At 42.6% G+C, this 230,686-nt stretch carries 209 protein-coding genes, 6 tRNA genes, 1 other RNA gene and 1 pseudogene (1 of these 217 cut by a window edge); 69 read left to right on the top strand and 148 right to left on the bottom strand.

Annotated features, from left to right (window positions below; all coding sequences use genetic code 11):
• Positions 1–985: the 3' portion of a porin gene (locus tag EXT47_RS05695; protein WP_130126075.1), read on the top strand. It extends 224 nt beyond the left edge of the window; 985 of the gene's 1,209 nt are visible here — the last part of the coding sequence; its start codon lies off the left edge, out of view; it ends in the stop codon at positions 983–985.
• A gap of 134 nt (positions 986–1,119) precedes the next feature.
• On the opposite strand, the gene EXT47_RS05690 is transcribed toward EXT47_RS05695, so the two are convergent.
• Both EXT47_RS05690 and EXT47_RS05685 read right to left on the bottom strand, forming a co-directional pair.
• The gene (locus EXT47_RS05690; protein WP_130126074.1) at positions 1,120–5,562 is read right to left on the bottom strand and encodes a di-heme oxidoredictase family protein; all 4,443 of its coding nucleotides are present in this window, start codon (positions 5,560–5,562) and stop codon (positions 1,120–1,122) included.
• 349 nt (positions 5,563–5,911) lie between these two features.
• Entirely contained in the window at positions 5,912–6,424 is a 513-nt protein-coding gene (locus EXT47_RS05685) for a GNAT family N-acetyltransferase (RefSeq protein ID WP_130126073.1), read from the bottom strand.
• A 358-nt stretch (positions 6,425–6,782) separates the two neighbouring features.
• On the opposite strand from EXT47_RS05685, the gene EXT47_RS23820 reads away from it, so the two are divergent.
• The 3 genes from EXT47_RS23820 to EXT47_RS05675 all read left to right on the top strand — a co-directional run bounded on the left by EXT47_RS23820 (position 6,783) and on the right by EXT47_RS05675 (position 9,965).
• Positions 6,783–6,941 carry a hypothetical protein gene (locus tag EXT47_RS23820; protein ID WP_157782784.1) on the top strand — a complete coding sequence of 53 codons (159 nt, stop codon included), beginning with the start codon at positions 6,783–6,785 and terminating at the stop codon, positions 6,939–6,941.
• 361 nt (positions 6,942–7,302) lie between these two features.
• Complete coding sequence (locus EXT47_RS05680) at positions 7,303–9,114, top strand: hypothetical protein (RefSeq protein WP_130126072.1); 1,812 nt, start codon at positions 7,303–7,305, stop codon at positions 9,112–9,114.
• Positions 9,111–9,965, top strand: coding sequence for a hypothetical protein (locus tag EXT47_RS05675; protein ID WP_130126071.1), 855 nt, complete (start codon positions 9,111–9,113; stop codon positions 9,963–9,965). The genes EXT47_RS05680 and EXT47_RS05675 overlap by 4 nt, the downstream gene beginning before the upstream one ends.
• 60 nt (positions 9,966–10,025) lie before the next feature.
• Here EXT47_RS05675 and EXT47_RS05670 read toward each other — a convergent pair whose 3' ends face one another.
• Positions 10,026–10,913 carry a LysR family transcriptional regulator gene (locus EXT47_RS05670; protein ID WP_130126070.1) on the bottom strand — a complete coding sequence of 296 codons (888 nt, stop codon included), beginning with the start codon at positions 10,911–10,913 and terminating at the stop codon, positions 10,026–10,028.
• A 105-nt stretch (positions 10,914–11,018) separates the two neighbouring features.
• On the opposite strand from EXT47_RS05670, the gene EXT47_RS05665 reads away from it, so the two are divergent.
• A complete protein-coding gene (locus tag EXT47_RS05665; protein WP_130126069.1) occupies positions 11,019–11,885 on the top strand; it encodes an MBL fold metallo-hydrolase in 867 nt (288 codons plus the stop codon).
• Positions 11,879–12,502, top strand: a complete 624-nt coding sequence (locus tag EXT47_RS05660; RefSeq protein WP_130126068.1) for a DsbA family protein — start codon at positions 11,879–11,881, stop codon at positions 12,500–12,502. Before EXT47_RS05665 ends, EXT47_RS05660 begins: the two co-directional genes overlap by 7 nt.
• A 143-nt stretch (positions 12,503–12,645) precedes the next feature.
• Here the strand turns inward: EXT47_RS05660 and EXT47_RS05655 are convergent, their stop codons facing one another.
• Positions 12,646–14,121, bottom strand: coding sequence for a serine hydrolase (locus tag EXT47_RS05655; RefSeq protein WP_165383797.1), 1,476 nt, complete (start codon positions 14,119–14,121; stop codon positions 12,646–12,648).
• Between the two features lie 82 nt (positions 14,122–14,203).
• Here EXT47_RS05655 and EXT47_RS05650 point away from each other — a divergent pair, with 82 nt between their 5' ends.
• Entirely contained in the window at positions 14,204–14,737 is a 534-nt protein-coding gene (locus EXT47_RS05650) for a helix-turn-helix domain-containing protein (RefSeq protein ID WP_130126066.1), read from the top strand.
• Between the two features lie 154 nt (positions 14,738–14,891).
• Here the strand turns inward: EXT47_RS05650 and EXT47_RS05645 are convergent, their stop codons facing one another.
• Both EXT47_RS05645 and EXT47_RS05640 read right to left on the bottom strand, forming a co-directional pair.
• Positions 14,892–15,665: a hypothetical protein gene (locus EXT47_RS05645; RefSeq protein ID WP_223193563.1), complete on the bottom strand. Its 774-nt coding sequence runs from the start codon at positions 15,663–15,665 to the stop codon at positions 14,892–14,894.
• A 172-nt stretch (positions 15,666–15,837) separates the two neighbouring features.
• Entirely contained in the window at positions 15,838–16,209 is a 372-nt protein-coding gene (locus EXT47_RS05640; RefSeq protein WP_039497169.1) for a hypothetical protein, read from the bottom strand.
• 603 nt (positions 16,210–16,812) lie between these two features.
• Between EXT47_RS05640 and EXT47_RS05630 the strand changes: the two genes are divergently transcribed.
• The gene (locus tag EXT47_RS05630; RefSeq protein ID WP_165383796.1) at positions 16,813–18,003 is read left to right on the top strand and encodes a serine hydrolase; all 1,191 of its coding nucleotides are present in this window, start codon (positions 16,813–16,815) and stop codon (positions 18,001–18,003) included.
• An 871-nt stretch (positions 18,004–18,874) separates the two neighbouring features.
• On the opposite strand, the gene EXT47_RS05620 is transcribed toward EXT47_RS05630, so the two are convergent.
• The 5 genes from EXT47_RS05620 to EXT47_RS05600 form a co-directional block, all read right to left on the bottom strand.
• Positions 18,875–19,267 carry a hypothetical protein gene (locus EXT47_RS05620; RefSeq protein WP_130126063.1) on the bottom strand — a complete coding sequence of 131 codons (393 nt, stop codon included), beginning with the start codon at positions 19,265–19,267 and terminating at the stop codon, positions 18,875–18,877.
• Between the two features lie 130 nt (positions 19,268–19,397).
• Positions 19,398–19,919 carry a hypothetical protein gene (locus EXT47_RS05615; protein WP_130126062.1) on the bottom strand — a complete coding sequence of 174 codons (522 nt, stop codon included), beginning with the start codon at positions 19,917–19,919 and terminating at the stop codon, positions 19,398–19,400.
• A gap of 71 nt (positions 19,920–19,990) precedes the next feature.
• Positions 19,991–20,686 (bottom strand): PIN domain-containing protein, encoded by a 696-nt coding sequence (locus EXT47_RS05610; RefSeq protein ID WP_130126061.1) that lies wholly within the window; start codon positions 20,684–20,686, stop codon positions 19,991–19,993.
• Complete coding sequence (locus tag EXT47_RS05605; protein ID WP_130126060.1) at positions 20,686–21,321, bottom strand: hypothetical protein; 636 nt, start codon at positions 21,319–21,321, stop codon at positions 20,686–20,688. The genes EXT47_RS05610 and EXT47_RS05605 overlap by 1 nt, the downstream gene beginning before the upstream one ends.
• A gap of 282 nt (positions 21,322–21,603) precedes the next feature.
• Positions 21,604–22,317, bottom strand: coding sequence for a hypothetical protein (locus EXT47_RS05600; protein WP_130126059.1), 714 nt, complete (start codon positions 22,315–22,317; stop codon positions 21,604–21,606).
• A 158-nt stretch (positions 22,318–22,475) separates the two neighbouring features.
• Here EXT47_RS05600 and EXT47_RS05595 point away from each other — a divergent pair, with 158 nt between their 5' ends.
• Positions 22,476–23,027 carry a recombinase family protein gene (locus EXT47_RS05595; protein ID WP_130126058.1) on the top strand — a complete coding sequence of 184 codons (552 nt, stop codon included), beginning with the start codon at positions 22,476–22,478 and terminating at the stop codon, positions 23,025–23,027.
• 33 nt (positions 23,028–23,060) lie between these two features.
• Entirely contained in the window at positions 23,061–23,933 is an 873-nt protein-coding gene (locus tag EXT47_RS05590; protein WP_165383795.1) for an FRG domain-containing protein, read from the top strand.
• Positions 23,934–23,964: 31 nt separating this feature from the next.
• On the opposite strand, the gene EXT47_RS05585 is transcribed toward EXT47_RS05590, so the two are convergent.
• The 7 genes from EXT47_RS05585 to EXT47_RS05555 form a co-directional block, all read right to left on the bottom strand.
• Complete coding sequence (locus EXT47_RS05585; protein ID WP_205991250.1) at positions 23,965–25,419, bottom strand: hypothetical protein; 1,455 nt, start codon at positions 25,417–25,419, stop codon at positions 23,965–23,967.
• Complete coding sequence (locus tag EXT47_RS05580; protein ID WP_130126056.1) at positions 25,407–25,784, bottom strand: hypothetical protein; 378 nt, start codon at positions 25,782–25,784, stop codon at positions 25,407–25,409. Before EXT47_RS05580 ends, EXT47_RS05585 begins: the two co-directional genes overlap by 13 nt.
• Before the next feature lie 55 nt (positions 25,785–25,839).
• Entirely contained in the window at positions 25,840–26,490 is a 651-nt protein-coding gene (gene gmtX / locus EXT47_RS05575; RefSeq protein ID WP_130126055.1) for a gamma-mobile-trio protein GmtX, read from the bottom strand.
• Entirely contained in the window at positions 26,483–29,071 is a 2,589-nt protein-coding gene (locus EXT47_RS05570; protein ID WP_130126054.1) for an integrase family protein, read from the bottom strand. Before EXT47_RS05570 ends, gmtX begins: the two co-directional genes overlap by 8 nt.
• On the bottom strand, positions 29,068–30,537 hold the full coding sequence (gmtY, locus tag EXT47_RS05565) for a gamma-mobile-trio recombinase GmtY (RefSeq protein WP_130126053.1): 1,470 nt from the start codon (positions 30,535–30,537) through the stop codon (positions 29,068–29,070). The genes EXT47_RS05570 and gmtY overlap by 4 nt, the downstream gene beginning before the upstream one ends.
• A 184-nt stretch (positions 30,538–30,721) precedes the next feature.
• Positions 30,722–30,818: signal recognition particle sRNA small type (gene ffs, locus EXT47_RS05560), an RNA gene on the bottom strand.
• A gap of 146 nt (positions 30,819–30,964) precedes the next feature.
• Positions 30,965–31,843, bottom strand: a complete 879-nt coding sequence (locus EXT47_RS05555; protein WP_130126052.1) for a DUF3014 domain-containing protein — start codon at positions 31,841–31,843, stop codon at positions 30,965–30,967.
• A gap of 554 nt (positions 31,844–32,397) precedes the next feature.
• Here EXT47_RS05555 and EXT47_RS05550 point away from each other — a divergent pair.
• The 3 genes from EXT47_RS05550 to EXT47_RS05540 are packed head-to-tail and all read left to right on the top strand — an operon-like array spanning position 32,398 to position 35,337.
• Positions 32,398–33,537: a patatin-like phospholipase family protein gene (locus EXT47_RS05550; RefSeq protein WP_045964207.1), complete on the top strand. Its 1,140-nt coding sequence runs from the start codon at positions 32,398–32,400 to the stop codon at positions 33,535–33,537.
• A gap of 33 nt (positions 33,538–33,570) precedes the next feature.
• The gene (locus EXT47_RS05545; RefSeq protein ID WP_130126051.1) at positions 33,571–34,749 is read left to right on the top strand and encodes a beta-propeller fold lactonase family protein; all 1,179 of its coding nucleotides are present in this window, start codon (positions 33,571–33,573) and stop codon (positions 34,747–34,749) included.
• A 6-nt stretch (positions 34,750–34,755) separates the two neighbouring features.
• Positions 34,756–35,337, top strand: coding sequence for a GNAT family N-acetyltransferase (locus tag EXT47_RS05540; RefSeq protein ID WP_130126050.1), 582 nt, complete (start codon positions 34,756–34,758; stop codon positions 35,335–35,337).
• Positions 35,338–35,438: 101 nt separating this feature from the next.
• On the opposite strand, the gene EXT47_RS05535 is transcribed toward EXT47_RS05540, so the two are convergent.
• Complete coding sequence (locus EXT47_RS05535) at positions 35,439–37,409, bottom strand: monovalent cation:proton antiporter-2 (CPA2) family protein (protein WP_130126049.1); 1,971 nt, start codon at positions 37,407–37,409, stop codon at positions 35,439–35,441.
• 154 nt (positions 37,410–37,563) lie between these two features.
• On the opposite strand from EXT47_RS05535, the gene EXT47_RS05530 reads away from it, so the two are divergent.
• Entirely contained in the window at positions 37,564–38,460 is an 897-nt protein-coding gene (locus EXT47_RS05530) for a GGDEF domain-containing protein (protein WP_010371382.1), read from the top strand.
• 34 nt (positions 38,461–38,494) lie between these two features.
• Here EXT47_RS05530 and EXT47_RS05525 read toward each other — a convergent pair whose 3' ends face one another.
• The 19 genes from EXT47_RS05525 to rpsB all read right to left on the bottom strand — a co-directional run bounded on the left by EXT47_RS05525 (position 38,495) and on the right by rpsB (position 59,644).
• Positions 38,495–38,842: a hypothetical protein gene (locus EXT47_RS05525; protein ID WP_039497156.1), complete on the bottom strand. Its 348-nt coding sequence runs from the start codon at positions 38,840–38,842 to the stop codon at positions 38,495–38,497.
• Complete coding sequence (tilS, locus tag EXT47_RS05520) at positions 38,835–40,142, bottom strand: tRNA lysidine(34) synthetase TilS (protein ID WP_039497153.1); 1,308 nt, start codon at positions 40,140–40,142, stop codon at positions 38,835–38,837. The genes EXT47_RS05525 and tilS overlap by 8 nt, the downstream gene beginning before the upstream one ends.
• 86 nt (positions 40,143–40,228) lie before the next feature.
• On the bottom strand, positions 40,229–41,185 hold the full coding sequence (gene accA / locus EXT47_RS05515) for an acetyl-CoA carboxylase carboxyl transferase subunit alpha (RefSeq protein WP_010371368.1): 957 nt from the start codon (positions 41,183–41,185) through the stop codon (positions 40,229–40,231).
• Positions 41,186–41,201: 16 nt separating this feature from the next.
• Positions 41,202–44,693, bottom strand: coding sequence for a DNA polymerase III subunit alpha (dnaE, locus tag EXT47_RS05510; protein ID WP_039497151.1), 3,492 nt, complete (start codon positions 44,691–44,693; stop codon positions 41,202–41,204).
• A 2-nt stretch (positions 44,694–44,695) separates the two neighbouring features.
• A complete protein-coding gene (rnhB, locus tag EXT47_RS05505; protein WP_039497148.1) occupies positions 44,696–45,289 on the bottom strand; it encodes a ribonuclease HII in 594 nt (197 codons plus the stop codon).
• A complete protein-coding gene (gene lpxB, locus EXT47_RS05500) occupies positions 45,279–46,433 on the bottom strand; it encodes a lipid-A-disaccharide synthase (RefSeq protein WP_039497147.1) in 1,155 nt (384 codons plus the stop codon). Before lpxB ends, rnhB begins: the two co-directional genes overlap by 11 nt.
• Before the next feature lie 72 nt (positions 46,434–46,505).
• Positions 46,506–47,279 carry an acyl-ACP--UDP-N-acetylglucosamine O-acyltransferase gene (gene lpxA / locus EXT47_RS05495; RefSeq protein ID WP_039497145.1) on the bottom strand — a complete coding sequence of 258 codons (774 nt, stop codon included), beginning with the start codon at positions 47,277–47,279 and terminating at the stop codon, positions 46,506–46,508.
• A complete protein-coding gene (fabZ, locus tag EXT47_RS05490; RefSeq protein WP_010371351.1) occupies positions 47,279–47,731 on the bottom strand; it encodes a 3-hydroxyacyl-ACP dehydratase FabZ in 453 nt (150 codons plus the stop codon). Before fabZ ends, lpxA begins: the two co-directional genes overlap by 1 nt.
• A gap of 10 nt (positions 47,732–47,741) precedes the next feature.
• Entirely contained in the window at positions 47,742–48,785 is a 1,044-nt protein-coding gene (gene lpxD / locus EXT47_RS05485) for a UDP-3-O-(3-hydroxymyristoyl)glucosamine N-acyltransferase (protein ID WP_039497143.1), read from the bottom strand.
• A complete protein-coding gene (locus EXT47_RS05480) occupies positions 48,785–49,303 on the bottom strand; it encodes an OmpH family outer membrane protein (RefSeq protein ID WP_010371344.1) in 519 nt (172 codons plus the stop codon). The genes lpxD and EXT47_RS05480 overlap by 1 nt, the downstream gene beginning before the upstream one ends.
• Positions 49,304–49,314: 11 nt before the next feature.
• Entirely contained in the window at positions 49,315–51,786 is a 2,472-nt protein-coding gene (gene bamA / locus EXT47_RS05475; protein WP_039497140.1) for an outer membrane protein assembly factor BamA, read from the bottom strand.
• Between the two features lie 166 nt (positions 51,787–51,952).
• Complete coding sequence (gene rseP, locus EXT47_RS05470; RefSeq protein WP_039497139.1) at positions 51,953–53,305, bottom strand: sigma E protease regulator RseP; 1,353 nt, start codon at positions 53,303–53,305, stop codon at positions 51,953–51,955.
• 2 nt (positions 53,306–53,307) lie between these two features.
• Positions 53,308–54,498: a 1-deoxy-D-xylulose-5-phosphate reductoisomerase gene (gene ispC / locus EXT47_RS05465; protein ID WP_130126048.1), complete on the bottom strand. Its 1,191-nt coding sequence runs from the start codon at positions 54,496–54,498 to the stop codon at positions 53,308–53,310.
• Positions 54,495–55,361 carry a phosphatidate cytidylyltransferase gene (locus tag EXT47_RS05460; protein WP_017216091.1) on the bottom strand — a complete coding sequence of 289 codons (867 nt, stop codon included), beginning with the start codon at positions 55,359–55,361 and terminating at the stop codon, positions 54,495–54,497. The genes ispC and EXT47_RS05460 overlap by 4 nt, the downstream gene beginning before the upstream one ends.
• 10 nt (positions 55,362–55,371) lie before the next feature.
• Complete coding sequence (locus EXT47_RS05455) at positions 55,372–56,145, bottom strand: isoprenyl transferase (protein ID WP_017216092.1); 774 nt, start codon at positions 56,143–56,145, stop codon at positions 55,372–55,374.
• Between the two features lie 171 nt (positions 56,146–56,316).
• A complete protein-coding gene (frr, locus tag EXT47_RS05450; RefSeq protein ID WP_010371327.1) occupies positions 56,317–56,874 on the bottom strand; it encodes a ribosome recycling factor in 558 nt (185 codons plus the stop codon).
• A 92-nt stretch (positions 56,875–56,966) separates the two neighbouring features.
• Positions 56,967–57,704 carry a UMP kinase gene (gene pyrH, locus EXT47_RS05445; RefSeq protein ID WP_010371324.1) on the bottom strand — a complete coding sequence of 246 codons (738 nt, stop codon included), beginning with the start codon at positions 57,702–57,704 and terminating at the stop codon, positions 56,967–56,969.
• Between the two features lie 139 nt (positions 57,705–57,843).
• Positions 57,844–58,695, bottom strand: a complete 852-nt coding sequence (tsf, locus tag EXT47_RS05440) for a translation elongation factor Ts (protein WP_010371321.1) — start codon at positions 58,693–58,695, stop codon at positions 57,844–57,846.
• Positions 58,696–58,915: 220 nt separating this feature from the next.
• Positions 58,916–59,644, bottom strand: coding sequence for a 30S ribosomal protein S2 (rpsB, locus tag EXT47_RS05435; RefSeq protein ID WP_010371318.1), 729 nt, complete (start codon positions 59,642–59,644; stop codon positions 58,916–58,918).
• A 279-nt stretch (positions 59,645–59,923) separates the two neighbouring features.
• Here rpsB and map point away from each other — a divergent pair, with 279 nt between their 5' ends.
• The 3 genes from map (at position 59,924) to dapD (ending at position 64,388) form a co-directional block, all read left to right on the top strand.
• Positions 59,924–60,715 carry a type I methionyl aminopeptidase gene (gene map / locus EXT47_RS05430; protein WP_039497131.1) on the top strand — a complete coding sequence of 264 codons (792 nt, stop codon included), beginning with the start codon at positions 59,924–59,926 and terminating at the stop codon, positions 60,713–60,715.
• A gap of 216 nt (positions 60,716–60,931) precedes the next feature.
• Positions 60,932–63,550 carry a [protein-PII] uridylyltransferase gene (gene glnD / locus EXT47_RS05425; protein ID WP_010606767.1) on the top strand — a complete coding sequence of 873 codons (2,619 nt, stop codon included), beginning with the start codon at positions 60,932–60,934 and terminating at the stop codon, positions 63,548–63,550.
• Positions 63,551–63,560: 10 nt separating this feature from the next.
• Positions 63,561–64,388, top strand: a complete 828-nt coding sequence (gene dapD, locus EXT47_RS05420) for a 2,3,4,5-tetrahydropyridine-2,6-dicarboxylate N-succinyltransferase (RefSeq protein ID WP_039497128.1) — start codon at positions 63,561–63,563, stop codon at positions 64,386–64,388.
• A gap of 50 nt (positions 64,389–64,438) precedes the next feature.
• On the opposite strand, the gene EXT47_RS05415 is transcribed toward dapD, so the two are convergent.
• The 11 genes from EXT47_RS05415 to rpoE form a co-directional block, all read right to left on the bottom strand.
• Complete coding sequence (locus EXT47_RS05415; protein WP_130126047.1) at positions 64,439–66,493, bottom strand: TonB-dependent receptor; 2,055 nt, start codon at positions 66,491–66,493, stop codon at positions 64,439–64,441.
• Positions 66,494–66,574: 81 nt separating this feature from the next.
• Positions 66,575–67,309: a pyridoxine 5'-phosphate synthase gene (pdxJ, locus tag EXT47_RS05410; protein ID WP_039497125.1), complete on the bottom strand. Its 735-nt coding sequence runs from the start codon at positions 67,307–67,309 to the stop codon at positions 66,575–66,577.
• A 93-nt stretch (positions 67,310–67,402) separates the two neighbouring features.
• Positions 67,403–68,095 carry a DNA repair protein RecO gene (gene recO, locus EXT47_RS05405; protein WP_039497123.1) on the bottom strand — a complete coding sequence of 231 codons (693 nt, stop codon included), beginning with the start codon at positions 68,093–68,095 and terminating at the stop codon, positions 67,403–67,405.
• Positions 68,096–68,995, bottom strand: coding sequence for a GTPase Era (era, locus tag EXT47_RS05400; protein WP_010371295.1), 900 nt, complete (start codon positions 68,993–68,995; stop codon positions 68,096–68,098). It lies immediately after the preceding gene.
• The gene (gene rnc / locus EXT47_RS05395; RefSeq protein WP_010371291.1) at positions 68,985–69,662 is read right to left on the bottom strand and encodes a ribonuclease III; all 678 of its coding nucleotides are present in this window, start codon (positions 69,660–69,662) and stop codon (positions 68,985–68,987) included. Before rnc ends, era begins: the two co-directional genes overlap by 11 nt.
• 2 nt (positions 69,663–69,664) lie before the next feature.
• Complete coding sequence (gene lepB / locus EXT47_RS05390) at positions 69,665–70,600, bottom strand: signal peptidase I (RefSeq protein ID WP_010371286.1); 936 nt, start codon at positions 70,598–70,600, stop codon at positions 69,665–69,667.
• A 12-nt stretch (positions 70,601–70,612) separates the two neighbouring features.
• Positions 70,613–72,400 (bottom strand): translation elongation factor 4, encoded by a 1,788-nt coding sequence (lepA, locus tag EXT47_RS05385; protein WP_010606762.1) that lies wholly within the window; start codon positions 72,398–72,400, stop codon positions 70,613–70,615.
• A gap of 59 nt (positions 72,401–72,459) precedes the next feature.
• Positions 72,460–72,918, bottom strand: coding sequence for a SoxR reducing system RseC family protein (locus tag EXT47_RS05380; protein ID WP_039497120.1), 459 nt, complete (start codon positions 72,916–72,918; stop codon positions 72,460–72,462).
• Positions 72,915–73,865 (bottom strand): MucB/RseB C-terminal domain-containing protein, encoded by a 951-nt coding sequence (locus EXT47_RS05375; protein ID WP_010371273.1) that lies wholly within the window; start codon positions 73,863–73,865, stop codon positions 72,915–72,917. Before EXT47_RS05375 ends, EXT47_RS05380 begins: the two co-directional genes overlap by 4 nt.
• On the bottom strand, positions 73,866–74,477 hold the full coding sequence (locus EXT47_RS05370) for a sigma-E factor negative regulatory protein (RefSeq protein WP_039497118.1): 612 nt from the start codon (positions 74,475–74,477) through the stop codon (positions 73,866–73,868). It lies immediately after the preceding gene.
• Position 74,478: 1 nt separating this feature from the next.
• Positions 74,479–75,060: an RNA polymerase sigma factor RpoE gene (rpoE, locus tag EXT47_RS05365; RefSeq protein ID WP_010371267.1), complete on the bottom strand. Its 582-nt coding sequence runs from the start codon at positions 75,058–75,060 to the stop codon at positions 74,479–74,481.
• Positions 75,061–75,356: 296 nt separating this feature from the next.
• Here rpoE and nadB point away from each other — a divergent pair, with 296 nt between their 5' ends.
• Positions 75,357–76,958, top strand: a complete 1,602-nt coding sequence (gene nadB / locus EXT47_RS05360; RefSeq protein WP_039497116.1) for an L-aspartate oxidase — start codon at positions 75,357–75,359, stop codon at positions 76,956–76,958.
• A 57-nt stretch (positions 76,959–77,015) separates the two neighbouring features.
• On the opposite strand, the gene EXT47_RS24235 is transcribed toward nadB, so the two are convergent.
• Both EXT47_RS24235 and EXT47_RS05350 read right to left on the bottom strand, forming a co-directional pair.
• Positions 77,016–77,429, bottom strand: a complete 414-nt coding sequence (locus EXT47_RS24235) for a protein YgfX (RefSeq protein WP_306419052.1) — start codon at positions 77,427–77,429, stop codon at positions 77,016–77,018.
• Positions 77,410–77,661: a succinate dehydrogenase assembly factor 2 gene (locus EXT47_RS05350; protein WP_010371260.1), complete on the bottom strand. Its 252-nt coding sequence runs from the start codon at positions 77,659–77,661 to the stop codon at positions 77,410–77,412. The genes EXT47_RS24235 and EXT47_RS05350 overlap by 20 nt, the downstream gene beginning before the upstream one ends.
• Before the next feature lie 160 nt (positions 77,662–77,821).
• Here EXT47_RS05350 and ygfZ point away from each other — a divergent pair, with 160 nt between their 5' ends.
• Together ygfZ and EXT47_RS05340 are read left to right on the top strand one after the other, a co-directional pair.
• Entirely contained in the window at positions 77,822–78,733 is a 912-nt protein-coding gene (ygfZ, locus tag EXT47_RS05345; protein WP_039497114.1) for a tRNA-modifying protein YgfZ, read from the top strand.
• Between the two features lie 11 nt (positions 78,734–78,744).
• Positions 78,745–79,230 carry a peptidylprolyl isomerase gene (locus tag EXT47_RS05340; RefSeq protein ID WP_010371256.1) on the top strand — a complete coding sequence of 162 codons (486 nt, stop codon included), beginning with the start codon at positions 78,745–78,747 and terminating at the stop codon, positions 79,228–79,230.
• A gap of 31 nt (positions 79,231–79,261) precedes the next feature.
• Here the strand turns inward: EXT47_RS05340 and EXT47_RS05335 are convergent, their stop codons facing one another.
• The 3 genes from EXT47_RS05335 to EXT47_RS05325 are packed head-to-tail and all read right to left on the bottom strand — an operon-like array spanning position 79,262 to position 80,885.
• Positions 79,262–79,711: a hypothetical protein gene (locus EXT47_RS05335; RefSeq protein ID WP_039497112.1), complete on the bottom strand. Its 450-nt coding sequence runs from the start codon at positions 79,709–79,711 to the stop codon at positions 79,262–79,264.
• A gap of 11 nt (positions 79,712–79,722) precedes the next feature.
• On the bottom strand, positions 79,723–80,550 hold the full coding sequence (locus EXT47_RS05330) for a YdiY family protein (RefSeq protein ID WP_130126046.1): 828 nt from the start codon (positions 80,548–80,550) through the stop codon (positions 79,723–79,725).
• A gap of 17 nt (positions 80,551–80,567) precedes the next feature.
• The gene (locus tag EXT47_RS05325) at positions 80,568–80,885 is read right to left on the bottom strand and encodes a DUF440 family protein (RefSeq protein ID WP_010371248.1); all 318 of its coding nucleotides are present in this window, start codon (positions 80,883–80,885) and stop codon (positions 80,568–80,570) included.
• Between the two features lie 192 nt (positions 80,886–81,077).
• Here EXT47_RS05325 and EXT47_RS05320 point away from each other — a divergent pair, with 192 nt between their 5' ends.
• The 4 genes from EXT47_RS05320 to EXT47_RS05305 all read left to right on the top strand — a co-directional run bounded on the left by EXT47_RS05320 (position 81,078) and on the right by EXT47_RS05305 (position 83,874).
• On the top strand, positions 81,078–81,875 hold the full coding sequence (locus EXT47_RS05320; protein WP_039497109.1) for a crotonase/enoyl-CoA hydratase family protein: 798 nt from the start codon (positions 81,078–81,080) through the stop codon (positions 81,873–81,875).
• 109 nt (positions 81,876–81,984) lie between these two features.
• A complete protein-coding gene (locus tag EXT47_RS05315; RefSeq protein WP_010371242.1) occupies positions 81,985–82,353 on the top strand; it encodes a CidA/LrgA family protein in 369 nt (122 codons plus the stop codon).
• Entirely contained in the window at positions 82,346–83,035 is a 690-nt protein-coding gene (locus EXT47_RS05310) for an LrgB family protein (protein ID WP_039497108.1), read from the top strand. The genes EXT47_RS05315 and EXT47_RS05310 overlap by 8 nt, the downstream gene beginning before the upstream one ends.
• A 17-nt stretch (positions 83,036–83,052) precedes the next feature.
• Positions 83,053–83,874 (top strand): mechanosensitive ion channel family protein, encoded by an 822-nt coding sequence (locus EXT47_RS05305; RefSeq protein ID WP_130126045.1) that lies wholly within the window; start codon positions 83,053–83,055, stop codon positions 83,872–83,874.
• A gap of 42 nt (positions 83,875–83,916) precedes the next feature.
• Here EXT47_RS05305 and EXT47_RS05300 read toward each other — a convergent pair whose 3' ends face one another.
• Entirely contained in the window at positions 83,917–84,813 is an 897-nt protein-coding gene (locus EXT47_RS05300; RefSeq protein WP_010606748.1) for a mechanosensitive ion channel family protein, read from the bottom strand.
• Between the two features lie 180 nt (positions 84,814–84,993).
• Here EXT47_RS05300 and EXT47_RS05295 point away from each other — a divergent pair, with 180 nt between their 5' ends.
• Positions 84,994–86,517, top strand: coding sequence for an amidase (locus EXT47_RS05295; RefSeq protein ID WP_130126044.1), 1,524 nt, complete (start codon positions 84,994–84,996; stop codon positions 86,515–86,517).
• A gap of 89 nt (positions 86,518–86,606) precedes the next feature.
• On the opposite strand, the gene cysS is transcribed toward EXT47_RS05295, so the two are convergent.
• A complete protein-coding gene (gene cysS / locus EXT47_RS05290; protein WP_130126043.1) occupies positions 86,607–87,986 on the bottom strand; it encodes a cysteine--tRNA ligase in 1,380 nt (459 codons plus the stop codon).
• Between the two features lie 199 nt (positions 87,987–88,185).
• Here cysS and EXT47_RS05285 point away from each other — a divergent pair, with 199 nt between their 5' ends.
• Together EXT47_RS05285 and EXT47_RS05280 are read left to right on the top strand one after the other, a co-directional pair.
• Positions 88,186–88,680 (top strand): peptidylprolyl isomerase, encoded by a 495-nt coding sequence (locus EXT47_RS05285; RefSeq protein WP_010371206.1) that lies wholly within the window; start codon positions 88,186–88,188, stop codon positions 88,678–88,680.
• Between the two features lie 58 nt (positions 88,681–88,738).
• Complete coding sequence (locus tag EXT47_RS05280; protein WP_130126042.1) at positions 88,739–89,464, top strand: UDP-2,3-diacylglucosamine diphosphatase; 726 nt, start codon at positions 88,739–88,741, stop codon at positions 89,462–89,464.
• A 9-nt stretch (positions 89,465–89,473) separates the two neighbouring features.
• On the opposite strand, the gene EXT47_RS05275 is transcribed toward EXT47_RS05280, so the two are convergent.
• Together EXT47_RS05275 and EXT47_RS05270 are read right to left on the bottom strand one after the other, a co-directional pair.
• Positions 89,474–90,145, bottom strand: coding sequence for a tRNA isopentenyl-2-thiomethyl-A-37 hydroxylase MiaE (locus tag EXT47_RS05275; RefSeq protein ID WP_240701593.1), 672 nt, complete (start codon positions 90,143–90,145; stop codon positions 89,474–89,476).
• Between the two features lie 85 nt (positions 90,146–90,230).
• Positions 90,231–90,827 carry a hypothetical protein gene (locus EXT47_RS05270; RefSeq protein WP_130126041.1) on the bottom strand — a complete coding sequence of 199 codons (597 nt, stop codon included), beginning with the start codon at positions 90,825–90,827 and terminating at the stop codon, positions 90,231–90,233.
• 502 nt (positions 90,828–91,329) lie between these two features.
• Between EXT47_RS05270 and EXT47_RS05265 the strand changes: the two genes are divergently transcribed.
• Genes EXT47_RS05265 through EXT47_RS05255 form a run of 3 tightly spaced genes read left to right on the top strand, consistent with a single transcriptional unit; the run spans position 91,330 to position 92,833 of the window.
• On the top strand, positions 91,330–91,560 hold the full coding sequence (locus EXT47_RS05265) for a hypothetical protein (RefSeq protein WP_130126040.1): 231 nt from the start codon (positions 91,330–91,332) through the stop codon (positions 91,558–91,560).
• Between the two features lie 45 nt (positions 91,561–91,605).
• Positions 91,606–91,911 (top strand): helix-turn-helix domain-containing protein, encoded by a 306-nt coding sequence (locus EXT47_RS05260; protein WP_130126039.1) that lies wholly within the window; start codon positions 91,606–91,608, stop codon positions 91,909–91,911.
• Positions 91,889–92,833: a reverse transcriptase family protein gene (locus EXT47_RS05255; protein ID WP_130126038.1), complete on the top strand. Its 945-nt coding sequence runs from the start codon at positions 91,889–91,891 to the stop codon at positions 92,831–92,833. The genes EXT47_RS05260 and EXT47_RS05255 overlap by 23 nt, the downstream gene beginning before the upstream one ends.
• A gap of 5 nt (positions 92,834–92,838) precedes the next feature.
• Here the strand turns inward: EXT47_RS05255 and EXT47_RS05250 are convergent, their stop codons facing one another.
• The 5 genes from EXT47_RS05250 to EXT47_RS05230 form a co-directional block, all read right to left on the bottom strand.
• Positions 92,839–93,597: a tRNA isopentenyl-2-thiomethyl-A-37 hydroxylase MiaE gene (locus EXT47_RS05250; protein ID WP_130126037.1), complete on the bottom strand. Its 759-nt coding sequence runs from the start codon at positions 93,595–93,597 to the stop codon at positions 92,839–92,841.
• A 70-nt stretch (positions 93,598–93,667) separates the two neighbouring features.
• Positions 93,668–94,243 (bottom strand): hypothetical protein, encoded by a 576-nt coding sequence (locus EXT47_RS05245; protein ID WP_130126036.1) that lies wholly within the window; start codon positions 94,241–94,243, stop codon positions 93,668–93,670.
• Entirely contained in the window at positions 94,200–100,469 is a 6,270-nt protein-coding gene (locus EXT47_RS05240) for an ATP-binding protein (RefSeq protein ID WP_130126035.1), read from the bottom strand. The genes EXT47_RS05245 and EXT47_RS05240 overlap by 44 nt, the downstream gene beginning before the upstream one ends.
• Before the next feature lie 95 nt (positions 100,470–100,564).
• The gene (locus EXT47_RS05235; RefSeq protein ID WP_130126034.1) at positions 100,565–102,967 is read right to left on the bottom strand and encodes a UvrD-helicase domain-containing protein; all 2,403 of its coding nucleotides are present in this window, start codon (positions 102,965–102,967) and stop codon (positions 100,565–100,567) included.
• A 147-nt stretch (positions 102,968–103,114) separates the two neighbouring features.
• Positions 103,115–103,354 carry a helix-turn-helix domain-containing protein gene (locus EXT47_RS05230; RefSeq protein ID WP_130126033.1) on the bottom strand — a complete coding sequence of 80 codons (240 nt, stop codon included), beginning with the start codon at positions 103,352–103,354 and terminating at the stop codon, positions 103,115–103,117.
• Between the two features lie 100 nt (positions 103,355–103,454).
• Here EXT47_RS05230 and EXT47_RS05225 point away from each other — a divergent pair, with 100 nt between their 5' ends.
• The 5 genes from EXT47_RS05225 to EXT47_RS05205 all read left to right on the top strand — a co-directional run bounded on the left by EXT47_RS05225 (position 103,455) and on the right by EXT47_RS05205 (position 108,370).
• The gene (locus EXT47_RS05225; RefSeq protein ID WP_130126032.1) at positions 103,455–103,835 is read left to right on the top strand and encodes a hypothetical protein; all 381 of its coding nucleotides are present in this window, start codon (positions 103,455–103,457) and stop codon (positions 103,833–103,835) included.
• Positions 103,836–103,894: 59 nt separating this feature from the next.
• Complete coding sequence (locus EXT47_RS05220) at positions 103,895–105,832, top strand: M10 family metallopeptidase C-terminal domain-containing protein (protein WP_130126031.1); 1,938 nt, start codon at positions 103,895–103,897, stop codon at positions 105,830–105,832.
• 28 nt (positions 105,833–105,860) lie between these two features.
• Positions 105,861–106,247, top strand: a complete 387-nt coding sequence (locus tag EXT47_RS05215; protein WP_130126030.1) for a hypothetical protein — start codon at positions 105,861–105,863, stop codon at positions 106,245–106,247.
• 306 nt (positions 106,248–106,553) lie between these two features.
• Positions 106,554–107,063: a hypothetical protein gene (locus EXT47_RS05210; RefSeq protein WP_130126029.1), complete on the top strand. Its 510-nt coding sequence runs from the start codon at positions 106,554–106,556 to the stop codon at positions 107,061–107,063.
• An 8-nt stretch (positions 107,064–107,071) separates the two neighbouring features.
• On the top strand, positions 107,072–108,370 hold the full coding sequence (locus EXT47_RS05205) for a glycosyltransferase (protein ID WP_130126028.1): 1,299 nt from the start codon (positions 107,072–107,074) through the stop codon (positions 108,368–108,370).
• Between the two features lie 35 nt (positions 108,371–108,405).
• On the opposite strand, the gene EXT47_RS05200 is transcribed toward EXT47_RS05205, so the two are convergent.
• The 6 genes and pseudogenes from EXT47_RS05200 to miaE form a co-directional block, all read right to left on the bottom strand.
• Complete coding sequence (locus EXT47_RS05200) at positions 108,406–109,263, bottom strand: replication initiator protein A (RefSeq protein WP_130126027.1); 858 nt, start codon at positions 109,261–109,263, stop codon at positions 108,406–108,408.
• 263 nt (positions 109,264–109,526) lie between these two features.
• Positions 109,527–110,132: a hypothetical protein gene (locus tag EXT47_RS05195; protein ID WP_130126026.1), complete on the bottom strand. Its 606-nt coding sequence runs from the start codon at positions 110,130–110,132 to the stop codon at positions 109,527–109,529.
• A complete protein-coding gene (locus EXT47_RS05190; protein ID WP_130126025.1) occupies positions 110,116–111,225 on the bottom strand; it encodes a hypothetical protein in 1,110 nt (369 codons plus the stop codon). Before EXT47_RS05190 ends, EXT47_RS05195 begins: the two co-directional genes overlap by 17 nt.
• 355 nt (positions 111,226–111,580) lie before the next feature.
• Entirely contained in the window at positions 111,581–112,366 is a 786-nt protein-coding gene (locus EXT47_RS05185) for a hypothetical protein (RefSeq protein WP_130126024.1), read from the bottom strand.
• A gap of 101 nt (positions 112,367–112,467) precedes the next feature.
• Complete coding sequence (locus EXT47_RS05180; protein ID WP_130126023.1) at positions 112,468–114,102, bottom strand: recombinase family protein; 1,635 nt, start codon at positions 114,100–114,102, stop codon at positions 112,468–112,470.
• Positions 114,103–114,159: 57 nt separating this feature from the next.
• Positions 114,160–114,294: pseudogene (gene miaE, locus EXT47_RS05175) on the bottom strand (tRNA isopentenyl-2-thiomethyl-A-37 hydroxylase MiaE); the annotation flags it as partial.
• A 209-nt stretch (positions 114,295–114,503) separates the two neighbouring features.
• Here miaE and EXT47_RS05170 point away from each other — a divergent pair.
• Entirely contained in the window at positions 114,504–115,103 is a 600-nt protein-coding gene (locus EXT47_RS05170; RefSeq protein WP_010606742.1) for a Yip1 family protein, read from the top strand.
• A 237-nt stretch (positions 115,104–115,340) separates the two neighbouring features.
• Here EXT47_RS05170 and EXT47_RS05165 read toward each other — a convergent pair whose 3' ends face one another.
• The 8 genes from EXT47_RS05165 to pspA form a co-directional block, all read right to left on the bottom strand.
• Positions 115,341–115,682, bottom strand: coding sequence for a 4a-hydroxytetrahydrobiopterin dehydratase (locus tag EXT47_RS05165; protein WP_039497096.1), 342 nt, complete (start codon positions 115,680–115,682; stop codon positions 115,341–115,343).
• Between the two features lie 10 nt (positions 115,683–115,692).
• Entirely contained in the window at positions 115,693–116,490 is a 798-nt protein-coding gene (gene phhA, locus EXT47_RS05160) for a phenylalanine 4-monooxygenase (protein WP_039497094.1), read from the bottom strand.
• Positions 116,491–116,745: 255 nt separating this feature from the next.
• A complete protein-coding gene (locus EXT47_RS05155; protein WP_130126022.1) occupies positions 116,746–117,924 on the bottom strand; it encodes a PLP-dependent aspartate aminotransferase family protein in 1,179 nt (392 codons plus the stop codon).
• A 190-nt stretch (positions 117,925–118,114) separates the two neighbouring features.
• The gene (locus tag EXT47_RS05150) at positions 118,115–119,140 is read right to left on the bottom strand and encodes a TIGR01620 family protein (protein ID WP_130126021.1); all 1,026 of its coding nucleotides are present in this window, start codon (positions 119,138–119,140) and stop codon (positions 118,115–118,117) included.
• Positions 119,137–120,549, bottom strand: a complete 1,413-nt coding sequence (locus EXT47_RS05145) for a YcjX family protein (protein WP_130126020.1) — start codon at positions 120,547–120,549, stop codon at positions 119,137–119,139. Before EXT47_RS05145 ends, EXT47_RS05150 begins: the two co-directional genes overlap by 4 nt.
• 48 nt (positions 120,550–120,597) lie before the next feature.
• Positions 120,598–120,999 (bottom strand): envelope stress response membrane protein PspC, encoded by a 402-nt coding sequence (pspC, locus tag EXT47_RS05140; protein ID WP_128726423.1) that lies wholly within the window; start codon positions 120,997–120,999, stop codon positions 120,598–120,600.
• Positions 120,996–121,229 carry an envelope stress response membrane protein PspB gene (pspB, locus tag EXT47_RS05135; RefSeq protein WP_010371190.1) on the bottom strand — a complete coding sequence of 78 codons (234 nt, stop codon included), beginning with the start codon at positions 121,227–121,229 and terminating at the stop codon, positions 120,996–120,998. The genes pspC and pspB overlap by 4 nt, the downstream gene beginning before the upstream one ends.
• A 77-nt stretch (positions 121,230–121,306) precedes the next feature.
• Positions 121,307–121,966, bottom strand: a complete 660-nt coding sequence (gene pspA / locus EXT47_RS05130) for a phage shock protein PspA (protein ID WP_010371188.1) — start codon at positions 121,964–121,966, stop codon at positions 121,307–121,309.
• Positions 121,967–122,149: 183 nt separating this feature from the next.
• Here pspA and pspF point away from each other — a divergent pair, with 183 nt between their 5' ends.
• The 8 genes from pspF to EXT47_RS05090 all read left to right on the top strand — a co-directional run bounded on the left by pspF (position 122,150) and on the right by EXT47_RS05090 (position 130,762).
• The gene (gene pspF / locus EXT47_RS05125; RefSeq protein ID WP_130126019.1) at positions 122,150–123,241 is read left to right on the top strand and encodes a phage shock protein operon transcriptional activator; all 1,092 of its coding nucleotides are present in this window, start codon (positions 122,150–122,152) and stop codon (positions 123,239–123,241) included.
• A 26-nt stretch (positions 123,242–123,267) separates the two neighbouring features.
• On the top strand, positions 123,268–124,851 hold the full coding sequence (locus tag EXT47_RS05120) for an ABC transporter substrate-binding protein (protein WP_240701595.1): 1,584 nt from the start codon (positions 123,268–123,270) through the stop codon (positions 124,849–124,851).
• A gap of 1 nt (position 124,852) precedes the next feature.
• On the top strand, positions 124,853–125,887 hold the full coding sequence (locus tag EXT47_RS05115; RefSeq protein WP_010371177.1) for an ABC transporter permease subunit: 1,035 nt from the start codon (positions 124,853–124,855) through the stop codon (positions 125,885–125,887).
• A complete protein-coding gene (locus EXT47_RS05110) occupies positions 125,874–126,767 on the top strand; it encodes an ABC transporter permease subunit (protein WP_039497078.1) in 894 nt (297 codons plus the stop codon). Before EXT47_RS05115 ends, EXT47_RS05110 begins: the two co-directional genes overlap by 14 nt.
• A complete protein-coding gene (locus EXT47_RS05105) occupies positions 126,767–127,774 on the top strand; it encodes an oligopeptide/dipeptide ABC transporter ATP-binding protein (protein WP_010606731.1) in 1,008 nt (335 codons plus the stop codon). Before EXT47_RS05110 ends, EXT47_RS05105 begins: the two co-directional genes overlap by 1 nt.
• Positions 127,759–128,520 carry an ABC transporter ATP-binding protein gene (locus EXT47_RS05100; protein ID WP_039497076.1) on the top strand — a complete coding sequence of 254 codons (762 nt, stop codon included), beginning with the start codon at positions 127,759–127,761 and terminating at the stop codon, positions 128,518–128,520. Before EXT47_RS05105 ends, EXT47_RS05100 begins: the two co-directional genes overlap by 16 nt.
• Positions 128,521–128,539: 19 nt before the next feature.
• A complete protein-coding gene (locus EXT47_RS05095) occupies positions 128,540–129,568 on the top strand; it encodes an AraC family transcriptional regulator (RefSeq protein ID WP_130126017.1) in 1,029 nt (342 codons plus the stop codon).
• Between the two features lie 69 nt (positions 129,569–129,637).
• Positions 129,638–130,762, top strand: a complete 1,125-nt coding sequence (locus tag EXT47_RS05090) for a nuclear transport factor 2 family protein (protein ID WP_130126016.1) — start codon at positions 129,638–129,640, stop codon at positions 130,760–130,762.
• A gap of 103 nt (positions 130,763–130,865) precedes the next feature.
• Here EXT47_RS05090 and EXT47_RS05085 read toward each other — a convergent pair whose 3' ends face one another.
• The 12 genes from EXT47_RS05085 to EXT47_RS05030 form a co-directional block, all read right to left on the bottom strand.
• Positions 130,866–132,173: a polysaccharide deacetylase family protein gene (locus EXT47_RS05085; protein ID WP_039497070.1), complete on the bottom strand. Its 1,308-nt coding sequence runs from the start codon at positions 132,171–132,173 to the stop codon at positions 130,866–130,868.
• A gap of 228 nt (positions 132,174–132,401) precedes the next feature.
• Positions 132,402–134,312, bottom strand: coding sequence for a SurA N-terminal domain-containing protein (locus tag EXT47_RS05080; RefSeq protein ID WP_039497066.1), 1,911 nt, complete (start codon positions 134,310–134,312; stop codon positions 132,402–132,404).
• Positions 134,313–134,485: 173 nt separating this feature from the next.
• Positions 134,486–134,758: a nucleoid-associated protein HU-beta gene (gene hupB, locus EXT47_RS05075; RefSeq protein ID WP_010371157.1), complete on the bottom strand. Its 273-nt coding sequence runs from the start codon at positions 134,756–134,758 to the stop codon at positions 134,486–134,488.
• Between the two features lie 216 nt (positions 134,759–134,974).
• Positions 134,975–137,332 (bottom strand): endopeptidase La, encoded by a 2,358-nt coding sequence (gene lon / locus EXT47_RS05070; RefSeq protein WP_039497064.1) that lies wholly within the window; start codon positions 137,330–137,332, stop codon positions 134,975–134,977.
• A gap of 292 nt (positions 137,333–137,624) precedes the next feature.
• Positions 137,625–138,908 (bottom strand): ATP-dependent protease ATP-binding subunit ClpX, encoded by a 1,284-nt coding sequence (clpX, locus tag EXT47_RS05065; RefSeq protein WP_010606725.1) that lies wholly within the window; start codon positions 138,906–138,908, stop codon positions 137,625–137,627.
• A gap of 122 nt (positions 138,909–139,030) precedes the next feature.
• Entirely contained in the window at positions 139,031–139,648 is a 618-nt protein-coding gene (gene clpP, locus EXT47_RS05060) for an ATP-dependent Clp endopeptidase proteolytic subunit ClpP (RefSeq protein WP_010371147.1), read from the bottom strand.
• Between the two features lie 333 nt (positions 139,649–139,981).
• Positions 139,982–141,286, bottom strand: coding sequence for a trigger factor (gene tig, locus EXT47_RS05055; RefSeq protein WP_039497061.1), 1,305 nt, complete (start codon positions 141,284–141,286; stop codon positions 139,982–139,984).
• 277 nt (positions 141,287–141,563) lie between these two features.
• Positions 141,564–141,640 (bottom strand) — tRNA-Pro (locus EXT47_RS05050).
• Positions 141,641–141,661: 21 nt separating this feature from the next.
• A tRNA-Pro gene (locus EXT47_RS05045) sits at positions 141,662–141,738 on the bottom strand.
• A 19-nt stretch (positions 141,739–141,757) separates the two neighbouring features.
• Positions 141,758–141,833 (bottom strand) — tRNA-His (locus tag EXT47_RS05040).
• A 24-nt stretch (positions 141,834–141,857) separates the two neighbouring features.
• Positions 141,858–141,934, bottom strand: a tRNA-Arg gene (locus EXT47_RS05035).
• A 41-nt stretch (positions 141,935–141,975) separates the two neighbouring features.
• Positions 141,976–142,052, bottom strand: a tRNA-Pro gene (locus EXT47_RS05030).
• A 420-nt stretch (positions 142,053–142,472) separates the two neighbouring features.
• Between EXT47_RS05030 and folD the strand changes: the two genes are divergently transcribed.
• Positions 142,473–143,327, top strand: a complete 855-nt coding sequence (gene folD, locus EXT47_RS05025) for a bifunctional methylenetetrahydrofolate dehydrogenase/methenyltetrahydrofolate cyclohydrolase FolD (protein WP_010371140.1) — start codon at positions 142,473–142,475, stop codon at positions 143,325–143,327.
• A 62-nt stretch (positions 143,328–143,389) separates the two neighbouring features.
• Here the strand turns inward: folD and EXT47_RS05020 are convergent, their stop codons facing one another.
• From EXT47_RS05020 to prmB, 3 genes are all read right to left on the bottom strand, one after another.
• Positions 143,390–143,821, bottom strand: coding sequence for a hypothetical protein (locus EXT47_RS05020; protein WP_039497058.1), 432 nt, complete (start codon positions 143,819–143,821; stop codon positions 143,390–143,392).
• A 66-nt stretch (positions 143,822–143,887) separates the two neighbouring features.
• The gene (gene aroC, locus EXT47_RS05015) at positions 143,888–144,985 is read right to left on the bottom strand and encodes a chorismate synthase (protein ID WP_039497056.1); all 1,098 of its coding nucleotides are present in this window, start codon (positions 144,983–144,985) and stop codon (positions 143,888–143,890) included.
• A gap of 47 nt (positions 144,986–145,032) precedes the next feature.
• On the bottom strand, positions 145,033–145,968 hold the full coding sequence (gene prmB / locus EXT47_RS05010) for a 50S ribosomal protein L3 N(5)-glutamine methyltransferase (protein ID WP_165383800.1): 936 nt from the start codon (positions 145,966–145,968) through the stop codon (positions 145,033–145,035).
• Positions 145,969–146,064: 96 nt separating this feature from the next.
• On the opposite strand from prmB, the gene smrB reads away from it, so the two are divergent.
• Positions 146,065–146,616: an endonuclease SmrB gene (gene smrB, locus EXT47_RS05005; protein WP_010371129.1), complete on the top strand. Its 552-nt coding sequence runs from the start codon at positions 146,065–146,067 to the stop codon at positions 146,614–146,616.
• Between the two features lie 236 nt (positions 146,617–146,852).
• On the top strand, positions 146,853–147,095 hold the full coding sequence (locus EXT47_RS05000; protein WP_010371126.1) for a hypothetical protein: 243 nt from the start codon (positions 146,853–146,855) through the stop codon (positions 147,093–147,095).
• Positions 147,096–147,352: 257 nt separating this feature from the next.
• On the opposite strand, the gene EXT47_RS04995 is transcribed toward EXT47_RS05000, so the two are convergent.
• The 3 genes from EXT47_RS04995 to EXT47_RS04985 form a co-directional block, all read right to left on the bottom strand.
• Entirely contained in the window at positions 147,353–147,958 is a 606-nt protein-coding gene (locus EXT47_RS04995) for a peroxiredoxin (protein WP_010371125.1), read from the bottom strand.
• 320 nt (positions 147,959–148,278) lie between these two features.
• Complete coding sequence (fadR, locus tag EXT47_RS04990) at positions 148,279–148,992, bottom strand: fatty acid metabolism transcriptional regulator FadR (protein WP_010371123.1); 714 nt, start codon at positions 148,990–148,992, stop codon at positions 148,279–148,281.
• Positions 148,993–149,462: 470 nt separating this feature from the next.
• Entirely contained in the window at positions 149,463–151,211 is a 1,749-nt protein-coding gene (locus tag EXT47_RS04985) for a winged helix-turn-helix domain-containing protein (RefSeq protein WP_130126014.1), read from the bottom strand.
• Positions 151,212–151,356: 145 nt separating this feature from the next.
• On the opposite strand from EXT47_RS04985, the gene EXT47_RS04980 reads away from it, so the two are divergent.
• The 3 genes from EXT47_RS04980 (at position 151,357) to EXT47_RS04970 (ending at position 153,902) form a co-directional block, all read left to right on the top strand.
• Entirely contained in the window at positions 151,357–152,880 is a 1,524-nt protein-coding gene (locus EXT47_RS04980) for an amidohydrolase family protein (protein WP_130126013.1), read from the top strand.
• 194 nt (positions 152,881–153,074) lie between these two features.
• Positions 153,075–153,584: a disulfide bond formation protein DsbB gene (gene dsbB, locus EXT47_RS04975; RefSeq protein WP_017216139.1), complete on the top strand. Its 510-nt coding sequence runs from the start codon at positions 153,075–153,077 to the stop codon at positions 153,582–153,584.
• Between the two features lie 12 nt (positions 153,585–153,596).
• On the top strand, positions 153,597–153,902 hold the full coding sequence (locus EXT47_RS04970) for a hypothetical protein (RefSeq protein ID WP_017216140.1): 306 nt from the start codon (positions 153,597–153,599) through the stop codon (positions 153,900–153,902).
• 51 nt (positions 153,903–153,953) lie between these two features.
• On the opposite strand, the gene EXT47_RS04965 is transcribed toward EXT47_RS04970, so the two are convergent.
• The gene (locus tag EXT47_RS04965) at positions 153,954–154,262 is read right to left on the bottom strand and encodes a helix-hairpin-helix domain-containing protein (protein WP_010371108.1); all 309 of its coding nucleotides are present in this window, start codon (positions 154,260–154,262) and stop codon (positions 153,954–153,956) included.
• 270 nt (positions 154,263–154,532) lie between these two features.
• On the opposite strand from EXT47_RS04965, the gene EXT47_RS04960 reads away from it, so the two are divergent.
• Positions 154,533–154,847: a YebG family protein gene (locus EXT47_RS04960; RefSeq protein ID WP_039497042.1), complete on the top strand. Its 315-nt coding sequence runs from the start codon at positions 154,533–154,535 to the stop codon at positions 154,845–154,847.
• Positions 154,848–154,941: 94 nt separating this feature from the next.
• Here EXT47_RS04960 and EXT47_RS04955 read toward each other — a convergent pair whose 3' ends face one another.
• The 4 genes from EXT47_RS04955 to EXT47_RS04940 all read right to left on the bottom strand — a co-directional run bounded on the left by EXT47_RS04955 (position 154,942) and on the right by EXT47_RS04940 (position 159,092).
• Entirely contained in the window at positions 154,942–156,132 is a 1,191-nt protein-coding gene (locus EXT47_RS04955; protein WP_130126012.1) for an amino acid aminotransferase, read from the bottom strand.
• 180 nt (positions 156,133–156,312) lie between these two features.
• The gene (locus tag EXT47_RS04950; RefSeq protein ID WP_130126011.1) at positions 156,313–156,978 is read right to left on the bottom strand and encodes a GAF domain-containing protein; all 666 of its coding nucleotides are present in this window, start codon (positions 156,976–156,978) and stop codon (positions 156,313–156,315) included.
• 128 nt (positions 156,979–157,106) lie between these two features.
• A complete protein-coding gene (locus tag EXT47_RS04945) occupies positions 157,107–158,765 on the bottom strand; it encodes a fused response regulator/phosphatase (protein ID WP_039497036.1) in 1,659 nt (552 codons plus the stop codon).
• Between the two features lie 21 nt (positions 158,766–158,786).
• Positions 158,787–159,092 carry an STAS domain-containing protein gene (locus tag EXT47_RS04940; protein WP_010371095.1) on the bottom strand — a complete coding sequence of 102 codons (306 nt, stop codon included), beginning with the start codon at positions 159,090–159,092 and terminating at the stop codon, positions 158,787–158,789.
• A 143-nt stretch (positions 159,093–159,235) separates the two neighbouring features.
• On the opposite strand from EXT47_RS04940, the gene EXT47_RS04935 reads away from it, so the two are divergent.
• The gene (locus EXT47_RS04935) at positions 159,236–159,565 is read left to right on the top strand and encodes a translation initiation factor (protein ID WP_039497034.1); all 330 of its coding nucleotides are present in this window, start codon (positions 159,236–159,238) and stop codon (positions 159,563–159,565) included.
• 40 nt (positions 159,566–159,605) lie between these two features.
• On the opposite strand, the gene EXT47_RS04930 is transcribed toward EXT47_RS04935, so the two are convergent.
• Positions 159,606–162,569, bottom strand: a complete 2,964-nt coding sequence (locus tag EXT47_RS04930) for an EAL domain-containing protein (RefSeq protein ID WP_017216144.1) — start codon at positions 162,567–162,569, stop codon at positions 159,606–159,608.
• 371 nt (positions 162,570–162,940) lie between these two features.
• Here EXT47_RS04930 and pheA point away from each other — a divergent pair, with 371 nt between their 5' ends.
• Positions 162,941–164,095 (top strand): prephenate dehydratase, encoded by a 1,155-nt coding sequence (pheA, locus tag EXT47_RS04925; RefSeq protein WP_130126010.1) that lies wholly within the window; start codon positions 162,941–162,943, stop codon positions 164,093–164,095.
• Positions 164,096–164,189: 94 nt separating this feature from the next.
• Here pheA and EXT47_RS04920 read toward each other — a convergent pair whose 3' ends face one another.
• Entirely contained in the window at positions 164,190–167,030 is a 2,841-nt protein-coding gene (locus EXT47_RS04920; RefSeq protein WP_130126009.1) for a discoidin domain-containing protein, read from the bottom strand.
• A gap of 144 nt (positions 167,031–167,174) precedes the next feature.
• Complete coding sequence (locus tag EXT47_RS04915) at positions 167,175–170,159, bottom strand: TonB-dependent receptor (protein ID WP_130126008.1); 2,985 nt, start codon at positions 170,157–170,159, stop codon at positions 167,175–167,177.
• 384 nt (positions 170,160–170,543) lie between these two features.
• On the opposite strand from EXT47_RS04915, the gene EXT47_RS04910 reads away from it, so the two are divergent.
• Both EXT47_RS04910 and EXT47_RS04905 read left to right on the top strand, forming a co-directional pair.
• Entirely contained in the window at positions 170,544–171,290 is a 747-nt protein-coding gene (locus tag EXT47_RS04910; RefSeq protein WP_039497024.1) for a copper homeostasis protein CutC, read from the top strand.
• Positions 171,287–172,147 carry a BadF/BadG/BcrA/BcrD ATPase family protein gene (locus EXT47_RS04905; protein WP_039497023.1) on the top strand — a complete coding sequence of 287 codons (861 nt, stop codon included), beginning with the start codon at positions 171,287–171,289 and terminating at the stop codon, positions 172,145–172,147. Before EXT47_RS04910 ends, EXT47_RS04905 begins: the two co-directional genes overlap by 4 nt.
• Here EXT47_RS04905 and EXT47_RS04900 read toward each other — a convergent pair.
• Positions 172,127–172,861, bottom strand: coding sequence for an AraC family transcriptional regulator (locus EXT47_RS04900; protein ID WP_039497021.1), 735 nt, complete (start codon positions 172,859–172,861; stop codon positions 172,127–172,129). The genes EXT47_RS04905 and EXT47_RS04900 overlap by 21 nt on opposite strands.
• A 157-nt stretch (positions 172,862–173,018) precedes the next feature.
• Between EXT47_RS04900 and EXT47_RS04895 the strand changes: the two genes are divergently transcribed.
• The 7 genes from EXT47_RS04895 (at position 173,019) to EXT47_RS04865 (ending at position 180,586) form a co-directional block, all read left to right on the top strand.
• Positions 173,019–174,179 (top strand): Gfo/Idh/MocA family protein, encoded by a 1,161-nt coding sequence (locus EXT47_RS04895; protein ID WP_039497019.1) that lies wholly within the window; start codon positions 173,019–173,021, stop codon positions 174,177–174,179.
• A 7-nt stretch (positions 174,180–174,186) separates the two neighbouring features.
• Positions 174,187–175,242: a sugar phosphate isomerase/epimerase gene (locus EXT47_RS04890; protein WP_130126007.1), complete on the top strand. Its 1,056-nt coding sequence runs from the start codon at positions 174,187–174,189 to the stop codon at positions 175,240–175,242.
• A gap of 14 nt (positions 175,243–175,256) precedes the next feature.
• The gene (locus EXT47_RS04885; RefSeq protein ID WP_130126006.1) at positions 175,257–176,474 is read left to right on the top strand and encodes a sugar MFS transporter; all 1,218 of its coding nucleotides are present in this window, start codon (positions 175,257–175,259) and stop codon (positions 176,472–176,474) included.
• Between the two features lie 53 nt (positions 176,475–176,527).
• Positions 176,528–177,223, top strand: coding sequence for a DUF1080 domain-containing protein (locus EXT47_RS04880; protein WP_069018565.1), 696 nt, complete (start codon positions 176,528–176,530; stop codon positions 177,221–177,223).
• Between the two features lie 2 nt (positions 177,224–177,225).
• Positions 177,226–178,905, top strand: coding sequence for a GMC family oxidoreductase (locus EXT47_RS04875; RefSeq protein ID WP_130126005.1), 1,680 nt, complete (start codon positions 177,226–177,228; stop codon positions 178,903–178,905).
• Entirely contained in the window at positions 178,905–179,654 is a 750-nt protein-coding gene (locus EXT47_RS04870; protein WP_130126004.1) for a gluconate 2-dehydrogenase subunit 3 family protein, read from the top strand. Before EXT47_RS04875 ends, EXT47_RS04870 begins: the two co-directional genes overlap by 1 nt.
• 74 nt (positions 179,655–179,728) lie before the next feature.
• Complete coding sequence (locus EXT47_RS04865; RefSeq protein WP_130126003.1) at positions 179,729–180,586, top strand: sugar phosphate isomerase/epimerase; 858 nt, start codon at positions 179,729–179,731, stop codon at positions 180,584–180,586.
• Between the two features lie 41 nt (positions 180,587–180,627).
• On the opposite strand, the gene EXT47_RS04860 is transcribed toward EXT47_RS04865, so the two are convergent.
• The 18 genes from EXT47_RS04860 to ffh all read right to left on the bottom strand — a co-directional run bounded on the left by EXT47_RS04860 (position 180,628) and on the right by ffh (position 194,866).
• A complete protein-coding gene (locus tag EXT47_RS04860; protein ID WP_130126002.1) occupies positions 180,628–181,200 on the bottom strand; it encodes a hypothetical protein in 573 nt (190 codons plus the stop codon).
• Positions 181,201–181,307: 107 nt separating this feature from the next.
• Entirely contained in the window at positions 181,308–181,649 is a 342-nt protein-coding gene (locus tag EXT47_RS04855; RefSeq protein WP_130126001.1) for a hypothetical protein, read from the bottom strand.
• A gap of 427 nt (positions 181,650–182,076) precedes the next feature.
• Entirely contained in the window at positions 182,077–182,346 is a 270-nt protein-coding gene (locus EXT47_RS04850) for a Txe/YoeB family addiction module toxin (protein WP_039497002.1), read from the bottom strand.
• Positions 182,339–182,593: a type II toxin-antitoxin system Phd/YefM family antitoxin gene (locus tag EXT47_RS04845; protein ID WP_039496999.1), complete on the bottom strand. Its 255-nt coding sequence runs from the start codon at positions 182,591–182,593 to the stop codon at positions 182,339–182,341. The genes EXT47_RS04850 and EXT47_RS04845 overlap by 8 nt, the downstream gene beginning before the upstream one ends.
• 154 nt (positions 182,594–182,747) lie before the next feature.
• Entirely contained in the window at positions 182,748–183,779 is a 1,032-nt protein-coding gene (locus tag EXT47_RS04840) for a hypothetical protein (protein WP_130125999.1), read from the bottom strand.
• Positions 183,780–183,865: 86 nt separating this feature from the next.
• Positions 183,866–184,309, bottom strand: coding sequence for a GNAT family N-acetyltransferase (locus EXT47_RS04835; RefSeq protein ID WP_039496997.1), 444 nt, complete (start codon positions 184,307–184,309; stop codon positions 183,866–183,868).
• A 108-nt stretch (positions 184,310–184,417) separates the two neighbouring features.
• Positions 184,418–184,894, bottom strand: coding sequence for a hypothetical protein (locus tag EXT47_RS04830; protein WP_039496996.1), 477 nt, complete (start codon positions 184,892–184,894; stop codon positions 184,418–184,420).
• A 127-nt stretch (positions 184,895–185,021) separates the two neighbouring features.
• Entirely contained in the window at positions 185,022–185,480 is a 459-nt protein-coding gene (locus tag EXT47_RS04825; protein WP_052258363.1) for a hypothetical protein, read from the bottom strand.
• An 834-nt stretch (positions 185,481–186,314) separates the two neighbouring features.
• The gene (locus tag EXT47_RS04820; protein WP_039496994.1) at positions 186,315–186,782 is read right to left on the bottom strand and encodes a hypothetical protein; all 468 of its coding nucleotides are present in this window, start codon (positions 186,780–186,782) and stop codon (positions 186,315–186,317) included.
• A gap of 120 nt (positions 186,783–186,902) precedes the next feature.
• Positions 186,903–187,421 carry a hypothetical protein gene (locus EXT47_RS04815; protein WP_223193560.1) on the bottom strand — a complete coding sequence of 173 codons (519 nt, stop codon included), beginning with the start codon at positions 187,419–187,421 and terminating at the stop codon, positions 186,903–186,905.
• Between the two features lie 19 nt (positions 187,422–187,440).
• Positions 187,441–187,812: a hypothetical protein gene (locus tag EXT47_RS04810; RefSeq protein ID WP_039496991.1), complete on the bottom strand. Its 372-nt coding sequence runs from the start codon at positions 187,810–187,812 to the stop codon at positions 187,441–187,443.
• A 299-nt stretch (positions 187,813–188,111) separates the two neighbouring features.
• Complete coding sequence (gene tyrA, locus EXT47_RS04805; RefSeq protein WP_039496990.1) at positions 188,112–189,260, bottom strand: bifunctional chorismate mutase/prephenate dehydrogenase; 1,149 nt, start codon at positions 189,258–189,260, stop codon at positions 188,112–188,114.
• Positions 189,261–189,471: 211 nt separating this feature from the next.
• Complete coding sequence (rplS, locus tag EXT47_RS04800) at positions 189,472–189,831, bottom strand: 50S ribosomal protein L19 (RefSeq protein WP_017216162.1); 360 nt, start codon at positions 189,829–189,831, stop codon at positions 189,472–189,474.
• A 33-nt stretch (positions 189,832–189,864) separates the two neighbouring features.
• Entirely contained in the window at positions 189,865–190,632 is a 768-nt protein-coding gene (gene trmD, locus EXT47_RS04795) for a tRNA (guanosine(37)-N1)-methyltransferase TrmD (protein WP_130125998.1), read from the bottom strand.
• On the bottom strand, positions 190,632–191,165 hold the full coding sequence (rimM, locus tag EXT47_RS04790) for a ribosome maturation factor RimM (protein WP_010371053.1): 534 nt from the start codon (positions 191,163–191,165) through the stop codon (positions 190,632–190,634). Before rimM ends, trmD begins: the two co-directional genes overlap by 1 nt.
• A 17-nt stretch (positions 191,166–191,182) precedes the next feature.
• The gene (gene rpsP, locus EXT47_RS04785; protein ID WP_010371051.1) at positions 191,183–191,431 is read right to left on the bottom strand and encodes a 30S ribosomal protein S16; all 249 of its coding nucleotides are present in this window, start codon (positions 191,429–191,431) and stop codon (positions 191,183–191,185) included.
• A 187-nt stretch (positions 191,432–191,618) separates the two neighbouring features.
• Positions 191,619–192,842 (bottom strand): hypothetical protein, encoded by a 1,224-nt coding sequence (locus tag EXT47_RS04780; protein WP_165383794.1) that lies wholly within the window; start codon positions 192,840–192,842, stop codon positions 191,619–191,621.
• Between the two features lie 644 nt (positions 192,843–193,486).
• On the bottom strand, positions 193,487–194,866 hold the full coding sequence (ffh, locus tag EXT47_RS04775) for a signal recognition particle protein (protein WP_010371045.1): 1,380 nt from the start codon (positions 194,864–194,866) through the stop codon (positions 193,487–193,489).
• A 207-nt stretch (positions 194,867–195,073) separates the two neighbouring features.
• Here ffh and EXT47_RS04770 point away from each other — a divergent pair, with 207 nt between their 5' ends.
• Positions 195,074–195,880 (top strand): inner membrane protein YpjD, encoded by an 807-nt coding sequence (locus EXT47_RS04770; RefSeq protein WP_130125996.1) that lies wholly within the window; start codon positions 195,074–195,076, stop codon positions 195,878–195,880.
• Positions 195,881–195,948: 68 nt separating this feature from the next.
• On the top strand, positions 195,949–197,211 hold the full coding sequence (locus EXT47_RS04765; protein ID WP_010606684.1) for an HlyC/CorC family transporter: 1,263 nt from the start codon (positions 195,949–195,951) through the stop codon (positions 197,209–197,211).
• Positions 197,212–197,288: 77 nt separating this feature from the next.
• Here the strand turns inward: EXT47_RS04765 and EXT47_RS04760 are convergent, their stop codons facing one another.
• The 6 genes from EXT47_RS04760 to rluD all read right to left on the bottom strand — a co-directional run bounded on the left by EXT47_RS04760 (position 197,289) and on the right by rluD (position 205,157).
• A complete protein-coding gene (locus EXT47_RS04760; protein ID WP_039496979.1) occupies positions 197,289–197,897 on the bottom strand; it encodes a transglycosylase SLT domain-containing protein in 609 nt (202 codons plus the stop codon).
• Between the two features lie 130 nt (positions 197,898–198,027).
• Complete coding sequence (gshA, locus tag EXT47_RS04755) at positions 198,028–199,605, bottom strand: glutamate--cysteine ligase (RefSeq protein WP_130125995.1); 1,578 nt, start codon at positions 199,603–199,605, stop codon at positions 198,028–198,030.
• A 128-nt stretch (positions 199,606–199,733) separates the two neighbouring features.
• Complete coding sequence (locus EXT47_RS04750) at positions 199,734–200,669, bottom strand: NADP-dependent oxidoreductase (RefSeq protein ID WP_039496974.1); 936 nt, start codon at positions 200,667–200,669, stop codon at positions 199,734–199,736.
• Between the two features lie 128 nt (positions 200,670–200,797).
• Complete coding sequence (gene clpB / locus EXT47_RS04745) at positions 200,798–203,371, bottom strand: ATP-dependent chaperone ClpB (RefSeq protein ID WP_039496972.1); 2,574 nt, start codon at positions 203,369–203,371, stop codon at positions 200,798–200,800.
• 90 nt (positions 203,372–203,461) lie between these two features.
• Positions 203,462–204,178 (bottom strand): peptidoglycan editing factor PgeF, encoded by a 717-nt coding sequence (gene pgeF, locus EXT47_RS04740; RefSeq protein ID WP_130125994.1) that lies wholly within the window; start codon positions 204,176–204,178, stop codon positions 203,462–203,464.
• A gap of 1 nt (position 204,179) precedes the next feature.
• The gene (gene rluD, locus EXT47_RS04735; protein ID WP_010371027.1) at positions 204,180–205,157 is read right to left on the bottom strand and encodes a 23S rRNA pseudouridine(1911/1915/1917) synthase RluD; all 978 of its coding nucleotides are present in this window, start codon (positions 205,155–205,157) and stop codon (positions 204,180–204,182) included.
• Positions 205,158–205,280: 123 nt separating this feature from the next.
• Here rluD and EXT47_RS04730 point away from each other — a divergent pair, with 123 nt between their 5' ends.
• The gene (locus tag EXT47_RS04730) at positions 205,281–206,045 is read left to right on the top strand and encodes an outer membrane protein assembly factor BamD (RefSeq protein ID WP_017216173.1); all 765 of its coding nucleotides are present in this window, start codon (positions 205,281–205,283) and stop codon (positions 206,043–206,045) included.
• Between the two features lie 246 nt (positions 206,046–206,291).
• On the opposite strand, the gene glnB is transcribed toward EXT47_RS04730, so the two are convergent.
• Entirely contained in the window at positions 206,292–206,630 is a 339-nt protein-coding gene (glnB, locus tag EXT47_RS04725; RefSeq protein ID WP_010371023.1) for a nitrogen regulatory protein P-II, read from the bottom strand.
• Between the two features lie 68 nt (positions 206,631–206,698).
• On the opposite strand from glnB, the gene EXT47_RS04720 reads away from it, so the two are divergent.
• Both EXT47_RS04720 and EXT47_RS04715 read left to right on the top strand, forming a co-directional pair.
• Positions 206,699–207,304: a GspH/FimT family pseudopilin gene (locus EXT47_RS04720; protein WP_130125993.1), complete on the top strand. Its 606-nt coding sequence runs from the start codon at positions 206,699–206,701 to the stop codon at positions 207,302–207,304.
• A gap of 99 nt (positions 207,305–207,403) precedes the next feature.
• On the top strand, positions 207,404–207,910 hold the full coding sequence (locus EXT47_RS04715) for a GspH/FimT family pseudopilin (protein WP_226898897.1): 507 nt from the start codon (positions 207,404–207,406) through the stop codon (positions 207,908–207,910).
• A 63-nt stretch (positions 207,911–207,973) separates the two neighbouring features.
• Here the strand turns inward: EXT47_RS04715 and EXT47_RS04710 are convergent, their stop codons facing one another.
• The 13 genes from EXT47_RS04710 to murJ form a co-directional block, all read right to left on the bottom strand.
• On the bottom strand, positions 207,974–208,411 hold the full coding sequence (locus EXT47_RS04710; RefSeq protein WP_017216176.1) for a type IV pilin protein: 438 nt from the start codon (positions 208,409–208,411) through the stop codon (positions 207,974–207,976).
• Positions 208,398–211,532, bottom strand: a complete 3,135-nt coding sequence (locus EXT47_RS04705) for a pilus assembly protein (RefSeq protein WP_130125992.1) — start codon at positions 211,530–211,532, stop codon at positions 208,398–208,400. The genes EXT47_RS04710 and EXT47_RS04705 overlap by 14 nt, the downstream gene beginning before the upstream one ends.
• 22 nt (positions 211,533–211,554) lie before the next feature.
• Positions 211,555–212,016: a type IV fimbrial biogenesis protein PilX gene (locus tag EXT47_RS04700; RefSeq protein WP_039496960.1), complete on the bottom strand. Its 462-nt coding sequence runs from the start codon at positions 212,014–212,016 to the stop codon at positions 211,555–211,557.
• Entirely contained in the window at positions 212,004–213,011 is a 1,008-nt protein-coding gene (locus tag EXT47_RS04695; protein ID WP_130125991.1) for a PilW family protein, read from the bottom strand. The genes EXT47_RS04700 and EXT47_RS04695 overlap by 13 nt, the downstream gene beginning before the upstream one ends.
• Positions 213,008–213,562, bottom strand: a complete 555-nt coding sequence (gene pilV, locus EXT47_RS04690; protein WP_039496957.1) for a type IV pilus modification protein PilV — start codon at positions 213,560–213,562, stop codon at positions 213,008–213,010. Before pilV ends, EXT47_RS04695 begins: the two co-directional genes overlap by 4 nt.
• A gap of 117 nt (positions 213,563–213,679) precedes the next feature.
• On the bottom strand, positions 213,680–214,366 hold the full coding sequence (locus EXT47_RS04685; RefSeq protein ID WP_039496955.1) for a LytTR family DNA-binding domain-containing protein: 687 nt from the start codon (positions 214,364–214,366) through the stop codon (positions 213,680–213,682).
• Positions 214,363–215,367 (bottom strand): sensor histidine kinase, encoded by a 1,005-nt coding sequence (locus EXT47_RS04680; protein ID WP_130125990.1) that lies wholly within the window; start codon positions 215,365–215,367, stop codon positions 214,363–214,365. The genes EXT47_RS04685 and EXT47_RS04680 overlap by 4 nt, the downstream gene beginning before the upstream one ends.
• 13 nt (positions 215,368–215,380) lie before the next feature.
• A complete protein-coding gene (gene ispH / locus EXT47_RS04675) occupies positions 215,381–216,310 on the bottom strand; it encodes a 4-hydroxy-3-methylbut-2-enyl diphosphate reductase (protein ID WP_130125989.1) in 930 nt (309 codons plus the stop codon).
• Positions 216,310–216,750, bottom strand: a complete 441-nt coding sequence (fkpB, locus tag EXT47_RS04670) for an FKBP-type peptidyl-prolyl cis-trans isomerase (RefSeq protein ID WP_010370993.1) — start codon at positions 216,748–216,750, stop codon at positions 216,310–216,312. The genes ispH and fkpB overlap by 1 nt, the downstream gene beginning before the upstream one ends.
• Entirely contained in the window at positions 216,747–217,250 is a 504-nt protein-coding gene (gene lspA, locus EXT47_RS04665) for a signal peptidase II (RefSeq protein ID WP_039496949.1), read from the bottom strand. The genes fkpB and lspA overlap by 4 nt, the downstream gene beginning before the upstream one ends.
• 9 nt (positions 217,251–217,259) lie before the next feature.
• A complete protein-coding gene (gene ileS, locus EXT47_RS04660; RefSeq protein WP_130125988.1) occupies positions 217,260–220,088 on the bottom strand; it encodes an isoleucine--tRNA ligase in 2,829 nt (942 codons plus the stop codon).
• Positions 220,089–220,109: 21 nt separating this feature from the next.
• A complete protein-coding gene (ribF, locus tag EXT47_RS04655) occupies positions 220,110–221,036 on the bottom strand; it encodes a bifunctional riboflavin kinase/FAD synthetase (RefSeq protein WP_010370985.1) in 927 nt (308 codons plus the stop codon).
• A gap of 67 nt (positions 221,037–221,103) precedes the next feature.
• Positions 221,104–222,666, bottom strand: coding sequence for a murein biosynthesis integral membrane protein MurJ (gene murJ, locus EXT47_RS04650; protein WP_130125987.1), 1,563 nt, complete (start codon positions 222,664–222,666; stop codon positions 221,104–221,106).
• A gap of 427 nt (positions 222,667–223,093) precedes the next feature.
• Between murJ and rpsT the strand changes: the two genes are divergently transcribed.
• Positions 223,094–223,354 (top strand): 30S ribosomal protein S20, encoded by a 261-nt coding sequence (rpsT, locus tag EXT47_RS04645; RefSeq protein WP_010370978.1) that lies wholly within the window; start codon positions 223,094–223,096, stop codon positions 223,352–223,354.
• 93 nt (positions 223,355–223,447) lie between these two features.
• Here rpsT and EXT47_RS04640 read toward each other — a convergent pair whose 3' ends face one another.
• Positions 223,448–223,831, bottom strand: coding sequence for a response regulator (locus EXT47_RS04640; protein WP_010370975.1), 384 nt, complete (start codon positions 223,829–223,831; stop codon positions 223,448–223,450).
• A gap of 92 nt (positions 223,832–223,923) precedes the next feature.
• Between EXT47_RS04640 and EXT47_RS04635 the strand changes: the two genes are divergently transcribed.
• Entirely contained in the window at positions 223,924–224,394 is a 471-nt protein-coding gene (locus EXT47_RS04635; RefSeq protein WP_039496944.1) for a hypothetical protein, read from the top strand.
• Positions 224,395–224,449: 55 nt separating this feature from the next.
• On the opposite strand, the gene EXT47_RS23815 is transcribed toward EXT47_RS04635, so the two are convergent.
• The 5 genes from EXT47_RS23815 to EXT47_RS04615 all read right to left on the bottom strand — a co-directional run bounded on the left by EXT47_RS23815 (position 224,450) and on the right by EXT47_RS04615 (position 230,686).
• Complete coding sequence (locus EXT47_RS23815; RefSeq protein ID WP_165383793.1) at positions 224,450–224,623, bottom strand: hypothetical protein; 174 nt, start codon at positions 224,621–224,623, stop codon at positions 224,450–224,452.
• A gap of 155 nt (positions 224,624–224,778) precedes the next feature.
• Positions 224,779–227,856, bottom strand: coding sequence for an error-prone DNA polymerase (locus EXT47_RS04630; protein ID WP_130125986.1), 3,078 nt, complete (start codon positions 227,854–227,856; stop codon positions 224,779–224,781).
• Positions 227,856–229,253, bottom strand: a complete 1,398-nt coding sequence (locus tag EXT47_RS04625) for a DNA polymerase Y family protein (RefSeq protein ID WP_130125985.1) — start codon at positions 229,251–229,253, stop codon at positions 227,856–227,858. The genes EXT47_RS04630 and EXT47_RS04625 overlap by 1 nt, the downstream gene beginning before the upstream one ends.
• 2 nt (positions 229,254–229,255) lie before the next feature.
• Positions 229,256–229,942 (bottom strand): translesion DNA synthesis-associated protein ImuA, encoded by a 687-nt coding sequence (gene imuA, locus EXT47_RS04620; RefSeq protein ID WP_130125984.1) that lies wholly within the window; start codon positions 229,940–229,942, stop codon positions 229,256–229,258.
• Between the two features lie 667 nt (positions 229,943–230,609).
• Positions 230,610–230,686, bottom strand: a tRNA-Asp gene (locus EXT47_RS04615).

Here is a 230,686-nt window from a genome sequence, read left to right as displayed (position 1 = left end):
ACTTGAATGGGGTGTAAACCCTGTTGGTAGTAGTGATATTGTTTACAGCAACCGCTTCGAATCAATACAAGACGAGTTTTTATATAACCGATTAGGTTATGTTGGTATTAAGCACGATGAATACGGCCAAGTTACCCTAGGAAAACAATGGGGCGCTTGGTACGACGTGGTATACAGCACCAACTACAGCCTAGTTTGGGATGGTAATGCCGCAGGTGTTTACACCTATAACAAAGACGACGGCGCGATCAATGGTACTGGTCGTGGTGATAAAGTGCTGCAATACCGTAATCAATTTGGCAAACTGAGCTTTGCGGTACAAGCTCAGCTAAAATCAGATGATTTTTATACTTGTGACGTCGTTGATATTTCCAGCAGCTCATGTGAAACCCTATTTAATCAAGGGGATAGTGCAGCACAAATGGTAGAGTTTAATTCAACCTACGGCGCTTCACTCACCTATGCAGCAACCGAAAACTTAACCCTCACAGCCGGTGTTAACCGCGGCGAGTTTGATATTGTGTATGCTGCTGGTCGAAATCAATCGGTTAAAGATTTAATTTATGGTGTCGGTATTACCTACGGCGATTTCTATAAGCCAGGTTGGTATGCAGCTGCAAACATCAATAAAAACGAAAACCACGATACCGATAACCTAGGCCGCTTAATCAAGGACGCCATTGGATTAGAGTCGCTTGTTAGCTACCGTTTTGATAATGACGTGCGTACATTTATCGCTTACAACGTATTTGATGCGGGCGATGACTATGTGATCCAACCAAATTTTAATGCTGATCCTAATGATGTTTTTAAGCGTCAGTTTGCCGTGATAGGCGCACACTACTTTATGTCTGAAGACACCATTTTGTACATTGAAGCGCGTAAGGACTTTAGTGACTTCTCAAGCGCCGATGCCGCGCAAGAAGCACAAATGTCACAAACCGAAGACGACGGTATCGCCATCGGTTTCCATTACACGCTGTAAGACTAAGCACTGTAATAACAACTTCAAGTGCATCAAAGCTCATGACTTTCATGAGCTTTGATGCACTCATTGATTTCAACATTCTGCCCGTGGCTGTATCTGGCCAAAATATACGATATTGAAAACTTACAAATTTACAATGAGTTTAAAAATGCCAACACGGCTGATTTATCATTTGCCGACAAGCTTTCGTAAGCTACTCTTGCTGCTTGCGCTTCACCATCATGCCATAAAATAGCTTCTTCAATCGTCCGCGCACGGCCATCGTGCAGATAGCTTGGCTCAGCGGTACAAAACTCATTGCCTTGCCCACCTAACACATTATCAACACCACCTGTCACACAAGCAGACAATCCAATCCCCCATAATGGCGCTGTTCGCCACTCAGCACCGCTCGCGATGCCTTCACCTAAGTTATCCGCAAGACCAGGGCCCATATCATGCAGTAATAAATCGGTATACGGATGGATCGTTTGCGCACGTAACTCCGCAAATGGATGATACTCACTGGTTTCAAATGTTGCTGTATGGCAACCTTCACAGCCAATTGAGGTAAAGCGTGCCTTTCCTAATTGCACCTCAGGGTCGTCAAGCCCACGCTGCGCTCTTACACCCAATAAAGCGATATATTTGCTTAACGCAGTGAGATGTTGATCAGACACTTCTACACCGCCACCTCCGCAGCTTGATTGTGATGCCCCACAGTCGGGATTTGGAAATACCGAGTTGGTTACCCCCATATCCGTATTAAATGCACTAGCGACTTGGTGTTTAATTGATGCCGCCGCAGCTTTGTAGCCAAAGCGTCCTAACCGTGTTTGACCAGTAATAGGATCGTTCACGCGCTGCGCTTTGCCCGAAATACCGTCGCCGTTACTGTCGTTTTCATCCGCCAGGGCTAACACCGCACTCTCTGGTATCGCTTCAAGTAAGCCCAAGCCCACCAGCTGAGGCGCGATACGGGCTGAATAGCGTGCTGGAGTGGTTTTATTAAATTGGTAATTGGGTGAACGCAAACCATTATTTTCAGTCCACGAAACAATCGTTACATCTCCCTCGCCTTGCGTCTCGGTATCTATGCCTGTGTTTTTAGGCTGTAACACATTCCCTAATAAGGGATGGGTGTTGCCATTGATATCGGCCACTTTAAACACCCATTTTGCCAATGAGCCGCCAATAACTGGTGGAGCCGCACGACCATTGCGAACATGGCAAGCTGCGCAACTGTCGTTGATATAGTGTGGGCCTGACTTTCCAACCACCGCACTAAACACGCCATTTTCTCCGTTGCGTTCATCGTGCTCACCATTAACAAAACTACTGTGGTGAATACGCCGCCCCTGAACAAATGCCTGTCCATTTTGGCTCGATAAATTGGTCGCCATTTGCATAAAGTGATTATCAGGCTCATTAGTGTAATTGTATGGCAATGTGGTTTTGCCTCCTAACCACCCAGCTTCTGCAATCGGGTAAGAATCTTCGCGTTGTGATGATGGATCAGCAAAGTCGCCAACGGTTTTCCATGGGACAAGCCCTTCACCTACCATGTATAAATACGTTGTACCATAATAATTTTCTCGTCCTTCTGGTGGCGCATCAAGAAACTGGCTAACTTCAAACTCCATGCGCTGACCAACTCCAAGAGGCAAAAAGCCTGCCGCAGGGTCCCAATTTAGCGGTCTGTAGTCATCAATGATCACTCTGTAACGATATTGATCACCTGAATCACTTATCTTATTAAAGTTCGTATCATAACTGCCGTTATCAAGCTCAACGACTGCACCGCCACCAAAGTAATTACCGTGGTACTCAGCAACTGTGCCTAACCCACGATACCAAGCACGAAATTCGCGTGCACCAAGTTTCCATTCTGTAATAAAGGTCACTTCAATACGTGAGCCGCCTTTAGCTACAAAGTCAGCGATTTCAAATTGCGCAGTTCGATGCGTCCAATAATGCGATAAATAGTGATCATAGATTTGAAACTGATCTTCTTTTGCATGGCGGTCTCGGCCGCGATCAGCAAAACGCGTAATTAGCGCATCTCCACGGTCATAACTCACAGCTTGCTCTAAAGGTGTTGTTGCATCATAAAGTGGCACAATAGTGCCAAAGCTGATCTCACAACCTTGGCTGTCAACTTGGCGCCCCGTTGGGGTATTGGGACATTGATCTAGATTATCTGGCACACCATCGTTATCGCTATCATTGTTAGATGAACCAGCGATATTGAACTCAAGCCAGTTTAGATTTAACTCGCCGCCCGCCATTTCAACACGAACGGTATGCACGCCCTCATTTAACGTAATCGACGCAATATTTTGACTAATAAAGGTTTGCCAGCCACCCGTAGCAGGCACAACGGTACTGGCAACTAGATTACCATTAACAACAACATTATATGCTCCATTACCAACTTGGGAGGCAACGCGTGCAGTCAAGTTATAGCTTCCAGCGCCTAAATTAGCCTGATATTCGAGCCACTCTCCCGCCGACGTCCAACCTACGTTGTAACCACCGCCGTTGTCACTGGTCAGGTCAATATCAACATCATCATTGCGATATTCGCCACCTGTATTGCCTGCATCGTTATCAAAATAGTTGCTATAGTCTTCCGCTTCGATACGAAGTTGTTCAGTGATTAAAATGCTACATCCATCGGAGTTTACCACATCCCCTACAGGCGTATCTGGACACTGATCGATACCATCATTCACGCCATCATCATCGCTATCGTTACCAGCTGAAGATTCTGAAAGTATGTAGGCCTGCTCAGCGGTATCTACGACCGTTCCGTCCTCCTGTAAGTAAGTGAACCAAAAACTAACCACATCCCCCACTGCTAACCCAGATATTGTCAGCTCATTGCGACCATTAATCACTTGCATGCGGACATTTTGCTGCACACCGCCGTTGACTCGATAATGAACATCCGCCCAGCCGGTAGTGTTAACATAGAAAGTTAAGGTATCCAGAGAGACCTGTTCCAATCCATCGGGTAAATTATTCAGTGGACAGCCATTCGCATCAACTTCTTCATTTGGTTGAGTATTTGGGCACTGATCGAGGCTATCCTCAACACCATCTTGATCGCTATCGACAGGGGCACTACCGCCACCAGTCCAGGTAATATCGTCAATTGCCATTTGAAAAGAATAGTTAGGTTCTTGCCCAGCGACAGAGACAATATTGAAGTGATTTTTAATTGATTGTAATGCCACTAAGCTACCCGCTAACTCCGTGATCGGAATACGTACTTCCCCCCATTGACCATCACGAACAAGGCCATACTGATTGGTGTTCGCGGGGAATGTGATCCAATTCTCATTAGTATAAGTGTCAGCGATGCCAATTCTGAAACTCACATCCGCAGGAATTTTAATCTTAAAATTTAAATAACCATCCCTAAAGTTGCTCATGTCTCGCGCTTGACGGCTTTGAATACCGGCTCCAAACCACTGCGCTGGCGAATACTGCCATGCAATCACCTCGTTGCCTTCATAGGCAGGGGTATTACCCTGAGTGAGTGAGTTTTGGTTCCACACATAAATATCCGCGTTGCTTCCCGGCACTAACTGATTATCGCTTGGCCCCTCACTAAAAACGCCAAAGGTGCCAACTTCGGGCGCAATGACATTGCCGCTGAACACTTCACCTTGACCATCTAGCTCATAAATACGCACATAATCCACCACCATTTTCCCAGGAAGTGGCGCGCTCACCTGTTCGTTGCTAAGCGCGTCCGTAAATAACCCGCCGACAGCCAAATTCATCAATAGATAAAATGGCGCGTTGAATTCATTTGACTCTTCACTGATGGCAAACGGGCTATCGAACATATCATATTCGACCCCATTATCCTCAACTGTGAAACGGATCGTTTCTTCGGTCCAATAAGTACGATAGATAACAAAGCGATTGGTTAAGGGGGTAGAGGACAAATGTGCATTATCGGTTTTGTATGCCACACTTGCTGCACAGGTTGGATTACCTTCATTGCAGGCGGCATCTGCATAAAAAATTAAGTTTGAACCTGTATAGTTATTGCTTGGCGCACCGGGAAAGCCTGCATCATTGCGAGCGGCTTGAGATTGGCCCATTTCCATGATGTCGATTTCGCCTTTTGCCGGCCAGCTAGCAGTACTCGTCCCTAGCATCCAAAGTGCAGGCCAAAGCCCCGTGTCGACATCAGATACCTTCATTCTGATCTCTATCATGCCATATTGCACAGCAAGCTTATTCTTACTCTGGATCTTACCTGAGGTAAATGCCTTGCCGCCTATCGCTTGATTTTTTGCTTCAAGAACAAGGCCTTTGTTTCCCGCCTCGCCTACAATGTCGCTAATATAGACGTTATTTTCACTGTACCACTGTAATTCTTGATTACCCCAACCACATATACCTTGGTCACAACCATCCCCGATATCTATATTCCATGTGTTGGTATCTAAATTATTAAAATTATCTTCCCAAAGTAAATTCCCCACAGCCGCGTTACTTTGCGAAGACGCACAAACAATTAGACTGATAACGCTAATGTTTGCGAGCTTTGCGATTAACTTGCTACTCGTTTTCACTTTATGTCTCCAAATGTAATGTATAAAACTGCTTTAGTGATCAACCACTAAAACACGGATCCTTTTAATCACTTCATAAACTGCAGAAATGAAAGCGCTTACATTTCAATCCATAACAACCCCGAACAATTGAAAAATATAGCGCTTTTCAAACACACAAGCTTTACTACACACCTTTCAGCGCGGTGTAATCGTATGTTGAATGTTAAACCTAACATGTAAGCGCTTACATTAACAAGAAAATAACAACAATTGTTATATTTTTTACTTTTATCAATTGATGGACTAACGACAAATCGAGCGCTGTGACCAAAGCACACTCAGGGAAATAAAAGTCAAACCGCTGAGGTCAACAGACACGATGGATCTCATATTCAAAGAAAAGTGGACTGTTTTCATCATGCACTTGCTGTGAAAACCCCAGCTTTTTGAGCAACTGAATGGACGCATGGTTGGATTGCTCCACTCCCGCAATGAGGGTACTCCAAAGCTCTGCATTGATAACTGCATGGATAAACCCTTGCAGCAATTCACTGGCGTAACCTTTGCCCCAGTGTTCTTCAGCCAATAAGTAACCGATATGCGCATCACTTTCGTTTTCAACGTAAACAAACAAGAAGCCAATTGTCTCATGCTGCCCAAGCTTAACTTGCAGTAAGCGGCTCTCTGAACGCATACGCTGAAACCAGTTTTCGGCCTGTTTTGTTGAGTCAATACCATGAAAATAAGGGGGAAGGTTTTCAACCACGTTAGAACTCAGGACATGGGGAATTTGCTCTATCAGCCGTTCACGCTCGAGTGCCGGAAAATCGTCGTTAACCTCAATAATATGCAACCTTAAGGTCTGAAATGATAATGCCATTAGCTTCCTACTTTTTATCAACTCGATTGTTATCCTAACTAGGATACTAGCATTGCTTCTTTTAATGTGTAAGGCGCACGCAGCTATTTGCCGCAACAATTGGTTGGATATAGGTTGTACAATCAACAAGATTGACATGCACAAAAGTCCAACGCTGTCATTTTTACTTGCTTGATAAAAATTCAATATAATAAACAACTTAAAAAACAAACAACTAAAAGATCTACTGAAGTTATTTGCCATCCCCGCTTGAAATATGTTTAAAAATTAAACACATTGTTTAACAGATAAGTACTTAGAAATAGGTATTTATCTACATTACCGAATAATCAAAGATAACAAAATAACTGGATACAACATGAAACTGAAAAAAGTAAAATTAAAAAACCTTAACGCAAACAAAGCGCTAGATGCTAAACAAACGAAAGAAATAGCAGGCGGAACCGGCGCTTACAGTAAAGACTACGGCGCATGCTATACCGCTCCTGAATTTTGCCCAACAGTTTATATCTGCTAAGTATGCCAAGCCCAGCAACTAGCTGGGCTTGGCTGTGTTTCTCAATCAAGCTATCTTTTTAATTTTACATAGAACTCTTACAGCTAACGTTACTCTACTTTTGCAAAATATTCGTCTTAATTGAAAGTCACCAACCTTATTCAAGACTGTCAGGTGAGCTTAGCATAGGCCTTTAATAACTGGGTGATTTTCCTCCCTATAAAACATGGACATAAACTTAAAAAGTACTAAGAAACTATTTTAAAATATTTTTATTTCATAAAGCATTTGCAGAACCTCATAGTATTTTTTAGTAATTAATATTTCACTCGCACCAAGAAAAATTAGACTATAATTTGTCGGTAACGTGAGGAGGGATTCGATGAAAATTATATTCTTGATGGCAGCCTTTTTTCTTTTTCACAATCTTCAGGCGGCTGCTTCACCTGAAGCTCGCATGATACTGGCTGTTGATTATAGCAAGCTGTCAGATGATGAAATTGGTCAGGTCAACAAACTCTTGATCGAAATGCAGCCTCAAGACGAGTACTTCGAACATACGGTAGCAGAGAACGAAAATCTTTACTCTATCATACAAAACTACACTAGATATTCTGATGGTGCCTCTCCATTATCAGTCACCCAAATTGCAAACGCAGTAGCTAAAGCTAGTGGTGTTGGTAACTTGAATATAATTAGACAAGGTCAAACTCTTCAATTTCCATCACTGCCAGTGCGTCCTTTCCGTGAAGGTGCATCATATAATCAATATCAAGAGTTTAACCTTGAAACAAAGGAGCTAGCAATTTGCTCCGCAGATGGGTGTGATCCTGTTGGTTTACCAAAAACCTTGATTAACAATCAACGTCGCAGCCTTGCTGACTCAGGTGCACTGTCAATATCCGTAAGTAAAATAGCCCCTCGTGAATTTGAGAAAATAGACGTACTACTCTCAAACCTCGGCTCAAAGGCAACTTTAATACCTTCTGGATATGTTGAAATTGAACTACTGCAAGATGACTTTGGAGTTTCACCAACAATAGTAAAATCCCACCTTCCACAGGCTCCAAGTGCTGGAGCTGCATCTCTATATATAGTGGATAAATTTTCAGAAGACAATTGTGCACACGGTAATCTCGTTGAAGATGTTGTTAGAGATACACTGACTAAGCTTCAAGCATGGGATGAGTTAAAGGCAAGAGTTCATAGGCTTGAACTAGATTTTTGGAAAGACCCTGAAAAAGGAATTAAAATAATCCGGAATTTTATAGACTCTAAATATGCTGACTTTCATGCTAAACAGCTATTCGAGAAAGAGCTTTACGATATAAAAAAAGACGTCGAAAGAGGCGCTGCTCGTGATGGTATCCCAGCCTTATATTTGAGAGCATTGTTGGAAAACGTTGAAGCCGACAATGGTATTCCAGTTTTATCAGCTTCCTTTTGGGTAAAAGATCAAGGAATAAGAATTCTACCTCGGGATCATAGGTTTTATGAGCGGACCTTCATCTTTGCTGCTACACCAAATTTATCTCTCGAAATTGAGTCAGCGAGCCTTCCTGAACCTCAAGGGAGTGTATACTCAAATCGTTCTCGCTCTGCAATTCTTGTTTCGGCTTTTGACGCTAACCTTGCTATTACAAGTATGTTTTCACGTAATGGAGATGGAATAGAATTCATTGATTTAGGTACTGTCACAGGTCAATTTGGTCATTGTAAAAACCGTAACGACCATGGCAGTAGCTTTGCAACTCCAAAAATAGCAGCATTGGTATTCAAACTCGCAAATGAATCTCCACGCGACAAAGTAATTAGGCGAGTTTTACTCAGTGCCGATATACAAGAAAAGTTTGTGAATAGAGTTCAGGCTCCTGGCTCACCTAGGCTAGATCTTGCCAACCTTGATTCTGGCCTCTACGGAATTAAGCATAATGGAATTATTGAACGATTAAGTTCCACTTCAAAGAAACACACTTTAACGGTTGATCAGATTAAGCAACCTTTTGGCCTTGTCAGCGGAAATACCCCCTCTATCGCAGGTGTATTTTTCGGAGTAAATGATACGTACGTATTCAGAGAATCTCTCTGGAGGTGGAGCCAAGCTAAGGTAAGTACATTCAGTATTGTAACAGACATAGGCACTATTGAACTTAGTGAGTTGAAACTGAAATATAAAGGAGTCATTGCTTTATGAAAAAATACTGTCTTATAAGTATTATTTTTAGCACATTATATATTACGGGTTGTGACGAAGATTATAATGGAATAATGCGAGAAAAAGTACGTAACGCTTTAGGTGAAGATTACAATAACTACTACTTTTTCTCTTATCCAACTGATAATTTTGGAATCGGTACTATCCACGTTTTAAATAAACCCAACGAACCGATAAACACATCAAATCAATATTGCGCGACATATAGCTGCCTAGGCCTGGAGAAAAATAGAGTCTTAGGCAAGTCAACTATAGACTTAGACGGATTTGCAAGCACAGGCTTAAAAGGCGGAGTCATTACATTCTCTGAGAATGAATCAAAAAGCCTTGGCTTGAGCTTTGTCTTGCCCCAATTATTCGCAGCTCTTGGTCTTAATGGTAATTTCGAAAAGGAATCTGTTACACGGGCCAAAATCACTCTTGGCCAAGCATACCCAAGAACCCTTGAACGAAGAAAGTTTAGAGAGTTTATCACTAGAGCAGATATTGGCGCGGATACATTCCTTAGAGAAGCTTTTATGGAAGGACGTCTTGCCGTCGTTGTATCCGACGTAGTTATTGAAAATATGACAGTAGAAATTATGGTTGATTCTAAATTACAATCAGGGCTAGATGCTAAGCTAATTGAGATTCCAGGAGGGGCTTTTTCTGATTCACAAGTAGGCTTCAAGCTAAGTTCTTCCTCCCAAGGAACATTTGTATTTGAAGTGAAAAACCCTGTTATCTTAGCAAAATTTACTAAGAAACAACCCAGGGGGGGAGAATTAGCAGATGAGAACTCGTGGGATGATTGGATTGCTATCCCGACGATTTCAGAAAGCTCAGAATAGATATCAAAATAATTTCCCAATCTTACTCACGACAGCACCAAAATTGAGACAGTTACTAGATCACCATGGCGTGCTGGCAAAATAGTGAGACAAATAGTCTATCAATGCCCTCACGGTTGGAGACATATACTTTCTCGAAGAATAGAGCACGTATATATTCATATCGCTTGGCTTCCAATCAGGCAATACCTGCTTAAGCTCGCCAGATTTGATGTAGCGGTTAACCAAATAAGTGGGTTGAATTGCCAGACCAGCGCCATTTAACGCTGCGTGCAATAAGGCCGTTGCTTCGTTCGCAGTTAAACGGCAGTTTACGGCTACCGACTGTTGTGAGTTACCTTTGCGCAAATGCCAGATATGCTGCTGAAAGTTCTTATACCCGAGGCACAAGTGCTCAGCTAGATCATCTGGCTTTTTAATTTCACTTGTATTCGCAAGGTATTGCGGCGACGCCACGATAACTGAGCTACATACTGCAATTGATTTACCAATCAAAGAAGGGTCCGGTGCAGAGGCAATACGAATAGCCAGATCTATCTGACTTTCAGTGAGATCGGCCACAGAATCTTGCAAATCAATGTCAATATTTACGTCAGGATGTGCTGACATAAACTGTTGAATAGCGGGCACTAGTTGAGAAAAGCCAAAAGACATACTGGTTGCTAGTCGAACCGTACCAGACAGTTTGCCGCTGGTATTCGCCAAGCCGGTTATGGTGTCGGCTTGCCTCAGCCACTGTCTCACTTCTTCCAAGCAGCACTCCCCTGCTGTCGTTAAAGACACCCTTCTCGTGGTGCGATGTAATAAACGAATGTTTAGCCAGCTCTCCATTGCTTCAATGTACCGAGTTACCATAGGGCGAGACATATCTAGCCTGTCAGCCGTCGCGGTAAAGCTACCTGTGATTGCAACGTCGGCAAAGACCTTAGCAGCGGTAAGTTTATCCATTCATTTGCTCGATTTATGAAACAATGATGTTTAGTTTGGCATGTTTTTCTGAGCCTATCAATTTCATATCATCTGCTCCGTACTAAACCTATTGAGGCAAAAGATATGAAACACCTAACGTTGATAGCAGCATCGATTTTATTAGCGAGCAATGCGATGGCAGCAAACACCACCCCACTTACACTGGATGTTTATAACGCTGACAAAAACAGCTTCCACGTTAACTCAACACTGGTGATTGGTGAGAGTGAAGTGATGGTCGTAGATTCAGGTTTTACCAAAGCGGATGCTCTACGCATAGCAGCCAAAGTACTCGACAGCGGCAAAACCTTAAAGACGATTTTTATCAGCCAAGCTGATCCGGACTATTATTTTGGCGCGGAAGTGCTACACACTTTATTCCCTGAAGCTAAGATCCTAACCACAGCGGCCGTAAAAGCAGTGATTGAAGAAAAGCTCGCGGGTAAATTAGCATTCTGGACACCAAAAATGGGGGAAAATGCACCTGTTAAGCCATACATCCCAACAGTTGTAGAGGGAAATACACTCTTTGTAGATGGACACAAAATAGAGATCCACGGCACGCAATCTGAGCTGGCACACCGCCCCTACTTATGGATCCCGTCAAGTAAAGCGGTTCTGGGCAATGTTGCAGTCTACGGTAATGTGCACTTATGGATGGCCGATGCGCAATCCCAACGCAGTCAACAAGCGTGGAGTCGCCAATTAAAAGAGTTAAAAGCACTCAAGCCAGAGGTTGTAATACCTGGTCACATGAAAGCAGGCACCAAACTTGATGCAAGTACCATAAGCTACTCGCAGCAGTATTTAAGCGACTTTAGTCAGGCAAAAAGCAGCAGCAAAAATAGCGCTGAACTGATTGATAGTATGTCTGCACGCTACCCTGATGCAGGATTACCGATGGCGTTGGGTATTGGTGCTAAGGTACATATGGGAGAGATGAAATGGTAAAAGTGCACTACTTCTTCGACCCCATGTGTGGCTGGTGTTACGGTGCGACTTCACTGTTGGATGCGATTGCAGCCAACAGTGACCTCAAGCTTGAACTGCATCCTGGAGGTATGATTGCCAACCAATCTATAGAGAAAGCGTTCCGCAACCACATTCTCACAAGCGATGCGCGTATAGCCAGCATAACAGGCGCGCAGTTTGGCAAAGGTTACATCCAAAGGGTGAAGAGTAACGATCCGATGATCCTTGACTCATACATCACCGCTCGTGCCATCATAACCGCTGAGCAATTGGGCATAGCGCCACTTAACATGCTTAAAACTATTCAGCATGCCCACTATATAGAGAGCAAACAGGTTAACCGAACTGAAGTCATAGAAGGACTCGCGGTAGAGCTTGGGCTAGATAAAAACCACTGGCAACAAGCTATGCTGGCAAACCAAGGGGCTGAGCAAACAAAAATCGCGCAAAGCCGTCTATTAATGCAAAAGCTTCAAGTTACTGGCTACCCCACCCTTATCCTTGAAAAGCATGAGAAACAGATAAAGCTTCCGCATACTGCCTATTACGGTAAGCCCGATGCTTGGCGCCAGTTGATTGATGACTATATACACTAGTTCTATGACAAGCTTTTGAATTGAAATTGGATCAGCTGTTACGCTAATGCGAGCCCCAAAAGGGGCTGTCGGCATATCCGCTACACAACTTTGACGTTGTCACACCAATTTGCATTTAGATTGCAACTAACCTTGCCTCTGAATTATCTAACTTTTTGGAATTGCCAATCCTTTAATTCGATAACGGACATGCTTTTATCAGCGGTTAGTTCGTAGAACTTACCCGGTCTAAGTTCTACTATAAATTCATTATCTGCTTGTCCACTGTAAACCTTGCTCTGTAAATCCCCCCAAGCAAGATGTAAATCGCTGTCTCTCTGTTTAATAGTCAACCGTCCAACTTCCGTGTTTTCGTATACACCTTCAAGTAATGACTTAAGCGAAGGTGATATGCTCCGGCGTTTTGACAAATCTTCTCTTTTAGCGGCAAGTTCTGCCTTTGCTTTCTCGACATAAACAGCAAGATCAGTCATCTCCTCTTGATGGAATTCAATAAGCTTACTCACATCTTGATTAGTTAACATTTTATAAGCGATTTCAGTTATTCTGCCATTTAACTCATTTGCAATGAGCCCACTTTCGTTATGAACAACAACGACACCAAGATTTTTTTCGGGAGCGTAAGATACTTGAACAGAAGCGCCATCAAATCCCCCTGTGTGCATTAACACACTTTCACCAGCGACTTTTGAGTGCATCCATCCCCATCCATAGCCGGAAAAATAGCTATCAATATCACTAACCAGTAGTTGTTGAGACGCTCTTACAACCGACTTGGGAAACGCTGAGCGCTCTGCATTTATTGGTAGCAAGTGGGTTATCAACTTACCCCAATCATTTGGTCTGGCAAAGATACCCACTGAATACAAAGTCGCATTGTTTTTATTCATATAAATCTCAGATTGACCACTTCGAAATTTATATGAATATGGGCTTGGAATAGGCCAATTTTGCAATCTCGCTTGGTCAACATCTGCTGTTGAATTTTTCATTCCTGCAGGTGAAAGCACTAGCTCTTTAATCGCGTTGGGCCATCCTCCTTCATAGTTCTCATCAAACCATATTGCTAAAAGATTGTACCCAAGGTTTGTGTAACCAAACTTACCTTTTTTAATTTTCGGGTGCGGTTTTAGCGAGGAAACAAAATGAAGTCGTTGCTTTTTGTCATGGTTTCCAGTGTAAGAAAAAGTCCATGTCATCGCGTCATTTGTTAACCCGGAGCGATGAGACAATAAATCTCTGACTGAGTAGTTGTCAGGATTGATAAAAGAAAACTTAACGTTTGGAAATAACTGCCTCAAAGTAGAGTCCTTAGAAAGCAAACCTTCTTTTTCAGCCTGTAATGTCGCCAGCCCCATTATCGCTTTAGTTGTCGAAGCGAAATAGTAAACCGAATTTGTATCGACAGGGATCTGCTTTTCAACATTCGCCATACCAACGTGAACTTCGTGAGTAATTTGACCATCTTTAATCAATACAACGGATGTGCCTGAAGCCGACTTAGTCAAGGATTTAGCTTTAACGATAAAGTTGTCTAAAGGCGTATATTCTGACGCTACACTGACAGAGCTGATGAAACAAAGTAAATAAACGAAGCAAACAAAAGTTTTACTAGGCATGTAATTCCCTTCTGAATAGATAAGTGCTGCATTGTGCGTTATAGTGTACACAATATCACTGTACGCAATAACGCACAACATAATGAAAGTTAAATCGGAAATTTCCAAAAACCTAGGTGTTAGATTAAAAGACATCAGAAAAGAGAGAGGCCTAAGCCTAGATAAATTGGCCAACATGACCGGCATCTCCAAGGCGATGTTAGGACAAATTGAAAGGTTTGAGTCTAGTCCAACAGTTGAATTATTGTGGAAGTTGGCGCAGGGTATTGGCATAGAGTACACAGTGTTACTTGATCCGAGCGACCTGCAGAATTCGAATAACTCTATCAACCAAGAAGGCTCTATATTTGCTCCTGTTTATTCATCTAACGGGTGCAAAAATACCGAGGTGTTTGTCATTTCTCTCATTCCAAATGATGAACACTTAAGAGAGCCGCATGATAATGTTGCCGAAGAACTTGTTCATGTTCTAGAGGGTCAACTTGAAGTTTTTTATGACGGTGTTTGGCATCTCCTTAAAACTGATCAGAAAACCAAGTTTAGTGCTGCGCAAAAGCATGGTTATAGAGCTTTAGATTCTGCTACAAAGTTTATTAACGTCATAGTTTATAAGTGAATTTCATTTTAACGAATTTTTGCCGATTGACTTTAAACAAGCAGTCTCTGATATTTTAGACTCTGAAGTATTGTAGTGTGCGTCCGCTCATTACTATCTTCAACTTTTGAGCGTCATGCAAAATGTGAGACTTACCCACGCTATCAATACTCAATTACACATTTATGTTAATTCTAGGATATATTGCCTCGTTCATTTTCATTGCAAACAGCATTGGGTGGCTATTCACTTTGTCCTCAAGTGTATGATAATCCTGACCAAAGCCCGTATCATGGAATTGGTTTTCGAAGCTTTTACTTAACTCATTCAACCTAATATTGCCATAAAGGTCCTTTGCTTCGATGCCTTGCCGATCTGCACCAGAGAATCGAACAATTTGCGCAAGTCCTTCATGTACCTGTTCATAGGCATTTTTTAGCTTATTGTTTTCGTTAATTATAGACTCAAGATCCTCACGCAATTTACCGTCTACACTTCCACCAACGAGCTTTAGTGTGCCATCTTCCTCTTGCGATAAATCTAAAGAGCTCAAATCAATTCTTGGATTTAAGCTACTTTGTTCTTTTTTAAATTTTTCAAACTCGCTTAAGGTGGTTGCAAACGCCTCTTGCGTCTCTCCCATCACTTTATAATTTTGTTTGCTAATCTCAAAAGTTTCTTGTTTTAATTTTTGGATTTCTTCTTCTGTTAATACTGGCGTATTTTCGGCTGACAATGCCGCAGCGTTCATCTCCTTCTTTGGTGCTTGAGGTTCGATGTTATGCGCCTTAGCCTCCTTTTTAGCGGTTAAGTTACTGGCTAAATTGACCTGCGAATTAACTAGTGGTGAATTAATCTTCACTGTTTCAGTCCTTGATAGTGGTAAATGTCTGATGCAGAAAACATTAACATTTGTGTTGATTTTCTCAAGGAGAAAAGAAAACAACATTTGTAACCGCTTTTAAAAGACTAAAATACTGTATAAGACATGCTGGCATAGAGAAAGTTAACTCTATGCCACTTTAATGAGGAAGTTAAGGTATAGGTCAGTAATGATATTTTCACTACACAAACCAGGTTTTAGTGACAAAAAACTGCCTTACTCTTTTCAATATTAACGACTAGACAATTAAGAAATTAATTCTTCGTAATTCGTCATCATTGGGCGAACTTCTATATCCCATTGCTGACACATCTATTTCGCTTTGGTTTGCATTTACTGCAAGGCTCTTTACACCTTCCTGAGGATCTTTAATACTCAAAATTTCCAAAGTACCGAGTACGTTACCGCTGTCTCCGCCAATAAAATCAATATCTAACTCACCATGGTGGCCTGTTTTAGCGACCACCTTAAAGACGCCATGTTCACCTCGAGGGATTACTTTACCATCAATTGAACTGCCATCACCCTCAACCCAAGAGTCTCGAGTGACTTTCGTAGTAATTGATTGGTTTGTTCTATTCTTAATTGTGACATTCGCTGGACTGGACATAAACAAACTCCTTCTTTCGAACTTGTGCTTGAAGGCCTTCCCTCAAGCTGCGTACAAAGTATAGAAACGAAAAATGAGTAAGGACATTACAGCGCATTACAAAAAGTACTGATGGGATTTGCCATATTTTTACTCAGTGATAAACGTATGAAAAATGATTGAAACAACTTACTAGCGTCTGAAAATAACCCAGTGTTGGCTTCCATGTACTCGAGCAACAGTTGGCAAGCAAACGTAATGTGATTCATCCATGGCAAACTTTTAACTCCACAACTGGCCGACACCCAGCGATCAGATGAAGGGTTATATGTAGTCTTAACTCTTACCCAATTTACTTGTTGCGCCTCTTGGGCATCAACTTCAATAATTGGGGTACGTTTCTCCTGGAGTTGATTCAAGTGAACCGAAGTTGGTTCCTTTACGCTTAGACTGGTACATATCACATGACTGGCTTGCGATAAAACTCCCTTTTGCAGGGGTAGCAGCGGCAGTAAGGCCACACAAATTAGCTAACTATACATTTTTAAACAAATTAATTTTGAGTAATTCAATAATACTTGAGTCTACAAGGGAGCATTAACAACCAACATAAAGGATTTTGCTTTGCTTATAACAAACTTACAATCATCATTTAAATTCGCTCATTTAGCGTTATTAACCTTACTATTAAGCGCGTGTGGTTCAGATATAACTCAAACTTCACCCTTAGTTGATGAAGCTGAGCTCCCAAAAGAAGTGGGTATTGCGCAAGATGGTGCATTAAAGCAGCATTTAGAAAGTATTCGACAGGCATATAATGTACCTGCAATTACGGCTATAACAGTAAAAGATGGCTTAGTGTACGAAATTGCCAGCACAGGCTATCGTGATATACAAAGCCTTGAGCCTGTAAGCGATAATGATCGTTGGGCGATCGGCTCTGTCGCAAAATCTATGACCGCTTTGCTCGCCGCTCGTTTAGTTGAACAAGGCTTCATTACTTTTGACACTACCGTCATAGATATATTTCCTGAACTTAAAGGCCAAATTCGACCAGAACATGAGACAATTACTTTACAGAATCTGTTGAGCATGACATCCGGATTACAAAAGGACATAGATGTAAAAGATCAGCAGTGGTACGACAATACTAAGCCTTTAACCGAATTAAGATATGAGCTAACAAAAGAGGTGCTTAATACCGCTGCAGTGAAAACCCGAAGCGAGTTTTGGTATAGTAATGTTGGTTATGTGATAGCAGGACATATGTTAGAGCGAGTCAGCAATCAGACTTGGGAGTGGCTTATTGGCGCAGAAGTCTTTGGGCAATTAGGCATCACTAATTATGGTTTTGGTGAACCGAGCTTTGAGAGCGCGAAGCAGCCTAAAGGGCATATTTACGAAAATGGTCACTGGCATGGGGTAACTGAAGAAAAAAAAGTTGCTCCAAAAGTATATGGTCCTGCCGGTACGGTGAATATCAGTTTACCTGAGCTTGCTGTTTATTTTTCTTCGGTATTAGAGGGAATGCAGGGAGGTGACAATATTGTGAGTAAAGAGAGTTACAAAATGTTGCTCTCGCCTTATAGTAAAATTCAAGACAGCCATTCTGAGTATGCGATGGGCTGGTATGTCAAGTCAGATAAAACGGCTTTTGGTCATGACGGCTTTACGGGCGCATTTTCGGTCAGTAGCCTGCTTTATCCTAGTCAAAATAACGCTTATTTTGCGGCAGTAAATGGCGATACAGATAACGCAACCAAAGCACTCTCGCAAGCGTTAGAAGTACTGATGAAAAGAAACTCTATAGAATAGTCAATTTGATAGCGTAGGCAAATGAAGCATCGACGTTATATTCTATTAGGGCCTGAAACCCATCGCGCTTGGTATTCGACGCTGATGCCACACCTTAAGGCAGAGGGTCAATCTTGTAGTAACTATTAGGGTCAGATCTTGCTTATTGCCTTCATGTTCTTTTCTAAACGAACAACTGCCGTGAATAAGGTTGGGTATGCGCGAGTTTCGACCACAGATCTGTCTTTAGGTTTACAAGTAGCCAAAATTGAGGAAGCGGATTGCGATAAAGTATTTATTAATATGACTTACTTTGTTGATTTGTAGGTCGAATAAATCGTGCAACGCCGCCATCCGACAAACCTTTTGCACAGCAGTTACACTTTTTTCATAACTCAGTTGGAAAGTGCCTACGACTTTTCCAACCTACGGGAACACGCTAATAAAGCGTTGTTGATCTAACGAACGAAGAATAAGTGTTTTATTTGATTTAGTTTTTAAATTTAGAAAGATAGGAATTAGTATGTTTTAGTATAGTTTTGAATACTATTAATAAAACTTACACTTCAAACAACAAATATTGCGGTTTGAAGTAACTTACAAATTTATAGTGAAAATCATACTAAATACATAAAGAAAAATTAAAACAATAAGGTATATTAGTAAAAAATTAGTAAGCAAAAAAGATAAGTCAAAAGCATAACGGTTCAATTGTATTGGGCATTTTGGCTTTCCATGTGTCAAAAGCGGATCTTCAACGCCCTGCTCAGCGAGCAATTTATCCGAGTGCAGTTTAAGCCTTAATAAACAGCGAAAAATAGTAGGCTAAAATTAGCGACGAAGGAGCGTAAGTCTACTGTCTTGCGTCCACAGTTTAATGAATTTGTTATGTTTATCTTATCTTTAGCAAAGAATCCATCTTGTTAAGAGACTCAACAATTTGAGGCACAAGTTCACCTTTTAATTGCGGAACGCCCAAATCATCTGAATAAATGGCTTCCCTCATGACCTCGCCATATTTTCGGTACTCATTAGTAAGCTTCTGGTAATGAGAATCAGATATTTTAAACTGAAGCGCACTAACCAATGCGTAGTCAAGCCCGCAACTACTAGGGTCATTAACTTTCTCTCGTATTGCACTTTTCAAAGGAACTACAACTTCGTTATATTCTTTACGTTTATCGCGACCTAAAGCGAAGTTGTGGCCTAATAAAGCACCAACTGCTACTCCAAACATCCCAGTAAGTATAGGATTCTGTAGAAGGCCTTTTGTTAGATCAAGCATATCCTCTAGGCTTCCTCTGTAAACATAACGCCGCTTTAAGCAGTGAGTAACTGTTGGCTAAAATGTGTAGCGAAGCGAAATCGAGCCAACAGTTACGAATCCAATTTTAAGGCTTGGTTATCGGTGTTTATTAAAGAATCTTTTTATATTTATGCACATTTACATTACAAATTTCGTATAAATAAACCGATTTAAATACCTTTTGTTTTGCTAAATCGCTTTTTAAAGTTCCGGGTAAATTATTTGCAACTTCATCAAGGTCAAAGAAAGGACCAAACAACCCTACTAAAAGTATTCCTTTTCCGTTTGAGTTGGCTATAGCAGTCATTGTTGGTTTATTGAGCTTTTCCGAAATAACTGAAACAACTTTGTTCGTAGTTGTTTCATCCGGGTCTACAACTAAACCACCCTGTGCTGGTCTATGCGCAACATCATCAGCTGCATAGGATGTAATACTAATGGCAACATCTTGGCTATAAAATGCGTCAGTAATTTCTATCCAAGTATCAGCTCCATCAATTTCAACAAAAGCATCTGGTGGATCTGGTTGAGTTTTTACTGTTAGTGATTGCCCTTTGCCTTTCAAGTGTTCACCGAATGAAGCTAAAACACTATTTTCGTGCACCTCTTTAATATCTCTGCGCGAAACCATAAGAATACCTATAACACCCGCATAATAGGCGTGAGCCTGCGAGCGTCCTAATTAATGCGTTTGTTATGAGTTTATGCACAAAGCCGAATAGCGCTTTTAATATCACCAACATATTCAATATTAGCGTTGGAAAACTCTGTTTTTATCGGTTCTCTAATGTCGAATGGAGAACCAAAATCCGACTTGTTTGAGGATATGAAAATAACTCTATTGGAAAACCCACCTGCTTTAAGACGATTTCCAAGCTCAATATAGTGTTCAACAATCAAACAATCCTTAAACTCAGACTTTCCCTTTGATGCAGGCGCAATACACTGAATAACCCTATTTGATGCACGTTGAATACATATCGCATCACTCTCTATGAGAGTTAATGATTCCCTCAATTCATTTGAAATCGATTTTAGATTTTGCTCTAAATTATAACTAGTAAAATGCTTTGGGTACGTCCATTTTTCTGATGAAGTTGAATGTTCTAGAGCCTCTTTAAACACTAATGCGCGTTTATGTAGATTCTTAACTGAATTTCTGGTGTCTGTCTCGACGATCTCAATATTATTCGCCCACTCGGTGTCAACAACCTCACTCGAAATAAGCCAATTGTCATCGCTAGAAGTAAACGTAGAAGCGGCAGATATAATTTCAGGACTTATATTATCTCGAACGGCAGAACGAACGATATCAAGTAACGCGCAAGTATCGAACAGTATCACTGGCTTTGGATTAGCTAATATCCTATTTACAACAGTATCAATACTATAAGACATTACTTCCCCTCATAGTATTCCAGCAAGTTCAATGAATACTCAAATTCACAAGCCAGCTCAAATGAAAAGTCTTCTGTCCATCCATCTTCCATAAGAAATTTTTGCACATCTTCCGGGCTGATGCTTTTTTCTGATTTATGAAGTAGGGTAATAAATTCAAACCAGCGCTCTCTATCACAAGGATGCGTGCTTCCTGTAGATTTGTTTGCTGCTGATGAAAATACTCTCAAGCTTCGAGCGCAATCACTACCTATGAGGTCTTCTATCGAATATATATCCGATGTCAGCTCGACAGAGCCACCTAAATTTTCAGCTAGCTCTTTGATCCCATAGTTGTAGAACTCTAGAAGAACTTTATTGTAGTCATCTGTTTTTAACTGATTGATTTCCCTAGGCACTATGTTTGATATGTATAGAGTTCTCTCATCTCTCTCCGCTATCCATAGCTTAGAATCAAGTCCGTCTTTATGGTTTCTATTGAAACAGTACATTTTGACGCCTGAAAATGAAGGAACTTCTCCTTCTCTTTCCTGGCCCCTACTCCATTCTGAGGGGAGTATTTTTGATAACTCAGAAATAAAATTCTCAAAGCTTTCTTTCGCTATCGAAATGTTTAGCTCTCTAAATCTTTTCATTCTTTATATACTCTTATGTCTGATTGTATTTGCAGTACCTAATGACTCATAACAATCTTAATCTACGAGCGATTCGGTCGTTTTTCTGCCTTAAACCGCCTCGAGTTTCTACTAACGAGATTTTTAGCATATCGGATAACTTATTACTACAAATAGCTTTCTGCCTTTAAAGCTAAAATTGCTTGAGGATAAAAACGACCCAATTGCTCGTTTTCCTGACTATACGAGAAACTTGTAAATGAACAACCGAAAATATCTGCTTTTCGCTCTTTCACGTCATTCCTATCTATTTTGAAGCCTATTCACTATCCACCTATAGCTGCATGGTTTTAGCTCACTTAAATCAGCTTCACGCCTTTCAGCATTAAGCTTCTCAAGCTGTTCTAGAAACTGGTCATACACCTTCTGGTATCTCACCACCGTATGCGTGCGAAGGTATTCGTTTATCACTTCATCAATGAGGTCATGTACTTCTTGAGGCAGTTGCTTGGTTCGGTTGCCTTTGGCCTTATGTTTGGGCATTAGTGCGTGTTTATCCCAACCGCTTTCCACAGAGGTTTTGTTCCAATGGGCTAGCGTGCGCCATGACGGTGGGCTGCTGTCGTTTATTTCAACCGCCTTTTGCGCAATAAACGGGGTTAACCATTTCTCGGTATAGGCTGGAACACTTTGCTCAGTTGCGCCTTGCACATACTTATAACGTCGCTGCATTTCTTTTTTGGATGCAACATTTTCCGCAGTTTCAGCTTTAGGCTTTTTAACGTTACTGATTGGTTTAAAGGTTAACTTGGTTGGTAGCTCACGCCGCGCGATGGTTCTGAGCTGGCCGTTTGAAACCAGTTGTTCAAGTTTTGGCTTTGCAAAATTAAACCGCCCACCGCTTTCAATATCCGTCAACACCACATCACTACCCGCAATGCTTTCAACCGCAAAGTAGGAGCATGAATGCTCCGATAGGCGTTTAACTAAAATCAGGTCGGGGTTTTGCAAGTCCATTGTGATGGCGTTTCCTAAAACAACGGCAAATCATAGTTCAAATAGCGTATACCCTAATTGAACATCACCAATACTGGTTAAAAGTGTTCATTTAGGGTGGTTTAAGGCGTTAGTACGCACTATGTTTATTTAGTCTAGATGCTAAATGAACAATTGCCATGAGTAAGATTGGATATGCGCGAGTTTCGACTATTGATCAGTCTTTAGATATACAGATAGCCAAACTTGAAGAAGCGGGCTGTGACAAGGTGTTTACCGATATGGCATCAGCGTCGAATACCAAACGCGATGGGTTTCAAGCCCTACTTAGCTACCTTCGTGCTGGTGACACCTTAATAGTGACTCGAGTCGATCGTATCGCTCGTTCCGTACTCGACTTACAAACCTTAGTAAACCACCTAAAATCCAACGATATTCAGCTACAAGCGCTAGAGCAATCCATCTCAACCGACTCAGCTTCAGGCAAAGCCTTTTTAGATATGCTTGCCGTGTTCGCCGAGTTTGAACTTAATATCAGAAAAGAACGCCAGCTCGAGGGCATTGCAGCCGCTAAAAAAGCCGGTAAATACAAAGGCCGCAAGCCAATATCTGAAAACGTAAAACTTGATATCCACCGCTTGTACAAGCAAAATCAACCTATTGCAGCAATCGCTAGAGAGCTAAAACTCTCTAGGAATACAGTTTATAAAGCTATTAAATTAAAAAAATAGCTTTTAGTGGTAGACAATCATAAGGAAAATTTAGTGATTTCAAGTGTGGGGCAATTCTTAGAGCTGATAGCAGACCGCGATATCGATTTTTGGTACCGAGGTGTTGGTGATCTCAACTTCAAACCCAGTTCACAAGTTGAATGGCGTGGGCTAGATAAGACGAAAGAAGACACTGTTGCATACAGGTTTCTCCGTGATTATGGCAAATACTCCGAAACAGAGAGCCACAACCCATGGAAAGTTTACGCTCTAATGCAGCACCATGGTCTGCCAACTAGGCTACTAGACTGGTCACGTTCGCCTCTGGTCGCGTTGTTCTTCGCCGTTACCCAAGAACCTCTATCTGAAAAAGGTCAAAGGGCAATATGGGTTCTTGATCCACACGCCCTAAATAAATTAGTGACAGGATTGAATTTGATATATTGCCCTTCGCAAATGGGCAACAGAAGAGTTTTTAACGCTCATGAAGCAGGAAACCCTGACTATATCGCTGAAGGAGGCTTGTTATGGTCTAACTTTGCAAAAAGTGATGACGAAACAACTGATATTGAATCGTACTCTTTAGATGAGTATTTACCATATCCCCTCTTTTTGCTTTCACCATCAAATTCTTTAAAGTCATTTACTTGGGAATATCCGCTGGCAATTGAAGCTAGCTCTTTAGATGGCAGAATGGATTTGCAGCACAGTGCATTTACGATTCATGGCAACAATAATGAACCATTAGATACATTTTTAAAAAGACACAACCGAAGCGATATTTTGAAATGTATACATATTGAAAAAGGGGCTGAACACGCAATCCTAGCTCAGCTAAGCAAATGCGGAATCAATAGAGAAAGCATTTTTCGTGATTTGGACTCCCTGTGTAAAAGAATTGTGTCTGATGTTTTATCTCAAAAATAAACTTACAGAAAAGCTGTCTCGTTTACCGTGTCTAGTTATACTTTCTCGATTTGGCTGATAGTGACGCTACCAATAAGCCAACGGAAAGTAGACCACAGAGTGACAAGATAGCCCCAATGAGATTTAAAACCTCACTTTCCTGTTTTATATCAACAACTTTAATGTTTGTAAAAGACTGAACGGTGTAGAGTAAAGAATTTGAAATATCTGAATATGTTGAGGATTGGTTGCAGGAATAATTTATCAAAGCAAAAGTAATAAGAATAAAGGTAACTGACTTTATAATGTTAAATGGGCGCTCACCATATCCCCAGTAGAGCTCTTGCAAATACATCCATGAAGACCCTAGTAAGGATAACAATTCAGTTTTAAAATTCCTCTTACTATCAAAATAAATAAAGCTATGCCATAAGCTTGCCCTTTTTGCTTTCTGTTCTAAAAAGAAGTGCTCTCCTGCAATATCAGGATATCCCAGCCGCGAATAGGCTATTTTCGCATCGTGATGAAAAGCTTTTTTTAAAGTTTGGGAGAATTTGACAATGCTAGAGTATTCTATTTGACAATCTGTTAACTCAGACGCACTTAATGCAAACTTTTCCTCCTTAACCCTACATTTAAACAAAAAAGACTCTTTTTTAATTTCAGTTTCCCCATATTCAAAACTACAGTTAGCTAACTTGCCGTCAGATACAGCTATTTCTGCAACAGACTGATAGAAAGTTGCGGCATGTAAATCACCAACCACTTTAAAGTTACGAAGAGTACAAAACAGGAGTTGCTGATAGCTGGTAATCACTGGTGATGCTAAGACTAGGTTGTCTAAGTTTGTAAACTCTAAGTTTTTAAGACCTATTAGTCCTTGCTCCACAGCCACACCTTTCCCACCAAGCTTTAATAGCTCAAGCCTAGGAGGACTGGCCGCTTCCCCAGCCATTAACGACTCCATCGATATATCCGGCATGTACCGTGGAATATTTAGCGTAATATTAGAGCTACTATTTGTATAATCAGCCTCTGCTGATGTACGATTTCGAGGAGTAAAATGAAAAATTATATCTTCAATATCGGAGATTTTTTCATTAATAGCCCAGTCAAAATAACTAAAAAATGAGGTCTTACTCTGTATTTTTTTACCCTCAGGCTCATGTATTAAATCAGAATCTACGATAAAGCGGTGCAATACCTTTTTGACTCCAAAAGGATAGTTTTCCTCATATTCAATATAATTTATTCGCTGCCCATAGTATCTGACAAACCTCGCAGGACCATGATAAAGCAAGCTTTCTATTGATATTGATTGGTCTAAAAGCCAGTTATTAAATTTTGGAAGACTATTTTCTAGAAACTGAACAATTCTTGGGTAATCATTTAGTCGCCGCCATTCGTTAAACTGTTCATCATCCCAAAACATCCACTCATGTGGGTCCAGCTCTATAAATTCTTCAGGTTTTTTGTTTTTATCTTCGTTCAAAATCACTTCAAACATACCCCTGTATTAGCCTTCCCATAATAATGGCACATTTGAGGATTGTTGAATCCACAGCGGTTTATATCTAGTATAATTTTGCTCGGAGGGTTTTCTTGAAGTTGATCTTGTGTAAAACAAGTCATCCTTACAACTTTCTTGAGCTCTTCAGCTGCTCTAAGGCCATGTTTTAGGCCATATCTTTCGTGATCATTCGTGTAAGCACTCAGAAACCAAGTTTTACAATCTTTTGGAGCATTTGCTTTATGAAGAGAGTTTAGGAGTAAGCGATTATCTTTAAGAATATAGTCACGAGCCGTGTCAATGCTTGTGTAGTGATACAGAAACCCATCACCTGAATCGGTATCTCTGAAGTTTTGCATCATCGATATCCTTTACTAGCCAATTTCACTATGTATTACGCACAATAATACAAAGATTTTAACTTAGGCAATTAAAAAATTTTTTTATCCCATTCACATACCCGCGCTTATAGATCTCGTTTCCCTTAGCATCTTTTACTTGACCTGTAGGCATAACCTCCCAGCCTTGCTTGTTAAAAAACGCATCAGAAATTGCGTCTTTAATGGCTTCAACTTCCAGCGGTACCAATTGTTTGTTTTCAAGTGTGGTGTTGGTTTTATCGCCTTTGGTTCTGTCTATAAACAAGTCTGAGTTGGCTTTTAATGTGTTGAGCTGGTCACGGTATTTGTTGCGTTCGGCAATCAATGACCCTACTACGGCTCTAATCACTGGGTCATCGATAGCATCCAGAATATGTTGGTCGTTGCTGTTCAATAGCTGTTTTTGGCGCACTGAGAGCGGCTTTTTACACGTTGTGCCTGCATAGGCTGCCCAAGCCTCAATTAATTGCTGAAAATGCTTACCTGTGCGATTACGGATGGTTTGTGTTGATGGGCCGCCTTGCTCTTTAGACAGCCGCCCGATCGTTGCCATAGAAAAGTCGAGAGGCGTTATTCTACTTTGTTGCTCAAGCACTGCATTCAGTACCGTTAAAGCATTGGCGGTTCTTGCGGTGGCGCTTGCGCATAGCTCTTGCAGCACTAGGGTTGGGTCAACTGGATTAGCCATTTTTCTTCACTCCTAAAGTGGCTGTTGCCATGCTTGCTAATGTTCTGATGCTAATGCCTGTGTTACTTTCAATCGCTTGTACACCTTGCTCGAGCAGGCCTGCGTCTTTCAAGTAAGCTTCAGTATCAAGGTAAGTTGAAAGCATTGTCATGGCTTTGCTTTTGTCTGGCTCTTTAGTGGCATTTAGCATGGCATTGACCATCACATTACCAAGCTTAAGCTGCGCTTCGTCGTCGAGCTGCATCAGGATTGGTTGGTAGCCCATGCGCATTAGCATGGTGTTTAGCATGTTTGATCTGTGATTAATGGCCGTGGTTTTCTTTAAGTCATCTTTTAAGTCTGCAAATACCTCTGCGTCATCGCAGATTTGGATCAGCTGCCTAAACTCAGATTTCGTGTCTAAAAAGCTAAAGAATGGTGATATGTCTTGTGCCGAGCCAAGCGCAATTACTTTGTCTTTGCAGTCGTGTTCTTCCCGATTTTGTTCAATACTTAGTACCCTACGGATCACCTGAAAACACGCTACTAAGTCTTTGCAGTATTCATCGGCTTCGGACTTTTGTCGCTCAATACGCCGGTCTATGCTGTTTAGCTGGTCGCGCTTGCTAAAAGGGGTGCCATTAACTTCACAGAAATACTCTTCATCCAATAAGCTCGCCTGCTCGCCCTCGAGTTCCGCAGCAATTTTTGCAGCTTCTGTGGCGTGATAACTTAGGTTGTTAAAGTGAGCCGTAAGCGATTGAATATAGCGGATGCTGGTAATAAACCAACGACAGCGAATACAGTTCTCAATGCCATGGGGTACTGGCGCGTGTAGATCCGCTTGGTTTCGATTCGCTTTTTTGAGTTTATCGCCGCCATTCCAACACCCAGCAATAGAAGCATGTTCAACCAAGGGCGAGGTGTTACCTCCCGCTAAACAAATGCCTATCGACTTTTCTTGCCACCCAGCAGGGTTGCGCACTCTCAATGCAGTTTGTAGCGATTCAATATCTTTAAACGCCGCTTGCAGGCCGATTTCTTCAATGGATTTATTGGCTAGGAATGACTGTAAACTATCGTCTTCTTTGTCGATTATTTTGCCTTCGGCCTCGCACATTTTCTTGGCCATCATCACTGGCGTGAGCTTGGTGTAGTGCAAAGTCATGATCAAACGACTGTGGCCAACCAACAGCTTTGACAATATTGGTGTGGGTATTTCCCCCTCAATGGCGTAGCAAGTGATCAAAGAAACGCGTAATGCATGCAACGGGAATAGCGGCCTTCTGGCATTTTTAGGGTAAACAAAATGCACTTTGGCACCATCTCTTAAAGTATGCTCTTTTTTCGCCACATCGTGCTCGAGTTGGGCAAGCAAAGCCACCCATAGCGCGTTAACATAACCATCTGTAATTGGCATGCGCCGTTCGCGCTTACGATACGCAGCGGCATTGCGAAACAAAAAGCAAATATCACCAATTTCACTGCGCTGAATTTTGGTCTTCGTGCTGCCAAAGTGTTTGTAATCTAAGTCATAAATAGAAGTTGGCTTGTTGATTGGATTGTACTTTTCTTGCCAGTTTCTGAGCTTTTCTAGCCAATACAACACCTCTTCGTGTTGCCATGGGATCACGTATCCCCGAGTTATTTCGTCTTTGTTTCTATCTGCGGTTTTATTGGTGTTTATGTACATGCCCGTCATCACATCGCCAATATCTGGTGTAATAATGCGGTGGAATACCCCTTTTTGCCATGGGCGCTTATCGCTGCCTTCAGCAAAAGGGTGTTGCTCATTCATTTGCCACTCGCCATTGCTGTAACGCCATGTATCAGCCTCACCCGAGTCCAGCATTCGCACTTGAAAGGTTCGCAAAGGTAATTGCAATTTAAGATACAAAGCCATCGCACGAACAGGCGACCAAATTAAGTAAATGCTGTCACCCTTTTCTAGGGTTCTTAGTGCACCATCTATTCTTATCTGACGCTGTTTATCTAGCGTGTGTTTTTGCCAAACACAATCGGGGTCTGCTTTGTCTATCACCGATTCATCAACCAAAATCCAGTCTTTTAAAAAGCGAGCGTTGGTGAAGAAGATCTCACTGTAGTCGATGGCCCACTTCCATTGCTTAAAGTGACCCCGAGGCACGGGGCATAATATGCTGCGCAGTTGCTTAATATAAGCGTAGGGTAAAGCGTTGTAGACAGTCTCCTGCCTTCTTACAGGGCTTTGCTCTTTATCAAAGGGGTTTTGAAATAGCGGCACAGGATCGCCATTATCATCTGGCTCTGAGTAGTAGGTATCAATTATCCAATCAATAAAGCGGCATACATCGTTGTTTTGCCTAACACGGTAGCCTTCGTTCAGCTCAAACGACATAAGAAATTTGTTGTAGTCTTGATCTGCCAGTGTAAAAAGCTCAATGGGGTCGATAATAAATCGCGGTACCAAGTATTCGTCTAAAAAGCGTGAAATAGCTGCGCGTGAGTGGTCAATGCCGTATTGCTTTTGTTCAAGCCAAGCAGAGGCCAACTCCCGCCATGTTTCCCAACCTGAGCCGTTTTTCTTGATAAACCAATTGAACTCATAATCCTGTGTTTTCATGGTTTATATCTCCTTAATTTAGGGTACTTACCACTAAATAGCCCATCAGGATCTATATCTTCAAAGCCCGACTCCATAACGTTTTGCCAGCTCACGCTGACGTCTTCTTTAAACTCAGCATAGTGTTGGCCATCAAGGTTTTTTGATGCTCTTTCACATGCCAAAGTAACATCTCTAATACTGGGCTGGGTATAAACGGCTTGTGATAACAACGAAGCATGGTGGAGTGCCTTTTTGATCAGTCGTGGATCGATACCTGCACTCGACATGCGTCTGCCATAAGCATGACGATGGGCATGTGGGGTTCGTCCTTCAGGTTTTGATACGACAAGGTTGATACGAGCCATGGCCGCTATATAACTTTGGTTAAACGCATTTAGGGTGAGCGATTGACCTTCATGTGTTTGTGAAAACGACACAAATGCGTAAGGGTGCATTCTTGGCAACGGTAATAGATAAAGTAAGTATTGCTGCCACAACTTGGCAAATAGCTCACCGTAAAAGGCTGGAAACCAGTGTAGTTGAATGTAGTTTTCGTCATCATCAACCACTTTGGTTTTCCAGCCAACTCGAGCGGTACCCGTCATGCGGTTACGAGAAATTAAGTTAAAGTTCTCAGACAAATACGCTGCGCGTGTTTTTTGTCGTTTGCGGCCAGTCCAGTTATTTGGTGCTCTGCCATCTTCGGGGTGGTACAAACGTACTATCACACCGTTTGGGTTTTCTGGGTCGTAAAACACATCATCCACCCAAAGGTGTAAAGCATCACTTTCTCGTACACCGGTGCCATGCATCAGCAACACAATAAGCTGATCACGCAGTGCCACGCGCTTATCTCTGGCTTTGCCTAAACCTTGAATAAAAAAGGGTTTAAAGAGCTTTTCTGGAAATGAAATGGCATCACCATCAACCTTTAGCACATCCTTTTTACCACGTACCTTGCGTACGGTTTTAAGCACACTGGGTAAAGGGTTACTTTTGATATGACCTAAAAAGTTGTACTGGTTACGTTTGTACCACGCCGCATAGTTAAGGCGTTCTTGATGAGAGCTGGCTTGTTCAAATGGATTTAAGCTGGTTGTATTTCTGTTATTGGCGAGCCAATCCGTTAAGCCATTTAGCGCAGATAAAAGTTGATTTACGTTTGCTGTAGAGCGAGGTAACCAATATAAACCCGATGGATCATTCCCTTCTGGGCTAATGGTACCCAACGATAAACGCATTACAAATGATTGAAATAACTTACTGGCGTCTGAAAATAATCCTGTGTTGGCTTCCATGTACTCGAGCAACAATTGGCAAGCAAACGTAATGCGATTCATCCATGGCAAACTTTTAATGTGCGACTGACTTATAACGTAATCAAATAAGGGATCGAATACACCATATTCACTAAGCAACACAGGTACTTCAATCAATAATCCTGAATTATCTGTTTTAACTTGCGCAAGAACTTTGACTAACACGGTAACTAAACCAATTAGTACGAATGAGTTTTAGTAGATTAGTATATGAAATGCTATTGATCTAATGAGCTGAGATCTAGTTTATTACTTTAGAAAGATAGGAATTAGTATGTTTTAGTATACTTTTGAGTGCTATTAATAAGACTTACACTTCAAACAACAAATATGGAGGTTTGGGTGGCAGTCTTACCAGCCACATCCCGGCACACAAGTCATACGCTGTGGCTGCTTCGTTCCCGACCTGACCAGATTCACGTACTATTGTTGCGAGAGGACCAATAAGACTACCATTGAGGGCCTTGTTTGGCGCGGGAAGAATTATCTCGAAGATTGCAGGGGGATGCAAGGGAAAAGTCAAAAAGCTTGGCTAACTGAGTGATGTTTAAACAGTTTGCCAAGCTTTTGTGGATTTTATGAGGCTATGTGCTTATTTGTTCAACGCAATTTTGATTTCTTCTAGACGCTTTTTCACTTTCTTCATGTTTTCAGGGCCCATTCTTAAAAACTGTTTTTGCGCCGGAGAAAGTTGCTCCCATTCTGCATAAGCATATTTATAGGTAACTGAGTCTTTTACCAAAGGCAATGCGGTGTCTGGAATGGGTGTTGCCAACAACTCGTCGATTGCATCAGTTAACGTGCCGTTGAATGCATCTCCTTCGTAGCCTATTTCTTCGTATGCTTCTTCAAATAATGGTTTGTATTGGTCGTATAGTCTAACCACTTGCGCGGTACTCATGGTGTCGAACATGGCGACATAAGGTGTGTAACGCTCGTAGCTGTTAGGATCGGTAATAATAATGTCGTCATCAATTACGCTAAAGCCATCTTGCGGCTTCACCACTGGTGCGTGGTTTTCTGCCACTTTACCCTTTGCTAGGTTATCTACATAAACTACCGTGCGGCGGATCACGTCATCGTCTGCCAGCAATTTTACCGCTTGATTAGAAAGATAATTCGATACCGCTTCTTTAATTTCTGTATCACTTTGTGAAAGCGGTGGTAGTGTTACTTCAGGTTCAACCGGTTCTACTTGCTCTGGCTCGATTTGCTCTCGTTGCGGTGGCAAGGTGACTTCAGGTTCAACCACTTGCTCAGGTGGTGTTTCTCTTGCGGTATTGACCTGTGGCGTTTCTGATTGTTCAGGCACAACAATATCTTGCTTTACCTTTTGGTTTTCCGTCGATGGGGTGTCTTTTTGTGCTAGCACAAATACAGCCACAATAATCAACGCTAGTACAACTACCGCGGCAAATAACAACTGGCTGTTAGAAGGTCTTTTATTACCTTCTTGATGATTCTCTGACATGGGGACTCCCTCTTCGTCATTGTTGATACGCGTTAATGTAAAACTATCACCAAATACTTGACTAATAACTTAATGCGCGCTGAAACCCTAAAAAAATGCGTTGTGGTGCAAACTCTGGCTACACCTTGTTCAAACATTTGATCTTAATAAAAATACTTGAGCACCGAACTTAAGTTCAGTACATTGAAGTTAAGCTAAATTGCCACTTTATTAAATACAAAATCGCGCCAATTAGCGACTAAATTAAACCGCTAGTTTGTTAAAATTTGTTTGTGCCACCATAGCGCTTTAGTGCTTAAATTTCAAAATAATAGCCTAATATGTTGCGCGGGTATGTGCACTCAGACAACTTGGGTTTTAGCTAGGTTCAACTAGAATAAATAATACAACCTATAAGCGGCTTAAGGGCAGAGTGGCACTTTACTACTAAAAATAACGCATTTACTGGAGTTATCAACTCTTTGCACCTAAAGCATTACAACATCAACAAAGATAAATAACGCATAAAAAGACCAAATTTAAATTAAGCAAATTTAACAGCAGGATGGCCTCTTTTGAGAAAGCACAGAACGAGTGATAAAAAAATTGCCTTACTACTGACTGGAGGTGGCGCAAGAGCCGCTTATCAAGTTGGGGTATTAAAGGCGCTTGCGCAAAGTATGCCTCGTACTTCTCCCCTCCCCTTTGAAATCATTACTGGTACCTCTGCCGGTGCAATAAACTCGGCGGGGATTGCCTGTTACGCATCTTGTTTTCACCTTGCGGTGAAAAAAGTGGAATATATTTGGAAGAACTTTAGCACCGACATGGTGTACAAAAGCTCGTTTACTGGTGCATACGGCCATTTATTTGCCAATATGATGCGCAGCTTTCAAGCGCAATACCTTAATCAGCCACCAGCCAGCTTGTTAAATAACTCGCCGCTTCGAAAGCTGCTGGCCAATGTGCTTGATTTAAATCGCATCGATCACAATCTACACCGCCATTATCTTGATGCCATCGCGATTACGGTTTCGAGCTATTCTACTGGTAAATCAGTGGCGTTTTATCAGGCGAACAATGCTGAACCTTGGCAGCGCTCAAAGCGCGAAGGTGTTCCGGGCACAATTTCGCTCGACTTACTCATGGCAAGTTCGGCTATACCTATGGTGTTTCCAAGCGTGCGCGTTAAGCATCATTACTATGGTGATGGCTCTATCCACCAGCTCTCTCCGCTTAGCCCTGCCATTCATTTAGGTGCGGATAAAATCTTTGTGATTGGTGTTGAGCAGCCTAAACTACCACAGCCGCTCGGTTATGAACCGCATTTTCCGGGAATGTCTGTGGTCGCCGGTCACCTGCTAGACAGTGTGTTTAGCGATACCTTAAATTCAGACATCGAACGGCTCGACCGCGTCAACCGTACGGTAAGCTTGCTACCGGCCAGAGAAAAGCACAAAGAGCTTAGGCGAGTAGATCATATGCTTATCAAGCCAACGGTTAATTTTAATGAAGTCGCAGATCATTATTACGAAGATATGCCATTGGCAATCAAGCTGTTACTCAGAACCATGGGGGTTAAAAAACATTCTCCGTCGAGTTTAACGAGTTACTTGCTGTTTGAGCGTACTTATACACAAAAACTTATTGAGCTTGGATTTGAAGACGGCATGAACCGCTTGGACGAAATGAGAGAGTTTTTGGAACTCAAATAAGATTTACAATAATAAAAATAGGTAGTGAAAAAGATGTATAAACCTACTATAAGTGCACTTCTGCTTATCGCACTTGGGTCAATTTCATTTAGCGCACACAGCCACACGTTCGACGTTGTTCAAACCATCCAAAATAACACCGCTGGGTTTAGCGGCTTAGATAATCCAAGGCAGCTGCGTTTTAATCGCCAAGGTACGCAGGCCGTTGCAGTAAGTGGCGACGATAACGCAGTGGTTACATTTACGCTTGATGCACATAAGCAGCTAGTCCAAGATCAACTCTTTCAATCGAGCGACGCGCATCCACTTTTACTGACTGGCGCATCCGATGCGGTATTCGTAAATAGCAACCTCATTCTTAACACTAGCTTTTACGATGGTGCATTAAATGTGTTTGCAAAAGATAAAACGGGTAAGTTTAACCTTGTGCAAACATTTTCTGACGAAGTGTCTTACAAAGTGGTGTTTGATCCAACCAAAAATGCCTCAGCTCATGACACCCTTAGCTTGTTTGCACCTTGGAAAATTAGCTTAAGTGGCGACAAGCGCTATGCATTTATCCCAAGTTATAAAAGCAATACGGTCACTGCTTTTAGGATCACTCCTACAAACAGCGTGACTTGGCTCGGCCCTATTGATAGCGCTGAGCAAACTGACATGGGTGGGCCTGTGGATGTGCTAGTAAGTAAAGAGGCTAACGCGCTTATCGTTGCAGGTTATGAAGGTGATGTCATTACGCTGTGGCAACAGACAAAAGGTACTTATACTGTTAAGCAGCGCATCGTTAAAAACGACACTAACCTGCTCGCACTCAGTAAACCACAAGCCTTGGTTGCTAGCTCAGATTTCACTGTTTTTTATGTTGCAGCGGCGGGCAGTAACAGCATTTTAGCCTTTGAGCGTCAACAAAATGGTCAATATCATTTGCTCCAAACCATTGATGCAAACCAAGTTGGCAAGCCACTTAACGGTGTCTCCACCTTGTTACTTGCTGCTGATGGCAAAAGGTTGTTCGCAGCCTCTGAGAGTAGCTCTGGTATTGCAGAGTTTAGCGTTACCGCAACGGGCAAACTTACATATATCGCAACTTTTGATGATTTGACCAATCCCTTAGCCAATATATCGGCCTTGGCTTTTGTGACAGACGCAAATCACTTAGCCGTATCTCTTGCAAAACAAGATACCATCAAAATACTCAAAATAAGGAAGTAGTAACGCATGTGGCCAACTGATAAACCACTGATAGGACACCATGTCACCCTTGAACCATTATCAACAACACATATTAATGCGCTGCAACAGGCAGTAAAAGATGGTGAAGCTTGGAAGCTTTGGTATGCCAATGTCCCCACCCCAGACGATATGGAACGCTATGTTAACACTGCGATAAGCCAAGGATCTGAAGGCAACCTTGCGTATGCGGTAAGGCTAAATAGCAGCAACGAAATCGTGGGAACCACCCGCTATTACAATGTAGATATAGCCAATCGCCGTGCCATGCTAGGCTATACATGGTACAGCGATAAAGTACGTCGAACAGCGGTTAACACGGAGTGTAAGTTTTTGCTGTTACAGCAACTTTTTGAAGATTTTGACGCCATTGCCGTTGAATTTAGAACCCACTTTTTTAATCATGCCTCTCGCAATGCGATTGAGCGGCTTGGCGCCAAACTCGATGGTATCTTGCGCAGCCACCAGATCGGTAGAAACGGCGAGCTAAGAGACACCGTTGTGTATTCGATTATCGCCTCAGAATGGCCCACCGTTAAGCAGCATTTATTGAGCAAGCTCGACAGGTAGTAAAAGCATAAAAGATCGCAGGGTAAATCTGCTCCTACTTTGTGTTGTAGGAGACGCTTTACACGGCGATCTGTTAAAAAAGCATAATTTAAAAAACGTTATTACGGCAGGCCATCGAGTAAAAACTGCTCCGCACGTTCAACGCGGCGGGGTTTCCCCTTTAACAGCAAAACATCATTAACGCGTAAAACGGTTTGCTCATCTGGTTGAGCAATTTCTTCGCCGTCACGTCTTAACGCAGTAATATCAACGCGCTTAACGTTGAGCTCAAGCTCGGCAATTGACTTGTTAACGGCAAATGCATTGTCAGGCAAAGCAATGGCATGCAGATATTCTAACCGCTCGCCCGTGACTTCATGCAGATCACTGCTGTCTCCAGCAAAAAAACCATGTAAATACGGATAACGATTTTCTCGCTCTTTACTGACGCGACGAAAAATCCTGCGCATTGGCACGCCAGACATGTACAGCACATGAGAAACCAGCATCAAACTTGCTTCTAAAGTTTCTGGCACAACTTCTGCGACGCCCATGGCTTTTAATTGCTCCATGTAGCTGTCATCTTTCATGCGTACCAAGATCTTCACTTCATGGGTACGCCGACGAATGGCGTCAACAACCACCTGCGTCTGTTCAAAGTCATCGAAGGTAATAATTACCAAGCGCGCTTTATCAATATTTACTGACTTTAACAGCGTTTTTTGTGCCGCATGACCAAATAACACGGGCTCACCCGCAATTTGTGCGTCTTGTACAATTTGCGGGTTGCGCTCTACCGCAATATAAGGAATAGCCTCTGGACGTAAAAATCGTGCGATAGTTTGACCAACACGCGCATAACCAAAAATCACAACATGATTTTTTAAATCAGCCGCGTTATAACCACTCGGAGCTTCGGGTTGCCAGTCTTTTTCTATTCCCAAGATATTGAGAATAAGCGCGGTTTTACTAATAAGATAAGGCGTTAACGCCATAGACAACACGCCAAGCGTAATCAAGAAGGACACTTCATTTTTGTCTAATAACTGATGTTTACTGGCAAGAGCAACTAATACAAAGCCAAATTCACCCATTTGCCAGATCAAAATACCAGCACCCCATGCGTCTTTTTTACGCTCTCCCATTAACTGCGCAACGCCAACGATTATCAACACTTTGATCACAAGCACCGCGGCAAGTGCTGCAACAATATAAATAAACTGGTCGAGCACATAAGGAATATTTAGCTGCATACCCACGGTGACAAAAAAGAGTCCCATTAGAATATCTCGAAATGGTCTAATTTCTGCCTCAAGCTGATGCCGATATTGGCTTTCCCCTAACATCATGCCCGCTAAAAATGCGCCGAGCGCCATTGAAAGCCCGAATGCATAAGTGAGCGAGCCCGCGCACAGGGCAACAACCAAGGTAGATAAAACAAAAAGCTCATCTGTTCTTACCAATGCGATTTCGTTAAATATTCTAGGTAGTAACCACTTACCTATTGCCCATAAAACCAGACACACCACCGCACCCTTAGCAAATGCAAAAAGTAGCGCTGATGCCAGCTCTGAATTACTCGCAGAGGAAATAAGCGGAAATGCGATGAGCAGCGGCACAACGGCAATATCTTGGAATAACAACATACCAATACCGAGCTGACCATGACGTGTGTTGAGCATCCCCAGCTCTTTTAACAGCTTAACCACAACCGCCGTAGAAGAAAGTGCGATGAGGCTCGCAATCACAAATGCCCCTACCCACTCATATTGCACAAAACGCAACACTAACATACCGATGATCGTGGTCACAATGACCTGCAAACTCCCTAAACCGAATACTACGTTTCGCATTGCCATTAATTTTGGCACGGAAAATTCAAGCCCTAAACTGAACAGTAAAAACACAATCCCAAGCTCGGCCATAAAGTGAATTTCTTGGCTGTCACTCATCCATCCAATGCCGTGACTGCCCGCAATGACTCCAGTGAGCAAATAAGCCAGAATAGGCGGCAAGCCAATCCGCTTAAAGGACCAGACTAAAATTACAGCACATAACAGCAAGGCAAAAACCTGCGCGAAGATACTTTGCAATCTGCCTCCTGAGCGAAAAAATTGACGGGGAATAAAGGTGGATTTCTTTTTTCTTTCTCTTAAATATAGCAAGCGTTTGTTTTTAAGCCAGTTTAAATTTTTGGCACAAAGTTCGCATATTAATCATGTATTGTTGTATTTAAGGGGAAGAAATATGGAAAATGTCCATATTTTGACACAAAGATTGCCGACCAGAGGCGATTACTTGCCGTTCAATTCTGAACAGTATAGTACGCAAGGCGGTGAACACTACGCGCGATTAGTCGACAAACTTCAGACAACACTCAACATTGAAGAGCTGTTGACTATTTACGCGGAGCATGTGGCAAGAATTTCAAAAATTTCGGGACTCCAGTTCCATTGTAGCCTTGGCGTCTTTCAGATGAAGGACAGCGATAGCCAATTTCCAGCTAGTACGTTTGATCTTGAGCTCGAAAAAGAACACTTAGGCCAGCTGGTGTATTTCAGTGAGTTTCCATTTAGTGAAGCTATCAAGGCAAAATTGTCAAAATTACACGCCTGTTTAATTTACCCAATGCGTAACGCTTTGATGTATAACCGCGTGTTGCAATTAGCAACCAAGGACTCACTAACTGGACTTTACAATCGCAGCCAGTTTGCAGACAACTTAGAAGAAAAGCTTGAACGATGCCGTCGTCAACATCGTAATTTTAGCCTAATGCTTTTAGATTTAGACAACTTTAAGCAGGTGAATGATGTTCATGGCCATAAAGCCGGTGATGAAGTGTTGGTTGAGTTTTCACGTATTTTGCAAACCTCAACGCGCGCAACTGATTCGGTATTTAGATTCGGTGGTGATGAGTTCGCCATCTTAATTGACGACCCTGCGTTTACAACCAACAAAGTTATCGCAGAAAGAATTATGGAAGCCGTAAGAAAGTCGAGTATGTTGGCTAAATACACGGTGACCACAAGCATTGGCTTTACGCTGGCATCGAGCCATGATACTGCCGACAATATATTTGCTCGTTCGGATAGCGGCTTATACCGCGCCAAAGCAGCCGGACGAAACTGCGCTCGCGCAGTATAAAAAAACCACTTCCCCTTTTGCTCAGTGTTATGCGTTAACGCTGAGCATCTTTTCCTAAGTATAGGTATGCCATCAGGGCAAGCGCCGCGCCGTTAAAAAATCCATTTATTACCCATGCAAGCGCAAGGAAATCGGGTAACTCTGAAAACATCACCGCAAGCATTGGCGCAAGTAAGCCAAGAATAAAATACATTCCGCCCTTACCATGCCAATACAATAGTAAAAACACAATACTGATAATGCCTGATGCCGAAGCAAATATTTGATTCAGCCACACCACTTCACTCGACATAAAGAGTACGATAAACACCACCGCAGTGAACACCACCGCATAAGGCGCTTTTTGCGCTAACTGTTGGCCAATTTTTTTACTTTCAGTCATCTTTTACTACCCAAATAATGCCATTATCCTCTGCGTGCTCGGCACTCACAAACAGTCCGTTCACCGCCACCGGTGTATCATTGTAATAAACAACCGCAATAGAATCACGCTCCCAGCTTGGAATATGTAAATCTTTTAGCCAATGTTTCAAGGTATTAGAACCTGGTTTGCCCTGTGGTTTGATTTTATCTTTAAGTCTGCCGTAACGAATGCTAACGATTTCGTCCGTGAAAGGTTTGCGGACCCCCTTGCCCGTTTGTAAAGCAACAGGTGTACTTTGCCCGCTGAGTTCGTTGAGGTTAACGGTCTCAATATCATGCTTTTGGCTATTTTCCGTTACCCAATAAAGTGCATCACGATAACGCCTCACTGCGCCTTGCTTAAAACGAATTTCAAGTTGACTGTCTTGGCGTGATGAAAACGCCTGTTGTACGATTTCATCCAACTGTTTTTGACTCGGCATCTCTATGCCCTGCTTTGATAACCACAGTCTGATGACATTATCTCTTCTTGCACAAGAGAGCCCTTGTAAAGCCGTGATATTTAGCGCCATCCGACAACGACACTTTTGCAAGTCTTCTTCACTGACCTCATCAATTATGGTTTGTTGGCGCTGTAAAATATCAATACTGCGCAGTGTGTTAGCGACAAAACCATTGAATCGAGAGGTAAGTAACGGGATCACCTGATTGCGTAAAAAGTTACGGTCAAACGCATCGTCGGCGTTGGACTCATCAGTAATATGCTCAAGACCAAACTGCCGTGCAAATGCTTCAATGTCACTGCGACTAACGGCAAGTAACGGACGAATACAATAGCGCCCAGATGCCAGCTGAGTTGTCGCTCTCATCGCTCCAAGCCCGAGTAATCCTGAGCCGCGCTTTAATCTCAGTAAGAAAGTTTCTACTTGGTCGTCGGCATGTTGTCCAAGCACGATTGCAAAACCTGTTTTGGCCGCATCATCTAAAGCTTGATAGCGAGCTTCGCGTGCTTGCGCTTCAAGGCTAGTGCGGGTTTTCCGAGTAATAGCAACCTGTTTTGCAACAAAGGGAACATTAAGTGTTTCACAAAGTGATTGGCAAAATTGCTGCCAGTGTGTAGCGTGCTGTGACAAGCCATGATTAACATAAACCGCTTGGAGTATAACGTTATGCTTGTTTGCATATTCTCGACAAAGATGGAGCAACACAACCGAATCCACACCACCAGATAAAGCAATGCACAACCCTTTGGCGTCAAGGCTGGAGCTCAATACCTTTAAACCTGACTCTACTTGTTGGTAAACCCGACTATTAATCATGTTTTCTACAATCAATAAAAAAAGCCGCTCAATAGCGGCTTTTTAACTTAAATTAGCATTGATATCAATACGAGCAGAAACCCGTATTAACAATAACCAAATGACATCAGGCGCTTATAACGCTGATCTAACATCTCTTCGGTGCTTAGCGCTTCAAGATCAGCCAAGTCACGTTTAAGCTGCACTTTCAGGTTTTTCGCCATCGCATCGTAATTGCGGTGTGCGCCACCTAGCGGCTCTTCAATGATGTTATTGATAAGGTCCAGCTCTTTTACGCGAGAGGCTGATACACCCATTGCTTCTGCTGCAAGTGAAGCTTTGTCTGCACTCTTCCAAAGAATAGAAGCACACCCTTCAGGTGAAATTACAGAATACGTGCTATATTGCAGCATGTTTACTCTGTCACCTACCCCGATAGCCAATGCGCCACCAGAACCGCCTTCACCGATCACGGTACAAATGGTTGGTACTTTGAGCGCTGCCATCACTTTAAGGTTACGTGCAATCGCTTCACTTTGACCGCGCTCCTCAGCGCCTACGCCCGGATAAGCTCCCGGAGTGTCGATAAAGGTGATGATTGGCATCTTAAAGCGTTCAGCCATTTCCATTAAACGCAATGCTTTACGATAACCTTCTGGCTTTGGCATACCAAAGTTACGTTTGATTTTTTCAGCGGTATCACGACCTTTTTGCTGACCGATAATCATTACTGGCTTGTCGTCAAGACGCGCAACACCACCAAGAATAGCCGGATCGTTAGCAAAAGTACGGTCGCCCGCAAACTCGTCAAACTCGGTAAAAATGCGTTCAATATAATCGCGAGTATATGGACGAAGCGGATGACGCGCTAATTGAGACACTTGCCAAGCGCCTAAACCGTCGAAAATTTTCTTTGTTTGCTCAACATTTTTGTCTTTTAAGCGGCTGATCTCTTCTTCAAGGCTAAGATCTAAATCGCCAGAGCGGCTAACGTTTTGTAATTCTTTGATCTTTGCTTCCAATTCAGCGATTGGAAGTTCAAATTCAAGATAATTGAGGCTCATGCTCTAAACTACCTGTTTAGTTAAATTCTAATTCTAATTCCTGCGCCGCCAGCAGTGATAAACGAGTTAAAAGCTCATCACTTGGCGTCACACACCATTGTGTTCCTAATGTTAACTCTGCTAATGCATCAGGACGCTGATATTTAATTTTTACCGGACACGTTCCAAATTTATATGGTTCTAGCACTTTTTTGAAATTATCAAAGAAGTTCGCGTCAATTTGAGCCATATTTAGCGTCATTTTTATTGCACTAATACGCTTTTCTCGCGCCTGAGCAATGGTAGAGATTTCTCTTGCGGTCATTGTAATGCCACCAGAGAAGTTATCAAAGCTGACCTGTCCAGATATTACCAAGATTTGGTTAATTTGCAGCATTTCTTGGTACATTTCAAACTGTTCAGGAAATAAGCGTACATCAATTCGGGCACTTTTGTCATCTAAAGTGATAAGTCCCCAACGCGCTCCTTTTTTGTTTATCAAGGTACGAGCATTGATAACCAGTCCCGCCGCGGTTGCTACCGTATCACGATTACCGGGTTGTAAGTCAACTAACTTGCCAGAGGTATAATATTTTAATTCTTTGCGATATTGATTAATTGGGTGGCCTGTTAGATAAAGACCTAAGGTTTCTTTTTCCCCATTTAACCATTCTTTATCACTGAGCGGCGTGGCTTTGATAAAGGCTTGTTCAACCTCCTCAGGCTCAACTGCTAGCAAACCAAATAAGTCGCTCTGTCCAAGTGATTCGGCTTTGTGGTGCTGCTCTGCCGACTTCATGGCATCCTTTAAGCTTGCCAGTAAAGTCGCGCGCCCTGGCTGATCTCTATCTGGGCCAAGCTTATCAAGCGCTCCCGCGTATATTAGCTTTTCAATCACGCGTTTATTTAGGCGTTTTAAGTCAACTCGCGCACAGAAGTCGAATAAATCTTTAAATTCTCCCCCTTGGGCTCGCGCTTCAAGGATCGCTTCAACTGGACCTTCACCCACGCCTTTTATCGCACCTATACCATAGACGATCTCACCTTGACGATTTACAGCAAATTTGTAGACACCGGCATTCACATCTGGTGGTAGCAGCGTCAACTTCATGTTTTCGCATTCATCGACCAAGGTTACGATTTTGTCGGTATTATCCATATCCGCTGACATTACCGCCGCCATAAACTCGGCAGGGAAATGGGTCTTCATCCATAGCGTTTGGTAAGACACCAACGCGTAAGCAGCAGAGTGTGATTTGTTAAAGCCGTAACCCGCGAATTTCTCTACCAAGTCGAAGATTTTCATCGCAAGTTCGCCTTCGACGCCATTGTTTTTGGCACCATCTTCGAACGTTGCACGTTGCTTCGCCATTTCTTCTGGCTTTTTCTTACCCATTGCACGACGAAGCAAGTCTGCGCCGCCTAGGCTATAACCTGCAAGCACCTGCGCTATCTGCATTACCTGTTCTTGGTAAAGGATGATCCCGTAGGTCGGCTCCAGTATAGGTTGTAGGCTTTCGTGCTGATATTGCGCATCAGGATACGATACTTCCTCGCGACCATGCTTACGGTCGATAAAGTTATCTACCATGCCCGATTGCAGCGGGCCTGGACGGAATAGCGCAACCAGTGCGATCATGTCTTCGAAACAGTCTGGCTTCAAGCGACGGATCAAGTCTTTCATACCACGAGATTCCAACTGGAATACCGCAGTTGTTTGTGCGTCTAGTAACACTTTAAAACTTGCAGGGTCATCCAGTGGGATCGCAGCAATATCAATCGGTTCTCGACTTTCTCTGCCAAGGCGTTCGTTCGCCATGTCGAGCGCCCATTGCAAAATGGTTAGCGTTCTTAGACCGAGGAAGTCAAACTTAACCAGACCTGCAGTTTCTACGTCATTCTTATCAAACTGGGTAACTGGGAATTTACCTTCTTCGTCACAATACAGTGCTGCAAAGTCGGTAATAGTGGTAGGCGAGATAACAACACCACCGGCGTGTTTACCCGCGTTACGTGTACAGCCTTCAAGAATACGACATTTATCGATCAGTTCACGAACTTCTTCGTCACTGTCATAAGCTTCAGGCAAGCGAGGCTCAACATCAAACGCTTTGGCAAGTGTCATACCAGGGTCGCCAGGTACAAGCTTGGAGATCCTATCTACGAAGCCATAAGGGTGACCGAGCACACGACCTACGTCTCGAATTACCGCTTTTGCCGCCATCGTACCAAAGGTGATGATCTGAGATACGGCGTCTCGACCATACAGTTTAGCAACGTGGTCAATTACCTCGTCTCGTCTATCCATACAGAAGTCGACGTCAAAGTCTGGCATCGAAACCCGCTCGGGGTTAAGGAATCGTTCGAATAGGAGATCGAATTCAAGTGGGTCAAGATCCGTGATCTTAAGCGCATATGCCACCAAAGAGCCGGCACCGGAACCACGACCAGGACCGACAGGGATGCCGTTATCCTTACTCCACTGAATGAACTCCATTACGATTAAGAAGTAACCAGGGAATCCCATTTGGTTGATAACGTCGAGTTCAACCTGCAGACGGTCGTCATACTCACCACGCTTTTCTTTACGATCATTTTCATCAGGGAATAAGAACTGCAACCGTTCTTCTAGACCATCTCGCGATACTTTTACCAAGAAATCTTCAATCGCCAGATCGCCCGTTGGATAATCTGGTAGGAAGTAGGTGCCAAGCTGTACCGTCACGTTACAGCGCTTAGCGATTTCTACGGTGTTTTCTAAAGCTTCTGGAATGTCACTAAAGAGCGCTTGCATTTGCTCTGAAGTCTTTAAATATTGCTCTTTAGAAAAGCGTTTTGGTCGATTTTTGTCTTCTAATGTATAACCGTCGTGAATCGCAACACGAATTTCGTGGGCATCAAAGTCTTTTTCGTGTAAAAACACCACTTCATTCGTCGCCACAACGGGTATATTACGCGCAGTCGCAACCTCCACAGCACCATGGAGATATTCTTCTTCTTGTGCACGTGCGGTGCGTTGCAGCTCAATATAAAAATGGTCGCTAAAATGCTGCTCGTAAAACGCCAGCGTTTCTTCAATTAGCTTAGGATTGCCTTTTAGGATGGCTTTGCCTAAATCGCCATCTTTCGCGCCGGAGATAAGGATCAGCCCTTCTTTATATTTTGCAAGCCACTCTTTATCAATTACAGGGCGATGGAATACATGACCGCGAAGATAGGCATCGGAGATCAACAAGGTTAGGTTTTTATACCCTTGATTGTTCTTAGCGAGAACGAGAATTCGGCTTGGTTCATCAGGAAATTGATCTGACTTTAGCCAAAAATCCGCACCAATTATTGGCTTGATCCCTGCCCCGTGTGCGCCACCATAAAAACGCACCAAACCACATAAGTTCATTTGATCGGTGATGGCAAGCGCAGGCATTGCAAGCTCTTCGGCCCTTGCCACAATTGGTTTGGTCTTCGCTAGACCATCCACCATTGAGAAGTCACTGTGTACACGCAAATGGACAAACTGCGGGGCTGGCATGCTTACTCCTTCTCGGCCAAAATTCGTTGCACAGGCTTAAAGCTTGTACGGTGATGCGGAGTAACCCCATGTGCTTCGAGCGCGGCAAAGTGGGCTTTGGTTGGATAACCTTTGTGGCCTGCAAAACCAAACTCAGGATATTCCGCATCGAGTGCTAACATCTCATTGTCTCGGGTGACTTTCGCCAATATGGATGCCGCACTTATCTCGGCAACTAGGCTATCCCCTTTTACAACTGCGGTTGCCGCAACACTCAGCTTAGGTAAACGATTTCCATCAACAAATACATGATCAGGTTGAATTTCCAATCCTTCAACTGCGCGTGTCATCGCCAACATCGTTGCGTGAAGAATATTCAAATCGTCAATTTCTGCAACTGACGCTCTCGCAATGCAGTAACATAATGCCTTTTCTTTTATCTCTTCTGCCAATGCAATGCGCTTTTTCTCTGACAGTTTTTTTGAGTCGGTTAAACCTACTATTGGTTTGGTTGGGTCTAAAATGACGGCAGCGGTTACAACGTCACCCACCAACGGGCCACGCCCTACCTCGTCAACGCCTGCAATATACTGCACATCAGGACGTTCAATTTGCATCTATTAACTCCATTACAGCCTGAGCCGCTTGTTTGCTGGCATTTAGGCGAATGTTCTCATGTATCTCGTAAAACTTTCTCACAAGCTTGCTATTATTGCCTTTTAACATCGGGAAAAGTGCATCAGCGAGTGCGTCAGGATTACACTCTGCCTGTAAAAACTCAGGCACAAGTGGTGCATCAGCCAATAAATTCGGCAAAGCAAAGTATTTGATGTTAAAGGTAAAAAAGGTATTAAAAATCCAATAACTCTTAGGATTTAGCTTATACCCTACCACCATTGGCTTCTTATATAGCATCGCCTCAAGTGTGGCAGTACCCGAAGCCAGTAAAACGCTATCCGCAGCTTGCATTGCCAGTGCTGACTGGCCGTCAAGCATAATTGGGTTCAATTCCGGCGCGACTTCGTTCAAGGCTTCCAAAAACTGTGCTCTGCGCTTTTCGTTTACCAAAGGCACGACTATTTTTAAGTCAGGAATTTTATCGACTAATTTTTTTGCGGTGGCGAGGTAAGTGCGGCTCAATAAGCCAACTTCAGAGCCCCGACTACCAGGAAGCAGTGCTAAAACCGTATCATCTTGACTTAAGTTCAGCTGTGCACGCGCACCTGCGGTATCCGGTTCAAGTGGAATTTCATCCGCCAGCGTATGACCCACAAATGTACAAGGCACTTCATGTTTATCATAAAAGGCTTTTTCGAACGGCAGCAAAGACAGCACTAGGTTAGTCGCTTCAGCAATCTTATGGATGCGCTTTTGACGCCACGCCCACACACTCGGGCTTACATACTGAATGGTTTTAATTCCTGCCGCTTTCAACGGTTTTTCAACACGCAAATTAAAATCCGGCGCATCAATACCGATGAATACATCAGGTGGATTATCAATAAAGTAGTTCACCAACTGCTTTTTAATTTTTAGCAAGCGAGGTAAGCGACCAAGCACTTCGACTAGTCCCATAACAGCCAGTTCATCCATATCAAACAGGCTTTTACAACCCGCTTGTTGCATTTTAGGACCACCGATCCCGACAAAATTGGCATTGGGGTAATGAAGTTTTAGCGCGTTTATGAGGCCAGCACCGAGTATATCGCCCGATAACTCTCCTGCGACCACGCCAATGGTGATATTTTTTTCGTTAGCCATTGTTATTTTTCAGTATAAAAAAACGCCATACAAAATGTATGGCGTAAGTATAACCTGTATTGCGGTTCAAGTTTAGCGGATCAAACCACGATTAGAAGTCGCAATAAAATCAATCATTTGCTGAACTGCTGCGAACTCAGAAGCGTCTTCTTTTAGCGCCTCTAACGCATCTTCTAAACGCAGCCCCTTACGGAACAACGTTTTGTATGCGCGTCTTGTTGCCATGATTTCATCAGACTCAAAGCCGCGACGCTTTAAACCTTCAGTATTAATTGCAACGGGTCTCGCTGGCGTGCCGGTCGTTGTAACGAAAGGCGGCACGTCTTGGTTCACACCAGAGTACATACCAATAAAGGCATGTGAACCCACTTTACAAAATTGATGTACACCTGAATTACCCGCAAGGATAACCCAGTCACCAATATGTACATGTCCGGCTACACTTGCATTGTTAGCGAAAATCACATTGCTGCCAATGACTGCGTCGTGTGCCACATGGGTGTAAGCCATAAATAGGTTGTTGCTACCAATTCGAGTGATCCCTTCGTCTTGAATTGTGCCACGATGGATAGTCGCACACTCACGAATAACGTTGTTATCACCAATAATTAGCTTGGTTGGTTCATCCTTGTACTTTTTATCTTGGCAGGCTTCCCCTACTGACGCGAATTGGAAAATGTGATTGCCTGAACCAATCTCAGATGGGCCTTTGATCACAACATGTGATTCAATCTTACAGTTATCACCAATGATTACGTCATTGCCAATATAACTATAAGGGCCTACAGAAACATTCTCGCCTAGACGCGCGCCTGATTCGATAATTGCGGTAGGATGAATAGCCATTAAAACTCTCTTCTAGCACACATAATTTCAGCTGAACACACAGTTTTGCCTTCTACTTTAGCTTCAGCACTGAATTTCCAGATGTTACGGCGTTCTTTTTCGAACTTAACGTGCAAATGCATCGTGTCACCCGGTAAAACAGGTTGTTTGAAACGTGCATTATCAATCGCCGCAAATAAGTATAGTTCATTCTCGCTGCGATTCTCGACCGTTTTAAAACCAAGTAAACCGGTTGCCTGAGCCATCGCTTCTAAGATCAACACACCTGGGAAAATAGGTTGCTCTGGAAAGTGACCTGTGAAAATAGGCTCATTAATCGTCACGTTTTTAATCGCGTGAAGATATTCACCAGGCTTAAAATCTACCACTTTGTCAACAAGCAACATTGGGTAGCGGTGCGGAAGAAGTTTTAAAATCTCTTGGATATCAAAGCTGTTTAATTCGTTAGCCAAAATAGCTTCCTTATTCTACATCAGTATCTTTAAGCTGTGCTGTCAGCAGCTCAAGTGCCTTCAGGCGCGACTTAAAGTCAGATAAATTGCGTAAGTGTGCAATAGACTTACGCCACTCTTTATTCGTTTGGTGAGGTAAACCAGAAGAATAGATCCCTGGCTCAGTAATTCCTTTAGTAACCATGCTCATACCAGTAATGACAACCCCATCACAAATTTCGTTGTGACCATTGATTGCTGTCATGCCACCAATTTGGCAGTACTTGCCGATTTTAACACTGCCCGCCAGTACCGTGCAGCCTGCGATAGCTGTACCGTAACCAACTTCGACGTTATGGGCAATTTGGATCTGGTTATCTAAAATGACGTTGCTATGAATAATGGTGTCTTCTAGCGCACCTCTATCAATAGAAGTACTCGCGCCAACTTCGACACGGTCGCCAATAATTACGGTGCCAACTTGAGGGATTTTAACCCACTCGCCTTTCTCGTTGGCGTAGCCAAAACCATCACTTCCTATTACGGCACCTGACTGGAATAGGCATTGTTCGCCTATCTGTACTTCATGATAGACGGTTACGTTTGCCCAGAGTTTAGTCTTTGCGCCTATTTTGGCATGTTTTCCAATGAAACAGCCTGGCCCTATCTCAACATCATCACCAATCACAGCGCCATCTTCAATTACAGCATTCGCACCCACACTGACGTTTGCACCAAGTGTTGCTGTATCAGAGATAACTGCTGTACGATGAACTCCTGATGCTGCGCTAGGTGTTGAGTCTAGCTTCTGTGCAAGTTTTGCATAGGCTACATAAGGATCCGCGATAATGAGTTTATTACCCGCAAAATAATCCGCGTCTTTTTCACTCAAGATCACGGCCCCCGCAGTCGTGCTTTCAAGCTGACCACGGTATTTGCTGTTGGCTAAAAACGCGATTTGGTCGTCTTTTGCCTGTGCGAGAGTGGCGATATTTCGAATTGATTTATCGCCATCACCTTGCAGCTGAGCACCTAGATACTCAGCAAGTTGAGATAAGGTGTGAAGTTTTGTCATTACTTATTGCTAACCGCTTTTACCACTTCTTCAGAAAGGTCGGCTACTTTATCAGGATTGAAGTAAATTGTCGTATCTTTTACTTTAACTTCGTCAAACTTACCTTTTTTAGCAACAGACTCAATCGCATCTACGATTAGCTTTTGTACTTTAGCAAGCTCTTGGTTTTGACGAACTTTAATTTCTTGCTCTAGTGGACGACCTTTTTCAGCAAGTGTCTTTTGCATGCCTTGGATCTTTTCACGAAGCGCTTCTTTTTGCTCTTCACTCATTGTCGTTGCTTCGCGCTTAAATTTTTCAGCTTCGAAACGAATGTCACCTTGAATTTTTTCAAGTTCTTGACGACGCTCAGCGAACTCAGCTTGTAGTGTCTGTTCAATTTTCGCCATTTGTGGAATTTGCTTATACACTTCCTGCATGTCTACGATGCCTACTTTGTGTGCAAATGCGCTACCTGAAGCACCCATCATTAGTGCTGCAGTCATGGCTAGTGTTGATGATTTAATAAATTTTTTCACAATAAAACTCCTTAGAATGTATTACTGATATTGAAGCTGATCGTCTTCGTATCGTCTTCTTCTTCTTTTTTGAGTGGGTAAGCGAAACTGATCAGCATAGGTCCCATAGGCGAGATCCACTGAATCGATAAACCCGTTGATACTCTGAACCTTGATGGATCAGAGAAATCAGAAAGTAGATTGTATTGATCTTCTGGCAAGTTGTTATAACGGTCTACATCAAACTCAGTATCCCAAACGTTTGCCGCATCGACGAAGAAGCTCGTTCTTACTGAACTCGTGTTTTCTTCGTCTAGGAATGGCGTTGGTACGATAAGCTCAAGACCTGCTAGTGCTTTTGCGTTACCACCGATACGACCACCTAGATTTAGCGTATCAAATTGCTGATCGCCGCCAATACAGCTACCTGATGTACCATCTGGTTTAGGTGTGCCCGGAATACACTTAGGCGCACGCTGTACCGCTCGAGGTAGAATCGTGTTTCGGTCAAAACCACGTAGTTCTTGCTCTGAAATACGGAAGAACTCTTGGAATGGCAACACTTGCTCAAAGCCATTGGTCTCACCATAACCATTACCATAGCCTAAACCCGCTCTCGCTGAGAATACCCAACGATGGTCATTACTGATTGGCCAGTAAAAACGTGAATCGTAATTGATCTTGAAGAAATTAAGATCTGAGTTTGGTGTAGTAATACTTAAGTTCAAGCTTTGACGAGAACCTGCAGTTGGGAACATACCACGGTTAACCGTTACACGTGACCAACCTGCACTTAACTCATATTTAGTAAAGTCATAATCGGCATTTGGATCGCTTTCGTTTAAGAAGCTCTCACGAAGTACTCGTGTTTGCTCAAAGTCCGAAATTTGCGAAAGGCTTTCTTCAATCCAACGAATACCAAAGTTAACACGGTTAATCGCATTAATTGGGAAACCAAAGTTAGTACCGAGACCATAGCTGGTCGATTTATAATCTACGATACCAAACTCACTCGCATCGAACTTACTGTAGAAGATACTGCTGCCTTGCGACACACCGTCAGGCGTGAAGTAAGGGTCAGTGTAGGACACACTATAACGTTCTGAACCACGCGAAGTGTTGATATTGAAAGCAACTTGGTTACCAGATCCTAGGAAGTTTGACTCACTGACACCAATGTTAAACTGAAGGCCCGCATAAGAACCATAAGCAACACCCGCTTGGAAACTACCTGCTGGCTGTTCTTTTACTTTAAAGTCAACATCAACCTGATCTTCAACACCAGGAATTGGCTTGACTTCAAACTCTACCGATTCCATATATGGCAAACGTTGAATTTGAAGCTTTGAACGCTCTAGGTTTTGGTTAGACAACCACGCACCTTCAAGCTGCGTCATTTCACGACGTAACACCTCGTCTGCTGTATTTTGGTTACCGTTCACCACGATGCGACGTACATATACGCGCTTTCCAGGATCAACAGATAGTGTTAATTGTACTTCTTTGTTTTCATCATCGATTTCTGGAACGGTTCGTACTTCAGCATTGGCATATCCAAAACGCGCCAAATAACTCTTAATGAAGTCTTCCGTTGCCGTCACAACTGAGCCGTTGTAAAGCTCACCAGCACGAAGTGGCACTATGCCTTTAATTAAGTCTTCACGACCTAATAAGTCACCAATGAAATCAAACCCTTTAACGGTATATTTTTCACCTTCGGTGATGTTTGCCGTAACATAAACTGATTCACGTTCTGGGCTTACTGAAACCTGCGTTGAATCGATGTTAAAACGCAAATAACCACGGTCTAGGTAAAAACTGCGGATCTTTTCTAAATCGCCTTCAATGGTTTGTTTTTGATAACGGTCATTAGAGAGGAAGCGCCACCAAGGTAAGTCCTGCTGAGATTCAATTAGGTTAAGAAGTTCTTCGTCCGAGAACAGCTCATTACCAACGAGGTTAATTTGACGTACAGAAGCAGCATCACCCTCTTCAAACTTCAGCATCAGCTTCACACGGTTACGTGGCAATTCAACAATGCTGACTTCAACCTTAGCGTTGTATTTACCAATACTGTGGAAGAATTCCGTTAAGCCTTTTTCGATACTATCAAGTACCGTTCTGTCTAACGGCTCACCTTGGCGAATATTTTGCTGTTCTAAACTCTCGTTTAGCTGCTCGTCTTTGATGTCTTTGTTACCATCGAATTCGATTGAGCTGATAGTTGGACGTTCTTTAACCTTAAAAATAATCTGATTACCATCACGGAATACCGCAATGTTGTCAAAGTGGCCAGACTTATACAGCGCCTTGATTGTGCGTGAAATAGTAAACTGATCGACATTGTCACCAACGTTGATCGGAATATGTGTCAATGCAGCACCTAGTGCAACGCGCTGCAGCCCTTCTACTTTTAAATCTTCTACGATAAAGGAGTTTTGCCCTAAGGCAGCAAAACTAGCGCCCAGTAAACTGGTTACTGCAATGTGTTTTTTTATAGGCATTTTATTATCTTTATCCTTTACAACAATTTTGGCGCGATACGCTAAGGCCCATTACATCACAACATTCAAACGTTACAGCTTTTGTATTATGTTATCCGTTGTATGCTTGAACAAAAATGCAAACATTTAAATTGCATATAATGTGCGCTTTTTAGCACCGCACGGCTTAAAGCCGAGAAACATCATTAAATAGTGCAAAAAACGTTAAGGCAAGAAGAAGCGCCGCTCCAATCTTAAACCCAAACTCTTGTGTCTTTTCAGAGACTGGTTTTCTGCGAATTAGTTCAATTAAGTAATACATTAAATGCCCACCATCTAAGACAGGGAGCGGTAATAAGTTAAAAACTCCTAAATTCACGCTGATAAGCGCTAAGAAGCCTAAAAATGCAACTAACCCGTAACTAACACTATTTCCGGCACTAACCGCGATCCCCACAGGCCCGCTTAAGTTTTTTACCGAGACTTGGCCCGTGATTAAGTTGCCGATCATGTCGAAACTTAAGGCAATCAAGTCGTAAGTTTTACGAATGCCAAGCACCATACTATCTAGGATGCCGTATTGTCTAGTTTCAATATAACCATTTGGCCATTTTTCCATCACAGGCACAACGCCCAAATAGCCTTGTACGACACCTTCTGGTGAAGTTTTTGCCTGAGGTGTTATCGTTAGGGTTTGTGGCTGACCATCGCGCAGAATATCAATGCTTATGGCTTGATTTGCAGATTTTTGAACTCGGCTCACCAGCTGTTGCCACGATGCCAATTTGTCACCATTTATCGCAACCAGCGTGTCATCTACTTGTAAGCCACCTTTGTCGGCAGCTGCACCTTCTTCGATATAACCGAGCTGCAGCGTCAGCGGTGGCCTATAAGGCGTAATGCCGACTGAGGTCAGTGGCGCTTCATCTTGCTTTTCCAGTTTCCAATCGCTCAAACGTAGCGTGCGAATAGCCAAACTACCTTTTTCATCTTGTACTTTGGCAACCAGAGATGGTTCACCTAAATGCACCATCAATTCAAACGTGACGTCTTGCCATGAGTGTACTAACTCATCATTCAGTGCAATGATGTGGTCACCTGATTGAAATCCAGCATCCGCCGCGATACTGGTTGGTGTCACACCACCAACGACGGGTTTTACGGATTGAACCCCTACCATATACATTGCCGCTAACGCGACAATGGCAAACAAAAAGTTTGCCATGGGGCCTGCAGCTACCACAGCGATACGAGAAAGTACTGGCTTATTATTGAAGGCAAGGTGGCGCTCCTGCTCTGGCACATCATCAACGCGTTCATCGAGCATTTTGACATAGCCGCCAAGTGGAATTGCGGCGATAACGTATTCGGTTTGATGTTTGTCATACCATTTGACTAAAGGCTTACCAAAACCAATAGAAAAACGTAAGACCTTAACGCCGGCTTTTCTGGCAACCCAAAAATGGCCATATTCATGAACGGTAACTAAAATCCCTAAAGCAAGAATAAATGAGCCTAAGTGCCAGAAAAATTCAAACATAGTTACCTCAATGTGGCGATAATTTGCTGCGCTCGGTGGCGGGCCGTTCGGTCTGTTTCCATAATAGACTCAACGGATTCTAATACGCCAAGCGTGCTTTGCTCAAGCGTTAAGGCATTGACTCGATAGATATCGCAAAACCCTATCTTACCCTCTAAAAATGCCGCAACAGCGATTTCATTTGCGGCATTCACTGTTGTTGTTGCGGCCTGACCACTACGACATGCGTCAATCGCTAATTTGAGGTTGGGATAACGGTTAAAATCTGGTTTGGTAAAAGTGAAATCGACAATCTGAGAAAAATCTAATGGCTCTACACCGGCGTCAATTCTTTCAGGATAGGCAAGCCCATATGCAATCGGCGTTCGCATGTCTGGCTGCCCCATTTGTGCGAGCACCGAGCCGTCGCGATACTGCACCATTGAGTGGATCATACTTTGTGGGTGGATCACCACTTCAATATCGTCAGCCGAGCAGTTAAATAACCACTTCGCTTCAATAAACTCTAGCCCTTTATTCATCATGGTCGCAGAGTCGACAGAGATTTTTCTGCCCATAGACCAATTAGGATGCGCAACCGCTTCTTCCACCGTTACTGAAGCTAAGGTAGCCAATGAACGCTGCAAGAAAGGTCCACCAGAACCGGTTAATAAAATCTTACTAACACCGCTGTGACTTAGGTTTGAAGATTGTCCCGTTTGAATGGTCGTTGGTAGGCACTGGTAAATAGCATTATGTTCACTGTCGATAGGGAGTAAAGTCGCACCATACGCTTTTACTTTATCCATAAACAGCTGGCCACTCATTACTAACGACTCTTTGTTCGCCAGCAGCACTTTTCTACCCGCCTCGACTGCCGCTAGTGTCGGTAACAACCCTGCTGCACCAACGATTGCGGACATCACGATATCCACATCTACGTGACGAGCCATCTCGGCCATTGCTTCAACGCCATGGAGTACTTCAGTGGTAGTGCCCACCAAACGTTGAGAAAGTTGCTGAGCTGCGTGCTCAGAGCTCATAACCGCGTATTTAGGCTGATGACGTAAACAAAGCTCAGCCATCTTTTCCGCGTTTTGCCCTGCGACTAAGGCAAATACACGATATTGTTCTTTATTGCGGCTAACGACATCTAAGGTTGATAGTCCAATAGAGCCTGTCGCTCCTAGTACTACCAAGTTTTGCTCGCTCATAGCACAACCGTCCAAGCGTAGCAAAAAGCAAAAATGGGTGCCGCGGCCGTTAAGCTATCAATGCGATCTAGGATACCGCCGTGACCTGGCAAACAACGGCCTGAATCTTTAAGACCTACTTCGCGCTTAAACATACTTTCAAGCAAATCACCAACGGCAGAAAATAGCGCGATAATAATGGTCATTGCAGCGTAAATTGGCCACATATTGAGATCAATTGCGGCGAAGTGACAAAACACTAACACAAAAACAACTGCGGTGATCACGCCACCAACAAGACCTTCAATCGTTTTATTAGGGCTTACTTTAGGCATAAGCTTATGCTTACCTAAATTCTTTCCAGCGAAGTAAGCGCCAATGTCCGCGCTCCACACTATGCCCAATACCACCATGATAAGGACTGAGCCTATGTGCTCGCCATCTTCATATCCGGCACTACGCATCACGTTTAACGCAAGCCACAACGGGACTAGCGTCAGTACACCGGCGATGGAGCGCATCATGATCCCTTCATTCCAAGCACGAGCTGCTCGTGGGTATTTCACCACCAAGAAAGTAGCGACCAACCACCACGCAAAAGCGAGCGTAAATACATAATTGGCATCAGCGACTAAGCGCCCTTGCTGCCATAAATCCTGTATCGGCCAATGGGTGTTAAGCAATAGAATTAACACCGCCATAACGCCAACGAAAGTAAAACGCTGACGCTTTTGACATAGGCCCGCAAGCGCCGACCACTCCCATGCACCAAGCAAAACGATTAGTGCGGCAATCGTACTAAACATTGCCAGCGGTGTATAAAACACCAAAAGTAGAGCCAGAGGTGCAAGCACCGCTGACGTTAGAATACGTTGTTTTAACAAATTTGAACCCTTAACTTGTTGCGTCTTTCTCTGCGAGGAGCTGCTTTATCTGCTCTCCTGTGCATCCGAAGCGTCGCTCTCTAGACACGTAACAAGCAATGGCTTCAGAGAATGCTTGCTCGTCAAAATCAGGCCAAAGCGTGTCGGTAAAATAGAGTTCGGCATATGCAGCTTGCCATAGCAAGAAGTTACTGATGCGGAAGTCGCCTCCCGTTCTGATCAGCAAGTCGAGATTCGCTTGATCGGCCATCGTCATCTGCTCTGTCAAGGCATCTTCGGTTATATCACTTGGTTGCAATTCACCTGCTGCAACTTGTTTTGCGAGGTGTTGTGCTGCCTGTGTGATATCCCAACGTCCACCGTAATTTGCTGCAATGTTTAAGTTAAGCCCTGTATTGTCCTGGGTCAATGTTTGAGCTTCATGAACACGCTTTTGGAGGCTGTCAGGAAAACGAGAAAGATCGCCAATAATGGTTAGCTTTACGTTGTTCTTATGTAATTTTTTAACTTCTTTAGACAGCACATAAATAAATAATTCCATTAACGTGCTGACTTCATCTTCTGGCCTACGCCAGTTTTCACTACTAAAGGCAAATAGCGTCAGAGACTCTATACCTAACTTGGAACAGAATTGTACAGCACTGCGAACCGAATCTACGCCCTTCTTGTGTCCGAAGGCGCGAGGACGCCTGCGAGCTTGAGCCCAACGACCGTTGCCATCCATTATTATCGCAACATGTTTTGGCAATGATTGCTGCGAAATAACCTCTGCTTCTAAAACCATAATTCCAATTTAAGTGAAAAAAAACGCCGCCTAGTATACCCTAGGCGGCGCTTCAAACCTAATAAATTTGTCAGTGTACCTAGCCAAAAAAACGCTAACTGCTCAGAAACAAAGCAGAAATTTCTGCAATACGTAAACAGTGCGTAAATATAAACGCTAGGATAAAGACATTTAGATTTCCATCAACTCTGCTTCTTTCGCGCTTAGTTGAGTATCCATTTCTTTGATGAACTTATCAGTCAATTTTTGGATATCATCTTCAGCTTGACGTGCTTCGTCTTCAGAAATTTCTTTGTCTTTTAGCAATGATTTAATATCACCGTTTGCATCACGGCGAATGTTACGTACTGCAACACGACCACCTTCAACCTCACCACGTACGATCTTGATAAGATCTTTACGACGCTCTTCAGTTAATGGAGGAAGTGGAACACGGATCACAGTACCTGCTGACATTGGGTTTAAACCTAAGTCAGAAGACATGATTGCTTTTTCTACCGCTTGTGCAAGCGATTTGTCGAATACGCTGATAGCCAGTGTACGAGAGTCTTCCGTCGTTACGTTTGCTACTTGGTTTAACGGTGTATCTGCACCGTAGTAAGAAACAGAAATACCATCTAGTAGCGCAGGGTGTGCACGACCTGTGCGGATTTTAGAAAGCTGGCTTCCAAGTGCAGCCACACTTTTTTTCATGCGCTCTTGAGCGTCTTTTTTAATATCTTCGATCACAATACTTTCCTAGTCTGTTCTTGTTATGCCAGATTATACTCGCAATTTAGAGATTCGCTACTTAACTGCGAGTTGCTGAAATAGTCGTCAGATTATTCTGCTGCTTGAGAAGAGATAAGGGTACCTTCCTCTTCACCCATGATGACATTTTTCAATGCACCCGGTTTATTCATGTTGAATACGCTGATTGGCATATTGTGGTCACGTGCCAATGTAAATGCAGCTAAATCCATCACTTTCAATTCTTTGTCGATAACTTCGTTGTAAGTTAACGTGCGGTACAGCGTAGCATCTGGGTTTTTCACCGGATCGTCACTAAATACCCCTTCAACCTTAGTAGCTTTAATCACGGTATCCGCTTCAATCTCGATACCGCGCAAACATGCTGCTGAGTCCGTGGTAAAGAACGGGTTGCCCGTACCTGCAGAGAAAATAACAACACGGCCAGATTTTAATAGGCTAATTGCTTCTGCCCAATTGTACGCATCACACACACCATTTAGCGGGATAGCAGACATCAAACGTGCGTTTACAAAAGCGCGGTGCAGCGCATCACGCATCGCAAGGCCGTTCATGACGGTCGCTAGCATGCCCATGTGGTCGCCCACAACTCGGTTCATGCCCGCTTCTGCAAGTGAACCACCACGTAAGAAGTTACCGCCACCGATAACCAAACCCACTTCTACGTCGAGCTCTACTAACTCTTTGATTTCTTGTGCCATACGATCCAATACTTTTGGATCGATACCAAAGCCTTCATCTCCCATTAAAGCTTCACCACTAAGCTTTAAAAGAACGCGTCTAAAAACAGGTTTTTTATTGATAGTCATAATATCCGGGCCAATTAAAAGTGAGGTAAAAAATAACCGCGCTTATGCTAGACATAAATGCGCGGTTATTTTAGAGAATTTTCAGCAATGACGCAAAGCTAATGTCAGCTTTTACGTCATTAGGCATCACAATAAGTGATTACTGGCCTTTTGCTGCAGCGATTTGTGCTGCAACTTCTGCTGCGAAGTCTTCTTCTTTCTTCTCGATACCTTCACCTACTTCTAGGCGAACGAATGAAGAAACAGATGCATTCTTCTCTTTAAGGTAGTCACCCACTGATTTCTTAGGTTCCATGATGAAAGCTTGACCAGTAAGAGAGATCTCACCAGTGAACTTCTTCATACGACCAACAACCATCTTCTCAGCGATTTCAGCTGGCTTACCTTCGTTCATTGCGATTTCAACTTGAACCGCTTTTTCTTTTTCAACTACTTCAGCAGGTACGTCTTCTGGGTTTAGGTAGTCTGGCTTAGAAGCAGCAACGTGCATTGCAACGTGCTTAAGTGTTTCTTCGTCAGCATCACCAGCTACAACAACACCGATACGCTCGCCGTGACGGTAAGCAACTAGCTTGTCACCTTGGATGTAAGAAACACGACGGATGTTCATGTTCTCACCGATTTTAGCTACTAGTGCAACGCGAGTCTCTTCAAACTTAGCTTGTAAGTCTTCGATAGTTAGTTGCTCAGCTACAGCTGCGTCAGCAATTTCGTTAGCAAATGCAAGGAAGCTTGCATCTTTTGCTACGAAGTCAGTTTGACAGTTAACTTCTACTAGTGCAGCAAAACCTTCGCCTTGCTTGATGATGATTGTACCTTCAGCAGCGATGTTGCCTGCTTTTTTAGCAGCTTTAGCAGCACCACTTTTACGCATGTTTTCGATTGCTTGATCGATATCACCGCCAGTTTCTGTCAGTGCTTTTTTACAATCCATCATGCCAGCGCCAGTGCGCTCACGAAGTTCTTTTACTAGGGCAGCAGTTACAGCCATTAGAATATCCTCAAATCTGAATTCAGTTCTTGATAAAACCAACCTTAGGTTGGCTGAATATCAAATCAAGTACAGCTCGCCTCAATTTGATAAAAATCCGTTATCTTTCAAGGTCTGCTTGGCAAACAACGGGATAAGCAGTTAATCGCTTATAAAGAATATCAAGTCTTCACCAATAATTTGATGAAGACTTGATGACAGCTAATACCTAATCAGGTAATTACTCAGCTTCAACGAAGTCGTCGTTTTCTGCTTGAGCAACGATGTTGCTTTCACGACCTTCAGTGATAGCAGTCGCTACTGCACCAGTGTATAGCTGGATTGCACGGATAGCGTCGTCGTTACCTGGGATGATGAAATCAACACCATCTGGGTTTGAGTTAGTATCAACAACAGATACTACTGGGATACCTAGGTTGTTAGCTTCACGGATAGCGATGTGCTCGTGGTCAGCGTCGATAACGAAGATAGCGTCTGGAAGACCGCCCATATCTTTGATACCGCCAAGGCCTTTTTCAAGCTTTTGCATTTCACGAGTAAGCATTAGCGCTTCTTTCTTAGTAAGCTTCTCGAAAGTACCGTCTTGGCTTTGAGTCTCAAGCTCTTTAAGACGCTTGATTGATTGACGAACTGTTTTCCAGTTAGTCAACATACCACCTAACCAACGGTGATTTACATAGAACTGCTCACTTTGGATAGCCGCTTCTTTAACTGCTTCGCTTGCAGCGCGCTTAGTACCTACGAAAAGGATTTTGCCTTTGTTAGATGCTACGTTCTGTAAGAACTTAAGTGCATCGTTGAACATAGGAACTGTTTTTTCTAGGTTGATGATATGAACGCGGTTACGTGCACCGAAGATGAACGGCTTCATCTTAGGGTTCCAGTAACGTGCTTGGTGACCGAAGTGAACACCAGCTTGAAGCATATCGCGCATTGAAACGTTTGCCATTGTATATTTCCTCTAAAAGTTAGGGTTAGGCCTCCACATATCCCATAGCACCAACACGAAGTTTTTATAACTGCATGCACCCAAGTGTATGTGTCGATATGTGTGTGTGTTAATATTAATAAGTGTGTTGTCTTAACTACAAACATTCAATCTCATCGTGTGAGGAAGAATTATTTGTAAAAAGACGGCGCGCTTTATACCATATATAAAGAATTAACTCAATCTTATGCGTAAAATTTGTGCATAATAAATGTTCATCTAAATTGACTTGGAGTCTAAATGAGTGCTGTGATCAAAACCCCTGAAGAAATCGAAAAAATGCGTGTTGCCGGGCGTTTAGCCGCGGAAGTACTGGAAATGATCGAGCCGTATGTTAAGCCAGGGGTGACCACCGACGAATTAAACACCATTTGTCACAACTACATTGTTGATGAGCAAGGTGCTGTTCCTGCACCGCTAAATTATCACGGCTTTCCGAAGTCTATTTGTACCTCAGTTAACCACGTTATCTGTCACGGTATCCCAAACGATAAACCGCTAAAAGAGGGCGACATTATCAATATCGACATCACTGTGATCAAAGATGGTTATCATGGTGATACGTCAAAAATGTTTTACGTCGGTACACCAACTATCCAAGGTAAGCGCTTAAGCGAAATCACGCAAGAGAGCCTATACCTTGCGATAAAAATGGTAAAACCGGGCGTGCGTTTGGGTGATATTGGTGCTGCAATTCAAAAGTATGCAGAAGGCTTTAACTACTCTATCGTGCGTGAATATTGTGGTCACGGCATTGGTAAAGAATTCCATGAAGAACCACAAGTAATGCACTATGGCAAACCAGGCACTGGCGAAGTGCTTAAAGCTGGTATGTGTTTGACTATCGAGCCTATGGTTAACGCGGGTAAGCGCCAATGTAAGCTACTAAAAGATGAGTGGACTGTCGTAACCAAAGACCGTAGTCTGTCGGCGCAGTGGGAACACACGCTGCTTGTAACAGATAATGGCGTTGAGATCTTAACGCTACGCAATGACGAAACGATAGACCGCGTTATTACGCATTCAGCTTAATTGCAAAAAGCATTTATCAAAGCCAGCCAGATTGCTGGCTTTTTTATTGCGCAACTCACGCTACAGCGGTTACAACCCCTTTGTGTTTAGATATCAGTTACACGCAATGCTAGTTGCCCAATCCTTGACCCTTCACCTCCCCGTCACTCGCAATTCTTATTTATTTAGTGTAAAACAGGACTCTACTGTTTTTGCGCGCATGACACAGGATCCTAAGTGGCATTACCGAACAAAGTGAAGACGCTTCTTGACGAAGCACAAGAACTTACCGATTACCGTGATTGTCTTGCTTTTTTCTACAAATGGTTAAGCAATCAATTTGCCAAGCAACCCGTTAGAAATCTAATTAACTCTCGCGCCGAATTTATTGACCGCTTGTTGATTAAACTGTTTAATGAAACCGGACTGGCGCACCAACCAGACTTGTCGTTAATCGCCATTGGTGGTTATGGCCGTGGTGAGTTACACCCGTTCTCTGATATCGATTTTTTGGTGCTAACCAAATCCGTTCCCTGTGAAGAAGTGACCAGCTGTTTAGAGCGTTTTGTCACTTATTTATGGGATTTAGGTCTAGATATTGGTCATAGCGTAAGAACCCATGAACAAGTCCTAGAACAAAAACAAAATGACGTTCACTTTGCCACAAGCCTGCTGGAAAGCCGCCTCATTTGTGGTAACCATATTGAATATGAACGCCTCAAACGACATATCGTTGAAACCCCTATTTGGCAATCTAGTGACTTTTTTATCGCCAAGGTCAATGAGCAGAATATTCGCCATAAAAAATGCCATGGTACCGCCTATAACCTTGAGCCTAATATTAAAGAAAACCCCGGTGGCCTGCGCGACCTGCAAACCATTTTTTGGGTCGCTAAAAAGCACTTCCGCGCTGAAACTTTGGAAGAGTTAATCAATCACGGTTATTTGACCCATGAAGAATATCAAGAGCTGTTAGAGTGCATCGAAAACCTGTGGAACATTCGCTTTGCACTACATTTGGCCGCAGGTCGCAGTGAGAACCGCTTACTGTTTGACCATCAACCACATGCCGCAGAGCTCCTCGGTTTTGGCTCTGAAGGTAAAGCTTCAGTTGAGCGTATGATGAAACGCTTATTTAGGATCATGAGCCGAGTGCGCGAAATGAACCAGATGCTGCTCTCCTATTTCGAACAAAGTATTCTTCCCGAGCAGTTAGAACAAGAAGCCGTGCCACTTGACAGAAACTTTGAGCGCATTGGCAATAAAATTCGCGTTAAGAACCCCTCGGTCTTTTTCCGTCGAGAGAATTTGTTTGTCCTCTTTGAACATATTGCAGACAACCCTAAAATCAATCAGATTGACCCAAGTACCATACGTACTATGCGCCAAGTCAGACGCCGCTTATTAGGCGATCTGCAAGATTACGCAGGCTGTCGTGACGCTTTTTTAAGGTTATTGAAGCACCCCAACGGCATGGGGCGAGCGTTTACTCTGATGCACAAACACGGGATCATCGCCGCCTATTTACCACAATGGCGTAATATTTTTGGTCAAATGCAGTTCGATCTGTTTCACGCCTACACGGTAGATGAGCATACCCATAAGCTCATCAATAACATCTATCGCTATTTCGATAAAGAGCATATTAGCGAGTTCCCGATTTGTTCTGAGATTGTTGCCCGCATGGACAAACCAGAGCTACTCTACTTAGCTGGGATCTTTCACGATATTGCCAAAGGTCGAGGTGGCGACCATTCCGAGCTTGGTGCCGTTGACGCCATGGCATTTACTAAAATGCACGGCTTTACTGCTTCCGACGCTAAATTGGTAGCTTGGCTGGTGCAAAATCACCTCCTGATGTCTGTCACAGCCCAGCGTAAAGATATTAACGACCCCGATGTTATTGCTGAATTTGCACAAAAAGTGAAAAACGAACGTCAGCTAGATTATCTCTATTGCTTAACGGTTGCCGACATTCGTGCCACCAACGACAACCTCTGGAACGACTGGAAAAATACCCTCTTACGCGAGCTGTATCTGCATACTCAGCGGGCATTGCGTTTGGGTCTTGAAAACCCAATGGATATGCGCGATCAGATCCGTGATAAGAAACGCCAAGCCAAGCAACGGCTGATTAATTTGGGCTACTTCGAAGAGTACATTGACCTTATTTGGTCACGCTTTAAGGCCAATTATTTTACTGCCTTTAGTGAACAGCAGATCTCTTGGCATACTGAGCATTTATTACAGTCTCATGATTTAAGCCAGCCAAGCGTGATCGTCTCTGACAAGCCCATGCATGGCGGGACGCAAGTATTCGTATACAGTCCTTATGAATCTGCGTTATTCGCCAAACTGGTCAGTGTAATTGGTTCTAAAAAAGCACAGATCCAGCATGCTCAGGTCATGACCACAAAAGATGGCTATGTTGTCTTTAGTTTTGTTATCCTAGAAGTGAATGGCGACCCACTCAGCACCGGCCGTGCAGCGGGGATCAGAAAAGGCTTGGAAACTTTACTAAAAGATCCAAAAAGAAAGATCCGGGTTAAGAAAAACCGCTCACAAAAGTTTAAAGACTTTAATATCAAACCGAAAATTATACTGCGCCCGCACGCACGCGACGATCGCAGCCTAATTGAAATTCAGGCCATTGATATTCCGGGGTTACTGACTAAAATTGCTGAGGTATTTCAGGCCTATTCACTACATATTCATGCCGCGCGCATTACAACCGTCGGCGAACGCGCAGAAGACTTTTTCGTCGTCTCAAACAAAGATTACAAGGCTCTAGATGAAGTACAAAAAGCAGAGCTTCATCGCGCCCTACTCAAAAAACTAAATGCTGAAACAGATTAACGAGGAATTTATGTCTGATTTAAAAACGACTATTGAAACCGCGTGGGAAAACCGCGATACCATTACTCCAACCACGGTATCAGACGAAGTAAAACAAGCGATTGTCAACGCTTTGGAAATGCTAGATTCAGGTGCAGCGCGTGTTGCTGAAAAAATTAGTGGTGAGTGGGTCGTACATCAATGGTTGAAAAAGGCGGTACTCCTGTCTTTTAGAATTCGTGACAACCAACCAATGAGCGATGGCGTTAACCAGTTTTACGACAAAGTACCATTAAAATTCTCAGACTATACGCCAGAGCAGTTCCAACAAGGTGGTATGCGCGTAGTACCAAACGCGGTAGCGCGTCAAGGCAGTTTTGTCGGTAAGAACGTGGTACTTATGCCGTCTTACGTTAATATTGGTGCATATGTTGATGAAGGCACTATGGTAGACACTTGGGCAACTGTAGGCTCGTGTGCACAGATCGGTAAAAACGTACACCTATCTGGCGGTGTGGGCATTGGTGGCGTATTAGAGCCGTTACAAGCCAATCCAACGATTATTGAAGATAACTGTTTCATCGGCGCACGTTCTGAGATCGTCGAAGGTGTGATTGTTGAAGAAGGTGCGGTTATCTCCATGGGTGTCTATATTTCACAAAGTACTCGTATTTACGACCGTGAAACAGGCGAAACCCATTATGGTCGCGTACCAGCCGGTGCGGTGGTAGTACCAGGATCACTACCAAGCAAAGATGGCTCTCATAGCCTGTATGCAGCAATTATTGTGAAAAAAGTAGATCAGCAAACCCGTGAAAAAGTTGGGATCAATGCACTACTTCGCTCACTAGACGACTAAATATCACGATAGTTTCAAACAAGGGAGCTTTCTGCTCCCTTTTTCATGTATTACCAGCGGTAGTCCAGTGACACTAGAATGTTTCTCGGTCTTCCTGGAAAGTACCTTTCACCACTAAATGAAGTGTAATCGGCACGTTCAGCGTAACGTTCGTCGGTTAGATTTTTCACTCTCACTGTCAACGCCAAATGCGGATTTACCTGCCACTTTCCTCGTAAACTCAGTAAATCGTGACCGGAATAACGATGAAGATTTTCGGGGTCAGTAAAATACTCTCCTACATGATGCCAAGCTAAAGACCAACTGAGGTTATCCAGTGCTTGCCAGTGTAATTGGGCGTTAATCACGTTCCTTGGTGCTGAATCTAGATCGTTGCCGTTAATATTGATGCCACCTAGAATATTATCTCGTTCATAGGTATGCTTAGCACGCGTTGCGGCGAGATCTAGTTGCCAATGTGCTGAGAATGAATAACTCAGCTCCAACTCCACACCTCGGTGTCTTGAGCGACCATCATTGATATAGAAAAAGTCACTATCTCGGAAGATCAAATTTTCTTTTTCCATGTCATAAATCGCGACCTGATAGCCAAGACTATCTGCACTCCCTTTTAGGCCAAGCTCGATATTGTCCGCCTTTTCTTCCTCTAGCGATGCTTTTAGCTGCTCTCGCTGCAATTGGTAAAGCTCAGCAGTTTGTGGTGCGCGATAACCTTGAGACACGTTAGCATAGGCAATATCTCGCTCAGTGAACGCATAGCTTAGGCCAAATTTTGGTGAAAAATAAGCAAAGCTATTTTTGCCACTGGCTGGGCGACTATAACGACATCCTCCCATTGTACACATCGAACCATCTTCTTTGGTACGCCCAGTAGGCAAAAAGTTGCGATAATCGTATTTCATTGACTCAAAACGACCGCCCAGTTCAACTAACCAGTTACCCTGTCGCCAACTGAGATTTGCAAAAGGCGCGAGTTGCCTTGCATCTACCTCATAGTCGTAGTGTTTTCCTGTGGGAATAGTTGAGCGTAAAAATGCAGAACCTTCAGTCGGCGTAGGCTGATACTGCAACATCTCGCCTTGGGTATATTCTGCATCCATTCCCCAATCTAGTTGTATTGAGTCACTTAATTCAGTGTGTATAAGCGTTTGCAGCCCCACACCAGTTTGACCATTTTCTTCAAACGGCTTACCCGGCAAGAAATGCTTAACAAATTCCATCTCTTGCCAGCGTACATAAGGTTTTATCAGTACGGTGTTGCTATCATCAAAGTGCCCGGTTATTTCCGTCCAAGCTCTAAATGACTCAGCCTTTCTATATGCTTCAGGGTTTTCGTTTTGCTTTGCCAATTGCTTATTTTTATAGCTGTCCACTCCTGTTACATAACCCGCAGTTTGCTGATCTAAGTGGGTGTATGTCATTCCAGATACGACACCAATCTTCTCACCTTCATATTGGTGTTTGACGCTTAACTTTTGTTGCTCAACGCTTTCATCGTCACGATAACCCGAATCTTTTGTAAGGGTTAACGCTGCGCCCAAGCCAAGGGCTTTATCGCCAGCTTGTATCCGAGTTCGGCTATAACCATAGGAGCCGATATCTAATGCAATCCTAGGTGTCTTTTGAATGCTGTTTGAAGTAATCACATTAACCACTCCATGCACCGCATTAGAGCCATACAATACGCTGTTTGGCCCTTTTAGTACTTCTATACGCTCAGCCGCTTCAAAGTGCGATTCAAAGAGCTCATTGATATTACAAAAGCCTGCGGCTCTGAGTGCAATACCATCTTCAGCCATTAAAATGCCGCCACATGCGCCTGCACCAGATAGCACTTGTGAACGTAATGCAGGTAGATACTCTTGACCATTACCATGTTGTATATTTGCGCCAGCAACAAGCCTCAACGCCTTTTCGATATGTGTGACGCCTATGTCATCTAATTGAGTTTCTGTGAGCAAAGAGAGGCTTACAGGGCGCTCTCCTGTCGTCTCAGCCAATCTGGATGCCGTAGTAGTGATGATTTCAAATTCGTTGTTCTCTGTCGCTTTGCTAAGTTGTGGTACAAGAGCGCAACTTGCAAAGACCAACACCATTTTTTTCATTTTGATACCAATTGTATTAACTCGATTACAAGGCAAAAAGAAAGGGCTACACAGCCCTTTCTTTTTCTTTACCACTCAGCGTTATGCTTGTCTCGCCTCTAACATCAAACGCTTCATATCTCGCACTGCCTTTTCCAGTCCATCAATTGCCGCTCGAGCAACAATGGCATGACCAATGTTCAGTTCGTAGATTTCTGGCATTTGTGCAATCGGTTTAACATTATGGTAATGCAAACCATGGCCGGCGTTGACGATAAGGCCTAGGCCATGAGCATACTTAACACCTTCACGAATGCGTTCAAGCTCCGCGGTCATTTCGGTGTCGTTCTCAGCATCAGCATAAGCACCCGTGTGGATCTCAATGTAAGGCGCACCGGTTTGTTTTGCAGCATCTAGCTGCTTTTTATCCGCGTCGATGAACAAGCTTACTTTGATACCTGCATCAGCTAGGCGCTGAGTTGCCGCTGTGATCCTATCTAGATTACCCGCAACGTCTAAGCCACCTTCCGTGGTTAACTCTTCGCGTTTTTCTGGCACTAGGCAAACATATTCAGGTTTTACTTCGCAAGCGATGTCGAGCATTTCGTCAGTTACTGCGATTTCTAAATTCATACGTGTTTGGATGGTTTTTGCCATCACATAAACATCACGATCTTGAATATGGCGACGGTCTTCACGCAAGTGAATAGTAATGCCGTCGGCACCTGCGTGCTCAGCTACTGCAGCTGCATGTGCAGGATCTGGATAGCTAGTGCCACGCGCCTGACGAAGCGTTGCAATATGGTCTACGTTGACGCCGAGTAAAATATCTTTCATCGTTTATCCCTTGATAATATGACGTAGCAAGTGGATCACCCACTTAATACCGCAATACCAATTTACCGATTTATACTTTTGATTAAATTGGTATTATTTCTTTGAAATAAATAGTTCTCTACTTTTCAGCCCTTGCTTACCAACCAGCGGTGCCATTAATTTTCGTGTTAATAGCTTAGCCGCCCTTCTCACGGCAAGGTCTTGGAAATCTTGATTGGCAATGGCCAATAACATACTGCCCGGTATCGTATCAGGTTCACGACCGACTGCAATAAAACCGTACTCAGATACGTACTTATACGCGGCTTTTGGCCGCACTGGATTACCTTCTGCGTCAAACTCCAGTTCCACCCCGAAACCCAGCTCACCTAACAATTGCAACTCAAAGCTGCGTAAGATAGGTTCCACATCTTCATCTTGAGCCAAACGCATTAAATGTAGCTGATAGAGCGAAAAGATCTGCTCTAGCGGTTCGTTGGTGGGTACCACGCGTTGTGTTAGCTCATTGAGATACAAACCACAATATAACTGCCGCCCAACGAGTTGGATTTGATTGTCTGTGGGTTCAAAACGATTTACGTATTTAAAATCGTATCTGCCTGCATATTGCAGTAAAAGTAATGAAAATGGCCGCAACTGGGCATTATGTTTGAGGGATTGCTTGCCCTTTACTCGGGCAAGCATTTTGAGTTGTCCAACGCCTTCGACCAGCACGTCAAGCAGTACCTGAGAATCGCTATAAGGTCTGCGATGTAACAGATAGGCCTGTCGAAAGTCGCTATCCAATCAGTCTTCTCCGTACCCTAAGCTACGAAGAGCACGTTCGTCGTCTGCCCAGCCAGATTTCACTTTAACCCAGCATTCGAGATAGACTTTGTTGTCTAGCATGTTTTCAAGATCTTTACGCGCTTCGCGACCGATAACTTTGAGCTTTTCGCCTTTGTTGCCGATCACCATGCGTTTTTGCGATTCGCGCTCAACAAGGATCAATGCGTTTATCTGCCAAACACCGTTGTCTTGCCACTTAAACTGTTCGATCTCAACCGTCACCGAGTACGGTAATTCATCGCCCATAAAGCGCATCAGCTTTTCACGCACGATCTCTGCCGCCATAAAACGCATTGAGCGATCGGTAACGTAATCTTCAGGGAAGTAGAACTCACACGCAGGTAAACGCTTGTGCACTTCTTCTCTGATCATATCAACGTTCTTACCTTGCTTCGCAGAGATAGGTACGATCCCGATAAAATCACCCTGTTCACTCAACCACTGAATATGTGGCATCAACAAGTCTTTGTCTTTTACCTGATCAGTTTTATTCATCACCACCAAGATAGGACGACCGCTGTCTTTAACTTTAGCCAGTACCATTTCGTCATCAGGCGTCCAATGCGTCCCTTCTACGACAAAAATAACCAATTCAACATCGCCGATTGAGCTTGACGCTGCTCGGTTCATTAAGCGGTTAATTGCACGCTTTTCTTCAATATGAAGTCCTGGCGTATCAACATACACCGCCTGATAGTTACCCTCTGTATGGATCCCCATAATGCGGTGACGAGTGGTTTGTGGTTTACGCGAGGTAATACTTACCTTTTGCTCAACCAATTTATTTAATAGTGTCGATTTACCTACGTTAGGTCTACCGACAATGGCAATCATGCCGCAATGTGTATCAAGCGTCATTCTTTAGTATCTTAAGCGCTTTTTCGGCAGCTTTTTGCTCAGCTTTACGTCGCGAGCTGCCTACTGAAATTATACTTTCCATCCCTTCCACTATACATTCGACCGTGAATGTTTGGTTGTGAGCTTGCCCTTTGGTATCTATTACAGTGTAGCCCGGTAAAGGTAATTTTCGAGCCTGTAGATACTCCTGCAGCAGCGTCTTCGGGTCTTTTTGATTATGACCAGGTGAAATCGCAGTTAAGCGTGATTCGTACCAACTTAGTACCAAATCTCTACACACATCGATGTCAGAGTCTAAGAAAACAGCACCAATAATGGCTTCTACTGCATCTGCGAGCGTTGACTCACGGCGAAAACCGCCACTCTTTAGCTCACCTGGACCTAGGCGCAGATAATCACCCAGCGCGAATTCCACACCGAATTCCGCCAGCGTTTGACCACGCACTAATGTTGAGCGCATGCGGCTTAAATCACCTTCACGCGCTTTTGGAAACTTGTGATACAAAGCATTTGCAATCACAAAGCTTAAAATAGAGTCGCCCAAAAATTCGAGACGCTCGTTGTGCTGGCCTTTGTGACTGCGATGCGTCAAAGCCTGCTCAAGCAGCGCCTTATCAGAGAAGTTGTACCCTATTTTATTATAAAGTTCTTCTACGTTTCTTTTCATTTTTACTGAATACTACCTAGGCGTTCAAAACGAACACCAGTTGGAACCCACCCTGGCAAAATGCTGTCTGGGCCATTATCAAAATCAAAACTTAACCAAATAAATACCGCTCTTCCAACCAAGTTTTCATCAGGTACAAAACCCCACATACGACTATCTTGGCTGTTATTACGGTTATCACCCATCGCAAAATAACTTCCCTCTGGTACTACCCACTCATCGCGGCGAGTACCTGGTTGTTGATAGTAGCGATCTGTTAACTCTAACACTTCAGGATTAATTAAAATATCATGTTCTACGTTTGGCAAATGCTCGGTTAGACGCACTAACTGCATTGGGCCTTGCGTAAACTCGTCACGATTAACAATATCTACATCAATCTTGTTATATTCGCCACACGTCAACCCGTTTGCTTCGCTCTGCCCGTCTTCACACTTAGGTTTAATGTAAAGCTGACGATTGCGATAAACAATATGGTCGCCCGGTAAACCAACAATACGTTTGATGAAATCAATACGCTCGTCTAGCGGAAACTTGAACACCGCAATATCACCGCGCTCAGGTGTACCCGTCTCAACGATTTTGCTACGCCACACAGGGTCTTTAATCCCGTAAGCATATTTTTCCACAAGAATAAAATCGCCATCCAATAAGGTTGGCATCATTGAGCCTGATGGAATTTGAAACGGTTCAAAAATAAACGAACGGAAAATCGTGATCGCGGCAATCATAGGAAAAATTGATTTCGCGTTTTCAACAATGGCAGGTTCAGGTGCGATTTCCGCAATGATGTCGGCATCCAACTGAGTGTCAGACGCACCTTGCGCAATAGCAAGCCTAGCTTGTCTTTTTGGTGCATACACCAAATGATCGATCAACCAAATAAGGCCTGAACCGACCGTGAGTAGCACCAATAAAATTGAAAAATAACCTGCCATTTGTATTTCCTGTTACTTACCTACTTTCAATATTGCTAAGAATGCGTCTTGTGGCACTTCAACGTTACCAAGTTGCTTCATACGCTTCTTACCTTCTTTTTGCTTTTGCAGTAGCTTTTTCTTACGGCTCACGTCACCACCATAACATTTTGCGATTACGTTTTTACGTAACTGCTTAACTGTACTACGCGCAATGACGTGATTACCAATTGCAGCTTGAATAGCAATATCAAACATTTGGCGAGGGATCAATTCTCTCAGCGCTTCAGCTAACTGACGGCCACGCGTTTGTGAACCATCGCGGTGAACAATTATTGCAAGCGCATCAACGCGGTCGCCATTGATCAGAATATCCACACGCACCATGTCTGATGCTTCAAAACGCTTGAAGTTGTAATCTAGTGATGCAAAACCACGGCTGGTAGACTTCAACTTATCAAAGAAGTCCATTACCACCTCTGACATTGGCAATTCATAGGTTAACGCAACTTGCTTACCGTGATAGGTCATCTTGGTCTGCATACCACGCTTTTCAACACACAGCGTGATCACGTTTCCTAAATATTCTTGCGGAACGAGAATATTTGCTTCAACAATTGGTTCACGAATTTCAATAATGTCGTTTACCGGTGGTAAATCCGATGGATTATCGATTTTCACCACACCGTGCTTAGTTTCTACTTCATAGATTACCGTTGGAGCTGTGGTGATCAGATCCATGTCATATTCACGTTCAAGGCGCTCTTGAATAATCTCCATATGGAGCATACCTAAGAAACCACAACGGAAACCAAAGCCTAGTGCTGTTGAGTTTTCAGGCTCGAAGAATAGTGATGCATCGTTGAGGCTCAATTTATTAAGCGCATCGCGGAAATTTTCGTAGTCATCAGATGAAATTGGGAACATTCCCGCGTATACCTGAGGCTTCACCTTTTGGAAACCAGGCAAACGGTCTGTTGCAGAATCACGAGCCATGGTAATGGTATCACCAACTGGTGCACCATGGATGTCTTTGATACCTGCGATAACAAAGCCTACTTCACCCGTTTTCAACACCCCAGTATTGGTCTGCTTCGGTGTAAAGATACCAACCTTATCTACTTGGTGAGCTTGCTCTGTAGACATGATCTTGATCTTTTCGCCCGCTCTTAATTCACCGTTTTTAATACGCACCAATGACACTACGCCTTGGTACGGGTCAAACCATGAATCGATAATCAGTGCCTGTAGTGGCGCATTTGGCTCACCTTCTGGTGGCGGAATATCACGTACGATCACTTCGAGCACTTCATCAATGCCGATCCCCGTTTTCGCACTACAACGCACCGCTTCTAATGCTTCAATACCAACGATATCTTCAATTTCTTCGGCAACGCGAAGTGGATCAGCCTGTGGTAAGTCAATTTTGTTTAGTACCGGAATAACTTCCAAGTCCATCTCAAGCGCGGTGTAACAGTTCGCTAGTGTTTGTGCTTCTACACCTTGACCCGCGTCAACAACCAATAACGCACCTTCACAAGCGGCAAGAGAGCGCGACACTTCATAAGTGAAGTCAACGTGTCCCGGTGTATCGATAAAGTTTAGCTGGTAGGTTTCACCATCTTTTGCTTGATAGTTAAGCGTTACACTCTGTGCTTTAATGGTAATGCCGCGCTCACGTTCGATGTCCATCGAATCCAGTACCTGCTGCTGCATTTCGCGGTCTGTTAAACCTCCACAAACTTGGATTAAGCGGTCTGATAGCGTCGATTTTCCATGGTCAATGTGGGCAATAATAGAAAAGTTACGGATATGCTTCATATACTGGATTCAATACTTCTGTTAGTCACAAATAGAGATTAAGGCCTCGATTTTACATTTTATTTAGTACAATCACCATCTATTTGCGTTATTGGTAGGCTAATTGGGTAAATTTTTATCACTTTTACCTGATGTTTGAGTTTATCCCCTTGGACTCTGGCGAAAAATAAACCGAGTGCTGCACTCGTAAATGCAATAAGTATCTGCAAAGGTTCATTGAGACCAAGTACGAGGGCTGCGATAAACATGCCAGCAAAAGCAAAAAGCAATGGCATCATGTAAACATAAAACGCATGTTTCACCACATCAGAGTCGTCTAATGCCAACTTAATTTTTTGGCCAATTTCGACAGATTCCGTCAAATCTACAGGGAATTGTTTTTTGTGGGTGCCAAAGAGTTTGGCAAATACTTGGGAGCCGCATTTGCCGTTACAACCTTCACAGGCGGGCTTTGGCTGTGCTTCTAAGTAGACAGTTGCGCCTTTTATGGCGGCAACTGTCAGAGTTTGTTCTATCATAAAGGTCTTTTCACAGACTCAGCGATTGCTTTTGCGGTCATTGCTGGAATATTTCCAACTACGGATACGTCAAACGCACCTGTGTTGTGTACATACACCGTTGTTGCACCTGACGAGAGCGCTCCACTTGGGCGCTGGCCCGGTAAAGGACGTTGTACAAATACCGAAATATCAACAAGGCCGTCGGAAAACAAGTAGTAGTCTGCCAGCTCATTGTTTAAATCTAACTTATGTCTGTCAGATTTTAGCAGCTCAAAGCCCTGAGGTAACCAACCAATTTGCCAATTGTTTTTTGTGCCATTCTCAAGTGTCTTCAACAACCCAGATACAGCTTCAGGAAACTGCTTTTGTGAAAGTTCTAACAATTGTTCGGCTGGGGTTTCAGTCACGCTGATATGGGTAAGCTGAAGCTGTTCTAATAATTCGCCTTGTTGGTTTACGTAAGCGGATTTTAGCAACAGAGATGACTCGGTATCGATCCACAACCAATAGTTGTATTTAGCGTCATCCTTTGCTTCTAACCTGACAAGCTGAGCAGGTCTGTCAACGATCCGACCTTTACCCCCTAAAACAAAATCATAGCTTTCTTTGAGGCTGTCGATATTTTTGAATAAAACTTCGGGAATAGGACCTGCTATCGAATCTGTTTGGATGGTGTAAGGCTCAGACTTTGGTTCAAAATAAGTCACTTTGTCACCAATGCGGATCATTTCAAGTCCAGCACCATTGAGCAAACTTAAAAGCTCAAATTCAGTCCCATCTTGGTTACCATGAAGCCAACGGTAAGGCTCCATAGATTTTCCTTTCACCACGACAAACGATGCATCAAAGTTTCTATGATGCACCGCTTCGGCCATGTCTTTTAGCAGTTGTTTGGCTGATACGCTTTCATTTGCCCACAGCCAACTAGAGAAAAATACACTTACTACAACTAACAGTGCTCTCATTTATTGCTCTTTTTCCTCTTGCTTTTCAGCGGTGCTGTTTTCACCAGATTGCTGCAGCGCATACGCCATACGTGACTGTCTTTGGTGCTCTAACACCAATGCACCAATACGTTGCTGCTGTAACTCTCTAATGCCTTTAGCCGCTGATTCAAGCGCAGGCTCAGTTGATAAGCTCACAGGAGAAACGCCTCCAGCAAAAGGAGTTGATTGCAACTGTAACGTATCGCCCGCAGGTAAAGTCGCGTCAGTGCTTAGCGTATTAACCCCAAGCACAGCAAACAATGACACACTTGCCGCGATAGCCACTTGTGCAAACGGCTTACGCCATGCACTTAGCTCAATCACATTGCTCTTTGGCATCGTTTCTTTCACTTGCTCAACGGCCGGCTCACTATACGTTTGCTCTTGTTCAAGTGCCGCTGCAAAGCTGCTGGTGATATCAATGCAAGGTGTGTCTTGCTTTTGACTACGCATTACATCACCAATCAAGGCATACCGAGCAAACTTTTGTTCGTCTAAACGAACATCAGTTTCAGCGTTGAGTGACAGATCACCGTCAAAAATTTGCGATGTCGTTAAATCTTCTGTCACTTGTTTTTCAGCTTGTGCCATATTAAGACTCACCTATTAATGGGTTCAAATTGTTATCTATCGCTTCCCTTGCGCGAAAAATTCTCGAACGAACTGTACCTACCGGACAATCCATAATGACAGCTATTTCCTCGTAGCTCATGCCTTCGATTTCACGCAAAGTAATTGCGGTTTTTAAATCGTCAGGCAAGCGCTCGATAGTTTTGAAAATCACTGCTTTCACTTCGTCGCTTAACAATAGATTTTCCGGTGAAGCGTTCGATCTTAATTGGTCTGCACCATCATAAAACTCGGCTTCTTCCGCATCTACGTCGTTTGCTGGCGGCTTTCGACCAAGCGCCACCAAATAATTTTTTGAACAGTTAACCGCGATTCTATACAACCAAGTATAAAATGCGCTCTCGCCCCTAAAGTTAGGCAACGCTCGATAAGCTTTAATGAACGTTTCCTGTGCCACATCTGCCACATCGCCTTGATTCGCTACATAACGAGAAATCAGCGCTGCGACTTTATTTTGATACTTGGCAACTAACAGGTTGAATGCGTTTTTATCTCCCTGTTGAACGCGTTTAACTATATCTAGATCTAAATCCTGCTCGCTCATTCGAGCCGGTACTCCTCTTTTTGCTTTTCTAAATCGTATCTAGTTGCCATCATTCACAGCTACTCTGACTTAGTACTGAATAAAAAGTTCTGTTTTTTTGTATTTTTTTTTAAAATAAACGAATTCATCCATCTTTGCGTACTAGTTCTTGGCTGCTTTTTAGCATTATTCCATTAGCAGTCACACAAAATGTTCTAAATGATTCTCATTAAACGGAACAAACTCTCTGCCTTCTATGATAGCAGATGTGGTATAAATAGCAGAATTAAACGCAAAAACAGTAAAGATCTTCGAATATGAAAAATACGACTCACCACAATACTGATGTAGTCATTATTGGTAGTGGCGCTGCTGGACTCTCTCTTGCGCTCTCTTTGGCAAACCACTGTAATGTTACCGTGATAAGCAAAGGGGCGTTAAAAGAAGGCTCTACACTTTATGCTCAAGGTGGCATTGCCGCAGTATTCGATAAGAAAAATGACAGTATTGAATCTCATGTCGAAGACACGCTTGCGGCAGGCGCTGGTTTATGTGACCGCGATGCGGTGCACTATACCGCCTCAAATGCAAAGAATTGCTTGAAGTGGCTGATTGAACAAGGCGTGCCATTTGATATGGAAGTGGATAGCAAAGGGAAAGAGCGCTTTCATTTAACCCGCGAAGGTGGACATTCACATCGTCGTATATTGCACGCAGCTGATGCAACGGGTAAAGCCGTTCAAACCACATTAATTAGCCAAGTGCAGTTACACCCAAAAATTAATATACTTGAGCAATACAACGCCATCGATCTCATTAAAGATAAACATGGCGACTCAAGCGATATCAAAGGCGTTTACGTCTATAATCGCAAAGCGGATAGAGTTGAGAGCATCTCGGCTAAGTTTGTCGCTTTAGCAACGGGTGGCGCAAGTAAAGTTTACTTGTATACCTCAAATCCAGATGTTTCTTCGGGTGACGGCATCGCAATGGCGTGGCGTGCGGGTTGTCGTGTGGCCAACATGGAGTTTAACCAATTTCACCCGACCAGCTTATACCACCCTGAGCTACAAAACTTTTTAATAACCGAAGCCATGCGCGGTGAAGGCGCGCTGCTTAAACGTCCTGACGGCACACGCTTTATGCCTGACTTCGATGAGCGCGAAGAACTCGCCCCTCGCGATGTGGTCGCCCGTGCCATTGACTATGAGATGAAACGATTGGGCGCAAATTGCGTCTATCTGGATATCTCACATAAAGACAAAGAGTTCATCATTGAGCACTTCCCTACGATTTATGCTAAGTGCCTAAGTGTTGGTTTAGATATCACCAAAGAGCCAATCCCCGTAGTGCCAGCGGCGCATTATACCTGCGGTGGTGTTATGACTGACTTTAACGGTCGTACTGACATCGACAATTTATATGCAATCGGCGAAGTGGCTTACACAGGTCTACATGGCGCAAACCGCATGGCGAGTAACTCGTTATTAGAATGCATTGTGTTTGCCCACGCTGCCGCAAAAGATATTTTAGCTAAAATCGATAATTGTCCTGAGCCATCTAAGTTACCAGATTGGGATGAAAGCCGTGTCAGCGACTCGGACGAAGAAGTAGTGATCACCCACAACTGGCACGAACTTAGATTGTTTATGTGGGATTATGTTGGCATTGTTCGCTCAACTAAACGGTTAGAACGTGCGCTACGTCGCGTTGAGTTATTGCAGCAAGAGATCCACGATTATTACGCCAACTTTAGAGTGAGTAACAACCTGCTTGAATTACGTAACTTAGTACAAGTAGCTGAACTGATTATTCGCAGCGCGTTAGAACGTAAAGAAAGCCGCGGACTGCACTATACCATTGACTTCCCAGACATGGCTGAAAACCCCACACCTACCGTTTTGTCACCGACAAAATAATAATATTTGCATGTAGAGCATGTGCTGGTTTTTATCGCCATGCTCTGGTTGCTGTTTCTACTTGGCTTGCAGCGTAGTGCGACAAAGTAAACGCCAGTCCGCTTCTGGTATTGCCTGTCGAGTCAAAAATACCTGCTGCTTAGCTTGGTTCGCATCCATGATTTTTAGCGCTATTTGACTATCAAACCATATGGTCGCACCAATAAGCTGCCCTTTGAAATTTATCGTTTGCGACTGTATTTCAATGAAGTTTTCCTTCGGGAGCATGAGTACAGTACCCGCCTTTGGCGTGCGAGATAAAACAGTTTGCCAACTGCAATAACCCGCCACGGCGAATACGATTGCGACTAACCACCACAGCGCAGGAAACAGCAGAAAAAGGATAAAAGTGAGGCAAGAAAAAAGAACCACAAAGAAGGTGCGGTTCTGAAGATTGTGTTGAAAGTCGATTCTATACGCGGATCCGATCAAGGATTAACTTAACCATGCGTTTTAGCTCTGGATCTGGACATTCTTCATGACCCATAAACCAAGCGAATAAATCTGGATCCTCACAGGTAACTAGACGCTGAAACACGTACTTACCTTCGTCGGATAGCGCGTCATAAGCCTGCTCAACAAACGGCTCTAAAATAACGTCCAGCTCTAACATGCCACGACGGCAAGCCCATTTAACTCGAGCTTTAGGCAGTAACTCAACCATAAACTGATTAACCCCTCATAAACTATTGAGAAAATTATACCCACTGCGCAGGACATATGCCATAAAACTTATAGAAATGGCACATTGAAATCGTCCGTCCCTATCTCCACTTATGATTTTACGGTAACATTACGAAAACACTTTAATAGGGATCAACATTATGTCAATTGCTCGTGCTTATGCGCTTCCGTTCAAGGTTATTCGCATTTCAGGACAAGATAAACTTAGCTATTTGCACGGTCAGGTTACTCAAGACATTAACCTTATCAAAGAAGATAATTTTATGTGGTCTGGGCATTGTAGCCCTAAAGGCAAACTTTGGTCTGTGTCGCGCTTAACTCGCTATCAAGACGACTACTTAATGCTTGCAGGTGTAGCCGAAGCTGAAGCATCACTTCGTGAGCTAAAAAAGTACGGCGTTTTTGCCAAAGTTGACATTGACTTTGCTGACTGCGAAGTCTTTGGCTTAATGACTCAGGACAGTAAAGCGCTTGCTACTGCCTTTGGCGTTGAGCTTTCGTCTGACGCAAGCGCTGTGGATGTTGCCAACGGCAAGCTGCTAAGACTCGCAGACGAGCGCTTTGTTTTCATCGCGTTCGAAGGCGCAGATTTACCAGCGGACGTGGAACAACAAAGCAATCCAGCACCGTTTATTGCGGCCAGCATTTTAGCAGGTGAGCCAAGCCTTGATGCCGATCACGTGGACGAATTTGTACCACAAATGGTTAACCTTCAAGCCCTTAACGGGATCAGCTTTAAGAAAGGTTGCTATACTGGTCAAGAAACCGTAGCTCGTATGCGCTATCTTGGTAAAAACAAACGTGCCATGTACATAGTGACAGGTAATGCGGCAGAGCGCATCGAAGAGGCAGACATTGAACTGCAGATTGAAGACAACTGGCGTCGTGGTGGCAAGGTTATTCAACAAACCTTTGATGCAAGCAGCGGCCGTTATTATGCGCTGGCGGTGATGCCAAATGACACACCACAAGACGCGGTGCTAAGAGCAAAAAATTCACCAGAGGTGAGTCTTACTATTCAACCTCTACCTTATTCTTTAGAAGACAACTAACGGGATCTTATATGATTATTGGCCCTAACTCGGTAGTGACAATCCACTACTCAGTTCAAGACAAAGACAACAACACGATTGATAGCACATTTGATGATGAGCCTGTGATAGCGATGCTTGGCTCAGGCTATCTGATCCCAGGTCTTGATGATGCCCTACAAGGCAAACAAGCTGGTGACACTTTCAGTGTGACCATAGAGCCACAAGAAGGTTATGGTGAGCGCTTTGACGAACTGACTCAAGCTGTTCCTAAATCAATGTTTGAAGACATGGAAATCGAAGTGGGTATGCAATTTAGAGCTACCACTGATGAAGGCGACCAAATCGTTGTGATCATTGGTATCGAAGACGAAGAAGTCATTGTTGACGCGAACCACCCGCTTTCTGGGATCACACTGAATTTTGACGTTGAAGTGCTTGAAGTACGTGAAGCAACAGCAGAAGAAGTTGCCCACGGCCACGTTCATGGCGAAGGAGGTTGTGGTCACGACCACTAAGATTAGTCGAGTTACTAATAGAAAGCGCTGATCATTCAGCGCTTTTTTCTTGTTTAAGTTTACCTTCCATTGCCGTAACCAAGTTAGCTTGGTCATTTGTACCTAAGCGATATTTAGTGCCGTCCTTCATCACCACTTCAAGTGCATTGAATCCGGCAACTGTGTATACCCAACCGTCTGTGCTGATCCGCATGCCAATGCCATGACGTAGAGAATTAGTCACAGGCTGAACATAGTCGATATCGTCAAACTTTAAGGTCATTTTGGCGACCGACGGTCCAAACCACCAGCTTAACGTTTGTTGCTCTTGGTTCACTTGAATGGTTAAGCCGTAAAAAATAAACGCAACAAGCGCGAGGATCACCAAAAAGCCGACAAAAGCGAGATTACTGCCAGTTAGAAAAATTGCCAATAGGGTAAAACTGGCGATAAAGGCCAGAAACAGCCATATAACCCATGCAAACTGTGTATTTTTATACATCGATAGTCTTCTTAATCAAAGCTGTAAACTAATGTAGCACCAAGTTCGGTGTCTACCTTTTCTTTTTCATTTTCTGGCTGCGAATTATAACGGTAAATAAACGCAAACTTCAGCGCAATCCCGCCAATCACTTGTGTGACTAGCGCAGATTCAGCAAACAATCGGGAGTTTAAACCTGACAGCGATTGCTCAAAACTCACGTCTTGATTAAAGCGGGTGCGCTTTGACACGTTTCTTTCCCACTGCAATGCCATACGCAAAAGCTGGCCTTGCTCCGTTCTATCTTCTTCCGGCTCAAGCTCGATTTCGTTATCCACACGAGAGATAGACATACCGGGACCAACGTCGATATCTACCGTGTTCTTTCGTCCCTCGTACACACGATTGCCATAACCAAGCGCAAATGTCGTGGTATATTCCTTGCCATTAAACCTGTCACGCTCATAGTCGCCATACATAAAGAACGAAGCGTTATCATCCCCTAGCTTGTAGTTACCTTGTGCCGAACCAAAGTAACGCGATGCTGAGACATCTTCGACATCCGTTTCTGTATTGTGTTCGCGGCGATAAAGTCCATTAAATTTAAATTGATTACGCCACTTGGGGAAATCTTGGTAAAGATTACTTTTTAACTTAAATGACGTGTTTTGCGTATTACCTTTGTTAACGATAAAGCCAAATTCAACGTCACCGTACAGCATTTCGCCCTTATGTTTTTGATGAATTTCGTCATCGGGCATTTTGCCATATTCGTGAAAATCTTCGAATGGATCCGTAGCTAAGCTTGGTAGCGAAACCAAGCCAATTGCAAATAAGGCGAAAGTTCTAAAAAACGGCACTGACAACTACTTTCCGGTTATTGCTTCCAAATGATATGACAAAACGGCGCATCTAAATCTCTGCTAATTAGGATTTTTGCGTACACCTGATCCGAGTCATCAAACTCGATACCGACCAAAACCTGAACGAAGTGCTCTGGCTCTGCTTCTTGTTCATACGCAGTGATGCTTGACCAACTCTCGTCCGGCTCACTTTCTTCAATGAAGCCACGATCTTCGCGATGTTCATTGAACATATTAATATCGTGTTCTTCAAGATTATCCGGGGCCAACTCAAGGAAGATATCATATGCTTGGTGAGTGGCTTCTTCGATGCTACAAAGTCTCGCTGTCATGGACGCTAGCCTGTTGTTTTAAAATTGGCGCAATGATAGCAAAATGAGGTAAAACATAAATACTTAGTCGCGATAATCAAACAGAAAATAACGCTAAATGACGAACAAATTATCGGTAAAAGTTGAATGTCACACCGCTTTTAAGTTATTACTCTAAAACTATCGCATAAAACCCGCAGGGAGCATCTCATCATGATTTCATTTTCCGAAGCGAACAACATCGCATTTGTGACCCTATCTCGACCAGAAAAACAAAACGCGCTGTCTGTTGACATGTTTGTTGGTTTAGATAATGCAATAAAGAAAATTAGAAATAGCAAATCAATTAGAGCTGTCGTTATCCAAGGTGAAGGCGCACATTTTTGTGCCGGTCTAGATGTAAAAAGCGTGCTGAATAAACCTTTTGGGATCATCAAGCTACTTAAAAAATGGTTACCTGGTAATGCTAACTTAGCACAAAGAGTCGTACTCGGCTGGCAAGCTTTACCTGTTCCTGTTATCGCCAAGATCACAGGCAATTGTCTAGGTGGTGGCTGTCACATTGCATTAGGTGCGGACATTCGTTTAGCCGATAACAGTGCGCAGCTTGCCATTATGGAAGCCAAGTGGGGACTTTGCCCTGACATGGGTGGCAGCTTACTTTTGCCTGCCACAATGAACAAGGATAAGGCACTACTGATGACAGTCCATGCACAGCGAATAGATGCCCAGCAAGCACTAAAGGACGGTCTCATTACCGAGCTCTGTGATGATGTTGACGCTAGACTCTCAGAATTACTGACTCAATTTAGCGCACGCTCGCCAGATGCCATTGCAGCAATTAAGAAAGTGTATAATCGAGCCTACAACCAGCCCGCCCGTAAACTGCTATGGTTAGAAACATGGTCACAAATCAAATTGCTCGCAGCCAAAAATACCAAAATTGCGATGAAGAATGCCTCTGTAGCTGGTGAGAATAAAAAGCCATTTTTGCCTCGCATGAAGTGGTAACGTCAGATTTAAAGCCCATTTGCCCAAAGTATAATGGTCATCGCAATACGAGAGCGTACAATTAGGCATCATACAGCTAGGCCATTGCAGCGCTGAGGATTTAAATTTAATGGTACACAGAGCGAAGTTGATATTACGATTTGCACTAGGCTTTGCCATCATTTTGGCGTGTCTCTTCAGCGCTAAATGGATTATTCAGCTTAGTGCTTTACAGATCCCAGCCGCCCTACTTGGCATGGTGTTTCTTGTCATACTCCTTGCCACAAAAATCATTAAAGTAGAATGGTTAGCCCCCGCAGCAGAGCCCATCTTAAAATATATGGCGCTGTTTTTTATTCCAGCGGGAGTGGGCTTGGTAGAGCATCTCAGTTTGTTTCAATCCCACTGGCTTATGCTGCTGTTATTGCTAGTTGGTGTTCCAACAATAAGTCTTGTATTGTTAAGCCCTATCGTTAAGAGCATCAAGTTTCGTGATTAATATAATTATGGCGTCAGCGCTCACTGTGCTGTTATTTTTTAGTGCTCGCAAACTATATCAGCGTATCTCCTTACCGATATTAAACCCTGTGCTGATCTGCATTTTGGCCATTTCGGCATTTCTACTATTCACGAAGTTCGACTACAAGATATATCAACAAGCAACGCTACCAATTCATTACTTGTTAGAGCCAGCGGTCGTTGCACTCGCTTACCCTTTGTATAAACAATTTCACCAAATTAAACCGGTATTTTTTGCATTGTGCTTAACCAGTTGGTTGGGTGTTTCACTGTCTACGTTAAGCGCTTTTCTTATTTGCCAGTTTTTCGCAGCCGATCCACAGCTCTCAGCTTCAATGGCGGCCCTGTCGGTTACAACACCAATCACTCTACTCATTAGTGATTATCTCGGGGGGATCCCCGCTATTGCAGCGATTATGGTGATACTAATTGGTGTATTTGGTGGCGTGTTTGGACTACATATTTTGCACTGGTGTAAAGTTGACCATATGCAAGCGAAAGGCACCGCGCTTGGTGTTGCTTGCCATGCGATAGGCACAGCTGCAGCGATAGAGCATCACCCCATGGCTGGCGCTTTTGCTTCAGCGGCGATGACAATTACCGCCATGATAACTGCACTTTGGGTGCCTTTGTTTTATCATTGGTTGGCTACTCTAATTTAATAACTCGGGATATGACTGTGATCAATCAAGAAATCGAGCAAATAGAACACTATTACAACATTATTCGAGAGTATCTGGTGACGTACAGTTTCCAATTGCTCGCTGCGATATTCATCTTCCTTCTCGGTTTGTGGTTATCAAGAAAGCTGTCTAAAGCGACTGAAAACTTGATGCTAAAACACAATATCGATCCTGCTTTAACCAACTTTATTGGCAATGTGATCAAGGTGCTTATCATTGCCATGTTTGTGATTATTTCTCTTGGCAAGGTTGGCATAAGTATCACACCATTTGTCGCCGCCATCGGTGCCGCGTCTCTAGGTGCTGGTCTTGCACTGCAAGGTATGCTGGCAAACTATGGCGCTGGGCTTGCCATCATTGCTACCCGCCCATTTGTGATTGGCGATACCATCAGCATCAAAGGCGTTAACGGCCAAGTTAAAATGATTGAGCTTGGACATACCACGCTCATCAACGAAGACAAAGTAGAGATCACTATCCCGAATAAACATGTGGTGGGAGAAATTCTCCATAACTCATTTGCAAACTCTCTGGTTAAAGGTGAAATAGGAATAGCTTATGATGCTGATTATCAAGGCGCATTAACACTTATCAATCAGGTACTCGCTGATAATGCTAAGGTCAGTCAAGACCCTAAGCCTCAGGTGGGGATTGAGGAATTTGCCGACAGTGCAGTGATATTGAGCTACCGCTACTGGGTGCCTACGACTTCACTTATCGAAACTAAATTAGAAGTGAATAGAGCGGTGTTTGCCGCGATTAAAAATGCGGAAATCGAAATTCCATTCCCGCAACGAGTGGTTAAAATCATTCAGTGAGTAAACTCAATAACGGCTAGCACCCTAGCCGTTATTCTACCCTCAGTTTTCATCAGGCTTTTCCATAGAAAAGCCACTGCGTAAATGAAGATCGCGCTGTGGAAACGGGATCTCGATTTGATATTTTCGAAAGGCATCATCGATAGCCCAGAGGTAATCAGAAACCAGCGCTGTTGGTCGCTTTACCTGCTCAGGTTGCACCCAAACTCCTAGCGTGAAATTCAAGCTACTATCACCAAACCCTGTCATCCATACCGTTGCTTCTCGCCCCGGCGTATTCAAGGTATATTGGACATTTTTGGCCGCTTCCAATGCGGCACGCTTCACCTTCTCTTTGTCGCTGCCGTAGGCCACCGAAAAAGGAATACGGAAACGACGATATTTATCCGACATTGTCCAATTGGTAATTGTATTTGACACCATTTCCGAGTTTGGAATAAGCAGGTCGACGTTGTCATTTGTACGGATCCAAGTTGAGCGCATGTGAATGGCGATGACTTCTCCCACCACCCCGTTGGTCAGCTCAACAAAGTCCCCAACTTTGACGGTTTTCTCTAGTAGTAATACCAGACCAGAGACAAAGTTATTCACTAGACCTTGTAGGCCCAAGCCAATCCCAACGCCGAGTGCACTGGCAACAAGCGCCAACTCAGTGATCTCTATTCCTAAGGCGGTCAGCGCAATAATAAGACCAATAAATAATACGATGTAGTGAATGATCCTGCCAATCACGTACGCTGAGGTATGCTGGATCACCCCTTGCCTTGACGCGAGACGATTAAATGCTAGTCGTAGGATCTTGGAGATCACCAAAGTTGCAACGATCACCGCGATAAATGAAAGTGCCTCTCCCACCTCTAATGAAAATTTACCTAATGAAAATAGCTTTTGGTCAAGCCACGGAATATCTACTTCTATATCTATTGGTGCTTTTATCATGGTTATATTTTTTGTTATCTCGTGAAGTTAAGTGTGTGTGGCTAGCAGCAAAAATACAAGTTTTAAAGACGCCTAAATCATGCTTTGTTTAGGCTACTCGCTTGACCTTTTACAGGGCTCGTGACTAAATAAAGGACAAATAAATAACAATAATACTACTGCGGATTGGTAAAATACGTCATGAAAAAATCCCTACTCGCTTTAACCACTTGTCTCGCGCTTGCGTTGCCAGCTTATAGTCAATCGCTTGCGGACCTTACCACGCTCGAAGCACAAACCAAAATACAAAATCGAACTTTATCAGCAACGCAACTCACTGAGTTTTATTTAAAAAGGATTTCACAACTTGACGACAGTGGCCCTATGCTCAATGCAGTGATCACGGTCAATCCCAACGCTTTACAAGACGCTAAAAAGCTTGATGCCGAACTACGCGCGGGAAAATACCGAGGGCCACTTCATGGCCTGCCAGTTATTGTTAAAGATAATATCGACACCAGAGCGCCAATGGCAACAACTGCAGGTGCGCTCGCACTGCAACACAACGTCAAAACCCAAGCGGCACCACTTATCATCCAGTTAGAACAAGCCGGCGCTATCATCCTTGGCAAAGCCAATTTAAGTGAATGGGCAAACTTTAAATCAAGTTTCAGCTCGAGCGGCTACAGCACGCTTGGGGGTCAAACCAAAAACCCGTATGTGTTAGACAGAACACCATGTGGCTCAAGTTCAGGCTCTGCTGTTGCCGTCTCCGCAGGTCTTGCACTGCTCGCTATTGGCACGGAAACTGACGGTTCTATTGTTTGTCCTTCAGCACATAATGGTGTTGTAGGTATTAAACCGACTGTCGGTTTGATTTCAGGTGAAGGCATTGTTCCGATTAGTCATAGCCAAGATAGCGCTGGCCCTATGGCAAAATCGGTGATGGGTGCCGCTTTGTTACTCAATGCTATCGTTATCGATGCAAAACAGCCGATTGACTTTACCCAAGGCTTAAATACTGCCAGTTTCAAAGGCAAACGAATTGCTATCACCAGTCATGTAGGTCAATTTCCACCTGCAGTTCAAGCGGTATTTGCAAAAGCCGTTGCGACCATGAAAGCAAATGGCGCAGAAATAATTGAAGGGTTAGACTTACCTGAGCTGGAAGCTTTAGGCTCCGCTGAATTGGATATTTTGCTCTATGACTTTAAGCATGATCTTAATGCTTACCTTGCCACGACACCAGAGCAGGTAAAAGTAAAAAACCTAAACCAGCTCATCCAATTCAACCAGCAACATCCCTCCACCATTAAGTACTTTGATCAATATTTGATAGAGGAAGCTGCAAAGAAAGGCGATATCACTGAGCACCGATATCAAGAAGCTCAGGCTTTGGTTAAAGAATTTGCCCGTCAACAAGGCATTGATAAAATAATGCAAGAACATCGCCTTGACGCATTTATCGCACCAACGAATACCCCAGCTTGGAGTATCGATATCATTAACGGTGATAATTTCTCCGCCTCCTCGTCATCTCCCGCCGCGATTGCAGGATATCCAAGCATTACCGTACCGATGGGTTTTCATCACGAGCTACCGCTGGGTATTTCTTTCTTCGCTGAGGCTTATAGCGAAGCGAAACTAATCAAGCTTGCCTATGCTTTCGAGCAGTTGACTAATGCACGCAAAGCGCCTGAGTTTAAGGCGACATTAACGCCTTAAAAATAATAGTAGTGTTATAAATAAAAATGCCTTCACACCGATTGATGTGAAGGCATTTTTATTTGCGTATCGTGTTGGTACCAAGAAGGTTAAGCTTTACGCCAAGTTGTTTTGCCCGCGCTATCTTCTAACACAACGCCTAAGGCAGTTAGCGCATCACGCGCTTCATCCGCTGCAGCCCAATCTTTATTTTCGCGAGCGCTGCGGCGCTTTTCAATCAATGCTTCGATTTGCGCCACTTCGTCGTCGTCTTGTTCACCCTGTAAGAAAGATTCAGGGTCTTGCTGCGCAATACCTAAGACTTCCGCGAGTTTCACAAGAATAAATGCGTGCTCACCTGCAGCTTTTGCGTCACTATCTTTTAAGCGATTCACTTCTTTTGATAATTCAAAAATCACTGGCAGTGCTTCTGGCGTATTGAAGTCATCGTTCATTGCTGTCTCAAAACGTTCAACGTAAGCATTACCTTTAAGTTCGACCTCCACCAGCTCAACGCCACGTAGCGCAGTGTAAATACGCTCAAGCGACGAACGTGCTTGTTCAAGGTTTTCTTGTGAGTAGTTTAGCTGGCTACGATAATGACCATTGATCAAGAAATAGCGTACTGTTTCTCTATCAAAGGCTTTTAGCACTTCACGTACGGTAAAGAAATTGCCAAGAGACTTAGACATTTTCTCTTTGTTAACTTGTACCATGCCGGTGTGGATCCAGGTGTTCACATAACGGCCGTTATTTGCGCAGCAAGATTGGGCAATCTCGTTTTCATGGTGCGGGAATTGCAGATCTGAACCCCCACCGTGAATATCAAAAAATTCACCCAAATGCTTTGAACTCATTGCGCTACACTCAATGTGCCAACCTGGACGACCTTCGCCCCACGGAGATTGCCACGCAGGCTCACCCGATTTGGCTTTTTTCCACAATACAAAGTCGAGTGGATCATCTTTGTCTTGCGCTACTTCAACACGTGCACCAGCCTGTAGCATTTCTAAATCTTGTTGAGATAACTGACCATATTGCTCAAACGTTGAAACATCAAACAATACATCCCCGTCCTTCGCAACGTAAGCATGGCCTTTTTCAATCAAGCGCGCGATCATCTCGATGATTTCGTCCATATGCCCTGTTACCGTCGGCTCAATATCCGCAGGCAGCATATTCAACGCAGTAAAGTCTTCATGCATGGCTTTGGTCATACGAACGGTTAGATCATTAATCGACTCTTTGTTTTCCGCGGCGCGTTTAATGATTTTGTCATCCACGTCAGTAATATTACGCACATACGTGACGTCATAACCTAAATAACGTAAATAACGGTTCATTACGTCAAATGAAACGTAAGTGCGTGCGTGTCCTACATGACAGAAATCATAGATAGTGATACCACACACGTACATATCAACCTTGCCTTCTTTGAGCGGTTTAAAAGGGGCTTTTTGGCGAGTGAGTGTGTTGAAAATCTGCAACATGTAGTTTTCTTCCTAAGTACGGTTCATTTTTTAACAAAAGTGCTTTTAATCATACCACCTGCATAGCAGCGCCTCTAGATTTTAATAACGAATTACGGCAGTTTTTTGATTTTTTACGCTGATTTTTAAGGAATGCTTTTTCACAAAAGCCCAGTTGATATAAAATAGGGTTTTATCATTCAACACGATGGACACTAACATGGTTGTTTTAGAAACAAATCACGGCGAAATCCGTATTAATCTTTTCGCTGACAAAGCGCCTGAAACGGTAGCTAACTTCCTAAACTACGTAAACAGCGAGTTTTATAACGGTACTATTTTCCACCGTGTAATCGACGGTTTTATGGTTCAAGGTGGCGGATTCGCATCGGGTATGGAACAAAAACCAGTTGAAGCACCGATCAAAAACGAAGCTAACAACGGTGTTGCAAACAAAGTGGGTACCCTAGCAATGGCACGTACGCCAGATCCACACTCTGCAACTGCACAATTTTTTATCAATGTTAACGACAATGACTTCCTTAACTTCTCTAGCGAAACATCGCAAGGTTGGGGTTACTGTGTATTCGGTGAAGTTGTTGAAGGCATGGACGTAGTAAATAAGATTAAAGGTGTTGCTACTGGTTCTTCTGGTTTCCACCAAGACGTACCGCTTGAAGATGTGATCATCGAAAAAGCATACGTTGCTGAGTAATATCCTACTTTTTATTCAAGGCCAGTATTTATGCTGGCCTTATTAGTTTTGAGGTCCCATGGGTAAAACCTATTTTATCGCCGACTTGCATTTAACCGAGCACCGCACTGATATCACCGACGCTTTTTTCGCTTTTCTCGACCATCACATGACCGCCGATGTCGACGCTTTATATATTCTGGGTGATTTTTTTGAAGTGTGGATTGGAGACGATGAAAGAGACCCTTTCGCCCTGAGTATTGCACAAAAACTGCGAAGCTTGAGTCACCTTGGCATTCAAGTCTTTTTTATTCACGGTAACCGTGATTTTTTAATCAAACAGGCCTTTGCTGACGAATGCCAAATGACTTTGCTACCTGAACAAGCGGTGATAGATCTATACGGCACACCAACGGTGATTTTGCACGGCGACGAGATGTGTACACAAGACGAAGCCTATCAAAAGTTTCGCAGGAAGAGCCGCGGTTGGTGGTGGCCAAGATTGATGCTTGCTATGCCACTTTGGTATCGTCGTAGAGTCGCTGCAAATGCAAGACGTAAGAGCATTGAAAACCAAAAAGGCAAGCCCCTCGAGATTCTAGATGTCACCGAAGAAGCCGTGGCAGACATGTTCGCAAAACATGGCGTAGACAATATGATCCACGGCCACACCCACAGACCAAAAGTGCACACCTACCAAGATGGTAAGGTACGTACTGTGCTTGGCGATTGGTATTCACAAAGCTCATATATCGTCGTTGACGAAAGTGGCAAACAGCAGCTCCTTTGCCACCCTTTTGAATAAATTTAGTGCTTAAATAGGCGCACCTGAGTGGAACTTGAAATCAAGGTCCTGTGAGCTGATAAGCTCGTTTTCCACTTGCTGAAATAGTTGAATGCGCCCAGCTACGTCACAGCGCTTAGGATCGGTTGCGTTGGCAACTTGATGCGCTAAATCAATATAGTCTTGATAATGTCTGGCTTCTGAGCGCAATAGCGACACATAAAACTTAGCAATTTCTTGATCTAAGTGTGGCGCAAGTTTGGCGAAACGTTCACATGAACGAGCCTCAATGTAGGCACCAATGATCAGTTTATCAACCAGGGCTGCGGGTTCATAAGTGCGAATGTGTTTGATCATTCCAGACGCATAGCGAGATGCTTGTACGTACTCAACAGGAATATCACGTGCCCTTATGATTTCCAGTACCTGTTCAAAGTGATGTAGCTCTTCTTTGATAAGCCTCACCATCTTACTCAAAATATCTTGATTGTAGGCATATTCAGGTCGTGCAGTTAGCTCACCGATCAATTCATTTTTACTGCCTGAAAACTCGCCATCACCAACACTGCGATAAATAAAATCTTCGTAAGGTTGCAACCAACTTAACAATGTTTTTGCAGACGCATCATCTATTGCATATTTACGAATTAAGAAGGCCGCACTTTGCGCCGCTTTTAACTCACAAACATGTTGTGTGTGCATACTGCAATTAAAACAAATCCAATCAAATGCTGCAAGATATCCAATGATATATACCTAAGATGAGATCGTTTAGCACAAAAGACGATTAAGCCTTAACCTCCCTATTAGCAACGCTACCCATTTTATTCTTAAACTTCTTTCTTAACTCCTTATTTTCTGGGCTTCTAAGAGCAACTAAATAATCGTCTAAATCTTTTTTCAAGTTTTCATGCACCGCATTTCTATTTATCACCTCCATATCATCAGCTCTTTCATATAGTTCACCTATTGACCAAACTAAAGCTGAACTTTGAATTTCTGCTTGATGAAGAATGCCGCAACGAAACGACTTGTAAAATGCTTCTCGCTCATCATCGGTTTTAAAATAAGAATTGAAGTACTGACTTTGTTCTAAAAAGCGTTTGAAAACTGCCTTCGATTTTCCATCTGTTGTAAGGAGTCCTTCCTTAAATGCTTGTAAGGTTTCCATCAGTAGCATATCTATTGCTAATATGGTGAATCCAAACTTTCTATTACTTGCTTCTTGTTTCTCTTCTGCACCTATAAGTGCATCAACAGGCTCTATATATCTAAGATACAGCCTGTCTCTAAGAACATCTACAGCTCTTTGCCAATCCTCTTCAGATGATCTTAAGTCTAAATCACGCCATTGAGCAGCAGTAAAGTTAGGAGCTATTTCCAAACTCACCTCGTCTAAGTTATTAAAAGTTTCACTCTATCAGAAATGCTCTCTCCAGTAACTTGTTCTGAGAGAGCTAATTAGTTCTGATAATGGCTGCCTCCTAATTAATCAAAAAATTTAACTTAACACACCATTTTTTGACCCTGAGTAAAAATAGCGTTGACTGAGTAAATTTTTCAATGGTAGTATATAGAACGTACAGGGTGTACCACCCTGATGCATTTTAAAAGAAAGACCTTTGATTGAACTTGTATGTGGCTCACTTGTGAGTCGATTGTTTTATAAAAGCAATCTGCTACCCAGACAAAGTTGATTGGCTCCCCCGACACTTAGCAGGTACCCCCTGTGACTGTTGAGAGTTAAAAATCATATTCGGCTGGTACGGCACCTAAAGGTGCCGAAAATGAGTGACCTGCGCTGTCTATGCCCATTTCTATTCAGTTCAATTTTGCTTTGTCGGCTGGTGCAATGTTGCACTGATTTAGACAAGAGGTTTTTATTTATGAGCAACCATAATCTTTTAAAAGACTCTGTTGGGTTATTAAAGAAAATCCGACAAGAGTTGCATGATGACATAGACAGCAGTAAACGCAGAGAGCTTGATAGAGCAATTAAGGAACTCGAAAATAACAGGAATAAATTGTCTCCTCCCGACATATTAAGAGTAATCGGAAAGGTGGTGATTTGGATTCCTGCTATCGAGAGAATTCTAAATAGTTTTAGAGAGCTGTGATTATGCTGGGTTTACAGCGGGTCACAACTTTTTAGGTTGTTAATTATGAACGTAAGTAAAGCATTAAAACTTTGTAGAACTCAGAAAGGGCTAACTAAGACGGCTCTTGCTGAGAAAGCAAACCTTTCAATTTCTTACTTGTCTCTATTAGAGCAAGGTAAGAGAGATCCTAATCTATCTGCAATTAATGATATTTGCACCGCTCTAGATATACCTGTAAGCATTTTTATGTTTCTAGCTTCAGATATGGAAGAGTTAGAAGGTGTAAGTGATGAGTTAGCTCAAATGTTGTCACATACAGCTTTGAAACTAATGGAAGTCAGCTCGGATGACACCAAAGTATCCTCATGATCCAATAGCCCATGTTGATAGCCTTTGTTTGTCGCTAGGAGTTACCCAAAGCAAACTAAAAGAAATTCAACGTAAATCAGATACCTATTTCTTTGTTACTAAAGAAATTGTAAAAAAAGACAACACCATCAGGCAAACGTTTGATGTTAAACCTGAGCTAAAAAGAATTCATGAACGCATTTGCAGCGCCTTTTTAAAAAAGGTTGAATACCCAGCTTACCTTCAAGGAAGTATTAAAAAACGGGATTATTTGTCCAATTGCGCCCTACATACAGGCCAAAAGCTGGTAATTAGTGAAGATGTTACAAACTTCTTCCCTTCTATATCTTCATTAGTTGTTCATCAAATGTGGGTCGGTGTATTTAAGTTTTCTAACGAAATCGCCACAATACTTACAGACTTGGTATGCTTCAATGGCTGGTTAGTGCAAGGAGCTAAACCAAGTAGTTTCATATGTAACCTTATTTTATGGAACAGAGAATCTAAACTTGTAGAAGAGTTAAACCAACGCGGCCTGAAATACACCAGATACGTAGATGACATAACAGTTTCAAGCCCAACAAATCTCTCTAAATCGTCAATCACTGAAATTCTCTCCAACATTTACGGAATGTTGGCTTCCGTGAACGCAAAACCAAATAGAAAGAAACACCAAGTAATGCCTAACGGAAAAAGGCAAAACGTTCATCGTGTCAACGTCAACCACAGTACCCCCACTCTCCCAAAAAAAGAAAGGAGCAAAATAAAAGCCGCGGTATATCAATGCGAAAAAGATTTCGCCATCAAAGTTTCAAAAGATGAATATGAATTGCTTTATAATCAGACTTTGGGAAGAGTTAACAATTTAAAGCGAATGCATCCAAAGATGGGAGAAGAGCTATTGGCAAGGCTGAGAAAAATCAAACCTTGCAACAGATCTTAGCTGTCCTATAAAGGTACGCCACTGTGAAATTTAAAATCAGCGTCAGATGTAGAGATTAGCTCAGCTTCAACTTCACCAAAGTGCCTAATTCGCTCAGAAATGTCTTCACCAGCGATCTGTTCAGCTAATGTCAAATAATCTTGATAATGCCTTGCCTCTGAGCGTAATAATGAAACGTAGAACTTGTTTAGTTCGTCATCTAAATGAGGAGCAAGCTTTGCGAAACGTTCACATGAACGGGCTTCTATATATGCACCACAGATTAGCTTATCGATTAATATTGCAGGTTCATGTGTTCTAACATGTTTCATCATCCCTTTAGCATAACGGCTTGCAGTTATATTCTCGTATGGGATGTTTCGATCAACCATAATTTCAAGTACTTGATAGAAATGGTGAAGCTCTTCTTTAATCAATAATACCATCTTGTTGATTAAATCCTTCTCAAAATCAGAGCCACTTTTAGGAGTTAATGACTTTGTAAGCTTATGATGTTCAGAAAGGCTTTCTAATGTACCTTCCTTTTTGTAAACAAAATTTTCGTATGGCTGAAACCAGTCTAACAACTCTTGACCACTCGCTTTATCCACAGCGTAGCGGCGAATTAACCACATCGCTGTCTGTCCAGCTTTCAACTCGCATATCAAATGGTCCAGTAAAAGCATTGGTAAGTTTTCCGCCTTTTTTGCTTCAGTAATCCATTCATCTGGTGTATCACATTGTAAAAAAGACTTTATTGGGGCGAGTAACTCTGAATACGGCACTTAAATGTTATCTCAAACAATTATAAAATTTGTTAGATTTTAACATACAAAGCTAAATGAGCTATAACTGCTAACCCGTGATTTTTTGAGCTAAGTTAACAAATTCCTTGGTATTCTCTGTTAATTCATCAAATAAATCACCGCTACGAGCTTCAAACTCATCTTTAATAGTATTAATTTTATCAATAAACTGAGCTTCCATATCATCATCAAGTTTCAGTGCAATTTTTACTTTTTGCCATTCTTTATCGTGATGAACAACGCCTGCTAAAGAACGATATATATAAAACTGCCTTAATCTATGAGATATACTTTCGGTTTTATTTACCAAAGTAAGCCATTCATCTGGTTCTTCATAACCTCGATAAGGATCTGGGTTAAATATGTTATCTAGAGAAGAGATTAATTCTTCTGTTCTTTTCAATGGTTTTCTATATTTGAAAACTTCGTTTTTATGTTTCCATAACTCTAAAATGACATCGCAACATTCCTTTTTTTCTTCATTAGTTGCAGTTTGCTCTTCACATTTCAAAAGAAGCTCAGCAAGATAGTTAATCATCCACTTTGATAAAGTATCGTTCGTTTCTTCTAACTCATACTCTTTAACTAATCTTTGACCCAATAAAAGTACGGCGTCTAAGTTCATACAAATATCCATCAGCTTTAAGCACAAAAATTTTCACGTAGTCATCATATTGATAGTCAGGATAGCCATCATTTCTACCATTATCCCTATCAATGACAACTTCTATAACAATATCTTTTTCTAGAATTTTCAAACAGCTACATAGCTCATCTATATTTGCTATTAACCGCTCACCTTTTCCTTTGCCCCTATCTCGCTTATCCCTATGCCACTTTCCCCAAATTTCAGCGATAAAAGCAGGTTCAGTTTCTCCATTTCTAGACCAAACTCCGTCTTCAACTTCTACAAGTTGACATTGATTAACAACATCTGAACTTATAGAAACAGGTGGATAATCAATATCTCCCGCCAGTGGATCAAACTGTTCGATCCCATGTTCCCTTTCCCTTCTGTTTATATACCCACTCATCTTAAAGTCAGGAACATGACTCTCTTGGTCGTGGCTATCTTGTCCAAGCAGTGGAATCGAGTAGATGTGATGATTAGGCTCAAGCTGCAAACTTCTTATAAGTGCGAGCGAGCTTTTAGGAGTAACTAAAGCACTTGTTATATGGACTCTTTCGGATTTTCCGTATTCACCACTAAATACAATCTCACTATATAGCTGAATAAAATCACTTTCAGGTAAAAGAATATCCATGAAATCTTGATTACTGACAGCCCATTTCCAATCTTCATCATTATTTTCTTTCCCCATCCAAGGGCGCTTTGGCAATGGGCTACCATTTCTACGATCTGCTTGCCACTTAGAAGTATCTACACTAACGATATGGCGGTTTAACCAGGATTCAAAACGTTCACCATCATAATCGTCTTCTAGTACAGGATGCTCAGCTAGCAACTGCCCTGCAACTATCGCCATTGCATGCAAACCATAGTAGAAACTAAGGCGATCTGTTTCTGGGTAGCTGCCGTGAGTAGAATGAGACTCACCACTATAAAGTTGATGTTTAGCCCTAAGATCATCTTTCCATACCCATGAACTACTACCTCCCCATCCAACAATTAAGTCCGAAGCCATTTTTTCTATTTCGGTAGTAGGAAAACCAAATACATCACTTAAATTTGGGAACCAATACCTATCCATATCATTTGTAAAATGGAAATTTGACTCCTCATTCCCAATAGTGGTTCTCCTATATGCTCTTATCTTAGGTTGTTCCGCCTTAGGAAAAGTTGAGGTATTAATATGGCTTAAAAGATCTACTTGTTGTGGCGTATATAGGTCATTATCAAAATCATATAGCACCAATGCAGCACTTTTAGCGTACTCTCTAATGAAAACATGCGGTTCACCTTCTGTTGCAAACTTGAAAATCGTATCAGAATACTGAGCAAACAATAGTGGATAGTTATGAACCTCTCTGGCAACAACCATCAAAAAATACATTTCCGCATGCATTCTATAAAATGGTAAGCGATTATCGCGGTATGCTGTATGGCTCGCACCTTTTAATAAATCAAACAAAGCTATAATTACTTTTTCTTGCTGTAAATAACAAAGACGCTTAATCATATGAGCCGAGCGCCACCTAACTTCACTCTCAGGTGAGGCTAAGCCACACCATATAAAGCCTGCGATAGAGCTTTCCATATTGCTCGAAGGGATAAGCTCATTCCTCCAATAGCCATCCGCAACATCATCACTACAGTGCCGTTCAAACCTTTGTAAAACGTAGCGCAGAACATTTTCTTTATTATCAATTTTAAAATATTGGTATAGCTTTCTGAGTAAATATTGCAAACTATTACTCGGTAGGGCATCAATGTGGCTGGTTATCGTACCTAAGATTTTAGAGAATATTTCAGCTTCGGTTTGTTGTGCAAGATCAGCTAGCTTTTCGATGTTTCTATTAGCCATATACCATGAACCAATAACATCAACACCTCTTTGATGGATAAAATCATCAATCACTCTTGGTATTAATTTTTTTACTGCTGGTGATGCTTTCCATATATAGCAACAAACCTCTATTTCCCTTAATAAATCATCGTGATCAACGCCATTGCATTCACTAAGAGCTTGAAAATACTTAACTCGCTGACCAACAGTTAACTTTGCTCTTAACCTACTAAATACGTCAGCCCAATTCCAACTTCGAGGTTTATCTTCATGTTCGAGTTTATTTATTACACTTAAAAGGCTCTGCTCATCATCAAGCGAAAACGTTCCCAGTAAATTATTAAAGTGAGCAGGAAACTCAACGTCCTTAGGATTTCTATATTCCCTTTCCAAATTATGAGAAGTGTATTGCTCTTCTTTCTTACCTTCCCTTCGGGCAGCTATTTCTTCAAATTTAAACGGAAGTAGCTGGAATTTTTTTACAACACTCTCAATATCTTTACTGACCTCTGTAGAAAACTCTTTTCTATCACTTTTAACGTCACTAATTAATAAATTGTATATGCGCTCACGCTCTTCAAAAGAAGAAGCATTGTGAAGCAATAAACTAAAATATTTAGCATAATCCCAATGTTCTTCATAAACTTCTAAGGCACAAATCATACTAGGCGAAGTAACCTTCATTTCGGCTAAATATCTAGTCGCTACTTCTATATTTTCTTCTATCCAACCAACCTTACGTTCTCGCCATCTACTAATAATTGCCAAGCTTGACTCAGGAGACAAATAGGTAATTGATTTAACAAGGCTTCCCCATGGAAACTTATGATCGTTCATTGAATGAATCAATTCAGCAACTCTTGCAAGCCTATAAGCATCCTCTGGCCTAGACACCTCATCAGCCCCCCCTACTTCATTAGCTAACAGACAACATGCATCGAGCATTTCTCGTGAGTTATAATCTAGTTGTTCTAATGCTTCAAATGCAATATCTAAATACGCATTTGCATCTTCATGGCTAACAACCAATGCAACCTTTGAAATGTCGGCATAAGTTTGAGCTTTATCACTAGCTGATTCTAAATAATCGCTCAAACGTTCTGATGCTGAAGCCAGTAATTCCATTATATAAACGGAAACTTCTTCACTACTTGAGAATTGGCATAGATATTTAGCTAAGTCTACTCTAATTGAAACTGGCTGAAAGAGTTCTATCGACTCTATTTGCTCTAGAAGCTTAGTTAGTTCGCCGCAATCAATCTCTTTACTGTTGCACATCGCACTAAATACAGCTTTCGTTAAAAATGCCACTACATTATTAGCATCTAAGTCGTAGCTGTGTTTTAGCCTGTAACAGTTACTACGAATTTTAGTCAGTAATGACTTAAATAAGCTGAAAGCTTTAGCCTTATCAATTGCTCCAAATAATAATTTAGCTCTGATTTCATATACTCGACCAAAATAATCAATTTGCCTGCTTACTTTTTCATATGCTTTGTCATAATTACCAGGGTTCCTCATTTTTTCTTTAGGAAGCAGAATAGCTTCTGGAGATAAATCAACACCTTTAAACGATGATGCTAAACTGAAGAAGCGCATTCCCCACTCTTTAACGTCAAAGGTCTCACCATAACTTGCAAAGTAACCATCTTGTAAAGGCCAAGCATATTTCTCAAGAAGAACAGATATAATTGGATTTTCACTCTCATGGCATATATTTTCAGCTACAATAACGGCTGCATTTCTATGCCAAGAATCTATCTCTCCATCAAAATGAGACAACTGGTTTGACAACTGAGACAAGATAGCTTTTGGTAAACGAACTTGGTGTTCGTCAGCAGCAACAATTAGTCCAATAAGAATGTGCATTTCATCTATTGCGGCCTCAGCAACTTTAAAAAAAGCTGAGTCAGGAAAAGGAGAATACATCAATAGATTTATTCCTAGCTTGTAGGAACATTGAGTTTGAAATAGTTTAGGTGTCCATCTAGTAATATAATCTACAACACTTTCTGGTGTTCGGATAAATAAAATCGCGAAACAAATTGCGGCAATATCTTGAGAGCCAAACTCTTCTCGATGAAACTCTTCTTTCGGTTTATTAAAGTAGTCTTGAAGCCAAGCTTCTGCCATTTCTAAAGATTGAAGGCACTCCGAGCGTAAAATCTCATGAGGAGACATAATCGCCGCTTTTCGGCCTTGTTCAATACCATACCAATCGTCTTTGTGCTTTCTAAACAGTACATCCGCCACTTTACTACTTGAAGCCAACACCGACAGCAGCGCGTAATTTTTTTGAATGAATTGTGATTGGCGATCTGTTGTTTCCACTTCCTCGCTATACCTAAACAACAACTTACAAGCTAAATCATATTTTTTTGTGACTAAGCAAGCCTTAAGCGAGTATTCAATTCGCCGTTTAAAAGTTTCCCTTTTAATTATTGGGTCATCAAAATCTAAATTATCTCCCAAAGAAAGTTGGACTAGCTCATCAAAACGCCCAACTTGGAATAATAATCTTGGAAATGTAGTCGCAACATACGGGTCATTGAACGATTTATCTGCAAGTGCTGATACAAACTGTTCAAAATTTTTATGTTCCGCATTAAAATGATTCCTAAACCAAGTTTCCACTGGTTCATCTCGAAACTGTACTCCATCATCTGAAATTCTCAGCGGATACTTAAGGTCATTAATGAAACTCTTAACTCTATGTTCATCTACACCAGCAACGTTACTCAAAATATGTATAGGTACTAACGGAGGTAATTCGGCAAGAGCGATACAAAGTAAGTCTATTTGTTCAGGAGTGTCACTAAACTTTTTTATTTCATACAGTGCTAACTGAACTTCATCCCCGATAAGTTCATCTGAGCTTTTTATGTCACCTCTAATAATTTTTAAGAGTTCTTTTTTATTTTTAACACGCTCAAGATAATAGGCTTGGACTCGTGGTACACCTCTTGTATATGAATGGAACTCCTGTATTGAGTAATCGTCTACCTTATTTAATCGGCTTAAGACATGACGCTTTGTTTCATCTAGAGTGAAAGGGTTAAGTTGTATTGAATTATTTTTTTGAGGTAATGGCAGATATTTTAGGCGCTCAGTTCTTGCAACAGCTAGGATGTGAACGTCTTTTACTTCTATTTCATTCAATACTGCGTTTACAAAAGACGTGTCATGAGCAAGCTCCGCTCCCATTACTGTATTGTCAATCGCATCAAAGACAAGAACAAGCTTTGAACTTTGTGAGCTAGCTTTTAATGAGGCTATTGATTGCACTAACCTTAGAGTGAATTTTTTAAATACTCTATGATCTTCACTACCAGATATAGGAATAATAGGGTCACATAAGCCTGCATACGCCAATTCATTTGCGATTTGAATTAGCCCAAAATCAAATCTATGCCTAGGAGATGTTTCTTGCCTGTAGCTTCCTCCACCAAAGCCATCAAAAACTACGCAGTGAAATTCAACAGGTAGAGCCTTAGCTAACCGCGAGACAATTACGGACTTTCCAATTCCTCCCTCAGCGTGTAAAACCGTCAACCGATTGTTATAAATTGAGGTAACTAGATCTTTTTCTTGTGTCCTAGAAAAAAATGCTCCATTTTCTTCAATTTCTGAAGGAGCAGGCAACAAGCTACTTTTATCATCAACACCAAATTTAAGTAAAAGTTCAGGTAATCTGATTACGGGATCGTCTCTGGTATCAGACAGAGTTTTCGAGTGAATTAAATCTTTTAGTCTAATTTCAACATCAGGATCATGAGAACTTGTCATGCCAATTAAGGACGCGCTCAACTGGTTAGATTGCTCATGTCTATTATCATTACGCCCATGTAAATCTAAAAGCTTAATAAACGATGGAAAGCGATTTTTGGTTCGACTAGCATCCCTCAAAGTGTTTCTTGCATTAATTGCATGCTTTGCTGTTGCTTCAGAGTCATACAACCCCTTTACAACATTTATTGAAATAGGCCTATTGGTAATAAACTGAAAACGTACTTTTTTATGAATAAGTTCTTTGCCATATTCATTTATCAATTCTAAGTATCTGACACCAAAGTATTCTATTACTTCGGATATTTCTTGTGCAGACCAAGCTTTATTTGGAGTAGTTGTAGAATATTTTAACTGACAATATTCAATCTTATCTGCTTCATCTATTGCTTCACTACCATAATATAGAGCAGTATCTATCCCTAGAAGTCCACCACGTATAACTCTATTACTAGCCTCATCGCTAGAAACACCTTCTACAGCTACTGCGACTAGCTTGGAAGAAGGCTCTAGTAGCTTTAGTGCTCTCCTTGCAGTCCAAATAATGTGAAAATCATCACCATCATTTCGATATCTAACTTTGTCCTCGTGGTTCAAAAGCTTTCCCTTATTATTTGTCCGTATAATCCTTAGGCGTTATACATTGAGTTTACTTTGCCTGATTTAAACGCAGTTTCTGACTAGCTAGTATTTTACGCACAAGAAACTTCTTCATTGTTCATAGAGTGCATTTTCAAGAACTTTCGTTTTAAATAATTATCTACTTTTGTGAAGCTGCCCGTAGGGTTTTCTTCTACATACCACCATAGCTGTAACTTTGCCCTTGTAAGTGCAACATAAGCTAATCTCATAGCCTCTTCTTTTTGAGCATCATTGTACGAAAGAGAAAAACCTGCAAGTTTATATAAATAGTTTCGCAATACATGGTTAGCATCATATGTACAATCTTCAACTAGAAAACAGTAATCAGCCTCTAACCCTTTACTTCTATGAAATGTTTCAAACTGAATCCAATCTGGAATGACTTTTAGCCCAAGACCTTTTTTTAATTTTCCTAAAACATTGTTCGTTTTAGCCAAAATTAAAAGCCCAGTTTCAGTTTTCTTCCACTCTTTTCCATTAAGCTCGTTTATGATCACAGATAGCATTTTTAGAGCTTCATTAGTTAAAGTCTGCTTTGAAAACTCTGATAAAAACAATCTATTGCGACTGTCTTTTTGTGTACATCTGCCTGTCTTATGGTTTCTTCGATTATATGCTAAAGCAGACTCTGCCGCAGATACAATAACTTGATAAGAGCGATAGTTTGTATCCATATAAATCGTTTTTATATCTTTTGATACAAAGTATTTTTGGTAATTGTTTATAAATTCGGGTGAACTCCCTCTCCAACCATAAATTGATTGATAATCATCTCCTACACACATCAAAGATGTTTTAATTTGTTCACCTTTCAATCTTCTTAAAGTAGCTATTATCCAGTGAGAAACTTCTGGCGATATATCTTGAAATTCATCAATAAATATATTGGATAGGCTACTCTTAGTCTGTCGAGAAAGTTTGTCAAAACAACCATTTTCTGGGTTTGAGAAATTAATAAACATGTCATGAAACCGCACAACATTAAAATGAGGAAGAAACTTTTCTGTAAAAAACGGCCAAAATATAGTAACTGCTTTTAAAAATAATTTATCGCCCCCTTTTATATATGTTTCACCTAGATGTTTAGCTGCTTCATTTATTGGAACACCTAAACTTTCACCAAAACAAGCTAAGTTATATATAGCATCTTGCAACTCAGAGAACCCTAGATCACCAGACATCCGAACTTGAAATCTAGGGCATGTTTTATGTACTTCAGGTTCAGCAACTTGATTGTCTATTAGAGTCTTTAGTGCTAATAACTCTCTTTCATTTCTAATTGCACAAACCCTTTCGTTTGACTTGTGTCTTAGAAGGTATGCTTTTCTTTTTATTAAAGTGTACGTACCATGCTTAAATCCACAACTGAGTACAATTTCCTTTTCTATTTCTGATTCCAGAAAGTCATCATATTCAGGATAAAATACAACATGTAAGTTAAGTTCTGGTATATAAGCATCACTTTTCAATTTTAGGGTTGGAAAGTCCGTATTTTCGAATGTAATTTGTTTACCAGGGTAATTACCTAGCTCGAAATACCCACGCATTAAAGGCAACAATAACTTATCAAACTCTTCGGTTTTGGAAATTACTTTCTTATTAGTATTTGGAGTTGTCTCATCATCCATTGCGCCTTTTAGTTTTTCGATAAAAAGCAGATCAATAAGCTTTTTAAACTCTTTATGGTGGTTGTAGTACATATCCAATGCATTCAAAATTAATTCGTTTTGACCATCAGTTAATTCTGAAATATTAACAAATTGCTCATTTGAAGCTTTTATAGCTTCGTCTATGCTTCCTTCATTTGCACCTTTACTTCCAGCATCTTTTATGAACTCGAAAATCCTCTCATTCCCGTTGAGAAAAGACGCTTTAGCCATCTCTAATACTTTAGAGTGGAATGTTCGTATTACCTTTTCACTTTTCTCTTTCGACACTTCAATACCGTATCTACCAAAAACTTCTATCAATTTAACTCTAAAGTCTTTAACTGAAGCTCTAGTGAAGGAAAATACGGTAATGTCATCAAGGCTCACATGACATTGCGTGTGAAGAAATAAAAGTCTATAAATTAAAGATGTAGATTTTCCTGAGCCAGCCCCTGCTATTGCCAAAGAATTTCTAGAATTAGAAAAAATTAGCTCTCTTTGATTATCATCTGGCGGGTGCTTTAGTGAATTTAAGAATCTAACATCAAACTCTTCTATTTCTTTAGAGCCAAAATTTAATTTCGAGGATTCCACAATGTCATCGTTGATTAAATTTGGATCTGATATGGGTTGGTGCGTATGCACAATTATTGGAGTGATATCAACCTTGGCCTTTTCATAGCCTTGGTCATATGCTTCTGAAACGAGTTTACTATGTTTGTTTTTTAATCTGGTTAGTAGGTTATATAGGTGTTTTCTTTTTGTTAGTTGAAGCTTTCTTAGTACCTTATTTTTCCAGTTCATTTACACATCCGTTGTTCATAACCTATTTTACATCAAGACAATATCTAGCCCTAATAAAGACATTAGGTTAGTTACAATTAAAGTTTGGTTGGAGAAGAGAAATTCTTAATTTCAATATAAAATTAGTGCTATTTGTATAAGCTGTTACTATTTATCAAATTCACAATCATAGAAAAAGCTATTAATATCAACATCATACTCTTGAGCTAATAAATACAACTGTCCAGCAAAAATCCTATTTTTACCTGTTTCGAATTTACTATACTGCTGATTACTTACTCCGATCGCTGCACCAAACTGACCTTGGGACGCTCCTTTGTAGCCTCTTAATTTCTTTAACTGCTTACAAATCAATAGATTAATATCATCTTCACTTAAACGCTTCATTTTTCATAATAAAATCAGATCTTTAGTTGACACTAGAATAATTTTTCCTATACATTAAAGCTCCAACCCTAGGTAGGAAGACTTGAAATTAGGAAAGATTATGAAAAAAGTTAAAAATTTATTTGCTACTTGTTTGGTATTTTCAAGCCTAGTTGGCTGTGGCGGAAATGTAATCGCTGATGAAGGTTTAGCAAAACTGTCAGCTATTGAACTAGCAACTTTGTACTGTGCAGCTATGAAAGATACCAACTTAGAGCAATTAAAAGTTCTAGTTGGCAATGAAAAAGACTGGAATGAATTCAGAAGCATCTATTTTGCAAATGACAAAGAAATTGCGAAACACAAAGCCAAAGCTGAGAAATACAACTGCGAAGTTGTCCAAGCAAAAGAGAGCAAGAAGCACACTAAAATTTACTTCAAAAAATTTAAGAACGTTTATGTCTACAAAGAAAACGGCATAAACACTCTCAAGCTTATTTAAAGCTTACCTGTTATCTCAGTTTGAATTTCGATACCCATTTTAGAAATTAAAGGGAAGTAATGAATAAATTAACTCTCAACTCCATAGCAATGACATTGGTATCTCTTAGCTTCGTTGCCAACGCTTCAGAACCTTTAAATATGAATACCACACACTCATTTATTCAAGATGAGCACTACTCTAAACAATATGTTTTAAATGCACTCGTACTCAATGAACAAAGCCGATGGAATTACGGTGAGCCAATAGGCACACCAGTCACTATTAATTATGCCTTTGCAGGAGATGAATTCGGTTATCCATACTCTAGTTGTTGTATAGAGCGTGATTTCAAAGACTATGAAAAAGCTGCTTTTTTAGAAGTATTCGAAAATATTAGTTCAGTCGCAGGTCTTAAGTTTGTTGAAGTGAGTGATGTTGGCGATACAAATATCATTCTTACAATAAGTGAGAAAGCCGCAGGAGCTGAGTTTCCACCAACTAATGATAATGATGCAATACGTCCAAGGATTATTCACATTGGGCAGAGTGACTATTTAAATTACCTTGACCCTAGTCGAGATACCTTACCGTATGATCGTAGGAAAATAGGAGATATAGACTTTAAACATGACGTATCTCGCTCTAAAGACGCAATAGTTCACGAAGTTCTACACGCTTTAGGGTTAAAACACCCAGTTTATAACGACAACGAAACAATAATCCGTTTATTAGATGACAGCGAAGAAAATAAAATGTTTACAGCAATGTCTTACAATATGCCTGTAAGTACATCAGAAATTTATCGACCAACGACTGTAAAAAAATACGATGTAGTAGCGCTACAACATTTATACGGCGATCCTGCTACCCCCTTTGATAATGATCATTACGAGTATGACGACACTTTTTTCTATCACCAGATGATTGTCGATACTGACGGTAATGACACAATCAGCGTAGCTAAGAGTGAGCGAAACAATATTATTGATCTACGTGCTGGAGCATTTAGTTCTATAGCTCCAAATCCAACTGGTTTTTATGATGAAAGTGTTGGTGGTGAACATTCAAATCGTAGCCATAATAGCTTAGCAATATCATTTGACACAGTAATAGAAAATGCAGTTGGTGGATCTGGTGATGACACTCTGATTGGTAATAACGCAGATAACCAGCTAGACGGAGGGCTTGGCAATGATAAAGTCATTTATCATGGTGATAAAAATGATTATTCAATCACCAAGGACAACAACATCGTTATTGTCACTTCCCTTTTTAATGGCGATACAGACACATTAAAAAATATTGAAGTAATAGAGTTTAATGATCAAAGCGTAACTCTTAACAATGCACCTATTTTAATTATGCCTGAAGATTTATCAGTGCGTTTAGGCTCACCTGTTGAGTTAACACTTCAAGCAATAGACCATGATAATGATGCTTTGACTTATAGGTGGACGCAAACTAGCGGTAATAGTATTACTTTAAATAACTCCGATACTCCTAAAGTTTCGTTCATTGCTCCGATAACTGATGTAACTACTAGTTTAACTTTACAAGCCTTAGTTTCTGATTCCCAAAACGTAGTAACCGATGAAGTAATGGTCACTGTCCTACCAAATATTTCTCCTGTGGTAGAAATACCAGAAAATAAGTCAGCCAACGAAGGTGACATTGTAACTCTTTACGTTAAAGCAACGGACAAAGACAATGATACTTTGTCCTATCGTTGGTCTGTCAGTGGAGCATCAATACCCTTAAGTGAAAATACAACTGACACTATCACATTTAAAGCTCCTGAAGTCTCAAATGACACTGTTTTACAAGTCAATGTCTTCGTTTCAGATGGTTTTGATGAAGTAGGAGCTTCATCAACAGTAACAGTCAAAAATGTGGAAGCTTCAACTAATACTTCAGAGCCTAAAATTGCTGAGAAAAGCAGTGGGGGTTCGTTTAGCTTGATAATGTTGCTAATCGGCGGAGTGCTGTTAGCCAATCGAAGAAATTTAACAAAATAAATTGATAACAACACAGAGATGAAAAACCATGAAAAAATTATTACTAATATCTGCTTTTACCCTCGGTCTTGCTGGCTGCGGAGATCCCATCGATGATGCTTCAGAAATAGCAACAGAGTACTGCGAAGCGATTAAACGCACTAACTTTGATGATGCTAAAGAACTTGCTGTGGGCTATGTAGTTGATGCTAATGAACGCTGGTTTGATAAAGACAACCGTAAGTATAGAAAAGTATTCGGTGATCAACGTTGTAGCATTAAAAATGTTGATGCTTCTGAAGATGAAAAAAGCTTTAAAGTTTACTTCTCCCCTTCACTTAAATCTGAGGGGTCGTTCGTAGAAATTGAATATTCAGAAGACAAGGGAGAGTACACTGTTACTAGCGATATGTTTGCTGTTTACCAGTTTTTTTAATGATAAAAGTTATCTAACATATCTAAAGTGAAGCGATAAAGCCTCTGTGGTTGCCTTTCATATATCAAGTTATATAACTAAGTAGCGCGATATTGGGCAGTCATTTTTGAAGCCTTGATAAGAGTTTAACCTTCTTTCGTTAACGAGGTTAGACTCTAGTGAATCAGAAAAATTACTTTTATCTTTATGTTCATAACCTCCCCTTGAAATTTGTTTAAAAATAAACCAATCTTAATGTGCGATATAAACAATCTCATATTACAAGGTAGTTTATGTAAGTTGGGACCTTACTACAGGAAATAGCTTATGAGTCACCAAGAAATAGTACAAAGAGCAATGGACTTTGACATGGATATAGTAGTCAGAAGGTACATGAAGGATTATGAGCTTCCTAGAGAAGTTGCAAAAGAGCATGAGAAAGAACTAAAGCGATATCTCGCTCTAAATGCTATTAATCCACCAAAAGCCTACGGTATGAGAGGACAAGTGGATGAGATATGGCATACATTTCTCCTATTTACAAAAGAGTATCAAAAATTCTGTTCGGAGGTAGGAGGGAGATTCATTCATCATATACCTAACACGCATCTCTCTCTTCCTGAGCGTTCCACCTATTTTAATACCTTAGAAGACTATGAAGAGATTTTTGGAGAAAAACCTCCAGAGCACATATGGCCTAATGTTCCTAATCCAAACAACCCTCTAGATTCAGCTAACCTCGATGTTTGTAGTACTAGTTGCAGGGGATGTGGAAGTGGTTGTAGTAGTTGCGGTTCAGGTTGTGCGGGATGTAATTCTTGTAGTAGTGGCAATTGAGATAGTTTATGAAAATTCTATTTATAGGGAAGTTTCCTCCCATTCAAGGAGGGGTTAGTGCATCTAGCTTAACATTAGTAAAGGATTTACATCGTTTAGGCCACGAAGTAGTAGTACTGACTAACGCCAATGAAGTCGAACAAGGCTTTAGGCAAAACCTATCAAGAAGTGATTGGGGTAAAATAAAAGAATATGTAGGCGATAAGGTGAAAATACACAGTAGCTCGTTGGATGAAAACCCAATGCATATTCCTTTTTCTAAATGTTATTTTGAAAAGCTTTCTGGGTTAGGGATGGAAATCCTCGAAAATACTAAAGTGAACTTAATAGTTTGTTGGTATTTTCAACCTTATCTCCAAGTAGCGTCATATCTATCAAGTTTGTATCAAATCCCGTTTGTTGTGAACCATGCAGGAAGTGATCTAGGGCGGCTCTCTAAAGAAGCTCATCTTAGAAGGTTATATTCCAAAGCTTTAGAAAACTGTGAAATGGTATTTACTAGGAAAAACTCAATTACTCTTCTTAAACAAACTTTTCCTAAGTTGCCTAATTCAAAAGTTAGAATTGTCACAAAAGGCAGTAAAATCCCCAAATTATTTAGCATAAATGCCAGAATGGCTTCCTTAGACGATGAAATTTTAAAGGCGAGAGATATTTATGCAAATAATAAATTTTATATGAGTGAGCGCTCAAAACTAGAGAAAATAAACGATGGATTTCCTAAAAAAAATATTCCGATAATAGGTATGTATGGGAAAATTGGAAAGACTAAAGGTAGCTTTGCAATTTTAAGGGCATTGGATGAGTTGATAAAAAAAGGGATCGAATTTAATTTTGTATATGTGGCAGGTGGAACCAAAATTACTTTTAGTGAATTCATAAAGGAGTTAAGTAGCTGTCATAAGCTTGTAGAAAGAACTTGGGTAGTCCCATATGTAAGTTATTTGAAAGTTCCTAACTTCATAAAAAAGTTTGACGTAACTTTATTCCTTGAACATGGTTTTACTATTGAAATCCATAATCCAACTATCCCATATGAAATCCTCGCAGTCGGTTCCTGCTTAATAACTACAGATGAAATAACACAAAAGTCTATTTTAAAAGATTTACTTGTAGATCTAAAAAATTATATAAGAGTAAAAGATCCTAGTATAAGAATCGATTTAGCTACGGCAATTGAATACGCTTTAGAAAACAACCGATTCAAAATAATTGGTGCTCATGGACGCTCCGTTCATCAAGTTGTACAAGGTGATAAAGAACAGTATCACCCTATCGCTCTGGAAATTGATAACGAGTTTGGTTAGACCAAAGCCAACGAAACATCAGATAATTTTTCTAGTCATATCCTTGAAAACTTAAAATTAGATTTAGCATGCTTGATAGCAAATTCTGCTTCTTTTGCAGTAAAGTACTTACTCTGAAGTATTCGATAATCATTACTTTCTTTACGCCACTTATACGCTCTAACGATACCAAGCACTTGTAACTCTTTGAGAGATTTAACAATATATTCTCGGCAACGGGCTTCGCTATATCCTCTATATTTCAAACCTAAAACACAACTGAGCTTTTCCAATTTAAAGTCAATCATTACCGTTCCATGAGTTGACAGGTATTTATAAAGAGCTTTATTAGCTTCACGCTCAATGTTGCATAATTCCTCTATATTCAAATACGAAATATTTGAATTCGGCATATATAGTTCTTCGATGAATTCAGAGATAGAAAAACGAATTTCTTTAGATTCAAAGTCTAAAACAGGTGACTCCTCAAAAAAATAACCCGTTTCAAATACTTTATTTTGGGCTTTAGAATTTAACCTGTAGCTCACTCTATTTGTGTCTAATCTCTGTAGACTTGCCTTAATTTTCTTAAAGTCCACTGCACGAGTTCCTTTATTAGCCTGTAACAGTAAATCTTTCACCTCTTTCAAAGGGAGATTTAATAATTGAGGATCTTCATTGTTGGCTTTTGCGTTTCTCCAATGTCGAATTAACATTGCAAAGAGTGGATAGTCAGTTGAATGGTTTAGATAGTTACCAAATATCTGTACCTCAAATAAAGAATCTTTAAATGTATAGGATCGGTTGTTGTTTAGAATGCGGTCTTGGACAGGTTCAAAAATGCTAGTCCTATTAAACAAGTTGTGTATTGCAACGCTTCGCATGGAAGATGATTTAAAAATTGTTTTATTCATCAACTATTCACAATGTAACTTCAGTGAGGAAAAACTAGCTTATCATGTAACTTCAGTGAGGAGGTAGTTTTCTTCATATAAACTAAATAATCAGGCTATTTCAGAAGTTTACGTAAACAACAGTCTTTCTATTCGATGACATAGTTTTAGAAAACTTATAAAGAGTCCTTATACACAACTTACTTTAACTTGGATTTCATAAAGTTTCTGGGTTGAATTAGTTCGCACTAATTCATAGTTTTATTGTGAATAAGGTACTCTTGCTATCCTATTTTACTGTTTCTAAATGATTTGAACTGGTTTAATAAATGTTCATTTCCTGTACCAGTATCTTCTTGAATATCAGAAAGATACTCTTCTACCAAAACATTAGTGCAAGTTTGCTCGGTATCCGTGATTAGTTGAATTAATTCATTTAATCTCTCACTTCGAAATTGCTTCGGCATCGGATAAGCGATATTTGCACAAGTTTGTTCCCCAACATATGGTTTAAACATACACCCAATATGAGCTTGGTTATGCTGTAGTCTATGTACCGACTTTTTAAAACAATATCCCATTAACAAAAGTAAAATAAGCGATTCTTGACTACGATATTCCCACTTATTTTTAAGAAAAAATCTTAACTTATCTAACTTTAGCTCTCTTCTTTCAATGACTTTAGTCAGATAACCATCAATAATGGATATTACTTTCTCTATACTCATACTTTCATCTATTACATCTAAAAGTTCTGGGTATTTCTTTAGTAATTTAACTATCTGATGAATCAACCAGCTCTGTGGGTTGTATGATATGTCGAGTTCTTTTCCATAGTTAATTCTTATTTTTGCTTCTAATGCTTCTGCAAGTTTAATTATTGTGTCCATACAATTTTCCTTTTTTTATTCTTTCGACTATTGAACTACTAGAATTTAATTGTCGAGGGTTATTTTTTTCTACTTTTGCTTCCGTATCGTAGATATGTTGAATGAGCTGATTTCGAACTTCCTCGGAGTCGATGCCAAGTACACTTTCTGCTGTTAAATCAGCATAAACCGAAGCGTCTCCTGTTGCTGAAAACAAAGCCTTTAGCCACTCAGATATATATCTAAGCACTCGCTCAATATGGTCGTGAAACTCAACTTTTAACTTTTGGAGTTTAATTTCAGCTTCATGCTGTTTCTTTTGAATAAACTTATCTTTTTCTAGATGTTTTCTTTTAGTAATTTTCTTAGAAACACCGCGAATGAAACCCAATTCTATGAATTTTTCGGATAATAAAGTTTGGATTCTTTGAAAGTGGGGGTTTAACTCATTTGTTTTGCCTGTAAGCGGGTCTTTTCCTTTCTTTGACATGTGCTTTAAGTTCGAGCGTTTATTTTTGAAATCATAGTTAAAAAATAGTGCGTGACAGTGATAGTTTCTTTTGAATTGCTTTTTGCCATTTTCATCAGTCACAAAATGCCCTTCATCCAAATGTGTTGAAAAGCCAATTTGCGCGAAACCGAACTCTTCAGAAAAAGCTTTGCAATAATTTTTAATGCACTTGTTAATTTCTAAATGAGCTTGCGTAAACCCCAGTTTCTTCTCAAGTTCACGAACATTTTCATCACTTAGTATAATGATTTGCTCAAGGAGTGTATTCATGTCAGAACGACACTTTTTACCTGTCGTCTTCTGATATCTATCTTTGAGTTTGTGATAAGCATCTAATAATCCATTTGAGCCTTTTAAGAAAACAGTACTGTTGTGCTGAGTAAATTGATCAAATACATTAGCTGACTTAGTTTTACCAGCTCTAGTAATATGGTCAATTTCTGCAATCGCACTTTTGTAGTGTTTCTGGGTGACTGTAGTCTTTTTTACTCTTTGGCTACTTCCATCTTTTTGCTTTTCTGTTATCCAAATAGACTTTTTAACGTCTTTGGTTAATGCTTGATCTTTGTAATATGCAGTACGAACTGCTGCGAAGTTTTTCATTTATATTTTATTTTGTTATAACTTCAATAAAACATAAATTTTATAAAAATCAAGAGACTAACTTTTTAAAAAGTTTTAACCCACGAAAACCTATCACTCGAAACTCGTAAATAGGTGTGGGTTTTCAGGAGACTGAAAAAGAAGAAAGTGATTATAAATCACATAATACAAAAAGGACTTAATATTATTTCCTATATCGGCTATAACAAGTGCGCTCACCCTAAACTTGTCCAATCATTAATGCCCTCTAATTTACCTGTTGAATATGTAAAACTTCAACACAATGACAATACTGAAATAGATAATGAGTTTTTGATTAGAGCAAGTTCCGTCTGCAAAAGTTTTCTTTTGGAAATTATTCACTCGCCATAGCTTTCTCTGCCTTTTTTGATATCCGTACATCTTCATAAAATTTAGACAAAAGGCCAATGATGATTTCATTTTTGTAAAAATCACTAGGAGTAATCATCACGTTAGGCTTCCCTAAACTTGCATCACGGTCAAAAATTAAATGAAACCAAACATTAGGTACAATAAAGTTATAATGCTTAAAATCATCTTGTTTATCTAAAGGTATTGAAGAACAAAAAGTCAAAAAGTCTTTTTCAATATTTAAGTTTACAAATAGATTAAAATTACCTTCACCTTGTCCCAATATATAATCTTCTAGCATTTTCATATCTTCTTTGGCAAGGTTATGTTCGATAACATAAAGCTGTCTTAGCAAAAATGAAGCAGAAAAGTATTTTAAAGTTTCTACATTTTCTTTATTGAAATACCCAGCTTCTAAAGTTTGTTTGAATTCATCAAAACTCATTACGCCCTTAACTTTTTCATAATCTGTAATGTAACTAGTTTTCTTCAACTCCTTTTTTTCAATATCATTTATATCTCGTAAGATTCGAGCAAATTTAGTTTCATTTTTTGATAAAAGAATCTCACAATCATGACAAAATATATGCTTCTGCCATTGCCTTTGAGTAACATCGATCTTATTGTTTTTACTATCAAGTATAAGAAGTCCATTCAAGTTTTCATTATTACCTTGTTTTTTGCGAAGGTAACGATAAAGTAACTTAGGAATCAAGTGACTAGATTTTAAATCCTTTTTTTCTTTACACAGCTTGCAAATGGTAGACATACAGCTCAGCTCCAAAAATTAAATATGTATAAAAGCAAATTGTCCGTTCTATTGATGTGTAATGCTATGTGACAATACACGCACTCACAACCTTAATCGACTTAGAACATCTGCATTAAAAAGCTATCATCTAAATTGTCAGAGTCTACGGCTTCTTTTCGTGTTAAAACTTTTTCCATCATCAAGACTTTGATATCTGGTTTCATTGGTATGGGACATTCACGTTGCATATGAACATGGTCAAAATAATAGAACTCTTGCGTTTTCTTACAGTACCTCGTGTACTCATAACCTTTTTCTCCTTCATAATATAACGTCCTATCTTTAATAAAAATTTTAACATCCAGCTCACGCATAGCTTGATTAAATTTTTCGACATTATCTATCAAAGAAGAAGCTTCAGGGGTAATAATGAACGGATTAGTATGTTGTAATTCGTATTCAACTTCAGATTTTTTATTACTTAGCTCATCTAATTGGCTTTCAATCTCAGATATCACACCTATAACAAATTTTACTGCTTTTCCTGACTTTACTAGCTTTAGGTATTCAATCCGAGATTCATCTAACCCCTTTTGCAATTTAGAGATTTCAACATTTATCTCTTGAAGCTCTTTTTTTAATTCAATGTCCGAATTTTTAGATGAATATTTCAATAGAGCTTTCTTTTGTACAACGCTTACAAAAAACCAATGGGCAAGTATATATGGAAAAGTTGTAGGTTCACCATAAGCTGCACACGCTGCGTCATTGCTTGCTTTTCTTTGGCGGTAACTGCACCTTAAAACGGGTAAACTATTTCCCGTTTGCTGAATGCTCATCCCTGAATTTTCTTTACTATTGCGAGACGAAGAGCAATGACCACATCTAAACAAACCACTTAAAGGCCATGTTCTTTTGGGGTTAGAACTTTTGTGCTTATTATACCTTTCAATATGGGCAGTATTAGCTTCGATATACAAACTGTCGTCAACAGCAGCATCGAACATCTTTTGCTTTCTCCAAACGCCTTTAACTATATCACTGGTGATCCATCTAATTATCGTGGTCGGATTCATTTTCTGGATAGGTTCGTAATCAGGAAACTCTTCTTTTAATGTTCGAGAAATTACTACCTGTCCTTTTCCCTCACAGTAAAGCTCAAACATTCTTTTTACTGAGTCAGCATACCTATTTAATTTACCATTTTTATCTAGCCAGAACGGCCTTCTCATTTTAGGAACAATGCCGTGCTGTTGAAAATCTTTATATCTCTTTTGGTAACTATAAGAAATCTTCTTTTTGTGCCACTGAATTTCTTTGTGATGTCGATCTATTTCAAAGAATAATCTCGACATCGTAATTGGGTCATTGCCATGTTGAGGTTCAAACTCTACGCCATCAGCAACTGTAACTATAGTTATATCAGCATCCCAAAACCTCCTAATCAGGTCTTGTGATGAAGTAATATTTAATCGAGTTAACCGACTAATATTTTCTATAAGTAGAAATGATCCTCTTTCTATCTTTCCGTCTTCTAAGGCCTTTAAAAAATTACCTAATTTACCTTTGGCAACATGCTCACCAACTTCACCTTTACTGGCTGAAAGAGCTTCATCAAAAATGGACTTAGCTAATTCTGCTCTATCAGAGTTCCTTTCCAGCCATTCCATTTGTAGCTCTAACTGTCTATCTTCAGACGAATTATTGATTTGAGCAGCAGAACTAAACCTCTGATATAAATATGCTTTTCTCATTATGCAATCTCCTGTATTCAATATTATAACAAGGAATATGCACACATAGACTTTTTATTCACAATGCATATGATCGATAAGCAATAATGGTAAGTGCTCGCTTTGCTTTGCTTTTTCAATCCAAACTTGCGGGGTTTCACAGCCCAAAAACTGATTAATAGGCGTAAGTAAATCTGTGTACTTTTCTAACATAACAACAAAAGACTAATGTGTTTGCGCCATTTTATCATAACTTCTCGCTGCAAGGTGCACCACTAGGCTATTCCCCAAGAAGTTTTAGACCATTCTGAAAATAGTAATATTGCTATTCAACTACATTTTCTTGACAAAAATTAACTCATCTCTCATAACTTAATTGAATTGTACAAAAATAGTACAAACCTATATTTGAGGGGCTAACTATGATCTTTAATCATCTATGGGGCTTATATGCTCACCCGCACGAAGAGTGGCAAACAATTGATAACCGTCACGAAAGCATGTTTTACAGTTTGTCACATATCGCGCTTGTTGCGCTGATCCCAAGCATTATGGGGTACTATTCTTCAGTCTACTTAGGCTGGAGTGTTGGTACTGGGGATGCTGTCTATTTAACTCATGAGTCAGCAATATTAATTGGTGTTGCAATGTACTGCGCATTGATTGCAGGCGTCTTTATTCTGGCGTATCTCGCCCACTGGATGGCCATCACTTTTGGCTCAACACCGACCTATACACAGACTCTAGAGTTATCAGCTTACACGGCAACACCAATGTTTATGTCGGCATTTGCGGCATTTTATCCTGAGCTTTGGTTTGTCGTATCGGTTGGGATGGTTGCACTGGCGTACTCCGTTTATCTGCTTTATACGGGCGTGCCTATTCTTATGCATATTCCTGAAGAGCGTGGGTTTATTTATGCCAGCTCGGTTGTGACTTGTGGCCTAGTGCTGTTAGTCATCATTCTTGCTGCAACCGCTATTTTGTGGACTAATGGCATAATTAGCCCTACGTTTACGTAACCTGAGGGCAGGATAAGAAATAGATTAATCTATTTCTGCTAACGCTAGTTGTATTTGGTTGGAAAATGAAAAGACAAACCTTTTCTTGGCTTTTATCCTAAATGATGAATAAAAACGGCGCTTGTTTAGCGCCGTTTTTATTTTGTAGGTCGAAATATGACATGGGGTTGTCGATATTTACCTTAGCGATATTTGCCGACATTTACCTTACCGATATTTGTCGACATAAATGTCGACCTACTTTGCGAATACTTCGTCGGTTTTAGCGGCACAGATAAAATCGTTTTTATGAAGACCTTTAATAGAATGACTCCACCACGTTACCGTCACTTTACCCCACTCGGTAAGAAGACCTGGGTGATGGCCTTCTTCTTCAGCCATATCGCCCACCTTGTTTGTGAACGCAATTGCTTGTTTAAAGTTTTTAAACTTGTAAACACGCTCAAGCTGCATAATACCATCGCGTACTTCAGGTACCCAATCAGGGATCTGTTTGATTAGAACCGCTAGTTCTTCATCTGATACTTTAGGCGCATCCGCACGACACGCTTCACATTTTTGTGCACTTAAATCAGACATTGATAATTCCTTAACTTGCTAGTTTTTCTTTTGGCGGAAACTTAGGTTCAAATAACCCTAGCTCTTTTGCTTGTTCAACCAGCGACATGATATCCATTTTAGAGATCTCAAATAAGTCGTTGATTGAGTTAATTGTATAGTAAACAGGTTGCATAATGTCGATGCGATAAGGTGTACGTAACACATCTAACACGTTAAGCGGATTAATTTCTGGTTTGTCAGAGTAAACATATTGAGTCTCACCTGGACTTGACAGCACACCGCCACCATAAATACGCAGACCTTGCTCTGTTTGCATCAAACCGAATTCGACGGTAAACCAGTATAAGCGTGCAAGGTATACACGGTCTTTCTTCTCCGCGGCATAGCCTAGCTGACCATACTTGTGTGTAAACTCGGCGAATGCTGGATTCGTTAGCATTGCACAATGGCCAAAAATCTCATGGAAGATATCTGGTTCTTGCAGGTAATCAAACTCTTCTCTTGAGCGAATAAAGGTCGCTACAGGAAACTGCTTGTTGGCAAGCAATCGAAAGAACTCATCAAAATCAATCAGTGCGGGCACTGGCGCTACCTGCCAACCCGTTTCTTTCGCTAGTGCTTCGTTTAACTCACTTAGTTGTGGAATGCGGTCTTTTGGTAAGTTAATTTTCTCAAGGCCTGCCAAATATTCATCACAAGCTTTGCCTTCGATACACGCTAGCTGACGTGCAACTAACTCTGACCAAATTTGATTCTCTTCATCTGTCCAAGCGATAACACCATTTTCATCTGGCTGCTTAGATACATATTTACTTGCTTTAGCCATTTTACATTCTCACTTACTTCACCCCGAGTTGATGATCTTGCAATTTCAATTGCTGTCCTGTTGATGGTTCGGAGCGCTTCAACTTGTGACTTTGATACTAAGTAAAAGTGAAGGAAAGTTTAATAGTGAGCACGTTTATCACATTTCGCACAACAAGCACTTTCGTAAACAATAAAATACACTCGCGTAAAATTAATATTACACGCATAGTAAAAAGGGGCCAAACCCAGCCCCTTTGTAAAAATTAAATTACAGTTATATTTTGTTAAACGCCTGCTTCAGATCGTCAATAATATCTTCTACGTCTTCAAGCCCCACTGAAATCCGAATTAGTCCATCAGAAATTCCCGCAGCTAACCTTTCCTCTTGTGTATAAGGAGAGTGTGTCATTGATGCCGGATGTTGAATGAGCGTTTCTGGGTCACCTAGACTTACCGCTAACGTACACAGCTCAGTCGCATTGATAAATTGTTCACCCTGCTCTAGCGAGCCGTTGATTTCAAAAGCAATTACCCCACCTGCTCCTTTCATTTGTTCACCAAGAAATTGGTAACCAGGATGCGAAGGTAAACCAGGGTAGTAGACTTTATTCACTTTAGGGTGCGCTTCTAGGAACTCTGCTACCATTTGTGCGCTTTGACAGTGGCGTTGTACACGCAAAGCTAAGGTTTTCAATCCTCGATTGATTAACCAAGCATCATGAGGACTGATTGTAGCGCCAATGTCTTTTAACACGGTTAATTTGATAAGTTCTATGTGCTGTTTTGAACCGCACACGAGCCCTGCTACCACATCCCCATGACCATTTAGGTACTTGGTTGCGCTGTGCACAATAAGATCAGCACCATAATTCACAGGCTTTTGTAAAAGTGGTGTCATAAAGGTATTGTCAACGACAAACAAGAGCTCGTGCTGTTTCGCGATCTCCCCTAACATTTTCAGATCTAATACCGTCATGTTGGGATTGATCGGCGTTTCGGCAAACAATAGTTTTGTATTTTCCTGTACCGCATCACGTAGCGCTTGCTCATCGGTTAAGTCAATAAATGACACCTCAATACCAAATTTAGGCAACATATGCGCAAATAGTGCGAAGCTACAGCCATACAATGCGCTTGATGCAATCATATGATCGCCTTGCTGTAAAAAGCTCAGCACCGATGCAGAAACGGCACCCATGCCAGTGGCGGTCGCCGCAGCATCTTCCATTCCCTCAAGTCGAGCGACTTTTTCTTCTAGCTCTCGGGTCGTAGGGTTGCCTAAGCGAGTATAGATATAACCGGGCTCTTCACCAGCGAACCGTGCGGCTCCTTGCGCTGCATCTTTAAAGTGGAATGTTGAGGTTTGATACAAAGGAGCGGTTAACGCCCCATGTGGGTCATCAAAATGATTGGGTCCGTGAATACACTGACTGTCATCTCTTAATTTTTTCATACTTGCCTGCTGATTTTATTATTGCCAATCAAATAAACATGGTAGTGAATTGATTAGCGTCGTTTTTGTGTAATAACCAATATGTAGGGCAGTTTAGAAAAATAGACAAGCATGCCAGATGGGGAGACGGCTAGTTCACTTATTGTAACTAGCCAGTTTTACTTAAAGAGGTGTATAAAATTGTTGCCGTTTAATCTTTTTTGCTACGCCTTAATAGCACATCTACGACTGAGCTAATCGCATTTTTCAAAAGACTTTGTTTGTGCTCCAAACGTGGTAATGGTCGACAAAGTTCCATCGCCTTGTAGCCCAAGCGGGCTGTAAATATCCCAGCACTTAGACCCTGTGCCGAACGGGTAGAAAGCTTGCCAAGTAATTCAGCCCCCACACTGGTCGCAGCAAGGTCGCTTACCAGTTCACTTGCGCCAACAAATACCATTTGCTTCAACAACATTTTGTACAAGGTGATACGGCTGCGATACGCTAATCGAATACCATAATGTTTGCTGATCTTTTCCACCAGCACGACTCCGCGCCAAAGCACCGCCAGCATATCCACAAGTGCAAGTGGACTTAAAGCAACTAAGAGCGCCGATGTTGTCGCATGCTCCTGAATTAGCTTTTTAGCTTCAGCATCTTGGCCTCGGAGCAAAGTTTTTTCATATAAAGTGATGACTTCTTTGTCTGTGTGGTGAGGCTGTAATGCCTCTTCAAATACGGCAACCTTTTGTTCTGAATGCGCTTTTAATAGTGGCGCAAGCCAAGCTCGCGCCTCGCCAATTTGGTCACTCTGTAATAAGCGCTGGGCATCATGTTTAATTTGCTGATGTTGTTTAAGCTTGCTAAGTGCGATGACTTCCGAAAATAAGAACTTAAATAGCGCAAGTAAACCAAGAGACAACACCGTGGTGTATAGACTAAACAGCAGAATATTTTGCTCATAGCTCTCTATCAAGGTCAGTGCTGCTTCTACAATAATAAGTACTAATAGCGCGAGCAAAAAGCACTGCTTAAACCCAAATCGCCAAGGCGATTCGTAAATACGTTCAATTTTCGGTAATTCGGGTTCAGGCACAGTATCAAGGCTTTCACTCACAACCAGCTCATTGCCGAGAACTTTGCCTTCACCACCCAAATGTTGAGACTCATTTGGGCTTTCAGCGTCGATGTTTAAGCGCCTACCCGAACCTTGGTAAGGTTTTGTCTGATCTGTCATCTTAATTTATCTCCAATTAAGAACTGCAAAGCATGATCAAGCCTGATATGCGATAAGTTTCCTTGCCTCGCAGGTAGCGGCTCAAACGCTAGAAACTCAAACCCACTTTGTGGCCAAGCCTGCGCCTTTGGAACGTGATCAGGCGGAGTTGGTGGCACATAATTAATAAACTGCTGCTCGCCGACTGGCTTGCCGTAAATACATTGCACATGTTGCGTCCCCTCTTTCACCGCTCTCGACTCAACACTTCTCACCGAAGAGAGAGACATCGTGTCCACGGTTACCCCATTGAAGCGAAGCTCATTGGCGCTGTCCACCAACATTTCATTTAACAACCTTGTCAAATTGGTCTGCTTCTCGTTCAAGACGCCATCACATTTGTTGGCGGCAAATAGCACCTTATCTATTTTTGGGTTAAATAAACGAGACAAAAAGCCACTTTTACCATGAGAAAACATGGCGAGGATCTGCTTTAACGCAACTTCTTGCTCTTTCAATGTGTCATAGCCATCACTTAAGCTACCCAAAAGATCAACTAACACGACTTGGCGGTCAAACTGGCAAAAGTAATCTTTGTAAAATGGCGCCACTACTTGCTTTTTATAGGCTTCAAAACGCTCCACAAGCTGTTGGTATTGTGAATGCTCGGTAATGTCGTTGGGGTGAACTTGCACAGGGAAAAACAACAATATTGGCGCTCCCTCAAGGTCACCTGGGATCAACGCCCGGCCAGGTTGCAAGTTAGATAAACGAGTGTCCCGCTGCAACTGCGCTAAAAGCGCATGGTAACTTTGTGCAAGCATTTTCAGCTTACTTTCATCCACTGCTTCAGTACCATCAAACTGCTCGAGGAGCTGTAAAAACGTTTGTGCAAATGGCTGATATTTAGGCTTACTTAATAATGTAAATTGCTGCTCACACCACTCGGGAAAAGTCATTTTAAGTAGCGGCAAGTCCATTAACCATTCACCCGGGTAATCATATAGTTCAAGGTATAGTGTATGAGTTTGCGCTAAGTGTTGTTTGAGTCCGCGTTCACTATGATACCTAAACGCCAATGTTAAGGTATTGATACGTTTGGTTGACGCAGGCCATGTTGGCGGCTCTTCCAACAAACAAGTTATTGCTTGCTGATAGTCAAAAGTGGGCACCGCCAGTGCCTTCTGTGGCTCAGGACGGCACGCAACAAGACGCCCTTCACTCACGACATCTAAAAACGGTAAGTTGTCGGTGCTCGTTTGGGTAGTCAGATGCTTGATAAGAGCAGTGATAAATGCGGTTTTCCCGCTGCCACTAAACCCAGTTACGGCAAGCTTTATGTGCTTATCAAAAGAGCGGTGGAGCGTTTTTTTGGCTTGTTGTTTTAATTTATCTAAGGAAGATGGGGTTCGAAAGCGTGACGTAGTCATAAATAGAAAGGTGCCCCTCAAGAAAATGCCAAGGCGGCCAATACCGCCTTATAGCTTGTCAATTTCTCTGCTAACCGTAAATTCAGGTGAAGTTACGTAGCGTTCCATATTTTGAATGCGACCATCAAGTCGTGATAATCTGTCTTTTAGGTCATAAAGTGCCTGTCTTGGCGGTTCACCTTTTTGCCACACCTTAAACTTCACTGATACCTTATCTTCATCTTTCGCATCAGGTGAACGATTTGGCATCGTTTCACGCTTATCTAAAATAAACCAGCAAGCCACATACACCACGATAAATAATGGACCACCTGATAATAGCACGGCTGTGATGAATAAAATCCGAACAAGCCATAACTCCATGTTGAAATAATCACTAAGACCTGCGCATACTCCGGCTACCTTGCCGCGACTTGGGTCACGATATAGCTCTCGCTTTAGTCTACTCATAACTTGCGTCTCCATTGTGGTGACTCTTGATCAAGTAAAGCTTCTAACGTTTCAACACGATCTGCCATTTTTTCTGCCTTGCTGGCTAATTCGATAAGCTGACGATGCTCGTGCTCACTTAACCCTTGGCTTACCTGCTTTTTGCTACGGTAGTGTAAAATCAACCAAAGTGGTGCCACGATGACCATAAAAATAATCAACGGAGCCATCAAAACTTCTGCGTCAAACATAATCTTCTCCTGCCTTCAACCTGGCTGTTATTATTGTAGTTGGTTAGCACCTACCCTGACAGTAGGTGCGATTATTTTCACTTTTCAGCCATTTTCTTTTTCAGCTGTTCAAGCTCATCGTCAATCTTTTCATTCTTTTGCAGATCAGCAATCTCATCCGCTAAAGATTTCTTACCTAAATCGTAAGATTCGATTTGTGACTCTAGGCCATCGATTTTGCTCTCATAACGCTCAAAGCGATTTAGTGCATCATCTACTTTACTGCTGTCTAGTGCCTTTTTCACCTCTAAACGAGATTCAGCTGAACGCTGGCGCAGTACAATCGCTTTTTGGCGCGCTTTTGCGTCGGCCAGTTTATCTTGTAATGTACTGACTTCTTGCTGTAGCTTTTCAATGTGCGTGTCTACATGCTCTAGCTCTTTTTCAAGGGCTGCAACATCCTCCGCAGACTTTTGCTTTTCAAGTAAAGCAGCACGTGCTAAATCTTCACGCTCTTTACTTAGTGCAAGCTCTGCTTTGGTTTGCCAATCATCTACCTGTGCTTTTAGCTGATCTAGACGGCGTGTTAACTCCTTTTTCTCAGCAAGTGTTTTTGCTGAGGTCGATCTTACTTCAACTAGTGTATCTTCCATTTCTTGGATAATTAGGCGAACCATTTTTTCTGGATCTTCGGCTTTATCCAAAATAGCATTGATATTAGAATTCACTATGTCTGCAAAACGAGAAAAAATTCCCATAGTGGTTACCTCTTTGGTTAATAGCTAAATTGCTTACTGTCTATGTATCAAATAGCTTGCCAACTTTAACAAAATTAAAAATACAATAAAATCATAAGGTTATTTTATTTTTAAAAAGCCTTTAGTTATCACTTTTTTTAAAATACACTAGTTATTAGTAAAAACCACTAAGAGTTAGGCAATATGAGCCGTTTTCGCCAACAGGATAATTTATTAGGCCAATCTGACAGCTTTTTAGCTGTGCTAGACAAGGTTTCACAGCTCGCTCCTTTAGAAAAGCCCGTGCTTATTATTGGCGAACGTGGCACAGGTAAAGAGTTAATTGCGGCACGCTTGCATTATCTCTCAGAGCGGTGGGATCAGGAATACGTCAAACTTAACTGCGCAGCCCTAAACGAAAACCTCTTAGAGAGTGAGTTATTTGGTCATGAGAGCGGCGCCTTTACTGGTGCAAGCAAGCGCCATGAAGGTCGATTTGAACGCGCTAACAGTGGCACACTGTTTTTGGATGAGTTAGCCAATACTTCTGCAATGGTGCAAGAAAAGCTCTTGCGTGTAATTGAATACGGCGAGTTCGAGCGAGTTGGCGGCAAGCAAACTGTAAAAGTAGATACTCGACTGGTATGCGCTACCAATGAAGATCTTCCCTCTCTTGCCGATGCTGGAGAGTTCAGACACGACTTATTGGACCGCCTCGCATTTGACGTCATCACCTTACCGCCATTAAGAGCGAGAAAAGAAGACATCTTATTATTGGCCGAACATTTTGCGATAAATATGGCTCGGGATTTAGGATGGGAGTTATTTAGCGGCTTTACCCGTAAAGCCATCGAGAAACTGCTTGATTACCCGTGGCCCGGTAATGTACGAGAGCTCAAAAATGTGGTGGAGCGTAGTTTATATCGTCATGGCAATGACCAAATTCCGGTTCATGATATTGTGTTTGACCCCTTTGCTAGCCCATTTAGGCCGAGTCAACGGATCAAAGCGCCAAATGCCCAGCCAACAACTTCAACCACTCATAAAGTTGAGCCTTTGCCTGCAGCGCAACCGAGTAACGAACAACAGGCAGATCCTGCCCTCGAATTCGACTTCCCTTGTGATTTAAAATCGCTTTCCAACGACTATGAAATCACAATGCTGCAAAAAGCGCTTGAATTTAGTCAATTTAATCAAAAGAAAACTGCACAAAACCTTGGTTTGACGTATCATCAACTGAGAGGTTATTTGAAAAAATACAACCTACTGGACCAAAACCAAAAACAAGAGGCATAGTGGTGCGTAAATTGTTTTTTGGTGTGCTGTGTACCGCTTTATTTGGCTGTACAGATCAGGCGCCAAATAAAGTGAATGATAAGTCACAAGGCTTAGTATATTGTGCAGAGGCAAACCCTGTGTCATTTAATCCACAAGTGACCACAACAGGGTCTACGATTGATATTATTGCCAATCAGCTTTATGACACCTTGATCAGTATTGATCCTGAAAGCGGCGAATTCTTACCAGAGTTGGCAACGTCTTGGCAGGTCAGCGAAGACGGTAAATCTTTCACTTTTACCCTGAGGGATGATGTCCAATTTCACGATACCCTCTATTTCACCCCTACAAGAAAAATGAATGCCGATGATGTGGTATTCTCATTTAACCGTTTATTTGATGTTTACAATCCGTACCACTTTGTTGGTGATGCAAATTATCCTTATTTTCAAAGTATTGGACTCGACCAACTGATCCGCCAAGTAAAAAAAGTGGATGAACATACCGTTCGCTTTGATCTGTTCAACGCGGAAAGTAGCTTTTTATCCAATATCGCCACAGACTTCGCTGTCATTCTTTCTAAAGAATATGCCGATAAGCTTATAGAGCTTGAACATAAGCAAGATTTTGATCAAAAGCCCGTCGGCACAGGTCCGTATAAGTACCGTGAATTTTTACGTGATAACCTGATCCGATATTATCGCCATGAGCATTACTGGAAACACCCGGTATACATGGAACAATTGGTCTACGATATCACCACCAATGGCACTAGCCGCATCGCGAAAATGCTAACTAAAGAATGTGATATTACGGCGCATCCCAGTGCTACCCAGCTCACCGTGCTGGAGCAACGAAAAGACATAGAAGTTGAAAAGGCCGCAAATCTGAATATAGGTTACTGGGCATTCAACACCGAAAAGCCACCATTTGATAATCCACTGGTCCGCAAAGCGCTGGCGCACAGCATAGATTTTGAAAAAATCATGCAAGCGGTATTTTACAACAATGGGATTTTAGCCCGCTCGATGCTTCCCCCTTCTTCATGGGCATTTGAAGCACAGCAAAAAATGCCAACATATGACCCTGAAAAAGCCAAAGAGTATTTGAAACAAGCGGGTCTTGAGGGCGGTTTTTCCATGACCTTATGGGCCATGCCGGTGTCGCGAATTTACAATCCTAACGCGCGGAAAATGGCAGAGCTTATTCAACGTGATTTACGTGATATTGGCGTCAATGCCAGAATCGTCGAGTACGAATGGAATACCTTTATTGAACGCGTTGGTCGCCATGAGCATGATAGCGTGTTATTAGGCTGGGCAGCAGATACACCAGATCCAGACAATTTCTTCAGCCCATTATTGAGCTGCACTGCGACATTTAGTGGCAAAAACCCTTCCAACTGGTGTAATCCGGAGTTTGACCTATTGCTCACCCAAGCGTTAGACACCAACGATATGGAAGAAAGAAAATACTATTATCAGCAAGCACAAAAAATGGTCATTGAGCAACTGCCTCTCGTTCCTATTGCTCACGGGCTAAGATTCCAAGCAACTAGCTCTGATATTAAGGGCGTCTCACTACGTCCATTTGGTGGTATTTCGCTCGCTGAGGCAAGGAGAGACTAACATGTTCGCAAAATATGCTTATCGACGACTGAGCTTGCTTTGCTTTATGTTGTTTACCCTAACGATTTTTACTTTCGCCCTCAATTATCTGTTTCCTGGCGAGTTGATCACTAACTTCAGTGGGGAAGTCAACTCAAGTTATGCCCAAACGCAGGCGCTAGTTGAAAAATACCGTATTGAAGAAAATATCTTTGTGCAATATGGCGCGTTTATGGCTCGTATGTTTGAAGGCGACTGGGGTTTATCTTTATCATCGGGCCAGCCCGTGCTTTCTCATGTGAAACATCTATTTCCAGCAACGCTTGAGCTGTGTTTATATGCTTTGACGGTTGCAGTCATTATTGGTGTACCAAGTGGAGTAATAGCCAGCGCTTATCATAAAAAGTGGCCAGATAAGCTCATTAACTCATTAAGCTTGATGGGATTTTCCATTCCAGTTTTTTGGTTAGCCCTGCTGCTCATTATGGCATTTTGTCTGGGTCTAGGGCTTTTTCCCATGTCCGGTAGAATTGGCTTACTTTATGAAATACAGCCCGTTACTCATTTTATTCTGATTGATATTTACCTTGAAGGTTTCCCCTATGGCGGTGCCGCATTTTGGGATGCACTTCATCATTTAGCGCTGCCAACCGTTGTGCTAGCTATGTACCCAACGACAGTTTTGATCCGCTTTACTCGCGACTCTATGCTCGAAGTCCTCGACCAGAACTATATTAAAACAGCTAGAGCAAAAGGCCTTAATCGCAGCCAGCTTATCATTCACCACGCGCTGAGAAATGCGCTGCTACCAGTGATAAAGCAAATTGGTCTCCAATTTAGCACGCTCATCACACTTGCGATGATCACTGAGGTGATATTCTCTTGGCCTGGGATCGGTCGATGGTTAATTGAAAGCATCTATCAACGTGATTTCCCAGCTATTCAAGGGGGACTGCTCGCGGTGTCTTTCTTCGTTATCATTGCCAACATGTTGTCTGATTTTATTCACTCGATACTCGACCCGCTCGCAAGGAATCAGGCTCATGGCAAAGTTTAATCTATTTACCGAAGAGTCTAATCGCTCACCTTTATTTAGATTATGGCGTAAATTCCGCTCAAATCACGTTGCGCTTGTGGGCTTGTGGCTGTTTGTTGCCCTGACGGTATTGGCTTTAACAGCACCGCTGATCGCGCCCTATGGTGTTAACCAGCAGCATGCTGATGCCCTGTTGCTGCCACCTTCTTGGCATGATGATGGCGATGTGCGCTTTATACTCGGTACAGATGATTTAGGGCGAGACATCTTATCGCGCTTAATGAACGGAGCAACCTTCACCTTTGGTTTATCTATCATTGCGGCCTTGGTGACCACGGCACTCGGCGTCGTACTTGGTACGCTTGCTGGCGCCAGTCGAGGCTTAAAATCCAGCTTTCTTAATCACTTATTGGATATTACGCTCGCCATTCCTTCGTTACTGCTGGCCATTATCATCATTGCTATATTAGGGCCAGGTTTGATGAATACGGTGTGGGCGATCATCTTCGCGCTATTGCCACAATACATCCACTCGATTAGAAACTTAGTGGTCACTGAGCTTAGTAAAGACTATATCATTGCCTTTAAGCTTGATGGTGCAACACGCTGGAAACTGCTCGTCCGTGGCATACTGCCTAACATTTACGAGCATATCGTGGTTATATTCACCATGGCGCTGTCGACTGCTATTTTGGATATTGCCGCACTTGGTTTCTTAAAGCTCGGTGCGCAGCCTCCATCTACCGAATGGGGTGCTATCCTCCAAGAAAACTTAAGTTTAATTTATCTCGCGCCTTGGACTGTAGGCCTCCCAGGTGTATTGCTCTTTTTGGCAGTACTGTCTACCAACTTGGTTGGTGATGGACTGCGTGAAGCGCTGAAACAACGTAAGGCAGATTAATGCAATTACTAGACATTAAGAACCTCACCATTGAACTACGTACCGAAGACGGTGTTATTCGCGCGGTTGATAAGGTCAACCTTAGCCTTAAAGAAGGCGAAGTGCATGCACTTGTCGGTGAGTCTGGCTCTGGTAAAAGTCTAATCGCCAAGGCCATTGTGGGGGTGCTCAATCAGCGCTGGACAGTAACCGCAGATCGCATGCACTGGCGTGGTGTTGACCTTATGCGTTTATCTTCAGAAAAGCGCAGAAAGCTCGTCAGCCAAGATATTGCGATGATTTACCAAGAGCCAAGTCGAAGCCTTGACCCAACCGCCACTATTTTCGACCAAGTCGCGGAGTCTATTCCCGATAGCGTCTTAAAAGGTGGCTTTTTTGGTCGTAGAAAAGCACGAAAAGAAAAGGTTCGAGCACTATTGCACAAAGCTGGGATCCGAGACGATAAAAAGATCTGCAGCAGTTACCCACATGAACTTTCTGAGGGGATGTGCCAAAAGATCATGATTGCGATGGCCATCGCCAGAAGCCCTAAATTACTTATTGCCGATGAGCCTACCACCGCACTTGAGAGTACCGCCCGCGCGCAAGTATTTCGATTGCTCAAGGCATTAAACCAGCTTAAGAACATGTCGATATTAATGATTTCGCATGAGCTGGAAGAGATCTCCGACTGGTCTCATGCAATGCATGTGCTCTACTGCGGACAGATGGTTGAAGCAGGCCCTACTCAGGCTATTTTTAAACAGCCATTGCATCCCTACACCCAGGCGCTGGTTAAGAGTTTACCTGACTTTGGTCAAGGACTCGGCCATAAAGAAGCATTTTATGCATTGAAAGGCACTATTCCTCCATTACAGCATTTACCCATAGGATGCCGCTTGGGGCCGAGATGCCCCCAAGCGCAAAAAGAATGTGTCGTCACGCCAAGGCAAAGTCGCTCGCATGGTCATAGTTACGCTTGCCACTTTCCGTTAATTAAGGTGAAGCAAAAATGCAACCCGTCTTAAAAGTACAGTCTTTAAACAAGTCCTATACTTCTCGTCAAGGGCTGTTCAGACGCCGCTCGTTGCAGGTACTCAGAGATGTGTCGTTTGCGCTTGCTCCCGGACAAACCCTCGCAATCATAGGCGAGACTGGCTCTGGTAAAAGTACGCTCGCCAAAGTACTTGCCGGTGCCGACATGGCAGACTCTGGACAAATATTACTAAACGGCCAAATTGTAGAAGACGCTGGTATTCGCAATCATGACTGCCGTACTATTCGCCTTATCTTTCAAGACCCAACTCGCTCGCTCAACCCGGGTCTCACCATTGGGGATATGCTTGATGATTGCCTGCAATACAATACTGAACTCACCGAAGAACAGCGTTATAAGAAAATTCGCATCACACTCAGCCGAGTCGGGCTACTTGGCGAACACATAGACTATTATCCTCATATGTTTAGTGGCGGACAATTACAGCGGGTTGCCTTAGCGAGAGCCCTTATTTTAGACCCTAAAGTGCTGGTACTAGATGAAGCGCTGTCATCATTAGACCCGTCCGTACGTGCACAAACCGTAAATCTGCTGCTAGAGCTACAAGCAGCAACGGGACTTGCGTATGTGCTTATCACACATCATTTGAGTTTGGTTCGCCATATGAGTGATGAAATTTTGGTATTAAATCGCGGCAAAGTTGTCGAATATGGCGAAACGGAGTGTGTGTTCAATACGCCAAAATCTAAAACCATGCAGAAGCTGCTGTCAGCTTAATTTCGCGAGGGAATGAGAAATGGATTTTAGTGCCCATCTGTTATTTTTCTTCTCACTTGTTGGAGTATTTAACGGCTTTATTCTCAGCGCCCTACTGCTAGTAAAATTTCAGGACGCAAAGGCACTGCGCTGGGTGTCGGTGCTCCTCATTTTACTTTGTATTCGAATTGGTAAATCAGTCCTTTTTTACTTTAACCCAGAGCTGGATAAAACGATCCTGCAAATAGGTTTGAGTGCCTACTTTTTGCTTGGCCCCTGCCTGCTTAATTTTGTACTTGCAAGCTACAGTAAAACCAAAAATCGTTATCTAACAATACACTTTTTGGCATTAAGCGGTTTTATTATTGGATTTGGTATATTTATGCCCTATCAGCTTCACCCTGAAATTTGGCAAACGTGGGGTTACAAAGGCACATCCTATTTTTGGCTAGGTTATTTACTGATAAGTTCTTATACTTTTTATCGTCTAGCTACGGCCAAAAGCGCCAATAACAACGCCGAGTTTCATCTATCTATGGTTGTTATCTGCGGTTGCTGGCTCATTTGGGCCGCGTATTTCTTTTCGTCATTCACTTCTTACATCACAGGAGCACTCACCTTCAGCTTTGTGCTCTATTTAAGTATCCTTTTCGCACCCAAATTACTACGAAAACCATCTGCTAATGAAAAGAAATATGCCAATACGCACATAAGCGACGAGGAGTACAATCAGCTCATAGCCAAACTGGAGTCGCTAATGTCAGAAAGTAAGCTATTTACTGAGCCGGATTTAACGCTACCCCGATTAGCCAAACGATTAGGCACGAGCCACAACAAATTATCGCAAATAGTAAATCGCCATTATCATTGTAACTTTAAACAATATCTCAATGGCTTGAGAGTTGAATATGCGAAACACTTGCTTTCGAGCACCAACATGCCGCTGGAACACCTTGCACTGGAGTGTGGTTTTAATTCTGCATCCACATTTTTTGCCGCATTTAAGAAGCTCACAGGGTACTCTCCAAATAACTTTAAGCACTTCGAAAACATACTCTCAGACTCCTAAAATATACTCTAGGTGACTGCTTTAATTAAATAAGTTTATATTTCTTCTGAATCAGAACAGGAGAAACTTATGACCCTATCAAAACTAGTACCATTGTTATTTTTACTACTTATCCAAACCAGCATCGCCATCGCTTTTGAGGATGAGACCGCTAAAATTACCGCTACATTAAACCACTACATCAGTGGCACCGCGAATAACCAGCCTGAAATGATAAGAAAAGCGTTTCATCCCGATGCGATACTTATTTTAGAAAAGTCAGACCAAGCGATGTGGCAAGTCCCGCTGAAAGAGTATTTGAGTTGGTATAAAGGCTCGAAAAAAGACACTGGCAGACGCACCAAAATTCTAAATATCAGCGTGAATGACCACCTTGCACAGGCCAAAATCCGTATTGATATATTGAAGTCAAACGTGCAGTACATCGATCACCTACTCCTAAAGAAAATAGCTGGCACATGGAAAATCATCAGTAAATCGGCGCAGCAAACCACGCTAACTTCCGAGCAAGTAACGAACTTAGGTCGCCGGGTGCTCATTGTCGCATCAAGCAAGGCCTTTCATGGCGATAGTCAGCTGCCAGCTGGTACGAGCTTCGAAGAGCTACTCAGTGCCTATGACGTATTTACTCAAGCAGGACTAATTGTTGATTTCGTCAGCACACAAGGTGGCGCGCTAAACCTGAGCTATATAAATACTTCAAACGGCGAACATAAAAAGTACCTTTACCAACCTGACTATATGTATGCGCTCAGCAACACAATGCGCCCAGCTGAAGTCGACCCTAGCCAATATGCGGCAATCTATTATGTTGGCGGCAGCAATGCCATGTACGAAGTAGCGGAAAACCCTACTCTACAACATATAGCTATGCATATATATGAACAAAACCAAGGTGTTGTTGCCGCCGTATGCCACGGCACAGCAGGTATCGTTAATTTGCGCTTAAAAAATGGCGAGTATCTCATCAAAGGAAAGCAAATCACCGGTTACCCTACCGCATTTGAAAATCCAGATAGAGCCTATTTCAAGCATTTTCCTTTTCAAATTCAGCCTAAAGTGGAAGAGCTTGGAGGGAGTTTTGTGTATGGAGAGCGGGATGCGTCTTTTATCAAAGTAGATAGCCGCATAGTGACGGGGCAGAATTATCAGTCTTCGCAGGCCGTAGCAAGGGCCGTATTAACTCTATTTTGAATATCAGGGCGGCTATAATATTGACCGCCCTATTCAATCACCGTTTTAGTTAACCTTAGGTTTGGATAAGGAATGAACTAACTTATTGTTTTTAAAGTTCAGATTAATTAGTCGTGTTACCCTTAAAATTCATACACTCACTGGTATGACAAAACTTTAAACCTTTCTCACTTGCATAAGCCAATACCTTTTCAAGATTCTCGGGAGTGATATACCACTCATTCCCAGTTTTGCCAATGACATGCGTTGCTAAGTATAGCGTCTCACCACCTTTTAAGGTATCAATCGCATTCTGGATTTTGTCCAAATCAAAGCGGTGTGAGTCCATAGATAATCCTGTTGTGATTGGTCTATCACTGCGTTCACCTCTATAAATAACAGAAGACCAAGAAGCAAACTTACGTACATGAGTAAAATATTTCTTGATTTCACGATCAGTTTCTTTCGTATAAGCTCCGAATGGGTACGCATAAGACGTTACCGTCAAGCCATCTCTTCTCATCGCGTCAAGTTGTGGTGTGATATCGTCTGCTATCCACTTCTGAACACCATTTTCTTCGGAGTAAATCTTCGCATGACGATGAATTACTCCATGATGACCGATTTCGTGACCTCGGTTTTCTATATCAGCCACTTTTGAATGATCAATAGTGGAGTAATGGCTAACATAATAGGTAAATGTTGCGTTATATTTATCAAATAGATCAAGGTGGTCATGGATAGAGTTTAATGCGCCACCATCGTCAAAAGAAATATTAATCTGTTTAGGCCAAACAGAGCTTTGATTATGATGGAAGTCCTCAACTGCCCCCTGAAGCGCAGCATACTCAAAGTGGCTCTCTGGTATCGCTAAAATCAGCTCGTCATATGCCCACTGATCCAGTTTACCATCTTCAAAAAATAAGCCCCGAAGCCCAACTTCCTTCAGTCTGTTCGGTGTGAGTAAAGATTTACTATCTAATTCAAAAAGCTCAACAACTTTGCATAATCGATGTTTGAGAGCCGTCAGCTGTAATTCATCTTGTGTCGTATTAAAATATCCCTGAATTACAGATAGATTTGCCGCAGTTACACATCCAAATTCAGCAATTTCAAAGTCTTTTAAAGCAAGAGAGGTAGCATTTTCTGCACCTTGTGCGCTCAGAATACGCTTAATTACCTCTTCTTTTGTTTCTTTTGTGGGATTATTTGAATTAGCATTATCTGAATTTGAATCGTCGGTATTGGAATTGTCTTTATCTGAGTTATCGGTATCCGAGGAGTTATCAGTATTAGTTCCATTATTGTCAGTTGAAGTGTTATCTCCTTGACCTCCCTCTACAGGTAACTCTATAACAGTCTTACTGTCACTGTTACAACCCGATACTGATAGCAATAAGGCTACAATCCATGCACTATATCTATATTTCATAAAGTTCCTATTTTATACACATCGTTCCCAAAATCGAACATACTAAATAGGGGAACAATATTTGTCAATAAAGGAACAATAAAGAATTTATTATTTGAAATTAACCAGCCAGAAATTAATAAATTAAAAACCTTTAAATAAACAAAACTTAACAAAAAAGCACCATAATAAGAGGCCAAAAACACAAAAAAGGCGCCGTGTTGGCGCCTTTCTTCTATCTAAAAACGATTATTGCTGCTCTGTGACCTGAAGTTGTGGTCTTTTTACTTCAGACTTAGCTTCAAGCGCTGCTAGTAGCTCAAGATAGTTTTTGTTTGCGTAAGAAGCGGTGATTGACTGCTTCTGCTGCGCATCAACCTTGCCATCAACTTCAGGCGTGGTAACTGACTTCAGTACCACAAATGCCGAGTCGCCGTTACCAAGCTCTACAAGTGCAGATTCTGTCTCTGCCACACCCGGCTGAGGCAATTTAAATGCTTCAGCTGCAATAGCTGGTGGTACGTCGTAGCTACGACGCTTAAGCTCAGACACGCTCTTCACTTCGATACTTTGTGCTTTGGCAATCTCAGCTAAAGTAGAACCACCTTGTAGTTGCTCAAATAGTGACTGTGCTTTCTCTGCAATTAATGTCGACGCTTTTTCATTGCTCAACTGCGTTTTGATCTGCGCGCTGACTTCCTCAAGTGGCTTAGTCGCTGCCGCTTTATGCTCAGCAACACGAACCACCACGATATGCTCTGGTGCAACTTCCAACACTTCTGAGTTTACGCGGTCTTCTAGCAGCTCTGGCGTGAAGATAGTATTGCTTATCGCTGGTGAATTCAGTGGCTCAGGAAGCGCGTTACGACTTACCAGTTCAGTTGATTTGATCTCAACACCAGCGGCTTCAGCAGCGTCTTGTAGCGAGTCAGCCATTTCAAAAGCAAGTTCAGCTACACGAGTTTGCTTTTGATAGAACGCATCAATCTTAGCTGCTTTTTCAAGCTCTGCACGAAGGTCGTCTTTTACGTCATCAAAAGATTGCGCCTGTTGGCGCTGAATGTCTGTTAGCTTGATAATGTGAAAACCAAACTCAGATTCAACTACTTCAGATACATCACCTACCGCGGCAAGCGCAAATGCTGCATCTTCAAACGCCGGATCCATCATGTCTCTTTCAATCCAATCTAGATCACCGCCAAGCTCAGCGCTCACCACGTCGTCAGATTTTTCTTCTGCAACAACGGCAAAATCAGCGCCGTTATTCAATTCAGTCAGAATTTCATCTGCTTTTTGTTTAGCGGCTTCAGCATCTTCGCTTGCATCAACAAGAATGTGTGACACGCGGCGTCTTTCAGGTTCAAGATATTGGTTTTTTTGCTCTTCGTAATACGTTTTTAACGCTTCTTCAGTCACTGGTTCTGCAGGCGCTAAATCTTCAGCTTTTAGCTCGATATAGTTAACCGCCACCAATTCTGGAGCTTGGAACTGAGTTTGATTCAAATCGTAATAGTTTTGAACTTCTTCATCTGACACTGATACTTCATCTTTCACCAACTCTTTGCTTAATACCGCATAGTCGATAGCACGAGTTTGTTGCTGTAGCGCAATAGATTGCTGCAGTTCGTTTTTCAGTACAAAATCAGTGCCAGCAACCGCTGAGATTAACTGCGCACGAGTCATCTCGTCACGAAGATATTCACGGAAGCTATCTGGCTGGAAGTTCATTTGACGGATAACTTGTAAGTAACGGTCGTTACTGAATTCTCCACCAATTTGAAAATATGGCATTTCAACAATCGCTTTTTTAACCTGCTCATCGCTCACACGAAGACCAAGCTCTTTAGCTAGTTGGGTTTGTAATTCTTGTTGTACTAATTGATCAACAACACCTTGGCGAATTTGCGCCATATAATTAGGATCGGCTGCAATCTGTGCAAAGTATTCGCCAAACTGTTGCTCTAGTCGTGCACGTTCATTTGAGTAAGCACGAGAAAACTTAGTTTGTGAAATCTTTACTCCGTTCACTTCTGCGACAGGCTGCTCTGTGGTTTGACCTAGGTAACCACCGATCCCTGCTAACGCAAAAGATAAGATGACTAAACCTAATACGATTTTAGCCGCCGGGCCTTGCGAGCCTTCTCTGATCTTTTCAAGCATTTATTGTTTCTCTTATCTAAGTCAAAGCACCTAAGCACTTTGTGTTTGCTAGATTTGGGTTAAGCATTACACCAATCAGATTAGTGATGGTATAAAAAAAGCGTATCTTAGCAGATACGCCTTTTATCTTGAAGCAGTTCGCGATGACTCTGCACCGCCTAATTCAAATTGAATTAGTTTACTGCGTCTTTAAGCGCTTTACCCGCTTTGAAAGATGGGATGTTAGCTGCTGCGATTTGAATAGTCTCACCAGTTTGTGGGTTACGACCAGAACGTGCAGCACGCTCGCGCACTGAGAAAGTACCAAAACCTACAAGTGCAACAGAGTCACCGTCTTTTAGTGCACCCGTTACAGACTCAATGAATGAATCTAGCGCACGACCAGCAGCCGCTTTAGAAATGTCAGCATCAGCTGCGATTTGATCGATTAATTGAGATTTATTCACAATATCATCCTCTTCCATAGTTATTGTCAAAAGTTACTTCTTACTGGTAACTTTTGCTATTCATTTAGAGACATCACAGCGACTCTCTAATTCTCGAAATCTTTCTCAAGCCTAGTGATTACGGGGCTTCCGAACCAGTAGGCTTGAATACAGTGCCTAACTTAACACACCTTTTGGATTTGAAAAGCCTTTTCACTCAATTTTTTGGCTTTTTTCTTAGTTTTTTTGCGATTCCACGCTAAAACTGTCTATTGGGTGCGCTAACGCCAGTGATAATACCTCATCAATCCATGACACCGCATGAATATCAAGCCCTTCAAGAACATTCTCAGGAATTTCTTTTAAGTCACGCTCGTTCTTTTTCGGTATTAAAACTCGTTTAATTCCACCACGGTGCGCTGCCAATAATTTCTCTTTCAGACCACCGATAGGCAGAACTTCACCACGCAAGGTAATTTCACCTGTCATCGCAACATCTGCACGTACTGGATTGCCAGTAAGGCTTGATACTAAGCCTGTTACCATCGCAATACCGGCACTCGGACCGTCTTTCGGTGTTGCACCTTCAGGAACGTGAACATGAATATCACGTTTCTCGTAAAAATCGTCATTTATGCGTAGTTTGTCAGCACGGTTGCGCACAACCGTCATTGCCGCCTGAATTGACTCTTGCATCACATCGCCCAGCGACCCGGTGTAAGCAAGTTTGCCTTTACCTGGTACTGCCGCACATTCGATAGTGAGTAAGTCACCCCCGACTTCTGTCCATGCAAGACCGGTAACTTGACCAACTCTATCGCCGTCTTCCGCCTTGCCGTAGTCGTGACGTTGTACACCTAAGAAGTCTTCAAGGTTTTCTTGGTTAATCACAACTTGCTTAACATTTTTATCTAGCAAGATGTTCTTAACTGCTTTTCTGCACAACTTAGATACTTCGCGCTCTAGATTACGGACACCCGCTTCACGCGTGTAGTAGCGGATAATACCAATGATCGCGCTGTCTTCTATATTGATTTCAGACTCTTTTAATCCATTGCGTTTCACTTGCTTTGGAATTAAGTGCTGCTTGGCAATATTTAGCTTTTCGTCCTCGGTGTAACCAGCAAGACGAATGACTTCCATACGGTCTAATAATGGACCTGGAATGTTAAAGCTATTAGAAGTCGCAACAAACATAACATCAGACAGATCGTAGTCCACTTCTAAATAGTGGTCTGCAAAGTTGCTATTTTGCTCTGGATCTAACACTTCTAGTAGAGCCGATGCAGGGTCGCCGCGCATATCCGATGACATCTTATCGATTTCATCCAACAAGAAAAGCGGGTTCTTTACGCCAACTTTCGACATGCTTTGGATCAATTTTCCCGGCATTGAGCCAATATAAGTTCTTCTGTGACCACGAATTTCAGCTTCGTCGCGCACGCCACCGAGCGCCATACGTACGTACTTACGGCCAGTCGAACGCGCGATAGATTGACCTAAACTGGTTTTACCAACGCCTGGAGGGCCGACTAAGCATAAGATAGGGCCTTTAAGCTTATTGGTGCGCTGCTGTACCGCTAGATATTCGATAATGCGGTCTTTCACTTTCTCAAGACCATAATGATCGGCATCGAGTATCTTTTGTGCACCAGCTAGGTCTTTTTTCACCTTTGAGCGCTTTTTCCAAGGTACATTGATCATCGTCTCAATGTACGAGCGTACAACCGTCGCTTCCGCAGACATAGGTGACATCATTTTAAGTTTATTAAGCTCTGAAAGCGCTTTTTCTTCCGCTTCTTGCGGCATATTCGCTTCGCTAATACGCTTTTTCAGGGCTTCAAATTCGTCAGGTACATCATCCAGCTCACCAAGCTCTTTCTGAATAGCTTTCATTTGCTCATTCAGATAGTACTCTCGTTGGGATTTCTCCATTTGCTTTTTAACGCGTGAGCGGATCTTTTTCTCTACTTGAAGTAGGTCAATCTCGCCTTCCATCAACGCCATCAAATACTCGAGGCGCTCGGTCACATCGTTAATTTCTAGCACCTTTTGTTTTTCAGGTACTTTAATTGGCATATGAGCAGCCATCGTATCCGCTAAGCGTGCAGCTTCATCGATACCCGATACTGAAGTTAGTACTTCTGGTGGGATCTTTTTATTTAGCTTCACATAGCCTTCGAACTGACTAATTGCGCTGCGAACTAATATGTCTTGCTCTTGCTCATCCACATCCTGAGATGGAATGTACTGAGCTTGCGCCAAGAAATATTCGTCTGTAATTAGAAACTCATCTATTTTTGCGCGTTGAGTACCTTCAACCAGCACTTTCACTGTGCCATCAGGTAGTTTGAGTAACTGTAGTACCGTTGCAATGGTACCAGTCTGATAGACATCATCAGTGCTTGGGTCATCAACTGAGGCGTCTTTTTGCGCAACTAAAAAGATTTGCTTGTCATTGTCCATCGCAGCTTCTAGGCATTTTATTGATTTTTCTCGACCTACAAACAGCGGGATCACCATATGCGGATACACCACTACATCGCGTAGCGCTAGCACAGGAATTTCTACTCGATCCGTTCTTTCAAGCGTCATTATGTTCTCTTCGCACTTCAATTAATTTTGGGAATACTGAGCTATATGGGGATAACGCAGATAAAGTTCAATAGTTTATAGTAATCCGCATCAAGTAGAGATCAATTTAACGGATAAAAAGCTTAGTTTTGACACTCAATTTACCGTGGTGGAATGTATAAAAAATTCCCCTAAAAACTTGTCTCACTATTGCCCTTTATTGTTATAGCAATCTGACTATATTGGTTTCTATCTGATGTGGACTAAGAAATAAAAAGGAGCGCTAGGCTCCTTTTTTCAATCTCATACTGAGCTATTCAGACGCCGCTTTTTCTTTACCATTATTTTCGTAAATCATAATAGGGTCTGATTCGCCTTTGATCACCGTTTCATCAATGACGACTTTACTCACTTCTTCTAATGAAGGAAGTTCATACATAGTATCAAGCAATACGCCTTCGACAATCGAGCGCAGACCACGGGCACCTGTTTTACGTTCCATTGCTTTATGAGCAATCGCTCGTAGCGCATCTTCACGGAATTCAAGGTCAACGCCTTCCATCTTAAATAGCGCCGCGTATTGCTTAGTGAGTGCATTCTTCGGCTCATTTAGGATTTCAATTAGTGCTTCTTCATCCAGTTCGGTCAAAGTTGCAACTACGGGCAAACGACCAATAAATTCAGGAATTAAGCCGTACTTAACTAAATCTTCAGGCTCTACGTCTTTAAACGTTTCGCTTAATGAGCGCTCAGAGTCTTTAGATTTAACTTCAGCACCAAAGCCAATTCCAGTATTTTTTGTACTGCGCTGTTCGATGACTTTATCTAAGCCTGCAAACGCACCACCACAAATAAACAAGATCTTAGAAGTATCTACTTGTAAAAACTCTTGTTGCGGGTGCTTTCTACCACCTTGTGGTGGAACAGATGCAACCGTACCTTCAATCAGTTTTAGTAGTGCTTGTTGTACACCTTCACCTGACACATCACGGGTAATCGATGGATTGTCAGATTTTCTTGAAATTTTGTCGATTTCATCGATATAAACAATACCACGCTGTGCTTTCTCAACGTCGTAATCACATTTTTGCAGAAGCTTTTGAATGATGTTTTCAACATCTTCACCCACATAACCGGCTTCGGTTAATGTCGTTGCATCTGCCATTGTGAATGGAACATCAAGTAAACGTGCAAGCGTTTCTGCTAGAAGGGTTTTACCACTACCCGTTGGACCAATTAGTAGAATATTACTCTTGCCAAGTTCTACATCACCCTTGCCGCCTTGGTTACGCAGGCGCTTATAGTGATTATAAACCGCAACAGACAAGACTTTTTTAGCGTGGTCTTGACCTATCACATAATCATCTAAGTGATTTCTGATCTCTTTTGGCACAGGTAATTTATCAGACGCGTCATGCTTAGGCGCAATATCTTTGATTTCTTCCCTAATGATGTCGTTACAAAGTTCAACGCACTCGTCACATATATAGACAGATGGACCGGCAATTAACTTACGAACTTCATGCTGGCTCTTACCGCAAAATGAGCAGTAGAGTAGCTTGCTATTCTTATCGCCGTCTGTTGGAGTGTCTGACATTCAGCTACCTCATTCAATTGCTGTTATCTCTAGATAACATCGTATTTCTTTTAACTATACCAAAGAAATTTGGCTTTGGCACAGTAGAAGCCGATGAATTCAACTCATCGGCTAATTCATAATCACTTAAGCTCTCGACGAGAGTGAACTGCATCAATCAGGCCATATTCTAGCGCTTGATCTGCAGTCATAAAGTTGTCTCTATCTGTGTCATGCGCAACCACATCATAAGGCTGACCGGTGTGTTCCGCCATTAAGCGATTTAATTTCTCTTTTATCGCTAAGATTTCGCGGGCATGAATTTCAAAATCAGAAGCCTGACCTTGGAAGCCACCTAAAGGTTGGTGGATCATCACACGAGAATTAGGTAAGCAATAACGTTTACCTTTAGCACCGCCAGATAGCAAAAATGCCCCCATACTCGCAGCTTGACCAACACAAACCGTACTAACGTCAGGCTTGATAAAATTCATCGTGTCGTAGATTGACATTCCAGCGGTCACAGAACCACCTGGCGAGTTGATATACAGGAATATATCTTTGTCAGGGCTTTCTGATTCCAAGAACAGCATCTGCGCCACGATTAGATTGGCCATATGGTCTTCGACTTGACCAGTTAAGAAAATAATACGGTCTTTTAACAGTCGTGAGTAAATATCATAAGAACGCTCGCCTTTAGCCGTTTGCTCCACGACCATAGGTACTAACGCATTGATTGGATCGATCATACCATCATTCATGTTTTCTTATTCCTTATTAGCACAGAATCTATTGCCTATTCGCAGCAACTTTATTGGACTTAGCGCGGTCCATAAAAACATTCTGTGATCGGTGTTTAGGCTAATACTTTTTTGAGCGAATTGAAACGAGTAGATATAACTGTAGCAGTAATACTCAACGAAACCTGACTCGTAAAATAAGTATAGCTAATAAAATAAGCCATGCCTCAAGATATAAGTACTTAATGCTTCAATATCAAGGCCTAAAAACAAAAATGGCCCGAATTCTCTATTAGAGTAACTCGAGCCATTTAAACTTCAGCTTAGCTGTAAGTCAATGATTTCTTCAAAGACTTATTGAGCAGCCTGTGGATTCATGATGTCGTCGAATGACTTTTCAACATCAGAAACAGATGCAGCAGCAAGTACTGCTTCAACTGCAAGCTCTTCCATCGCAACGTTTCGCATTTGCTGCATTAGTTGATCGTTTGCTTTGTAGTATGCCACTACTTCACTTGGATCTTCGTATGCAGAAGCAACTGTGTCGATTAGTTCAGCAACTTTATCTTCATCAACTTTGATGTCGTTCGCTTTGATCACTTCACCTAGTAGTAGGCCAGTTTTCACGCGAGTTACTGCTTGCTCGTGGAATAGCTCAGCTGGAAGCTCAGGCATGTTTTGTGCGTTGCCACCAAAACGTTGTGCAGCTTGTTGACGAAGTGCATCGATTTCTTGGTCGATTAGTGCTTTTGGCACTTCAACTTCGTTAGTTTCTAGAAGACCTTTGATAGCTTGATCTTTCACGTTCGCTTTAACCGCTTGGTTTAGCTCACGCTCCATGTTCTTCTTAACTTCTTCTTTAAGTGCGTCAACGCCGCCTTCAGCAACACCAAACTTAGTTGCGAACTCGTCAGTTAGTTCAGGAAGCTCTTGAACTTCAACTTTCTTCACAGTGATTGTGAATTGAGCCGCTTTACCTTTTAGGTTTTCAGCGTGGTATTCTTCAGGGAAAGTTACGTCAGAAACAACTTCCTCACCTGCTTTTTTACCAACGATACCGTCTTCAAAACCTGGGATCATACGACCTTGACCAAGCTCTAGAGGGAAGTCTTCAGCTTTACCGCCTTCGAACTCTTCACCGTCGATTGTACCAACGAAATCAACCGTTACACGGTCTTTTTCGCCAGCTGCAGCATCACTCTCAGTCCAAGAAGCGTGTTGCTTACGAAGCGTTTCAAGCATGTTCGCTAGGTCTTCATCCGTTACAGAAACTGCAGGCTTCTCAACCGTGATTTTGTCTAGATCTTTAAGTTCAACTTCTGGGTATACTTCAAAAGTTGCATCGAATTCTAGATCTTTACCAGCTTCTAGTGACTTAGGAGCAAAAGATGGTGCGCCTGCAGGGTTGATTTTCTCAGCAATGATTGCTTCGATATAGTTACGCTGCATCAGATCGCCAGCAACTTCTTGACGTACAGCTGCGCCGTAACGCTTAGTGATGATTGACACTGGAACCTTACCAGGGCGGAAGCCATCGATACGCTGTGTTCTTGACAGTTGTTGTAGGCGTTTTTTAACTTCAGTCTCAACGTTCTCTGCAGGAACGGTGATGGTCAGACGGCGCTCAAGGCCTTGAGTCGTCTCAACAGAAACTTGCATGATTTACCTCAATCTTCATTTTTGGGCGACAAAGCGCCTTCCTTACTAACAAGACAACCATCATGCTTTTTATGGGCCTTCGGCTAAATTGCCAAACTCTCCGTTGCATGTGACGCTTGTTGCCTGCCCTACGGGCACTACGTTAATTAATAGACGCGGCATTATAACCTATTCAACGACGGAGTCGAGCAATCAGGTTAAATAAATAGGCATATTGGTGCTAATTGATTAAAAGTTAGTAAATTTGAAATAAATGACTGAGATACTAGAGAGAAAGTGGTCGGCGATGCAGGATTTGAACCTGCGACCCCTTGGACCCAAACCAAGTGCGCTACCAAGCTGCGCTAATCGCCGAACATATATATTTTGTAGAAGTGGTCGGCGATGCAGGATTTGAACCTGCGACCCCTTGGACCCAAACCAAGTGCGCTACCAAGCTGCGCTAATCGCCGACTAATTTTGGCATGTAGATGGGGCGACTGATGGGACTTGAACCCACGACAACCGGAATCACAATCCAGGGCTCTACCAACTGAGCTACAGCCGCCACTACATGTGGATTAAAATAAGATGGCGCACCCTGAAGGATTCGAACCTTCGACCGACGCCTTAGAAGGGCGTTGCTCTATCCAGCTGAGCTAAGGGCGCAAACTCGTAAACATCTTCATGCTACTTTCTTATTTTAAAAGTGGTCGGCGATGCAGGATTTGAACCTGCGACCCCTTGGACCCAAACCAAGTGCGCTACCAAGCTGCGCTAATCGCCGACTGTGACCTTGGAGAACTAAGAACCTTTTTATCGGTGAGTCCTCGTTGGCAACGGGGTGCATAATAGTGATTTGCCCGAAGTAGGTCAAATATTTTTTTTAGTTTTTGTTTCAACTGCCTAATTTTGCCACAAATTGTTGATAAAACAGCTGACTTAAACAATTTTTGAACGCTTCTTGTAGAACAGATCATGAAAACCTTTGCTTTTACGCAATGCAAACTTGGCGGACTGGCTGTTTTTTGAGAAAATAGCGGGCAAATGTCCTCCTTTGTAATAACTAAAGGGACATATAAATAGAGCGACCCCATTTTTCATCTGTATTAAGCAATCATTTCATCAATATATGAAAGTGCTTGTATAGAAGAATTTAAAGGCTCTATCATCGTTCAAGTTTTTTAACCCTTAATATAGGTCAATCATGACGGCAAACATCATTGATGGCAAAGCTATCGCGAAACAAGTTCGTTCTACTGTTGCACAACGTGTTCAAGACAGACTAGCGCAAGGTCTAAGAGCGCCTGGCTTGGCTGTGGTATTAGTAGGCCAGGATCCTGCGAGCCAAGTTTATGTTGGTTCAAAGCGTAAAGCCTGTGAAGAAGTCGGATTTGTTTCTAAATCTTTCGACTTACCAGGTGATACAAGCGAAGAGCAATTACTTGCGCTTGTTGATGAGCTTAATGCAGATCCTGAAGTTGATGGGATCTTAGTACAATTGCCGCTACCTGAAGGCCTAGACGCAGAAAAAGTATTAGAGCGTATTGATCCTCATAAAGACGTCGACGGCTTTCACCCATATAACGTAGGTCGTCTTGCCCAAAGAATGCCAGCACTGAGACCTTGTACGCCAAAAGGGATCATCACCCTACTCGACTCTACCGGTGTGCGTTATAAAGGCATGCATGCTGTTGTGGTTGGTGCTTCAAACATCGTAGGTCGCCCTATGTCACTAGAGCTGCTACTTGCTGGTTGTACTACAACCGTTTGCCATAAATTTACGCAAGACCTCGAAACCCATGTGCGTCGTGCCGACCTACTGGTTGTGGCGGTCGGTAAGCCTGAGTTTATTCCAGGCGACTGGGTTAAAGAAGGCGCGATTGTTATTGATGTAGGCATTAATCGCTTAGAATCAGGCAAACTGGTAGGTGACGTGCAATACGATATCGCAGAACAAAACGCGAGCTTTATTACTCCAGTGCCAGGTGGTGTGGGCCCAATGACCGTCGCAAGCTTAATCGAAAATACGCTAGAAGCGTGTGAAAAATATCACAGCTAAACGCTGTTAGTTTATAGCTATAATAAAAGCCTCAGTTGAGGCTTTTATTATTTTAAGCCTCACTAACTCATTAGCGTATCCTTGTTTGCTTTGTTTTCTTCCTGAGTTACCGCTTCTCTCATCGCTTCTTGTAAGGCGGCCATCCGCTCTTCTAATTCTTCAGGTGAAATTTTTCCCTCAGCCGCAAGCTTTTCAAGTTCTGCCATTTTCTCTTTTAATTCGTCTATTTTCTCTTTATTTGCCCCTAAGCGGCTAAACATTACCGCTTCTCTCATTTTTTCGAGAAATGACTGATTACGCTCCACCACTTCATATTTATATGGATCGTCGGCTTTATTATCGAGTACAGGGGATGATTGAGCTGCGATGTTAGCAGCCGCGACATAGTCTTGCTCCTGCGCAGCGGTATTAGCTCGTTTAGTTTGGGCAAGGCTTTGCTGCTCTGAAACGGACTCAGTGGTACGAATTGCGGAGTGGGTTTGGTAAGTGATCATGATTGCTCTCCTTGATTTGTCCAAGAAAAGCAATCACTGTGCCAAAATTAGCTTACTCGCTACTGGCTAGATATGACCAGGAATTGGCTTGTGCGGCAAATTGACGTCTTGGTTTTGACCACGGTGACGTAATAAGTGATCCATGAGCGTAATAGCCAACATGGCTTCTGCGATTGGAATGGCACGAATACCAACACAAGGGTCATGGCGACCCTTCGTCACAACTTCTTGCGGTTGGTTGTGGGTATCAATACTCTGCCCCGGTACCGAGATACTTGATGTCGGTTTTAGCGCAATTGATGCGATAATATCTTGCCCTGTAGAAATACCCGCTAAAACGCCGCCTGCATGGTTAGAGGTAAAACCCTGTGGCGTTAGCTCATCTCTATGCTCAGAGCCCTTTTGCTCAACCACATCAAAGCCATCACCAATCTCTACGCCTTTTACGGCATTAATGCTCATCAAGGAGTGCGCTATCTCGGCATCTAAACGATCAAATACAGGCTCACCTAAACCAACCGGCACATTTTTCGCCACGACTTTTACCTTCGCGCCGACTGAATCACCTTCTTTTTTCAGCGTACGCATATATTCATCTAGCGCTTCTAGCTTAGATTCATCGGGAAAGAAAAATGGATTGGTTTCAACGGCTGACCAGTCATAATGCTCGGCTTTAATCGGGCCTAATTGAGAAAGACAGGCGTTGATTTCGATGCCATGGACTTGCTTGAGATATTTTTTCGCAATCGCACCTGCTGCAACTCGAATAGCAGTTTCACGTGCCGACGACCTGCCACCACCGCGATAATCTCTATGTCCGTATTTGTGCCAATAGGTATAGTCGCCGTGACCCGGACGGAACAAATCTTTGATGTTTGAGTAATCTTTTGAACGTTGGTCGGTATTTTCAATCAACAATCCAATGCTCGTACCTGTGGTCTTGCCTTCAAACACACCTGAGAGAATTTTTATCTCATCGCCTTCTCGGCGCTGTGTTGTGTAGCGGCTTTGACCTGGTTTACGTCTATCTAAATCGATTTGTAAATCAGCTTCAGTGATCTCAAGCCCTGGTGGTACACCATCCACCACGCCACCAAGCGCGGCGCCATGGCTTTCACCAAAGGTCGACACCTTAAATAATTGGCCAATGCTATTGCCTGCCATCGTTTTTCCTCATTCCTAAATAGACGATAGAGAGCATTGGCCCCCTATCAGTTTTTAAAGTATTCCAATAGTTGTTGTTTGGATACGACAAAGACTCCTAAACCACCATGCTCAAAGTCTAACCAAGTAAATGGCGCTTCAGGAAATTGCTGCTCCATATGTACCATAGAATTGCCAACTTCGACAAATAGCAAACCATCATCATTTAGATGACCGGCCGCTTCTGCCAGTAGTGCGCGGGTCACATCAAGGCCATCTTCTCCTGACGCCAAGCCAAGCTCTGGCTCATGATGGAACTCCTCTGGCAGATCTGACATATCTTCTGCATCAACATAAGGAGGGTTTGCTACGATTAAATCGTACTTTTGACCCGGCACACCACTAAATACATCAGACTGGATAGCAAAGACTCTGTCTTGCATCATATGCTGATTGATATTGTGATCAGCCACTTCTAAGGCTTCAAAAGAAATATCTACCGCGTCTACTTGTGCGCGCTCAAATGCTTTGGCCAATGCAATCGCAATACAACCAGAGCCCGTACACATATCTAAAATACGCGTTACCTTATTCGGTGCAGCTACCCAAGGGGCAAAGTGTTTCGCGATTAACTCTGCAAATGGTGAGCGTGGTACTAATACGCGCTCATCAACATAAAACGGCATACCAGCAAACCAAGCTTGATTGGTTAAGTAGGCGACGGGAATACGCAGCTCAATACGTGCTTTGATAAACTCCATCAGATGTGCTTTTTCACTTTGCGTCATGCGCGCATGCATGATTTCTTTGGGGGCATCAATTGGCATATGCAGCACCGGAAGCACCAAACTGACCGCTTCGTCCCAAGGATTATCCGTACCATGACCAAAAAATACCTCGTTACTCACAAACTGGCTCGCTGTCCAGCGTACCCAGTCCTGAATGGTATGTAAGTCTTGAAAGGCTTCAACGGCCATTTCTTCGGTAATAAGTGGTTGCGACATTTCCGTCATGATGACTCTCTAAAGATCAAACTATATGGCGCTATTGTAGCGGTTTTTAAGCTAGGTTTTTATGCTTTTTTTATTTAAAATGCCACCATGAACAGAGAATCTAACACTAATGCTGACCTAAATGACGATTTCGCGATGTTTCGTGAGTCTTTGAATGGTGTAAAACCCCTCAAACAAGATCAGGTGCAGCTCAAACAAAAGAAAAAAATTCAGAGCATTGAGCTGAAGCAACAAGTTAAGCAACAGCAATCTGAGTTTTACTTTTCTGACGAGTATATTCCTGATATTGATACGTCGGGAACCATCAATTTCGTAAAGCCCGGAGCTGATCGCTATTTAGCAAAGCAGCTAAGGCGTGGTGACTACGCACCCGAACTCATCTTAGATTTACACGGGCTAAATAAAGAAACGGTAAAACAAGAACTAGCAGCATTAATTCATGCTTGTAAGAAGCAGCATATTGCTTGTGCGTGCGTGGTGCATGGAATTGGTGAGCGTGTGCTTAAACATAAAGTACCGCAGTATCTTGTTCAGCATCCAGATATACTGGCGATGCACCAAGCACCTTTAGAATATGGCGGTAAAGGGGCAGTATTAATCTTGGTTGACCTACCTGATGACCCTAACTTTGGCCGTTAATTCGGCCCAAACATTGTTTTTTATCCTTTCTTGCTTCGCTTAATCCAGCCTTAATAAATTTAACTAAATCTTAGCCATTTCACCCATCCTACACTGGTCAAATTCACCACCTCATTAATTCTCCTGTGCAAAATAAAAATTAAAAAATATAAAAATCAATAACATAAAAATTAAATTCATTTTGGCACAACCTTTGTAATAGTTATTGCGACTAACAAATTACAAGGAAACTTATTATGACTACTTTAGCGAAAATCACCATGACAACTTTATTGTTTACAGCAAGCATGACAACAACAGCTGCAGAAATTGATGCTTCATTACTTCAAGAAGTAAAAACCAAAGTAACGCAAGCTATCACAGAGTCAATCAAAGCGAATCTAGAAGAAATAAAAATTGAGACCAAACAGTCTTTAGAGAAAGCGTTTCAAACAACCAATAACAGCGAGCAAGAAAAAAAGGAAGAGACTAATGATTAATGAACTCGAATTTCTGAGTCTGCTCGCAACTCCCGTGATCAGTTTATTTGCCGCTTACTTAAGCATTCAACTGATAAAATCACTGGGTCAGTTTATCAACTTTAACTAGCATGGCACTTGCTAAAGTAGGCAAGGTAGCCGAGTAGTCAAAGTTTTACCCTGAGAAAGCTATTGAGGTATCAGTAGCCATTAAAAAACCCGCCAATTGGCGGGTTTCTTTTTTGATATCAGCGAGATATCACAAAGTCGACACTAAATTATAGTGCGCCTTCGTTTTCAGATAGGAACTTAGCAACACCTTCAGGGCTTGCATCCATACCTGCTTTACCTTCAGTCCAACCAGCTGGACATACTTCACCGTGCTCTTCGTGGAATGCTAGTGCATCAACCATGCGAAGCATTTCGTCGATGTTACGGCCCAGTGGTAGGTCGTTAACTACTTGGTGACGTACATTACCTTCAGCATCGATTAGGAAAGAACCACGGAAAGCAACACCAGCTTCTGGGTGCTCAACGTCATATGCTTGACAGATTTCGTGCTTAACATCAGCGATTAGATCGTATTTAACTTGACCGATACCGCCTTCGTTTACTGGAGTGTTACGCCATGCGTTGTGTGAGAATTGAGAATCGATAGAAACACCGATCACTTCAACACCACGCTTTTGGAACTCTTCGTAACGCTTGTCGAACGCGATTAGCTCTGAAGGACAAACAAACGTGAAGTCTAGTGGGTAAAAGAAAACAACCGCTTTTTTACCTTTAATACGCTCGTGCAGGTTGTAGCTATCTACGATCTCACCGTTACCTAGTACTGCTGCTGCTGTAAAGTCTGGTGCCTTGCGGCCTACTAATACACCCATTTTTATCTCCAATAGTTAGGTTTATTTCCAATCTTATTTGGTATCTCGTATCGAGACCAAAATATCTTGTTCATAATATTGTGGCGTGCTTATGAAAAAACAACCCTAGCTAAATTCATAACCAAAGTCTCTTTATCATTCTCACCATTAAAAACTGCGCCTAGTGTATTTGGCAAGTGCCATAATTAACAATCGAATTTACCGATAGCACCAATCTATAAATTCGATGAGACGCAAATACCTCCGCTCACGATGCCATTCGGAGATCAAAAAAGGCTTCACAAAGAAGCCTTTTTAAGATGTCTATCACTCAGTGGACATTAGTCCATGATATTTTCTGGCATATCACCGCGGATCTGCTGCCAAATTTCACCCGATTGGTGACCATACTTACGCATCAATGAAATAGCACCATCGTGTTCTTGATTTTCTGCCAGTTTGGTTAAATCTGCATAGAACTGTCTCGCCAGTCCTCGCGTTCTTGAATCAGAAAAGTAATGGCAACCAATTTTTGAGTATAACCCTCTGAAGCCATTTAAAATCAGCACGTAAATTTTGTTTTGCCCAGCACCGGCCAGCTCATGGTGAACTTGGTAGTCATAATCGGCAAACGCTTCTGCGGTGTCTTCTAGCTCTTCATGCTTAGACAAAATATCGATAACACGCTGCGGGTTGAATTTTATCGCCGCACGCGTATAGATAGCACTAATATTGGTACGCGCTGACAGCAGCTGATCGGTCAGCTCAGGCATCTTATCTTCATCAAGACGCGCTAAGGTTTCTAATATATTAAGCCCTGATGTTTCCCAAAAGTTATTTACTCGGGTTGGCTTACCATGTTGGATAGTCAACCAGCCATCTCGAGCTAGCCTTTGTAATACTTCGCGCAGTGTTGTTCTTGTTACACCAATGAGTTCAGAAAGCTCACGCTCAGCAGGTAGAATGGATCCCGGAGGGAATTCGCCGTTCCAAATTGACTCAACAATATATTCTTCAGCAAATCCAGCTGGGCTCTTGGCTTTGAAAATTCTCATCTCACACCACTTTATTATTACATCAATGCCTTGATTGGCAGGTTGTGCTTGTTAATCCACTGATTGTACCAGATGAAGCTCAACTAACAAGCTACAAATCACCCTAGCTGAAAATAGCCATGTTTAATGCCGGTGAGATTGTGATGCGGTGTGAGACTTAGAACTCACTTAAGGCGATATAGACTTGGCCATAACGGACTCATCTTCGCTAAACACTGAGCTGTTAATGTAAACAAATTGCTCCCATCAGACCATCCAGCCTCTGCTTTCATTTTGTATAACTCAAATGCTTCTCCTAAAGTGCACACGGAACGACTGCAAAATAAACAGACAAAACAATCGAACTCTGTTTTTAAAGCCAATATCAAAGGCTGCCGGGACACAGAACCCCTATTCAAGGAATCACCAAGAAAATTCGCTCCCTACTTTTAAATCACATAGCGAACTTTATGCCTGAGTAACCTAACGTTTTAGAGCTCGTTTTGTCTGCTTTCAAGCTTATTCAGCCATGCTTGTTTAAATTCGTGGTCTGATGTCAAAGCGAGATAAAGATCCGTAGCAAAAAAACTATCATTGTAGTCGGGTAACCAGCCAGTGTTGAGCAGCTGCGTTAGCGCTTGTTGTGTTTCTGCGGTGTCATTGTTAAGTGCGAACCAGTATGGAGATAAAGCTGCATCGAGCTGATTTCCTTGATTAAGGTATTGTGCCAACAACTGTGTTACTCGCTTGAGCTTGTTTTGTTCATATGTACGTTTCAGCATCAGGGCATAAGTAAGGTATTGCCCTACATTGCCTGCCTCTGGCAATGTAAGCGCTGCGATATCAGCAAAATGCTGTTCAAAAAGTATTAGCGCGGGTTGTACTTTCTGCCGTGCAAGTAAAGCAAGAATATAAGGCATCACATAATGATTACCCTTTGAGTCTAGCTCGTATCGCTGTTTTAAGAGTACTTCGGCCTTTTCGACATCACCCTGTCGCCATGCGATCCCGGCTTCAACATAGAGTCTAAATGCTGTAGAAATTGAACCTAAATTTGCGGCTTGCTGATATTTCTCCTCAGCTTCTTCTGCTCGCCCTAAACTCAATAACACTAATATGTGGCTCAACTGCTGCGCGGGGTACAATTTACTATGACTGATGTGATTGTTTTGGTACCACAGCAAATATTCGCTTGCCCTATTCTGGTTAAGCGGATAAAAGTCTAGCGCATAGAGCGGATTGTTTTTGGTGTGCGGGGCAACAGCAACGCTACGATCAAAATATTTTCGAGCGAGCACTAACTCTCTAAAATTCAAATAGGCATAGGCTAATCCTCGGATAATAACCGCATCGTTTGGTGCTAATTGATACGCTTGTTTATGCGCAGCAATTGCATCGGGTATTTTGTGCTGGTCCCGAAGAAATCGACCATACCAATGCCATAAGCGAGCATACTCGGTTGAGAGCTCAAATCCTCGCTTAAAATAATCCTGCGCTTGCTCAATTTCATTCTCCATCACCGCAAAGCGCGCAAGAGAGGTTATCACTTCAATATTTGTATCATCTAAGATCCGTGCCTTCTCTAACAATGGTCGACACAAAGCAAGCGATTCATACTCTGATACCGCGCCATATACGCTAAGCCCCATAAAGGCATTGCATAAGCCACTGAGTGCCTCGACATTATCACTTTGTTTAGATAACACTTGCTGATAAATCGTTTTCGCTCGGGCTAACTCCTCCACCGCTGTACTTTGGGATAGGTGTGTGGCAAGAGTGATCTCATCAAAATAAGGGTTGTTTTGTGTCTTGTGCTTTTGATCAGTTTGAATATAAAAAGCGATTAGAGCGAGCAACGTAATGGTAACACCAAGCAGCCAAATTCGCTTTTTGCTCACTGGCATCACAGCCGCTTTATGCTCTCCAAGCGCAATGTTTGGATGAATGCGGTAGCCTTGAGCTGATATTCTTTCGATATATTCGTCGTATTGCGGATCTGTGTTTAAAATCTTTCTTAACTGCGCAACAGCTTGATAGACCGAATTGTCAGACACCACCTTCGGGTGCCAAACTAACTCGACGAGGTTATCAATACTTAGAGGCTCAGGTTTCGCATCGACCAGCACCAACAGTAATTTCATCACTTTTGGGGTGACGGTATATTCACGGCCAGTCGGATACTCCACAATCTGGTTCAATTTAGGCACAACAAGCCAATTTCCCAAAAGCAAATTTTTCAACCCAAGAACACCTTACATTATTGATTATTATAGTTTTAATTAAATTAAGAAAAATTTCAGAGTTAATTTATATGAAAATTAAAACACAAAGTACCTCGCTAGTTATGCTCGAAGACATCTAATACGACACTAACTGGTTTTCATTATGAAAAAACAAACATTAATATTTGCGGCCTGTTGCTCCCTGTCTTCTCATGCATTATTTGCAGCAGTGGACCTTCGTATCGACAATGCTACCATTTTAAATCCTATTGATAAGCACCAAGTCAATATCATTTCCAATCATTGGCTCGCCATCCAAGATGGCAAAATTATACAAGTCTCTGACTCAAGTCAAAAACCGGATGCAGCACAGGTCATTGATGCTCATGGTCAATACCTCATACCAGGGTTAACCGATAGCCATGTCCACCTAAAAACAATGCCGGGATTGCTTAACACCTCCCCTAGAGCTCGCCAAATGCAAACAGCATTTTTACAACGGCAAGGTGCTAATTATCTTTACTATGGCGTCACGCAAGTTATTGACCCGTCAAACACTGCAACCGGCATGACCGAATTTACAGCAAATGGCCCCGCACCCGACGCTTACTTTTGTGGCGCTATGCCAGTTTACCAAGGGTATAATGCTGAAGGTCTTAGTTACTCAAAGCTACATCAACATAAACCCTACTTTGCTGCGCAACACGGCGATCCCGCTCATGAGCTAACGCAATCTCAAGTACACGCTCACCAAGGAGCTCAGCCCTTGACGCGAATGAAATCTGACGGTGCAACTTGTGCCAAACTGTACTTTGAAGATGGCTTTGGAGAAAACAGTGCTATACCGCTTATTAATCAAGAAACTGCCAAACAGTTAGTCGAGTCCGCAAACTCAATGAAGTTACCCGTAATGGCACATGCGAATGCCATTGATATGCAACAACTTGCTGTAGATGCCAATATCAACGTTATGGCGCATGGACTTTGGAACTGGTTAGCGCCAAATACAGCCCCTAGCGAAAGCGAACTGCCAACCAATGTAAAAGCTGTGCTGGATACCAATGTAAAAGCTGTGCTGGATACCATCATCGAAAAAGACATCGCATATCAAGCCACATTAAATGTGATGAATGCTCTGGCGAAAGTGACTGACAACACTTTCACCTTCTCGTCTGAATATCGTACCGTATTACCTCCGTCTCAAATTGCTTGGTATCAAAGTGAACCTGGTCGCTGGTTTTCTCGAGAAATGGGTCAAGGCTGGGGTGAAATAAGTAATCAACAAAAGGTGGCTAAACTTGAGCAAGTTTTCTCTCAAGGGCAACGAGCACTAAATTATCTATATAAAAATGGCGCAACCTTGCTGCTTGGCTCTGATACGCCACCCGCACCAACTTATGTCTCGCAACCTGGCTTATCGACTTATCAAGAATTAACGATGATGGATCAAGCTGGAGTAGACCTCGTTAGCTTGTTATCTGCTGCAACCATCAATAATGCCAAAGCATTTGCGATAGACTACCAGTACGGCAGCATCGCTGTGGGGAAAGTGGCTAATCTATTACTTTTAAATAGTAACCCTTTGCAGTCAGTCGCGGCTTATAACGATATTGAATATGTTATCTTACACGGCTCAGCCATTGAGCGTGCTACTTTTCATATCGATGCCCTCGAGAAAAGTGAGTAAATACGTCAGAATAGAAATGCTGATAATGTCGGTCTCACCTCAATTGACTTAATCAAGTGATCTATTCTGATATTTTCGAACTTCTGCTGGTAACAAGAGTCGAAAAATCGTCGCAAAGATAGCGCACACTGCGAAGTAAAGTTGCTCTAACGCGGCCAGATAAAGCATAATAAAACAAAAAGGGTTTCTCTATAATGAAGATTTCATCTTTTCATCTCTCTAGGCAATCTTGGGGATTGCTAGCACTATCCGCTGCTATTTTTGAAGCCGTTGCACTGTATTTCCAATACGGTATGGGTTTAGAGCCCTGCATTATGTGCATCTATCAGCGTTTTGCTATGTTGGGGTTATTAGCAGCTGGTTTAATCGGTATGATTTCCCCTCGCTCTTTCGCACTGCGTAGTCTGGCATTTGTTTCGTGGGGTGTAGGCAGTATTTGGGGTTATTTTATCGCCCGTGAACATATCAGTATGCAAACTACAACAGATCCATTTGCTTTTACCTGTGACTTTGTACCAAACTTTCCTGCGTTTATGCCGCTGCATGAATGGCTACCAAGCTTTTTTGCTGCAACAGGTGACTGCGGCAATATAGATTGGTCTTTTGCAGGATTGTCTATGCCTGGATGGATGGAAATTATCTTTGCATTTTATAGTGTTGCATTTATTCTTTTCTTATTTTTCCATGTTACCAAAAGAAGTTGAGATATCACATTCATGCATTTTAGGTTAAGCCAAATTGAGCAACTGAGAGCGTTTAAATTACGTGACAAGCAGATGATTTTGCGTCTTGCACTTAGCCACCTTGATGCAAAAACAAAGGTCGTGTTAAGAATAGCCAAGTTGCTACTGCTCACACCGTTTTTTGCCTCATTGGTCGTATTTGAAGGCTGGCTGTTATTACCTGTCTTATTGGTAGCAGGATTAATTTATCCGCTACTGACCACACCACTGGAAATACAGTTTGGCAAACCCAAGTTAGCTCAGGCAATCGCTGAGTTTAACGCCTCGAATAAGCCCTGATCTTCAATCTACCTGTGTGCGAGCAACTAAGCTCGCACACAATAACTACGACTAGACTCTAATTTTCCCCTCCAGTTTTGCCAATATTCCTTTCCCAATTCCTTTTACTTCCAGCAACTCCGTTGTTGTTTTAAAGCGCCCCATTTTCTTACGGTACTCTACGATGGCTTCAGCTTTACGAATACCAATCCCTGGTAAACTTGAAAGCGCCGAAGCGTCAGCGGAATTAATATCGAGTACAGCACTTTGCTGCTGCGTTTGAGAGACTGACTTTGCTTGCTCCGCAGGTTTTGCGAGCACGCTTGAACAGCTTAAACCTAACGCCAATAAAATAGAAAGTATGGTGGGTTTATTGAACATATATACACTCCTTGTGCGTAAAAAGTATCCAAAGCTTACTGCATTCACCTCGGTGAGTGATTGCAGAAGCTTTTTAAATAAAGATTGGAACATTGACTTTGTCAAAAAACATTCATTCTTTCAAAAATCCAAATAAACATTAAACTTTTGTTTTTAATGAATTTAATTAATTCTGCTTCACTCAACAGCACTTGAAAAATTTTCAAAATAACTTGCTTAATCCCTCGATTCGATTTACTGTATAAAAAAACAGTGACTAGGGGAATAACCATGGCCGTTATCATCAAATATGTTGTTGAAAGAAATGGAGTCGAGCGTATGACTTTCACGTCTAAAAAAGAAGCTGATGCTTATGATAAGATGCTAGATGTAGCTGAAGCATTGGAAGACATGCTAACGAAAGTTGACGTGCCGCTGAGTGAACAACAAGTTGAATCCCTAGCGCTTGAAATTGCAAAACAAAAAGATGACTTTGTGTCTGTGTTAAAAGGTGGCAAAGTAGCACCAAAGGCCAATGCCAAAAACAAATCTGAAAACGAAAAAGCGTCAGATCCAGATAAAGTGACCAAAATTAAGCAGGCCTAAATGATAATAACCACTTACTTCAGTGGGTGGTTTAGGCTGAAAATAAAAAACCGCAACTTTTGCGGTTTTTTATTTTGTGCTGTGTAGCGTGGTATTATTTAATCACGCTTGCCACTGCGTCAGCAAAGTAGTCAATATTGTCTTTGCTTACGCCAGCTACGTTAACGCGGCTAGAGCCTACCATATAGATAGCATATTCAGTGCGTAGTCTGTCAATTTGCTCTTTATTAATACCTAAGAAAGAGAACATACCGTGCTGACGGTCGATGAACGAGAAGTCTTGCTCAACACCTTTTGCAGCTAGGCTTTCTTTGATCAACGTACGTAGACCATTGATACGACCGCGCATTTCGTCAAGTTCGTCATACCACATTTGCGTAAGTTCAGTACTGCTTAGAATGGTATTTACAATATCAGCACCGTGTGCTGGTGGCATTGAATAGATACTACGAACAACGCTAAGTAATACTGAGTTTGAAACATCAGCAGTTGCACTGTCTTTTGCAATGATTGAACACGCACCGATACGCTCGCGGTATAAACCAAAGTTTTTAGAGCAAGATGAACAGATGATCATTTCATCAACTGTATCCGCAACCGTTCTAAGGCCTTGTGCATCTTCTTCAAGGCTGGTACCAAAACCTTGGTATGCAATATCAATTAATGGCGTAAAGCCTTGCTCTTTCGCAAGTTCAGCAACCACTTTCCATTGCGCTTGATCTAAGTCCATACCACTTGGGTTATGACAACATGCATGAAGTAGTACTACATCACCTTTAGGTACTTGCTTCAGCGCATTGATCATCTCATCAAACAACAACCCTTTGTTTTCGTAGTCGTAGTAAGGATACTCTTTAACTGTTAGACCAGCTGCTTCAAATAGGCTGATGTGGTTTGCCCAAGTTGGAGTCGTAACCCAAACAGTTGCATTGGTGTTGCAACGTTTAATAAATTCTGCTGCAACACGTAATGCGCCAGTACCACCAGGTGCTTGCGCCGTACGTACGCGATTTGCCAATAATGTACTATGCTCTCCAAGTAACAGTGTTTCCATCTTTTGACAGAAGTCTAAGTTACCAGCCAAACCAATATAAGATTTTGTCGTTTCGTTTTCTAAACGAAACGCTTCCGCTTTTTTAACCGCTCTAAGTACCGGCGTGTTTCCCTGCTCGTCCTTATAAACACCTACACCAAGGTCAATTTTGTTTGGGTTAGTGTCCTGTTTATAAGCGGCCATCAGGCCTAAAATAGGATCTGTTGGAAGTGGTTTTAGCTCTGAGAACATGGCTTATCTCTTTTATTTTAATTAATGCAAACTCGAGCGGCTGACGCCCGATTCCAGTAGACTTGATGGTAACATAGAGACTTGCATCTCAGTTACCATATTTATCTAGAATTTTATTCATTTTTGTAAACTTGGCAGCACCACAAAGGCGTCAAGTTTACAGCCGGACTATTCCGATAATTATTCGGGTAAATAGTCAGGAATTCTCGTACATGCAGCTGCAAGCAATGCTAAAATTTCTTCGTTGAAAAATGACTCAGAAAATGCTTCTGCATCAATAATTCCAATACAATTTTGAGCATCATCGAATAATGGCATACAGGTTTCTGCTTTCACCTTTGGATCGCAAGTGTAGTACTCTCCTCCACTGGCGACATATTGAGGGATGTCATTAATCACTCGAGCTTTAGCACTCAATACCGTTTGGATATTATTTGAAGTAGCAGCAAAAGCCTCCGTTATTGGGAATAGCGGTCTACTCGGCGCGCCAGAGTACGCTAATTTGAGAAGTTGTTTCCCTTCATTTGTCGCTCTTGCTTGGTATATGCCAAACCAATCAACAGCTGTAAATTCAACTACCGCTGACACTATCGTTTGCAGCTTGGCAAGCGATTGCTCATTCACTGTGTTCTTTTCAACGTAGTCACTCAATAAAAAAGGTGCTTCCTGAAGGTGACCAAACAAGCTACAAGCGCCTCCTTCCCCAAGCTCAGGGATCTGATATGACCACACAGCAGGGCTTGAATTTTTCTCAATATAAGCATCTAGTTTTTCTAATTGCAGCAAAAGCAACTCGCGGGAGATAGATAATCCGCTCAATGAAATATAATCTGACATTTTAGCCATCTAAACATCTAAAGTTAATGCAACTTTACCATGCTCTCTAAACCTTGCCAACACTAAAAAACAGGTACATAAAGCAATACCAGTAGACACTGAATCTAAAGCTGAGGTGACATACACTTGAGTGGAATTTAGACCGATTTAGAGGTGAGTGAATAAATCATTTCTACTTCATTTCCAGCACTGTTGTAGCTAACGCTTTGGGCAATCTCGTTAAGTAAGCTAACACCTCTTCCGTGGCTATGCTCTTGCTGCGCTTTATTGCGTTCGCTTGATTCAAAACCATTACCTGAATCACAAATGTTGAAGTATAACTTTAGCTCTTCAGGGCTGTAGCGCACAGAAATAATAATGAGCGCTTCTTTTAGCTCCTTCAAAACACTCTCTCGCAGACTATAGAACTCAAAAAAGCCATCTTCTTTGTTTTTAATCTCAGAATCTAACCCCAGCACACCGTGATCTAAAGAATTATTGTAGGCCTCTGAGAGTAGTAAGAAGATGTTAGAGCGATGTGCCGAAATACCGTCAACTTCACTAAGCAAATCCACCAGCTCAAGTACCGGATCTGTCGTTTTCATCTGCTTGGCATCTAAAGATAGCGAAATATTAAACGGCAAACTTGAATAATGGTTAGGCGCAGAAACAATTGACTCGCTGGCAACGCAATTAATAATCGCGATGCTTAAGTCATCTTGTTGCTCCGTATTGCCAGAAAACTCGCGAACTTCAGAGATAATTTGATCCGTGGAAATATGCTGCCGGCTCGCCAGCAAGCGCTTTAACCGTCGTTCGCCATACATTTCCCCCCGCTCAGACTCAGACTCAATGATACCGTCTGTCGCCATTACGAGGCGTTGGTCGGGGCTAACTTCAAAATGCAGCAGGTTACGTTCAAACTCATCGACTTCTAGAATGCCGAGTGCCATATGTTGGCTCTCAATGGTTTTAATAAGGCTACCATTTTGGTCAATCAGATATAAATCTGGCAAACCACCAAGCCAAGCAGAAACACTTTTCCCTGAGCTGCTCAATTCAATGATAGCTGCTGCGCAAAACATGTGGCCGGGTAATAACTCATTAAGGGCGGTATTGAGCTCAACGGCTATATCACCAACCGCCATCCCCTTTTGCACCATAGTGTAGAAAATGCGCGATGCGGGAAGCGCGCCGACCGCAGCTGCTAAACCATGACCAGTAAAATCACCCAGTAAACAATAAAAGCCACCCATTGGGCTCTTGGCCATTAAAAACATATCGCCATTAAACATTGACGCGGGTGACAAGTGGTATTCACAAATCTCAGGATATTCAGATTGTTGTGCAAGCGCATTACTAAAAATGTGCTCAACAATCTCGTGCTCTCGCTCTATCTGGTTATAGTGATATTCCAGTTGCCGACGCTGTTCGTTGCTTTGTTGACTGAGCCTACGTGTCCTCGCATGCGCTTTGATTTTGGCTGATAAAATGACTTTATCAAACGGCTTATGAATAAAGTCATCACCTCCAACAGCGAGACATTTTTCAAAGCTACTTTGATCTTCAAGTGCGGTGATAAAGATGATGGGGAGATATACCTCACCCGCATATTGCTTTATTTTGGGGGCAGCCTCAAAGCCATCCATTACGGGCATGACAACGTCTAGCAGCACGATGTCGATGTCCTGACTTTCGAGAATTTTTAATGCATCACGACCATTGTGCGCACAAAAAACGGTATAAAATTGTTGCTCAAGCATTGCCTTAAGCAGCTTACAGTTTAATACCTGATCGTCGACTACCAAGATATTCATGAGGGGCTAATCTATCGGCGATCAGTCAATATCAAACTTCTTATCAAAACGAGAGATCTGGAGGATTTTCTTAAGTTGTGGACGACAATTACTAATTTGAATGCTGGAAACTGAGCTTCCTAGTGTTTTTTTCATATTTAACAGCATACCCAAAGCGGAGCTGTCCATATAGTCGGTTTCACGCAGGTCAACAACAACCTTTTCGGTTTGATCATTCACCTCCGCATACGCCTGACGAAACGATTGCACCAAATTAAAGTCGAACTTGCCCCTAATTTGAATGGTTAATGTCTTACCGTCAGCAGAAGCGTTTTTACTCAAGCTCATCATTAAGCTCCTAAATTATTTTGATTTGTTTCCCCTCACCAATTTAAATATAACGCTTAAAAACCATTTAGCAAAAAATAAAAAACATCTAATCTGCTTTTTGCTATGATCTCTGCAAAGAACCCGCAAGAGGACCAGAATCAATGTCAGAATCAAGACTTGTGTACTCCACAGATGTAGGCCGTATTGACACCAAAGAGCCAAAGCAAGAAGTTCAAGGGAAAGTTTTTAAAGACGGCGCCGTTCGTATTGAAAGACAAACTAAAGGGCGCAAAGGCAAAGGCGTTATGCTTGTCGTTGGCATCGATAATGAACAGCATGATCTAAAGAAATTGGCAAAAACGCTTAAATCAAAAATGGGTCAAGGTGGTGCAGTTAAAGAAGGCGTTATTGAAATTCAAGGCGATGACAGAGAAAAGCTTAAGCAATTATTAGAAGGCCAAGGCTTCAAAGTGAAAATCGCAGGCGGTTAGGCACTTATTATTTTCAGCCCCATGCTTTGGGGCTGAGCCGCTATACCGCAGGGGCAAACCGCAAAATCTCTGCTTCACTCAACGGCGGGCTGTAGTAATAACCTTGTACAATATAGCAGTTATTTTTCGCCAAGAACGTCATCTGAGCCTCAGTTTCCACCCCTTCAGCAATAACCTGCAAATTTAATTTTTGCGCCATCGCAATGATAGCTGCGGTGATTTCCATATCATTCGGATCTTCAGGGATATCCTTCACAAAGGAGCGGTCGATTTTAAGTATATCAACTGGGAAACGCTTAATATAACTTAAAGACGAATAGCCTGTACCAAAGTCATCAATAGACAGTGAAACGCCAAGGGCTTTGATATCTCTAAGTTGTATGATTGCCGCTTCCACGTCTCCCATCAACATACTCTCGGTAAGTTCAAGGTGTAGTAGAGTCGGCTCCATTTCAGTTCTGTCAATAATATCTGACAGCGTACTGATCAATTGTGCGTCTTTAAACTGTCTCGCAGAAAGGTTGATGGATACGTTGGCAATCTTGCCCGCGGCTTTTAAACGACGAGAAAAATGGCATGCTTCTTCTAGCACCCATGCACCAAGCTCTACGATTAGGCCTGTCGCTTCAGCAATTGGAATAAACTTACTTGGCGGAATAGTTCCTTCGCTTGGGTGGAACCAGCGAATAAGTGCTTCATAGCCTACAACCTCTCCACTTTCACTGTTCACTTGTGGTTGATAATGCAAGGTAAATTGTTGCGCTTTAATTGCTATACGCAGCTCGTTTTCTATATATAGGCGCTCGTTAGCGGCTTCGTCTAAATCTTGGCTATAGAAATGGTAAGTGTTCCGCCCTTTTGCTTTGGCCTGATACATTGCCAAATCTGCATGTTTAAGCAGCTGCTCTTCTTCTTTACTGTCAAACGGAGCCATCGTAATGCCAATACTTGCACTGACGATCACTTCGTTATTCCCCAGTTTTATAGGTTCTGCCAGTGTCTTTTGAATGATATTGGCAACTTCCATGGCATTTTCTCGCTCATTGATGCCACTCAGTAACACCGCAAACTCATCCCCACCCAATCTGGCAATGGTATCTTCTGCACGGAGCCGTTTTTTCAATCTTGTCGCGACTTCAAGCAATAAGCGGTCACCCGCGTCATGTCCCAAAGTATCATTGATGCGTTTAAACTCATCTAAGTCAAAGTAAAATAGAGCAAAGGCATAATGACCACGTTCGGCAAGTGCCATGGATTTACGTAACTGCATCCTGAAAAACGTTCGATTGGCGAGGCCAGTTAAGGTATCAAAGTAAGCCAATTCTTCCATTTTACGCTGGCTTTCTTTTACAAACGAAATATCTTGGGCTGAGGCGACATAACTTGAAATTGCGCCGCCTTCTTCACGGATCGGTGACACACTCAAACTGACCCAAATAGGTGCCTCTCTGTTACCCGCCAACATGGTATCTCCGCGCCAATGATTGCGGCTGCGCAAGTCAATATCGATATCATCAATGAGAATTGCCATGTCTTTTGAAATAATACTCAAAAGCGGAGAGCCAATAAAATGCTGTTCATCATAGCCCGTCATTTCCTGCATTTTTGGATTGACGTACTCAATTTGAAAATGCTCATTGGTCAATACAACGCCAGTACCAGAGAAAGCCACAGCTTTTGACAAACGGTTTGCCGCCTTTTCTGCGATTTCCTTTTCTGTAATACGTTGATTTAGGCCATTTACAAGTTGTTTTATCTCAACACTCATGTCATTAAATGACGCGTTCAATTGACCTATTTCGTCATCTGTATGCGGCAAGGTTGGCGTATCCCACTGCCCTCGACCAAATCCCTTCACTGCTTTAACGAGCGCATTGATACGTTTGAGTACTAATTGATATAGAACCTGATGCAGTAATATCGCAACAAAAATGGCATACAAAATAAACAAACCAAAGAACTTAACTTTAAGCTCTTCAATGGCCGAGATAGCCGACGCCCGCTTTTTATAGATCCCAATGTACCAATCTAAATTGGCAATATGGGTCACGTGCATAATATGCCAGTTGTCTTTATATCTAAATTCATCTTGGATATTTGGCAGCTTAGTAATAAGTGCAGTTTGTACTATTTTACTCAAATCTTCCGGTAGCTTGTTGTGGTCCAATAGCTGCCCAGTCGCAGCGGTGGTTTTAAACAGGCCGGGAGCTGCCAATAATCGACCCTGTTTATCAAAAACGATGAAACCTTGCTGATGGTCAGATTTAGGTAGTTTTTCGAGTAAGGTGGTCAACTCTATATCGCTACCCGTTAACCCAAGGTATTTGTCATGTAAGTATAAAGGCACCAAAATACTGACCACCCATTTGTTCCAAACCCTATCAAAATACACGCCCGACCATACCGCTTCCCTCGTTGGGTTTTGTTCAGCATGTAAAACAGGCAAGTTATGAAGCTGATTATTTACCAGCCTAGGGTCTTTCGCTAATAGGGCATTAGGAGGCGCAACACGGACAAATCCGTCTTTTGTAGAGAGGTAAAAATTAAAGAAATCCTGTAACAGTGGGGGCGCAAGAATATTCCAAAGCAATTCAGATTCAGAAAATAACTTTTGCACTGACTGCAATTTTAAATCGCCAGTATACATAGCTGCAGAAAGGCCATTTTTGGCTGTACTCGCTAAGTTTTCGCCACGCTTGTCGACACTCGCTTGTGCGCCAGATAAATCTTGAACACCGTAAAGTAAGTGTTTGGAAACCACTGAATTGGCTTGTTCGGCCAAGTTGGCTTTAAGATCGAGGTAATTTGAGAACTGATTGTTCACCTGCGCACTAAAACGCTTAAGCTCATCATACTCTTCATAGATCAACTGCTTTTCTTCAGATTTTAGCATCAATGCTGCAGCAAAAACGCCCGCGATCAAACACACGGCCGAAATCAACATCGACAGCTTTACACTTAAAGAGCTTGCACCATATCTTGATGGGGGACGACGATTGCCCACAAGTTAACCTATTCTTTTATTTACAGTGGTGGTGTTGCCTGAATATACCAGAATATTTTTCGACTCGCCAATAAGTTACGTTTGATTAACGTACTTAACTCACTGAGATTGGGCACTTATCTACTAAATAACTTAGGTTTTTGCCAATACGTCCAAAGTAGTACTTGTTTTCTCGTTTAGTTCTATGCTAATAATGTATTCAGTTTCAAAGTAAGGTTTGAATAAATGAATTTCATCACACGCAACAGCAACACATATTTCTTTTTTAGCTTCTTTAGGTGAAGAGGCTTGACTGTTCGCGAGTGAAAAAGAATAGCTAAGCCTCCCAACTTCGGGAGGCTTTTTTTTTGGCTAAATGGGAGTGAGGACCTATGACACAAAATACATTAGATGCCCTTAGGCATGATATCAATGAGATAGATTCGGAATTACTGATTTTACTGGCAAAGCGACGTCGCATTAGTCATGGCGTGCTGGAATATAAGATTGCCAACAACAAACCTATCCGTGATGAAGCACGTGAGCAGGCACTGCTGGAGAAACTGATCCGATATGGTAAATCTCTGGGTCTTGATGCCTTTTATATAAACAGCGTTTTCCAAACTATCTTAGAAGACTCTGTATTAAACCAGCAAGCCATGCTGCAAAAGAACTTAAACCCCGATGCAGTAGGTGATACACACCGCGTTGCCTACTTGGGTGGACAAGGCTCTTATAGCCAGCTTGCTTGTCATAAATACTTCAGCCGTCGTCCCGGTAAGCTTGTGGAAATGGGTTGCCAAAGCTTTGAGCAAATCACCGAGCAGGTAGAAAAAGGCCAGGCTGACTTTGGTATTTTACCTATTGAAAATACCAGTTCAGGCAGTATCAACGAGGTCTTCGATTTATTGCAACATGCGCAAGTATCTATTGTGGGCGAAGTAACGCATACCGTAGAGCACTGCCTCCTAGCTTTGCCAGACACAGAATTACAAGCGATCGACAAAATTTATGCGCACCCCCAACCTTTTGCCCAGTGCAGCCGTTTTATTCAAGGTCTTGGGGATATTCAGCATGAAACTTGCGACTCGACCTCTAGTGCATTAAAAGAAGCTGCAGAGCACCCAAACAGTGCCGCGATTGGCTCTGCACAAGCTGGTAAAAATATGGGTCTAGAAGTGGTGAAATCTGGCCTTGCGAATCAGACCGAAAACCATAGCCGCTTTATTGTAGTAGCAAGAAAAGCACTTCAAGTATCTACTCAAATCCCAACCAAAACCAGCTTAATTATGGCCACCAAACAGCAAGTAGGCTCACTTGCTGACGCGCTGATGGTATTTAAACAGCACAATATCAATATGGTTAAGTTAGAGTCACGCCCAGTACCTGATAACCCTTGGGAAGAAGTCTTTTATGTAGATTTGCTTGCCAATATTGCAGACTCACAAGTCCAAGTAGCACTTGAAGAATTAAAAGATCATACCCAGTTTGTACGCTTACTGGGCTGCTACCAAAGCGAGTCTTTGCAAGCCGTAGATGTGTTGTAATCAATCATACTAAGTCACTCCCATAGAGACAAATAAAAAGCCAGAGCGCAAATCGCATTCTGGCTTTTTTGGTTGAGATTTATTTAACCTTAGGCTATTCGTCGCTAAGACCAAGGAGCTCGATTTCTGAGACTTGTACTAGGCCATCGTTATTCGCATTTTTGCTAATATTTAGACGATAGCTGCTATAGGCAAAAGCATTAGAGAAAGTAAACGCTCTTCGTTGTAAGCGCTCACCCCAGCTCTCACCCACCCAAACCGCGACTTCTGTCCACGTCTCACCGCCATCATTAGAACCCAGTAACTGGAAATTTTCGGGATCACGCTCTGGAGCATCATTCGCACTTGTGATTGCCAAACCACTCACAATCTGTGGCGCAGTAAAATCAGCTTGGATCCAAGATGGTGATTCCTCTGTTGGCGGGCCTTGCCACTCATTGTGATCTAACCATTTTGTCTCGATATCATTATCAAACGCCTTTTGTTCACTTTCCGCATCTCCAATACGATTACGCGCGGTAAAGCTTGTTCCAGCCAAGTCAGACAAATCTTCAAGTGCATACTGAGGTCCGGCGAGTTCAATTTCAGCTATTTGCACTAATCCATCATTATTCGCATTTTTACTGATAGACAAGCGATAATGTGTGTAAGCCAAGCCATTAGCAAACACAAAGGCACGACGTTCAAAACGTGATTCAAACGACTCCCCTACCCAAGTATTTAATACTTGCCACACTTCCCCATCGTGAGATGCTAAAAGTTGGAAGTTTTCAGGGTCACGCTCTGGCGCATCATTGGCGCTAGTAATGTACAAAGTATTTACCGCTTGCGCTTGCGGCAAGCTAACTTGAACCCAAGCTGGATTTTCAACAGTGGGAGGCCCCTGCCAATCGTTATGATCGAGCCATTTAGTCTCAACATTTTTATCAAATGCTTGCGCTGCTCCCTCTGAATCACTAATGCTAAAACGCGCCGAGTAACTCGCACCTTGTACTTGTGCATGATCTAATCCAGAGATTTCTGGACCGATTAATTCAATCTCAGCAAGCTGCATCAGGCCATCATTATTTTTGTTCTTGGTTATCTCAAAACGATAGCTTTGGTATGGCAATTGATTCGCTACCGCAAAGCTTTGGCGCTCCCCTCGCGCTTCAAAAGACTCACCAACCCAATTACTCAACCGCTGCCATGTAACCCCGTTATCGTTAGAGCCAAACAAAGCAAAGTTCTCAGGATCTCGCTCTGGTGCATCATTGGCGCTCGTTATCGCAAGCTGATTAACTGCCACCGCCTCATTAAAATCTACTTGGATCCATGAAGGTGCTTCGACAGTTGGCGGGCCTTGCCAATCATTATGATCTAGCCACTTAGTGGTTGGGTCGTTATCAAATGCCTTATCTTGGTTTTCCCCCTCACCGATACTGTTGCTTGCCGTGACCGCAAACGTCTCAGTATCAGTATGGTCAACGCTCGGATAAACCGGCCCAACAAATTGAATTTCTCCAATTTGCAGTAAGCCATCGTTATTTTTGTTCTTTGTCACTGCAATTCGGTAGCTTGTATACTTTTGTGCATTACCAAATACAAAGCCTTGACGTTCAAAGCGCGCTTCAAACGACGCCCCAACCACATTACCCAAATTAACCCAACTCGCACCCTCATCGTTAGAAGCTAATAAAGAGAAGTTTTCAGGATCTCGCTCTGGGGCATCATTAGCACTGGTAATGTAAACACCGCTAATTGCTTGTTGAGTGGGAAAATCCACCTGGATCCAAGATGGAGCTTCCTCAGTGGGTGGCCCCTGCCAGTCATTGTGGTCAAGCCATTTAGTTTGTGGATCGCCATCAAATGCTTTGTCTGCACTCTCAGCATCACCAATAGCATTTCTTGCTGTGATAGTGGCACCTGATGTCACGACTTGCTGCATCGGTCCCGTGGAGACCGGTTCATCAAATAATGGTAACGCTAAGTCCATAATACTATCGGCACTGAGGCCTAGCTGCGCAGTTAATGGGTGAGCTTGAAGCGCGTTGTAAATTGGCAATCGAAGCGCTTCAAGTGCAACTTCATCACCGCCAAGTGCGGCGCTAAGATTGCTAGCAGAGTCGCTTAAGACGCCTTGCAAAGAGCCTTGCTCGTCAAACTGTGCAAATGCAGCATTGAATAGAGAAAGCTTTTGAACACTTTCGGAAACATACGTCATCTCGCAATTTTGCTCACCAGAGTCAGAGGTTGTGCAAGTTTCCCCTAATTCAAAATTCGTTAATTGATCAGCGCTAACCACAGGTAACTCAAAAACATTGGTGTTCCCGGTTTGCCAGCCAAGGGCCCGAAGTAATAACGCAGACATCTCTACTTTTGCCAATGCCATTAATTCGGGAGTAGAGACATTACGCCCCTCAGCAATTTGCTGCTCCACCAGCATGGTTGCTAGTGTCGTCAAGGCGTTGATTTGTAAGGTCGCATCAGCACTGCCATCGGCATTTGAACCAAACGGTACGGCGACATGACTTAAGGTAGCCAAAGTCACACCAGCAATATACTCGCCACTTACCTGCTCCCCAATTTCTACAGAACCACAGCGACTGGCGTCGCAGCGCATCTGCGAGCCTTCGCTCGTTGTGGCGGTCACTTTAATGGTGGAATTAATGCCAAACCCGGCTTTACCCGTCAGTTCTATAAACAACTCCCCCGATTGACTGGTTGCCGAGTTCTCATCCATCATCATGCTAGAGCCATTGAGCGCCGTCACCGAAATGCGGGCTTGGCTCAACGCGCCTTTTATCACTGAACCTGATACTTCTGCCGTCGTCACAGCAGGGGTTACTGGCACTTCTTCAACTTTTGGGTCATCGCTCCCGCCGCCACATGCAGCCAATAAACTGCTAACGGCAATGAGCGGGATCGCATTTCTTATTTTATTTAACGTTTTCATATTTATCCCTTCTTACATATCAACCAACTCGTGTGACTAGGTTGATATAAACGCACCACAAGCAGGTGATAAGCCGTGATATTGTTTCTCGTTGTACTGACACGACTTCACCCTGTTTGCATTACTTTATGGTTATCGCCAAAGTTAAAATCGATAGGTGATCCCGGCATAGTAGCGCTGCCCGGTGTAGCTGCTGCTGCGCAATCTCGCTTTAGAATCTTCACCATAAAAGGTTCTCGGTTCTTCTTTGGTTAAGTTGATCACAGACGCGGTTAGGATCAGGTTTTCCATCAAGTTATAAGAAGCGTTCACATCAACTTGTTGGTATGGTTCCTGATATACAGTGAGCCCGTCAGCAAGCCCCAAAGCGGTTTCTCCTCGGCGGTTATATGATGCTCTGACACTAAAGGTGTCATTCTCGTAATAGGCGGAGAAGTTAAATTGATTATCGGCACTGCCAACAAGCGCAGACTCACCGACCTTTTCACCGTCTACGCTAATGTCTGCCTGATTGGTATCGTTTAGGGTGTAGTTAACGTTGAGACCAAAGCCATTGTCGAATGCATGTTGTGCAAACAGCTCTACTCCCCGAGACGTTGCATTTGTACCATTGGCGGTGGTGGTAAACGGCGTGACGGTAATATCACCCGGCGGCACAATTTCAACACCGGTAAAAGGGTTATTAAAGCCCTCAAACGGCCTTACTGAGGTAATGATCAAGGGCACGATAAAGTTATCTACGTCTTTGTTGAACACCGCAATGCCAACCGCAGATCCTTCGCCATAATAATACTCCGCAGATAAATCCATCTGTACCGATTCAAATGGTTTTAGCGCTTTGTTACCACCTGAGCCACGCCATCCTGGCTCCACAGGGTTGCCTCTAAACTCGAGCCTGTCGTCTGCCCATTCTTGAGAGATAAAGGTCAGCTGCTCTGGCGCCCCCATATCGTTGAACGGAGCTCGAGACATCGTTTTGGCGATAGCACCACGTATAACAAGATTGTCGCTGGCATCCCAGACAATATTGAAACTAGGTAAAAATTGCGAGTCAGTTACGGTACGCACGGTGGTGGTTTCAACGTCAATAAGGCGCTCATCACCTAAAATATCCTCTTCGGTGACATCATCAATGTCATCTAAAAAGTAGTTAATTTTATCCGATGACATAATCTGCGTTTCAGTCTCGACATAGCGTACCCCGATGTTTCCTCTAAAATCTCCAAAAGAAAAATCGGCCTGTAGATAGGCGGCCATGATCTCTTCTTCTATGTCGAACACAAAATCAGGCTCACGGCGCGTGTGCTTAACATATTCACTGGTCACGATTTCGCGGTATCGATCCCAATTGATCGTGGGCATCGCATTTACTTCAAAACCGCCTGGGATATTTTGTTCAGACGTTGCGTTCAAAATATCCTCCAGTTTTGGCATACCACCAATCCACTGATAAGACACTTCATCGATGGCACCTTGACTGAATGGATCTAGCTCGCCACTGGCAATTCTGTCAGCCCCATCTTGGGTAATGAAGAAGGTGTTGTTGGTTTCGCGATGCAGTGTCGCTTTACGATATTTAGCACCGACACGCAGCGTATCAACGATGCCGTACCCGACGCGATAATCAAGGTCTAACTGGGCATAGTCTTCTTCTAAGTCACTGACGACAAAGCTTGAACCTGTCGAACCCGGATCGGGATCGCCTGCAATACCAGCCTGAAGGTTAGACAACAAAGCGGGATCGGCGTACAGCGACACTCTATCACCTAATCGCCACCCTGCAAATGAAGCGGCGTTTTCAACCAGCCCGGAATCGCTACGACTCGCAGGTTGCCCGCTTTTATACGCCGCACTCCAAGATTCTGAAGGGCCACCGCTGGCTTCAGTGTGACCAAATTTACCGCGCAAATCATATAAATCACCAGCATATTCAAAGGCAAAGTCGTAGGTATCCGAGGTATCCTTTTCTACCGTATAACTACCAATGATCCAGGGGAATTCAAGATTCCCTTCAGTGCCACCAGCGCCACTGGTAAAATCCATGCCTGTCACAATCGTACCGGTTTCGTCTAGGGTAATACCGGTAAGATAATCTGGGTTGTACTTCCATTCTGGGATCCACATTTGTGACGTGGTGCGGTTTTGCCCAAGCTCAAAATGAAAATGATTGAATGTTAAAGATAAATCATCTATTGGACGCCATTGAATGGTGGCTTGTAACCCCTGACGTTCACGTTTTTCTTTGGTTACCCCAACACCTGCAACTTGCGGTGCCCAAACACCGTCATAGACGTTGCCATAAGCATCTTCTAACGCTGCAAATCGACGTGTACTATCGGCAATCACATTGCCCGCCGTGTCCGTTGCTGGCAAGTCTGAACTTGTTGCCCAACGCCAACCGCCACCGCCCGACATATCACCGCCTAAAGAGCGGTTGGTGCGGTCTTGTTTGGTATAACCAACTAGCAAGCCAAAGGTTTCTTCTTCGTTCTTCCAAGAATAAACGCCGCTAAAATTAGGCTCGTACTCTTCAGTCACATCAGCGTAGGTATATTCAACATTCAACGCCCCAGAATTTGCCTCCATATCCAGTGGTTTGCGGCTGTGAAGAATAACCGTGCCGCCAACCCCACCTTCATCTAAACGCGCCTCTGAAGACTTAAAGACTTCAACCGATTGCACCATGGTAGAAGGCAACAAAGAGTAACTAAAAGAGCGGGACGGCGAGCCCGGAGAAGAAGCGATAAAATTGCCGTTTAACTGCGTAAAAGTAAGATCCGATGACAGACCACGAATACTGACGTTTTCCCCTTCTCCGCCACTACGAGAAATCACCACGCCGGGTACGCGTTGCAGTGAATCCGCCACATTTTTATCGGGAAACTTGCCGATGTCTTCTGCTGTAATGGCATCCACAATCGCGTTTGATAAACGCTTAATCGCCAAGTTTTCGGCCATAGATGCGCGGATCCCGCGCACCTCAATTGTTTCGATTTCCTGCGCTTCCTCTTTTTCGGTTTCTTCAGCCATTGCCCAGTTAGTAGCTGATAACATAGCGAGGACCAGTGCAGACTTGCTAAATTGCCGTGACCTTCCTGTCACATGGCGTCTGTTATTATTATTGGCCATTCCTATCTCCAAGTTTTTTATAATTTGTAAAGCCACGACGTCCCTTGCTGCTCCATGACGCATGACTTTGTGACGACCCTTTTTTGTTTCCCTATAGGGGTTAATGGTTTGTGAAACACTCGTTCAGAATAGGAGCGCTCCACAAAAAGTGATAATAGAATTTCGGTTTGCACTAAGACAAAATCGGCGTTTAGGTCAAAAAAAGATCCAATTTCAATTTCCTTGGTTTATAGTCTGATTAACATAAAAACTCATTATTAGTTTCTATATTAGGCAATTTAAAAACGTTCCAAACATGTGTAACCAAATGTTTTTATTGAACTAATTAAATATTCAAAACCAAGCATTTTAAACTTTAAAATTATTCAACTTCAAGAGTGAAATATGAATTTGGCAAACTATTCAGGTAAAAACTTGGAAATATGCCTCAGCAGCGATAATCCTCATTTGTTGCAGCGAAATGCACAAATTGCTTTTGCATCTGGGGCAACAAGGATAGAACTCTGTGGTGTACTGAGTTGCGGTGGCTTGACCCCAAACCCGACGGCGATAGCGGCAGTTGCCCAGTATTTACCAAGCTTTGGCGAATGTATTGTGATGTTACGCCAAGCACCGCATTTTTTTATTGATGACACCATGCTCTATCAGTTACAAAAAGGGATAGATGGCATTGCTTGCGCTGGCGCAACTGGTATTGCGCTTGGTTTTATCGACGACAATCAAGAGATAGCGACTGACCATTGTCGAGCACTCATTGCCACGGCAAAATCCTTAGGCCTTTCTGTCACCTTTCATCGCGCCTTTGACGCCGCTGCAAACTGGCAGCAGGCAGCCGAGACGCTGCTAGAGTTAGGCGTTGAGCGGGTCTTAACCGCCGGCAATACATGGCAAAGTGGCAAAGGCGCAGCGTTTGGTACCAGTCAGCTCATTGCCTTACTGAAAAAACTCAATGCTGAAATCGAAGTTGTGATTGGTGGAGGGGTCAACACGATAAACGCAGCGGATCTTTGGCTTTTAAGTGAATTTGGTCCACTCTCTCTACATACTCACTCTGGCGTGCACCATGGCGATGAAGTTTGCCCAAGGCTAGTTAATGCAATACTCACCGGATCAGAAAAGGCAATACAATGACAGCATCGAAGCTATTTTTAGGGATTGATGGTGGCGGGACGAAATGTAAAGTTCGCCTCGAGGATCAACATGGACAGCTCCTTGCCGAGGCCACCAGCGGCCCTGCAAACATAGCAACATCAATACATCAGGCCCAAGAGTCAATGTTGAGCGCAACAATGACAGCGCTGACAAACGCAAAAATCCCCCACCACGACATTGCCAACATCAGTGCTTTTGCAGGACTTGCCGGCGCGAACGTCACGACGGCTTGTGAGGCGATGCAGCAATGGCGTTCCCCTTTTGCCCGTTTTCAATTTTCAACCGATGCACACATTGCTTGCCTTGGTGCGCATCAACACGAAGATGGCGGTGTAATCATTCTTGGCACCGGATTTTGCGCGGGTCTGGTGACGCATGGACAATTTAGGGAGTTCGGTGGTCACGGATTATTACTCAGTGATGGTGCAAGTGGCAGCTGGATCGGTTTGAGTTTAGTGAAGCATGCCATCGAGGTGCTTGATACACTTTCCCCTAGCAGTCTGATGATTGAGTCGTTTTTGGCTGCCATGAATTGCCACAGTACCGAACAGCTAGTCAAACTCACGCTAAACGCCACTCCCCAGTATTTTGCCCAGTTTGCTCAACATGTTTTTGCCACGCCAAACGATCCCTATGCCGAGCAGATCTTAAGTAGCGCGGCACAGTTTATTGAGCGTTATGTCCGTCATTTGCAGAGCTTAGGGGCACAGAAAGTCGCGTTAGTTGGGGGCATTGCTAAGCCTATTCGTCCATGGTTAGCTGCCGAATACGAAAATGCGCTGGTAACACCAGCATTATCACCAGAAGTCGCAGCGTTAACGCTCGCTCGACGTTAACTCTTTACGTAATTGCGACGGGATTTCACCAAATAAACGACGAAACTGCTTGCTAAAATAACTTGGCTCTGAAAAGCCACACTGATAAGCGACTTGTGATACTGGTAAGCGTGTTTCGACCAATAATTTACGGGCATTTTCCAATCTCACTTCGTTGATAAATTGATTCGGGGTTTTGGCTAAATGCTTCTTAAATCTGCGTTCCAGTGCGCTTACCGACAGGTGAGCAAGTTCCGCCAATTCTTCGATACAAATATGACGATGGTAATGCGCCCGAATAAATTCAACGGGCGCTTCAATGGCTCTTACGTGAGACAACGCCTTTGACGTTTTCGCTAGATGTCGTGTAACACCATAAGTGCCCATAATCGCATTTTCGCTGTCAAGTAACACTTTTTTTGACGTGGAAAACCATGCCAATTCCCCATTTGCGGTTTGGTTGAGTTCTAATCTATCCGTTACGATAAAGCCTTCCATCACTCGTTTATCATCATTAACGTATTGGAATGCCAAGTGCTGCGGTGAAAAGTCAAAATCGGTTTTCAGTAAGATTTGATCTAGGGTTTTATAGCCCTGATGTTCAACAAAGTGTTGGTTCGCATGCACTATTCTACTTTTTGTGTCTTTGACCCAAAAGAGGATGTCTGGGATCAGATCAAATGCTGCAATCAATTGATTTACGCCAGCTTTATTCAATATTGTTTGCTCTTCCATTGCCCTATTTACCGCCTTTTTATAATTATAATAATTTATTTTAAACGCCGATTTTGTTGCATTGTCAACCGAATTTTTATTATCACTTTGGCGCTTCTGTTACCTATTATCAATAACATCAGATTAACTTACCTCGATAACTCGACGGAGCTAAACGATGGATAATAACAAAATCCGCATGGCCATGATCGGTGGTGGAGAAGGCGCTTTCATAGGTGCAGTGCACCGCATAGCCGCGCGTTTAGATGGTCAAATTGAACTTGTTGCAGGCGCATTTAGCGCCCAATCAAACAAAAGCCTAGCAATGGGCCAGCAACTCGGGCTTAACCCAGCACGTTGCTATGCCAGCTACCAAACACTCTTACAACAAGAGGCGGAATTACCAGAGTCGGAGCGCATCCACTTTGTTGCCATCGTGACCCCAAACCATTTGCATTTTCCGATTGCCACAGCCGCTATCGAACACGGCTTTCACGTCTTGAGTGATAAGCCTGCAACGCTCAATTTATCTGAGGCTCTACGTCTACAAACACAGCTTCAAAAGAGCAATTGCTTGTACGGATTAACACACACCTATACCGGCTACCCGATGGTGAAAGAAGCGCGTCACCGCATCGCAAACGGCGAACTTGGCAAAATACGCAAAGTCGTCGTTGAATACAGTCAAGGATGGCTTGCAAGTGCAGATGACGAAAACAGCAAGCAAGCCAGCTGGCGACTAGATGCAAGCAAGTCTGGCGTGAGTTGTTGTATGGGCGATATCGGTGTACACGCAGCGAACCTTGCCGAATATGTGAGTGGCTTGGAGATTGAGGCGCTTTGTGCGGATTTAAACACGGTTGTGTCCGGCCGACAGCTCGACGATGACGGCACAGTGTTACTGCGCTTTGGCAACGGTGCTAAGGGCGTGTTGATGGCCAGCCAAATAGCCCTTGGCGAAGAAAATAATCTCACCTTAAAAATCTATGGTGACAAAGCCAGTATCGAATGGTCGCAAATGGAACCTAATAGTTTGTGGTTACGTGCGGCAAATGCTCCAGCTCAGTTGATCCGCACAGGAGTGGGCTCACTTAGCCAAGCAGCCATTAGCGCAACCCGTGTGCCAGCAGGTCACCCTGAGGGGTATCTGGAAGCATTTGCAAATATCTACCTTAACTTCGCCAACCTTATTCGTGCACACCAGCAGCAAGCCAATGTGCAACACGAAGAATTTGACGTGCCAAGTATTAACGCTGCAGTCCGTGGCATGGCATTTATTGAAAACGCGGTCGCAGCTAGTGCAAAAGACACTAAGTGGCACCCCTTTACCATTGGATAAAATAAGAATGAAGCAAATTAAAGGACCCGCTATTTTTCTCGCGCAGTTTGTCTCGGACGAGGCGCCATTTAACAATTTTAATAGTATTTGCCAGTGGGCAAGTAGCCTAGGTTATAAAGGTATTCAGCTACCAAGTTGGGAACAGCGACTATTTGATCTGCAAAAAGCCGCTGAAAGCCAAGATTATTGCGACGAGATCACTGGCATTGCCGCAGAGCATGGCCTTACTATTTCAGAGCTATCAACCCATTTGCAGGGTCAATTAGTGGCGGTGCATCCAGCTTATGACCAAATGTTTGACGGCTTTGCACCAGCAAAAGTGCATGGCTCGCCTCAGGCTCGTATGGAGTGGGCAACAGAGCAGCTAATGCTAGCGGCCAGTGCCAGTACTAAGCTTGGGCTAACCAGTCACGCCAGCTTTTCTGGCGCCTTGCTCTGGCATACTTTTTATCCGTGGCCACAACGCCCAACTGGCTTAGTGGAACAAGGATTTGAGGAGCTTGCAAAACGCTGGTTGCCTATTTTAAACCGCTTTGATGAGGTTGGCGTGGATGTCTGCTATGAGCTTCATCCAGGTGAAGATCTACACGATGGCGTGACTTTTGAACGCTTTTTAGCGGCGACGAATAATCACCCGCGAGCCAATATTCTTTACGATCCAAGTCACTTTGTTTTACAGCAATTGGACTACTTGGCATTTATCGACATCTATCATGAACGTATCAAAGCGTTCCATGTAAAAGATGCCGAATTTATCCCCAATGGCCGCTGCGGTGTTTACGGCGGATACCAAGGATGGCAACAACGGCCAGGACGGTTTCGTTCATTAGGAGACGGACAGGTCGACTTTAAGAAAATATTTAGTAAGTTAACACAGTACGGTTTTGATGGTTGGGCTGTATTGGAATGGGAATGCTGTATTAAGCACCCTGAAGATGGGGCCAAAGAAGGTGCTGAATTTATCAAACAGCACTTGATCAGACCAACCGAAAAAGCCTTCGATGATTTTGCAGGAAGTAGCACCGATACCGAACGCAATAATCAAATCCTCGGCATAAAATAAACAGGACTACGACCATGAATAATAATAATCATAATCGGACCGTGTTTCAGCTCTGTTGCCTTGCACTGGTCGTCACATCAATGACGTTCGCTATTCGCGCAGGCATTTTGGGGCAATTAGGTGAGCAGTTTGGACTCTCAGATACAGAACTTGGTTGGGTTAACGCCATGGCATTTCTGGGCTTTCCCGTCGCAACCATGTTAGGTGGCGCAATCTACAACGCCATTGGCGCCAAAAAGTTAGTTGCCCTCGCCTTTATTTGCCACTTTGCTGGGTTGGTTTTAACCATTACCGCTGATGGTTTTTGGTTACTGCTGATCTCGACGTTTTTAATCGGCTTTGCGAATGGTTCAGTGGAAGCTGGCTGTAATCCACTGATTGCCGAAATGTATCCGAAAAACACCACGACCATGCTCAACCGATTCCATGTTTGGTTTCCAGGCGGCATTGTGATTGGTGCACTGGCATCGAATGCCATGACTGCATCAGGCTTTAATTGGCAATGGCAAGTTGCTTTGATATTAATTCCAACGCTGATTTACGGTGCGATGATGGTCAAGTCACAGTTTCCTGAATTTGACCGCACAGATCATTCTACCACCAGCAATCTCAAGCACCTGTTTTCTCCACTCTACCTATTTTTAATTTGCTGTATGACCTTAACAGCAACAACCGAACTTGGTACGCAACAGTGGATTGAACGCATACTGGGTGCGTCAGGCGCCTCACCTATGATGATCCTTGCGCTGATCACAGGCTTAATGGCATTAGGTCGCTTCTTTGCAGGTCCAATAGTCCACCGCTTTAACCCAACAGGCGTGTTACTCGGCTCTGCGGTATTAGCAACCGCTGGGATTTTCATGATGAGCCAAGCACAAGGATCAGCAATCTACTTGGCTGCAATATTATTTGCCTTGGGTGTCACTTATTTTTGGCCAACCATGCTGGGCTGCGTTGCTGAATACACCCCAAAAACAGGCGCACTTGGTATGTCTTTAATGGGCGGTGCGGGGATGTTCGCTGTCAGCATGTGGAACCCTGTAATTGGTAGTTGGATTGATTCGGCGCGACTCGAAGCCCAAGCAGCAAACTTAACCGCGCAACAATCAGAACTAGTTGCAGGTCAAGCTGTGCTTGAAAATATTCTGTTATTCCCGGTCATTCTCATTGCCGCTTTTATCGGCCTTTACCTTTATATCAATAAAAATAAACGCGTTGAGAAATACGCGTAATACCCTTTGTATTAAGTAGCAACAAGTAAAAAGTGAACAGACGAGGTTCCAATATGCTCAACTCTATAAAAATACTAACGCTGGCATTGGCCGTTAGTTGTGCGGCTTGCGCTAGTACAACTGACAACCAATTGAGCCCGCAAGAACAACAAGCCGGATGGCAACTACTATTCGATGGCAAAGATATGTCGCAATGGCGCAACTTTAAAAGTGACGGCCTAAATAGCCAATGGCAAGTTGAGGACGGCGCGATGACACTTACCCAAGGTGGTGGCGGCGATATTCTGACCAAAAAACAGTATCAGAATTTTGAGCTCCAGCTCGATTGGAAGATTTCTAAAAAAGGCAACAGTGGGATCTTTGTATTGGCGGATGAAAAAGGCGGTGCAATTTACTCCCACGCCCCAGAAATCCAAATCCTAGATAACAAAGAACACCCAGACAATAAAATAGACTCTCACCTTGCAGGTTCTATTTATGACCTGTTCGCCGCGCCAAGTACGGCACATAAACCTGCTGAAGTTTGGAACCAAGTTCGCATTAAGCTACAAGATAGCCACCTACAAGTTTGGCAAAATGGTGTAAGCACGACGAGTATCGTGATTGGTAGCACCACTTGGAATGCTTTGGTTAAGAACAGTAAATTTGCGACATGGCAAGGGTTTGCTGAAGGTAAAAAGGGCCATATAGGTCTGCAAGATCACGGCGACAAAGTCTGGTTCAAGAACATTAAGATCAAGGAGCTATAACCATGGCAACATTTGATCATAAAGTATTGGTCGTTGGCTCAGGTGCCGGTGGCGCAATGGCCGCTTATACACTCACCAAGCTTGGTCACAAAGTTTTATTGCTAGAAGCTGGCAGAAATTACGACCCAAAAACAGAAAGCCCGATGTTCCGCCGCAATAGCGAAGCCCCACTCATGGGCGCTGGCAATAAGGATAAGAACTTTGGTTTTTACGACGCGACGATTGATGGCGGTTGGCAGGTGCCAGATGAACCATACACGCGCGCAGAAAACACCGATTTTTATTGGTGGCGTGCACGTATGCTCGGTGGCCGCACCAATCACTGGGGTCGCTACTCGCTGCGTTTTAGTGAGCACGACTTTAAGGGCAAAAGCCGCGATGGGCATGGCGCTGATTGGCCGTTTGAATATCAAGACATTGCGCCTTGGTATGATAAAACAGAAGAAATAGTCGGGATCTGTGGTACTAATACCGGCTTGGATGACATGCCCCCTTCTGCGCCTGGCGTGTTACAGCCACCACCAACACCAAGAGTACCCGAATTATTGGTTGCTGCTGCCGCGAAAAAAATGGGGATCCCAGCGGTTCCCATGCACAGAGCGGTGTTGACTCGTAATAAAGATGACCGCTTAGCGTGTTTTTACGCCACGCCTTGTGGCCACGGTTGCTCAATTGGCGCGGCATTCCAAACCACAACCTCACTTATTCCGATGGCCAAAGCGACAGGAAACCTTGAAGTGATCACCGATGCCATGGTGAAGTCAGTCGCGGTGAATGAAGATGGCAAAGTAACAGGTGTGACTTACGTCGATAAAAAGTCTGCACAAGAACATGCACTCAATGCAGATGTGGTGATTTTGGCGGCCAGTGCCTGTGAATCTGCCCGTATTTTGCTTAATTCTAAACATGCAAAACATCCCAAGGGACTTGCAAACTCAAGTGGTCAGGTAGGTCGCAATCTAATGGACTCTACCGGTGCTTGGCTTGGTGCGCAAATCCCTGCGTTAAAAGGTCGCCCACGTTATAACGAAGACGGCCATACCGGAAACCACCTTTTTATTCCTTGGTGGGGACACAAAGCCCATGAGAAAGGTGAGCTTAATTTCCCACGCGGCTATCACTTTGAAATTAGCAGCGGCTTTAATCAACCGGGCTCTGGCGTGTCTGGCAATAAACAAGGTTATGGTCCCAAGTTAAAGCAACAAGTGCGTGACGCTTATGGTTCCTATGTTGGATTTGCACTGCGTGGAGAAATGCTACCGAACAAAGATTCTTACATGGTAATTGACGAAAACGTCAAAGATAAATGGGGGATCCCGGTTGCTAAGTTCCATTTCAAATGGTCTGACAGAGAACTTAAGCAAATCGAGCATGGCCTCAAAACCGCGAAACAGATCCTTGAGAACATGGGTGCCAAAGTGGGCGAGCTACCGCCTGCAGAAAAAGCTATTTCAAAAGGCGGTGAGATCATTCATGAAGTCGGCACGACGAGAATGGGCAGCTCAGCAAAAGAATCGGTAACGAATCAGTGGGGCCAAACATGGGACTGTAACAATCTATTTGTGATGGATGCCGGTGTCTTTGCGTCTAACCCCCATAAAAATTGTACCTTAACCATAATGACCTTAGCGATGCGAAACTCAACTTGGTTGGCAGCACAAATTGATAAAGGAGCACTGTGATGAATACACCTGTCCGCGTTGATTCTTATAAATATATTTCAGGCATGACACGTCGCGAGTCATTAAAGTGGTTAGGCTTGCTTGCTGCGGGATCAGCGGTAACACTCACCGCTGGTTGCAGTAAGGCTATTGAAGGTGAAACGGCTACTGCCGGGCACTGGCCAGATATTGAAATACAGCCAGTTAGCGCTCAAGGGTATGGCACCGATCCAAACATGATCATGCCGCCAGAGTCACCTTGGCCGCTCACCCTCACCGAAGCGCAGCTCACGTTAGTTGCAGTACTAGCTGATTTTATTGTGCCAAAGGAAGGAAATCATCCATCGGCTTCTGAAGTACAAGTACCGAGTGTGATCGATGAATGGGTAAGCGCACCGTATCACGGACAACAAAAAGACAGAGTGACAATACTCCATGCGCTTGCTTGGATTGACGATGAGTCGACTTTGCGCTTTAAAAAGCTATTTTTACAACTTAGCGCAACGCAGCAAAGTAAGATTATGGATGATATTGCTTATTTTAATGCACAAACACCAGAGCAATTTCAGCGTATAGGTAAAGCATTCTTGCGCTTTAAAGATCTCGTTCTCGGCGCTTACTTCTGCACACCTGAGGGCTGTCAAGACATTGGTTATCTGGGCAATGTACCAATTGCAGGTGATTATCCTGGGCCTACTGCTGAAGCCAAGACACATCTAGATGGCGTACTTGCAGAGCTTGGACTAAGTCAGTATGCGTACCGCGACTAACCCTTGAGTCATTTTGTGATGACTAATCCCAAGCGAAGCAGAGTTAGACTCTGCTTTTTTAGTTTTAGGAAGAAATGATGTTTAAAAAAATCGTATTGTTTAAACAAGTAATGCTGTTCATTGCTTTTATTATCGCGCTGCCGCTATACGCGCAGGCATCTTATCAGTCGTTACCAATTAGCGTTCAACTGTGGTCGGTAAAAGATGAATTAGCAAGAGACTTTGATGGCACCCTGCAAGCACTCGCCAACATGGGATTTGATGGCGTTGAATTTGCGGGAAACTTTGGCGGCTATGCCAATAACCCAAGCAAATTAAAACAAAGACTAGCAGAGCTCGGCTTAGTTGCGAGCAGCGCCCACATTGGCTTTGACGCATTAGCTGAAGGAAAACTAGCCAGCACCCTACTCTTTTACAAAACCTTAGGCGTATCCACGCTCTTTATTCCTTGGGATGAAAGAGCATGGGATAAAAACCAAGTGCAAGCATTTGTAAAGCGGCTCAACCAAGTGCACCAAATTGCCAAACGTTATGATATGAAGATCGGATTCCATAATCATGAAAAGGAATTTAACCCATACGCCAATAGCACATTTTGGGATTATATCGCCACCAACACCCCAAGCGACTTTCCGCTGCAGCTCGATGTCGGCTGGGTGATTTACGCAGGTAAATCACCTAGCGATTATGTTAAGCGATATGCAGGAAGAACCGTATCGACACATATCAAAATACGTACTCACCAAGGAGATGACAAAAGCCCAATCATTGGCGAAAACCACTACCCTTGGAAAGCGCTCATCCAGACCATGCAGCAACACGGCGGCACACAGTGGCTGGTAATCGAACAAGAAGAATACCCAAGCGGCCTAACACCACTAGAAAGCGTCGCCCGCTCAAAAGCGAATTTAGATAAGATACTGAGTGAGTAACAAGCGGGAATATGTTTATCTGAAATAGTTAATAGTCACTGTCAGGTTTGATCGCGGGGGCTCGATCGAACTTGACAGTTTATTAGTTGCGTGATCAACTCGTCTACCAAACCCTTTATTTGAGATTGTGTATGCCAATTTATAGCTAGACGCTCACTTTCATTAACTAAGAACCCAACTAGATCAACAGAAATGCTGATTAACTCTACTAATTCATTAAATGTAAAGACATAAAGTGATGGGTGTTGATGGATAAATGTATTCCTAACTGTCTGCAAACGGCTAATTTTTTCTTTTTCAAATCGCTGACTATCAATTATTTTGCTACCCATATAAGGAAGAAAGTCTTCTTTCCGCAGCTTTTCGTAAAGCCATTCAATATTATCTAAATCACCATACTCTGAGTGATAACTATCTTGTTTCCGAACTAGGCGTGAGTCCGATGTAATGAGAGCTAAGCACATTGCCGATTGAACAGAGTTATGTCCGTAGATCACTGCCCATTTAAAATACGTGTTTAGCCCTCTTTCAATTTGGGACCAAGCGTCAAGTAAGCACCGCAATGACATGACTAGATCTGTTTCGAGATCAAATGATACCAACTTTTCTTTCATGTACTTATCTATTATTTATGAACGCCGCATTAAACGGCAATTTATAGTTGGCTATACTTAGCGAAGCGAACAGCAGCTAACTGTAAATTGTCCGATTCAATACTTTGTTATACGATTTCTTCTTCATACCCGTTTGACGGTGCAAGCTGCGCTGCTTTTTTTAACGCCCACCACCCGATTACAATGCTCATTAAAATCCGAACAGGAAAATAAGCGAGAGCCGGCAAACTAAATAGCCAAGCAGCAAAGTCTTTCGGCATTACATAATAAGCAACTTGCTTAACCCAATATATAAATGCCACATATTGTTTTAGGAATGTATCAAGAGAAATTGATAATTCAGCCCAATTAGAAGCAGCTGCAACCCACAACGCATAAAGACCTAACGCACCGTCTCCAAAACTCCCTATGACTGACGACCAATCGATAAATAGCAGGAATATTCTCACTGAACTCTCCATCTAGACAATCGCACAACAGCTCATTAGCGTGAATTCTTGAATATCTTACTTATCCACAAGTAAAAAACTAACAATTATCAAACTAACTTTATTGAATAATTTTAGTAACTTACCAGTAAAAGATTATAATTTCAACACGCGAATCACCTGCTACACGCAAGGAATCACCTATCTGAACCATCGATTGGCTCGCTAAGAACAAATTACATCTAGATAACGTGTTAACAATGCTCAATTTTATATGTTGCTGGTTATTTGTCGCCATAAATGACGACCTACGTAAGAAAGTGTAAGCAACGCTAGCACTTTATCTAACCCATTGTGCCGTAAACATTAAAGCTACATCAAACCGAAAATGCCAAGCGTTTGTTAGTTCACCTTTAGCATCTTGTAGATGCCAGATCGCTGAACTGATTTAGTAGTGGTAACGACACGAAATTATCGTTATCGCTTGATCGTCGAGCGCGTAAACAAGTCTGTTAGTATCATCAATACGACGAGACCAAAAACCAGATAGGTTCTCTTTCAACGCCTCTGGTTTCCCGATGCCCTCAAATGGAGAGCGCTTAACATCATTGATTAGTTTATTGATGCGCTTAAGTGTTTTCTTGTCTTGAGTTTGCCAATATAGGTAGTCATCCCGAGCGTCATCAGTCCACGCCAATAAACGTTGACTACTACTCATCAATTAACTCTCGTGCTGTTGTTTTACCAGCGCGGTACTGTGTTATTGAACGGTTTAGGTGTTCAGCGTTTTGAGGAGAACGTAGTAAATGCACTGTTTCCATAAGGCTATTGTAGTAGTCTAAAGACATAACCACTGCATCCTCAGAATCACGCCGTGTTATAACTGTTGTATCAGCATCATTAACTACACCGTCTAAAACAGCTTTGAGACTATTTCTAGCTTCAGTAAAAGATACGATTTTCATAAGCATCCCCACATGTACATTTAATGGAACAAGTGTAGTCTTCACTACCCTACTTGTACAGTAAGCTGAACATGTGTTATTGATAAACCAATGTCCGATTAACGGGTAAAAATTGAGGGCCAAAATTGAGTTATTTGTCGCCATAAATGGCGACCTACGTAAGCTCTTGGCGTAAAGTTCCCGCTAATGCATTTTTATGCCGTGATGCCTCAGCTAATACAGCTGAGATAAATTGTTCGGCATTATCTACCCCGACGAATATATTTTTAACATTCCCCATGGGTTCAACAAGTTCAATTTCAACATTTGGATAGCCTGAGTAGTTATAACGTTTTATAGACCTAGCACGCTTTACAAACTCCATGTTCTTCTGAATTTTTGCTATGTTGCTTAACGGTATCGCCAATGGCTGATAAAGACCATATCGGATGAACAAATGATTTCCCACCAAAGAAATAGGCCGTTTTGCAACAGCGCGGTACTCCGCAAAGAAAAATAGTAAGCTAAACGCCGTCAGCAGAGTAAAGATATTTGCCGCAAATAGGGACCAAATAAAATGCAAAAATAGATGCATAATTGGCATTTCAAACGCTATTAATAAAATAAAGCCAAGCAGATTACTTTGTGCGCCATCTTTATTATGGTATGTAAAGTGCTGCTCGCCACTAAAACTTTCTGGCTGCACTCGCTTAGAAAAAAGCGCATAGGTCCACATACGCGTTTCAAAACTCAGTAGCTTTGCAACAGGGCCGTCACCCGCATATTTTTTAATTGGCTTCTCAATGGCATGGTCGGGATCTTCACTCTTGCCAATGGCGGCTTTGATCGCAAGGTATACGGTTAAAATTGCGACCAGTTCAAAAGATAGAATAACAACCAAGACAACATAACGTCCGCTCTCAAGATAATGCCAAACCAGTTTGCTTTGTTCGGGAATAATGTAACTGCCAACGAGCACCGCAAGACACACTAAAACAATCGACTTCAACAAGGCTTCTTTTCTATCTTCAACACAGAAAAAACAGACTATTGGCAAGACTATCAACGCATCTAACAGAAACAGCCATTCAAAATTTGCACTGCCATAATCATTAAGCGTACCGTTTGATTGGTAATAGAACCCCCACCATAACGAAATACACACAAGAAATAATAAGGGGAGTTTTGACTTAATAGAACTACTCATACATGTCTCCGTGCGGTATCAAGCCTGAGCTAAAATTCGTGACGAAAGAGCGAAAACCAGGTGTTTAGCTCTTTTTGAGTAACTTGTTATCCGTTATCTCTTACCATTTTATTGGCTGTTACAGCTACGGAGTTGTAGGTGGTTTCAAATGTATCTGTAACCACGAAACCAAACTTTTTATACATTTCCTTTGCCGAAAAATTCGAAGCTGCAACATACAAACTAATTTTTCGTGAAGAAAGAGAAAGTAAATGTTCAAGTAGGTCTTTACCAATTCCGCGTCCTCGATGACTAGGGTGCACAAATAACGCCCTAATTTCTGACTTAAAGATGGCGCAAAATGCAACGACAGACTCTAGTTCATATACAAAGATTTGAGATTCGAATAACTGTTCGTTTCGTGTTTTATCCTCTGACAAAGGTAATAAGATAAACGTCGCATCCTCATTTTTCAGTTCGTCTAATTTAGAGCGATTGTATATTTCTTCAATGGACCGAAAGTCATCCTCTGAATAGTTCCTTATCGTCAATTTTTACTCCTTTGGGCTCACGCCTGCATAAACAGCAGGAAGTAATTGGCTAAAATCAGTGATGAACGAATAGTAGACAACTTTTGGCCTTCTGCTTTTGATTTCTTTTTAGGCAAGCAAACAAGCTGCGTGCTTTCCCGTCAGCCACAACCTTAGTTCTTGAAGCAATTCTGCATCAATCTCAAAAGTCGCTTTCGTTTTGAAATCAAGCGTTTCAGTATTACTATAGCGCTCACTACCCGAGTGAGTGACTTCAACTGCTAGATGCCCCAATGACGATAGAGAGTAAAACCTTAGTTTTAACTCACGGTCGTCGTAGGTATCTTCAGCTGCACCACGCAATAATAATTGCGCCTCGCCAGTTCTGGTGTCGTAAAGAGAACTCAGTGCATTTAAGAGTTGCGCTATTTCGTCATCATGAGAACTAGATAAGTATGCCTTAAACGCCAGATTAGATAAGGAATGAGTACTTTGTATCTTCGAATAAACGCCAACTTCCTTAACCCACTCTTCATCGTCAGCATAACCGAAAAATGACAGTTCTAGTTCAACATTAGACCTTCTATCGATTGAATGAATTTGCATAAATCTACTTGCCTCGTGCTCTGTTAAGGTATGAGCAACGCATAACCGAAGCTCCCGCACACCACCTTAAAGACTCAATGCAACGAATAGTAAAAATGCCACGCGTTGCGGATCACTCTTAAACAGTTTATGTTTCAGGGTACATCTCACGAATTAGATTCAGTGATAAAGTCCCTTCGTTAACAAGTGGAGAAATTGTGTCTGTCATTTTGATTTGCTGCCAAGCTTTTGCATTGGTTTTAAAGTCAGCAAAATACTTCACGTTGTCTACTCTTCGGAAATGTCGAAACCATACACCCAACTCTGGTACTGGATTTTTTATATAGTTGTAACCACCCGATATAGTGCAAACTGCAAATGGAAAGTGGTGAGAGATAATCAGAACTTTATCACCGACCTTCATTTGGTTTGCAAAAGCGACATAATCTCTTTGGTGTTGAGGGATCTTCTCCAATTCTTCAAACTCTAAATCCCCTACGCGATCAGCAAAATCTAAACCAATAAATCCTGCGGATAAACTCTGTGCGGAATGAAAAGCTGAATTCCCAGAATCATCCGGGTGTAACTGCATACGCCAATACGCCATATCTACCTCATTTTACGAAACTTGAACCTGAAACATAACAGCTCATTAACGCGAATTCTTGAATATCTCAATAACCCACAAGAGAAATAAACGCAACATTCAAGCTAACTTTATCTAATAATTTTAGTAAGTTATCAGTCAATGGTTATTATTTCAACACGCAATTTAAAAGTAGTCGCTGACATCCACCTCCAATTTGGAACAGCATCATCAGCATTGATACAGGTAGTCACGGATGTTATTGATACTTCGCTTCATCAGACTAGGACTTCAAACAAAGCTCTTTAGTCTCAGCACCTAAGCTATTTGTCGCCATAAATGGCGACCTACGTAGTCGCTCCTGAAATCAATTTAATTTAAAAGAAATCGATGACACCTACCTCAAATTTCGAGCTGCATCATCAGCATTGATGCAAATAGTCACGGATGTTATTGATACTTCGCTTCATCAGGCTAGGACTTCAAACAAAGCTCTTTAGTCTCAGCACCTAAGCTATTTGTCGCCATAAATGGCGACCTACGTAGTCGCTCCTAAAATCAATTTAATTTAAAAGAAATCGCTGACACCCACCTCAAATTTATTTCACGGAGTCGAACTTAAGCGAAAAAATCAGCAAGCCTATATAGTAAATACTCACACTCTGTTTGCTGCTCTGAGATCGCATTAAGAGATTGCGGGGTAACGCTTCTATATGTGTTTGCCGTTAAAGGTTTTAGTGGCTAATTCGACATAGTGAAGTTGAATAGCTTGAAAAATCGCCGATACAGGTTAGTTGCTAAAAAGATCCATTATGCTTATTTTACCTATGAAAGTTCATAGGTATTGTGTGGATTTTACTCGTGATATTTTCTGATCACCGCTATTTTGCCATTTTCAATCTCCAGCACTTCCATCATTACTTGGCTATATTCAATTGGCTGGTTATTTTGAGGGTGAATACCTTTAGCGTAATTTTTATATCTGATAGCAATTGCAGAGTGGTTAAAAGTAAATACGTCTAATAACTCTGCACTATATTTTGTATGAGAGCCAAGATAAAAAGTCATCCCTTTTCTCATTGCATCTTTACCATCTGGTAAACGGGAGTCATCGGTTACCCAAGGAAGGTGTGAATGACCAACATCATCAGTAAGCAGTTTAAGATGATCCTCAAGCTCTTTTTCGGTCGCTTCTGGGGATTGAGTTGCGACCATAGTATCAAAGTATTTTTGAGCAAGTTCTTTTAGGTCTACTTTTTCTTCTTTAGCAGTCAAAGAAGCTGAAACAAAAATTGTTAGTGCGACGAATATATATTTTCTCATTAAAAGCTCCGTTTTCCGATTAGTTCGCATTACGCCGCAATATGGGACGTATTAAGTTTGGCTAAAATTAGTGAAAAATGAGTGCCTGCCACGCTTCAGACGCCATCTTTGATGAGCTTGTTATGTGCCTGAATTACCAGGCCTATATTGCTCTAAACTGCCAACCATAAAACAAACACCAACATAAAACCAAACTGTGCTTGCTACAATTTGCCAAATATCAAAGCCCGAAGAAGTTATAAATGTTGGGATAGCAATTAAACCGCGCAAAATGCAAAGGGTTGCTATGATAATTAGAGCCGATTTCAGTAAAGGTACTTTACGAATTAAACCAACCGCAGAAAAAGCAAAAACAGAGCAAGTAAACATTAAACCTGCAACGATTACAGTGCCAATAGGAGCGAGCAAAGTACCTTGAACCGCAGAGTCTATGATCGGTTGAGGTGCACGAGCAAATGCAAACCAATTAGGTCCACCGAGAATACAAAGAAGGTGCCAAATGGCGGAAACTGAAGCAATTGCCCCTGCGCTGATCAGCAACTTAGACTTAATACTAAAACTCAATACGACCTCTAATATTGCACTGGCACATAACGCAGCCTTAATCGGTAAGTGATTGTTGGCTATAATATGAAGCAAAGCGGAACCGATCCAACTGTTACGAATCCGACTCTACGGCCTTGTTAGCACTTAATTGCTTGCACCAATTCATTGCCAAATTACCCATTACAGCTAAAGAACCAATACTTAAATAACCTAAGAAAAGTACAAAAGTAGCTGGAGTAATTTTTAAATCAAACTCACATGCTATAAGTAATAATATGTTTGCAAGAATACTAGAAACAAAAATCATCGTGCTTACTGAATTTACATTTTTAAGACGCTCAGCGGTAGCTTGGAGTGAAACTAAGGCAATAACAAACCAGTGGTGATTTGTATAAACTTCTTCCTTTGCAATAAAACTATAAATCATAGTAAAAACGAAACCGAGCATTGGTAGCAAGGCAACCGAATTTAAAAATTTACTCATAATTCCCCCTCGAGTGCTAACAGCTCATTCGCATCAATTCTTGAATATCTCTCTTATCCACAAGTAAATAAGCAACAACTATCTAGCTAACTTTATTTAGTTATTTTAGTAAGTTACCAGTCAAAGATTATAATTTCAACACACAAATCACTTGCTACATGCGAGGGGTGCTCTATCCGGGCTTTCTGTTGGCTCGTTAAGGTTATTTGTCGCCATAAATGGCGACCTACGTAAAATCGTGGCGTAAAGTCACTCCCACAACACTATTCGCACTGTGATGTAGGAGGCATAACTTGGCGCTAAATACTTTCCTCATAATCCAACACTTTAGCGTCATTGGCTTTGTTAAGCAGGCCTCGGCTTTGTGATAGGAAGTGTTTCGCACTTTCTGAGAAATAATGTTTGGCTTGTGAGAAAGATTGCATTAGGCCTTCTTTGTCGCCTTGTTGTAGCTTGGCCAATGTCTGCTCAAAGGTATCTTGATAGCTTGCCAATAACCCTTCTACATCATTAAATTGCGCGAGCATAATATCTGAATAAAGTTCAGGGGATTGTGCAAACAGCCGTCCCACCATCATCAGCTCTAATTGGTAGATAGGCGATGAACAGCTTCTTAGCTCTTTTAATGAATGGCACTGCTTAGATAAAAACTGCCCATACACAAACGTGGTTAAGTGGCGCATTACCTGAATGATCTGCATGGATTGGTCGTGTTTTTTAGCGTCCATGGGTACCAACTGGCTGCCCCAGATCTTTAGTTGTTTGATTAATCCTTCACATTGCTTTGGCATACGTCCTTCGCACACCACGACAGTTTGCTTAACCCAATGAGATATATCTGGACCAAACATAGGGTGTAGACCGACCACAGGGCCGTTGTGCTTGTTCATTAGTACTTTGAGCGGGGCTTGCTTCACAGAGGTAATATCAGCAAGAATACAGTCATCAGGCAGCGTTGGTAGCGCATTAATAACCTGCTCAAAGGCATTGATAGGAACGCTCACCAATACTAACTTAGCATCACTCAGTAGCTCAGTAGCCTGTGATTGATTGTCTTTGTCTAAAATGCGTACCTCGTAGCCTGAGCGCCTAAACTGTTTCGCAAACAGTTTACCCATGGCGCCTTGACCACCGACAATAACAACCGGAGACATTTTTGGTGCGGCACAGGCGAGTTCACTTTGCTGGTTTTCGTAGGCTTCTCGCATCATACGACGCAGAATATCTTCGACTAAATCAGGGTTTACCCCTTTGGCATCAGCTTCTGCACGCCGGGCTTTGATCAACTCAGCTTCGCGCTTCGGCACGTGTAGCGGTGCGCCCTTTTGCTGTTTTATTTTTCCAACCTGTTCGGTCAATGCTTTGCGCTTTGCAAGTAGCGCGACAAGCTCGCTATCGCAATCATCTATTGCAACGCGTATTGCTTCTAAATCGTTAGCCCCATTCATGATGTAAACTTATATATACAGTAGTAAATTAAATAATACACCGAGTCTAACAAGAAGTGCGCCGCTTTAAAAGTAAGCAACCATGAAAATATCGTGACAAGACGCCTGATATGTCAGTGAGTATTCACAGAATGGAAATAATGAGAGGGATAAAACCAAAACAGGCCGCATAAAGCGGCCTGTTTTATCTGCATTTGATAAATGCGACGTATTAGTTAAGTTTCTCTTTAATACGTGCAGATTTACCAGAACGCTCACGTAGGTAGTAAAGCTTAGCGCGACGAACCGCACCACGACGCTTAACTGCTACGCTGCTGATAAGAGGGCTGTGCGTTTGGAATACACGCTCAACACCTTCACCGCTTGAAATCTTACGAACAGTGAAAGATGAGTGTAGACCACGGTTACGCTTAGCGATTACAACACCTTCAAAGGCCTGTAGACGCTCTTTGTTACCTTCTTTTACGCGTACCTGTACAACTACTGTATCACCAGCGCCGAACGCAGGTACGTCTTGCTTAAGCTGTTCAGCTTCAAGCTCTTTAATAATATTTTGGTTTACTTTTGCCATTTTATTTCTCACATTCCTAGGTGTAACTGTCTTCTAGCCACAAGCTTGGCCATTCTCTTGCTGAAATTCAGCAAGTAATGCCGCCTGCTCCTCAGTCAGAGCTAGGTTACGCAACAAGTCAGGACGACGTTGCCAAGTTCTACCCAAAGACTGCTTTAAGCGCCATTTGGCTATTTCTTGGTGGTTTCCGCTGAGTAATACAGCAGGCACCTGTTTATCATCCAATGTTTCCGGCCGGGTATAATGAGGACAATCTAACAAGCCATCCGAAAATGAATCTTGCTCTGCTGATTGGTTGTGACCTAACACACCTGGCACTAATCGCGCTACTGCATCGATTAATGTCATGGCCGGTAACTCACCACCGCTCAGTATAAAATCGCCGATGGACCACTCTTCGTCTACATAAGACTCGATGATCCGCTCATCAATACCTTCATAACGACCCGCTACTAAAATCAACTTTTCGGATTGCGCCAATTCGGTCGCACCTTGTTGATCTAGCTTTCGCCCTTGAGGGGACATATAAATTACTTTAGCGCCTGCTCCTGCTGCCGCTTTGGCATCAAGAATAGCTTTTTTGAGAGGCTCAACCATCATTAACATTCCCGGGCCACCACCATAAGGGCGGTCATCCACGGTTCTATGTTTATCAGTGGCGTAGTCTCTCGGGTTCCAACAATTAAACTCAATCAAGCCGTTTTTCACAGCTCGACCCGTTACGCCTTGCTGAGTTATCGCATCAAACATGTCAGGAAAAAGTGAAACCACTCCAACCCATAGCTTTTGCTGATCGCTCATTAAAACGCTGGATCCCAATCTACCGTAATTTTTCTCTCGTCATGATTAATATCCGAAATAACAGAGTCTGTTAAGAATGGAATTAATCTTTCCGATTGGCCAAATGCATCTTTTTTGTTTGCTTTCACAACCAAAACGTCATTTGAACCAGTCTCCATCAAGTCATCAACTATGCCTAAGTCGTAGCCTTTATCGGTTACTACTGACATGCCAATGAGATCTCGCCAATAAAACTCCCCTTCAGGTAATTCAGGAAGCTGCTCAGCATAAACAGCGATTTCAGCATTGGTATAAGCCACTGCTTCGTCTCTGTCGTTTACCTGTGCAAATTTAGCGATATATCCCTTGTTGTGACGACGCCAGTCGCTCACTTCAAGGTTTTGCCATTTACCTTGTTGCCCTATCAACCATGGGCTGAAATCGAAGATCCCTTGGGGATCGTCAGTAAATGAATGCACCTTAAGCCAACCCTTGATGCCATAAGGAGCACCAAGCTTACCAACAACGATTGTCGAGGTTTTACTTTGACTCATGGTTACACTTACGCCTATTAAGCCGCTTTACGAGCGTCTTTAACCAGCTTCGCAACACGATCTGAAAGAGCTGCACCTTGACCTACCCAGTGATCAACACGAGATAAATCTAAACGTACTTTTTCTTCCTGACCTGCAGCGATAGGGTTAAAGAAACCTACCTTCTCGATGAAACGACCGTCACGCGAGAAACGGCTATCCGCAACCACGATTTGATAGAATGGACGCTTTTTTGCGCCGCCACGTTGCAAACGAATAGTTACCATACCGTCCTCTACATAGATTGACTGTTTTCATTAATAAGTTTGTACTTCCCATTACGGGAAGCTCGGGCATTTTACGCATTTTTCAGCGCAATGCAAGTTTGAATTAGATAAATGCCCAACAGCGACGCGATTGTCACCCTTGAGCACCTTGATAATAAACTAAAATGTGGCGTAGAAACGAATTCAGTTATTCCATTGGTTGCTGTAGCTTATCCATTTCTGCAATCAAAGTTTTTATCGCCTTCTGCTGCCCTTCAGCCGTGCTAACATCTCCTAATAAAGGTAATGTAGACGACGTTGCTTCAACCTCAAGCTTACCGTGAACTCGTTCCCCCATACTCTCTATCGTTTGCTTGAGCTGCTCTCCAATTGCGGGCTCACTGAGCAGATGCTGTAGCCCAGCTTGCTGCGCAGGTATGGGGATTTGGAAGTACTCTAGATAGCTGTTTACATGTTGATATGCAGCTTGCTGTAAGAAATTCACAAAGTCAGAATTCTCTGAACCAATGATACTGGTATTGAGCAGCCCTGCAAATGGAGGGTCACTTGGTGCTAGTTGCGTGTAGTTTGTACGATTGGCAAGTTCTTTTGCAAAATCAATTAAACCATCAACAATCCGGCTTGAAATTTCACTTCCATAAATTGTCTTAATCTCCTCCAAGCTACTTTCAGCCCACGCATGAGGAACGATATCTAAACTATTTGCAAAGCGCACGCTCACCGCTTTATCGTCTGATAGGCTGCCATTTGGAAGCTGCTGATTAGAATGAGCGGCAAAGACATCGTTGCCCGCTGTTGGGCCAGCCGTACCCATCGTTTTGACAGTGGCGTTACACGCAGGATCCCACAGTAGTGCTTTACCTTGCAGATCTCGCAGCATCAAGGCGACAGTGGGAGCAAGCGCACCACCTTTGCTATGCCCCGCGACCGTAATGCCACAAGGCGACTTAGCCGTATCGCGTAAAAAGTGCATTAAAGGGATACCGCTACCTGGGACATTCCCCTGCGGGATCATAACATTCAGCATCGCTAAACCTAATGCCGTAGCCGCTGAAATTTCGGCCCCTTTAACATTGGGGGCGAAAATCCAAGGGGTTGTGATGGCAACATTAAAGTCTTGGAAAATCCAATCAAATAATGATTTACCATTAGTACCTGCTATTGCTACTATATACTGATCAGTTCCACTCACCCGTGCAACGTACATCGTGTTAAATGCCTCACCATTGGGCATCATTTGAGCATGAGGTCCCCATACTATGTCGACATCAATAAATGGTATTTCTTTTAATGAGTTGGAGATGGTGTGGTACAGAGACTCATCGCTGGCGCCTGGATTTTTAGAACCAGCATTTGCGAATATCTCCACGGCAAAAACGAGTTTTTCAATATCTGTTGGTTGATTTGACATGACTTGCTCCTTGTAGTGATAGACCACAAGCGCACACATAAAACGATAGACTTTTAGAATACTCACTATCGACAATCGCTGTTGTCGTAATACGCAGTGTAAGTCAACACTACCTGCCGCCGCTGTCGGTCTGCTTCATAAATGTAGAAAGAAACTCATGGGTGGCACTACTCTACCACTGAACGCCACTCATTATAGCTCGATGGTTAACTGAGCTAAAACGACAGATTGAGGCTAGTCCAACGACTGATGAGTGTCAAAAATATTTGGTACTTAACCTGAGGTTTGGATAAGGAATGTTCCAACTCATTGTTGCTAAAGCACAACTTAGTTTTTTCCTTGTCTAGCCAGCAAGATTTAGGGAAAACAAGGCGAATTTACGCACCAATAGCTGGCTATTGGAAGTGAATTCAACGCAGTTAGCGCTATAACTGGCTGCTAGAAAGGCATTAATTATCCGCAGCTCAGGTTACTTAGATTAAGTATGTTAGAAAAACAAAAAGGAGGGAGTTAAACGACCTCACGGCGACTACAGCATAGGTTTACATCAGCCGTGGTCGAGAGCAAACTGAAAAGGCCAATGACAAAATCACTGGCCTCTTAAAACCGTCAACCAATTTTAGGATGGGATATTTTTGTTTGGTTTAGAACTTAGGCCCACCGCCACCGAACATGCCCGGCGGCATCATACCTTTCATGTTCTTCATCATTTTCATCATGCCGCCTTTGCCTTTCATCTTCTTCATCATCTTCTGCATTTGGGTAAATTGCTTCAGCAACTTATTAATGTCTTGTACTTGCGTACCAGAACCCGCAGCGATACGCTTTTTACGCGAGCCTTTGATGATTTCAGGACGTGCACGCTCTTTTGGCGTCATTGAGCTTATGATAGCTTCCATTTGGTTAAAGGTCTTATCATTTACTTGACCTTTTACCGCATCCGGCAAGTTCGACATACCAGGCAGCTTTTCCATCATCGACATCATACCGCCCATGTTTTTCATCTGGCGCAGCTGCTCAGCAAAATCTTCCAGTGTAAAACCATCGCCTTTAAAGACTTTCTCAGCCACTTTTTGGGCTTTGTCTTTATCGACTTTCATTTCGACTTCTTCAATAAGCGACAGTACGTCGCCCATACCTAGAATTCGAGATGCAACACGGTCAGGGTGGAATGGCTCTAAGGCATCGGTTCTTTCACCCACACCGATAAACTTAATGGGTTTACCTGTAATATGACGAATAGACAGAGCCGCACCACCGCGCGCATCACCGTCCGTCTTGGTTAAGATAACACCGCTGAGTGGCAGCGCTTCATCAAAGGCTTTTGCTGTATTTGCAGCATCCTGACCTGTCATTGAGTCAACGACAAATAAGGTTTCAATTGGATTAATCGCCGCGTGTAAATCTTTGATTTCATCCATCATGTCTGCATCTACGTGCAAACGACCTGCGGTATCCACAAGTACCACATCAATGAACTTTTTCTTCGCGTGAGAAATAGCACCCGTTGCGATATCTACCGGCTTTTGTGAAATATCACTGGGGAAGAACTCGACGTCAACTTCTGCTGCTAACGTTTCAAGCTGTTTGATAGCTGCAGGACGATAAACGTCAGCACTCACCACCAACACAGATTTCTTTTTGCGCTCTTTAAGGAATTTAGCCAGCTTACCAACACTGGTGGTTTTACCCGCACCTTGAAGACCTGCCATCATGACGACAGCTGGCGGCTGCGCGTTTAGGTTCAGCTCCTCGTTGGCCTCACCCATCGACTTTTCAAGTTCTTCGCGAACAATCTTGATGAAAACCTGGCCTGGGCTCAGACTCTTTGTGACTTCTACACCAACCGCGCGTTCTTTTACTTGTTTTACAAAGTCGCGCACAACCGGCAAGGCAACGTCAGCCTCAAGCAATGCCATGCGTACTTCACGGAGTGTTTCTTTAATATTGTCTTCAGTTAGTCGGCCACGGCCACTGATGTTTTTAAGCGTTTTTCCTAAACGCTCTTGGAGGTTTTCAAACATGTATCGGTTCCAAAATCTCGAAATTGTCGGGCATTATACTGATATGCGAGCCACTAATACAGTATTCAAGCCGATTGTTCTGCTTTTTACGCTTTCGTTGAACGAAAATAAGAATAAGTTAACGGATTGAAATAAAACCCTATGCAAGCGCAGAGGCTTTAAATACAATAGCTAAAAAAGGAAAGCAAAAATTAGGCACTTATTTTTATGTTGATTGTTAGCTTGTCATTAATCGCCTGTCTCTTTTACGTCATGGCCACTAGCCATGTTTTATCGCGCTTATTTGACAAACAAGGTCCAGATCAAAAGAAAACCTTAATATTAAGCACCGTCGCCATTTTGACTCATATGCTAGTGTTGGTGAATTCAGTGTTTACGCATCAAGGACAAGATCTCAGTACCGTCAACGTTGCCTTGTTAACCTGTTGGGTTATCGTTGTTTCTGTAACGACCGTATCTTTACGCTTCCCTGCAACACTATTACTACCTGTGGTGTATGGCTTTGCCGCTATTTTGTTATTAGCAAGCCTGTTTATTCCGCACCATATTATTATGCATACAATAAACATAGATATTGGTCTCGTTTTGCATATCTCACTTTCTTTGTTGGCTTACTGCGTACTTATCATCGCCACGCTCTACGCCATTCAATTTATGTTTATTGATAAACGTCTAAAACAGCGGGATTTGGCGATTATGACCAGCCATCTACCGCCACTTATGCAAGTGGAAAGGCAGCTTTATCAACTGTTATTTGTAGGCACAGGTTTATTAACGCTGGCATTGGCATCCGGCTTTTACTTTTTAGACGGTATGTTCGCCAAAGAGACTATTCACAAAACCATTTTATCTATCGTTGCATGGCTTATTTATGTCGTCGTCGCATTTGGGCATAGGCAGTTCGGCTGGCGCGGTAAGTCTGTGGTGATTTCAATCATAGCGGCTTCTGGCATCGTGACTTTAGGTTACTTTGGTAGTCGCTTTATACAAGAAGTGATTTTAGGCAGGTTTTAAACTTTAACTTGACTATCGTAACTCACTAACGCTTAATACTCTTTCGTAAGTAAAAAAGGGATCCACTGTTGGAAGACATATCGACCAGCGCCTTGTTTATCATACTCGGCGTGCTCATTTTGATGTCGGCTTATTTTTCTAGTTCAGAAACCGGTATCATGTCAATCAACCGTATTCGTCTACGCCATCTTGAAAAAGAGAATCACCGTGGTGCGAAGCGTGTAAGTAACCTCCTTAACCGTCCTGATAGACTGATTGGTCTGATCCTGATCGGAAATAACCTCGTCAATATTGCCGCTGCACAAGTTGCAACCATCATTGGATTACGCCTGTATGGCGATATGGGTATCGCAGTAGCTACTTTTGGCCTCACACTCGTGGTCCTTATCTTCGCTGAAGTTACACCTAAGACTCTCGCAGCTTTATACCCTGAGAAAGTCGCGTTTCCAAGCTCTGTTATCCTAAAAGTGTTGTTGAAGGTCTTGTTTCCTTTGGTTGTTGCGACCAACTGGATCACCAATGGTATGTTACGTTTGGTCGGGATCACACCACAAGAGATTGAAGAGCACAGCCTAAGTAAAGAAGAATTAAAAACCGTGGTAAATGAGTCAAGCGCTATGTTACCCTCAAACCACCAAAACATGCTCACTTCTATCTTAGACTTAGATCACGTGACCGTAGAAGACATTATGATCCCACGCAGTGAAATCAATGCGATAGATATCAATGACGAGTGGAAAGATATAGCTCGCCAGCTCACGAATGCGCAGCACACCCGAGTGCTACTTTACCGTGACCAAATTGATGATGCGGTTGGTTTTATTCACGCTCGTGATGCGCTACGCCTACTGACAAAAGAGCAGTTTGATAAGCCGTCACTACTGCGTGCGGTAAGAGAGATTTACTATGTACCAGAGAATACCTCGCTCAATACACAGCTGATCAAATTCCAAGAAGCCAAAGAGCGTATTGGTCTTGTTGTTGATGAGTATGGTGACATTCAAGGTCTGGTTACGCTTGAAGATATTCTTGAAGAAGTCGTAGGTGACTTTACCACCACGCAGACGCGTGCGCCGAGCGAAGACGTAAACATGCAACGTGATGGCTCAGTTATGGTTGACGGCAGTGTAAACGTGCGTGACTTAAATAAAGAAATGAGTTGGGACTTACCTACCGAAGGCCCTAAAACCCTCAGCGGCCTGATTGTTGAGCACCTTGAAGATATTCCAGATGCGCCTCTTGGCTTAACGATTTCTGGTTATAAGATGGAAGTCATTGAGATCAAAGAAAACATGATCAAGATGGTGAAAATTTCTTCTAATACTAATTAGCTTAACTAATTGGTATAACTCTTAAGCAAGTAAAAACTAAACTCAGTTGCGGTGTTAAAAGTAACACCGCAATGTACTCAAGAAAAAATTCTCTCGAACCAGTTCTTATCTAAATCATCTTCACAGCGTTTAAGTTGAACGGCATAGCGCGCAGCACGATGCTTTACCTTATTTGCGACTTGCATTAACCATTTCTTATTTTTATAAGTACCACGACGATAACCGCCCCAGCCTTCATGATAATTGAGATATTGTGCGTAAGCGTCCCACTTAGACACGCCGTTTACTTTGTGAGTCTTATATACGAACCAAGCCATAAAATCGATGGCGTCTTCAAAGTCATCGCGATCTGCACCTGAGTTTCCAGTTTCACGAATATAATCAGACCAGGTCGGAGTTTTGGCTTGAGAGTAGCCATAAGCAGAGCTCACTCTGCCAACAGGAATAAACCATAGGAAGTATTCCATTGGAGGCGCCGCATCGTGACGAAAAGAGCTTTCTTGGTACATCATGCTCATCAGTACATGCTTTGGTGAACCCCATTTTTCTTGAGCATCACGAGCGTCATAGTACCAATCTTCTTTTTCCTCAAAAATCTTACAAATATCATGAGGTTGTTTAGGTGGTGCAGTAGCACATCCGGATAAAACAGCGGCGAGGCTAATTAAAATTAATTTTTTTTGCATTTTTTTCGAAACCTAATGAACTTTTACAATTTGCATTGGTCTGAACTTATGAATGCAGCAGTTTAGCATTGTTTCATCCCTGAAATTTATTTGCGCAGCCTTATGGCTGCGCTTTTTTATGCCTTGTGCATTATGCCCTTGAAAAATAATCGTCAAGGAAAATCGTGAAATCCACCGTGTCAGCAGCTCTAACCGCAGCCTCATCTTCGAAAGACTGACGTGCAAATGACTTCAGCGTATCTTCATCGTAATAACCGTATTTGATATCTTGATGAAGTTGCTTATATTTTTTCGCAAGTTCAATGCCCATTGAGCCTTGTTCTAAGGTACGACTCTTCAGTTGAGATAGCAACTGCCCAGAAAAAGTAAGTGCAGGTGTTTCAATTGACAACATTAATTTTTCCACTGTTGCCACGTAGACTGATTTTTCGGTACTCGCATCTAACATTTTTGCGACTTTGAGTAAGTCTGTAAAAATCTCTGTGCCCCACTGCTTCACACTCACAGGCTCACCCGCTTTACTCAGTTCAAGTGCTGTGCAGCGACCTTGGTTAACCACCTGATGTAAATTCTTACCAGCGAGCTTTTGCGCTTCAAACGAAAGCTCAGGGCTTGGCTTTAACAAACAATAGGTTAAGAACACATCGAGGAAGTGGATTTGCTCAAGACTGACACCAGTATGCTCGAATGGGTTAACATCCAGCGCACGAATTTCGATATATTCGATACCACCACGTTCAAGTGCCTGAGTCGGCGTTTCACCAGACTTGGCATTGCGCTTTGGTCTAATTGGCGAGTAGAACTCATTTTCAATTTGTAAAATGTTGCGATTCAGCTGTTTTGGCTCTGCTGCTCGATAGTCTGGAATTTCATGATATAAGTCGGAGCGACAACGAATGGCTTGTCGCAAGCCCGCAATATACTCATCCAGATCGTTATACATCACCTTAAGCGAGCTTTGTGCGCTATTGGTATAACCTAAATCACCCAGTCTAAGCGCCGTGCCATATTCAAGGTAGATGGAGCCATTTTCTAGCTTACTAAATGGCAAGTCGCTCTTTTTGCCTTGCAAAAATGACGGACAAAGCGCAGGAGATGCGCCAAACAGGTAGCTTATCAGCCACATTTCACGCTTGAAATTACGAATAAGGCCTAAATACTGCTGGGAGATAAATGATTGTTGAGGGTTATCATCTTCAGACATCACTTGCAGACTTTGCCATACGGTCTCTGGAAACGAAATATTGAAGTGCACACCCGCAATGGCCTGCATCATGCTGCCATAACGGTTTTTTAGCCCTTCACGATATAGCGTTTTCATTTTGCCGATATTAGAGGTGCCAAACTGCGCTAGGACAATATCTTCTTCATCCTCAATAAAGCATGGCATCGACAAAGGCCACAGTAACTCATCACCCATATTCGCCAAAGTAAACTTCTGTAGATCAGAAAGTTGCGCTAATGTCTCTTGTGGGTCTTCACTCACAGGGGTGATAAATTCGAGTAGCGACTCAGAAAAATCAGTGGTGATATGGCCATTGGTCAGTGCGTGGCCCGTCTTTTCTGGATGCGGTGTTTTCGCTATTTTTCCCGACCCTTGGATCCGCAATGCCTCACGTTCGATACCTCTTTTGATACCTTTGAAAACGCCGCGATGCGCGCCGTCAGACAATAAGTCCAGCTTAGTGTTTAAGTCTAATTGTTTCAAAAATTCTTCCTCGAACCTACAGGCCAATTTCAAGTTTATGGGGTCGAAACCAAATTATACCAAGTGTATTCATTAAATGAGTGATTTAAACCGAGCAATCAATTTAAATATGGCTACTTTTAGTACACTTAGGCCTTAATAATAACTTTGCCAACATGCTTACCACTTTCCATACAGTGGTGAGCCTGCGCAATATCCGCCATCGCAAAGTAATGACTTACGTTGATGCTGATTTTGCCAGCTTGGTACGCCTGATACAAATATTTAAGATCGCCTAAATTACTCGCAACCAACATCCCCTCAGCCTTTACACCCCTTGTCGTGGCTCGCTCACAGACGATTTCTTTGGTGACGCTGGGAATAGTCACTAGGTGCGAATCCGGCTTCATCGAGTCGACACACTGTAATGCAATATCGCCACCAATTAAGTCCAGTAAATCGCATTCAACTTGGTGCTGATAAAATTCGTCATAACTTATTGCCGTTACCTTGAGCTTCGACAACAATTCGTGCTCAGGGCGGGTCGAGACAGCGATGACTTTTCGCCCTTGGAGCTGTGCTAGTTGAATTGCTAAATGCCCCACGCCACCGGTTGGTGCCAATACATATAGTGGACGATTATGATTCGAAAATTTATCTAGCGCTTGTTTTGCCGTAAGACCCGCAAGACAAAGACCTGCAATATCTGGATTTTCTTGCAAAGAAACCTTGATGAGCTCTGCCTCAAGCGCCACTACATAATCACTATAAGTTCCGGGGTTACTTGCAAATCCAATCATACCGATGACAAGGTCGCCTACTTTAAATTGGTTATCTGGGCCATAAACCTCAACCACCTCACCATACAGATCATATCCGAGCGGCAAAAAGGCACCTGCGCCTTTTTGCGCCGCAACATAACCAAGACCTTGCCTGGTTTTCACTTCAATAGGATTAACGCTGGTACTGTTTACTTTTATGCGCACTTGGCCTGAACTAAGCGCTGGCAAGGAAATGGTGGTACTACACAGCTGATTGCTATCACCAAATTCGTAGATACCGTAAGTGGTTGACTTATTTATCATATGCGGCTTTCTTAAAAGACAGTTTGTTATCTTTGTAGAATACGCGAAAGGGTAAGGAGTTTGAAGAAATTTACAGTATGGGAAGGAAAAACGCCCTTACAGTATGGCTGTAAGAGCGTTTAGCTATATTAATGATTGAACACTATCTGGTCGTCAACAACCTCGACTTTAATGGTATCTCCAGTCACAAACTTACCTTGTAACAAGTCCTGCGCCAACGGGTTTTCAATATATTGTTGCACTGCTCGTTTTAGAGGACGGGCACCATATACAGGATCAAATCCGCTTGCAGCGATTTTATCAAGCGCGGCGTCACTGAGCTCAAGCGCAAAGCCTTTTTCAGTTAAGCGTTTACTCAATCTGTCTAACTGGATACTCGCAATTTCTTTAATATGTTCATTGATAAGCGGGTGGAACACCACAGTTTCATCAATACGGTTAATAAATTCAGGTCTAAACTGACTCGCGAGCACGGCCATAACACGCTCTTTGAGTGTCGCGTAGTCGTTATTTCCTGCTTGCTCTTGAATGACATCCGACCCTAAATTCGAGGTCATGATGATCACCGCATTTTTAAAATCAACCGTGCGACCTTGACCATCAGTCAAGCGACCATCGTCCAAGACCTGCAATAAGATATTAAATACATCTGGATGCGCTTTTTCCACTTCATCAAGCAAAATCACAGAATAAGGACGACGCCTTACCGCTTCTGTCAAATAGCCACCTTCTTCGTAGCCAACATAACCAGGAGGTGCGCCAACCAAGCGCGCAACTGAGTGTTTTTCCATAAACTCGGACATATCAATGCGCACCATGGCATCTTCCGTATCAAACATAAAGTTGGCTAACGCTTTGGTCAGCTCCGTTTTACCAACCCCTGTTGGACCTAAGAACAAGAACGAACCAATTGGGCGATTTGGGTCTGCAAGCCCGGCTCGTGAGCGACGGATAGCGTTGGCAACCGCATTAACAGCTTCGTCTTGACCAATCACTTTTTTGTGAAGCTCGTCTTCCATTTGCAGTAACTTTTCACGCTCACCTTGAAGCATTTTTGCGACTGGGATCCCTGTCCAGCGCGATAAAATTTCTGCAATTTCATCTTCACCGACCTGATTTTTTAAAAGACTCATTTCCTGCATTTCAGCCTGAGAAGCAAGGTCTAGTTTTCGCTCAAGCTCAGGGATCCGACCGTATTGCAGTTCGGACATACGTTGCAAGTCACTTGCTCGACGCGCGACTTCTAGATCTAAACGCGCTTGCTCAAGCTCAGCTTTAATCACTTGCGTGCCTTGTAGTGAGGCTTTTTCGGCATTCCACACTTCATCCAGCTCTCGATACTCAGCTTCTAATTCATTAATGAGCGTTTGCATCTCAGTACGACGCTTTTGACTCGCTTCATCTTTCTCTTTTGCCAGCGCGTTATCTTCCAATTTTAGTTGGATAATACGGCGCTCTAGTCTGTCTAATTGCTCCGGCTTTGAGTCAATTTGCAGCCGAATTGAAGACCCTGCTTCGTCTATCAAATCGATAGCTTTATCTGGAAGCTGTCTGTCTGAGATATAACGATGTGATAAATTAGCCGCAGCGACAATCGCAGGATCGGTAATATCCACCGAGTGGTGCAATTCGTAACGCTCTTTTAAGCCACGTAGAATCGCGATTGTGTCCTCTACGGTTGGCTCTGCAACAAATACTTTTTGGAAACGACGCTCGAGTGCCGCGTCCTTTTCAATATACTGACGATACTCATCAAGCGTGGTCGCCCCTACACAGTGAAGCTCACCACGTGCGAGTGCGGGTTTTAGCATGTTGCCAGCATCCATTGCACCGTCGGTTTTGCCCGCCCCCACCATAGTATGGATTTCATCAATAAAGAGAATAACTTGGCCTTCTTCTTTAGCCAGCTCATTTAATACCGACTTCAGGCGCTCTTCAAACTCACCACGATATTTGGCTCCTGCCACCAATGCGCCCATATCTAGCGATAGTACGCGCTTACTTTTCAAACCTTCAGGAACTTCACCGTTGATAATACGCTGCGCGAGCCCCTCAACAATGGCGGTTTTACCAACGCCCGGTTCACCGATAAGTACAGGGTTGTTTTTAGTACGGCGCTGTAGCACTTGAATAGTGCGGCGAATTTCGTCGTCACGGCCAATAACCGGATCAAGCTTACCTTGCTCAGCACGCTCAGTGAGATCGATGGTAAATTTCTCAAGAGCTTGGCGAGTGTCTTCGGCATTAGGGTCATCCACTTTTTGACCCCCTCGAATAGCCTTAATAGCTTGCTCGATCTTTGGCTGGGTGATGTTAAGCGCTTTGAAAATCTCGCCTAATGGGCCTTTATCTTCGCACGCAGCAAAAACAAATAACTCGCTGGAGATATATTTATCTTTACGTTTTTGTGCATATTTATCACACAGATTGATCAGTGAAATAAGGTTATTTGAAAGCTGTACATCACCACCTACACCTTCTACTTTAAATAGCTTTTCAATGGTTTGTGACAACTTAGTATTAAGCTCGTCGGCGCTCACACCTGCTTGTGCTAATAATGCGCGCACACTTGAGCCGCTCTGCTGGAGCAAAGCGTACATTAAATGAACAGGTTCAATAAATTGGTGATCGCGCCCAAGCGCTAATGACTGCGCATCGGAAAGCGCAGCTTGGAATTTGCTTGTAAATCTATCTAAACGCATGATTTATTTACCCATATAAAATATCGAATTACCTTATTTATGGGTATTAACTGAACGAAGATCAAGCGTAAAAGTAATAATTTACCCTGATTATTTGCGCCAAATCAAAGTTGCCATACGGCCCGTTGTTTTGTCTCTACGATAGGAAAAATACTGCTCGGACATAGTTACTGTACAGTGTTTATCGCCGTAAAAATCCTTTACACCTTGCTCGCGTAATAACGATTGTGCAAGCTCGAAAATATCCGCAAGATATTTACCGTCTTTTTTAGCAACAAATGCCGTATTTCGTTGCGCCTCAAAAGCCTGTACTACGTCTTCACCCACCTCGAATGCACTAGGCCCAATCGCAGGGCCAAACCATACACAGATCTCTTCAGGTGCACAGTTAAACTTAGCCAGTGTTTGCGAGATAATTCCAGCAGCGAGAGGCTTCCAACCACCATGGATAGCGGCTACCTCTTCACCATCTTTTGATGCAAGCAGAATGGGTAAGCAGTCTGCTGTCATGATAGCCAGTGGCGTTTGACGCAAGCGAGTGTATAAGGCATCGGCTTGATGGACCTGCGCGATTTCAAACTGCTCGTCGACCACCACCACTTCAGCGCCATGTACTTGCTCAAGCCATACAATCGGGTTGGCCACATAACCATGTAAAATTCGACGGTTTTCGGCTACATGTTCAGCATTATCACCAACATGAAAGGCTAGATTAAAGCTATCATACGGCGGTGCTGAAACACCGCCCTTTCGCGTTGTTGATAATGTCCCAACAAATTGGGTTAATGGCCACTGAGCAAGTTGCATCTTATAACGTTAAATCCGGGTTTTCTTTGGTATCTTCTCTAAGCGCTGCCACCAGCTTAATCATATCTTCAGGCACAGGCGCTTCCCATGTCATCTTCTCGCCAGTAATAGGGTGAGCGATACTCAGTTTTATAGCATGCAATGCCTGACGTTTAAACTCTCTTAATTGCTCGGTTAATCCTTGAGTCGCATTTCTTGGTGGACGAGGACGGCCGCCATAGAGCTGATCGCCAATTAGCGGGTGATTCAAATACGCCATATGTACACGAATTTGGTGCGTTCTACCGGTTTCTAGGCGCAGGCGAAGGCGCGTGTGTGCTCGAAACTTTTCAGCAACACGGTAATGAGTGATAGCTGGCTTGCCCATCTCATGTACTGCCATATGTGTACGCTTAGTTGCGTGACGACCGATTGGCTTTTCAATCATGCCACCTGCGGTCATCGTGCCATTACAAACTGCTTCGTATTCACGTGTGAAGTTTTCACGCGCTTGTAGATTCTTCACCAAGTGCGTTTGTGCTTGAATGGTTTTCGCCACGACCATTAGACCGGTAGTGTCTTTATCCAGACGGTGTACGATACCAGCACGAGGCACGTTAATGATTTCTGGGTGATGGTGCAGCAGAGCATTTAACACAGTGCCATCTGGGTTACCGGCACCGGGGTGAACCACCAGCCCCATCGGCTTGTTTATCACAAGAATGTCATCATCTTCGTAAACAATGTCTAACTCTATATCTTGCGCTTCGTATTCGCGCTGTGCTTCGATAACCGTCTCGATAGCAACACTTTCACCACCAAGTAACTTTTCACGAGGGGTGTTGAATACTTCACCATCTACGGTGACTTTATCTTCAAGGATCCAAGTTTTTATTCTTGAACGAGAAAAATCCGGGAACAATTGCGCCAATATTTGGTCTAGACGTTTACCACCGAGTTCGACTGGAACCTCCGCTTGGAGGGAAATTTGCTCTGACATCTGAAACTTTACCTAATTTACCAGTGCAAGCCGTGCTCGACTGGGTTAGAATCGTATTAATGCATAGTTTACTCGGTTTTGCCGAGTTGGCCTAGCCGAAGAAAACAAAGGTAGTAAAATAAAATGATTAAAAACTTAAGGACACACGCCTTTAGGCTGGCGTTAGCCGCGTCTGTTTTGGGTTTGGCAGCCTGTTCATCCGCACCAGAACAAGAAGATATTGAACGCGTACCAAACAAATCCGCCCAAGCGCTTTATGAAGATGCTAAACAAACATTAGATTCCGGTTTATATGCCCGCGCCATTGAATTATTGAGTGCGATTAATGCTCGTTACCCGTTTGGCCCTTATGCAAGACAAGTTCAAATGGACTTAGTCTATGCATATTATCAAACAGGTAACACTGACCAAGCACTTGCCACTATTGATCGTTTTATTCGCTTAAATCCAAATCATAAAGACCTAGACTACATGTACTACATGCGAGGTTTGGTAAGTATTAAAGCCGACGAAAACGCATTCCAAGAATATTTTGGTGTAGACAGAGCCGACCGCGATGCCAATCGTACCCGTGTTGCTTTTCAGGATTTAACCACGTTAGTTAAAAACTACCCAAACAGTCCGTATGCACCAGAGGCGAAAAAACGTTTAGTTTGGCTACTAAACAAAATGGCTCGTTACGAGCTGAGAGTCGCTGAATATTACTTCGAGCGTGAAGCATACCTTGCCGCAGCAAACCGTGGTAAATATGTAGTAGAACACTACTCTCAAAGTAGTTATCTGACCCAAGCTTTTGACATTATGGAAAAAAGCTACCGCAAACTCGGCCTGCCAGACCTTGCGGATAATGTGAAAAAAGCCAAATCGGTTAACGCACGTAACAAATAAATACACTGTTAAGTCACGATATCACCGATGTCGTGACTTCTCTCCCACCAACACTCGCCTTCAAGCATTCTACAGCAGTAAAAAATACTTGTTTTCTGTACATAGACATTAGCCGTCAGCCGTCAGCCGTCAGCCGTCAGCCGTCAGCATATTTTATTTGATTGTAGTTGTAATAAAGAAGGAATTAGGCTGCCCATAATAGAAGGTAAGCAGCCTTAAAAGGTAAGCATTTGACTTAACAGCGCATTAAATCGCTTCTTCGTCCTCTTCACCTGTACGGATCCGAACCACGCGCTCAACATCGGTCACAAAGATTTTACCATCACCAATTTTGCCCGTTTGTGCGGTTTTTAGGATAACTTCAATGGCTCTGTCAACGTCTTCATCTGCGGTAACAATATCAAGTTTTACTTTAGGCAAGAAATCTACCATATATTCAGCACCGCGATATAACTCAGTATGACCTTTCTGACGACCAAAACCTTTTACTTCACATACCGTCATACCTGTGATCCCCACATCCGAAAGCGCTTCTCGGACATCATCAAGTTTAAACGGTTTAATTATTGCTTCTATTTTCTTCATGACTATCTCGATTCCTTTGGTATAGCGTCGATTTTAGACAATCCGCTTGCCCAAGGCAAACAAAGACATTGAAAGTTGAAGTGATTTCACGCAATAATAGTAATCATAAATTATTACTTTTTGATTGTGAGGCGGTAATGAAACAATCAGCAGGATTCAATCTACTAGAACTGATGATAACCATCGCTATATTGGCTATCGTATTGGCCATTTCATTTAGCTTTGATGGCAACCTGCTGCAACGCAACCGAGCTGAGTCCTTCTTGCAAGAATTACAGCGCAATATCGCTTTTGCTCGTGTAAAAGCAACCGCAGCAGACGAAATTGTCATTCTCTGCCCAGCTCCCCCAGCCAATATTCAAGCTAGGACTGCATTCACTTGCCAAGATAATTGGGCAACGAACAGAATTAGCGTGTTTGTTGATAGTGATAAAAATGGCACATTTAGCAATGGTGATACTATCCATAGAACGATGGAGGTCGTAGGCGATAACGACACTATGGTATTTTCTGGTGACAATCGTCTAAGGTTTGATTCAAGTGGACTCTTAAGTGGTTCAAACGCCGGAAATTTTACCTATTGTCCTGGTAGTGACGACAACAATCAGCAGTTGAGTGTTTCAACCGCTGGCACAGCATTATATCGAGGAAATACAACAGATACCTGTGGATAACCACAAAAGTACTGATGCGCAAAATATCTCTAAGTTCCAATCTTGCCTTTAATATATAAACGACTAGGCTTAAAGAAAATATAAAACGAGGCAAAGGATATGCATCGTCATATGGGTTTTTCCCTATTGGAATCTTTAGTGTGTTTGGCGATTATCACCATCGTCAGTTTATTTTCTCTTCCCAGTCTTACGACTTTATTTCAGTTTGATAAACCAAAAATAAAACTAGAAGCGTTGCGACGAGCCATTAATTTTGCTCGCATTCAGGCCGTTGCAAGTGGTGCAACCGTTACTTTATGCCCACTGAAAAACAATCGCTGCGACGACAAAGAATGGCATACTCAGTTAACGGTTTTTATCGACTACCACCCTCAAGGTGAGTTTTCAGGCGATGATTATAAATTAGCGGTTGTGGACTCAGTAGACTCAGGTGACAAGCTCACCTACCCAAGAAACGCCATTATATTTCGCCGCTTTGGCCATCTCGCGGGACTCTATAACGGTACTTTTGTCTATTGTAACGCAAGTTCTACCGTGGGGTTGTCGTTGTCAGTTAGCTACACTGGGAGAAGCACTCTAAAAGATACTGATGAGTGTCAAAAGTAAATAACCTAAGCTCGGGGATAGTTAGTATTAATACAAAGGGGAGTTAACTACTCCCCCCGAAAATTAACGTTCCCAGCACCTATCTATAGCGTCTTGATTGGTTGTCCCAGTCACACCACGAACCCCAAGTTCATCAATAGTTAAAGCTGGGCACTGTTCATCGCCTCGAACCGGCCCTGCTGCGGCTGTTGCAACGATTCTAAAGGTATCTGCAGTAACGTTTTCAAGTGTTACATTGAAATAACCATTTTCCGTTGCCGTCGCTACACCGATTGCCGCTAGATTATCGCTGTAAACTCTATTATCAACAAAAAACTGCTCTTGCTTATTCGCGGCATCAAGTAACAAAGTCATGGCATCAGCCCTTGCCCCTCTTCTCACATACTCAGTGTAATTAGGGTACGCAATCGCAGAGAGAATACCGATGATCACCACCACTATCATTACTTCTATCAAGGTAAAACCTGATATTGCTTTGTCTAGGGTACTATTTCTTCTCATCGCTATCTTCCCTCTTATAAATGTAAAGTTGTCTTGTTCTGATACCCGAAGTTTTATTTTTAAAGATAATAACCTTGTCGTCATCTCCCACAACTGGCACTGGTTCCCCTGGTATTCCCGGCGGTACAAATGGATTGCTGCCATCAGCTATAATCCCAGGGCCTGCGATATAAGGAACTCTTTTGCCCTTTTCATCTTTGCGTACAACTAGAGTCGGCGTATCCGGTAAATCCTGTGAAGTAACATAAGTTTTACCTGTACCATAATGTAAATGGAACATGTAAAGCTGCCCTTTACCACCTGTTAATGTGCATTGTTGGGTTGTCTGATCTGCTGGTGTAAATGAAGTAAAGTATGCGACTCCTCCAATAACAGTAGCTCCAGAGAGCGACTTTTCGCCCCCTGATAACTGATACTTCCAGCCATTAAACTTAGCCAGCTCTACTTCTAGTTCAATAAAGTCGTCAATATTGTCTACAGCATTCCCAAATGGATCGTTCTTCATTTCCATTAAATCAGAAATTAATATAGGGTCTGGAATGTCATTTACAAATGACTGAGTCTTCGTATGTACGTCCCTAATCATGAAAAGGTAGTCAGTCACACTTGAATCTGTCGGCTTAGAGCGATTACCACTACCAATAACAATGGCATCAAACGGCGTATCTCTGCGCTCCTTAATCAAATTCCCGTTATATCTAGTCTCTGTTACCTTACTATAAAAGGTGCGAGCAATATTTGGACGATAAAAGAAGCGTCTATCCTCATCAGCAAAGCTACTCCCCAAACGCGCCAACTCAAAATGAGTCCAAGGCTCAGTACTATCAGATGGGTTTGGACCGGGTATATCAATTCTCCAGATACTCCCTGCGGTATCCGCTAAATAAATTCTATCAATATAGCCATCGTAATCTGAGTCCGTTAACGTTGGCTCCGCAACAATACTGTGCTTACCTTTAAACGCATCTCCAGTGAGCGACCAAACGATATCAGCATTGTTTGACATGATATCAACCATGTAAATCCCTACGCCTTTATCATTATCATCGCTACGCGAAACATTGTCTTTATTGGTATTGTATCCTGCTGCAAAAACCAATACAGGTCTATCCTTTTGCTTTTCAATGAAAGTCACCACGGGCTTGGACCACGTTTGCCCCAAGTTCTTAAACTTGTTTGAATCACCGGAAATAGGCCCACCCCACAATAGTTTGGGTGAATCTGGATTGGTAATATCAAAGCCATAGTATTTATTGCCGCCGCGGCGCATTCCCACAAAGGCCCAAACCTTATCACCCGCTTCCACCTTACGATTTTTATTCACATCGTGAAAGTACACAGTAATAGGTCCATCTAAGCCATACAGTTTCGTTTCTGCTTTACGTGTTTTGACTGGATTCAGGATAGGTAATAAAGAACCTGGGATAAATGCCCAGCTTTCAGTTACGCTATTACCTTGATCTTTAAACATATGAAGCATGCCGGCGTTGGTGCCAATGAGCACGCGAATATCGCCATTGCCATAGTCGACCGTTGCAGGCTTTGAGTGTAGGGGATCGGCGAATATGTCTGGCCTTCTTTCAGATCTCAAACCGTCACCATCATCATCGTCGACGTCTTGACCTATCGCCCAATTAAAAATACTTTGTATCTCACTTTTACTTGCACCGCTTAACTCCATTGCTGTGGCAAGTTTAGTTAAATTACCATAGGCACTTTCGGCGTTATTATAGGTGAAATCAACTAAATCACCGCCACCAAAATCAGACAGTACTTTTCTAGTAACCTGATTTTCAAGCGCATAGTTAACTCCTCCTTTTTCAATATTGTTGCCATCTTTTGATTCCGCTTGCGACCAATATGTTGTGATATTGCTATCAATCGCACCTTTATCATTTATCGCTTTAGTCAGTTCCTGACCTACTATCTCTGTGCCCACAAACTTAAGCTTTTTCAGGTTGCCACGCCAGCGAGTATGTGTCTCTGGTTTAAACTGAGTGTAATAAAGTGCATCACCTGTTTGGGTTTGATCTTCTGCATTGGCAGACACCGTTGGTGAACTAAAACTTGCACTTACATTTCTGATATTGGTAATCGTGGTTTTGAGTACGTCTGACAACTCTTCCGCAGTATGAGCATGAAAATATTGCCCACCACCTTGCGCCGCGGTTTCCTTCAGCAGCTTCTTGCCTGTACCAGACATACCGTTACCAAAACCGATTGTAAACACACGTGCAAAGTCGTGTTCATCAGGCGTAGAAGGGTATAAGTCAACTTTAACTTGAGACGTACCGCGCATTGTTTTAGCCAAAGCTGGTAAATAGTTTTTGGTAACACCAGAGCCTTCATTAATGTCGAAATAGTTAGGGTAGGCGCCATACACTGAGTAATATTCATTAACGATACTTGTGTTAGAGTCAGTATCACTGGTAGGGTCGCCATCCGTCATTAAAATTAAGTTGATTGACGTATCACACCGCTCTTCTTCGCCACGCACGGGCTTAAACGCAGAAATATAGTCGTTACCACGTTCTATCCCCTTATCCCTGTCGTTTCCGCCATTGGTCCCCCAATATACGTCACCACCTTTAAGGTAGTTATATAACTCCCAAAGCGTTTCTGACAGCGGCGTAGAACCACTTGCTGGTAATGCGTTGATCTTATCAACAATATCGCTGCGGCTACTGCCAATCCCATTAAGAATATAACCCCCACTCGAAGAATAAAGTCGAGACAGGCCAAATCTAATATCATCATTATCACTAACTAAACTGCGCATTGCATTTTGTGCTACTTTTAGACGGCTATCCGCGCAGCCCTGAACGGCTTGATTGTACTGATTTGCTTGATAACAGTTACTACCGTTAAAGCACTCTGTTTCTCGGTAGCCATAACGTGTTTCATAACGCCAGCCAGTCCACACGCGATATGAGTAACGCTCATAACACGCCTTACCATTTTGTGAGTCCCACGCCATGCTGCCTGATGTATCGAACAACATCAGTACCCGAGGTTGCTCACGAGTAGAAACATTATGTTTAACATAAAGCTCAATGTCTTCCGCTTGAGCGGTTTGTGATAGCGCTATTAATGCAACTATCGTGTATATTAACTTATTCATATCAGTTACTCGAAAAAGGCTGTTAATTTGAAACGCTCACAATTTCCTGACCAATTCCCATCACTATGGTGACGTTGTGACGTCCCCTATCACCATATTCCACAGTGGCTTCGACTTCCGTCATGTTGCACACAAACCCCTCTGTATAGTCGTATTGACGTGGACAAAACAGCTCTAGCTCACCATTATTTAGGTTAGTCACAGTGGCTTGTAGGCCATTAGGCGTTTGTACTGTTGTGCCTTCGTCTGCTAACTGCTGCCTTGAACGCAAAAAAATATTGTCCGGACGCGGCTGCTCTTGCTGAATTAATCTTTGCATTTCACCAAAGAGTAAGCTTTCAGCTTCTTCTCGTTCCATGACGGCATGGGTCATTTTTATATCCAACGTACTGGTACTCATTAACGTTACTGCAACCGCCATTATGGCGACTACCATGACCATCGCCATGATCAGTACTACACCCCGTTGCTTTACATTTCCCATGCTGAGCCTCCCATGTTGTACATTGATATTGTGGTTGAAAATACGGTACGTCTAATGGCATCGTTATAAGTCAACGTCCTTTTATTAGGGTCATTCCCTAATACGTAAGATCGCGACTGTACCCCAAAGTCAACATCCGGTTCTAGCACCCTTACCAATACAAACAGCTGTAGGGATAAGATGCCTCTTGTAGCGCCCCAGTCAGCATCGGACATATTTGTTGTATTTCTATATCTATCCACTCGGCCGTCAAAATTGGTATCTAAACCAAAAACAAAACGAATTTGTTCAACGCCTTCGATCACTAATTCATCCTTCATACCACCGTTTACATGTAGCCTTTGCCTTCTTAGAACGGGGATAGTAATAGTACGATTATTAATTACCTGCTGCTCTTCACTCACATAATATACATGGTGACTATATGGCCAAAGTGTCGCATTCACGCTTGGCATGTTGCCAACATTGCCACCTGCAATAAATTCGGCTTGCTCTTGTTGTGCAATAAAATAATACCTAGTTGATTGGATAGCACCTGCGTCTGGCACAAGACCTGTTACCTCTACAGGACTCCCTTCCAGAAACTTCACCTGTAACACTTCTGATTGTGGTCGAGCTTTAGTTATGCATCCCATTGCCGTTGCATTTGTTGTGAATGTTGCCCAAATAGGCCTGAAATTAGCAGGCTCATTGTTCGGAAAACTACCATTGTTTATCCCACCAGAGCAGTCACTTCCTGGGTTAGCTGGAGCGGCTTGATTATCATCCGTGAAACCTTGATCGTAAAAAGTCCCCCAAAAGCCAACTTGCTCGATATCCCGCCGCATAATGGAAAGCGCTAAACGTCCTTTTTCTTGTAGCTCTCCAATACTCATGGTGTCGTTGGTCGTCGCTTTCATACCGACATAAGTAGCAATGACGCCGCCTAATAACAATACGCCGATAAACATGGCGATCATGAGTTCTAACAATGTAAAACCTCGGATTTTGTTCACGGCTGACTCCTTAACAACACAAAAGTTTCCATTACGACTGCACGCCTTCTATCGTCTTCAACACCACACCCGGCTGCTGGATTATTTTCCAATGCAGTCATTGCCTGACGCCCTCGCCAAGTGACAATAACCTGCACATTTACCCCAGATGGAGTGGCACCTGAAGTTGGATTAATACACACAATCGCGTTATCCAACGAGCCTGTATTTTCCCTTGCTCTTATCGCTTGACGCCAATTAGCAATATCTGTTTTCGCAAGCGTTTCTGCACTACAGCGCTGTGTATAACACGTGGTGTTTGCCTGTACGTCTTCGGTACTATTAAAGTCAACATCGTAAAGTGTGGTTATATTTGCCGCATCATTTGTTCTTATTCTGTGCATGATGTCACTGGCAAGCTCTACCGCAGCGGCTCGCTGCATAGAATCAAAACTTGCTTGTTTAGCTTTTGCTTGTAATGCCACAGCACCAAGCAGTCCAAAGCTTAAAATCATAAACGCAATAAGCACTTCTAACAGTGTGAAGCCATGTTGCTTTAGCGAAGTATGCATATCTCAACCAGAATTCAATTGTCCTAGCTTCAGTGTAAGCCGTCGTCTTTGAAACTCAATACGGGATAGTATGAAAGGTCTATTGAGGCGATAAACGGTTTATTCACCGCTTAACACTCAAAATAATATTTTTAGTTGGGTGTAAGCTCTACGGCTAACTTCATAGCGATTGGGCAGCGACTTGAGGCAAACGTAGTGCTTTTGTTCATGTAGTTCTAAAGCAGAAATTTCTGTTCGCTTAACTAATGTACTGCGATGGATTTGAATAAAATGTGTTGGAAACTTATCTAACAGTGACTTGAGTGACATGTCAATTAGTGCTTGTAGGCCGGAATTCAAGGTTACTCGCGTATATTTTTCATCCGCCTCGGCAACAATAACATCCGAAACCTGAACGTAACGCAACTCACTGCCAACATAATAGCTTAGCGTCTCCATACTCGGAAAGATAGTAGTTAATAAAGCATCTAGCTTATCACTATCTAGTGGCTTCACTAGATAACCATTGGCGTGCAGTTCAAATGCTTCTAACGCATATTCCGGATGCGCTGTTAGAAACACGATTTTCATCCTCGGAAATTGCAGGCGTAATTGGCTCGCAAGCTCAACACCTGACTGACCAGGCATCGAAATATCAAGAAAAATTAGCTGCACAGACTCCTGCTTTAGTAGCGCTTCCACACTGTCAGCGCAATCAACTTCACCCATACAACGAAAGCCTACGTGCTTTTGCATTAATCGTTTAACGCGAGCTCTTGCCAACGGCTCATCATCCACAATAAGGTAAGATATTACTGTTTTCATAGCGGTAGCGAAAAACTGACGGTATAGCTATCTTGACTGGCTTCGGTTTTAAAATCAATGGGCTGATTATAGTGTAAAGCCAAGCGGCGTCTGATGTTACTTATCCCAATGCCATGCCCTTGGTGCGTCGGCTTTAATTTTGCATCATAGCTGTTAAAAATTACCACCGATAAGGTGCGTTTACTACAGTGAATATGAATACGAATATCCGCTCCATTTGGGTTTGGCTCTACCCCATGGCTAACCGCGTTCTCCACCAATGGCTGCAATATCAACGCAGGGATCAAAACATCTCCCAAGACATTGTCTAACTCCCACTCTACCCTCAAACGCTCTGCAAAGCGCCACTGCTCAAGTTCTAAATACGCTTTGCATAAAGATATTTCACTTTCCAGCGGAACAATATTTTGTGTGGACATCGCAGCGCGAGATAAATCGGCAAGGGCTAATGCTGACTTTTCTGCTGCAGTTGGATCGATATGAGTCAATTCGGCCACGGTATTGAGTGAGTTATATAAAAAGTGCGGCCGAATTCTCGCATGTAACGCTTCAAGTTCCGCTTGAGATAGCGCTTTCACCTTACGAATATTATCGGTAAAGATAGCTAAGAAATGCGCGAAAAGCGTGATAATGCAAAGACATATTGCGATGTTACGCCATAAGCTCAATTCAATTTTTGCCTCATCAATCCAACCGAGCAATGTAAAGCCATAGGGAAAAACCGTACTGGTGACAACAGTACAAAGCACGAAGACAGAAATGAGAATTCCAGCTTCAACTAAATCTGAGCGCTTCTCAACAGCGTGGCGCACAATCGCTATCACGGCAAGTGATAAAAAGGCAGTGAAATGAATAAATAAGCTAGTTAACCCAAGGGATTGCCAAAACGCAGTCGCGGAAATCAGCGTATATAAAAAGGCTAGGATTTGCGAGGCAACTAGCAATGCTAGCACACCTCGCTCACTCAATAGTGCAGACAACAACCTGATACGCGGTGTCATCGTGCTAACTCTCTTATCTGAGTTCTACAGGTACGGCAAACACGACATTTTCTTCTTGCCCAGGGTTCTCAACTACCGTTTCCCCACCAAGTTCTTTAAGTCGAGAGATAACCTGTTGAACCAGCACTTCAGGTGCAGATGCGCCGGCAGTTACACCTACTTTTGCAACCCCATCGAACCAAATTTCTTCGATGGAAGAGGCATCATCGATAAGAAACGCCTTGGTGCCCATTTTATCTGCAAGTTCTCTCAAGCGGTTAGAGTTCGAGCTATTTTTCGCCCCAACCACAAGCAATAAATCAACTTTGTCAGCTAAGTCGCGAACTGCATCTTGACGGTTTTGCGTGGCATAACAGATATCATCTTTACGTGGACCACTGATATTCGGAAACTTGCTACGCAGTGCGTCAATTACATCGGCAGTGTCATCTACCGATAATGTTGTTTGACTGCAATAGAACACATTGTCAGCATCTTTCACTTCGAGTGCTACTACATCCTCTGGTTTTTCAACGAGATAAATACCACCATTCGGATTGTCATACTGACCCATAGTACCCTCAACTTCAGGGTGGCCGTGATGCCCAATCAAAATACACTCAGTACCTCTGCGGCTAGCACGCGTCACTTCCATATGCACCTTTGTCACTAACGGACAAGTCGCATCAAAGACTTTTAACTCTCGGCGCTTCGCTTCATTACGTACTTGCTGAGAAACACCATGCGCGCTGAAAATAACAATACTGTCGTCTGGCACTTCATTTAGCTCTTCAACGAATACCGCACCACGAGACTTCAGACCATCAACAACATATTTGTTATGAACAACTTCATGGCGAACGTAAATAGGCGCTTCGAAAATATCGAGTGCACGCTCAACAATGCTGATCGCTCTATCTACACCTGCACAGAATCCTCTCGGGTTTGCCAGCAAGATATCCATTAGTTATTTACCTCAAGAATTTCAACTTCAAACGTTACTTTTTGGCCTGCAAGCGGGTGATTGAAATCGACAGTTACCGAGTCGCCGGCTACTTCTCGGATCAATCCAGGTAAGTCAGTACCATCAGGTTGCGTAAATGCAATGATGCTACCTACTTGAGCGGGGGTTTCTGCACCAAACTTGCTTCTATCAACATAATAGATGTTATCAGGGTTTGGTTGTCCAAACGCGTCTTCTGGCTCTAGCTCAAAAGATTTTTCATCGCCTGCTTTTAACCCAAGCAAACACTTTTCAAAATTTTCCGTCAGGCTGCCATCACCCATAAATAGCTTAGCGGGTTTATTATGAACTTTGGTAGAATCTGCTGCTGAACCGTCTGATAACTTGATTGAAAAATGGAACAAGACTTCAGACTTTGCTCCAATTAGTTGCTCACTCACGCATTTTTCTCCTGTGGTTTATCGCCACTGGTAAAGGCATCGAAAATTAATAGTGCAGCACCGCCGACAATCGCCATGTCTGCCACATTAAACGCTGGATAATGCCAATCCTGATAATAGAAATGTAGGAAGTCAATCACGTAACCATGAATGATACGGTCGTATAAATTTCCTACAGCACCACCTAATACCATTGCATAGGCTAATCCCAACTTCCAATTTGATGCCGGCAATTTACGTAGCCAGAAAATCAGTAAAGTGCTAATCGCCACGGCGATACCACTTAAAAAGTAACGCTGCCAGCCACCTGCTTCACTTAGGAAGCTAAAAGCCGCACCATAGTTATGCATATAGGTGAGATTGAAAATAGGCAAAATATCAATGGACTCATAGAGTTCCATTTCAGCCATAACCAGTGCTTTGGTGAAGTAGTCTACTGCAAAAAGCAGTAGACTAAGCCACAACCACACCAGACCACTTTTCTGTGTAGTTTGTGTCACGTTTTACTCCTAGGCGAATTGACGCTGCTCGCCGTCACCTTCAACGTTACTAATACAACGGCCACAGATGTCTGCATGTTGCTCATCCGTACCTACGTCGTCGGTATAGTGCCAACAACGATCACACTTTTTAGCCGATGTTGCCGCTACACGAATGTATAAACCATCAATTTCTGATGAAATTGCGTTTTCTGGTTTGCTGTTAACTACTTCTACCGTTGCCTTCGAAGTCAGTAATACGAAGCGTAATTCGTCACCAATGGCATTGAGCTGCTCAGCTAAGTCACCGCCTGTATATAGCGTTACTTCAGCCTGTAGCGTCGCACCGATCACTTCTTCTTTACGTGCATTCTCAAGTACACGGTTTACTTCATCACGTACCGCGAGTAAGTTCTGCCAGTACTCGTTATTCAACGAGCCTTCTGTCGCCCCTTCAATTGCATCATACCAAGTATCCGTGAATACAAATTGGCCACGCTCACCTGGTAATACTTCCCAGATTTCTTGTGCAGTAAAGCTCATGATTGGCGCCATCCAACGTGTCATTGCTTCGGCGATATGATAAAGCGCTGATTGACAAGAACGACGGGCATGGCTATCACTTTTCGCGGTGTACTGACGGTCTTTGATCACGTCTAAATAGAACGAGCCCAATTCACCAGTACAGAAATTCATAAGCTTTTGTGTTACTTGAAGCATTTGGTACTTGTCGTACGCTGTTTTGATCTCAGTTTGTAGCTGCGCAGCACGCGCAACAATCCAGCGATCTAGCTCAACCATATCTTCAATTGCTACTAAATCCGTTTTTGGATCAAAGCCGCTTAGGTTCGCAAGTAGGTAACGACTTGTGTTACGAATACGACGATAACGGTCAGCTGAGCGCTTAAAGATTTCATCAGACACGGTCATTTCAGCCGTATAATCAGTAGAAGCTACCCATAAACGTAAAATATCTGCACCTAGCTTGTTCATGATGTCTTGCGGCGAGATCACGTTGCCTAATGACTTAGACATCTTATGGCCTTTTTCATCGACCGTGAAGCCGTGCGTTAACACTTGCTTATATGGTGCATGGCCGTTGATAGCAACTGAAGTCATCATTGATGACATAAACCAACCACGGTGCTGATCTGAGCCTTCAAGGTAAAGATCTGCAGGACCTGTTAATTCTTCACGCGCATCAACAACACACGCATGTGTTACACCTGAGTCAAACCATACGTCTAGTGTATCTTGTACTTTTACGTACTGTTGAGCATCTGCTTCACTTAACAGCACGCTAGGCTCTAAGTCATACCACGCCTGAATACCCTTTTCTTCCACTAATTTAGCAACGGCTTCAATAAGGGCTTCCGTTTCAGGATGTAGGCTGCCAGTGTCTTTATCGACAAATAACGCGATTGGTACACCCCAAGTACGCTGACGTGAAATACACCAGTCAGGGCGACCTTCAACCATGTTTGCGATGCGGCTTTCACCCCACTCTGGTAACCATTCTGTCTTTTTGATTTCATTAAGTGAATCAGCACGTAGGTTAGCCTGATCCATGCTGACGAACCATTGTGGCGTCGCGCGGAAAATAATAGGAGTTTTGTGACGCCAGCAATGTGGATAACTATGCGTTAATGCCTTATGGCGGAACAACACACCTTTCTCAGTTAATAACTCAATGATGCTGTCGTTTGCTTTAAATACGTGCTGACCTGCAAAAATCGGTGTATCTGGTAGATAAACACCATTTGCACCAACCGGGTTTGCAACTTCTAGACCGTAAGCCTGACCCGCTGCAAAGTCTTCTTGACCGTGACCAGGTGCTGTGTGAACGATACCAGTACCTGAGTCTGTTGTTACGTGCTCACCTAAAATAACAGGCACATCGAAATCTAAGAATGGGTGTGCAACGCGCAGATTCTCAAGCGCAGCGCCTTTCGCGTAACCTAGTACGTGGAAGTGCTTGAATCCAAAACGATCAACAGCGTCTTTGACTAATTCAGAACCAAGCACAATACGCTGCTCTTGACCTTCGTCTTCAATTTGTACCAGTGCATACTCTAGCGCACCGTGTACTGCCACAGCGCGGTTTGCAGGCAATGTCCAAGGCGTTGTAGTCCAAATTGCGGTACTTACTTCACCTTTGCCTTCATGGCCTTCGGCCAAGCCAAATGCACTAATGATTGCAGCTTGATCAGCAAACACAAATTTTACGTCGATTGCTGGCGATTGTTTGTCTTGGTATTCAACTTCTGCTTCTGCAAGTGCTGAACCACAATCCGTACACCAGTGAACTGGCTTTGCACCTTTGTGCAGGTGACCATTTTTGATAATACGACCAAGCACACGAATAGCATTGGCTTCAAAATCAAAGTTCATGGTTAAGTATGGCTTATTCCAGTCACCTAACACACCAAGGCGTTTGAAATCTGTTTTTTGGCCATCAACTTGCTTTTTAGCATAGTCGCGGCACTTTTCACGGAATTCAGCAGCCGATACTTTCTTACCTGGTTTGCCTACTTTCTTTTCCACTTGTAGCTCAATTGGAAGACCATGACAGTCCCAACCAGGTACATAAGGCGCATCAAAATCAGAAAGCGTTTTTGACTTAATAATAATATCTTTTAGGATTTTGTTTACTGAGTGACCTAGGTGAATATCACCATTTGCATACGGAGGACCGTCATGCAAAATAAATGGCTTTTTACCTTTTTTCGCAATGCGAATTTGACCGTATAGGTCTTCTTCATACCATTTTTTCAGCATCTTTGGTTCGCGTTGCGCCAAATTACCACGCATCGGAAACTCAGTTTCCGGTAGATTTAAAGTATGTTTGTAGTCGCTCATTTATCCTACTTTCCGTATCGGCTACGTTAAAGAAAAACACTGTTTTGCATTGCTAACATCACGACTGATTTGTTCTGTTAACTGCGACAATGTTTCGAATTTTTGCTCATCGCGAAGCTTTTCAATTAGCTCCACTTTCATAAACTGACCGTAGATGGTCTCATTAAAATTAAACAGATGCACCTCTAAAAGGGCTTTCGTTCCGTTTAGGGTTGGCTTAGTGCCAACATTCGCTACGCCATAATGTGTTTTGTGATTCACAGTCGCTTTGACCGCATACACACCGCGCACAGGGCTCACTTGGCGTTTTAAGGCAATATTTGCAGTATGGAAACCAAGCTCTCTGCCTTTCTTCCAACCGTGAATAACACGGCCCGAAATGGCATAGGTATGGCCCAACATATCATGTGCTTGACGTAAATCACCAGCCGCAAGTGCCGTGCGGATCAACGTGCTACTTACACGACAATCTTGCTTGCGAAAACTTGCCGTGTCTTTTACTTGCATACCTAGCGGTTCGCCCACTCGTTTTAGCATTGCAAAATCACCAGCACGTTCACGGCCAAAACGAAAGTCATCGCCGACCGTGAGCGCCTTGGTTCCAAGCTTTGTCACTAGGACTTCTTTGATAAATTGCTCTGCATCTTGCGAGGCAAATTTGCGATTAAAGTTGACGCAAATGACTCGCTCTATGCCAAGCTCTTGCAACAGGACTAGCTTATCACGTAATCGCGTCAGCCTAGCTGGTGCTTTATCTTTGGCAAAAAACTCCAAGGGCTGCGGCTCAAATAACATCACTGTGCTTGGAAGTTGATAGTGTTTTGCGTCGCTAATCAGCCCCTTCAAAACCTCTACATGTCCAAGATGAACCCCGTCAAAGTTTCCAATCGTCAACACACAACCAAAATGATGTGGTCGAATATTATGGATCCCTCGGATTAGTTGCATAGTGCCGTGCCTTTGTGCAGCAAATATCAAAGAGCCCGATTATACCCAAGTTGCTTAAAAATGCGAATCAAGCATCTCGGATTGTGCTCAATCTTACCCCTAGTATAAATAGTAAACTAAAATAGCTCACCATCGCAGTTACTAATAATCCGCAAAGTAATAGCACTTGCTCCATCAGTCCCCACTCTAGCCATTCAAAACGTGCGCCGAGAAAGTATACACATACAGCCATCACGACCGCTGCAACAAAGCATTTGGCAGTAAAACCAAGAGAAAATGCGCTTAGCTGATACACACCTTGATGTGACAGCTGACGATAAAGTAAAAACGCATTACAAGACGCTGATAATGAAGTTGCCAATGCAAGGCCTAGATAACCAATAAAAGGCGCTAAGATAAGATTGAAAACCATATTGAGTGCCATAGTAATAATACCAATTCGAACAGGCGTTTTAGTATCTTGTCTCGCGTAAAAGCCCGGTGCCAGTACTTTAATCAACATAAAGCTTAATAAGCCAACGGAATATGCAGCAACACCTAAGCTGACTTTTTCTATATTGTCTGCATTTTGAGAAACAAACTCACCATGGCCAAATAATACTGAAATGATAAGTGGGCTTGTCACCATCAGCCCTAGCATCGCTGGTAATCCCAAGAAGATGACAAAACGGACACCCCAATCTAGAGTTTTCTGAAAATCTTCACTTTTTTCTCCTGCGTGTAATTTAGAAAGTGCAGGCAGTATCACGGTCGCAATACCGATACCAAATAGACCGAGTGGAAATTCAATTAATCTGTCTGAATAATAAAGCCAAGCAATCGATCCCGTCACGAGAAAAGAGGCAATGACGGTGTCCAGTAGTAAGTTAATTTGGCTAACAGAAACACCAAATAATGCAGGGATCATTAATGTTCTGACTTTGGTTATTTCAGGGCTTCGCCATGCAAATTGAGGGCGACTCAAGACTTTTAAGCGCAGCAAGAATGGGATCTGGAATAATAGTTGAACAATTCCACCAATAAATACACCGAGTGCTAGAGCGTACGCACCTTGTGCAAACTTATCATGGAGAAAAATAGCGCAGCCAATAATCGACACGTTGAGTAAAACTGGCGTAAAGGCCGCTGCAGCAAAGCGATTATAAACATTCAGTACCGCCCCACTAAGTGCAACTAATGAAACAAAAAATAAGTAAGGAAAAGTGAGCTTTAATAGTGCGCTTGCAAGCACAAACTTTTCGGCATCTGCACCACCTTGCCACCAGTCGAGAAACCAGCTTGTGCCAAATAATGCGGCGATCACAGGCGAGCCTATCACCCCTAAAATAGTAACAATAAGTAATACGGTCCCGAGTGTCCCAGCGGCTTGTGCAACGAATAATCTTACTCTATCGTCTCCATGCTTTTCTTTAATTTCTGAAAGTACAGGAACAAACGCCTGAGCAAACGCGCCTTCTGCAAATAACCTACGTAAAAAATTAGGGATCCGGTTGGCGAATAAAAAGACATCGGCGGCCAATCCTGCGCCTAATAGGTTTGCCACGACGGCATCTCGAACTAGCCCCAGAACCCGCGAAATCATAGTCATGGCACTGACAATCATACCCGATTTAAATAACCCTTTTGCCACCTTAACTCCTAAATTCAGTGAATCGCGGCAGATTATGCCACAGTCGTTGTGCATTTAGCACTAGGCGTGCCCTGTCAGCTTTGATACAATACGCGCCATTAACCTTGGTAGGCCTGTTTCACCTTGTGAAATTTGACTGTTTACTTTGGTTCAGACCTGAGATTTTCAAGGCACTTTGTGAAGCTATGCTTTGCAAATTATTAGTGCAACTTGGGATATTACGGGTTTACTTGCCTGCTATAAAAGTAAAAATGTCGCATAGCAACGTTTTGATTTGTACAGGTTAAGAATTGAGAATAGCCCAAGTCGAGTCTTGGGTGTTGAACATTAGGCCGCGCTTGTTAATTTATATTGACTTTTGCGATTAAAACAGGCATATTCCTCGGCCTTTAAATTAAGCTTATTTTAAGATTGTTAGGAGCAAACCTTGGCTAACATCAAGTCTGCAAAAAAACGCGCTATCACTAGCGAAAAGCGTCGTAAGCACAACGCAAGCCGTCGTTCAATGATGCGTACATACTTCAAAAAAGTAATCGCTGCAATTGAAGCTGGTGATAAAGAAGCTGCAACTCAAGCATTCGCTGTTGCTGCACCTATCCTAGACCGTTACGCAACTAAAGGTCTAATCCACAAAAACAAAGCTGCTCGTCATAAGAGCCGTTTAGTTGCTAAGATCAAAGCACTTTAATTTGTTGCTGGATTGAAAAAACCGACATTATGTCGGTTTTTTTATGTCTGTAATTTATATACTTTGGTATCAAAAGATAAAATCAGTGCAGTTTTAAACCAATTCTAAATCTGGGTAAAACTTCTTCAGCATAGCCGCGATTTTCTTTGGCGAAAATGGCTTAACAACAAAACCTTTAGCACCGCGCTCAATAGCATCTTTAACATTGTCTACCGTTGAGTGTGCCGACACCATAACGACATTAATATTCGGGTTTATTTCATTTAGGGTTGCAATTAACTCTTTACCATCACCATCGGGCAGCTCAATATCTAAAAAGACAATATCAAAATGTTGCTCTTCACATGACTTTACACACTGCGTTGCAGTGGAGGCTTCTCTTACATGATCAATGCCTAAGTGCATTAAGGTTTGATGTAAAAAGCTGCGAACTGTCCCTACATCATCGACGATTAAAATAGAGATATTTTGATCCATAGTCCTTTCCCGTAGGCTGTAGTGTAAAAATAAGCTATTATACTTAGCATAGAAGCATTATAGAGACCTGCAACTAAAAGGCTACTTAAAGCATGGCAAAACCATCAAAAAAACAATCGCTTTTAGGTCAAGTACAGTCCAACCAAAAGAAACGCACTAGTACAACAAAAAACCGTCGACCATCGCCACAACAAATTGCAGCGATGAAGGCTCAGCAAACCGCACAAGCACAGCAAGCACAAACTGCTACAGATAATGATAGACCTAAGGGAAAAGGTAAGTGGATAACTCTTGCAGTCATTGGAATACTATTTGTTGTCTTGCCAAAACCACAACTGATTACTTATGAGAAATTAGGACTTGTGGCTAGTAGTGTATATTGGCCGGGTCTTCCTGGTATTGATCCTGTGCTATTTGACTCAAATTTACATCCAAAGCCAGCGCTTGAGCGCAATACACTATACCTATGCCACGATTTGAAAAACCCAGACACCTGTCAAAAATATCAAATAATCAAACAAGAAGGCTTTATAGCGGCCATGATGGAGTTAATAAGCGGTTAGAACTTCACTAAAAATGCCTCATTATTGAGGCATTTTACTTTGTTAGGCAGATTAGTTAATTACAGCCACGCCAGCTACATGCTGAAGTACAAATTTTAGTACAGTTATCTGTAATCGGATCCTTTACCACACCTGTTCCACCTCCAATGTGAGGCGTTTGTGCTTTTGGAATTTGCTTATCAGTCGATAGGTTTTTTAATTTTGCAACTTTAAGTGATAATTTTCTCACAATAATATCCTTTTACGTTTCCCTTAGCCAACCTAAGGCCCCATTAAAGTAACAGAACAAACAAAAAGTTAAAACCCTTAGTTAACCATTAAAAATAATCTAGAGCTACACAATATCACCGTGAATCAACGAACTTCGGCTCTGTCGTAGTATAATTAATGAAAAGCGCGAGCCTTAATTGTCATCGCTGCTAGTAACTCACTTCTATCGATTAACCTACCAGCAATAACATGTACCACTTCCCCTTCCTTCTCTACTATGCCTTTTATTTCTAATAGCTGAGCCCCCATATAGGCTTGCTTTTGTGCTCGAGCAGTACCAGACCACACAATTACATTGATGTTGCCTGTTTCGTCTTCCAAAGTAAAAAAGGTCACGCCTTTTGCGGTACCTGGGGCTTGCTTTCCTGTTACCAGCCCTATCACTGTTACTAACGATTTATGCGGTCGATAAAGCAGTTCATTAGCCTTAACCGTTCGGTCTATAAGCTTTGCTTGCTCAAGTTGCTTGATTGGGTGAGTGCGTAAAGAGACCTTAGTGCTATTATAATCTTCCTGTAAGTTTTCGAACTCTGTGGCGCTAAAGTGACTATATTGCGACTCTTTCTCTTCAATATCACTGAATAGTGGCAAGGTTTTACTGTGATCTGCAAGCGACCACCTAGCAGCATAACGGCTATCCACAAAGTGATGTAAAGCATCTGCGGAAATCAACTTTTCAATAGTACTGTTGGTAATACCAGCTTGTTGTAACTGCACGATTTTACCAAACCCCTCTTGAGGTCTGCATTGTAATAATTGCAGTGCTTCTTCTTCACTTAACCCTTTTATAAGCCGAAGTCCTAAACGGATCGCAAACGTTGTTTGTCTTGGCTCTTGTACGACTTGATGTTCGTAATCGGACTGGTTAACACAGATAGGTAAAATGCTAACCTTATGCCTTGATGCATCTTGCAACAGCTGTGAAGCCGAATAAAACCCCATTGGTAAACTATTAAGTAGAGCGGTATAAAACATTGCGGGGTAGTAGTATTTCAACCACGCAGAGGCATAAGCCAGCACAGCAAAAGAAGCTGAGTGGCTTTCAGGAAAGCCATATTCACCAAAACCGCAGATCTGCTCAAAAATCCGCTCAGCAAACTGTGCTTCATAGCCCCGCTCTAGCATGCCTCGAATGAGCTTTTCTTTAAACTGCATCAGCTCTCCGGTTTTCTTCCATGATGCCATGGCTCGGCGTAGGCTATCCGCTTCTCCCCCAGTGAACCCAGCTGCAACCATCGCCAGTTTTATCACTTGTTCTTGGAAAATGGGAACTCCCATGGTCCTCTCTAATACCGATTTAACCGCTCCTGATGGATAGCTTACTTGCTCTTCACCATCCCGTCGCTTTAAAAATGGATGCACCATATCCCCTTGAATAGGGCCGGGACGTACAATTGCTATTTGGATCACTAAGTCGTAGTAACTCGCGGGTTTCAGCCTTGGCAACATACTCATTTGTGCACGAGATTCTACTTGAAACACGCCAACACTATCCCCTTTTTGCAACATCTTATAGACCAAAGGGTCGTCTTGCATACGAGTCAACTGGGCAAGATCCAGGTTTCGCTTCGTATGCGCTGCAATATAGCCAAAACACTTACGGATAGCGCTTAGCATACCCAAGGCCAAGATATCGACTTTGAGTAACTTAAGGGTTTCAAGGTCATCTTTATCCCATTGAATAATGGTGCGCTCTGGCATAGCTGCATTTTCTACGGGCACTAATTCATGTAATGGACTTTCTGAGATAACAAAACCACCAACATGCTGCGATAAATGCTTTGGAAACCCCATAATGTCATTAACCAACTGAATAAAGTGCTGACCTTTTAATGAGTTTGGCTCTAACCCTAGCTCCACTAATTGGGCCTGCCAGTTAAGTCCTTTATCACGGCGGTTGAGATGCTTAATAAAGTACTCTATTTGTGCCATTTCAATGCCCAAGGCTTTGCCAACATCACGCATGGCACTTTTTAAACGATACGTAATCACCGTTGCTGCTAATGCTGCGCGTTTACGGCCATATTTTTTGTAGATATATTGGATCACCTCTTCACGACGTTGGTGTTCAAAATCTACATCTATATCGGGTGGCTCATTACGCTCTTTACTAATAAAACGCTCGAACAATACGCCCACTTGTCGAGGGTCAACCGCGGTTATCTCTAAGCAGTAGCAGACCACGGAATTAGCGGCTGATCCTCGTCCTTGATACAAGATTTGATGCTGTTTGGCATACATCACAATGTCATGAATAGTGATAAAGAAAAACGGATAATCAAGCGCTTCAATAAGCGCTAGCTCTTTATCAATAATGGCTTCTATATCTGGCGGCACGCCATCAGAAAAGCGAACTTGTTTACCCTTTTCGACCAACGCACGTAAATAAGCCATTGGAGTAAAGCCCCTAGGCACTAGCTCCTGAGGATATTGATAATGCAATGAGTCTAAATTAAATACGCACCGCTTCGCGATATTGGTACTTTCTTCAAGAAAGGTAGGTGAAAACAACTTATTAAGCTTAGAGATAGATCTAAGTGCAGACTCGCTATTGCAAATCATTTTCTCAGGGATCTCGCTTATCACACGATTCTGTCGAATGGCGGTCAGTGTGTGCTGTAGCGCAAGCCTAGATGAACAGTGCATAAGCACCCCACCAACAGCGCAAATAGGTATTTGGTACGCTTTTGACAGTTTTACACAATGGGTAAAGTAATGTACATCTTCTGCACTCAAGTTACGTCGGTAGCCAATCCATATTCTATTTTGGTGGTATTTACACAGCCATTGCAATGATTGAACATCTTGACTGTTCCCCTTTGGCAACCACAACAATAAGACATGCTTAAGCGACATAATATCCCACTCACTAAGCTGATATTGTCCCTTCTCCGTTCGCTGGCGAGCATTACTGATCACTCGACATAACTCTGTATAAGCGAGCTGGCAAGGACAAAGAGCAACCAATTCAATATTGTTGTACTTCAGCAAACTCCCAACTATCAGTTTTATCTTGAGTTTATGATCACGAATGTAAGCATGGGCACGGACAATACCAGCCAAAGAGCATTCGTCAGTAATGGCTATTGCGCTATAACCTAAAAAATCTGCTTGTTTAACCAACTCTTCTGGTCGCGATGCGCCAGTCAAAAATGAAAAGTTGCTCTGGCAAAAAAGCTCGGCATAAGACATTAGCTAAATACTCCATGAATATACCAATGATTATTTTGCTCTCGAAATACCCATAACCGCTGCGCTTGTTCATTTTGCACAATAAAATAATCTCGCTGGACCGGCTCACCGTCCCACCACCCTGAAGCGATACGCTCTGGACCAGAAATAATATTGACTCTTTCACATAAAGGCTGTGGCTTCGGAAATAGAATGGTAGGTCTTAATTTACTCTTGAGTGTCGTGAAATGCGGCTCGTGGCTATAAGAGCTGGCCTTTTCAGGACGAGGATCGCCTGTAAGTTGTAGATATTGCACAGCCTGCTCACCGAGCTTAGCACATAGAATAGCCCGCAGCCCTTGCGCAGACATCGCACTTTGCTGCGTTGAGAAGAGATCTTTTATTGTGGCATGCTGCGTTTCTAGTGCATCAGCTTTGAGTGAAACACTTTGTACGGGTGCATCTAAGGTTATGGATTCTAGCTTGAGGTTTAACAGGCGCAGCCAATTTTCTGCCTTGTATTCAGGCTCCGCGCTGTTTAATGTGATCTCTAAGGCCTCTTTATCTCGAAGTGCTAAGGTAAAATAAAGCGTTCGAGTTACTAAGTTACGTTGCTGTAGGAATAATGCTAAACGCGATAGCAAATGCTCGATTGGCTTTTCTAACCAAGCCATTACCTCGACTTCGAAAAGTAAAGGTGCAGTAAGCTCAAAGGTTTCCGCAGGTTGGTAATAGTTAAGAGTTTCCTTTAGTTTTCCAAACAAGCTGCCTACATAATGTACGAGCTCAGTATCAAAACGTTTAGCCAGCTCACTGAGTGCAAACTGCTCTAACTGCGCCACGTTTTTAACTCCGGTGCGAGCAAGCAGCTCAACCACCCGACTGTCTAGACTTGTACGTGTTAGCCCTATCTTCCCCAAGTAATGACGCTTTTGGCAAGGCGTTAGCACAAGCACATTGCAATGCTCTCGCGCCAAGAGTTTAGCCATTATTGTGGACTCACCCATGCCGTAAGAATAACTCTTGCCAAGTTGCGCTAATTGTTCTGATATTACTTGCCAGTAACTTGGCAAATCATGATAGAGCGACAGCATAGAATCGACTTTAAGCACAAGGCCATTAGGTTCATCGATTACAATATCTGCACTTACTTGGTAAAGCATATTGGCAATTTCTAATAGCTGTTGTCTTTCTAGAAGGTCGTCGTAGGGTAAAACATGAAGCTGTGTACACAATGCACAAGCAGTCCCAAGGCCCATTCCTATTTTTATACCTCGCTGCTGCGCTGCATCATTTAGCTGCACTATCTGGTTTTTTCGGCCATCAATAATAACAACGGGTGTAACAAAATCATCGGAAACCGTTTGCTTTGTCATTCCCTCTAGTTGCAGCATAGGAAAATAGAGATATAACCACATAACTAGCTCGTTAAACGCCGCTCATAGCCCGAAAATGCAACTATATTATCGCTAACATGAGGTAGATTTGGCTTTTCAAGCTCGGGCCAATAGTGGGGATTCTCTAGTTTAAGACTGCGATGTGCAAAGTACCCCTTGTGCTTCTTTACCATCACATCCAAGCCGCTGTGCTGTGCTTGTAAAACCACTGAAAGTGTAAATGGTAAAGTCTGGGCGTACTGCGCTTGATACAAAGCAAATAACCTACAACCTCCCGCCTGTGCACCTAACTGCAAACGCTTTACAGCAGCAATAGAAAGCGCTTCGTGCCAAAGTACAAGCGTACTACACGCACCACTTTTTGCACATTGTTCCGCAGCCCACAGCGCTTCTTTTTCACTTGGTGGCTGCAATATCATAAACTCACTCAGATCTAACGATAAATAATGCAATGCCGCGGCATGTATTTGCCCTGGAGGATTAATTAATACCTTCAAACGGTTATCATCCACAAAATGGGGCAATATCAACCTTAATTCTCCTATTCCCATTGCAGTTTTCACACCAATCACACCTTGTTGCGGCCAACCACCGCACAGCAAATCGTCAAGTGCAGCAAAGCGAGTACTGACGACATCATGCTGCACGGTCTGTCCACGTCCACGCCAAAGCAGGTTTTTACGCTCAAGAAGATCTATATAATTCGCCATATATCACCAAATACTGTTTATACATACAGTATATTTAAATAAAGGCAGATCGCAAGTAGATCGCTAGAAAAGAGGCGAGTTAAAAATAACCATAGTTTGCGCTTTAAGTTAATCGTGTTTTGCTTAGAAGAAATGAGACGTAAAACAATGAGTGTGGCGCGCAGGTAATCGTCTTTTGACCTAGCAGAATGCTACCCACTTAGGCAACAGCTAACCAACTGAGCTACCACTTTGCCACAACAGGCAAAGTTATATCGACATTATTATAAGCTTATGTTGAGAAATGAGTTACTGGACTGTGATGATAAGGGAAAGACTAAAGCAAATAAGCTATTTGATTTTGCTCAAGGAAGCTTGTTTAGAAGAAAGTGCAAACTGGCCCAGTGGACGGGACTCGAATCGAAGCGTCGAACCGCCGCAGCCCCCGGCGTGACAGACCGCTTTCTCTAAGGCAACAGCTAACCACTGAACTACCACTTTGCTGCAACGGGCAAAGTTATAACGACATTATTATAAGCTTATGTTGAAAAATAAGTGACTTGATAGTGATGATAAGGGAAAGACTAACGTAAACGAGATTTTAGATTTTAGATTTTAGATTTTAGATTTTAGATTTTAGATTTTAGATTTTAGTCAAAGAAGCTTGCTTAGAAGAGAAAATGCAAACTGGCGGAGTGGACGGGACTCGAACCCGCGACCCCCGGCGTGACAGGCCGGTATTCTAACCAACTGAACTACCACTCC

The organism is Pseudoalteromonas sp. CO342X, from assembly GCF_004208915.1.
Classification (GTDB): Bacteria; Pseudomonadota; Gammaproteobacteria; order Enterobacterales; family Alteromonadaceae; genus Pseudoalteromonas; species Pseudoalteromonas maricaloris.
The sequence above is the reverse complement of the archived record's forward strand: the minus strand, read 5'-3'. Positions and strand labels throughout refer to the sequence as shown.

Excerpts from the sequence above, each read along its gene's own strand:
- EXT47_RS05685 (WP_130126073.1), bottom strand. The coding sequence starts at position 6,424 with ATGGCATTATCATTTCAGACCTTAAGGTTGCATATTATTGAGGTTAAC.
- EXT47_RS23820 (WP_157782784.1), top strand. The coding sequence starts at position 6,783 with ATGAAACTGAAAAAAGTAAAATTAAAAAACCTTAACGCAAACAAAGCG.
- EXT47_RS05680 (WP_130126072.1), top strand. The coding sequence starts at position 7,303 with ATGAAAATTATATTCTTGATGGCAGCCTTTTTTCTTTTTCACAATCTT.
- EXT47_RS05675 (WP_130126071.1), top strand. The coding sequence starts at position 9,111 with ATGAAAAAATACTGTCTTATAAGTATTATTTTTAGCACATTATATATT.
- EXT47_RS05670 (WP_130126070.1), bottom strand. The coding sequence starts at position 10,913 with ATGGATAAACTTACCGCTGCTAAGGTCTTTGCCGACGTTGCAATCACA.
- EXT47_RS05665 (WP_130126069.1), top strand. The coding sequence starts at position 11,019 with ATGAAACACCTAACGTTGATAGCAGCATCGATTTTATTAGCGAGCAAT.
- EXT47_RS05660 (WP_130126068.1), top strand. The coding sequence starts at position 11,879 with ATGGTAAAAGTGCACTACTTCTTCGACCCCATGTGTGGCTGGTGTTAC.
- EXT47_RS05655 (WP_165383797.1), bottom strand. The coding sequence starts at position 14,121 with ATGCCTAGTAAAACTTTTGTTTGCTTCGTTTATTTACTTTGTTTCATC.
- EXT47_RS05650 (WP_130126066.1), top strand. The coding sequence starts at position 14,204 with ATGAAAGTTAAATCGGAAATTTCCAAAAACCTAGGTGTTAGATTAAAA.
- EXT47_RS05645 (WP_223193563.1), bottom strand. The coding sequence starts at position 15,665 with ATGTTGTTTTCTTTTCTCCTTGAGAAAATCAACACAAATGTTAATGTT.
- EXT47_RS05640 (WP_039497169.1), bottom strand. The coding sequence starts at position 16,209 with ATGTCCAGTCCAGCGAATGTCACAATTAAGAATAGAACAAACCAATCA.
- EXT47_RS05620 (WP_130126063.1), bottom strand. The coding sequence starts at position 19,267 with ATGCTTGATCTAACAAAAGGCCTTCTACAGAATCCTATACTTACTGGG.
- EXT47_RS05615 (WP_130126062.1), bottom strand. The coding sequence starts at position 19,919 with ATGGTTTCGCGCAGAGATATTAAAGAGGTGCACGAAAATAGTGTTTTA.
- EXT47_RS05610 (WP_130126061.1), bottom strand. The coding sequence starts at position 20,686 with ATGTCTTATAGTATTGATACTGTTGTAAATAGGATATTAGCTAATCCA.
- EXT47_RS05605 (WP_130126060.1), bottom strand. The coding sequence starts at position 21,321 with ATGAAAAGATTTAGAGAGCTAAACATTTCGATAGCGAAAGAAAGCTTT.
- EXT47_RS05600 (WP_130126059.1), bottom strand. The coding sequence starts at position 22,317 with ATGGACTTGCAAAACCCCGACCTGATTTTAGTTAAACGCCTATCGGAG.
- EXT47_RS05595 (WP_130126058.1), top strand. The coding sequence starts at position 22,476 with ATGAGTAAGATTGGATATGCGCGAGTTTCGACTATTGATCAGTCTTTA.
- EXT47_RS05585 (WP_205991250.1), bottom strand. The coding sequence starts at position 25,419 with ATGTTTGAAGTGATTTTGAACGAAGATAAAAACAAAAAACCTGAAGAA.
- EXT47_RS05580 (WP_130126056.1), bottom strand. The coding sequence starts at position 25,784 with ATGATGCAAAACTTCAGAGATACCGATTCAGGTGATGGGTTTCTGTAT.
- gmtX (WP_130126055.1), bottom strand. The coding sequence starts at position 26,490 with ATGGCTAATCCAGTTGACCCAACCCTAGTGCTGCAAGAGCTATGCGCA.
- EXT47_RS05570 (WP_130126054.1), bottom strand. The coding sequence starts at position 29,071 with ATGAAAACACAGGATTATGAGTTCAATTGGTTTATCAAGAAAAACGGC.
- EXT47_RS05555 (WP_130126052.1), bottom strand. The coding sequence starts at position 31,843 with ATGTCAGAGAATCATCAAGAAGGTAATAAAAGACCTTCTAACAGCCAG.
- EXT47_RS05545 (WP_130126051.1), top strand. The coding sequence starts at position 33,571 with ATGTATAAACCTACTATAAGTGCACTTCTGCTTATCGCACTTGGGTCA.
- EXT47_RS05540 (WP_130126050.1), top strand. The coding sequence starts at position 34,756 with ATGTGGCCAACTGATAAACCACTGATAGGACACCATGTCACCCTTGAA.
- EXT47_RS05530 (WP_010371382.1), top strand. The coding sequence starts at position 37,564 with ATGGAAAATGTCCATATTTTGACACAAAGATTGCCGACCAGAGGCGAT.
- EXT47_RS05525 (WP_039497156.1), bottom strand. The coding sequence starts at position 38,842 with ATGACTGAAAGTAAAAAAATTGGCCAACAGTTAGCGCAAAAAGCGCCT.
- tilS (WP_039497153.1), bottom strand. The coding sequence starts at position 40,142 with ATGATTAATAGTCGGGTTTACCAACAAGTAGAGTCAGGTTTAAAGGTA.
- accA (WP_010371368.1), bottom strand. The coding sequence starts at position 41,185 with ATGAGCCTCAATTATCTTGAATTTGAACTTCCAATCGCTGAATTGGAA.
- dnaE (WP_039497151.1), bottom strand. The coding sequence starts at position 44,693 with ATGCCAGCCCCGCAGTTTGTCCATTTGCGTGTACACAGTGACTTCTCA.
- rnhB (WP_039497148.1), bottom strand. The coding sequence starts at position 45,289 with ATGCAAATTGAACGTCCTGATGTGCAGTATATTGCAGGCGTTGACGAG.
- lpxB (WP_039497147.1), bottom strand. The coding sequence starts at position 46,433 with ATGGCTAACGAAAAAAATATCACCATTGGCGTGGTCGCAGGAGAGTTA.
- lpxA (WP_039497145.1), bottom strand. The coding sequence starts at position 47,279 with ATGGCTATTCATCCTACCGCAATTATCGAATCAGGCGCGCGTCTAGGC.
- lpxD (WP_039497143.1), bottom strand. The coding sequence starts at position 48,785 with ATGACAAAACTTCACACCTTATCTCAACTTGCTGAGTATCTAGGTGCT.
- bamA (WP_039497140.1), bottom strand. The coding sequence starts at position 51,786 with ATGCCTATAAAAAAACACATTGCAGTAACCAGTTTACTGGGCGCTAGT.
- rseP (WP_039497139.1), bottom strand. The coding sequence starts at position 53,305 with ATGTTTGAATTTTTCTGGCACTTAGGCTCATTTATTCTTGCTTTAGGG.
- ispC (WP_130126048.1), bottom strand. The coding sequence starts at position 54,498 with ATGAGCGAGCAAAACTTGGTAGTACTAGGAGCGACAGGCTCTATTGGA.
- EXT47_RS05455 (WP_017216092.1), bottom strand. The coding sequence starts at position 56,145 with ATGGTTTTAGAAGCAGAGGTTATTTCGCAGCAATCATTGCCAAAACAT.
- pyrH (WP_010371324.1), bottom strand. The coding sequence starts at position 57,704 with ATGACTATCAATAAAAAACCTGTTTTTAGACGCGTTCTTTTAAAGCTT.
- tsf (WP_010371321.1), bottom strand. The coding sequence starts at position 58,695 with ATGGCTGTAACTGCTGCCCTAGTAAAAGAACTTCGTGAGCGCACTGGC.
- rpsB (WP_010371318.1), bottom strand. The coding sequence starts at position 59,644 with ATGGCAAACGTTTCAATGCGCGATATGCTTCAAGCTGGTGTTCACTTC.
- map (WP_039497131.1), top strand. The coding sequence starts at position 59,924 with ATGAGTGCTGTGATCAAAACCCCTGAAGAAATCGAAAAAATGCGTGTT.
- dapD (WP_039497128.1), top strand. The coding sequence starts at position 63,561 with ATGTCTGATTTAAAAACGACTATTGAAACCGCGTGGGAAAACCGCGAT.
- EXT47_RS05415 (WP_130126047.1), bottom strand. The coding sequence starts at position 66,493 with ATGAAAAAAATGGTGTTGGTCTTTGCAAGTTGCGCTCTTGTACCACAA.
- pdxJ (WP_039497125.1), bottom strand. The coding sequence starts at position 67,309 with ATGAAAGATATTTTACTCGGCGTCAACGTAGACCATATTGCAACGCTT.
- era (WP_010371295.1), bottom strand. The coding sequence starts at position 68,995 with ATGACGCTTGATACACATTGCGGCATGATTGCCATTGTCGGTAGACCT.
- rnc (WP_010371291.1), bottom strand. The coding sequence starts at position 69,662 with ATGAAAAGAAACGTAGAAGAACTTTATAATAAAATAGGGTACAACTTC.
- lepB (WP_010371286.1), bottom strand. The coding sequence starts at position 70,600 with ATGGCAGGTTATTTTTCAATTTTATTGGTGCTACTCACGGTCGGTTCA.
- lepA (WP_010606762.1), bottom strand. The coding sequence starts at position 72,400 with ATGAAGCATATCCGTAACTTTTCTATTATTGCCCACATTGACCATGGA.
- EXT47_RS05380 (WP_039497120.1), bottom strand. The coding sequence starts at position 72,918 with ATGATAGAACAAACTCTGACAGTTGCCGCCATAAAAGGCGCAACTGTC.
- EXT47_RS05375 (WP_010371273.1), bottom strand. The coding sequence starts at position 73,865 with ATGAGAGCACTGTTAGTTGTAGTAAGTGTATTTTTCTCTAGTTGGCTG.
- EXT47_RS05370 (WP_039497118.1), bottom strand. The coding sequence starts at position 74,477 with ATGGCACAAGCTGAAAAACAAGTGACAGAAGATTTAACGACATCGCAA.
- rpoE (WP_010371267.1), bottom strand. The coding sequence starts at position 75,060 with ATGAGCGAGCAGGATTTAGATCTAGATATAGTTAAACGCGTTCAACAG.
- nadB (WP_039497116.1), top strand. The coding sequence starts at position 75,357 with ATGAAAAATACGACTCACCACAATACTGATGTAGTCATTATTGGTAGT.
- EXT47_RS05350 (WP_010371260.1), bottom strand. The coding sequence starts at position 77,661 with ATGGTTGAGTTACTGCCTAAAGCTCGAGTTAAATGGGCTTGCCGTCGT.
- ygfZ (WP_039497114.1), top strand. The coding sequence starts at position 77,822 with ATGTCAATTGCTCGTGCTTATGCGCTTCCGTTCAAGGTTATTCGCATT.
- EXT47_RS05340 (WP_010371256.1), top strand. The coding sequence starts at position 78,745 with ATGATTATTGGCCCTAACTCGGTAGTGACAATCCACTACTCAGTTCAA.
- EXT47_RS05335 (WP_039497112.1), bottom strand. The coding sequence starts at position 79,711 with ATGTATAAAAATACACAGTTTGCATGGGTTATATGGCTGTTTCTGGCC.
- EXT47_RS05325 (WP_010371248.1), bottom strand. The coding sequence starts at position 80,885 with ATGACAGCGAGACTTTGTAGCATCGAAGAAGCCACTCACCAAGCATAT.
- EXT47_RS05320 (WP_039497109.1), top strand. The coding sequence starts at position 81,078 with ATGATTTCATTTTCCGAAGCGAACAACATCGCATTTGTGACCCTATCT.
- EXT47_RS05315 (WP_010371242.1), top strand. The coding sequence starts at position 81,985 with ATGGTACACAGAGCGAAGTTGATATTACGATTTGCACTAGGCTTTGCC.
- EXT47_RS05300 (WP_010606748.1), bottom strand. The coding sequence starts at position 84,813 with ATGATAAAAGCACCAATAGATATAGAAGTAGATATTCCGTGGCTTGAC.
- EXT47_RS05295 (WP_130126044.1), top strand. The coding sequence starts at position 84,994 with ATGAAAAAATCCCTACTCGCTTTAACCACTTGTCTCGCGCTTGCGTTG.
- cysS (WP_130126043.1), bottom strand. The coding sequence starts at position 87,986 with ATGTTGCAGATTTTCAACACACTCACTCGCCAAAAAGCCCCTTTTAAA.
- EXT47_RS05285 (WP_010371206.1), top strand. The coding sequence starts at position 88,186 with ATGGTTGTTTTAGAAACAAATCACGGCGAAATCCGTATTAATCTTTTC.
- EXT47_RS05280 (WP_130126042.1), top strand. The coding sequence starts at position 88,739 with ATGGGTAAAACCTATTTTATCGCCGACTTGCATTTAACCGAGCACCGC.
- EXT47_RS05275 (WP_240701593.1), bottom strand. The coding sequence starts at position 90,145 with ATGCACACACAACATGTTTGTGAGTTAAAAGCGGCGCAAAGTGCGGCC.
- EXT47_RS05265 (WP_130126040.1), top strand. The coding sequence starts at position 91,330 with ATGAGCAACCATAATCTTTTAAAAGACTCTGTTGGGTTATTAAAGAAA.
- EXT47_RS05260 (WP_130126039.1), top strand. The coding sequence starts at position 91,606 with ATGAACGTAAGTAAAGCATTAAAACTTTGTAGAACTCAGAAAGGGCTA.
- EXT47_RS05255 (WP_130126038.1), top strand. The coding sequence starts at position 91,889 with ATGACACCAAAGTATCCTCATGATCCAATAGCCCATGTTGATAGCCTT.
- EXT47_RS05245 (WP_130126036.1), bottom strand. The coding sequence starts at position 94,243 with ATGAACTTAGACGCCGTACTTTTATTGGGTCAAAGATTAGTTAAAGAG.
- EXT47_RS05235 (WP_130126034.1), bottom strand. The coding sequence starts at position 102,967 with ATGAACTGGAAAAATAAGGTACTAAGAAAGCTTCAACTAACAAAAAGA.
- EXT47_RS05230 (WP_130126033.1), bottom strand. The coding sequence starts at position 103,354 with ATGAAGCGTTTAAGTGAAGATGATATTAATCTATTGATTTGTAAGCAG.
- EXT47_RS05225 (WP_130126032.1), top strand. The coding sequence starts at position 103,455 with ATGAAAAAAGTTAAAAATTTATTTGCTACTTGTTTGGTATTTTCAAGC.
- EXT47_RS05220 (WP_130126031.1), top strand. The coding sequence starts at position 103,895 with ATGAATAAATTAACTCTCAACTCCATAGCAATGACATTGGTATCTCTT.
- EXT47_RS05215 (WP_130126030.1), top strand. The coding sequence starts at position 105,861 with ATGAAAAAATTATTACTAATATCTGCTTTTACCCTCGGTCTTGCTGGC.
- EXT47_RS05210 (WP_130126029.1), top strand. The coding sequence starts at position 106,554 with ATGAGTCACCAAGAAATAGTACAAAGAGCAATGGACTTTGACATGGAT.
- EXT47_RS05205 (WP_130126028.1), top strand. The coding sequence starts at position 107,072 with ATGAAAATTCTATTTATAGGGAAGTTTCCTCCCATTCAAGGAGGGGTT.
- EXT47_RS05200 (WP_130126027.1), bottom strand. The coding sequence starts at position 109,263 with ATGAATAAAACAATTTTTAAATCATCTTCCATGCGAAGCGTTGCAATA.
- EXT47_RS05195 (WP_130126026.1), bottom strand. The coding sequence starts at position 110,132 with ATGGACACAATAATTAAACTTGCAGAAGCATTAGAAGCAAAAATAAGA.
- EXT47_RS05190 (WP_130126025.1), bottom strand. The coding sequence starts at position 111,225 with ATGAAAAACTTCGCAGCAGTTCGTACTGCATATTACAAAGATCAAGCA.
- EXT47_RS05185 (WP_130126024.1), bottom strand. The coding sequence starts at position 112,366 with ATGTCTACCATTTGCAAGCTGTGTAAAGAAAAAAAGGATTTAAAATCT.
- EXT47_RS05180 (WP_130126023.1), bottom strand. The coding sequence starts at position 114,102 with ATGAGAAAAGCATATTTATATCAGAGGTTTAGTTCTGCTGCTCAAATC.
- EXT47_RS05170 (WP_010606742.1), top strand. The coding sequence starts at position 114,504 with ATGATCTTTAATCATCTATGGGGCTTATATGCTCACCCGCACGAAGAG.
- EXT47_RS05165 (WP_039497096.1), bottom strand. The coding sequence starts at position 115,682 with ATGTCTGATTTAAGTGCACAAAAATGTGAAGCGTGTCGTGCGGATGCG.
- phhA (WP_039497094.1), bottom strand. The coding sequence starts at position 116,490 with ATGGCTAAAGCAAGTAAATATGTATCTAAGCAGCCAGATGAAAATGGT.
- EXT47_RS05155 (WP_130126022.1), bottom strand. The coding sequence starts at position 117,924 with ATGAAAAAATTAAGAGATGACAGTCAGTGTATTCACGGACCCAATCAT.
- EXT47_RS05150 (WP_130126021.1), bottom strand. The coding sequence starts at position 119,140 with ATGACAGATCAGACAAAACCTTACCAAGGTTCGGGTAGGCGCTTAAAC.
- EXT47_RS05145 (WP_130126020.1), bottom strand. The coding sequence starts at position 120,549 with ATGACTACGTCACGCTTTCGAACCCCATCTTCCTTAGATAAATTAAAA.
- pspC (WP_128726423.1), bottom strand. The coding sequence starts at position 120,999 with ATGAGTAGACTAAAGCGAGAGCTATATCGTGACCCAAGTCGCGGCAAG.
- pspB (WP_010371190.1), bottom strand. The coding sequence starts at position 121,229 with ATGTTTGACGCAGAAGTTTTGATGGCTCCGTTGATTATTTTTATGGTC.
- pspA (WP_010371188.1), bottom strand. The coding sequence starts at position 121,966 with ATGGGAATTTTTTCTCGTTTTGCAGACATAGTGAATTCTAATATCAAT.
- pspF (WP_130126019.1), top strand. The coding sequence starts at position 122,150 with ATGAGCCGTTTTCGCCAACAGGATAATTTATTAGGCCAATCTGACAGC.
- EXT47_RS05115 (WP_010371177.1), top strand. The coding sequence starts at position 124,853 with ATGTTCGCAAAATATGCTTATCGACGACTGAGCTTGCTTTGCTTTATG.
- EXT47_RS05110 (WP_039497078.1), top strand. The coding sequence starts at position 125,874 with ATGGCAAAGTTTAATCTATTTACCGAAGAGTCTAATCGCTCACCTTTA.
- EXT47_RS05105 (WP_010606731.1), top strand. The coding sequence starts at position 126,767 with ATGCAATTACTAGACATTAAGAACCTCACCATTGAACTACGTACCGAA.
- EXT47_RS05100 (WP_039497076.1), top strand. The coding sequence starts at position 127,759 with ATGCAACCCGTCTTAAAAGTACAGTCTTTAAACAAGTCCTATACTTCT.
- EXT47_RS05095 (WP_130126017.1), top strand. The coding sequence starts at position 128,540 with ATGGATTTTAGTGCCCATCTGTTATTTTTCTTCTCACTTGTTGGAGTA.
- EXT47_RS05090 (WP_130126016.1), top strand. The coding sequence starts at position 129,638 with ATGACCCTATCAAAACTAGTACCATTGTTATTTTTACTACTTATCCAA.
- EXT47_RS05085 (WP_039497070.1), bottom strand. The coding sequence starts at position 132,173 with ATGAAATATAGATATAGTGCATGGATTGTAGCCTTATTGCTATCAGTA.
- EXT47_RS05080 (WP_039497066.1), bottom strand. The coding sequence starts at position 134,312 with ATGCTTGAAAAGATCAGAGAAGGCTCGCAAGGCCCGGCGGCTAAAATC.
- lon (WP_039497064.1), bottom strand. The coding sequence starts at position 137,332 with ATGACGCTTGAAAGAACGGATCGAGTAGAAATTCCTGTGCTAGCGCTA.
- clpX (WP_010606725.1), bottom strand. The coding sequence starts at position 138,908 with ATGTCAGACACTCCAACAGACGGCGATAAGAATAGCAAGCTACTCTAC.
- clpP (WP_010371147.1), bottom strand. The coding sequence starts at position 139,648 with ATGAATGATGGTATGATCGATCCAATCAATGCGTTAGTACCTATGGTC.
- tig (WP_039497061.1), bottom strand. The coding sequence starts at position 141,286 with ATGCAAGTTTCTGTTGAGACGACTCAAGGCCTTGAGCGCCGTCTGACC.
- folD (WP_010371140.1), top strand. The coding sequence starts at position 142,473 with ATGACGGCAAACATCATTGATGGCAAAGCTATCGCGAAACAAGTTCGT.
- EXT47_RS05020 (WP_039497058.1), bottom strand. The coding sequence starts at position 143,821 with ATGATCACTTACCAAACCCACTCCGCAATTCGTACCACTGAGTCCGTT.
- aroC (WP_039497056.1), bottom strand. The coding sequence starts at position 144,985 with ATGGCAGGCAATAGCATTGGCCAATTATTTAAGGTGTCGACCTTTGGT.
- prmB (WP_165383800.1), bottom strand. The coding sequence starts at position 145,968 with ATGTCGCAACCACTTATTACCGAAGAAATGGCCGTTGAAGCCTTTCAA.
- smrB (WP_010371129.1), top strand. The coding sequence starts at position 146,065 with ATGAACAGAGAATCTAACACTAATGCTGACCTAAATGACGATTTCGCG.
- EXT47_RS05000 (WP_010371126.1), top strand. The coding sequence starts at position 146,853 with ATGACTACTTTAGCGAAAATCACCATGACAACTTTATTGTTTACAGCA.
- EXT47_RS04995 (WP_010371125.1), bottom strand. The coding sequence starts at position 147,958 with ATGGGTGTATTAGTAGGCCGCAAGGCACCAGACTTTACAGCAGCAGCA.
- fadR (WP_010371123.1), bottom strand. The coding sequence starts at position 148,992 with ATGAGAATTTTCAAAGCCAAGAGCCCAGCTGGATTTGCTGAAGAATAT.
- EXT47_RS04980 (WP_130126013.1), top strand. The coding sequence starts at position 151,357 with ATGAAAAAACAAACATTAATATTTGCGGCCTGTTGCTCCCTGTCTTCT.
- dsbB (WP_017216139.1), top strand. The coding sequence starts at position 153,075 with ATGAAGATTTCATCTTTTCATCTCTCTAGGCAATCTTGGGGATTGCTA.
- EXT47_RS04970 (WP_017216140.1), top strand. The coding sequence starts at position 153,597 with ATGCATTTTAGGTTAAGCCAAATTGAGCAACTGAGAGCGTTTAAATTA.
- EXT47_RS04965 (WP_010371108.1), bottom strand. The coding sequence starts at position 154,262 with ATGTTCAATAAACCCACCATACTTTCTATTTTATTGGCGTTAGGTTTA.
- EXT47_RS04960 (WP_039497042.1), top strand. The coding sequence starts at position 154,533 with ATGGCCGTTATCATCAAATATGTTGTTGAAAGAAATGGAGTCGAGCGT.
- EXT47_RS04955 (WP_130126012.1), bottom strand. The coding sequence starts at position 156,132 with ATGTTCTCAGAGCTAAAACCACTTCCAACAGATCCTATTTTAGGCCTG.
- EXT47_RS04950 (WP_130126011.1), bottom strand. The coding sequence starts at position 156,978 with ATGGCTAAAATGTCAGATTATATTTCATTGAGCGGATTATCTATCTCC.
- EXT47_RS04945 (WP_039497036.1), bottom strand. The coding sequence starts at position 158,765 with ATGAATATCTTGGTAGTCGACGATCAGGTATTAAACTGTAAGCTGCTT.
- EXT47_RS04940 (WP_010371095.1), bottom strand. The coding sequence starts at position 159,092 with ATGAGCTTGAGTAAAAACGCTTCTGCTGACGGTAAGACATTAACCATT.
- EXT47_RS04935 (WP_039497034.1), top strand. The coding sequence starts at position 159,236 with ATGTCAGAATCAAGACTTGTGTACTCCACAGATGTAGGCCGTATTGAC.
- pheA (WP_130126010.1), top strand. The coding sequence starts at position 162,941 with ATGACACAAAATACATTAGATGCCCTTAGGCATGATATCAATGAGATA.
- EXT47_RS04920 (WP_130126009.1), bottom strand. The coding sequence starts at position 167,030 with ATGAAAACGTTAAATAAAATAAGAAATGCGATCCCGCTCATTGCCGTT.
- EXT47_RS04915 (WP_130126008.1), bottom strand. The coding sequence starts at position 170,159 with ATGGCCAATAATAATAACAGACGCCATGTGACAGGAAGGTCACGGCAA.
- EXT47_RS04910 (WP_039497024.1), top strand. The coding sequence starts at position 170,544 with ATGAATTTGGCAAACTATTCAGGTAAAAACTTGGAAATATGCCTCAGC.
- EXT47_RS04905 (WP_039497023.1), top strand. The coding sequence starts at position 171,287 with ATGACAGCATCGAAGCTATTTTTAGGGATTGATGGTGGCGGGACGAAA.
- EXT47_RS04900 (WP_039497021.1), bottom strand. The coding sequence starts at position 172,861 with ATGGAAGAGCAAACAATATTGAATAAAGCTGGCGTAAATCAATTGATT.
- EXT47_RS04895 (WP_039497019.1), top strand. The coding sequence starts at position 173,019 with ATGGATAATAACAAAATCCGCATGGCCATGATCGGTGGTGGAGAAGGC.
- EXT47_RS04890 (WP_130126007.1), top strand. The coding sequence starts at position 174,187 with ATGAAGCAAATTAAAGGACCCGCTATTTTTCTCGCGCAGTTTGTCTCG.
- EXT47_RS04885 (WP_130126006.1), top strand. The coding sequence starts at position 175,257 with ATGAATAATAATAATCATAATCGGACCGTGTTTCAGCTCTGTTGCCTT.
- EXT47_RS04880 (WP_069018565.1), top strand. The coding sequence starts at position 176,528 with ATGCTCAACTCTATAAAAATACTAACGCTGGCATTGGCCGTTAGTTGT.
- EXT47_RS04875 (WP_130126005.1), top strand. The coding sequence starts at position 177,226 with ATGGCAACATTTGATCATAAAGTATTGGTCGTTGGCTCAGGTGCCGGT.
- EXT47_RS04870 (WP_130126004.1), top strand. The coding sequence starts at position 178,905 with ATGAATACACCTGTCCGCGTTGATTCTTATAAATATATTTCAGGCATG.
- EXT47_RS04865 (WP_130126003.1), top strand. The coding sequence starts at position 179,729 with ATGATGTTTAAAAAAATCGTATTGTTTAAACAAGTAATGCTGTTCATT.
- EXT47_RS04860 (WP_130126002.1), bottom strand. The coding sequence starts at position 181,200 with ATGAAAGAAAAGTTGGTATCATTTGATCTCGAAACAGATCTAGTCATG.
- EXT47_RS04850 (WP_039497002.1), bottom strand. The coding sequence starts at position 182,346 with ATGAGTAGTAGTCAACGTTTATTGGCGTGGACTGATGACGCTCGGGAT.
- EXT47_RS04845 (WP_039496999.1), bottom strand. The coding sequence starts at position 182,593 with ATGAAAATCGTATCTTTTACTGAAGCTAGAAATAGTCTCAAAGCTGTT.
- EXT47_RS04840 (WP_130125999.1), bottom strand. The coding sequence starts at position 183,779 with ATGAGTAGTTCTATTAAGTCAAAACTCCCCTTATTATTTCTTGTGTGT.
- EXT47_RS04830 (WP_039496996.1), bottom strand. The coding sequence starts at position 184,894 with ATGCAAATTCATTCAATCGATAGAAGGTCTAATGTTGAACTAGAACTG.
- EXT47_RS04825 (WP_052258363.1), bottom strand. The coding sequence starts at position 185,480 with ATGGCGTATTGGCGTATGCAGTTACACCCGGATGATTCTGGGAATTCA.
- EXT47_RS04820 (WP_039496994.1), bottom strand. The coding sequence starts at position 186,782 with ATGAGAAAATATATATTCGTCGCACTAACAATTTTTGTTTCAGCTTCT.
- EXT47_RS04810 (WP_039496991.1), bottom strand. The coding sequence starts at position 187,812 with ATGAGTAAATTTTTAAATTCGGTTGCCTTGCTACCAATGCTCGGTTTC.
- tyrA (WP_039496990.1), bottom strand. The coding sequence starts at position 189,260 with ATGAATGGGGCTAACGATTTAGAAGCAATACGCGTTGCAATAGATGAT.
- rplS (WP_017216162.1), bottom strand. The coding sequence starts at position 189,831 with ATGGCAAAAGTAAACCAAAATATTATTAAAGAGCTTGAAGCTGAACAG.
- trmD (WP_130125998.1), bottom strand. The coding sequence starts at position 190,632 with ATGAGCGATCAGCAAAAGCTATGGGTTGGAGTGGTTTCACTTTTTCCT.
- rimM (WP_010371053.1), bottom strand. The coding sequence starts at position 191,165 with ATGAGTCAAAGTAAAACCTCGACAATCGTTGTTGGTAAGCTTGGTGCT.
- rpsP (WP_010371051.1), bottom strand. The coding sequence starts at position 191,431 with ATGGTAACTATTCGTTTGCAACGTGGCGGCGCAAAAAAGCGTCCATTC.
- EXT47_RS04780 (WP_165383794.1), bottom strand. The coding sequence starts at position 192,842 with ATGTCAAATCAACCAACAGATATTGAAAAACTCGTTTTTGCCGTGGAG.
- ffh (WP_010371045.1), bottom strand. The coding sequence starts at position 194,866 with ATGTTTGAAAACCTCCAAGAGCGTTTAGGAAAAACGCTTAAAAACATC.
- EXT47_RS04770 (WP_130125996.1), top strand. The coding sequence starts at position 195,074 with ATGTTGATTGTTAGCTTGTCATTAATCGCCTGTCTCTTTTACGTCATG.
- EXT47_RS04760 (WP_039496979.1), bottom strand. The coding sequence starts at position 197,897 with ATGCAAAAAAAATTAATTTTAATTAGCCTCGCCGCTGTTTTATCCGGA.
- EXT47_RS04750 (WP_039496974.1), bottom strand. The coding sequence starts at position 200,669 with ATGATAAATAAGTCAACCACTTACGGTATCTACGAATTTGGTGATAGC.
- clpB (WP_039496972.1), bottom strand. The coding sequence starts at position 203,371 with ATGCGTTTAGATAGATTTACAAGCAAATTCCAAGCTGCGCTTTCCGAT.
- pgeF (WP_130125994.1), bottom strand. The coding sequence starts at position 204,178 with ATGCAACTTGCTCAGTGGCCATTAACCCAATTTGTTGGGACATTATCA.
- rluD (WP_010371027.1), bottom strand. The coding sequence starts at position 205,157 with ATGTCAGAGCAAATTTCCCTCCAAGCGGAGGTTCCAGTCGAACTCGGT.
- EXT47_RS04730 (WP_017216173.1), top strand. The coding sequence starts at position 205,281 with ATGATTAAAAACTTAAGGACACACGCCTTTAGGCTGGCGTTAGCCGCG.
- glnB (WP_010371023.1), bottom strand. The coding sequence starts at position 206,630 with ATGAAGAAAATAGAAGCAATAATTAAACCGTTTAAACTTGATGATGTC.
- EXT47_RS04715 (WP_226898897.1), top strand. The coding sequence starts at position 207,404 with ATGCATCGTCATATGGGTTTTTCCCTATTGGAATCTTTAGTGTGTTTG.
- EXT47_RS04710 (WP_017216176.1), bottom strand. The coding sequence starts at position 208,411 with ATGAGAAGAAATAGTACCCTAGACAAAGCAATATCAGGTTTTACCTTG.
- EXT47_RS04705 (WP_130125992.1), bottom strand. The coding sequence starts at position 211,532 with ATGAATAAGTTAATATACACGATAGTTGCATTAATAGCGCTATCACAA.
- EXT47_RS04700 (WP_039496960.1), bottom strand. The coding sequence starts at position 212,016 with ATGGGAAATGTAAAGCAACGGGGTGTAGTACTGATCATGGCGATGGTC.
- pilV (WP_039496957.1), bottom strand. The coding sequence starts at position 213,562 with ATGCATACTTCGCTAAAGCAACATGGCTTCACACTGTTAGAAGTGCTT.
- EXT47_RS04685 (WP_039496955.1), bottom strand. The coding sequence starts at position 214,366 with ATGAAAACAGTAATATCTTACCTTATTGTGGATGATGAGCCGTTGGCA.
- EXT47_RS04680 (WP_130125990.1), bottom strand. The coding sequence starts at position 215,367 with ATGACACCGCGTATCAGGTTGTTGTCTGCACTATTGAGTGAGCGAGGT.
- ispH (WP_130125989.1), bottom strand. The coding sequence starts at position 216,310 with ATGGATATCTTGCTGGCAAACCCGAGAGGATTCTGTGCAGGTGTAGAT.
- ileS (WP_130125988.1), bottom strand. The coding sequence starts at position 220,088 with ATGAGCGACTACAAACATACTTTAAATCTACCGGAAACTGAGTTTCCG.
- ribF (WP_010370985.1), bottom strand. The coding sequence starts at position 221,036 with ATGCAACTAATCCGAGGGATCCATAATATTCGACCACATCATTTTGGT.
- EXT47_RS04640 (WP_010370975.1), bottom strand. The coding sequence starts at position 223,831 with ATGGATCAAAATATCTCTATTTTAATCGTCGATGATGTAGGGACAGTT.
- EXT47_RS04635 (WP_039496944.1), top strand. The coding sequence starts at position 223,924 with ATGGCAAAACCATCAAAAAAACAATCGCTTTTAGGTCAAGTACAGTCC.
- EXT47_RS04630 (WP_130125986.1), bottom strand. The coding sequence starts at position 227,856 with ATGTCTTATGCCGAGCTTTTTTGCCAGAGCAACTTTTCATTTTTGACT.
- EXT47_RS04625 (WP_130125985.1), bottom strand. The coding sequence starts at position 229,253 with ATGTGGTTATATCTCTATTTTCCTATGCTGCAACTAGAGGGAATGACA.
- imuA (WP_130125984.1), bottom strand. The coding sequence starts at position 229,942 with ATGGCGAATTATATAGATCTTCTTGAGCGTAAAAACCTGCTTTGGCGT.